This is a genomic window from Acinetobacter sp. BZX-2 (assembly GCF_055179795.1).
Map to the genome: position 1 here is coordinate 3,516,765 of NZ_CM143686.1, position 230,686 is coordinate 3,747,450.

Here is a 230,686-nt window from a genome sequence, read left to right on the forward strand (position 1 = left end):
TTTTTCCTGTTCCGCTTCATCTTCTGCATTTTGATGAACAAAGCGCCCTAAATAATCAATATGAAATGGCAAGACATTACGATCATGAATTGCATCAACAATCACATATTTGTGTAGCAGTACAGGGAAGAGGTGTTCCGTTGTAAACTTTTCACCACCGACCGTGTGGCTATTTTCTTTAAAAATTGGTGTACCTGTAAAACCAAACATTTGCGCATTTTTAAAGAATTTTTTAATTTTTTGATGGGTTTCACCAAACTGACTACGGTGGCATTCATCAAAAATAAAAATAACCTTTTGCTCTTTAAGAGCAGCCATGTCATGTTCATAACGCTCATTAGAAATTGCATTATTGAGCTTTTGAATGGTTGTTACGACTAAACGATTATCCAAAGAACGGAGTTGTCTAACGAGATTTGCAGTATTGGTGGTACTGTCTACACTGTTTTCACGGAATTTATTAAATTCTTCGGCAGTTTGACCATCTAGATCCTTTCGGTCGACCACAAAAATCACACGCTGAATTTCAGGATTTTTGATCAGTAATTGACTGGCTTTAAAAGAGGTGAGTGTTTTACCTGATCCTGTAGTATGCCAAATATAGGCGTTGTCTTGTGAGGTTTTGACATGCGCAATGATCTTTTCGACCGCATAAATCTGGTACGGACGTAGAATCATCAAACTATGGGTAGACTGATGCATGACTATATATTGCGTCAGCATCTTGGTCAGATGTTGCGGAGCTAAGAATGCAGCCGTGAATTGAGTCAGGTCATTAATATTTTTATTGTTTTCATCTGCCCATGGGAATGCAAACTCAATATTTTGTGTGCCATTTGAATAGTACAGGCAGTTCACCCCATTACTAATCACAAAGCACTGGATAAAACCGAATAGACCCTGTCCTGATTTATATGCTGTTTTGGCATATTCTAAAGTTTGTTTAAACGCTTGGCTGATTTCTACACCACGTTTCTTCACTTCAATTTGTACCAATGGGAATCCATTGACGAGTAAAGTCACATCAAAGCGACTACTGCGCCCATTCAGATCACGGTGATCTGCAACAATCTGGTTGGAAACTTGGAAAAGATTTTCTTGAGTCCGATCACTGATAAAGTGGACGTGTTTCACCGTGCCATCATCGAAGTTGACTGGGCAACGATTGCGTAATAATTCTGCTTTTCTAAATATTGTGGTTTCGCTACTCAGGTAGTGCCAAACCTGCTGCCACTCTGTATCTGAAAATGGTTTTGCAATTTGATTTAGATACTGTATTTGTTTTCGCAGATTATCCAATAAAGCTGTTTCATTACGAAGCTGAACCCTTTCATAACCTAAAGTCTGTAATTGTTCGATTAATAATGCTTCTAATTCAAGCTCTTTTTGGATACTCACTTTGCAATCTCTTCAATTTGTTTATAAATTTCGGATCTATATCAATTCAGCTTTATCAAAATAGCATTGATCGATCAATTGTTCTACATTTACACGCGATAAAATCATGATATTTGGGAAGAACTTAGAACATCAGGCTTTGAATAATTGTTTAACCAAACTCAGAATATATTCCAAATTTTCTGTGTCTGATACGGCGATTTCACAATCACCATTTCCCCAATGTCCAACATGGCTAACGTCTCTTGCGATGTGCTTTGGATCATCCAATGCATCGAAAGGCATATTTAACCAATTTGCCATGTTATCACCTTATTTCTAATGCTTTAAATAAAACCCTAAGTTCTTAAAGTAGTTTCAATTACATTGAGTAAATTTGCTTTTTCAAGTATTAAAGCTTCAATGGCTTCAAATGTATTTTCAGGTGCTCTCCAAAAGACACACAACCAACGCTGGCTTTGACTACGCTCACCTTCGATATGCCATTTTAAGAATCTTGAATCTTGTTGTGTCTTTAACATCATTAATATTTGTTCTTCTTTTTCTGTGGGAAGATTCAAAATATATGTCGTGACATCAAATACAGTCCGTCCCTTATAGTCATGAATATGCAGTGTTGTATTTGACAAGTTTCCCCAGTTTTCATTGTAAAAGCGGATACCTCCCCAAGATTCATATTTGTTCTTGGATAAATACGCCTCAATACTTTGATTTAATTGTTGACTAATGTTCTCTACGACCTCTTTAATCGTATTGATTCTTAGTTTTTGTAAAGCTTGTATTTCTTGATAATTTTCAAAGATAAATTGGACACGGTTCATATCTAAGTTCTGTATTTGATAATAGCTTTCAAGATGTAATAGAAATTCACGAGCAAACAAATTCCATTTATTCATTGGATTTGTCAGCATTTGCTCTGCAAGATAAGGGCGCACTGCATTGACTAATTGCTGATACGAGATACCAAACCAATTTTTTGCTTCACTTTTTCCTGAAATACTAATAATAAACCCTGAAACTTTTTTGTGATTTGCTCGCTTTTCTGCATATATTTCATAATCTTCAAAAGGGTTATTTTGCGAATGATAAATTTTTGCCTCAATGAGAAGGAGGTGTAGATCTGTTTCGATAACCAAATCAATTCGATTACTGCTATGAGTCATACACTCACGCTCTATACTTTCAATCTGACCTAGAGTTTGTTCAGGTGAAAGTTTGATTTCAGCAATAATAACATCGCAGAATCCTTTCCAAAAAACCTCACCTAACTCATGGGTTTCTAGAGGATTTAAGAAGAATTCAAGTAATTCAGTGGTCGGATTTTCGTAATGGTTACGAATAGCTGTATCGAAAAATGTTTTTTCTCGTATTGGGAATTTGAACTTTTCAGCTTCTTTTAAAATTTTTTGAAAATGCTTAAATGCTGAATTGGTTAAGCCCATGATTTTTCCTATACAAACATCTGCTGTAACAAGCCTTTTTTCCACTGTTTAGCTTGTTCAATTTGTTGAGCGACAACTTCAATCTTTTGGTCGATGGCAGATAAAAAATTAGCAATTTTGGTTTGTTCTTCGAGGCAAGGATAAAGAACAGGAACTTTTTTTAGGTTCTCTAAATTTAACTTTGGCTGTGCAGTCCCTGAGTTAAATTTTTCATAATTTAAGCTCTCTAGATAAGCAGCTAAAAAGAAATTATTGCCACTTTTAGATTGGAAAATATGTGCATGATTATTAACCCAAAATTGTCCTTGGACAACAAAAGCTAGTGCTGTAGAACGAGTTAAAATATTTGCACCATCTTCACCTATTAAAATATATTGACCATCAAATAAATAGCCATCTACATAATCAATAACACCTGATGCTCCAAAATAACGGTATGTACCTTGACGATTTTGTCTCTCAGTTTCACTTAAAGGTATGCGCTTACCATTATGAAAATTTACAATTTTACCTAAAGTCTGTTCCTCCCACTCCCCAAACTCACTACCATCATCCACTTTAAAACGAAGCTGCTGACTAAACAATTTTTGCATCATGCCTTGTTTATATTGGCTTAAAAGCTCATGTTCTTGGGTGAGTTGGCTAATCTTTTCATCCACTACAGAAAGAAAAGAGGCAATTTTTGTTTGTTCGGATTTTGAAGGTATCGCAAGGTCTATTGAACGAATTGCCTGAAAATTCAAACCTTCACGCCCACCACCTACTTGTTTAGATTGGATATGATTTTGACCATTTTCAGAACTCAAAAATGATTGAACAAAAATAGGATCATCATTTGGAGTTCGGATAATGCAAACGTGCTGATTAACATTTCCCTCAGAAAATACACTAGGAACAACACAACTACGTCCAATTGATGCACCTGTAATATTCAATAAAATATCATTTGCAAATACTTTACTGCCTGACATTTTTTTATGAGTAGTTTCAGGAATAAATACAACGTCATCTAATAAAAGCTGGTCATTGTTTACATTTTGACTTCTAATGAAAATAATACCTTCATCTGTATAAGCCTCTGCTCCACCACGAGGGGTACTTCCACTACCGACTTTAGAGGCAATTTCACCAATTTTCTTTAATACCCAACCCCCATCAAACTCTTTAAATCGTAACTTTGGCGTAGTCATTATTTTTGTTCCTTATTCTTTTTTACATCTTGCTCAAGCTGAACCAAATCCGCTAAATCATCCGCATCGGCTTTTACAACATCAAGCTGTTTACGCTTCAGATGAAACACATCATAAATCTGCTCAACCTGTTTTTCCATTTGCGCATGACTGCGAGAGCCTACATTAGGCAGAATAGGAAAATCATTAAACATCAGCAATTGGTCAATATTGTTACGCCAAAAACTCAACGTGAGATCCTTACGACTTTTGACACGCAGCTCAGCACTTTCTAGGAAAATGACCGTTAAACGATTTAAGCTATCCACTTCATCATGATTTAAATAATTCTTTGCAATTACAATATCACCCTTACGGACAATCGCTCCCTTCCAACTGGTCAAACCCATATTCGGCAAATCTGCATCTGCACGAGAAAGAATTAACTCAGCCGCTGTATTTTGAGTAATGGCATACAACAATTTATTCTGCGTTTCAGCAAAAAACATCTGTGTGGCTTTATCAGTCGAATCATAGTCCGAAGACAATGCCAGTAAATCACGCACTTTTTGATAAAAACGCTTTTCAGAAGCTCGAATATCTCGAATCTGTTCAAGCAATTCATCAAAATAATCCACCCGACCATCTGGATTTTTTAGACGATCATTGTCAATCACAAAACCTTTGATTAGATACTGTTTTAAATGCGTATTCGCCCATTTACGGAATTGCGTACCACGCTGACTACGCACACGAAAACCAATGGCTAAAATCATGTCCAAAGCATAAAAACGAACAGTATAATCTTTGCCATCTGTGGCAGTTATCAAATAATCCTTGATAACTGAATCTTCCAATAATTCCTTTTCATTCAATATATTTAGGATATGATTGCTTATATTTTGCACAGAGGTGTTAAAAAGTTCTGCAAGCTGTGCCTGATTCATAAAAATGTCGCCATCACGTGCATACAAGGCAACTTTGGCTTTACCATCATCGGTATGATAAATAATTAAATTTTCTTGATTGTCCATTACTTGGACTCTCCAAAAGGTGAGTTAATTCCAAGCTCCTGACAGAAATCTGCAATCACTGCATCTGTTTTTTTACTCTCTAATTCCAATGCTTGCAATTGTTGTGCAATCGCATCGAGATCAATTTCATCCTCAGCTTCAAAAGTATCGACATAACGTGGAATATTTAAATTGTAATCGTTGTCTTTGACTTCTTTCAAAGTAGCGACATGTGCATATTTCTCAATATCCTGACGGTTTTCAAATGCACCAAGGATGTTATCCAAATGCTCAGGTAATAACCTGTTTTGATTCTTTTGCTTTTCAAACTCATTGCTGGCATCGATAAACAAAATATCGTCTTGATGCTCACGATTTTTCTTGAGTACCAATACACACGTCGGAATAGACGTTCCATAGAAAATATTGGCAGGTAAACCAATGATGGTATCAACCACATTCATCTTTTCAATCAAATATTGACGAATCACGCCTTCACTCGAACCACGAAACAATACCCCATGTGGTAAGACGACTGCTAAGGTGCCATGCTCATCTAAGTGATGAATCATATGCTGCACAAATGCAAAATCTGCTTTTGTTTTCGGAGCAAGTTTGCCATAGGCTTTAAAACGATCATCATTCATCAGTAATGGATCGGCAGACCAATCCGCTGAAAATGGTGGATTTGCCACGATCGCATCGAAGCTCATGCCTATATGCTGTGGTTTTTTTAAAGTATCTTCTTGTTTAATATCAAACTTTGAAAAATGAACATCATGCAGAATCATGTTCATACGTGCCAAGTTATACGTGGTACGATTCATCTCTTGCCCGTAAATGGCATCGACATGGTTACCAACTTCACGCTTTACCCGAAGCAACAAAGAACCTGAACCACACGTCGGGTCATACACACTGCGTAAACGCTGCTTGCCTTGCGTCACAATACGTGCCAGTAACGTCGATACCATTTGTGGCGTATAAAACTCACCTGCTTTCTTGCCTGCACCTGATGCAAACTCACCAATCAAATATTCATAAGCATCGCCCAAGACATCAGATTCAGTATTGGAAATATCAAAATCAATCGCATCTAAATGAATGATGACTTTAGAAATCAGCTCATTACGATCATTCGCGTTGTTACCCAACTTGGTTGACGTTAAATCTAGGTCTTCAAACAAATGTGCAAAATCATCGGCAGAATCTGCATCTTGCGTACTTTGCTCAATGCTTTTTAAGGTCTGAATCAAATCATCTAAAATGAACTCATCTTGCTTCGCTCTGACAGCAATACTGTGAAACAGCTGATTTGGTTCAAGAAAATAGCCCATATTTTCTAGGCTTTCTTGTTTAAGTGCCTCTAAAAATTCTTGATGTTCTTCATTGCTCGAATCTAAGTCTGAAAACACAATGCCTTCATCGACAAGTTCAGCATTGGCACTGTTTAACACTTTTTCAGACAAATATTTATAGAAGATAAGTCCTAAAATATAATCACGGAATTCATCTGCACCCATTTTTCCACGTAGGGTATTGGCAATATTCCAAAGTTGTTTTTGCAGTTCTTGGAGCTGTACTTGAGTCATGTTAAAAAGTAACCAGAATCATCATTTTAGAATGCGGTTACTTTGACATATTTAGCGTCTTTTATTAAGTGGTATTTTTTCCAGTTCTGAGTGTTACGACACCTTGCGTCGTATGGATCATCTCACCCGATTGTTTTATTTCATTAAAAAGCTATTTTGGTCATAACAATTAAAAATATGAGTGAATCATGCTATTTGATAACGCAATGAATAAAGAATTACAGTCCTTTTCTCGAAATATTGCCTCCCAGTTACTAATAGGTGGAACAGGTTTACTCTGCCTTTATCGTGCAGACACAAAACTGGGTTTTACGTGGTATCAATTTAACAGTTTATACATTGTTGGACTTTTATTATTACTATGGTCTATGTATTTAGCAGCAAGTAATGCATCCATTTTAAACAATGACTATCGTGACTACCTTTGGCGTCAAGGTGAAAAATTTGACCGTATACGTTTAATGAAGTATCCCATAAAAGAAGATAACCATTTAATAGATATCTCAAAAACCTTTAAAGGCTTAAAAACTACAATCCTAATAAAATTCCGTTTAGAGGGCGCGTGTATCTTACTGATTTGGTTTTTATTTGCATTTGTCTATATATTAGGCATCATCATTATTTTTTTACAACAGACTAAGCTTTTTGGCTTTTAGTTTTAGATGGCTTCTAAAGCTTTTACAATTTCACCTTCAGTAGAAATCTCAAACTTTATATTAATGGTAACCACTAAGTTTTTAACAAAAAAATAAGGGAGCATTCGCTCCCACACTTATCGACTTTGTATCTTACCCTCAATCCATTGATGAACTTCCAAAGCAACCCATCCAATACGTGATTCACTTAAGCGAACTGGTTTTGGAAAACTTGGATCATAATACTTCGAATCAACATTAATCATCTCGTAGATTTTTGCCCGACTGATACTTGTGAATTGAATGACTTCTTTAATATTAATAATTTGATTCATCTGAAAGGTCTGACCTGTGAACGCATTCATGATGTTTACTCCTAATCATTGATGCGAGCGTCAATTCGCTCAAATGATTGAGCGATTCGTAAAAAATAACTTTTGCAGTTTCAACCTCTTCAAATCACGGAATGTACTGATCGTTGCAACCCCTGCTGAATATCCTGCACAAAACCCTCACTCTGATTCGACTTAAGCTTTGCTTTGGTTCTCGCTGTGGTTGTTGTAGTTTCAACTTGTTGGGTGTCAGTCTCTTGAATTTCATCACTATAAAACTCCTCCACTAAATCCAAACCTTCCTCCGCATTCACCTCAAACTGCCCATTACTAAAACCTAATCGTGCTGTTGCATCTAAGGCATTTTGATTAAAACCCACAGCTTTGCTTTGTTGATCAATGTCTTGCGCCATCTGAATCGCTTGTTGCAGATTGATACCATCACGGAGCGTTAAATCCACGTAATACACAGGTGTACGATAGCTTTGTGTAGTGGACTTACCTCTAAGGATGAGTTGCAGTGGTAGACATGAGAGCAAGCCATTTGATGCTGCATGGTAATAACTGAGTCGCGCTGTTAAAGTTCGAATACTGTTAAAACCCGTGGTTCTAAAGATGAAGGTGCCAAGTTCATCCGATTCATCCAAATTGACATGCAAACGTCCATAAGGTTTACAGTTACCACCTTGTGCCAATGGACATAGGTCAGGTGATGGGCAAGGATGTTGCTCAATCCCTTGATTGGTCAATCGTTGACAGGTTTCACCATTACCCACACAGACAGGCCTTGCTGTCTGACGGTCAAATAAACTGTACTCTGCACGTAAATTCAGTTCAGGATCATTAAAGATCATCCGTACTGGTATGGTTCTGAGCTTTTGATTGGATGCCTTGGCACGAAGCTGTTCATCCAAGGGGTGCTTCACCCATCCCTCCTTGCCTTGGATTTGACTGGTAATGGTAAATTGATCATCCTTTTCAGGAAGTCGTTTTCCATTCTTTTCGACCACTTTACCGATACTGATCCGTCCAAGTATCGGTGGTGTAATCGCTAAACCTTTAATCATGATCTGTTCCTCTTGGCTTGGTCTAAGCCTCAGCTTTTGGTAATTGTTTACGTTTGTTCGTTTGATATGTAGAAATCACCCGTAACATTTGTTTTAAATTTCTCCGCAATTCAGTTCATTTTGTTCTCTGTAAGTACTTCGGTGCTTACAGGGAACGGGGACTGTTTTGCGATTTTTTGGTGAAATGCAGTTCAGCTTTATTCATCATCACAGTAGATGTTGAAACGTCGTGAACCTTGTTTGTGGTTGGAAAATTGATTGAGATATTCAGGATGCAGTTTCAGTAATGCTTTACTGTCTAAGCTGATCGAGTCTTTGGACTTTTTCCAAGTGACTGAACCTGTGCTGAATGTGGCGCGTTCCGCATCCTGCATTTTGGCTTGCAGTTGATGTTTGAGTCGGTCGAACTGTTCTTCATGCTTTTCAATCTGATTGCGTGCTTCAATCAATTCTTCAAATTGTTGATTGGCAATCGGGTCTGCTGACAGATCGGTGGTACTCAGTGGAATATGTTCAGGGTAAAGCAGTTGCAAGGCTTTCGCTGCTGATTCACTGGCATCTGCTTCAGGCGGTGTATCATTTTCCACACACTCCCAGAAGTAGCGTTCAGCATTGATGATGTGTTGTATCACCGATTCTGAACGGGTCACTTTAAAGATACGGGTTTCATGCCCACAGATCAGTACACAAATATGTGCTGCTTTTTTACCTGTCACCGCCAATTGATGTTGTACCTGACATAGCACGTATAAAGGCACACCATCTCGCCACAGTTTTGCGCCATATTCTCCTGCGGTTTTACATTCCAAGACTTGTACATCTTCACAGCCGACCACGGTGTAATCCAAGTTTGCCAACATAAAGTATTTGTCTGCTTCGGGATGTTGCAAGACGGCATTGATACGACGGACTTTGTTGTTGGTGTGCATGCTGTAGTATTCAGCCACTAAAGGTTCAAGCCGTTTGCCCCAATATAGTGGTGCATGTCCTTCACTTTCATCTTCAATGAGTTGTTGAATACGACCAGTTTTAATCATCCACAGTTCGAGCATCGACATATATGGATTCAACCCACAGGCTGCTGCACAATCACTACTGCCAATGCCTTTTCTACGGATTTCTAACCATTCGGCTTGGCTGAGTTTTTTGGTATCTACAAAGCGTTTGGCTGTGAATAGCTTGGGGCGATTATTGGAGTGGTTGTTTGGGCTTGATGATGTTTTGTGTCGTGGTGGCTTATTTAGCGTTATTTTTGGAGGTATTGTCTGTGCTGTTGGATTCACTGTATTGAGTGCTGTATTCATTTTAAATGTCCTATGTGTTGAATTTTGGGCATAAAAAAAGCCGTGTCCGTAGACACAGCTTTACTTAACTTGAGTGGGTTAAATTGGTTTACTTAGGCTATTAAATAATCATGCGTAAGGCTTGTTCCAGTCCGCGTTGTTTTAAGCCTGCGCCTGCACCAAACCATGCTGAATCAAGACGGTGATCGGCACTCATGGCGCGACGTTCATGGTCGGCAAACTCGGTAATCGAACACAGTAAACCGTAAGCAGTGTCTTTGGCTGAGCTAAGCTCTGCACCTCGTCCATGTCCGTTAAACATGGTCATCACTTTAGACATGGCTCGCCCATTGGGTTCGGTTTTACTGGGGTTGTTTTGGGCTTGGTTCGCCACTTGACGATAGTATTGAATGATTCCTTCGTCCTGTTCGGTTGGACTCAAACTGCTATTGTTAAATACTGCATCGAAATAGGCTGCAGCTTCTTGTTGGGTCACTTTACGTTGGCTGAGCTGTTTCATTTCATACATATGTTCATCCCATGCACGTACTGAAATGCCCAATTGCTGTTTGATTCGATCTGCATCAAATCGGGTGCTGTGTGGGACTTTGACCACTCCTGTGCTACTGTTCTGACCTTTCAAGGCAATGGCTAAAGTGTTGTTACACACCACACGAATACTGGTGAATTGTGCTGTGGTGGCTAGTGTGCCATCACAAGCGGTTGCCAGCAGGATATAGCCATTGCTGATGTCTTTGCCTTTGAGTGCTGTGGTTTGCCCTGTTTTGGCTAAAGCCCAGAATTTCTTTCCACCTTTCAGTACACCTGCCGTTTCCAGTTCGAAGCCTGATTGTTCGGTCAGATCACGGTAGAATTCTAAAATCTGTGTGGGTTGGACTTCCTGATAGCGTTGACTGACCACGGATAGCGGTGCATGGGTATCAGAACGGTATAACACGCGTTGTTCTTCGAAAGGCATAATGATGTTTTGCCCTCTGTGGTTTTGTGCCATATAGCTGACATCCGAAGATTCAATACGCCAGTCCATGCCAGCCTGTTTCGCCCAGACTTCAATGGGTTGGTTTTGACTCAGTTGGTTGCCTAAGCCATGCCAAGGGGTTTTGCCAACATACGCCATGTGTTCAAGTTGATGTGCCATAAAATAAATCCTGTTGTTATTTATAAATTTCTGAAAATGTTTTGAATATTGATGTGCATGTGTAGTCTTAAGCTGTGCAAGGCTACGCCTGTGTTGATGCTTATTTTCGGTAAGGCGGTCGATATGGCTGTTGGGTTTGATCAGCTATTACCATAATCACGCCACCCAGCATTGCGCCTGCAACACCACCAATAAAAGGTGAATAGCCCAATGATTTCGCCAAAGACATGCCAAGCATTGCCAGCGTGGTCGGTGAATTATTCAGACCTAAGCCTTGTACAAGTGGTTTTACACTGGGTTCTCGCTGTGGAAACATCTCTTCTTCCTCTTGGTCAAAATCTCGATACGGCATAAAAAAACTCCTGAATGTTTCAATCATGTTTATCTAAGAAAAGCTGAGTCTTGATGCATCAATGCATCCAAGACCCGTTTCTGTTTCATGCAGGTGTTATGTATCTGAGATTTTTTACAATGCGATTTATGGTTATTTTTTAGTTCTTTACAGCGTATTCCAACAGAAATGAAATTGACCGTTTACGGTCTTATGATTATGATGAGCGTGCTGGACTACATTGCCAGTCGGTTTTAGCAGACCGTTTCATACAGCGCATCAGGGTATATTCGTCTGAGTATTCTTTGTGTGCGTAAAACCTTCTCGTCCCCCTTTGCGGTAGAACGGGAGGGGGACGCGTCCGCGCGTGCTGGTTCTGTATGTCCAGTCTGCTAACCCCTTTTCGTTCTGCCACCATTATTTAGCAGTAATTTGGCAGAACTCCTTTTACATACAGGAGTCAATCATGACTGTTTCTTTTATTTCTCAATATTTTTACAACACCCCACCCTTTGATTTTGCTTGTGCATTTCAGCACAGCATTGCTGGCTTCACCATGTGTCGTGCGTCCTAATCAGGCATTTGCGATAAAGCAATCTCAGTCTTAGCTCAACCCAATCCAATGGGTCAATAACGCCTTGTTCAATGTTTGGCTTAATTGCATCTCAATTTTGGGCAGAGCACATCTGACTGAGCCATTTAGCACCACACGCTGAGCAAAACCGTGACATCAACAACAATAATTCAGGGGTGAAATATTCATGCATCAACATATCCAATCTTTTTTACGCACTGGGGCAATGGTCTTAGCGGTATCCGTGCCATGTCTCAGCCATGCCGACATGAATCAAGTCATGGCACTGGTCAACAATCCTAGTACTGCACCTGCGATCAAACGCTGTGAAGGCAATGCCAACTGCAATGCTTTTGTGGCACTCAGTAAACAATGGCAGATCATCCCTAAAGATGACCCTTTGCGTTATTTCATTTATAGCGCAGACCTCAATGGCTTAATTCGTGAAGGTAAGGATTTACACGAACAGAAGTTGTTGGATTTAGATGATTTTGCCTATCAGGTCTTTGACTATCATGCCGAAAATGGGAATGACCGATGGTTATATCTCAAAGGCTTATCGGTGCTGAAATATGTGCAACGCACGCAGTTTTCACAGCCGTAATTTAAGTCTTTGTCATTTACCCATTTTTAATTTAAAAGGACATTTCCCATGAACAGACTGATTCTCAGCAGTATGCTGATCATTGCACTCAGTGCGTGCAATAAAAGCCCTGACAATGCTTCTCAGGCATCTTCAAGCACCATGGATGAAGCAACCAAAGCGCAATTAAATTCAGCCATTGCATCAGACAGCAATGCGATTGATCCTGCCAAAGAACGTGAAGCGGAATTGGCAGCGATTGCGCATGATCGTTATGACCCTGACAGCATTTACTCAGGTGCGGAGAATATTGATATTCCACCACCGCAATTGAAACGTAAATTGCTCCCAGGCGAAGCGCTTGAAGTGAAGTTTAGACCTGCCGAAGCTTTTGTTGGATTTCAAGTGAGCACATATACCGTCTTGGATACCACTCGCTTGAGTGTCTTTACTGAAATTGACGATGTGCTAGATAAAATTGAAATGGACAATCCAAATTGCAAAGTGAGTGCTGTTGAACCGTATACCTTTAAATTGCCAAAGCACATTCACTACGGTGGAAAATTCAATCTTCTACTCAAAGGTTGTACCGCTGACGAAATCAAGGAAGTTTATTTTTATACCGCGCATGGCAAATTGACCTACACCGCCATTGTCGAAGATTAATTGTTTTAGGCGTTCTAAGTTCACACACGATTTTAAAACAATAAGGATTTTTATTATGAAACAACACATTATTTCATTGGCATGTGCTTTAGCCACTTGCTCGTTTTCTGTACATGCCCAATCGAATGCTGCAAGCAACTCAAATAACACCACGGTAACTGTACAAAAAGTTGAAGGCTATGGTGAGTCAAGTGATGCATTCACATTTAAAGCCAATTCAGGCAAACGTTTTATGGTGTTTAACGCAGGCGGTACGAATCCAATCAAAGGTGAAGCCTTAATTCAGCAATCGGTGAAATCTAAACAGAAGATTTGTTTAAAGCTGGATCGTAATCTCAATGAACCACGTATGGTACTCGCTGTCAAAGCGGGTGCATGTCAATAATTCATCAATGTAGTGTGCTGTTGGTTTTTGATTCCGAACAGCACTGATTAGGAGAATGGCATGCCCTTCTTTAAACGTGTTTTACCAGTTCCAATTTCAACGTCTGTAATGCTGTCTATTTCCATGTTGCTGTTGAGTGGGTGTCATCCAGCACCCAATACAGCGCAACAGCAAAACAAAGAGGCACAAGCTCAAAGTGAAGCCAGTCAACCCATTGCAGTGGATCAACAAACTGCTACCAGTGGGCTGAGTCCAAATGATGAAATTCCTGTTTTATCAGCAGAAGAATTGAAACATTACGAAGAAACAGGAACGCTACCTGACGATGAATCTGAGGCGGAAACCGAAGTACAGGCTGAAGCAGTGCAAGATGAACAGTTTGAAGTTCGGACGTATCGTGCTGAGTCACAAGGTTCTTTGACTGGTTATATCGACAAAATTAATGTGACTTCACTAAATGATCAGCCGACGACGATTACAGGCATTCAAATCAACCGTGGCAACTGTGCGGTGACCAGCATGTATGATTATAAAAACATGCGTTATGGTTCAATCGCCTTGGTATATCCGCGTTGTAAAATTGAACAGATACGTGAGATTCGCGTCAGTACAATAAATGGCACTTATGCTTTTCAGATGCGTTAAATCAAGGAATATTTATAACCTGAAACCAGTTTTATAAACTACCTATAATGAATCAGAACTATTTAATTGTGATAAACAAATTTGTGAAACATTGCTTAAATCAAAATCGTGGAGCGTGAATAATCACAAAAAAGCCGTCCCAGTGCGCTGAACGTTGGAACGGCTTAAAGTAAGATAATGATTTAGAAAGTATAAATCAACGCATTTCGCATAAGCTGTATTATGTTAATTTTAGGAGATATTAAAACTTACTATCGACATAAAATATCTATCAACTAGAGTCTTTAGCAAAAAAGGATTCTAGATTAGAGTTCTCTGCTCTTCTAGCTAAGTCAACCAAAGTGTGCCCTTCAAGTAAGTCGTCTTGCGTTAAAAGTCTAGACAATGGTACTGTATCTTCCGATAGCTTAAGTAGATCTTGATTCCGTATAGAAACAACAGCAAGGATTTGTGCACGTTTAGATTTGTCCTCAATCGTAAATCCTGTCCCTGTTCGAGTCATCTCATAGTTCTCTTCAATTGTTGTTCTACCAGCACTTCCTCCAAATGACCAAGGACCAATATTAAAGCCAGCACTTCCAGAAACCGATCGCTTATTAAAAAAGTAGTCTGTAACAACAGAACTTGTTATTAATTCTATTTTTAAACCATGTATTAATATTACCGAGGTTGGAATAAGATTTAATCTACCTGCTTGCCCCCAAAAGCCTTTTGGCATTCGATCCCTAAATCTTGAAATTATTCCTGCTTGAAACCATTGTCCTCGATCAACTGCAAAAGACTGAATATTTTCAAAGTGAATCTTAATTGACATAGTATCTTTTTCAGTCTGTATTTTTATAGTTTCATTAGATGCTCCTCCTCCAGCACCAAAGAATCCAAAATAGCTACCATTGATACCAGCATTCCACCTTTCTTCAAAACGATGTGTTTTTTCGGATTCATCATTAAGTGATATATCTAATGTTGAGGACGTTTCTAAAAATACTTTAAGATCATCTGAAAGTCCTGCACGATACCAATATTGCCAATATTCTGCGGAAAGCTGAGTATCATTTTCATCTTGTGGTAAAGGAATTTTTTGACGTGGGTCAGAAATCATACTCATGACTCTACCTACTTCCAAAATATCCCCACCCACTTTATTTGCTTCCAACATATATGCAGCAAGGGTAATTCTTACATCATTTTGATAATTTAGTCGCAATGAATTATAACCAAAATCAGTTTCCCACTGTACGCGGCTAAGTGGAGGTTTCCCTCTGTTATTTGCTACATATCTATCCCATTGTTGATTAACAAAGAATTCATTTTTTTGAAGTTTATCTTGTGCATCTTTTCTCTCTTGATCTAAACGTTTTAGTTTGTCCTTATCAACATCTGTATTTTTATTGATCAATGATGAATTCAGTTCATCTAGAAAGGCTAAATATTCATTTGGTACATTGCTGCCAGCAGCTGGAAAATATAAAGCATTCCATGTAGGAATTTGATTTGCTATTCTCTGTTCTCTATACATATTCAATAGTTGATTTGATGTATCCCAATCTGCTCTTTCTGCTATTTTCAAAGGTTGAACAATAACACCTAAAGGTTCTTCCGATCCTATTAAATTAGTGACAATGGTTCTGTGAAGAGCAGCCCAAGCTTCTTTCCCATCATTTTCGAAAATTTTAGCCATATTTATCTCCCAATAATATAAAGGAAAGGTTTCTATTAAATTCCTTTATGTATATTTTTTACTTTAATACTTGAAGTATCAGAAGTACAAAACTCTTTGTTTTGCTCAAAAAGCATACAACACAATATCCAAAATAATTGTTGTTTATTTTTTAACCAACCAATAAGAATGACCTGAGAATAATTATTTATTTAACATAATGGCGCTTATGCGAAATGCATTTGTTTAAACCTAAGTAGAAATATCCTATAGCGACATTTCCAATGTCAAGCACAGGATTCAAATTTCATTGTTGAACTACTATTTCCCGTGCACATCTTCTTGATATCTTTTGAGAGTAATTGCGTTTGTTTTATTTTTCTAATGTTTCATGTTTTTGCTAGATACAGGTCAAGACTGAATCTAGCCGAAGATGGTGGAGTCACTGATGCTTTTGATGCAGTTTCATTAGACACAATTTAATCTCATATTTTTGAGATTAATACAATATATCGTTTATTTTAAGTATCCAAACACGATATATAGTAGATTTAACATAAGCTTATTTGGTTAACTTATTCTACATAGGATGTGTAATGCTGTAATACATTACACATCCCTACCCATATCAATCATCGTAATCTGTACACAGCTTGAAGCCATGAACAGCAGGTGGTGGTGTAGTGGCTACACATCCTCTCCGTTTTGCAACTTCATACTGACCTTTGCCAAAGCTCCGCATCTTTTTGACTTTCACACGTAAATGCTGATTGTCTTTTTCAGGATTTACCAGATACATAGCAGCATTGATTGCATTCTGTACCTGCTCAGGCTTGTTACGATAAATCATACCAATACCTAAAATGCCTTTTTGATTAAATTTCTCTTTGTACTCAGGTGTGTTTGAGTTAAAGAAATAGCCTTTGCTGTCTGTAATCTTATCCCAACATTGCCCGACCTGTATTGCCATACCGTAATCTTTTTGGTGTTTATGCCCGTCATAAATCAGTAAGACATGGCAGTGATAGCCTTTCTTTTCACCTTGTTCAATTGCCCATGCATAACCCTGTAGGTCTTTGAAACAGGTATCATGATTTTGTACTCGATTTAAAAAGGTACGTAAATACTGGTTAAATTGTTCAATACCAATTTCATGTTGATATTCCGTCAGAATACTTAAATCTACACGAACAAATAACAGTTTAGAATAATGCTGTGTCAGTGATTTTATATAGGTTTTTAAAGACTTTTGATTTTCACCTTCTTGAGATTTAAAATACAATAATTCTAAATCAACATCCTTAAAATAATATAAAGCATCATTCCATAAAACACGTGATTCAAAAGTATTTAAATCATGAATCGTCTTTTTAGTTATTAACAACTCATCCAGTGATTTCACCATTGCAATGAATGCTTTAACACTTTCGCTATATACTAAATCAGGTTTATAAACGTCTTTGAACTTAGGAACCAATTCAATCAATTTGCTTTTAAGTTCAATCTCATTCAATTCATTGCTATAAATAAATTGTATAAACTGTTCTATCTCAATCAACACTTGAGACTCATTGGTTTTAGGTTTTTCTACACACATACAAATACCCTTGTGGTTTTAATTCATACCACTCGGTCTTTATTTAAATTTTACAGTTTATGCTTATGTTATGTCATGAATTGGTTTAATAACTTAAAACATAGCAGTATAGATATTGATGATGTTCTTTTAATGTTTTTATAGATTGTGTATTCATTATATTAATAACCCATTCGGTTTATATCTGTAAAACACCACAATTCACGAAAACTAGCTTTCACATTTCACCGCTCAGCACAATAAAATCAATCTTATAAACTAAGCTAAAGTTAAGTCATAAAATACGTCTTTGATTACAACTCAGGATCGCCCCCTTTTGTAAACATTTTGATTTTTTTATGCTCAAGATCATCATACAATTTCGGTAGATAAAAATGCCTGTAAGTAAAATATGGAAGTAATTTTTCAAACAATGTATGTATCAATTTCTTGTTTTTCTTTTCAGTGATCACAAAATAAGAGTTTAACAGCTCATCTGAATGCATCAGTTTTTTGCATTCAAAACCACTCGTCCTAAAGTGCATCCTATTTTCAATGTCTGCTGTCTGCTTACCTTCAAATTTTCGCCACGCATTCGATATTGCTTCGATCATTCGCTCAAAATCATCTCCATAGGTGTAGTTAAAAATAAAAACTACCTCTACATATGGAACAATCTTTTTCTTCTCAGAACTCTGTGCTTGTGGCTCACCCAACCAAATTAAGAAATAACTATTCAAATGATTTAATGCACCATTACTTTTTTGTTGAGTTCGTAAAAACTCAGAAAAGTGTTCTGAAAAAAAATTTCTTTGAACGATAAAAGTCTCCCCTTCGACCTCTGCATAGAAATTAATCCTGCATACTAAGCGATCACATTGAAACACTTTTTTAAAATACTCTTTTGCTGTTTTTGTACGTCGATCAAATACCGTTAGGTCATTATATGTTGAATTTTCAACATGAACATTTTCAAATGAAGGCAATCGAGCACTGAATTGACTCGGTAAGTAATGATCTCTAAGCTGATTAAAGTTCTGCAAATTGTCAGCAAAAGCATGGATACCCTGTTTCGATAATTCCACTAAGGCAACACAGAGCTGACCATTCAAAAACGCCCCTAACCTAGAACCCAACATTAAATCAAGTTCTTTGAGATCATTTAAAAGATTCGGTCTTTGACAAAACACATTAAACACATAAAATAATTGGCGTCCTAACCTTCTTGGCTCGATAAGATTCTTGGTGCTGTCCAAGATAAAAAATGGCTCTGTCCCTAAACTTAAAAACGTGTAAAAAACTTGAAGAAAATAATAAACCTCATTACTTATTTTCTTCTCAGGTACAAGATCATAATGAATTTCAGACAATACAATTTTATCAATCATTAATTTTTTTTGATCAGATTTTGGTAGAACCTGTATAGACCAAACGTCTTCAAAATTTGAAATATATCGCATCCATTCAGTCAACTTCACTTGCGTAATTTTGGGTACAGCACCTGCCTTAGATTTTTCCCCTCCTAGCATCCATGGTGTTGAAACTTGCTCATGTTGAAATTCAACATCATCCTTCCATAGTTTTTGATAATGAAAAAAATCTTCATGACGATAAAATGAGCCTATTGTCCAGTACAAAAAACTTTCTAGCTGTGTATTGTTTTCAACCCATCCGATAACTTCTGTACCCGCTACTTGATTTAGTGTTTTTCCCCAATTTTTAAACTCTACCTTAACGGATTTGTTGAACATATTGGGAATCTCTTCCAACCAGTTCAAACACTGATTTGGATTAGAAAAGTGTTGTTTAGAGTAAATTAAAATGCAATTGAGCAGAAAACCTTGCACACCATCATCTTCAAATTTAAAAAATACTTTCAGTAACCTACGATCTGAAACGATTTTTTTCTCAATTAGATGTGCTAATTCAAACTGCTGATCCATCCGATTTGAAAGAATTTCCCCCTCAATTTTTCTGAACTGATAAGTAATATTAAATGTATAAAGGCTTCCATACTGCAGAAAAAGTCTGCTTACATCATACTGTGCGTCATTGAGTTGTTGATGATTTCTTTCAATATAACTCGGTAGTGGTTGTCTAGCATTCAGCTTAAGCTGTTCGGAAAAAATAGTGTAAAACTTTAGGCATTGCTGAACAGGAAACCTCCCCTTTAACATTGCATAATTTTCTAATACGCGTAAAAATTTATTTTCACCCAACCCCTGTTCATTTTGATCATATATTTCTAAAGCCCTTTTATATACTTTAAAAAGCTTAAAATTGATCGTGTTCTTGTATACAAAAATAGCTTGATGCTTATCCCAAAGCTGCATAAATAGTTCACGCTCATCCATCGAATTGGCTAGTGAGTTAAGAAATTCATCATCATTAATCGTCTGATGATTCTGCCAACTTTCTTCCAACTTACATAAGGAATCAAACAGCCAAATCCAATTTTTAAAAATAGAAATCTTTTTATTTTCGTATGCATCAATTTCATAAAGATATTTTTTCTCTAAAATTTTAATTACACTTTTATCATCAATCATCATGAAATAAACAATTAAATTAATTTAAACCATTGTAATATATATCATATAGAACTTTAAAAATATAAAAAAATACCTATTTATCCATAAAATAAACTTAAAAATATAACAATATAAACCTATATATACCGTATAAAAACCTATAAATTTATGAAGAGTTTGGGGTTGTTTCTAAATAGATATAGAATTCAACATCTACAACTTAATTGCTTGCTCGATATGGAATCAAAAATAAATGTCGCAGAATTTTGTAAGAAACACCAAGTTGAAAGGCATCTTTTAAATTACCAATTTCAAAAAGGTGCAATCACACGGGATGAAGATAAGCTGTTTGATGAAGATTTAATGTTGGAATTACTCGATTTAAAAAAAGACGATAATGTAGAAATTCAACATTTAAAAAATCAAGTTCAATCGCTTAAAGAAGAAGTCGAATTATTGAATGACAACAACACCAAACAGGCTAAGAAAATTATTGAAATAAAAAGTATTATTATTGAAACAGCAATGCTTATAGGGCTTTCTGCTGTCCCACAAGCAAAAAATCTTGCTCCCACCTTATCAGCATTAACAAAACTCATATATCAATCAAAAAAAATCAAAGATATGAACTTAGAAAACAGAACAAATAGTCCAATCAAGAAATAAGAAACCTTGTAGCTTTTAATTCGAAATCCAAATCCCCCACCCTAAGTATTTTGGGGGTATAATCGGGGGTAAAAATAAGAATTCGTTACTTTGATGTATTTATATTTCAATAACTTAAAATAAAAATGTGATTCCCTCTCTCGCCATTTTCTATTCTTACAATATCTCATAATGCACTCAAAAGCTTAAATCTAAAGGGTTTAGGCTTTTTTTATGTCTAATACGATATAGTTTTGAAATGAATAGCTCTAATTCCCCACTCCCAATGCAATACAACATATTTTGAAAGAAAAAATTTACCCAAGGTATCACTCAATCAATTTCAAATTATTCACCAACTTTTTTTGTTCGCTCGACAATAATATATTCATTTGGAATGACAATCTGTTTTTCAATATTTTTCACTGTGTAAGAAACTAGAGTATTTTTACCAATACCCTGAAATAATACTTTTGCATCCTTAAAAATAAAGGTTTTTTGCTCTGCTAGCACTTTAGTTGATGTTTTTGGTAAATCAATTAAATCGGCATAAGGTGCTTTAATATATAAGGTTGGTTTTTCTATTCTTACACCTGTTTTTTGCATCGTAAAATCTAAAAATACTTTCCCAATATCGTCAATAAAATACATGGGAACAAGTGGAGTCAAAATAAGAAAAAGCGCAATTTGTATGCTGTCTTTAATATGAGCTTCTAATCGCTTTAATTTAGCTCTTGCAAATATTTTAAAATTATCACTCGCATCAGGGTCATCAATAATATCTTTTAGATTTTCAAACTTATTATTAAACTCTTTGATCTTTTGCCTGTTCAGGTAAAAAGCATAATAAAATAAGGAAATAAAACTTGCTGTAACAACAACATAAAGGCTGATTTTCCAATCTAATAATAACAAACCACGAATTGTATATAAAAGATATAGGGATGCAACTAGTGTGATTATACTGATTTTTGGAAATGGAAGCTTTTTTCCAATTCTGATATGAGGTGGTAAATATTTATCAACCGTACTAAAAATTAGGTATACCATTGGCATTAAAGAGATACCAAAGAAAAATAGCACCATACTTAATCCGGCGTAGACTATAGAACAGGCAGCAAAAATCAGTAAAAAAATGAGGGTATCGCCAAAGCTAATTTCTGAAGGGATATAACCAATGGTTAGAAGATAGGCAACCAGACACAATATTCCTATTGCAATAATGGCTTTTATGGCTGTTAGAGCCACCTCATGCCATTGACTATAATTATTTAAAAATCTTGTTGTTAAGTCATTCATTTACTATCTAGCCAAGTTTTTATAATGCAATTTAAAAATAGCGTATTCCAAATACATACGTAAACAGTTATGGCTAATTTTCATAGTTATTCTCAGTTTTAAAGCTCTCCCTTGAATCATTTTAAGTTCCTAAACCCCAACCTAACGGCTTTGTGCAATCACTCTTTTACGTTTTGAAGTAAATAGATACATAACGTTGCATATAAAAATGCAAGTCACTATTTCAATTATCATTTTCTTGAATTAGTATCAAATTATAAAACTTCTGATCAATTTCAAGGAGCTCATAACAAATTAAAAAAAAAGATCATATAGATGCAATATTCCTTAAAGATAATCAAAGTGCCTAGCTCAACCCAGTAGCAACTCAAGCAAGTGAATAACATAAAACTGATATTCGGGAGTGATGATGAATACCAGCACCAATTATGTAAGACAAGTTAAAAATGCTAAACGCGGTGGATATACCCCAACTATTGCCAAAGATGTCAATAAACATAAAATTCAAAAAGCAATTCGATTGATTGAAGAATGGAGAAAGCTCGCAAACGAATTAAAACCTCAAATGCAAATTGATATGGCAATTACGCTAGAAGAATGTGCACAAGATTTAGATCTTATTTTAAGGAGTAAATAAGTCTATATTTTAATGTTATAGCAATTTTACTTATCAACGCAGTATCGTTCCATAAGGCTTACCTGATGTAAGCCTTATCCATTGCAGGCCCCTTGCTCTTTTTTTTATTTAAAGAAATTATTCAAAATCTTAGGATTTATTAAAACAAGTAAATTAGTCTCACACCATATTTATCGTTATTTTCAGAACGATTATTTATAATTACTGCATAAAGTAGATCAAAAGTAATATTTTTCAAGCAAATTAGCATCTATGTATTTACAAATAAAATCAACTTTGATAAAAATAATGCACACCAGTTCATACTAAGAAAAATATTATGAAAGGACTACCATTGATTATATGCGCCGTGTTATTGGTTGCTAATGCAATCGTATTTTCAACCTCAAATTTAACTAAAACATCGACAACGCAATCGGTCAAACAAGCTGTGAGTCACTTGTTTGGCATTAAAGCGTAATTAAAAAATCTGGATTTAGACTCATCAACCTCTCTTAAATGTTTGTAAATACTACAGATCATTCAAGTGTTTATTTTTTGGCTTGCAATCTTGAAAATATTCTGTAGAATTCACGCCAAGTCGCCGGCATAGCTCAGTTGGTAGAGCAACTGACTTGTAATCAGTAGGTCCACAGTTCGAATCCGTGTGCCGGCACCACTTATACTTAGCCTCGCTTTTTAGTGAGGCTTTGTTGTTTTTAAAGCTTCTATTTAAAATAAAACACTGTGTTCATTTTTTCTGTGCACTGATTTGCACATATTTTATAACACCATCTCTAAATAAAATTCGACAGAGCTTTGCTGTCATTTGAATCTTGAAATGATCCATTCCACGCTGCTGCACATGCAATGACTGCTTTGAAATATGGTCACTAAAACCCAGTAAAACTTGTTCTGAAATATCGTGGATCTGAACTGTATCAAATCCCTGTTGTTGCATCAGTTGTTGTATTTGTACTTGTTTCTTTAAATGAGCAAAATTCACATCTGCTGCTTTTAAAAGCCAAGCATATTTTAATTTTTTTGGGAAACTGTGCGCTTGTTCTGAAAGCATTAAATAATGGAATCCCAAACGCCCCTTATGATTTAAAACTGAATTTGCAGAATTTAAAAATAAGTTCAAATCACTATGATAAGCAGCATCAATACACATCACCACATCAAACTGATTTTTAAAAGGAATCTGTTGTAGGTCTAAAAAAGATTGGCAATAAATTGCATTTAATGGAATATGTTGTTGGATGTTATTCACACAGTTTTGTTGTAGCTCTACGGCTTCTAAGTCTTGAATTTTATAATGTTCTAACCAATATTTTAAACTCGCACCCTGCCCACAACCTAAATCCAAGACACGGTCTTGAGATTGCAGCTGAACAGCTTGTGCAAGATGTTCAGCCAATTGCTGACAAGCAAGTGGATAGGATAATGCATCACCATTCCAGTAGCCTAAATTAGTCCAAGCACATTCAGCCTCATCTCCCAATAATTTTGCATTGATGGCATATTTATGTTGTGGAAGTTTATTTTGAATTGCTTGTAACCATTTCAAATGATGAACCCATTTACGTTTAGTAGCCCAGTTGCGGTGCGACCTCTACTTTAGGTTTTAATCCTACAAATGGCAATGGTGCGCCAAAAATCTCTGCAATGTGCATTGCCGAGGTCACTGCTGATTCTAAAATAGGCAAGCCATCACACGACCAAGATCCGCAATAAAATACTTTACGATCTACTGCTTTATGTCGTTGTTGTAACTCTTTATTGAGTGCGACTGTTTCAATATCCACTACGGCACGAGTCAACGTCACCGTTGAAATGACTTTCTTTGGATCAATTTCAGTCACAGGACGCCATGTTTGGAATACTGGTGATTTTCCAACTAAACTCGGCTCAATCGAATTCAGCCAGACTGTAAATTGTTGCTTGGTAAATTTACGATCCATCATATAGCTGAGTACACTCCAATCCTTTCGGTTTGGTGGCATAACGGTTGGATCTGTATGCATCACCAATTCACCTTGCTCAAACTTGAATTTTTTCAAGAGCGCAATGTCGTCCGCAAACTGTTTAGCGTTTAAAAATTCTTCTAACTTATTGGTTGGCGTCGCAACAACAACGCGATCAAATTGAAATTTTTCACCTTGAACATTTTCAACAAGCACATGATCAGCTTGCTCTTCAACCTTGGTAATTTCAGAACCGCTATGTATATCAATCCCTTCAACCAATTTATCTACAAAAGCAGGTGTTCCACCATGTAGACGCAATAAAGCATCGCCATCAGTCAACTGTTTAAGAAAAATAAGTAACGGTTTTGCTGGCCATTCACCAATCGTTTTAGGGTCACATGTACAAATGGTGTAAAGTACTGGCATGACAGCACCATGCCAAAAAACTTCTTCAATTTCATTCTGATTAATAAAATCGGCAAGGGTAATTTCTTGATTTTTAGATTTAAAAAATTGATGAATAGCCGTTTTAAGCTGTAACATCCCTTTCACCAAACGCCAACCGTACTGCTTAATGCCTTTGCGATTATTGATAATCGGGAAGTTACCAATGCGAGTGCGTGAAGTCGTAAGCCAAGTTTCTGTCTTATCTTCAAATAACCAACTGCAAGCCATAAAAGTACGTACAGGAAATGTTTTAATGCCTAAATGCGTTGCAAGGCTTAATGTATTTTTCCATAGATGTGGATTCATCACACGTAAAGGCGCATCAATTAAACCACCTTCAAACGCTATACTATGACTATCCATACCACGACCAGGCAAAGCTTCAAAGATCGTGATGTTATAACCTGCATCTTTAAGAATTCTTGCGGTAGCGAGCCCAGCCATGCCGCTTCCAATGACTGCAATATTCAAAGTTATTATCCGTAAGTTTCCATTTTTTTCATTATGAGCTATGCCTTGATAAATGATGCTATTAAAAAGTTCCAGTTTTTTGCTTTTTTACAAGATCAAAACAAAGAGATATTTCACACTTTTGCCAAACGCTATTCACAAAATTTAATTTTTTAGGAAATAAAGCACAAAACTGTCATAATAATTTTATATTTTTCATATATTTATAAAATATTTATTAAAAACAAACAGATAATTTAACTATTTTTTAAAATATTGTTTACAAGATGTTTATTTTTATTTATCATAGTGCTTATAAAATGAAAACTAAGTCACAATAACAATCATCATAAGTGCTTACGACAGTAAAATGATAAAAGAAAATACAGCGCAAAAAGGATCTCTACTGTGTGGGTAGAGATCCTCTTTTTTTATCTAGACATTCATCTTGTTATAGACGTTTTGATCATTCATTTATGATTTTAAAAACAATTTTTAAGCAACTAAGCACAGCGATATCACACTTTAACTATTTTCGATCATCTGCATATTCGATCTTATATTGATGATAAATACTCAAAATATATAAAATATTCGTTTGGATTGTGTTTATTTTTAAAAGCATACTGAATCTAGTATCCGTAAAAAATACAATTAAAAACAATGCATGTAAATTAACCACAAAAATTAAAATGTGCTTTACATCACACTTTTAACGCATTATTATTGTCAAATATTAAGAAAAACTTCACACTATTAATAACAATAAACTCAAAGTAAGTAGACTACAGCGCAAAGAGCTTCTGTCTGATGACAGAAGCTCTTTTTTTATCACGGTTTCAATAAAAATTAGATCATAGATGTGATCTTTGAATGATTATGCATTTATAGCCATCTCACCAAATTTACCTTGATTGAAATCGTTAAACGCTTGAATGATTTCATCTTTGGTATTCATCACAAAAGGACCATGACCTTGAATTGGCTCATTCAGTGGTTTCCCTGTTAAGACCAAAAATTTAGCATCTTGCACAGCCGAAATCTGAATATGCGCCTCTCCATCATTGCCAAAAATAACAATTGAGTTATCTTTCACAGATTGAGTTCCATTGATCAATAACTCACCACCTAAAACAGCGACTAAGGTATTGTGATCAACAGGTACATGCAAATGTGTTTCATGATCTGCTTTTAACACACCATCCCACACATTGACTGGACTAAAAGTAGTCGCTGGGCCTGCTTGTTCAGCAAAGTTACCTGCAATCACTCTTAAATGCCCTGCATCATTTTCAAACTGAATCACTGGAATATCAGTTGCATCAATCGCTTGATATTTTGGTGTAGTCATTTTGTCTGCTGAAGGTAGATTGACCCAAAGCTGTACCATCTCAAATAAACCGCCTTTTTCAGCAAAGTCATGTGAGTGAAACTCTTCATGGAGCAAACCTGAACCCGCAGTCATCCATTGCACATCACCTGTTTTGATCGTACCACCACCACCATACGAGTCTTTGTGTGTCACCTCACCATGATAAGCAATGGTCACAGTTTCAAAACCACGATGTGGGTGCGAACCTACACCATGTTGCGCTGTGGTTGGATCAAAATGATAGGGTGCAGCGTAGTCCAAAAGTAAAAATGGACTAATGGCTTGTCCCAAACGATCATAAGAAAATAAATTTTTTACTGGGAAACCATCGCCAACCCAATGCATATTTTGATTGCGATAAACGCCGATAATTTTTTTCATCTCAAAGCTCCTATCTCTAGGGAGTAATATGAGAGCAAGATAATCTTTTTAAAGGCTAAGATCAGTATTGATATTAATACTCAGCTTCCTATATTTGAGATAACCATTGCAATATGAATTAAAATCAATCCCAAAATAAAGATAATATTTAATTTTAAAATATAATTATTAATAATTATCTCATTTTTAAGATAATTAATCCTATTTTATAGACTTAACAACACACAGAAATATTTTTATGATCGATTGTATTCAGTAAATGTCGCTACCTATTTACTTGAAATAATTGATTTGAAATCACTTTCTGAGGATAGAAAAATGGGAAAAAAATACGTTCGTTTAGACAAAGACAATGCAGCTGTTTTACTGGTTGATCATCAAGCAGGATTGCTTTCATTAGTACGTGATATTGATCCTGATAAATTTAAAAATAATGTATTGGCTGTTGCAGCTGTCGCAAAATATTTTAATTTACCGACTATTTTAACGACTAGTTTTGAAAATGGTCCCAATGGCCCACTTGTTCCAGAACTGAAAGAAATGTTTCCAGATGCACCTTTCATTCCCCGCCCAGGTCAAATCAATGCATGGGACAATGAAGACTTCGTTAAAGCCGTAAAAGCCACAGGTAAAAAGCAACTCATTATTGCAGGTGTCGTCACTGAAGTGTGTGTCGCTTTCCCTGCACTTTCAGCACTCGAAGAAGATTTTGAAGTGTTCGTCATTACCGATGCATCAGGGACTTTTAATGCTTTAACACGTGATTCAGCTTTGGATCGTGTTTCAAGCGCAGGTGCTCAGTTGATGACATGGTTTGGTATGGCTTGCGAATTACATCGTGATTGGCGTAATGATATTGAAGGTTTAGGCACGTTATTTTCAAACCATATTCCAGACTACCGTAATCTCATCACAAGTTTTAACGCGAACACTTCACAAAAGTAAGTGATTCATTCATATCGATAATATACAGATCAGTCAATCAAGCTGTTGAATTGACTGATCTTTGTATTTGTATAACCTGAGTTCGAGATAAGATATATTCCCAACTATATGATACGCGGCAACGTCAGTCGCATTGTTCGAGGCATGAGGAATATATTCCGCAAGATCTGCAATATACTGTTTTTGCAATATATTTGGTAATTGATAGTATTTGTCGAGTTCGCGACTGACAAATGGTTTTGCCCTTGCGTGGCAGTACCACTCATCCCGAAAGCCTTGCGAGGTAATACCTCTCAGGTCGAACCTGAACAAGATTGAAATATATTTCAAGCGAAGTGCAAGACGAAGTGGGTTAATCCTTACATCTGACTTTAAACGGTAAGACTCCGCTGTGCCTGATCTATCTTTTCAACAACTTACATCAAAATTTATCCCGAATTGACGTTTGTATATATTTCTATTTGATCCATGCTACTTCTTTTCGGTTATGCTATTTTGTAGTGATCTAAATTTAGGATAATTTATGCATTCATTTGATGATTATTTCTACTTCTATTTGGTGGTCAAACACGGCGGGTTTAGTGCTGCAAGTGAGGCGAGTAATATCACCAAATCTAAACTGAGCCGACGCATTTTAGAGTTAGAAAGTAAATTTAATATTCGTCTTATCGAACGCTCTACGCGCCATTTTAAAGTCACGTCATTAGGGCAAGAATTTTATGAGGCTTGCCGTAAAGTGATCACCGAAGTTGAATGTGCTGAAAATGTATTATTGCGTCAAAAAAGTGAGCCTCAAGGCTTGATTAAAATTAGCTGCCCAACAGTGATGATGCATTTTCAAATTCGAAGCCTACTCAACCAATTTTTAAAAACTTATCCTAAAGTTGAAATCGAATTGGAGTTGACCAGCCGTCGTGTTGATCTGATTCATGATGATATTGATTTGGCAATACGCACTAATTTCCAAAGCAATGAAGACTCTAATTTAATTGTACGGGATGTGATTAAAACCGTGCATTGTTTGGTTGCAAGCCCTACATTACTCAAAAATAGAAAAATTGAATATTTCCCAGAATTACATGAATTTCCAAGTATTGTACTGGGTACACAAAAACAGCAATATGCTTGGCATTTATCTCATCTCCAACATAATGAAGAAGTGAATATCCCACTCACACCACGTATTAAAAGTAATGATCTTGCAGGGGTTTATTATGCGGTTAAAGATGGTTTAGGGATTGCAGATTTGCCCTATTTGTCTGTAGAAGAAGATATTAAAAATGGCAATTTAATCCATATTTTACCTGAATGGTGTTCCAATATGGGGACGGTGCAGTTGGTCTATGCCTCACGCAAAGGGCAACGTTTAGCCATGGAAAAATTGATTGATACACTGGTTGAAGGACTACGTAGCTTAGCCGATCATCATTCAGGTTATGTGATATAAGCATCAATACAAAATCCAGAAGCGAAGTTCTGGATTTTTAAAAACTTTGATCAAAATTATTGGTAAGAAATTAAATCTTTCCAATCAAATCAATTGATGGTGCAAGTGTTGCATCACCTTCTTTCCATTTCGCAGGACATACTTCACCTGGGTGTGCATGTACATATTGTGCAGCTTTAACCTTACGAAGAAGTTCTTGCGCATCACGGCCCACACCGCCAGCATTGATTTCAATGATTTGAATTTTTCCTTCAGGATCAATCACAAAAGTACCACGATCTGCCAAACCTTCAGCTTCAATAAGGACTTCAAAGTTTTTAGCCAATGTCCAAGTTGGATCACCAATCATTGGATATTGAATTTTTTTGATCTCATCAGAATGGTCATGCCAAGCTTTATGGGTAAAGTGCGTATCGGTAGAAACAGAATAAATCTCAACGCCCATTTTTTGGAATTCAGCATAGTTATCGGCCAAATCACCTAATTCTGTTGGGCAGACAAAAGTAAAATCTGCTGGGTAGAAAAACACAACCGACCATTGACCAAAGAAATCTTTTTCAGATACTTCAATAAATTCACCATTTTTATATGCTGTTGCGTTAAACGTTTTAACTTCTGTATTGATCAAACTCATCAGGTATTCCTTCAATTCGTTTTAGGGATTGCTTATCTGTGAAGCCACTATACGAAACAAACTTATATTGGTAAAACAGTAGTTTTTTATTAATATAATCGAAAAATTAGATTTAATATTTCAATTTAAAACTTCGTTGCTATCGAAAAACTCTATTTCAAATTCTCTTGACCTATACCAACTTGTTCTGTAAATTTTCTTTTTGAGTGGATTTTAAAAATGATTTTTTCTACACTTCTAAAGCAATTCCAAAACCTTTCTAATGGTAGCGATGCTTTCAAGCAACTCAAAAATCAGTGTGAAGCACAGATTTTAAATACTGACGCTGACTTAGAAAAAAGCTCACTTTTCCTCATTTATGGTTTTGCTAAAAACTATGTTTTGCTTTATGAAGACCAAGGCGTAACAGCTGAATTTTCAGCAGCAGCCAAAACACAACTCTTGGGCTATATGCAACAGCTCAATCAAGCCATTGAAACAGGTGATAAGGCACTGATTCTCGACAGTTTGAATCAAGTGACTGCTGACTATATGCAAAGTTCACGCGTTTTCTAATTAGAATTGCCCCGTTTAAAATAGAATGTACCAACTCAAACAAGGCGCTTATTCCGCCTTGTTTTCACTGTCAGCCATGTAACTCATACTATGCCAAGCGGCTTGTGCCAATGTCTGCTTATAGACCATAGGCGAGGTACTTACTTTGCCTGAAAGCCATGCACGGCAATAACTTTCTGTTGCACCAATGACTAACGATAACAGCAATTCATAGGGAATATTTTGAAGAGAAACAGAGCCTGATTGTTGCTTCATCCAATTCAATAAATGCTGATTTCTCTGCTGATTTCTTTGTTTTAATTCAGAAACATCATCGCTTTTTATAAGAATAAAATTTGCAGCATATAAAAAACGTGCAAAATCTGGAAACTCCACCACCCAATCGATATAGCTGGCTATGACTATTTCGACGCCCTGCTGTAATGACTGCACCGACTGCAAAGCATGTTCACGGCGCTGAGCTTGATCTTGCAAAGCTGATAAATACAATGCCCGAACAATTCCTTCTTTGTTCCTAAAATGATGATAAATCGCACCGATACTGGTATTCGCACGATCACGAATCATTTCAATTGTTGTCGATTCAATCCCATCATTGAGAAAGCAAAACAGTGCTTCATTTAAAATAATACGTTTCAGTTCAGCACGACGACCACTATAAATTCTCTCTAATAAAACTAAATTATCCATTCAAAAAACCTACTGCTGATTCATCCTAAAATGATGATATTGACCATCCCATCTAAAAAATTCGTTTGCTTGACCAATAACAGAATATTATTCTGTATTAGAATTATATTCTGTTCAAATACATTAGGAAAGAAAAATGAGCCAAGCACTCAAACTATGGAACAGCTTTAAAAATAAGCCTGCAGGAAAATGGACATATTCAAAATTACTGTGTTTAAAAGCACCTTATTTCAGTAGTATTTCTCCTGTATTTGAGGAACTTAGACCGAATTATTGTGAAATCAAAATTAAAAAACATCGTGCTGTTTTAAACCATATTGGCACTGTTCATGCGATTGCTATGTGTAATATGGCTGAACTGGCAGGTGGAACCATGACAGATGTGACTGTTCCTTCAACACATCGCTGGATTCCAAAAGGCATGACCGTAGAATATCTTAAAAAGGCTGAAACTGATTTAGTTGCTATTGCCAAGCCCGCTGAGGAAAATTTTAAATGGAGCCAAGGTAGTGATTATCTCGTGAATGTTGAAGTACGAGATACTGCGAATAATATCGTTTTTAAAGCTGTGATCACGATGTGGGTTTCAGCTAAGAAATAATCCACAACAAATAAAAAACCCTCTATTTTATAGAGGGTTGGGATGATGATTGATTCTTTTTAATCAATTAAAACGGCAGTCCATATATGTTAAAATAAATATTATAATTCATATGTTTATCTTGTTAATTTAATTTTTTGTAAAGTTAAATAAAATTTTATAGAGCTTCATTCTATTTTCTAAGTCACTTTTAACTTTACAAAATTAACTTTATTAGTGGCAGTCCAACCTTCTGCAAATAGTTCATCAATTTCCCCCAAATAAGGCTAACATTTCCTTCTTAAGACTATGGCAGCATCTTCACATATAGATTGATCCCAATAGTAATAGGGCTTACCTTTAATCTTTCAACAATCGTGGTTTTAAAACATGGAACGTCTCTTACGGGTCCATCACCAAAATGTGGATGGCATATAACACTATCATCTTTTAGAATTTTACTAAAAATAAGATAATGATCATCATAAGAAAACTTAGCATATTCAGAAATAGCTCCATAGTCATAAGCATCATGGAATATAAAATCATATCCCTTTTCTGGAAGATCAGTTAATCGCCAATCTCCTAAAGTTGCTACGACTCCACTCTTATCTTGGGAAAATACAAGTAAATCTTTAAAAATATTAGCTTCTATTTCAACTATATGGTGTTTCGTAGGTAGAAGATGCTTTTGAATTAAATTACTAGAAATTCCAAGACCAAACCCTATTTCTAAAATAGAATTCGCTCAAAGATTTAATTTTTCCAAAATAATAAATATTTTTTAAAATAATCCTCCTCAGTACGAGACATTATGATTTCATTATTCCAAACAAAAAATCCTTGTTTTTTATATCAGATTTCATATTAATGCAGAAAATTATTCATAAAATATATATTATTCATGAAGATATAACCTATATGTATTCTATAAAATTTCTGTATAAATTTGATACAATCTATTTTAAAAAATATATTTAATTAAATTTCAATCACTTAAATATAAAGTAAAAAAAATAAAAAACTATAACCTATTTATTTTATTTGTTTTTTTAAAATTCTATTTTATAATTAGAGCAATAATTAAACGAGTGTACTTCAATGCAACCAATTACACAGTCAACAGTAAACGCTCACGACATCAAGCAACCAGCTTTAAATAGTGTCGTGTTACAAAGACTCATTAAAGAAGTAAAGATGGAAAAAGAACAAATGTCATGTGTTGGTGGTAACTATGACCGAGTTCATAATCGACATAATCGCTAAGAATGTTCAATTCCTTAGACACTCTGTTAATCAAGGTTGCCAGCAGATGTAACCTTGATTGCAGTTATTGTTACGTATATCAAGGACAAGATCAAAATTGGGTTGATCAACCAAAAAGAATCAGTACAGAAACAATTGATTCAATTTGCAAAAGTATAGATCAAGTTATCACGTTCCAAAATAAAGGCTTCGCAGTTGTATTACATGGCGGTGAGCCGTTGTTATTAGGTTCTGTAAAACTAGAAGAAATACTCTCAAAGTTACGTATAGTTTTACCTAATTATGAAAAGTATCCGATAGCTATCCAAACAAATGGAATACTTTTAAATGATGAAATAATTGAAATCTGTAGTCATTATAAAACCAGCATTTCTGTAAGTTTAGATGGTGTAAAGAAATCAAATGATATTGCTCGATTCACACATGATGGGCAAAGCTCATTTCAAAAAGTTATAAATGGAATTGATAAATTAATTGCCCATCCTGATAAAGATTTTTTATTTTCAGGAACATTATCTGTAATTCAGCCGACTACATCACCTATCGAAAATTATGAATACTTAAAAAGTATCGGTAGTAAAAGTATTGATGTTCTTTTACAAGATGGAAACCATACGTACTTACCAAAAAATAAAGAAAATTTTGAAAGTTTAGAATACGGTACGTGGTTAGGAGAATTATTAGAGCACTATCTGAACGATCCTAATCCAGTTCCGATTCGCTTCTTTGATGATTTAATAAAAATAATTCTTGGAGGAAATCCAGATAAAGAAGGAAAGGGAGAAAATTTTTATGGGATCCTAGTAATTGAGACTAATGGTGATATCCGTAAAAATGACACATTAAGGGCAACTTTTAATGGTGCTGATTACTTTGAGAATAGCCCAAATATTAATGTACTTAATGCCTTATTAGATATTCTAAGATCTAATGAATATAAAGAAGCATCTAAAATTCAAAAGCCAACATGCGAAGAATGTATAAAGTGTGAAATAAATTTCATTTGTGGTGGCGGAATGCCTTTATCAAGATGGAGTAAAGAGAAAAAATTCGACAACCCATCCATTTACTGTCAAGATCATAAATACTATATTTATAAACTATTAGATTTAATGGAAATTAAATGATAAACCTTCCAAAAGATATACCTTTAGAGATATATCCTTATAAACATTTCTTTTCTAATTATTCTATTGATGAATATTTAAAAAATAGCATACAAAATTGGTTACTACATGATGCACAATGGAACTTAGTAAAAGCTAGCTTTTATACACAGTATGAATTTAGTTTAAAAGATGCTGAACTACCCGACTTCTTGAAATTTATAATCTCAACTGAATATCTTTCAGGCTTGAAAACAAGAATGGAGAATATTTATAAAATAGACTTACTCGATAATATTGATGTAGTAGCTCATAAATTGACAAAAGGTCATGTCATAAAAATACATAATGATTTTCTAAATGAAGATACTATAAAAGAGAGTCACAGATTACTTATGCATTTCAACTCGAATTGGGATGTTGAGAATGGTGGTTTATGCATGATCTTCACTAACAATGATGCATCATCAATACATAATATAGTTGTCCCTATAGGAAATTTACTACAAAGCTTTGAAATATCAGAAAATTCATACCATGCTGTAAGTGAAATTTATTCAAAAAATAGACTTACTATTATTTTTACTTTTTATTCAAGATAAATTTTATGTATAATTGTTTATATCCGACTAAAGAGAATATTTTAGATTTATTAGATAGCGATATACACTATAAAAACTACAATACTTTTGATTATATAAATAACTTAAATAATAAAAATGAAGATTTATGTATACTCCAAAAACTACCAGATTATATGTCTAATACTTGGTCAGATATTGGTATTAATCTTGATCAAAGATATGATATCGAAAAGTCAATGTTACAAATTAAAGATGCTTTTGAATACATTTCTAAATATGATAATGACTATATGGGTTTTTATACAAAGTCTTTAGTTAAATCGATTCATTTGTTAAAAACTGATAATGATTATAATGATACCAGTTTTAGCGATCCAAATTTACCGTATACAATTTTTATCAATTTGCCAGATATTCACCTAAAAAATTGGATTGAAAGAACTGTAGAAAATTTAATTCATGAAACCATGCATTTGCAACTATCTTTATTAGAAAAAAAATATGATTTCTATCTTTTAACAGATAAAAAAATATATTCTCCTTGGAAATATGAACCTCGAAATAATAAAGGAATACTGCATGCTATTTATGTTTTTTGGCATTTAAAAAAGTTCTGGGAAAAAGTTTCCAGTTCAGAAAAAAATTCATTTTCAAAACAACGTATAGAAGAAATTCAGGAACAATTAAATCTAATAAGTATCGAAAAGCTATCAAGCTTTTATTCTAATGATGGATTAAAGCTTTTAAATATCTGTTGTATTTAGTTTTATAAAGCGCGGATTCAAAAGTTAAGTGCAACCCATTACAAATGTGTTGCACTTCGCTTTTGAAGCTACGAAATAAAAAATAGCTTCTCTTATTTACAAAATAAAAGAAGCTATTTTTCTATTTAAGTATTTAATTTTAAATAAATTTAAAATAATAAAACCTTAACCAACTTAACAGATTAAATCTATATATGATTCAAAACGGTAAATCATCATCTAGATCAGCTGGTGCAGCTGCTGGGGTCGGCGCTTGTTGCGGCTTAGGAGATTGGAAACCCTGATTGACATTGTTTCCGCCATTGCCATAACCACCTTGGTTGCCTTGATTATAGCCACCTTGGCTCCCGCCCTGATTTCCATAACCACCTTGTTGTTGGTTATTGTTAAAACGTGGTTGGTTATAACCACCGCCGTCACCACCTTCACCGCCTTGCTGACGATTATTTGAATCTAACATTTGCATTTGCTCACCACGGATTTCTGTGGTGTAACGCTCTTGACCGCTTTGGTCTGTCCATTGACGAGTACGCAAAGAACCCTCAATATAGACTTTTGAGCCTTTACGTAAATATTGCTGCGCAATTTCACCTAAACGGTTATGTAATACAATACGGTGCCACTCGGTTTGTTCTTTTCTTTCGCCCGAATTTTTATCTGTCCAAGATTCACTTGTCGCAATTGAAAACTGCGTTAAAGAGCCCCCATTTGGGAAAGTTTTGGTTTCAGGATCACGACCTAAAGTACCGACTAAAATGACTTTATTTACACCACGCATCAGACGTTATCTTCCTATTCAATTCTATGTTTTACTTTATAAGAGTTATGTTTAAATGGCTACCTCTTTACCCAACAAGTGCGTTAAATGTTGTCGCGCAGCATCATTTATCTGCTGTTTATCGACTTTAACATAAGCAACCTGTTGTTCAGACATCACCACGACCTCTTCAATACCATGAATTGCCAATAACTGAGAAGTCCAATCATCGGTTTGTTTATTCTCAGGCAATCGCAATACGATGGATGTCAAATAGCGTGGTTGAGCCAGTCCAAAACTTATGAACAGCCAAATTATAGCAAGTGCTGATAAAACACTCCAACCCATTGCCGTATTATTAAGTAAAATTAATTGTCCGCCTAAAGTTCCACCAAAAAATGCACCCAAAAATTGTGCACTTGCATTCACACCCATTGCCGTAGCTTTAGATTGAATCGGTGCGGCTTTGGATAACCATGATGGCAGTAAAGCTTCCATCACATTAAAGGCTATAAAAAATAAACCGAGTCCTAACAACAAGATATATTTAGACTCATAACCAAAAATCAGAATAACCAGTCCAGCGATGATTCCAGCAATCGCAGTCAGGAAAATACTGCGCATTTTGCGATATTTTTCCGCAAGGATAATGCTAGGAAAAGCAAAGAACAAACTAATGAGCAACAAAGGCAAATACACCACACCATGTTTAGACAATGGAATCCCAGCAAAATCAATCAGCTGTGAAGGTACATAAACAAACATAGCGGTCAGTAATAAATGTAATGAAAATACTGAAACGTGTAAGCGATTCAAGTCACCCATTTTCAAAACTTGTTTAAGCTGATTTAAATAACCTTGTTGATAATTTTTATGGTGTCGTGTAGTTTTCGGGACGAGAAATAACATCAGAATAGCCAACAATCCCATGATCGTTGTCACCCAAAATAATCCTGAAATCCCCACCAATGTCGTGAGCCAAGGCCCTAAACTAAATGCAACTACGAAGGATAAACCAATACTCATTCCCATGACTGCCATGGCTTTAGTACGTTGTTCTTCACGTGTCACATCTGCCAATAATGCCATCACGACTGCGGATACGGCGCCTGCACCTGCAATTGCACGACCAATAATCACACCGTAAATCGTCTCAGACATGGCAGCAACAGCACCACCTAAAGCAAATAGCAATAAGCCGAAAACGATCAAAGGTTTACGATTAAAACGATCTGCCCATAAGCTAAAAGGAATTTGTAATAAAGCTTGGCTTAAACCATAGATACCCACAGCTAAACCGATCAATGCTGGAGTGGCATATTGATATGACTGTCCTGCAACAGCAAAGACAGGAATGATCATGAACAAACCCAACATACGTAAAGCAAAAATACTGCTTAATGCAAAAGTCGATCGGCGTTCTAAAGAATTCATCATATCTATTGGCTTATCAAAACTGGCGAGCTATTCATCGCACACATCATCGCATATTGCGACAACTTTGTGGAAACATTGAGTATAAAAAAGGACGCTTTTAAAGCGCCCCCTATTGTAATCGTTTTTCTTAAAAAAGGATTAATGCTGTTGTTCCATTCGTTTGTTATATTGAATCGAAGCAATAATTGCCCAAACGATAAATGCAACACCAATCAAACCTGTAACAACTTCAGGGATATGTAAGCCTGTACCACTTGCCAACATAATAAAAGCTAAAGCACCAATCGCATAATGTGCACCATGCTCAAGGTAGATATATGCATCTAGAGTCCCTTTATCGACTAAGTAAATAGTCATTGAACGTACGAACATTGCACCAATTGCAAGACCAAGCATGATGATCACGACATCTGAAGTAATCGCAAAAGCACCAATCACACCATCAAAACTAAAAGAAGCATCTAAAACTTCAAGGTAAATAAAGCCTCCAATACCTGCTTTAATCACGCCTGTCGGTGCACCACTTGCATCATGGCCAATCGTATTGCCATCTTCATCGACTTCAGGCTCACCACCGAGTAAATGACTCAGCACTTGCACTCCAATATAAATGACAATGCCCCAAATACCAGCCATTGTCACAACTAAACGTTTTGCTTCATCCACATTCGCTGCCATGATCAATAAACCAATCAATGCGAGAAAAACAGACATTGCAGGAACATTGGCTAAGTTTGCTAAACGTTTTTCTAACCACTTAAACCAGTGTGTATCTTTGCCTTCATCCAAAAAGAAGTTTAAAAATACTAACAATAAGAATGAACCACCAAATGCCGCAATTTCAGCATGATGTGCAATCAATCGTGCTGAATAATCAATCGGATCATTCAAGGCCATTTGAATCACTTCTAACATGCCCATATCAGCAGTGACAGCAACAATTACAATTGGGAAAACCAAGCGCATGCCAAATACGGCGATCAGAATACCTACTGTTAAGAAAATCATTTTCCAGAAATGATCCCAATTGCGTAGTACCGATGCATTGACCACCGCATTGTCAAATGAAAGTGATACTTCCATCACCGCAAGAATTGCAGTAATGGTTAATGCAGATAACATCGCTTGAAATCCTGCATTTGGGCCATGTGTAAAGCCCCAATATGCAGAAATTGCCAAACACACAATTGTAAAAAAGATTGAGAAACCAAAATGTTTCATCATGACACGTGACCTACAGAAATTATAGTTCCCCTCTTTTCTAAAGAGGAGTTAGGGGAGATTCTCAGATGCGTAACGACTAAATTACACTTAACTGATCAGCATCACCTACAAAAAATGGATTTACATCAGAAATAGTGAGAATAAAAACTGAATTTTTAATGCGGATATTATGACGACTTTTTCACTATTCGCCAAAGTTGTTTGTTTTATTTTTATGAAGACGGACTGAAAAATATCATATGCAAATCCCTAAGACAGCGTAGAACTGCTATAGTTTTGCAAATCAACAACCTCGTTAATATTTAATCATTTTTAATTCTAAATTTAGAATTTTTGTAGGAAAATGACATGAGCTTTTCTCAAGACGTTTGGCAACGCAACCTTGCTTTATATCAAAAAACTTTAGCCCTACCGTTTAACCAAGAGCTTGCCAATGGTTCTTTAAGTCGTGAAGCGTTTTGCCATTACGTGATTCAAGATGCACACTATTTGGTGGCTTATGGACGTGCACTTGCGATATGTGGTGCTAAAGCCTATGAAGCAGATGACATTATCCAGTTCACTCAAGGCGCTAAAGAAGCCATTGTTGTTGAACGTAGTTTGCATGATGGTTTTATGAAAGGTTTTGGAATCAGTAAGGCTGATTTTGAAAATACGCCTTTAACATTGGCATGCCATCATTACACCTCTTTTTTAACGGCAACAGCTTGGTCTGAAAGTTACCCTGTTGTGTTAGCGTCTTTATTACCTTGTTTCTGGATTTATGCAGAAGTGGGTAAAGATATTGTCAGTCAATCTATAGCCAACAATCCCTATCAAGCTTGGGTCGATACCTATTCAGGTGAAGAGTTTAACGAAGCTGTACGCAATGTTTTAATCACCATTGACCGTATTGCTGAACGTTGTGATGCAGATACGCTTGAAAAAATGCATAAGGCTTATACCAAAGGCGCTGAATTGGAATGGTTATTTTGGGACAGCGCTTATCATCAAAGACAATGGTTGGGTTTAGACCAATAGAATAAAGTTCTGAGATTTATGAATTAAGCGTTTTTAATACTTTCCTTTGTAAAGCCAATACCTCAACATTTTCAATAGGTAGTAACAGTAATGCTGATCAGTTAAGCCTTTTTAAATCCTCAATAGTTCCCCTCTTTCTTAAAGAGGGGTTAGGGGAGATTTTTAGATGAGTAACGACTAAATTACGCTTAACTGACTGGTAGTAACAGGGCTATACAAGGGATGTAAATGCTAATTCAAGAATCTAATCAGGTCGAAAACACATCATCATTTCTAAACCAACAACACTAGCCTTCAATCACACGATAAAGCCAAGGCAAAGCCGTTGCCAAAAGAATACTGACAGCTAAACCAAGCATCAATTTCATTGCATCCTTACTGACATTTCGTGAAGTTCGGTATTTATTAACTTCATTCAAATGCATCGCCATGGCAAACTCACGCCCTGCAAGTAAACCTAAGAATACCCAAGTGGTACTCATTGGAATATTACTCATCTCTTTAAATACCAAAAGAATCAGCGCATACATGAAATCAATAATGGTGGCCGAACGTACATCTTGCACCCCAGTTTTGGTATCAATAATATTTTGAATTGCTCCACCACGTTGGTAAAAAACCACACCAAGCAGAGTGATAAAGACAGCGATAGCAAACAGCATAAACCAAAATGGTACAACACGTGGCACATATACAAAGATGTTTGCCAAGTCTTGAATGAGCCATTGACTCCATAAAAAACCTGTTGCAACCCATTGGATTGCAATCCAAATTCTTGGAGGTGGATGATGGCGTGTTTTACTGAAATAGATGGTGACTTTTTTAACAACAAAACGATAGATAATAATTGCGACAACAAATGCAACGGCATAACCTAGCATCGATTTGGTCAGCATTGCACTTAAACTGCTGGGCGAAAAGATTGTAAGTACAAGGAATGTGGTACTTACAGGGATACCAAAACGTGTTAAAAATAAAAGAATTAGTGGCGGAACGACATATAACCAAGTCATTCCTTCTTTTGGAAAAGGAATGGTTTCTAAACGCCCATACGAGGCATCACCTACACCAGACACCCACCAACCATATAACAAAACAACCGTTAAAATCGTACTGGTATAAATCCAGAGAATCCACCATGGTCGGTGTGCATTGGAAGAAATAAATGTCCCTAAAGTTTGCGGGACATCATTTCCAACAATCGAATAAGCCGCTAGACAAAAGCCGATGATCATTAGAATATCAATGCTCATGTGCTAAACCTCTATTTAGATACATGGTTAGATGTATAGTCAGACGCATAAAAAACAGTCTTCTTTATGATAAATGTCTGTGAGATTATGACATTTTTATGAATTTTCAAAACTTTTAATTTTTCAAATTGTATAGAAAATAAAACATCTAAGACTAAAATTTTCTTATAAATGACTGAATATATTTATACCCGATGTTATGCAGCGATAATTCAAAAAATGTTTTTTAACTTGCTTCATAACGATTAATTGATACACGGAAACGTCATCCGCTATTGTTTGAGGCAGGACTACATTTGAATGAGAATGTTTTTGCGATGAGTGTGATTAATAAATGGTATTGAACGAGTTCAGCGGATGACAATGGTTTTGCCTACTTTTTCCGAAAGAAAAGTAGGTCGAGCCGAAGGCTTAACTCTAAATATAAACTTTAAATGTAAGACTCTGCTAAATGCTTTATTTTTTAACGTTAAGATCATGCATACCTTTTCAAATAAATAATATCAGCTTATATCACTCACTTTTATCTGATCAATCACCTCACATTCGCTTATTTCAAAACTGAGCGCAATCCATCTACATAAATAAATGAATAATAGATCTGAATAATAACAACGATTTCCTACAGAATTCACAACATGAATGCTTTAAAATATTCACAAAATCTTGCATTTGAAAAATATGACTGCAGCCACGCCATCACATCAAAAATTACAGCCTCAGTTTTATCTGTTGGTGTTTTTGGTTTCGATTGGCTTTTTTATGCAAGGCTTAGACACCACCATTATCAACACGGCATTGCCTGCAATCGCAAACAGCTTGCATGAAAATCCGTTACGTATGCATGGCGTGGTGATCAGTTATGTGCTTTCTGTCGCTGCATGTATTCCACTCAGTGGTTGGTTAGCCGATCGTTTTGGCGTCAGAAATACCTTTTTTACAGCGATTATTATTTTTACCTTAGCCTCACTAGGCTGCGCACTTTCCAATAGTTTTAATAGCTTGATTGCTTTTCGAGTACTGCAAGGTATCGGTGGCGCATTGCTGCTGCCTGTAGGGCGTTTAGCTATGCTTAAACTGATTCCTCGTGAACAGTTTTTATCTGCAATGAGTCTCATGAGTTTGGCTGGGTTGATGGGACCATTGATCGGCCCAACACTCGGCGGATGGCTTGTTGAAATTGCATCATGGCACTGGATCTTCCTGATCAATTTACCCATTGGGCTTTTGGGTATGTTAGTCACCTTTAAAGCCATGCCAAATACCACTGAACCTACAGTAAAAAAATTCGATTTCAGTGGGTTTATTTTATTGGTCATTGCTATGGTTGGAATGGCTTTGGGCATTGAAAATATTGCCAGTCGTGACGTCTCAAAGGGTTTCAGTATTGGATTATTGCTGGCAGGGCTCATTGCCACATTGGTCTACGCCTATCATGCACATACGCATCAAAATGCATTATTTCGTAGCAGCTTATTTAGAAATAAAATTTATACCATTGGCGTTTTAGGAAATTTCTTTGCTCGTTTTGGTAGCAATGCGATTCCTTTTATTTTACCACTGATGTTGCAAGTGGCTTTTAAAATGGAACCCTTGATGACTGGAATCATGCTCACACCAATGGTTTTAGGATCGTTATTTTCCAAACCCATTATTCGACCGATTATTTCCAAAATCGGCTATCGCAGAATATTGTTAATCAATACATTCTTGGTTGGCGCATGTATTGCCAGTTTTGCATTGACCACAGCAGATACCCCAACATGGTTAAGAGCCGTACATTTCTTTATTTTTGGGACACTGAATTCATTGCAGTTTGTAACTATGAATACCTTTACCCTCAAAGACCTTCCTCAACAAGATGCCAGTAGTGGTAACAGCTTCTTGTCGATGATTATGATGCTTTCGATGAGTATCGGAGTTGCCTTAGCAGGTGCATTGCTTAATCTGTTTACGGCGTATTTTGGAGAAGAGCACATCACTCAGGCTTTCCACACCACACTCATCTGTTTAGGTGCAATCAATATCATCACTGCATTGATCTTTTATCAGATTCCAAAAAACCAAGCCATATAACATTTACACCTGCTTCGTCATAGTTTTGAGATACAGATCACGTTAAACTAGCCTCATTCTGATAGATAAAAACCCATGCCAAAACGATCTATGAAAAAACAACGACAATTTACCCGCTATGGTTCGATATTTGCCATCGCGTTATTGTGCGGCGTGATCAGCATCAGTTTGGCCATTTTCTATCATAACTCCGCCTCTGCCGAAACTTACCCCATCAAAGGTTTTGATATATCTCACCATCAAGGTGTGATTGATTGGAAAAAAATCTCTCCTCAGCAGTATCAATTTGTTTATCTGAAAGCCACCGAAGGCGGTGATTATCAAGATGATCAATTTCAAAATTATTGGATGGAAGCACGTGAACGAGGCATGCATGTCGGTGCTTATCATTTTTATCGTTTATGTCGTGAAGGGAAAATACAAGCACAGAATTTTATTGAAACTGTTCCAAATAAATCCAACGCCTTACCGCCTGTAATTGATTTGGAATATGACAGCAATTGCATCAACACCTTTACCAAAGAGCAATTATTAAAACAAATCAAAATCATGCATGATGAATTACATCATCATTATGCGAAACAACCGATTTTCTATACCTCTAAAAATTTTTATAACATTATTTTAGTTGGTGAATTTCAGAACACACCGATTTGGATTCGTGAATATAAAGAACAACCTGATTTAAAAGATGGACGTGCATGGACATTTTGGCAACAAACCAACCAAGGCTCAATTCAAGGCATTCGCAAATCAGTCGATTTAAATGTTTTCCATGGCAATGCAGAGGAATGGAAAACATTTTTAGAAGAAAATCAGATTACTCAGCCTGAAAAATGAATTTTATATCAGTCAATATTATTAACTTGGTGACTAACTGCTTTTGCTTTTTTCATAAGTTGATCATACTTGGTATTGCTACCGTGTTAGGCGGCATGGATGCCGCCGTTGGTCAAGGGCGATAGGGATATCCCCTTTGACCAACAAAGGATTTTGGTTACTTTGATCCTTCAAAGTAACAAATGCCTGCACAAGTTAATTTGAACCTTTCATTATAATTTGGGGCAGTGTAAGCCATTAAAAAATTTAACTACCTTTTGTAGAATGGTATGTAAGTTATTTAAAAATAGTTTATATAGACACAATCTGTCGCAGAGAATAAACAAAATTAAAATAAATAAATTGAACTAAATCATGATCGGTTAGAATAGTCCTACAGCGTTTTAACACTGTGTGTTTCATGAGAAAAATCATTCATATTGATATGGATGCATTCTATGCATCTGTGGAGCTCCGTGAGCGTCCCGACTTAAAACATTTACCTGTGGTGATTTCTTCACATCATCCACGGGCAGTGATTGCTGCTGCCTCCTACCCTGCACGTGAGTTTGGATTACGCTCTGCAATGTCTATGTCACAAGCCAAAAAACGTTGCCCTCAAGTCGTGGTGATTGAACCAAATTTTGAAAAATATCGTGAAGTATCCCGTCAAATTCATGAAATTTTTCAGCACTATACAGCGACCATTGAGCCATTATCTTTAGATGAAGCATTTCTTGATGTCACTGAAAATTTACAAAATATTCCCAGTGCAACTGAAGTCGCGGAACGTATCCGAGCCGATATTTTTAATACAACAGGATTAACAGCCTCAGCGGGCGTTGCACCCAATAAATTTCTAGCAAAAGTTGCCTCCGATTGGCATAAACCGAATGGAATCTGCATCATTAAACCCAGTCAGGTACAACATTTCATCCATGATCTACCGTTAAAGAAAATTCCTGGTGTAGGCAAAGTCACACAAGAAAAATTAAAAAGTTTAAACCTTGAAACTTTGGGCGATTTACAGAAAGTTGAAGAAAATATACTGATTCATCATTTTGGGAAATACGGTAAGCAACTGTTTTTATATGCCCAAGGGATTGATGATCGACCTGTGCAAGCTGAACGGCAAAGACAGCAGATTTCGAACGAAACCACTTTTGATGATGATTTAAGTATCACGCAATGTTCTCCTTATTGGGACAAGTTGATTGAACGTGTCTGGCTCAGTTTACAAAAAAAGCACATGCAGGCGCGTGGCGTAAACGTCAAACTTAAACTCAAAAACTTCCAAGTTTTACAACACAGTAAAAGCTTTAAACAGCCTTTAAATTCACAACAAGAAATGGTTCAAGTGATCAAAATTTTATTAGTGGAAATGCAGATTCCTGAACACTTTCAATTTCGATTGATTGGTGTGGGTTTGTATCAATTGTCAGAACAACAAGATGAAGCACAATTATCGTTATGGTAAATCCAGCTTAATATCAAATAGAAATACACTTAAACCTGATTCTAAATAGAAAATTTACCGTGAAATCACTTTGCTTAATTTTCAGCCAAAAGAACTGAGTTTGCTTAAATATTTACCAACATCGCACAAAATTGGAGTAATCTACTCGGCGCAATACATTATCCATGTATCTGCTGAGAGATCAAAAGTTACCAATACTTTTGCTCTGCTGTCCTGTGATTGGCGTGACGATCAAATCCGAATATTACAGGGCGCTCAGAATATTCACATGGTTACCCTTCTCTGCAATAGATTCGTTTTAACCTCGCTCACAACACAAAATTTTTAATTCAATCACTCAGTTCATCTAAACTTCACATAAAATTCATTCGCCTAAAAAAAAGAATTTCAGTACACTCAAAATGATCAAATGAACATTTAAAGACAGATGAATAATAAAAAACAGATTCTATGTATTGAAGATGATGCCGCGATTCTGATGCCCTTACGTTATGCACTAGAACGAGAAGAATGGCAGGTGACTTGGGCCAATACTGGTACTCAAGCCATTGAATTTATTCAACAGCAACCTTACGATTTTATTATTTTAGACATCGGCCTGCCCGATATAAATGGCTTTGATGTCTGTAAAAAAATTCGCCTGTTTAACCACACGCCACTGCTGTTTTTAACTGCACGAGATGATGAAATTGACCGCATTATCGGCTTAGAAATTGGGGCAGATGATTACTGCACTAAGCCTTTTAGTTCACGTGAAATTGTCTCGCGTATTAAAGCGATTTGGCGCAGGATGGAAATCCAAAACCAACTGCAAACCACTCAACCCCGTATTGATCCACAACCTACTCCCTCTAAAGCTTGGCAATGTATTGATGAGTCACTACAAATTCATTATCACGGTACAGCATTGCAACTTACTCGTTATGAATATCGTCTATTGAAGCTGTTAATCGATCATCCTGAACAAGTCTTTAGTCGCCAACAATTGATGGATCATATTTGGGAACATCCTGAACATAGTTTAGAACGTACAGTAGATACACATATCAAAAGTTTAAGGCAAAAACTCAAACAGATTTCAGCAGAATATGATCCGATTATGACCCATCGTGGTTTCGGTTATAGCCTAAAACGGATCGTGTAAAAAATGTCTATCTTTATTCGTATTTGGTTTTTCTTCGGTTTAATTATCTTGCTTGGACTGTGGTTTATGTCCTATACCTTTAATCAGCAAGTTAAACCCAATGTCCGCCAAGTGGTTGAAGATACACTGGCTGAAAATGCCAATATTATTGCGATGTTAGTCGCTGAAGATGTGTATGAGAATAAAGTCAGTACAGCGCAATTTGATGCAAAAATTCAAAAAGGGCTGAATCGAAAACTCAATGCGAAAATTTGGCAACACAATAAAAAAGAAATTAACCAACAAATCTATATTACTGACGCTAAGGGTATTGTAATTTACGATTCACAAGGCATCGCCACTGGGCAAGATTATTCACGCTGGAATGACGTTTATCTAACGCTTCAAGGTAAATATGGCGTACGCTCAACTCGCAGTTATGAACATGATTCCAATAGCAGCACCATGTTTATTGCTGCACCGATTTATTATCAAACGATGCCGAATCAGCAACAACTATTGATTGGTGTGGTGAGTATTGGTAAACCCAATAGCTCTGTACAACCTTATATCCAAAGGGCTGAAGATCAATTACTGCGCCAAGCCGCATGGATTACTTTACTCAGTTTATTTCTTGCCAGTTTGGTTGCCTATTGGCTTAAACACAGTATCGACCGCGTTCGGAAATACGCTCAGGCACTTGCTCCTGTGAATCAAACCCCTTATTTCCGTTCAGCCAAAGAGCTGAATCAGGTGGCTCAAGCGGTTGAAAATATGCGCGAAAAACTCGAAGATCGTGCCTATGTCGAACACTATGTCAACACTTTAACCCATGAATTAAAAAGCCCACTCACAGCGATTCAAGCCAGTGCAGAATTACTCAAAGAAGATTTGCCATTGAATGATCAACAACAGTTTGCAAGTCATATTCATGGTCAAAGCCAACGCTTAAAAACCTTAATTGACCGCATGTTATTGCTCACACGTTTAGAAAAATCCAAACATCAAATTGAGATTCAAGAATTTAATTTGTCCAAACTGATACAACAAGTTTTAGATCAACACGCCAGTCAAATTCAAGCCAAGAAAATTCAATGTTTATTGGAGGTTGAAGCCGACTGTATGATTCGAGCAGATCGGTTTTGGTTACAACAAACACTCGCCAATCTTTTGGACAATGCTTTAGATTTTTCAGCAGAATCTGCAAAAATTCTGATTCAATTGCATCACCAAACTCAGCAAAAAATTCAATTGCAGATCTTTAATGAAGGTGAATGGATTCCTGAATACGCCCTCTCACAAATCTTTGATACTTATTTTTCATTGCCTCGCCCAGTTACCCAGCAACGCAGTTCAGGTATTGGTTTAAGCATTGTCAAACAAGTGATTGAACAACATCATGGGCAAATTGATATTCAAAATATTCAAGCCAATCATATTTCGAACATTCAACCGCATCAACAAGGCGTATTGGTGACTATTCTATTACCTTAATCGGATTTAAAAACATGAATTCTTATATAAATTGTTAGATTAAGATTTAAAATACTTCACCTAAACTTCACCTAAACTTCACCTAAAAATCAAAACTAACTCAAACAAAAACCATCTCACTTTCACATACTTAGTCCTGAAAAAAACAAATCATCAGGAATCATTATGCGCTCTAATTTCCTTAGCCTTAAAATCATTGCAATCGTTATATTGGTCGCTATGTTCTGGGGTGGCTTATTTTTCATTACTAGCCTCGTATCAGAACGCCAAGGCTACCAACAAGCCTTTCTTAAAGAAATCTCACAAAACAATATCAGCCCGCAAACCATTGTTTCACCTTATATACACGTCCCTTATGAGGAACAAAAAACGTGTTTGGATGAACAAAAAAAGGCTCATCCATGTACAGAAGAAAGTTGGATGTATATCGGCGCTGATAGCACGCAATGGACCTCAAACTTTAATGTTTCAGACGATACCTACAAACGCACGATTTATCGTGCAATTAGTTACCAAGCCAATTTAACAGCGAAAGGCATCTTCCAAAAACCGCCATTAGAAAATAAAAATTATCTTTGGGATCGTGCCGAAATTATTTTCCCAGTCCATGACCCACGTGGTTTAGATAACCAACCCACGCTTAAGATTTTGAATAAAGACTATGCTTTTGAAATGAGTCCGCAAGGCAATGATAGCTCAGGATTTGATTTTATGAGTATTTCTGCAAAAAAATACCCTGAATTGATCACTGCCATTCAAAATGGCTTTCATTTTGATTTAACGGCAAATTTGACAGGTTTAAATAGATTTACCCTTATTCCAACCAGTCGCAGTGTGAGCTATCAAGCTAAAGGCAATTGGGCTGATATTAAATACGATGGGCAGAATTTACCGTATGCAAAAAACAGCACTCAACAGCAATTCAATGCTCAATGGAAAAATATTGCCCTAGGTCATCAAAACCTAAATAAATTCATCCACTGTGAAAGCAATGAATGTACTCGCCAATTCGCTCAAAGCAATTACGTTCAAACTGCAAATTCCAGTGAGTATGAAATAGCAGGACATGAAAAAATTGGCCTAACAACTGAATTTTTAGAATCAGTGAATGTCTATACCCAAACAGATCGTGCAATTAAATACGGCATTGTGATTATCATCATCACCTTTGGCTGCTTCTTCTTATTTGAAGTGCTGAAAAGCTTACGAATTCACCCGATTCAATACTCATTAGTGGCCATGGCGCAAGGTATATTCTTTGTTCTACTGCTTTCGATCAGTGAATATTATGCCTTTGCATGGGCATATATCGTTGCGGCGATTGCTTGTATAGGCTTAATGACTTGGTATTTATACTTTGTAATGAAAGGCATCAAAGCTGCTGCTTTGTTTGGCATCATTTTAAGCAGCTTATACGCCATTATGTATATGTTACTGCAATCTTCAGGCAAGACTTTCTTAATGGGTTCAATTATCTCCTTCGTTGTTCTCGCAGTTGTGATGTTTATTACTCGCCATATTGATTGGTACAGCATTGGGAATAAACCTGAACGTGAGCTAAAAACCTATACCCCACCTCAATAATCACAAATCAATAATCACAAAACCCCGCTTGTGAATGGTGCCCCGCCATTCACAACACGCTTAAAACAATCAACTCAGAATAATATCGAGACCCGTTATGTACACCACGTATATCACCACACATATTTCTAAAAATCAGCAGTTAAAACAACTATGCCCGATACACAGTTCGATTGCTTTTTGTTTAAATCAACTGAGAATGGCACAGATTCATTTTTTAAACTTAGGCAATTTGATTATCTGTCCTGAATACAATTGCATATTGATCTTTCAAACCAAGCTTTTGATCCGAATCGATGCATTTTCAAAATCGCCACAAACTTAATCAATTGCAACAAACTAGATTTGCAGAATGACCATGATCACGTAAACTTTACCTAATAATTTGTATTCGAGAAATATGATGGCTGTACAACGTTTGCATGTCTCAAATCGTTTTTCTGAAATTGCTGTTTCAGGTAATTTGGTGCATTTAGCAGGACAATTGGCTTCTGACTTTGACTTAGACATTAAAGGACAGACGCAACAAACATTCGACATCATTGACCAATTTCTTGCCGATGCTGGCACAGATAAAAGCCATATTTTATCGGTGACGATTTATTTAAAAGACATTGAAAATGACTATGCAGCGTTCAATGAAGTTTGGGATGCTTGGGTTGCTGATATTGATGCATTACCCCGTACTTGCGTCGAAGCAAAACTTTATGATCCACGTGTTTTAGTGGAGCTGACTGTTGTTGCAGTCAAACCTGAGTAAAGCTCAACTTTAGACATCGTAATAATCACTTTCAGTGTTGCAATAAAAAATGCATGTTCGGACATGCATTTTTTTATTGGTTGTTTTGCTTAGCCATAAACACGCTGTCTTGAGACCTGATTATGGTACTGTTCAAGCTTTCCCAAGTCTGCAAACTGCTCTTGTTTTACATACTTGATGTCAGAAAATTCAATTAAAAAGTTATCTCTGATTTGTTGATATTCAGGAACATGACTATAACGAATCACACGATAACCCGCAGATTGTAATAAGGCTTCTTGATATTTCGCTTCATTCGCACGTTTTGTCGATGTCTGATCATCTAAAGCCACGATGGCGATTACACGGTAATCTTTGTCTAAAATCACAAAATCAGCAAACATCTTTTGATATTTACTACGGGTATGTTGAAATTTGGTTGTTATTAATGCGTCAAATGACACATGTGCCAAAATATTAGCTTCAGATAAGATTTCTTTAAGACGAATAAAGGTTAGTTGCTCAATCGAATTAAAGACAGCTCTTTGTCTTAATGCGCTATCACTCAATCGTTTATTCGTTAGTCCTTTATAAACGATGACGATTACGACAGCGACGATGAAAATACTTATAATAATCATCATATCCATGTCCTCTTTCCTTTCTTATAATTCGGTTTCTAGACCGTTTATTTTTCCCAGTAATATTAATATATGAATTAATACCTTTGGTTCAAACACTTTGATAAAATCACTACGAACTGCAACACAACACTTATAAATCTTGACTTAAAATTTCACTTCAAAAAAATCAATGTGACATAAGTCTCAGTTTTAATTATAAATTGAATCATAGCTTTATTTTATTCACTTATCATAAGTAATAAATGAATAGGTTTTAATTATTGTTATACTCATTTTCATTTTTAAATACAACTTAATCCGATAAAATTACAACATTATTGTCTAACAATTTATACGACTTTTGTTCGATTTTTATTCAAAATTTTACCCACAGTTCTAAAAAAGTTATCCACAGTTTTGCTTATTTTTGACTCAATCATTGTTTTTTATAGGAAATATGCTTCTATTTTTTTCTAATTATAAACAATCTAGTAACTAAAATGGTTAAAGCCACTAATGCAAGTAATAAGTAAACATTACCATGAAAAAGATATGCGTTATATCCTTTATAAATAAAGGTTGGTAATACTTCCTGTTGTGTATAACCGATAGAGGATTTTTCAAAGAAATAACTTAAAGCCAACGCATATATATGCCTAAAAAGACAAAAAATGATAGAACTTTATTAATTTTATCTTTGATGAAAAAAATAGAATTTATACTCAATGAAGCAATCAACAACGTAAAAACAACAGAATAAACTGTAATCCAATAATTGTAGTTTTCCACTTAGCTTCTTACCACGTAAAAATAGCGGGCTGATCTCGTTTTATCCATGTTTCATAACCAATTTTAATATTAAAAATATTCATAGCTATACTCAGTATAAGAGCAAGTATGCTCATCATTATTACTCTTGGTTTTAATGAAAAAATAGAAATTAGCAATATAATCAAAGAAATTATTATAAAAATAGTATCTATTGATAAAGAATGGTGGTTATTTTTAGTTATGAATGAATTCGCATACATTAAAAAAATTCCCACTAAATTTAAAATAACGATTAGAAATAATATATCAATTTTTTTCTTCATTTTATGTGATCACTTTTTCTTTTCGACAATAAGTGCAGGAATTTGTTTATTATTTCCGAAATAGCCATTTTTCCCTCGTTTGTAAGACCATAGATAAATTTTCTGATCCTTAGCTGTTGTTTCTTCATATACAGCTAAAGTTTTAGAAAAATAAGCATATCCTCTTTGACCATGAACTCTACACTTCTCTTGACTTATTGCAAATACATCAGCAATAGATTGAGGCTCACTCCCTCTTATGCCAGTATTACATCCATGTAAGATAAGATTAGCATTTATAGACCAGCGTAACTTTTCTAATCTAGATATTTCAGTATAAGAAATCGTACCATCTTCAATAACTTTATTTTTATTATCTCTAGTGCTAAGGAACTCTAACCCATCATTACTCCCATCTGATTTACTAGCATGACTAAAAATATGCATTTCTTTTATTTTTGCAGCATTTTTATTTATTTCTAAATATATTTTGGCCCAAATTCTCTTTAAATCTCGCGCATAAGATATTTGATATTCTCGAAAAATAAAATTATCACCACAATATTGTAATTTAAGTTGGGATAAGCAGTAGGTAGAAGCTCTTTGAAATGCTTTATCATAATCCTTATAAAATGGATGATAATAAATACAAATTAAATATTCTTTTAGGCTAACTGGTTGCTTATGAATTGAATCGGGCTCCTTATTCGTTTTACATGTGCCTTGAGTCACTCTATTTCTCCAATATAAATATCAATTTCTTCTGATTTTTCTGTATAGATTCTTTCAGTATACCCTTTTTGGTCTGTTATACCTTTAGCTACGATATTCCCAGTTTTAGAGTTTTTTAAATAATATGAAACATTTACTAATGGTGTACCATCATCTTGATCAATAAGTTGTACACACTCATCAAATCTCAACTTATTAGTAATATTATGCAAATTGTTTATTAAACTAGAACCTGTATCACGTACAATTAAATCAGAAATCTTCATATATCTAGCACCACAAGTCGAAATATCACCAGCAACAATGACGTTTCGCCCATTAACCAATATGAACCCTCTTTCTGAAGCAATTGCTTTAGACACAACGTTACATTTAGGACAGTAATGAGTCATTCCCTCAAGATGAACCGCCTTCCCTTCAACGCCCCATGAATCATCACCTTGATCAATTTTTCCACCATGATCGGTAAAACAACCTTTTGTTATAAATGCTTTCATTTTATGACCTGTTTTAGTTATTCATTTTAAAGATACAAACTTAAATCAAAAAACAGTGAAACACATCACACTATATAAATCCACTACATTAATTTTTTAGATGTAATAAAAAATTCTTGTTTAAAACTGAATCAATAAAAAAAGGATGCTTCCGCATCCTCTTTCATTTCAAAAATTAAGCCCGATTCTTTGGCTTAGACTTCCCTTTGCTATTGCCACCAAACGGTTTTTTATCACCTGTTTCGCGTGGTGGTAGCCCTGTATGTTGCGTCAAAATCTGACCACGTTCTGGACGTTTTTTGGTATTCGATGGACGCGATTGATTCTTCGCTTGTTGATTACGATGATCACCATTACGCTTCTGCGAATCACCATCTACTGTCGAATTCTTCTTACGTGCAGATTGATACTGACCTTCAGTTGTTCCCGCAGGCTGATACGTTGGAATCAAATGCTGTTTTGAATTACCAATTAAATCTTGGCGACCCATTTCTTTTAAAGCTTCACGTAATAATGGCCAATTGTTTGGATCATGGTAACGTAAGAACGCCTTATGCAGACGACGACGCTTCTCACCTTTCACAATATCCACATCTTCAGTATAACGCGCCACTTTTGCTAAGGGGTTTTTACCCGTGTGATACATGGTCGTTGCTGTGGCCATTGGCGATGGGTAAAAGGTTTGTACCTGATCAGCACGGAAACCATTCTTTTTCAACCAAATCGCCAAATTCATCATGTCATATTCAGTCGTACCCGGGTGCGCTGCGATAAAGTACGGAATTAAATACTGTTCTTTACCTGCTTCTTTACTGAAACGATCAAACATTTGCTTGAAACGATCATACGTCCCGATCCCCGGTTTCATCATCTTAGACAATGGACCTTTTTCGGTATGCTCAGGCGCAATTTTTAAATAACCACCAACATGATGCTGAACCAATTCCTTCACATATTCAGGGTTGAGTACCGCTAAGTCATAGCGTAAGCCTGAACCAATCAGAATCTTTTTGATGCCTTTGAGTTCACGTGCTTTACGATATAACTGAGTCAAAGGTGCATGATCCGTATGTAAGTTTTGACAAACACCCGGATAAACACATGATGGTTTACGACAGTTCTTTTCAATTTCAGGATCTTTACAATGCAAACGGTACATATTTGCAGTTGGGCCGCCCAAGTCAGAAATGATCCCTGTAAAACCCGGTGCAGTATCACGAATCTTTTCAACTTCACGTAAAATTGATTCTTCAGAACGGTTTTGAATAATACGCCCTTCATGCTCTGTAATCGAACAGAACGTACAACCGCCAAAACAACCACGCATAATATTGACAGAGAATTTGATCATATCAAATGCAGGGAAACGTGCATTACCATAAGCAGGATGTGGCAGACGTGCATAAGGCAAGTCAAACACATAATCCATTTCTTCAGTGGTCAACGGAATCGGTGGAGCATTGAGCCATACATCACGTTCACCATGCTTTTGTACCATTGCACGCGCATTTCCTGGATTGGTTTCAAGATGCAAGATACGATTGGCATGTGCATATAAAACTGGATCATTTGAAACGTCTTCAAATGCAGGCAAACGAATCACCGCCAACTCACGTGGTGGTAATTTATGTTTAATGGCTTTAGATGTAGGTTGTAATTGAACGATTTGGGTATTTTCATCCAAATCATCGCCTTCACGGACAATCGGGTTGGCAACAATTTCTTTTTGGAAATTTTGATATTGCGCCAGTGAATTGCCTTTACCTTGCTCGATTTCACAACCATCCAAATCCTCAGTCATCACATAAGGATTGATGATTGGATCAACACGACCAATGCTGTCGACATCATTTGACGCAATTTCTACAAACTGTGCCTTAGACGCACGATTATTTTTATTGACAATAAATGCAGTACCACGAACATCAGTAATTTCGTGAATTTTTTGACCTTTGGCAAGACGATGCATCACTTCTACAATCGAACGCTCACCATTGCCGTACATGAGTAGATCTGCTTTAGAATCCATCAATACTGAACGACGTACTTTATCTGACCAATAGTCATAATGTGCAATACGACGTAAAGATGCTTCGATACCACCTAAAAGAACTGGAACATCTGGAAATGCTTCACGACAACGCTGACAGTAGACTGTTGCTGCACGGTCAGGGCGTTTATTCGGTAAATTATCTGGTGAATATGCATCATCCGAACGGATTTTACGGTCAGCCGTATAACGGTTGATCATCGAATCCATGTTGCCTGCCGTCACACCCCAAGCGATATTAGGTTTGCCTAAAACTTTAAATGCTTCAGCTGAAGTCCAATCAGGTTGTGCAATAATTCCGACACGGAAGCCTTGAGCTTCCAATGTACGTCCGATGATGCCTGAGCAAAATGATGGATGGTCAATATAGGCATCACCACAAACCAAAATAAAGTCACAACTGTCCCAACCGAGTTGATCCATTTCCTCGCGTGACATTGGCAAAAATGGTGCTGGTTCAAAGCACGATGCCCAATATTTGTCATAATCAAACAACGCTGTAGGCGCTGTCTGAGCAGTATAAGCGGTAGACATGGCGAATTATCTCGATTGGCAGTTGGCGATCGGGAGAGATCTAAGATGAAAGCCGATCATTTTACCATGAATTACATTCATCTTGCTTGATTAAAAAACACTCAAAAACAAAAACATGTAAATCAATTTATATTTTTTAATTCATATCTATTAAAAAACAGTAGATTTCATCTATTTTCAATCAACTTTGAGATGAAATTTCCGTACGGGTTTGAAGCTGTTTCAGTTTAAAAGCAATGATTAAACCAAGAAGCAAAACGCCGCTTATCATCAGTGTCAGCCCAAACCATCCGTAATTTTCCCACACCAATCCATTTGCACTCCCTAAAACACTAGACCCAAGGTAGTAGCAGAACAAATAAAGTGAAGAACCCACAGCACGGTATTGTAAAGACTGCACAGACACCCAACTGCTCGAAGTAGAATGCGCCGCAAAGAATGAAAATGTGAAAATAAACAGTCCAATCAAAATGACCCAAAGTGATGGAATGAACATGATCCATAAGCCGATGATCATGCTTAAAAACATGGCAATAAGCACTTTACTTCGACCAAACTTCTGACTCCACTCTGCCGCGCGTGGTGAACTATAAATCCCTGATAAATATGCGATTGAAATAAGACCAATCCATGTTTGTGATAGTTCAAAAGGTTTTTCTAAAAGATGGTAACTCATGTAATTAAATACGGTTACAAAACAGCCCATTAAGATAAAGCCTTGTGCGAAAAGCAAACGTAGTTTTGGATCAGCGAGATTCTTTTTAAAGGATTCTATAAAGCGTGAGAATTGAATTGGATAGGCTTTGAAATGTTTAGATGCAGGTAAAGCAATATAAAATATGATCGCAATCAATAGATTGAGCACACCGATAATCATGGTTGCTGCTTGCCATGAAATATAATCCAGTAATACTCCTGCAATTAAACGCCCACTCATTCCACCGATTGCTGTACCTGAAATATAGAGTCCCATCGCAAAGCCAACATCTTTTTGTGCAATTTCTTCGCCAATATAGGTCATGGCAACAGAGGCAACTCCACTCACAGCTAAGCCAATCATCATTCGTATAGCGAGAAAAACTTCCCAATAGGGTAAAAAAGCACTGATTAACAATAATATTGCTGTGGAAAATAAAGAAATGACCATGATGGGCTTACGACCAAAACGATCTGAAATAAGCCCTGCAAACAATAAGCCTAAAGCCAAAGCAATGGTTGAAAATGACAGCGGAAAACTACTATGTGTTGGCGTGATATGGAAGAATTTTGCCAGAAAAGGCATCATCGGTTGTACGCAATAGAGTGATGAAAATACCGCAAAACCTGCTAAAAATAGCGACAGTAAAATTGCAATAAAAGGTTTTGTACCGTATTCAATATAAACTGAGGATTCAGATATTTCAGACATAATCACTCCTTATGTCTGCTCAGTATACGCCTGTTTAAACCATTTAATAGAAGCTAAAATACTTATTTAGCAACTTAATCTCACAATATGAAAATTTAATACAAATTATGAGGTAAGCGAATTTGAATGATTTCATTATCATCTGATTGTTTTGCATTACGTTCAGAAGAGCTTGGAAAGTCATTATCATTTAATACAGTGACAGTGTATCCGAGAAATAATTCTCAATCCTATGACATAGCTTTAGGAACTCCGTGGCGTACCACAATATGGTTTACACGGATACCAAGTCCTTAAAATAGTTCGTCGTTACTGCCCTTTAGTTCTTTATGATGTTTTAAATGATCTTTAAACAGGTCTTGTAATTGGTTTTTAACTTGAGTATCTTATATAGTGATTTAGCTTTGGATTGATAACCTGAAGCCATAAGAGGGTCTGTAAATCATGAACAACATAATCCTTAGTCGATTTGTTTCTAGTATTTCTGAATTGAAAAAGAATCCGATGGAAGTCGTCAACAATGGGTTCGGTGAAGCTGTAGCTATTCTGAATAGGAATAACCCTGCTTTTTACTGCGTTCCAGCTGATATGTACGAAAGAATGATGGATTTAATTGAAGATCAGGAACTTTTAAAACTAGCTAAACAAGTCGAAAATGAACCAGTAATTGAGGTTACAATCGATGAGTTACAGGCTGAGATTCAAAGAAACCGCAAGAAAAAAGTTTAGTAAATTAAATCCTGATATTGCTGAACAAATTTTGAAGAAACTAGCTAAAGTTCTAGAAAATCCAAAAATTCCTAAAAATAAGCTGAGTGGATCTGTTGATCTATATAAAATTAAATTGAAGTCAGCAGGATATAGATTGGTATACCAAGTTATTGATGATGAATTAATTGTATTAGTTCTAGATGTTGATAGACGAGATACGATTTACAAAAATATGTAAGCTAAATGAGCCCTCAATCTTTGGTTGTTGGGCTTTTTTAGTACGTGGGTTTAATTTTAATCATAATTGTATTTTTAATTTTCAAATCATATTGTTGTCTGACTTCAATTTGGACTGCAGGCATTCTTATTCTCAAATATCTATTTTTAGATCAAAAGATTAGCATACTATCTATACTTCTTTGTACGCCATAACGTACAAATGATGAGGCGTTTTGCAGCTGTTCTGAGTTTCGCAAAATCGATATTATAGTTACATAAAGAAACAGGACGTTTCAAATGATCAAGAATAACAACAACGGTCAATAAGCAATGCACAAAATAGATGGACGCATAAGTAGTCAACAGGCAGTTCACTACAATAATGAATAGATACAAAGAAGCCCCGACAGGATGTTGGGGCTTTTTTATGCTTAACTTTTGATCTTAATTCACTTTTAGACTGAGTTCTATATCGCTACTCAGGTAATAATTGCAATAAATGAGCATCTTTTCCATCCTCAAGTACCCACAGACTACCATCATGTGCAACTTCTAAATCACGAATTCTTTGCTTCATCTTTAAACGCTGAACTTCAACCACTGGACTTTGAGCCGTATCAACCACAACAATTGATTTTGAAGATAAACCAGCAATTAATGCTTTATTGCTCCATTGTGGAAACAATTTATCTTGGTAAAAGATCAAACTAGATGGAGAAATAACAGGTGTCCAACTGATTTCAGGCGCTTTGAATTCAGGACGAGTATGGTGGTCTGGAATAGGTAAACCATTATAATGATCACCATTAGAAACAATAGGATAGCCATAATTCTCACCACGAATAACAACATTCAACTCATCACCACCTCGAGGCCCCATTTCCACATCCCACAATTTACCTTGTGCATCAAAAGCAATACCCAAAGGATTACGATGTCCCAAAGACCAAACTTGCTTGGCAATATCACCCTGATTTATAAATGGATTACCCTCTGCAGGACGTCCATCATCATTTAATCTTAAAATTTTACCCAAATTGGATTGCATCTCTTGTGCAGGCTCAAACTTTTGCCGCTCACCAGAACTGATCCACAACTTACCATCTTGACCAAATAGAATACGATGTGAATAATGCCCTTGACCTGAAACTTTAGGAACTTGTTCCCAAATTCTACTTATATTTTTTATTTTTGGATTCTGATCTGATAGATCGAGTTCACCACGTACCACAACAGCACCGTAGCCACCTTTCCCTGCTTCCGCGTAGCTCAAATAAACCCATTGATTCTTTTCAAAATTAGGATGCAAAGCAATATCACCTAACCCGCCCTGACCACCATAAGCAACTTTAGGAATACCTGAAATATCAATACTTTGTCGAGTCTGGGGATCAAATAATTTAACGTGTCCTTTCTTTTCGGTAATAAGCAACCGACCATCAGCAAGCTGCGCCATCGCCCACGGTTCTTCAAAAGTTGCAATTTGTTCAGTTCGATAACTTTGTTTGACCTGCGAAGGTTTCATTTCTGCAATAGCATCATTATTCGCATTACATGCACTTAAAAATAGGCTACTGAAAAATAAAGAAAAGACAGATATATGGATCAATTTTCTTTGCATATTTTCCACTCTTTTATCATCTACGTGGTCATGATTTAAAATAACATCCATACAAAACAAATGATCAATTCAATTGGTAACAAAAGATCAAAGCTTTTAAAGCTAGATCATTTGATATTTGCATCAACCTTTCTAGCTTAACTCTCTCATTAAATTTCTATAAATGCTCTAAAACCTCGAGATGCATAATAAGATTGAGCACCATTATGATAAGTAAAAACTTGTCCATAACGGTAATCGCAAAACAATGCTCCACCTTGATTACGAACAGTTTCAGGCGTTTCAACCCAACTTGATGTTTTAAAATCGAAATTAAAAATCGTTTGTAAATGATGATATTCTTGTTCTGATAATAATTGCACGCCCATAGCCTGAGCGATATCAATAACATTATCTACAGGTTTATTCTCTTTACGTGCATCTAAAGCCTGCCGATCATAGCAAAGACTTCGACGTCCTTTAGGTGTTTCGATACAACAATCATAAAATCTATAAACACCATCAGATGTGATGGATAAAACCACATCGGGTTCACCGCCAGTGCGCTCCATTTCGTGAATAGACCATAACTTTTCAGGGTTATACATTAATTTTTCTTCAACATCACTCCAAATTGAATTTGGGTGACGATTCATATTCTGTTCAAATCTACCTTTTAATATTGTGAATAACTGATTCGTTTCTTGTGATGATAAGGCCTTAGATTTGTTCATCGTTCAGTATTCATATGCAGTTAAATAAAATGTAGCCTATATACAGCAAATTTGTGTTTTATTTTGAATCCGCCAATCTAAAGATTATAAAAAAGTTTGAAAATATTTTTGAAAACCAGCTTTTTGATATTGTCGATAAGCCTCTCGTAATTCCTCACCATAGATAGGATCCCGATTTTTTAATTCTTTTTGGATAATTCTAGGCATCAATGGATTGGCAGAACGCTCGCTGATCAATAATGCAACCAATTGGCAAAAGCCCTCTTCTTTTTCTTGAGTAGCGAATTTATATTGATGTTGCGAAACCAATACATGGGCCAATTCATGCCCCAATACCCAAACTAAATTTGCTGTAGGCATTCCATAAATCACTTTTATCTGAGCCTGATCATGCCAAGTACTTGAAAAGATATTTGTTTTGGTTATATTTATAGCAAGCCCTTCAGCACCATTGAATCCCAAAGTCTGCATTTTATCTTGGCTAATTAAACTAACCTGCGTATTGCCTCTTTTAAATTTAAATCCAAGATTTTCAATTTGTTGTAATACCCAAACAGCGACTTTCTGTAAATTTTCAGTTGTTACAATGATATGCTGCACACAATCTATGCATAACAAACGCCCATCTTTATATCGCGACATATTATTTGTGAATTGAGTGTTATGACAATAATAACAAGAAGAACGTTGATACAGATTACTCAACATCATTGCTCCCCTTTTATTTCTGAATTTTAGATCACTATAGCAAATTATCGCTGACTCTTTGAATGATTTCTATTTTGTCGACAACCCCAAGCAAAAAAAAACACCCCCAACTATCGAGTTGGGGGTGTTTGAATTTAAAAGCTGGCGATGACTTACTCTCACATGGGTAACCCCACACTACCATCAGCGCTAAGAGGTTTCACTTCTGAGTTCGGGAAGGGATCAGGTGGTTCACTCTTGCTATTGTCGCCAGCAAACTGTTATGGACTTGTTCGGGTCTTATTTAAATGCCTTACTTGGTACCAAATGAGTTTAACAGAACATTTGAGTTGGGTATTGTAACTAGCTTTACAACTAAATCAAGTATGATTGATCTTTTATGAATCAAATGATGCTCTATATACAACTGTTTGGGTGTTGTATAGTCAAGCCTCACGAGCAATTAGTATTGGTCAGCTTCATACGTCACCGTACTTCCACATCCAACCTATCAACGTCGTAGTCTTCAACGGCTCTTTAGGAGGCATAAAGCCTCGGGGAAATCTTATCTTGAGGTAGGCTTCCCGCTTAGATGCTTTCAGCGGTTATCCCTTCCGAACATAGCTACCCGGCGATGCGACTGGCGTCACAACCGGTACACCAGAGGTTCGTCCACTCTGGTCCTCTCGTACTAGGAGCAGATCCTCTCAAATTTCCAACGCCCACGGTAGATAGGGACCGAACTGTCTCACGACGTTCTAAACCCAGCTCGCGTACCTCTTTAAATGGCGAACAGCCATACCCTTGGGACCTGCTTCAGCCCCAGGATGAGATGAGCCGACATCGAGGTGCCAAACACCGCCGTCGATATGAACTCTTGGGCGGTATCAGCCTGTTATCCCCAGAGTACCTTTTATCCGTTGAGCGATGGCCCTTCCATACAGAACCACCGGATCACTAAGACCTACTTTCGTACCTGCTCGACTTGTGGGTCTCGCAGTTAAGCGCGCTTTTGCCTTTATACTCTACGCGTGATTTCCGACCACGCTGAGCGCACCTTCGTACTCCTCCGTTACTCTTTAGGAGGAGACCGCCCCAGTCAAACTACCCACCAGACATGGTCCTCGTCCCGGATAACGGGACAGAGTTAGAACCTCAATATTACCAGGGTGGTATTTCAAGGATGGCTCCATTGGAACTGGCGTCCCAATTTCATAGCCTCCCACCTATCCTACACAAGTAAGATCAAAGTTCAATGTCAAGCTGCAGTAAAGGTTCACGGGGTCTTTCCGTCTAGCCGCGGGTACACCGCATCTTCACGGCGATTTCGATTTCACTGAGCCTCTGCTGGAGACAGCGCCCCCATCATTATGCCATTCGTGCAGGTCGGAACTTACCCGACAAGGAATTTCGCTACCTTAGGACCGTTATAGTTACGGCCGCCGTTTACTGGGGCTTCGATCAAGAGCTTCGCTTACGCTAACCCCATCAATTAACCTTCCAGCACCGGGCAGGCATCACACCCTATACGTCCACTTTCGTGTTTGCAGAGTGCTATGTTTTTAATAAACAGTTGCAGGGGCCTGGTTTCTGTGGCTGCCAATAGCTCAAGGAGCAAGTCCTATCACCGTCAGCAGCGTACCTTCTCCCGAAGTTACGGTACCATTTTGCCTAGTTCCTTCAGCAGAGTTCTCTCAAGCGCTTTGGTCTACTCGACCTGACCACCTGTGTCGGTTTCGGGTACGATTCCTGTGTAACTGAAGCTTAGAGACTTTTCCTGGAAGCTTGGTATCAGCCACTTCGCTAGTAAACTAGCTTGTTATCAGTTCTCAGCATAGAGTACCCCGGATTTGCCTAAGATACATGCCTACAACCTTTCACCTGGACAACCAACGCCAGGCTGACTTAACCTTCTCCGTCCTCTCATCGCATTACACAGAAGTATTGGAATATTAACCAATTTCCCATCGACTACGCCTCTCGGCCTCGCCTTAGGGGTCGACTCACCCAGCCCCGATTAACGTTGGACTGGAACCCTTGGTCTTTCAGCGAACGGGTTTTTCACCCGTTTTGTCGTTACTCACGTCAGCATTCGCACTTCTGATACCTCCAGCATGCTTCTCAACACACCTTCATCGGCTTACAGAACGCTCCCCTACCACGTGCACTTAGTGCACATCCGCAGCTTCGGCATATAGTTTTAGCCCCGTTACATCTTCCGCGCAGGCCGACTCGACTAGTGAGCTATTACGCTTTCTTTAAAGGGTGGCTGCTTCTAAGCCAACCTCCTAGCTGTCTATGCCTTCCCACATCGTTTCCCACTTAACTATAATTTTGGGGCCTTAGCTGGCGGTCTGGATTGTTTTCCTCTTGACTACGGACGTTAGCACCCGCAGTCTGTCTCCCGGATAGTACTCATAGGTATTCGGAGTTTGCATCGGTTTGGTAAGTCGGGATGACCCCCTAGCCGAAACAGTGCTCTACCCCCTATGGTATTCGTCCGAGGCGCTACCTAAATAGCTTTCGGGGAGAACCAGCTATCACCGAGTTTGATTAGCCTTTCACCCCTATCCACAAGTCATCCCCTGGCTTTTCAACGACAGTGGGTTCGGTCCTCCAGTTAGTGTTACCCAACCTTCAACCTGCTCATGGATAGATCACCCGGTTTCGGGTCTATACCCAGCAACTAAACGCCCTATTAAGACTCGATTTCTCTACGGCTCCCCTATACGGTTAACCTTGCTACTGAATATAAGTCGCTGACCCATTATACAAAAGGTACGCAGTCACCGAACAAGTCGGCTCCCACTGCTTGTATGCATGCGGTTTCAGGATCTATTTCACTCCCCTCACAGGGGTTCTTTTCGCCTTTCCCTCACGGTACTGGTTCACTATCGGTCAGTCAGGAGTATTTAGCCTTGGAGGATGGTCCCCCCATATTCAGACAAGGTTTCACGTGCCTCGCCCTACTCGTCATCATTATATGTGCACTTTCGTGTACGGGACTATCACCCTCTACGGTCGCACTTCCCAGAGCGTTCCGCTAATACACATATAACTTAATGGGCTGATCCGCGTTCGCTCGCCGCTACTGACGGAATCTCAATTGATTTCTTTTCCTAAGGGTACTGAGATGTTTCACTTCCCCTCGTTCGCCTCGCATGACTATGTATTCATCATGCGATACCTACCTTATGGTAAGTGGGTTTCCCCATTCAGAAATCTCCGGATCACAGGATATTTGCCGCCTCCCCGAAGCTTATCGCAGGCTATTACGTCTTTCTTCGCCTCTGACTGCCAAGGCATCCACCACATGCACTTAATTACTTGACTATACAACCCCAAACAGTCGCTAACACATACAAGTGAGTGTTATCGTTGCAAACTTAATTGCTACTATCTGTTGTTCGTGCACTTAAGCACTGTACAGCTTCAATTTAATTCATATACCAAAACGCTTGATTCAGTTTTATCGCTAGTGCTCATTTCATTCAACATTAACAATTGCTTGTTAATTTGCTTGAAACGAGTTAAACAATTATTTCAACTCAAATTTATTCTGTTAATGATTCACTACCGCCTCGTCAGCAAGTAGTTCACTGTGATAAATCACAGAAGTTAATAAATCAAGACCATGTGATCTTCTTATTCATTAATTTCTATAAACTATCTTTAGGATTTAACTTTCGTTTTCACATTACTTCGTAATGTATGGTGGAGACTAGGAGAGTCGAACTCCTGACCTCCTGCGTGCAAAGCAGGCGCTCTACCAACTAAGCTAAGTCCCCAGCTTAAGATCTTAATATATCTGTTTCTCTGTAATCTTGAATTTCTTCAATTTCAATCAGTAGACTTGGTGGGTCTGACAAGACTTGAACTTGTGACCCCACGCTTATCAAGCGTGTGCTCTAACCAACTGAGCTACAGACCCTCAGATACATCAATGAAGAACAACTTGTTGTGGATTCTTACCAATAACCAATCTTTCGTTAAGGAGGTGATCCAGCCGCAGGTTCCCCTACGGCTACCTTGTTACGACTTCACCCCAGTCGTCGGCCACACCGTGGTAAGCGTCCTCCCTAAGGTTAGACTACCTACTTCTGGTGCAACAAACTCCCATGGTGTGACGGGCGGTGTGTACAAGGCCCGGGAACGTATTCACCGCGGCATTCTGATCCGCGATTACTAGCGATTCCGACTTCATGGAGTCGAGTTGCAGACTCCAATCCGGACTACGATCGGCTTTTTGAGATTAGCATCCTATCGCTAGGTAGCAACCCTTTGTACCGACCATTGTAGCACGTGTGTAGCCCTGGTCGTAAGGGCCATGATGACTTGACGTCGTCCCCGCCTTCCTCCAGTTTGTCACTGGCAGTATCCTTAAAGTTCCCACCCGAAGTGCTGGCAAATAAGGAAAAGGGTTGCGCTCGTTGCGGGACTTAACCCAACATCTCACGACACGAGCTGACGACAGCCATGCAGCACCTGTATGTAAGTTCCCGAAGGCACCAATCCATCTCTGGAAAGTTCTTACTATGTCAAGACCAGGTAAGGTTCTTCGCGTTGCATCGAATTAAACCACATGCTCCACCGCTTGTGCGGGCCCCCGTCAATTCATTTGAGTTTTAGTCTTGCGACCGTACTCCCCAGGCGGTCTACTTATCGCGTTAGCTGCGCCACTAAAGCCTCAAAGGCCCCAACGGCTAGTAGACATCGTTTACGGCATGGACTACCAGGGTATCTAATCCTGTTTGCTCCCCATGCTTTCGTACCTCAGCGTCAGTATTAGGCCAGATGGCTGCCTTCGCCATCGGTATTCCTCCAGATCTCTACGCATTTCACCGCTACACCTGGAATTCTACCATCCTCTCCCATACTCTAGCTTCCCAGTATCGAATGCAATTCCTAAGTTAAGCTCAGGGATTTCACATCCGACTTAAAAAGCCGCCTACGTACGCTTTACGCCCAGTAAATCCGATTAACGCTCGCACCCTCTGTATTACCGCGGCTGCTGGCACAGAGTTAGCCGGTGCTTATTCTGCGAGTAACGTCCAAGCATCTAGGATATTAGCCTAGAGCTCCTCCTCCTCGCTTAAAGTGCTTTACAACCATAAGGCCTTCTTCACACACGCGGCATGGCTGGATCAGGGTTCCCCCCATTGTCCAATATTCCCCACTGCTGCCTCCCGTAGGAGTCTGGGCCGTGTCTCAGTCCCAGTGTGGCGGATCATCCTCTCAGACCCGCTACAGATCGTCGCCTTGGTAGGCCTTTACCCCACCAACTAGCTAATCCGACTTAGGCTCATCATTTAGCGCAAGGTCCGAAGATCCCCTGCTTTCTCCCGTAGGACGTATGCGGTATTAGCATTCCTTTCGGAATGTTGTCCCCCACTAAATGGCAGATTCCTAAGCATTACTCACCCGTCCGCCGCTAGAGATATAACCGAAGCTACATCCCCCGCTCGACTTGCATGTGTTAAGCCTGCCGCCAGCGTTCAATCTGAGCCATGATCAAACTCTTCAGTTAAAATCATTAGTGACTTAAGGTCACAATTCTGGCTCATCAATTTCCTGACAAATTCTCTCAAATAAACTTCGAGTAATTTAAACCTTTCAATCAATGAAATATTTTCGATCAATCAATCAGTAAAAATCCACACAAGTTGTTCTTCATATTCTCTTAATGATCTTCTCAATGCTTCGTCAGCATCAAGCTAGGTCGGCTATATTACTCTCAATCTCTTAAAAGTCAATCGTTAATGTTAATCTTTTTTCTAACAAATCATTCTTTAATCAATTCAACAAATTTCCTTTAGAAATCTATCTAAACCTTTCAAGCTATTGATTTATCAGAAGTTTTATTTAACATCACCGCCGATGGATGTGCATTCTACACCATTCCTAAACCAACACAACCCCTTTTTTAAGTTATTTTTTAATTATTGTGCCGAGTGGTTGTTTATTCTTCTAAATTCGGCTTTTTTTATTATAAAGAGCGCTTTTTGCTCAAAAAGAAAGCAATAAATAACTTATAACAAACCATATTGTGGTTAAAACCAATGGAACAGTCCCGTGGACTCGTTCTGGTTGTCTGAAAATATGTTGAATAAGTGCTACAGCAAGCATCATCAGTCCAATCATAAACAAACTTTTTACTATTCCATTTGCAAGCATGATCCAAATCAATGTAGGCAATGCAGCAATAACGGCTACTCCCCATAAAACCACAATTTCTGAAATCAGCGCTTGCCGATTTGAAATACCCTGACTGAGCCAAAATCTCGCTGTTGTTGTATAAGTACTGGCAAGCATGGTTTTAATCGTTCCGATGTGCACTAAAGTAGCCGTGATATACAAAGCACTCATGAGATTTAGGAGTTTATGTGGGTTGAATTCAATGTTAATGATAATCCACGTATCTTTTTGTTGTGCAAACCACGCCAATACACTGCTAGCACTAAAGGCAAAAATAAAGAACAGTAGCTGTTGCTTCATTACGTGTTTATTCAATATTTTTCGTAAACTGACTCGGATCCAATTGATACTTACAGAATGTTTAGCCTGAATTCGTAAAACTTGAGGAAGTGGAATATTTCTCGGTTTGCTTGTTTTACCGATCATCCATTGTCGATAAGTCACGGCAAGCAATATAAAAGATATAAAAATTGATAATATTTCTATTTTCAACAACACTAAAGACAACGGCGCAAGAAATGAGGCAAGACATAAAGCGATAAGATATTTATTTTTTTGACAAACCAACATTTGGATCAGTAAGAGTTCTATTCCCCATAAAACAATCAAAAAACTATCTATGATCGCCTGATAAAATACGCCTGTTGTCCACACGTAGATAAGTGCAATAATAAAAGGCAATAAAATAACGACGCTAAGCGATGCTAAAAATCCTAATTCAACACTGATCCGAATACGTAATGGTAAAGGTGTCATTGCAATATATTGATAACCCTCACCACCATTTAATGCTTTTTGCTGACAACCACTCCATAACAGATGTATAAACAGAAAAATGCTCCATATTTTGATACTTTCCAACATATTTTCAGCATGTAATATACTGATCAGTGGTTTTGCTAAAGCAAGCAAGATAGCAAATATCATCGGCCCAGCGAGTAAACCTACCAATAAGATCAGATGTTTATGCCGTTGTACGGCATCAGCCGTGGTCTGTATATAAAATTTCCAACGATAGCGTATAAGCTGACGAATAAGCTTTCTTTCAGTTGAAACGGACACCGTTGTTTTGATCATTTGATTCAGGCTCATCCTGCTTTCAACCCATCAAGGATTGTGTCGATTGCATTAACGCTTTCTCGAAAGTTTTGATCATGGCAAGACATCAAAATCAATTTGGTTTTACTTTGTTGTATTAGGATTTGTCTAAACGCCTGTAATGTTGCTTGATCTAAACCATTATTGGGTTCATCTAATAGCAAAACAGGAGCTTCTGTCATAAGTGCTGAAATTAACAGAAATTTTTTAGCTGTTCCAAAAGACATTTCTGCGAAAGTAGTCTTTAAAAAATCTTCCAATCTAAATTTTTCAATATAGCTTTGATAAACGCTTGGATCTAATTTTCTAATACTACAAATGAGGTCTAAAAATTCCTGTCCCTGCATAAATGAATAAATAGGACAATGATCAGGCACAAAAGCCATTAATTTTTTATATTCTTGATTATTTAAAAGGCATTGCTGTCCATTGATAAAAATTTTTCCTGAATCACAATCTAACAACCCTGCAATCATGCCCAGTAAAGTTGATTTTCCTGCACCATTTTCTCCAATCAGACTATAAATTCCTAAGCCTTGCCAAGTAAAATTTAACCCTTCAAAAATTGGTTTTTGAAGAAATGTCTTTGAGACTTCTTCTAATCGGATTGATACTGCATGACTATTATAGTTCATATTTTTATACTTAAATAATTGAAAATTTTATTTTTAATAATCTACAACACTGTTTATATGCATGCAAGAATCCGCCTCCCTTACTCATCTTGATGTACAGCTTGTTCTAAATAAGCCAAAATCATCAATGTGAGTTCCTTTTTAAGTTGCTGTTCTGAAATCAGAAAATTGGTGCTACTGACATATCTCATCATGGTAAATAAAGTGCTGTTAATGATCACAAAAGACTTATTTTTCAGCGTTTCAAAACTCCAATGTTGAAAAAAGCGACTAAATACATATAGCCCCACTTCATAAAAATGCTTTTCTAAAATTTGTGCAGCGTCTGAATTGTTATAACCATGCCAGTTTTTAAGGATTTCCATAAAGAAACCACCATCGGCTTTCATCATGTCAAAGCCGAATTGAATACTAATGGGAATAATTTCTTCGAGTTCCAATCCCTCTTGAGAAATTGCAATCTGTTTCAGAGCTAAACCTAATTTTTCGCTTTTTCGGCTCAAGAGTTCTTGAATAATTTCATCTTTATTTTCAAAATATTGATAAATAGAACCTACACTAACACCTGATTTTTCAGAAATTTTTGGTGTCGTCACTTGCAACAAACCCTGTTCAGCAATACACAATTGTGCTGCTTCAAGAATATTTTCAACGATGATTTTTGCACGTTGTTGTTGTGGTTTTTTTCTCATTATTTTTCCATTTAAATGCGAATTGAATACGAATAAATATTCATATTAAAGTTGATTAAACAATAATCGGAAAAAAAGCACAATGCAAACTATTCCCAAACGCTTAGCGCCATTTGAAAAAATGTTGCAGTCTGATCTAAAAGCCAAAATATTGGGCTATATGACCCATGATCATATTCAACCCACCTATGCAGAATACCTGTCTTTGAATGAAGCGCTACAAACAGGTGATGTGGCAATGGATCAAGTCATGTCTTGGGTGATGCAAAACCCAAGACAACATCGTAAATATTTTGAAACGGCTTTATATCAAGGGATTGATCAATTACCACATCAAATCCCTGAACTGACTGAGTTTTTTAATTTGGTCGAACAGAAACCAGATTGGTATGATCAGCAAAAAATCGATGATTCACTACAGTTCACCTATAAACTCGGTACCAATAATAGTTTTATTTTAAGAGATTTATCTTTAATGACAGGGTATCTCTATCCTGGCTTCAATCAACCGCTGATTTTGACAGGTGCTTTGAGTCAACAAGCAAGTAAAAGACTGGCTGAAACCAGTAAGTGGTGGATGGATATCACAGAGCCACATGCTTTTGAGCGTTTCAATGCAGGTTTTACCTCGACGATTTATGTGCGTTTTATTCATTCACTGGTTCGTTTTCAACTGAATAAGTCTGAAAAATGGGATGCTGAAACTTGGGGTACACCGATTAACCAATATGATCAAGCCATGACCAATATTGCTTTTAGTGGTGTAGTTTTAATTGGAATCCGTGCCCTAGGTATTTTCCCAAATAAACGTGAAGTCGATAGTTTTTTACATTTTTGGAAATATACAGGATGGTTAATGGGAATCGATGAAAAATGGTTAATCGATAAAGAATCTGAAAGTTGGAAACTGCTTTATTGGCTTCGTTTCACCCATCCTGATGCAGATGAGAGCAGCATTTCACTCGGTTCAAGTTTATCTAAAGAGCCTTTTGAACGCCGATATCGTTATTTACGCCCATTACAACAAAAACTTGCCTACAAACAGCATCTTGAGCTTACACAATTTTTTATTGGACGTAAGCAGATGAAAAAACTGGGGTTAAAAGCACAATCAGCCTCTTGGTTTGCTTATTATCTATTTGCTAAAAATAGCTTACTTTATACAGGTGCAAAACGCTTTAAAGTGCTCGATGATTTTTTACTCAAAAATGGGCGTGAAATGCAGAAAATAGGACTCGCACTTTACAAAGAACAAGCTAAGCAATTGGCAAGCATGCATTAATTTTTAGCAAATATCGTATTTTAAAAGATAAAAAGAAGGAAGCATTAAGCTTCCTTCTTTAATTAACGCTAAAATTTAAAATCATCATCCATTAACAAATGAATTATTGGTGATGATGCGAAGATGTAGCTTCTGATGCAGTTTGTTGCATGTGCATAGGTTCATCATGTTGCATTGCAGGCATTTGCGCTTCAGTGTGTTGCATCTGCTTATTCTTTTGGCTCGGCATATAATCTGGCTCATTGGTGATCGCCAAATAGAAAATCACCATAAAAAGAAAGCCCAAAATAATTGCAATGATCAGTAATTTCCATCCCCAAAATGATTTTTCAGGAGAAAGTTTATTACTCGAATTCTGTTCATTCGCCATACATTTACCTCTTAAATTTAATCGTTCAAAATTGCTATTTCTACTCTTTAATCGCTTAGAACTTCATGCTGATTCGAGCCCAATAATTGCGACCTGTATTGTTAAATTGTTCTGTTCCCACTTGACCATCAACGCCAACACCTAACTTATTCAAATGCTCGGTATAAGTTTTATCGAGGACATTGTCTACGCCTACAGCAAGATCAACATCATTCATTACTTTATAGGTTGCGTTTAATGCAAGTGTGCTAAAACCTTTGCTCTCACCAATGTCATAACCTACGATATTACCTTTATTCAGGTTAATACGATCCTGTTTCGCCACGGCACGCCACAATAAACCTAGAGAATACTTGTCTTGCACATATCTTAAATTGAAACGTCCTTCCAAAGGTGCAATTTGAGGCAGTGGATCATTATTATCAGAGATCTCACCCCATGCGTACATGGTACTGATATCTGCCTGAATCGCATCGGTAAATTGGTAACCAATTCCTGCTTCAGCACCTGCAATCACCGCATCCACATTTTTAGCACCCGCACTAAAAGAAGAACCATGACTATGCCCACCCATTCCAGTGGTTGGATGATTATGATAACTCAGTAAAATGAAGTCATTCACCAATCCTGCATAAGCAGATGTCCACAAGCTCAACGCACCATGTTCTTGTTGATAACCCATATCTAATTGTAAGGTTTTTTCAGTATCAAGGTCGTTAAATGTTGGCTTCGACATACCCGTATTGCCATGTGCTGTACTGAATAACTCCCAATAATCAGGTACTCGTTCTACATAGCCCAAACCAATATAAGATTTAGCATTGTGCTCAGGGTACTGATTTTCCAAACGAATAAATGCACTTGGCAAAGTTTCTTTACGTTCATCATTCAGTTTTAAAGCATCAATTTTAACTTGGTCAATTCGTGCGCCAGTCACCAATTTATAGGCATCATTCAATTGGTACGTCAGTTCGCCAAAAGCACCATAAGAATGAAACTTCATATTGGTGGCTAATGGCATATTCATCATCATAGATTTCATACTTCCAGCATGATGATTTTGCTGCGAATCAAGCCCTGTGATCAGACTTAATTTATCCCATTCACTGGTCATGGCTAAACGTGAATTCAACGTACGGCGTGTGACTTGCATTTCTGATGGATTCGCTACCATCTTGTGCGTTGTCATATCGTGAGTCATGGGTGGCGTGCGTAAACGGAAATTATCCATCACATGATCGTTATAGCTGTAGTTAATTTGCCCTTCGATCTTTTTAATCACATCGCTTAGATTTTTCTTCTCAAATCTTAAACCCAAACTTTCACGAGCAAACTGCGAACCATCCATGCTACGACCAGCATATTCAGCTTCACCATCTGCTTTTCCGCCTGTCAATTCAACCCATGTATCGTCATCGGGTGTCCAGCCTAGTGCTAAATCTGTATTCCAACGTTTCCAAGCCGATGGAACCGTATTGCCATCGCCATCTTCATAACGATTCGATTCAGAACGATTGGCATTTAGACGAATATATTTTTTCTCATCACCCACCGCTGCTTCAATATTATGATCGAGACGACCAAACGAACCGATTAAAACACTGGCTTGCCCGAGATAGTTTTTATCTTTGGATAATTGTGGTTTTGTTCGTTCGAAAATAACCGTTGCAGCCGAACCTGTATTGGCATACTGGACGGTTTGTGGGCCTTTGATGACAGAAATACGATCATAACTTTCAGGTTGAATATAAGACGTTGGCGCATCCATACGTGCAGGACAAGCGCCTAAGTTTTCAGTGCCATCCGATAAAATTTTAATTCGTGATCCAAACATACCACGGAAGGTTACATCTCCGTTGGTGCCACCACTTTTAATTGAATTAAAACCAGGAATACTTTGTAAATAATCTGCGCCATCTGTCGCAGGAACAGGCTGAATCGGCTGTTTCGGATCTGCATGAATAATTAAGCCATTGGCATCATTATTCAATTGTGCAGTGATCACGATTGGTGCTAATTGAGCAGTATTTTGCTCTTGCTGTGCAGCCATGCCCGTTGAAGAATAACAAGCGATACAAATCGCAGCCGATAAGGGCTGTAACAAGAATTGAGGTTGAGCCATTTTCTTTCTCTTAAATCATAAATATGAGCTGCGGTTAAAGCAGCGCAAGGACTGGAGTCAACGAAGACCCTAGAAAATTAAGTTTTGATTTATGCGAAAAGTGGTGGGGCTCGCCCTTGAGGCAGAAGAAACAGTCGTTGTAATGCAAAATAAACATGCCAAAAGGTGTCTTGAAATGCAATTAAACGAACTTGTATACGATCTAAAACAGCTTTGACCTCCAGTTCAGGCGGTAAAACTAAATTGCCATAGACCGTACAATATTGGCATTGATGGCTTGCATCATGATGATGTGACGGAGATTCTGTCTGAACGCTATGTACATCATGTGACATCGCATGCTGATGATGCGTACTATGTTGATGGTGAGTGCTATGTTGATGATGGGTACTGTGTTGATGTTTTTCGTAAAATTGACTTTGTGCTAAAGCTTGAGAAATAGTTTCACAGACCGGAGCAATTTGATATTGCTTCGGTAACAAAGGCTGTAGAAATACAGCAATCTGTAAAAATACTGCTATAAAACCAAGCAGTAAGCCCATTCTCAACAAAACGTTCTTCTCAACATTTTTCTGGCTAGAGTATAACAAAGCCCAATCGAAATTGGGCTTGTATTTACAATGAATTTTTAACTGTACTGAAAAGCAAAGTTCAAATCATTAACGCTTTACTGCAACTTTTTGCTTTTCACGTGAACGCACCACTTTTTCAACTTTCTCACGTGCTCTTTGACGTTTTAAAGGAGATAAATAGTCTACAAACAGTTTGCCATTGAGATGATCCATTTCATGCTGAATACACACAGCAAGCAACTCATCAGCTTCCAACTCAAAAGCGTTACCTTCAAGGTCAATTGCTTCGATTTTTACACGTGACGGACGCTCAACTTTATCGTATATTTGAGGAACGGATAAACAGCCCTCTTCATAAGGTAAAGTTTGTTCCGTAAGTGGCGTCACTTTGGGGTTAATGAACACCATAGGCTGGTCTCTATTTTCAGACACATCTATAACGATAAGCTGAATATGTTGATCGACCTGTGTAGCAGCCAGACCAATACCTGGCGCTTCATACATGGTTTCGAACATGTCTGCTGCCAACTGACGAATTTCATCAGTTACGGTATCGACAGGTTTTGCAATGGTGCGCAAACGGGGATCAGGAAAACTTAAAATATTTAATAAGGCCATACTGTACCCTCTCTTGCTATGCCATTGATCTTAAAACTAAATGAAGGATATGCTTCATTAAAAAAATGTGTGTAATATGCTTATTATAACGCATATAGATACATAATTTTAGGAATTATGATAATGAAAAAGGTTTTAACTGGCATAACGAGCTTTCATGCCAAGGGGTTCAAAAAGCAATTACTTGCTGTAACACTATGTTTAAGTGCAGGATTCACTTACATGGAAATGACGCATGCAAGTCCAAATGTTAACCCGCCTGCACTCAAAGCCAGTGCACCCAATGTCTATGTGGTTAAACGTGGCGATACTTTATGGGGAATTGCTGGAAAGTTTTTAAGCAAACCTTGGCGTTGGCCTGAAATTTGGGCAAGCAATAAGCATGTTAAAAATCCACATTGGATTTATCCTGGGGACAAGCTACTGCTTTGTACTTTGGATGGTCGTCCACTGATTGGTGTGGATGAAGGTGATGGCTGTGAAGGTATTATCCGTCGCCACCAAGGTGGAACATCTTTACGTCCTCAAGTGCGTGTTGAATCTTTAAGCAATGCAATCTCTGTGATTCCACTGTCAGATATCCAACAATGGTTAGAGCACAGTATTGTGATCAGCCCTGAATCTTTACAAAACATTCCATATACCATTGGCGCAGCAGATAATCGTGTGATTACAGGTGCAGGTCAAACAGTCTATGCACGTGGTAACGGTTTAGTTGTAGGTCAACATTACGGCGTGTATCGCGAAGGGCAACCTTATGAGTTTGTCGATGCGAATGGTAAGAAATTCAATGCTGGCATCGAACTCACTGAAGTTGCTTCAGCCGTTGCTGTTGCAGGTGAAAATGATGTCACTACGCTCGAGTTAACTGACAGTTATAATGCAGAAGTTCGTCGTGGTGATTATGTCTTACCGCGTTATGATGCTGAATTACCAAGCTTGTTCTATCCAACCACAACCAACGAAGTCACCGCTGGCGGTAAAGTTGTTCGTGTTCAGGGCTCTATTGGCACAGCAGCACAACATAGTGTGGTGACGATAGACCGTGGTAGTTTACATGGTGCAAAACCGGGTCAAGTGTTTAGCGTTTACCAGCAAGGTGAAGTTGTTCGTGATCCTAAGACAAAAGAGTCAATCAAATTACCAAGTCAACAAATTGGTAGTGTGATGATCTTTAAGAGTTTTGATCAATTGAGCTATGCCTATGTATTGGAAAGTAATTTACCAATCAAAATGGGTGCTGAGATCAAACCACCTGCAATCACAGACGGCGCAGGCAATTAAACCAATGCCTCAGTCATTGTTGTAATTTATTGATGTTGAATCAAATACCTGATGATCAACTAGATACCATCAAACTTTGGTATTTGGTTCAACACTCATTTTCCAGTTTTCGTAAATTAGAAAAACATTTTGGTTCTATTTCCAATGCAGTTTTACCTGAAAATTTAAAACGTTGGACTGAACTTAAAATACATAAACATCATCTTCAAAGAGCTGAAGAGTTTATAACAACAGTTGGACAAAGCCAGTTTCAAAACTGCCTAGAAAAAATCAAACAACATAGTGACTTTATTGTCCTCGATACTGAACAACACTATCCTCAACAGCTTTTACCTTATAGCAATCATCCCCCTATTCTATTTGGAAAAGGCTCATTTCAAAATTTAAGCCAACCGCAGATTGCCATTGTCGGCAGTCGCAAACCCAGTCCTCATGGCAAACAAGTTGCCTATGATTTTGCTTATTATTTAAGTGAAAAAGGCTTTTTTATTACCAGTGGCTTAGCGCAAGGCATTGATGAAGCTGCACATATGGGTGGTTTAAAGAATCATCGCACCATTGCTGTGGTTGGTTCAGGTTTAGATCTTGTTTACCCGAGTCAGAATAGACATTTACAAGAACAGATTTTACAAAATTCAGGTACGGTGATCAGTGAATATCTCCCTGAAACTCAACCTATTCCACGCAATTTCCCACATCGTAATCGTATCGTCAGCGGCTTAAGCCTAGGCATTTTGGTTGCCGAAGCTCAGTTAGGCAGTGGTTCTTTAATTACGGCGCAGACAGCAGCGGAGCAAGGTAAAATTATTTTTGCGATTCCAGGGCATATTTACAGTGAACATCATCAAGGTTGTCACCAATTGATTCGTGAAGGTGCAATTCTTGTTGATCATCCTGAGCAAATTGTTGAAGATCTTGCACTACCAACGCAATGGCATTGTGCTCAAAACACTGAAAATGAAAAACAAATCCCTGAAATTCCGCCACATCTATTCAAGATTTACCAGCACTTAGACTGGATTGGACAAGACTTGGATACTCTTGCGATCAAATTAGCATTAAATACAGCAGAATTAACCAGTTACCTGATGGAATTGGAACTTTTGGGTTTATGTATTCAACAATCTGGGCTTTACTTACGTTGCCGAGTCAGTCATTAAGGTTCACAATAGCTGCTCTTGTATAAATGAACATGGTGAATTTAGATGATTACAACCTCAGTCGCTGAAGCTGCTCAGGTTCTTCAACAAGGTAAAGTATTGGCCTATCCTACAGAGGCCGTATGGGGTTTAGGTTGTGACCCATTCAACGAAAATGCATTTTTAGAAATTCTCAAACTCAAACAACGCCCGATTGAAAAGGGTGTCATCTTATTGGCAGGTCAAATCTCTCAAGTCGAACATTTACTGACTGACCTTGATCCAGACATTCGTAAACAAGTCATTGATTCTTGGACACAACGCTCTCGAACTGAACGTGCAACCACTTGGCTGGTGAATGCTGATGAACGTATCCCGCATTGGATTAAAGGTAATCATGCTCAAGTCGCGATTCGTGTCACCAATCACCCTTTATGTACAGCATTATGCAATGCTTTTAACGGCTTCATTGTCTCCACCAGTGCCAATCCAGCAGGTTTAGAACCTGCAAGATCTTTACAAAATGCCAGTCAATATTTTGGTGCTGAATTAAACTATCTAAACGGTGATTTAGGTTCAAGTCGTGAACCAAGTCGGATTATAGATGCATCCTCAGGACAAATAATACGCGCTTAAATGAGTCTATTATTTTGGACAAAATATACATTTTTCTTATAAAAAAACACGTAAAAAAGGCAAAAAAAAACTCAGCCATATATAGGGTTGGCTGAGCATAAAAAAGGATGGGTAAAACCACATCCAGAGGGTATTATGAAACTGTAAGGATCTAAGATTAAAAACAACTTAATCCATCTCAATAGAAATATTATGCTACAAATACTATTTCAATACAAATGCAATATTTGCATACAATTAAGACTTAAAACCTATAACAAAACTGTTTCATATCAATCAATAAAATTAAGTTATTCAATTTATTTTATTATTTAAATTTTTAATTAAATAATTCATAAATTTTCATACCATTAGATATAAATTAATTTTATAAAAGTTATAAAATAACATTTTGTTTGTTCATTTTTCACGCTATAGCTCCTAAATTTTATTCAATTTATGTACCATTTTTGACACTATTTGACTTTTTTTGCGCCATCGCAATGCCAATTAAGATAACGACGCCACCAATTGTATGAAAAATAGTCCATGCTTCATGTAACCAGAAGTAAGCGATAATTGCAGTAAATACAGGCATTAAATTCATAAAAATACTGGTGCGATTTGGCCCTAAATATTGCACCGCGACCATCCACAACAAAGGTGCAACCAGTGATGGAAATACGCCTGCATATAGCACACTTGCGGCATTGTCTTGGTTAATCGGATCAATCCCAAAATAGAATACGAATGGCAAATGATAAATCAGTGTGAATCCGACTTGCACATATAGACTGATCAGTAAAGGGACTTTTAACTGCCATTTTTTAAGGAACACGCCATAGAAAGCATAGAAAAATACGGCTAAGACCATCAATAGGTCGCCCCAGTGCCCTCCTAGTTGAGTCAAATTCGAGAAATTGCCCTGCCCAATCACATACAACAAGCCAAAGAAAGAAATGAGACTCCCGATCACTGCAAAACGATTTGGAATTTCTTTCAAAATTATAATTGAAACAAAAATCGTGAATACGGGTATAAAGGCGTTGATAATTCCCATGTTGGTTGCAGTGGTATAATGCGCTGCGGTATAGGCTAAGCCTTGATATAGCACCATTCCAAAAGCACTCAATACAGCAAATTGCCCTAAATGTTGCCGAATAAGCTGACGTTGCTTCCAAACTTTTGGCAACATCAATGGGGTTAAAATAATAAATGCAACCACCCAACGGTAAAAACTAATGCTCACAGGCGAAATATAATCCGTCACATAACGTGTCACTGCAATATTCAAAGACCAGATCAACACAGCAAGAATAGGTAAACACACGGCCCACCACATGGGCTTGGAATCGGTATACATAATTTTAACGATTTGATTAAGAATATGAGAAATATTATCAATTAAGTCGGATTAAATTTAAATACTGTATTCCAGACATCTATAGGGCAATTCAGACACCTTATATTCGGGGGCTAAACATTATGCTGAATCATCTTAATATTCATTGATTTATTATTTTAGTAACGACTTCATTGTTTTCACGCTTTTAACAATCGTAGCGAAAAAGTGTTTTAACACCATGTACAATGTGAACATCAATATCAGTTGATCGCTCAAACATGTCTTTTAAATTCAACCCAAATCTGCGATTCGACACGATGATTTCTGTAGAAGAGTTTTTCTATAGAAAAGACGATGTGGTTACCCCGCATTCAAATTTATGGGGTGATTTTAATTTGAGTCTAAATGGTACTTTAGAATTAAAAGTTGCAGATCAAACTTATCTTTCTCCGCCGAGTTATGGTTTATGGATTCCTCCACAAACTGAACATTGTTGTACGGCTTTGGATGATCAACTCACACATTATATTTGTATTCGTATCCATCCTGATTTATGTCAATCATTGGCTCAAGCAACAAAGACCTTAAATATCCGCCCTTTCTTCCGTCAAACGATTGAAGAAATTTTAGATCAGCAGAAGCAAAATATTCCATCAAATACTTATTATGAACATCTACTGCAATTGCTACTAGATCAAATCCAAAACAGTAGCTGTTATGAACATTATTTACCTCAAAGTGAACATCCGATTTTAAAGCCAATTCTGCAAGATCTATCCAATCCAATATTTTTTTCAAAAAGCCTACATGAAGTCTTAAATACCTTTCAAATTACCGAACGACATGCACTCCGCCTTTGTCAAGAACAATTAAAACTCCCGTTATCTGAATGGCGGAATCGAGCCAAAATCATTCATGCAATATCCTTATTGCAACGCGGCTATTCCGTTAAAAAAATTGGCTTAGAATTGGGCTATCAACACAGTTCAAGTTTTATCGAATTCTTTAAACGCTACACAGGACAAACCCCTGCACAAGTTCGCAATACTTAAGCTATCTCTTTATATTTTCGATAAAAATTACCCTCAGCAACGCACTCATGTACAAAACTACTATAGAAAACCACATGAAATATCGGCATTTTTTATGGGGTGTTCAACATTCAACAGCTTTGTGTTTTGGACTTGGAATAAAAATCCAATGTATCTGAACTTATAAAATTAAAGGTATAAATAATGAAGAAAGTATTCATCGCTACATTGTGTGCTTCTGCATTTGCTTTAACTGCTTGTGACAAAAAACCTGCTGATGCATCTTCTGCTTCGGACAGTAAACCTGCTGTAGCTGCAGTAACACTCAGTACGGATAATGCCGCAGACATTAAAAGTGATTTAGCTCAGATTCAAACACTGTCTACAAACAAAGCGAAAGAAGCCTTGGACTTCCAAAGCGAAGTCATGCAAGCTGCTCAGAAAGGTGATAAAGCAGCACTAGAAGGCGTTGTGAATAAAATGAAAACGTATGTCACTGGTTTTAATAAAGAGCTAGATGGACTGGCTTTAAAAAGTAAAGAGGTTGTTTCTGTACGTGAAAAAATTAAAGAGTCGAACAATTTAGGTTTGGAAATGTCTGAAGCTGGGCTATCAAGCTCGCCAAATCCTGAAAAGGTCAAGCAAATCCAAACCAAAGGAATAGAGCTTCAAAAAAGCTTAATGGATGAGATGCAAGCGCTTCAAACCAAAGCCAATACTGCACCATAATTTGACTCAATCTTCCTAAAGAGTGTAAAGCAGATCACATGATCTGCTTTTTTATTACTTGAGATATACAAATGCAACTTGCTGTTTTTCAGGATTATCGTTAAAACATAACTATTACAACACTCACACCACATTCATTATTTAAAGTATTAGGACAGCAACATGAGCAATACGGTTTACGATATTCCTGTAAATACCATCAAAGGTGAAAGCAGCACTTTAAATCAATATCAAGGCAAGGTTCTACTCATTGTCAATGTCGCTTCAAAATGTGGCTTAACACCACAATACGAAGGGCTTGAAAAACTGTATCAAGACAAAAAGGATCAAGGTTTAGAAATTCTAGGTTTCCCTGCAAATAACTTCCTTGCACAAGAACCAGGTACAAATGATGAAATTCAGCAATTTTGCTCTTTAACTTATAATGTGGATTTCCCACTTTTCGCGAAGATTTCAGTTGCTGGTGATGATAAGCATCCACTTTACGAGACTTTAATTCATGCAATTCCAGAGCGCATTGGTGAAGGTCCTTGGTGGAAAGACCTTGTCGACTATGGTTTAACGCCAAATCCAAAACCAGAAGTACTTTGGAACTTTGAGAAATTCTTAATCAATAAAAATGGTGAAGTTGTTGCGCGTTTTGCACCAGATATCACTGCTGATGACCCACGAATCACATCTGCAATTGAAGCAGAACTCAATAAATAAATCCCCTCCGATTCTAAAAAGAGTGCTATTCATGGCACTCTTTTTGTTTCATCATGCTGCCCCGTCCTGAAATAAGCCGATTACAGTTACAAACTGTATATGCTTTGCAACAATCCTCAATCTCTCCACTTTTTCACTCTATATTAGCCAAATACCAAATCAATTTAATTTTGGATGATGATGAAAAAGCTTTTACAAGGTGCTGTTTTACCTTTTGTTATTTTTACTTCTGGCATTCTACTTTTAGGATGCGATCAAGCTGCGCCACCGTCACAACAAGAACAGCAAACTTCGCAATCTGAAACAATACATTCAGAGCGTAATCATTCAAATGAATCTCAGCAAAAAAACGTTGAAGATTTAAAACAAGGCAATATGTTCTATATCGCACGGGATGTTGCCAATGTTCAGCTTAAAACGGGTAACTATGTTGAAAAGCTTCAACAGGCTCAATCAGATTTACAGCAAGCTATCGAAACCAAAGACCAAGCAGAATTGCAAAACACAGTTCAGACTTTGACACGTGAGCTACAAGGTTTCAATACAGCCCTGATTTCACTAGATTTAAAGAGTCAGGAAATTGATGGTATTCGCCAGCAAGTCCTTCAAGCCAATAAACAAGTTTTAAATTCATCACTTTTAAATGGCGACTTGGATATTTCGAAAGTTGATTTTAAGAAAATCCAACAACAGATGGATAATATCCAAACCGACATGTTAAAACTTGCAGGAATGATGATTCCGACCTCTGAGAATGATAAGTCGTCACAAAGTTAATCTAAAATTTAAACTAAATGCTCAGTGTTCATATTGGCTGAGCAATATTACATTGTGAATCTTGCCCAAGGGCACGTTTAATATCCTGCTTTAGACGTGTTCTCGCAAACTTATAGCTGGATGGTAAAAATAAAGTTAAACGGGTTTTATCCTTTCCGACTGATTCAACCAGTGTTTTAGACAAATACGCCCCACCTTCTGTGCGCGCAAACAAAGTCCCCATTTCCAAGTCAGTTTCTAATTTACTGTCAGTAAATACAAAATCTTGCTCACCAGTGAATGCCACACATCTGCTATAAGCCATTTTCAAGTTTTTAAATGCAACGATATAGTCGATATTGAGTTCTGTTTCTAAGCCATTTTCCACAGAATCTGCAACCAAACTCGCTTCAGTCGGAGCGTTGGGTGTAGTCACAAACTGATTCGGTTGACAAGCAGCTATACAGATAAAAATAGGCAATAAAAATAATATTTTAGGATAATTCTTCATTTTACTTTTCTTTTAAATGTATTCATTTTTATGGCAATGAATGAATTGTAGCAAAGCAGATGCCATGTTTTAATGCAGAAATGATCATTTTTTGTAGTCGCTCATGCAACTCATTATTTTTACAGGCGTTCAAGCTTCGGGAAAATCGACATTTTACCAACAGCACTTCTATCACAGCCATTTACGCATCAACCTCGATATGTTGAAAACACGTCATCGTGAAAATATCCTTTTTGAGGCAGCTTTGGCATCTAAAACAAAAATCGTGATTGATAATACCAACATGACTCGATCTGACCGCGCTCGATATATCCAACGTGCAAAAGAGTATGGCTTTGAAGTGGTTTCTTATTATTTTGAAACAGATTTAGACAGTACTTTACAACGTAATGCGCAACGTGAAGGTAAAGCCAATATTCCCGAAAAAGGAGTTAAAGCGACTTTTTATAAATTGGAAATCCCCAATATCATAGAGGGTTTTAATACGCTTTTTACCGTAAAACTGATTGAAAATAACGATTTTTCCATTCATGTAACATCTGACTAGATGCCTTTTATTGCTGTTGAGTACACCAAATTTTATATGCGGCTTGAAGCTCTTGCTGAATTTGCTCAGAAACTTTCCTTGCTTCCAAGTTGGAAAAGTCCCCGCGGTAGGTTTCAGCTACAATTGAGTTTGCAAGTTCTTCGATTGCAATACGTCCATGATTCTGATAATTCTGAATTTCTATTTCAGATAAGGCTATATCCCAACATGATACAACTGAACTCATGTCTACAGCGATACTCAAGTAGTAATGATCTTGATTTTGGTAGAGTTCCCAAAAATGGGGTTGTTGTTCGATGAGGATCATAGTGATTTATTCTAAATATGAAGCTTTAATATATAAATTTAACAATGAATTGAAAATTCGACTTTAGCAAATGAATCATTAAATCGCATGCCTTTATGATGAATTTTAAAGTGGCATATTGCCTATTAATTAAATTTCACATAGAATAAGCCAGGATGCAAAAAAAGAACTTAAGCATCTTGCTAAAAATAGCAATTTATAAAAACACAATTTTTATTGGAGAAAAATGAATAATTTTAAACAAATACGTGCCTTTCAGACTGAAAATACTATACGTGTTTATCAAGCATACAATCCTGCCCTTACACAGCATGCGGTAAAACATGGTTTCATCAATAATCCATTTTTTAAAGAAAGTCGTATGACTTGGATTAAGCCATCTTACTTATGGATGATGTATCGCTGTGGTTGGGGCTACAAAGATGATGGGCAAAAAAGTATCCTCGCGATTGATATATCAAAGCAAGGCTTCGATTGGGCTTTAGAACATAGTTGTACAAGCCATAAAGCTGAGCATATGGACAATACAACATGGCAAGAATTTAAAGATAAACATCCTGTACGAATTCAATGGGATCCTGAGAGAAATCTATACCTAAACCCTTTAGACTATCGTGCGATTCAAATTGGATTAACTGGTATCGCTGTTCAACATTATATTCAGGACTGGATTGTCAATATTACAGACATTACCCAAGAAGCACAGCATGTACATCAGTTGGTTTTAGATGGAAAATTGAATGAAGCAACGACTTTGTTACCTAAAGAGACTTTGTATCTACCAAATATCAGCAAAAAAGTGGATGAGCTTTAATCAAAGCTCATGTACTTATAAAATCATGATTTTGAATTAATTTTTGATAGACTCTCCCTCATTTCTTTATCTCTAAACATTTGATTAATGTATTCATCAGGTATATCAAATTCAATAACAAATGAAGGAACAGCATCATCTGAAATACCTACTTGATATATCAGTGATAACGAATAGATAGATTATTTTTAAAAAATTTAAGTATAGTTCTATAAGTTTCAGGTAATTGACTAAGCATTAAATCACCGTCAATACTTATCTTTGCATTTAAATTAAATTCATTATTATTCGTAGATATTTTATTGTTTTTAACAATTCCAACATATTACATTATAAAAAACCACCCTTTCGGGTGGTCTCTTTAATGTTAAACCATGTCTTATTGAGCACGGTTCTTCATTTTACGGATAGTATCCAACTGAGCTGAAATCTCTGATAGAGATGCCAACGCAGCAGCAGTATCCACATCACTCTTCTGATTTGCCAACAATTGTTCAGCATTTTTACGTGCTTCAAGAATTGCAGCTTCATCCAAGTTTTCTGCACGGACTGCAGTATCTGCAAGAACCGTAACAACATGTGGTTGAACTTCTAGAACACCACCAGATACATAGATTAACTCTTCTGTACCGTTTTCAAGCAGAACGCGAATTGCACCCGGCTTGAGTAAAGTTACTAACGGAGCGTGACCAGGCATGATACCCAATTCACCGCCAGCACCTTTTGCGATAAGCATTGTCACAGTGCCTGAGTACAAAGACTCTTTAACACTTACAACATCACATTGCATAGTCGACATGTGAATCTCCTAAATTAGAGTTGCTAATTAAAGCTTCTCGGCTTTAGCGATCACTTCATCAATACCACCAACCATATAGAACGCTTGTTCTGGAATGTGATCGTATTCACCAGCTAGAAGACCTTTAAAGCCACGAATTGTTTCTTTAAGTGGTACAAGTTTACCAGGAGCACCAGTAAACACTTCAGCTACGTGGAACGGTTGAGAGAAGAAACGTTGGATTTTACGCGCACGGTAAACAATCAACTTATCTTCTTCTGCTAACTCGTCCATACCAAGAATTGCGATAATGTCTTTCAATTCTTTATAACGTTGAAGAACGTTTTGAACTGAACGAGCAATCTCGTAATGCTCAGCACCCACGACAAGTGGATCTAACTGACGTGAAGTAGAGTCAAGTGGATCGATCGCTGGATAAATACCAGAAGATGCGATATCACGGCTCAATACAACAGTTGCGTCTAAGTGAGCAAATGTTGTTGCAGGCGATGGATCTGTTAAGTCATCGGCAGGTACATATACCGCTTGGATAGATGTAATCGAACCAGACTTAGTAGAAGTAATACGTTCTTGAAGAACACCCATCTCTTCTGCAAGCGTCGGTTGGTAACCTACTGCAGATGGCATACGACCTAGAAGTGCTGATACTTCAGTACCTGCTAGTGTATAACGGTAGATGTTATCTACGAACAATAAAACGTCACGGCCTTTACCGTTTTCGTCTTTCTCGTCACGGAAATACTCAGCCATCGTCAAACCAGTTAACGCTACGCGTAAACGGTTACCTGGTGGCTCATTCATCTGACCGTAGACCATTGCTACTTTGTCTAGAACGTTAGAATCTTTCATCTCGTGATAGAAGTCATTACCTTCACGAGTACGCTCACCAACACCAGCAAACACAGATAAACCTGAGTGAGCTTTCGCGATGTTGTTGATCAATTCCATCATGTTTACGGTTTTACCAACACCCGCACCACCGAATAAACCAACTTTACCACCTTTAGCAAACGGGCAAAGTAAGTCGATGACTTTAATACCAGTTTCTAAAAGGTCAGTAGACGCAGCTTGTTCAGCATAAGAAGGTGCTTGACGGTGAATCGGTAAACGCGCTTCAGTTGCAACAGGACCAGCTTCGTCGATTGGGCGACCAAGAACGTCCATGATACGACCCAAAGTCGCTGTACCTACTGGTACAGAGATTGGTGCGTTAGTATTCGTTACGTTCAAACCACGCTTAAGGCCTTCAGTAGAACCCATTGCAATAGTACGAACTACGCCATCACCAAGTTGTTGCTGAACTTCTAAAGTAGTTTCAGTACCGTCAACTTGGAGAGCGTCATAGATCTTAGGAACGCTGTTGCGTTCAAACTCGACGTCGATAACCGCGCCGATGATCTGAATGATACGACCGCTACTCATTGCTGTCTCCTCAATTCAAAATAATGTTAAACGGCAGCGGCACCACCAACGATCTCAGAAATTTCCTGAGTAATCGCGGCTTGACGCAGCTTGTTATAAATGAGTTGTAGGCTCTTGATGAGATCACCTGCGTTGTCAGTTGCAGCTTTCATTGCAACCATACGAGCAGATTGCTCACATGCGATGTTTTCAATCACACCTTGATAAACCATAGACTCGATGTAACGAACCAATAAACCATTTAGAAGCTCTTCAGCTTCAGGTTCATAGAGATAGTCCCAACCATACTGACGGTTTAGACCCTCGTTCGTTTCAGCCGCAGCTAAAGGAACAAGTTGTTCGATTTTTTGGTTTTGAGTCATGGCATTGACAAAGCCGTTTGATACAAGATAAATACGATCTAACTCGCCTTTATCAAATGCATCTAACATCACCTGTACAGAACCAGTTAACTGTTCAAGACTTGGTGCGTCACCTACTTGCGTAGTTGCGCCAAGTACTTTACCGCCGTAGCTTTTAAAAAACGAAACCGCTTTTTGACCAATCAAAGCAAATTGAACTTCAATTGACTGCTCTTGTTGCTGTTGTACGTGTTTTACCACTTTTTTGAACAAGTTAATGTTCAAACCACCAGCAAGGCCACGATCTGAAGAAACAATGATATAGCCAACGCGTTTTACAGGGCGTTCAACCATATAACGATGTTTATATTCAGGATTCGCTTGAACCAAATGAGCAATTACACGGTGCATATTTTCGGCATACGGACGGCCCTGAGCCATGCGCTCTTGCGCACGACGCATCTTAGAAGCTGCTACCATTTGCATCGCGCGAGTAATTTTCTGCGTGCTCTTGATACTAGCTACTTTGGCGCGAATTTCTTTTAAATTTGCCATACGCTTAACCTAGTATTCGAAAGCCCTTTCGAGCTTCCGAAGGTTGATCCGTGAACCAAACCATAACTAACAACAACATAAATTGAAATTAGTAAGTTTGAGTCGCTTTAAAGCTTTCAATACCTGCTTTAAATGCAGCTTCGATGTCTTTGTTATAATCACCAGTTTCATCGATGTTTTGCATTAACGCAGCATGTTCTGAACGGAAGTAAGCAATTAACGCAGCATCAAAGTCTACGATTTTCTTCACTTCAACGTCAGCCATATAGCCTTCGTTAGATGCATAAATTGAAACAGCTTGGTCAGCAATTGAATAAGGAGCATATTGTTTTTGCTTCATTAATTCAGTTACACGTTGACCATGTTCAAGTTGCTTACGAGTCGCTTCATCAAGGTCAGAAGCGAACTGAGCAAATGCTGCCAATTCACGGTATTGCGCCAAAGCGGTACGGATACCACCAGACAATTTTTTGATGATCTTAGTCTGAGCAGAACCACCAACACGCGATACAGAAATACCCGCGTTTACAGCTGGACGGATACCTGCGTTGAACAATGAAGTTTCAAGGAAGATCTGACCATCTGTAATCGAAATTACGTTGGTTGGTACGAATGCAGATACGTCACCTGCTTGAGTTTCAATAATAGGTAAAGCAGTTAATGAACCAGTTTGGCCTTTAACTTCACCTTTAGTGAATTGCTCAACATAATCAGCAGATACGCGAGAAGCACGCTCAAGTAGACGTGAATGAAGATAGAACACGTCACCTGGATAAGCTTCACGACCTGGTGGACGACGTAAAAGCAATGAAATTTGACGATACGCTACCGCTTGTTTAGATAAGTCATCATAAATGATTAACGCATCTTCACCACGGTCACGGAAGTATTCGCCCATTGTACAGCCAGAATATGGAGCCAAATACAACATTGCTGCTGGATCGGCTGCAGCTGCTGCTACAACAGTGGTATACGCCATAGCACCAGTTTCTTCTAGCTTGCGTACTACGTTTGCAATCGTCGATTGTTTTTGACCAATTGCTACGTATACACATTTAATGCCAGAATTTTTCTGAGCGATGATCGCATCGATCGCCATTGCTGTTTTACCAGTTTGACGGTCACCAATGATCAACTCACGCTGACCACGACCTACAGGGATCATTGTATCTACTGATTTATAACCAGTTTGTACAGGTTGATCCACTGATTGACGCCAAATTACACCTGGTGCTACTTTTTCAACAGCATCAGTTAATTTTGCATCAATTGGGCCTTTACCATCAATTGGGTTACCCAAAGCATCTACTACACGGCCTAAAAGTTCTGGACCAACCGGAACTTCTAATACACGACCTGTGCAACGAGCTTTTTGACCTTCTTGAAGGCTTAAGTAGTTACCTAAAACAACGACGCCCACTGAATCCTGTTCTAGGTTCAGTGCCATACCGTATAAGCCGCCGTCGAATTCGATCATTTCACCGTACATTGCATCAGCAAGGCCGTGAATACGCACAATACCGTCGGAAACCATAACAATGGTCCCTTCGTTCTTAGCGGTCGCGCTGGTGTCCAGATCGCCGATACGCTGTTTAATGAGCGCACTGATCTCGGATGGATTCAGTTGTTGCATTGCGCTATACCTCAATCTTTTTTAAGTTCAGTCTTCATTTACGCAGTAATTTTTAGAAATAATTACGCAAGAAGACGAGTCCGCATTTTTTCAAGCTTGCTAAGCGCAGAATCATCTATCACTTGGTCGCCTGCACGAATAACAACACCAGCAATAAGCGCTGGATTTACTTCAACTGTAACTTTCACAGCGCTGTCAAAACGTTTTTCTAACGCATGAGCCAACTTCTGTTCTTGTACTGAATCAAGCGGAAAAGCCGACTCAATAACAACATCTACAGTTTTGTTATTTTGTGATTTGAGTTGCTCGTATTCTGTGTCAATTTCAGGTAACAAAGCCAAACGGCCATTGTCTGCAAGGAGTGTCAAAAAGTTTGACACTGCCGCAGTCTGTTCATTACCTAAAACTTTCGCAAAAAGACCAACCTGCTCAGCAGGCGTCAACTCAGGGCGATTTAAATAAGCGGAAAATGCTTCATCTTGCACCGCAGCACTGAGCAATTGTAACGCAGTAGACCAAGAGTCAACTGCATTTTGCTCAGATGCATAAGCAAATGCTGCTTTAGCGTATGGGCGTGCCAACGTCAAGAATTCAGCCATATTCGCCTCTCTTAAAGTTTAGCAGCCAGCTGATTCAGCATGGCATTATGAGCTTCTGCGTCAACTTGTTGGTTCAGAATTTTCTCTGCACCAGCAACTGCAAGAGCAGCAACTTGTTGACGTAATTCTTCACGAGCAGAATTGATGTCTTGATCAACAGCATCTTTCGCTTGTTGACGAATACGCTCACCTTCAGCAGATGCTTGAGTACGCGCTTCTTCGACCAATTGTGCCGCACGACGGTTCGCTTGTTCGATCAATTGAGCCGCTTGTGCTTTCGCCGCATCAATTTCTTGCTTAACTTGTGCTTGCGCATCAGCAAGATCAGCTTTCGCTTTCTCTGCAGCGTTTAAGCCATCAGCAATTTTACGCTGACGCTCACTAATCGCATTGATTAGTGGTGGCCATACAAACTTCATGCAGAATGCGACGAAAATCGCAAATGCAATCGCTTGGCCAAACAATGTGAGGTTGATATTCATTGCAAATTCCTCAAATAGTGAATTTCGGAATTAAGCTGATTAACCTACAAATGGATTAGCGAAGATGAAGAACAAGCCAATACCAACACCGATCATAGGCACAGCGTCAAGAAGACCTGCGATTAAGAACATACGAGTTTGAAGTTGTGGAGCCAATTCTGGTTGACGAGCAACAGCTTCAAGGAAGCGACCGCCTAAAAGACCAAAACCAATCGCAGTACCTAAAGCACCAAAAGCGATCAAAATAGCAGCTGCAATCGCAACTAGACCTAAAGTGAGTTCCATGATAATTCCTCAGAGGTTAGGTTTATACCAAATTAAAGTAAAAAAATTATACCTAACCACCCGATGATAGTTAGGCAATACCATTAATGTTTTTCGCTTGCCATGCTCAAGTATACGATTGTAAGCATCATGAAAATGAAGGCTTGCAACGTGATAACAAGAATGTGGAAGATAGCCCAAGGCACAGACAACGCCCACTGGATCCAGAAAGGTAACAAAGCGATAAGAATGAAAATTAATTCACCCGCATACATGTTACCGAATAGTCGGAGTGCCAATGAAATTGGACGTGCAAGGAATGTTACTAATTCAAGAATTAAGTTCACTGGAATCAGTAACGCTTTTGCAACTGGGTTACTTGGATTAAATGGGTTAAGTGCCAATTCACCGACGAAACCGCCGATACCTTTTTCACGAATACTATAGAACAAGATAAGTGCAAATACAGACAACGACATACCTAGGGTAATGTTAGGGTCTGTAGATGGAACAACCTTGAAGTAAACGTGGTGTGGATCCATACCAAATACACTTGCACCAATTTGTTGAGCTAAATAAGGAATCCAGTCAACAGGGATTAAGTCCATCGCATTCATGAGGAAAATCCACACAAAAATGGTCAAGGCTAAAGGCGCAATTAAACGTGATTTACCATGAAACGTATCACGAACACTTGAGTCAACAAACTCGATAATCATTTCGATTGCAGACTGGAACTTGGTAGGAACACCAGAGTTTGCAGCTTTCGCTACACACCAGAAAATCAAACAGAAAATCAAACCAAGGCCAATTGACCAACCCATTGAATCCAAGTGAATAGCAGTGAACCCCATCTGTTGAGCTTCTGCACCATTCTCAGCCAATTTCCAAGTACCGTCTGGCATTTTGCCATAGGTCATGTTGGTCAAGTGATGCTTGATATACTCGGTCGAAGTCAGGGCATGTTCTTCAGCAGCCATAAATCACACCTGGTCAATGTCAAATAATAAATAGAGTTAACGAATATCGCGTGCTGCATGATATCTCGTTAATCCCCAAAAAAATTTTCAATTTCTGCTGCGCTTATACTCGTTTTTGTTGACGTGCCACCCAAAAAGGAGCGACCCACGACATTGCTTGAACGAGAATAAAACCACAAAACAATGCAACCGGGGATAACGGCTTTACATTGCTTAAAATTAAAATGAAACCAACGATCACAATTGCAAATTTGCCCATCAAGCCTCTATACATGTTCGAAAGAACTTGCTTTGAAGCACGCGCTCCTGCTGCTCGAAACGATTGCCAAGAAAAATAACTACTTGCAAGCCAACATATAAGTGCACCTAATGTCGCACTCAGAGCCGCAGTTGTATCCTTCAAGACCCACGCTATCAAGGCTGAAACAGGAATCATTAACGCTTGTAAATAGACCAAAGCTTTTGCTAATCGTCGGTCAATCAAGCGATTAGTTTGGCTCATTTTTTACCCACTCACAGCACAAATGCTTGACAAGTTTAGCTGATGATCGTTTTTAATCGCAGGCATTATAGAGTTACACCCCTGAACATGCAATCTTTTCCCGACCTTAGTCGTGATTTTTTAAAATGTAGCCTGCTTTTCATATGAACAATTGTTGATTATTTTTTACGTCATTTCCGTGCATTAAGTACGCAAGCTTGTGTTTCTTGTGCCAAAGTTTGCCACGCAACCACAAAATCTTGTTGTTTTGCTAAAGTTTCATCAACCGATTGAAATGCGATTGCACCTAATTTTCGGTATTGACTTGGGTTCGCACTCGACTCTGCCAATAAACACATTTTTTTGTAAGGACGCGTGTCATTTAAAAATTTAATCTGTGCGACTGTTGGAGCAACATGTGGGTCATCTGTCAATGCACCTGCAAATTTCAAATTTAAAGAACGTTCTAAATATTGATATGCATCATGGTATGCCCAGTAAGGGCGTGCGACACCTGCACCAGTGACTTTCTGCGAGGCAAGTAACATTTCTTTGGCAAAATTTTTAGCATTATTCCAATAGGCAGTTTTGTTTTCAGGATATTGTTGTGAACGCAATGCTGCCACAAAAAAACCAATACGTACTGCATTGTTTGGGTCTAACCAAACATGGGTATCCACTGTATCTTTGAGTGCTACGCCACGTGGGCTGCGTAGTGGTAATGCTTGGATAATGCCTGAATTGAGAATAGAAACAGCTTTTGCATTGTCACCCAAAACTTTTTCAAGCGGCGCTTCATGCTCTTTACCCACCCAAATCACCAAAGAAGCATCCATAATCGTTTTACGATTTGATGGGGTGAGTTGCACATCGTGACCTGTTTGATTGCCCAATAGCAGCACAGGTTCTTCAATACCTTGAGTAATTTCTTTTGCAATCAAATAAATAGGATGAGTTGATACCACCAATGGTGCTTGAGCCCATGTCGCACTAAAAAAAAGTGTACACAAACAAAAAGCAATAATCCGATTCATGAAAATGTATTACCAGAAAAATTTATGTTATTATTGTTATAATATAACAAAAGTTAAAAATTGCCTATGCTATTCGTAAGTTGATTGTGCTTCATGTTAATATCCACGATTCCTGTCATTATCCAAATAACACGTTCTGAGGTCTGATATGAGCTTTTGTTCACACGAACACCATGACACTTTACATGGTGTACACGACCATCTCAATGTAGAAGCTCGTCTATCAGAAGCAGAAAATCTTTGTGCAACCTCTGGTGCGCGACTTACACCTTTGCGTAAAGAAGTGCTTGAGTTAATTTTGAATGCGACTGGCCCTGTTGGTGCTTATGACCTGCTGGCAAAAATGAAAGGCGCTTCAGAACGCCCTGCTGCTCCACCTACTGTGTATAGAACTTTAGATTTCCTATTGGAAAAAGGTTTTATTCACCGTTTGACCTCGATTAATGCCTATATCCCATGTTGTCACCCACGTGAAGGACATCAAGCTGCTTTTTTAATTTGTTCAAGTTGTCATATTGTCAAAGAAGCTTCTGCACAAGGGCTGATTCAACAACTTGACCAGCTTTCAAACTCAGATGGCTTTAAAGCACACCACAGTATTATTGAGATTTCAGGAATATGCCAGCAGTGCTCGAACAAGGTGTAAACCCCACATTAGTTCAATTGCAACATATTAATGTACGCATCGATGAACGTGACATTTTAAAAAATATCGATTTTTCACTACAAGAAAAAGAAATTGTCACGCTTATTGGCCCCAATGGTGCAGGAAAATCGACATTAATCAAAGTCTTACTGGGTATTTTAAAACCAAACTCAGGCAAAATTATTAGCCAGAAAAAATTAAAACTAGCCTACGTCCCACAAAAGTTCAATCCCTCACACAGTCTACCTTTACGTGTGAAAGACTTGCTTGATCTGGAAAAGTGCGACAAAGCGATTAAAGCAGAAATTATTCGCGACACAGGCATTGCCAAACTCGAAAACTCTAAAGTACAACAGCTTTCAGGTGGCGAACGGCAACGAGTATTATTGGCACGTGCTTTATTACGCCAACCTGACATTTTAGTTCTTGATGAACCCATGCAGGGCTTGGATATTCAATCCGAAGCTGAGTTATATAGCTATGTGCGTAGCTTACCTGAACGCTATGGTTGCGCTATTTTAATCGTTTCACATGATTTGCAATGGGTAATGCAAGGCACACAACGTGTCGTATGTTTGAATAAGCATATTTGCTGTAGTGGTCTTCCCGATAGCATTCAGCAACACCCTGAATACCAAGCCTTATTTGGCGATACCTATGCGACGCAACGTGCTTTTTATCAACATCACCATGATCACTGTGCACATGGCGATGCAGCAAAAACTTGCGAGCATGATTCACGACCACATATTCACCCTGAACCGGAAGCTTAAGCCATGATGGAATGGTTAGAATTACTGTTACCAGCATGGATCATGGGCACACTTTTAGTGTTCCTGACCGCTCCTTTAGGCTGTTTAATGTTATGGCGTAGAATGTCGTTTTTTGCTGATACCATGGCGCACGGTACATTGCTCGGTGTAGCACTCGCTGCTGTACTCAGTTTACCACTGTGGCTTGGCGTGACATTTACTGCGCTATTATTGGTTGCCATTCTGTGGGTTTTACACGATCCACGACTTCCCAATGATGCATTATTGGCATTATGTTCAGCAACGCTACTGTGTTCTGGTTTATTACTGATTCAGCATTTACCTGCATTACGTCCAGAATTACTCAGTTATTTGTTTGGTGATTTACTCACGATAGAATGGTCTGATTTACCGACCTTTGCAGCAGTGATTATTGGTGCATTGGCGATACTTTATAAGTATTGGCAAGCGCAGATTCAGATTGCCATTGACCCTGATATTGCAGTCAGTGAAGGGGTTGATGCGAAATGGCAACGTTTAATTTTTATGTTGCTTTTGGCTTTATTTACCGTTTTAGCATTACGTGCTGTCGGATCATTGTTAATGGGTGCTTTACTGGTTATTCCAGCTTTAACTTCTCGCCTAATTTCCCACTCACCGCAACAGATGGTTCTCAATGCGTTTATCGTTGCACAAATAGGCGTGACTGTGGGCTTATGGTCGAGTGCCGCACTGAATATTTCGACAGGTTTAAGTATTGTGCTGTGTATGTCGTTACTTTTTACTGTGACTTTCAGTGTCATGAAAATGAAAAAGGCTGCTTAAACGACGACCTTCTTTCAAACATACAGCGTTTCATTCCATACCGAATACTAAAACATATTCTGTATTGAAATATATAAACCATAAATAGCGATCAATACGAGAATACAGCCACATAGCCCTAATATTTTTGGATAAATTCGGCTTTTAGACAGCTTGTTAAAACACAAATACACTACAGACAAGGTTAGAAAATCTAAAATAATCCACGCAATCACTAGAATAAATAAGCTGATATTGATATTCGAGTGAATCCCTATAAATTGTGGAAAGAATGATGAAAAGAAAATGATGTCTTTTGGGTTTGAAATACCCACTAGAAAGCCTTTTACTAAGCCCCCTTCAATAGGTGACAACACTGTAGTTAAAGGCTGATCCTCTTGAGATAAGGCCTCTTTTAAAATCTGAAAACCCAAATAACCAATATAGAGACAACCTAAAACTTTAATCAAAACAAAGAGTGTTTCATTTACACTCAGCATGCCTTTTAAAATGAGGATAGAAGCTGCGATCAAAACCAATGATGCAAGATTGGTTCCTACAATTGTTTGTAGGGATTTACGATAACCACCTTTTAAACCTGCACTTGCCACTAAAATCATGACAGGCCCCGGTGTCGCAATCATGACAATGACACTGATCACATAGAGATAAAATTCTAGATAATTCAAATCATTCCCTTTGTCTTATATTTTATTTTCAAGTCATTTTTCACACACAGTAATATTTATTGATGTACCAAACTCAAAAGTATCGCCGCACAACTAAAGAGTACGGCAAATGTTCGGTTCATATATTTTTGTTGCTTTGGTGATTTTAATAGTTTTAAAACTTTAGCAGCCAAGCCTGTATAACCTGCCATCACGATCAAATCAATGCTCACCATGGTGATTGCCATGATCACGTATTGAATCCATTGTGGTTTAGACAAATCTAAAAATTGCGGTAAAACTGCTAGAAGAAAAACAATTGCTTTTGGATTACTAATATTGACCAAGAAACCATATGCAATCAGTTTTGGAATCGACTTTGTTGGTTGTTCTTTTTGAATATCAATCGATTGCGTTGGTGCTGTCCATTGTACATAAGCTAGATAGAGTAAATACAAAACCCCAAACCATTTCACGACAAGGAACGCCCAAGGTGTGGTTGCAAATAAAACCCCAACGCCTGCTGCAACGATTGCAATCTGTACTAATAATGCTAGTTGCAGACCAATCGCATTCCAATAGCCACGGCGGAAGCCATAGTTTAAACCACTCGACATGGATGCAATCGCACCTGCCCCAGGTGAAATACTAATCACCCAGCATGCCAACATATAAGCGAACCAGACTTGATATGACATAACTGAAACAAAAAAATTAAAAAATGCATTATAGCGACTTTAATACGTTACTTTTCGATTAATTTGAGAGTTCATTCAGTTGATCTGCTTAAAATAAACCTTTTTGCCTTTAGAGCAGACTCCATAAAACATGCCATAAAAATTATCTTTCACTGAAGGATTATTCAGATAGCTATTGCATTCTAAAACTAAATCATTCGCCACTTTCTTAAAAATTATTTTCTGCTTTTGATAATATGGAGCACCTTCATAATAATCCTCTAAATAATACGAGCCTAATTTAAAGTTTTTTGATTCAGCTTGTTTATTTGCATATCCATTTTTTATAAAATTTACTCCACCCAAAGCTAAGTTAATTTTATCAATTTCTAGATTTAACTCACGTTCATTATTATTCGTTAACTTTTGAGCTTTGGCCCATCCAACTTGGACATCTTCACTATAAATATTTTTATAATATAAATAAAAATCACCATCATGATCTTTAATATAGAATTCATCATGCGCAGGTTGAAGCTTTTTAAAAAGATAATGATCTGCATTTTTTGTAGGGGTAAAACTTTTACACTTCCCAGAACTTTCGCAAATGTGATATGAAAAATATAACTTTGTATGACTTGACTTAGGCTGAACCGCTTCGATTGCACAGATAAACATCAAACCAATCACAAATAAAAAAATTCTGCTTACCATTAAGCAGCCCCTATACGTATGACCTTCAACGTGGAAGATACGTTAAATCAAATCTTTTAAAAGCACATATCCTATTTGATCATTCCCTTTATAACCAACTTTTATGTATAAATTTTTTTTGATTTCAATAATTTCATGCAAAATCAAAATATCTCCTTTTACAAAATAAGATTTCTTTTTTTTAAAGTTGTCACTATATAAATATAACCTATCCACACTGACACTAAATGATTCTATTTTTTTGTTTTCATTATCTTTTAGCTGAAACCTCTTCATCCCATTATTAAATGTAGTACTGAGATTAACATTCTCATCTAGTGTTTTTATTTCCTCACTTAAATGATATCTATTATTTTTTAGTGCATATATTTTAGTATAACTAATAGCACCATCTTTAAATCTTTCAACAATCTTTCCCTCATTTAAAAAGAACTCAGGATCATATAATGAACTGAAATAGAAGTTAACTGCCTTTTTATCAGTGATTTCAAATATTTTATATTCCCCACTTGGGTTGCAATCCTCTGTATAATTAACAACTAAATATTTTCTTTCATCTTTAGTTAAATGTTCTATTGAAAAAGCATCTTTATCAAAACAATAATTCGGATCTTCAAATAGGAAGATTTTAGAATTATTACTTTTAAAATAAACTTTATGATTCTCTTTTACTAACATCTCACTAGACCAAGCTAAAGATGAATAAATAATTGATAGTGTAATGAATACAGTTTTTCTATTTAAAATCATATATAATTTCTTCTCACATTTTTACTCCAACTTATCAGATTAATATTTTTATAAATTTTCAAAAAATAAAACATTAAGCTTTCAATACTCATTCTTCTGAATCAGAACAATCAAGCTTTTCAACCTTCATATCTATATCAGTAGTATAATTAATTGAAAAATTTAAATTTATCAAATCATCTTTTCTAAAAACTGTTGGTACAATATTCCAAACATTTTTTCCATTTGTAACAAATGATAAATTAAACTCTGCAACACCATTATTATTTGTATCAATCTGATATTCTACAGAAAATTCGCTAATTTTCTTTCCAACAATTTTGTATATTCTTGGTGTTTTTAATTTATCATCACATGCTTGATATAGATATATTTTATCTTTTAAAATTTTTATCATGCTCTCGCTACACCAACAGCCTCCTACCTCTAATTTTTTCCCTATACCATCTGTATAGCTAAAAGGTCTTATTAAACTATTTTCCAAACTATCAAAGTTTAAATAGCTTTTTTTCAAATCCTGCACTTTTAGATAATTGCTATCACTTAAACACTTATAATTTTCAACATTAGGATTTTTACCATCAAATTGACACTTCACATTTCTATTTTTTAACCACGCTCGCTGATTATCAACTAAATACTTTAGCTCAGGCTGATTATCTCGAATATAATTCTTTATATCCAAATATTTTTTATTCAACTCCTGTTCACTATTTGCATAAATAGTTTTTTCATCTATTTTCTGCTGTTTTGAGTCTGCCGTATTTGAACATGCAATTAACGCGCTTATAAAAATTAAGATATAAATGTTCTTCATGAATGAGTACTCATAATGATGTGCTATCTAAAAATCACGTAAGATCAACTAGATTAGCTTTCTTATAGTTTACTTACTAGCTCTATCCAATTCTGCTGAAGATAACCCTACATTTTCACAACCTAATGTTGCTGAGATACACTTTAAAGAATTATTTAAATCAACTTTAAATGTACCAATCTTTCCATTTTTCGCATATTTAATATTTGCTAAATAAGTATAAATTCCTTTTTTAGAATTAAATGTAAATTGATCACCTTGCAATAGGTTTAATTGTTTTCCATCCAACTCACTGTCAGAATTTAAAACTGGAATTATCGCAAATTTATTTGAATTTAAATTATAAACATATGTATCTACCAAGAAACTTCTAAAAGGTTCCTTAACATAATCAACCGTACTATTATCACGGATTCTAAAGGCTACAATATTTTTATCATGATATAATAAATCAAAATCCACATATGACTTTAAAGTAGTTGTTGTTTTAAAAACATTGTAAACCTTATCATTATTTAAAATCTGAACACCATAATTTTTTAAAGTATATTTCACTCCATTTTTATTTTTTTCGATATTCCCAAAATCTGTCAATCTTATTTTTTTCTTAGGGCTAACGATTGTATATTTATTATATTTATCAATAAATTCTATTGGTGAGTTTATTTGAATTGCATCTTGCATATAATCATCCCAACTATTGTTTGTTTTCGCAAATCCAGAAGAAATAATTAGATTAAGACCAAGTAGTAAAATTAAAGCTTTAATATTTTTCATGAGTTGTCTACCATCAAGGATTTAAAATTAATATGAAAAATTTGCATAAACATTGTCCTTATTTTTAAATTGAGAATAAGCCTATAAAAACCCCTCAATGGAATAAAATAAGTTAAAAAAAGAAATACCAAATATCCTTTTAATCTATTTATTAATAAATTCACCTTTTTTATTCAAAATAATTTTTAATGACTTCCCATTTTTAGTATATGAAATTTCATAATTCTTGCTAATTAATACATTTTTTGAAGCATCTAATGAAATTTGCTTTATTAAACCAAGGGTACTTATTGATATTAAGTTAATTAATGCCCCACCTGAATCTGAAGATGATGGAGAGGCAATCAAAATCACCCCATCCTCTGTTTCAGGAAATATTACTGAAGCACCATTACTTTCATTAATAAAATTATAAACTTTTGATAAATCGGTAATATTAATTAAATTAACCTTACCACAACTCATTTTATTTTTTTTAACAAGCAATTTACATGATTATCAGAATTATAAGGCAATGATGTAATTACTAAGCCATCATCATTTGTCTCTTTAACTTCTTTTACCGCTATATTTTTATTTTCATAATTTTTTTTCAGCCTATTAGTGTACTCTAATCTATAACACTCTTCTTTTATTAAAGCTGCTCCCTCACCTAAAGTATAAGTCTTTCTCCCTTCACATTTTTTTTCAACATTTTCCTTCCAAACTTTATAATCAGTTTTTTCATTATTTTTTAATATTTTTAATTTATTTTTGAGTACATCATTTTCTTTTTGTATACATTGCAAGCTCTTCGTAACATTGCTTGAATTACATAGTTCTGCATTATTCTTTGCACACGCTACATTCGAAATACTCAGCCCTATTACAAAAATCAGGTACAAAAGTTTAAAATTTAAAACTGGCATATATTAAGCTCCTTTAAAATTATCTGGCAATCTAACTTTGAATGGTTTAGGGATATTCTTTCTTAATTCAGAAACTGTACCATGTGCATGAACTGCTTTACCATGACCAAATATTAAACCATCGCGAACGGCTTGATCATGAAAGGCATTTACCCATGTTCTTCGATTATAATCATCAGAATAATATTTATTTGCATAATTCAAATGCCCACCAATTATAGACTGCCTACCCTTTTCTCTCTCAATTAAATAACTATTTACAAAATTTCGTATTCTTGGACTCACATCAGACATAGGCATATTTTGCACAGAACCATACGGATCCAGACTCTTGGGTCCTGTAATCTTTGAAAACTGCCTATGGGCATTAACAACACTTCTTACAGAATTACCCCAAACTCCTGATTTAGTACGATTTAAAATCGTATCTACAACACCAGCCGCTTGTTGTGAAAAATTTACTTCATTTTTGAATTTAATTACTTCTGTTTCTGTAACTTTCATAATATCTATAATATCTTGATTTGAAAGAACAAGTTCACTTGTTAAATTAGTAAGTACTGTTGACCGTTGCTTAGGGATAATACCTGCACAGCTTAGTAAAGATTCTTTATTTATATTCTTTAATAAGGTTGTAAATGGCATACCATTTAATTCTTCAATAGTTTTTTTAAAATTTATATTATTTCGATAAGTCATTGAAAATTTTGTTACATCGAAGTGAATCCAAGATGTAGCACCTGAAGTGCCATCATTAAACTTTTTAGGTTCTAAATAAATTTTGTTATCCAATCTTTGTTCTGAAGCACCCATTTTTACAACTAATATACTTTTCCGTATATACTCCATATCTTGTAATTCTATAGTTCTTTTTCTATTTTTATTAATATGAATATCCAAGGCTAATCCCATATGATTTACAGTTGTTCTGCCCTTTTGAATATTATTAGTTATACATCGATATCCTGACTCAATATATGCAACAGACATATTTTTGGATTTAAATTCATTTTTAAGATAGAAATCTAATGCTTTTAATATCCATATTAAAGACCTATGAAGCCCAGGATATTCATTTGCTGTATTTAATCCAGATCTAACACCTCTTCTATCATTTCCATACCCAGTACATTTACCACATGGGCAATCAGCCTTTTTCATAAATTCTTGTATTGGATATTCATAATAAAATTTATCTAAAGCAACTAATACACTTCCACAAATCTTTCCAGTTTCAGGTACTCCCATATAATCCCTTTGAAACTGCTTAATACATTTAGCTGTTAATTCAGTAAATTCATCTGTTGGCAATGCTCCTCCAAAGCCAGCTAACCGTATATTAACCTCTCTAATTAACTCACTTTTTCCACTAGTAATACATTGGGGGTTAGTTTTACATAGATTCGTTGTACGCACCTTTGGTGTACCACTACCTTGACTACGATCATCCACCGTTAAGATTTTTGTTACCGTTCCGACAGTAGTATTAAATACTTTTTTCCCCTCTTCATATAAATCATTTGCTTGCTCCAATGCCTGATTACCATAATCGGCAATAGTCACGCCAGAGTTTGCTTTAGGTGTAGATGCCTTTTGAGTAGGAGAGGTACTCTTAGGTATTGCAGATAATTTAGATGGAACAACTCGTTTAGCTTTTTCTTGATGAGAATGATTTCCACTCGCTGGAATATTAACTGGTAGTTTTATTACTTGTCCTATACTTATTTTATCAGGATCATCAATTCTATTTAAGTTTTCTAATGCTCTTACCGTAGTATAGTTCTGAGCCGCAATAGACGTTAGAGTTTCCCCTTTTTTTACAATATGAGTTTTCCTTTTATACTGTCCAGCATTTCCTTGATGCAATAAGGTCGCTAAATCCAATAAAACTTTGGGACTTATGATTTTTACTAACATTCGATCCTTAGACATCACAAATGATTGAACTTTGCTCATTTGCCCACTAAAAATATTCTTAATATAAACATCTAAAACTGTCCCTTTATCCCTACTTATTTCGACGATACAGCCAGCTGAATTTGTTGGACCAGCAGCAATCACCTGCCCAGTTCTCTGATTTTTTACGTTATATTCTAGTCTAGAAATTGGGTTACCAAACAAATCAACGACTTTAATCATAATTAAAGATTTTTTATTATTCGTCATACCTTAAAACCTTATCTTATTCATTATTTTCGGTATTTGAGTTAGAATCACTTTGGTCATTACCCTCAATAAAGTCTTCTTCATCAAAGCTTTCTATTGAAAGTCCCCATTCATCATCAGAACCAACCAAGACTTGCATTTTTGATGGTTCTGGTGTGCTAATCTTCCCAGTACGCCCATGCTCATCAATTTGCCCAGAAATAAAAGCACCTGTCTGTGGCACAAATGCTTTATAATTTAATTGACTAAAATCACTTTCCCAAAATAAATCATATACATCCAACTTATTGCTATACATGACCGTATTTGGTAGCTCAGGCACTTCATAAAATACCTTTGCCCCGCTTTCAAATACATGCTGTCCACTTTTAATTTTGAAATAACCACCAGTATTAATAAAAATGCCCTCTTTATTAATAATAAGTTGTGAGCCACCAGCTTTGAGGTTTATCTCTTGTGTACTTATCATTTCAATCTTGCCTTCAGTTGAAATAAACTTAATGACTTTTTTTGCAATCATTTCAATCAAATCATCATGAGCATGTACCTTGACTGGACCTTTGGCTGCATAAGCACTTATGCCTTTTTCAGCCGCAAACAAACTCAGCTTCTCCAGCGCATGAGCCACAATATTCTTCTGCGCACTTAAATTAATCGAACCTTGAGCACTTTCAGCAATATCTTGAGAAGCTTGTAAAATGATGTCTTCTGGTGTGGTTAAAGCGATACCATTGGGAGAAGCCAATAACATTAACGCTTGACGGAAAATCTTGCCTTGTGCTTGATCCTTTTCATCATCACTATTCTCTAAATCTTGGGTATAACCTTCCATAAAACCCTGTAAAGAATTGAGCGCCTGTATTGGATTAACATCCAACTTACTGCCTTTGCTAAACGTTCCACATGGGCTCATCACATCAAAATCTTTAATTTCAACATGAGTAATGACTTCACCTAAGGCTTTTAATCCTGCAAAAGGGTCAGAATCAAATTGGTCTTTTAAACCCGTAAGTTTGACCTTTAACAGATCTGAACCATGCTCCTCTATGTTTTCAATAAACGCTTTTAAGTTATCAACTGACTCTGTTGCTTCATTGAAAAAGTCTTTAAATTCATCAATAATATTTTCAGAGTCCGTACCAAATTTTTGAATATCATCAATAAAGCCACCGCAATCCTTCAAAGCTGAAATTGGATCGCGACTCACCGCATTTTTAAATAATCCAACAGTTGCTTGAAGCGCTTGATTAGCACCTTTCAACTCTAAAGAATTGATCAGTTTTGGCAGCCGATTCAATACATTCAACGCATCTGTTTGCTGTTTTACTGCAACTTCACTGAGCATATTCATGCTATCAGCACCTTGTTTCAGTAAAGATTGAGCTTGTGCTGCTTCCAAATGCTCAGCAAGTGCATTTTCCTGCGCATAGGTGCTAATAAGCATTCCTTTACCCGCTCGCACTGCACCATAAGCATCTGTACGCAACTCAAAACCTTCACCGCGACCATCACTACTTGCTTTATCTTTCGGATGACTTAGATTGCCCAAATTCAATTGAGTCGCAGCATGACTACTCTGCAATTGGGCACTGATTTGTCCGGTTGTATCATCAAAACGAAGCTGATTAAAACCAGACCCATTTACTTCAGAAGAACGAATACCGCTGAGTTTTTTCGTATCAGGGAGTTGTCCTTTACCATCAAACTTCGTTTGATGGCGTTGCGCTTCATGCAAACGCCCCACAACAAATGGGCGATCCACATTGCCATCAAAGAAATCAATCACAACGATTTCACCTATCCGTGGATGAAACCGCGTGCCATACCCCTCACCTGCCCATGGTGTCAGTACATCAACCCAAGCAGAATCCATACCATTATCATTAGAACCTGCCCCGCAATCATGCGTATTGTCCTCCTGACGGGTAAATAAGAAACGAACCTTAATACGTCCCCATTGGTCTACATGAATCGTTTCGCCTTCAGGCCCAACCACTTTGGCACGTTGTGGAAATGCTGCTGGTCGGTGTATTAAAGGATTGTATTCAGGGACTATCGGAATTCTACGGCGCACCAAAGACAATTCGTTGGCTTGACGCTGATCTTTGATTAAATGATGCCAATAGCTTAAATTGAGTAACTTTGAGAGTTGATCTTGTAGTTCTTTAGGTAAATTATTTTGGTTATAAAATGTTTTCCCCATAATTAAAAACTCTCGATCAGAACCTTCATGCTGATCAATTTCTGGGTGCTCTTTCAACTCAAACCAATAGCCGACTTGTGCATCTCGCACAGAACTAATTGCGGTAAAATATTTAGATTGTAATTCTTGATAACGCATGAGTTGCGCATTCATCTGATTCAGCTGTGCCGAACTGGAAATGGTCGTCTGATCTTCACCTTTTAGATCACTCGTCCATGCAGGGCTCAGTGTCCATGCCTGTTCTAAACTTAAAGATTCATTGTCTTGCTGTTCGCTGTGCTGATGATGACTGAACATCGCATAGGGCTGTTCTTGTGACAAATAAGCAGCTTGCCAACGTTGAACCTGAATTGCGGTCGATTGAATTGAACGCTTTGCAATTAGACTGGTAATCGTGTCAAAACGTTCAGTCGCATGACTACGATGAAAACGAATCATTCGTCGTGGCATTGCTTTGTATTGTGAATTATCATCAATCAAACGTAATTTCTGTGCTTGAATTTCGGTTGCAGAGACTGAAACGATCGGCGTTGATTCATCAATCAACCAGCTAATACCTTCACTCCGCCAAAGGCGAGTTAAGAACTCATGGTCTGTTTCATTTACCTGTATAATCAGCGGTCTTATGTCATAGTCTTTGGTTAAACCGCGGTAGTCCAAAGTTAAACTTGCTGCAAACAAGCGACTTTTAGATTGCCATTCTTTAAATAAAATTTCTGAAACTTCCACCACGCTTTTATTCATAAAAACACGGCTGTTACGGCGCTTATGCCATAAACTGGTTGCATCTTCGAGTATGATTTTATAAACAGTAAGTGCCCCATCACTTTGCCCCTGACTCGCCTCAGTGATAATGCCCGTAGTTCGATAAAGTTCACCAAAATCATTCACTTGATCTACAGCAACTTGGCAACCAATAAATTGCTTTAGTGGGATATGTGCGTTGACCGATAGGCACAATAATTCTGCCTTTAAGCCTTGATTGATATGTTGTGTGCCTTGAATACACTGTAGAAATACATTGGCATTGAGCACTGGATTTGAAAATTGAACATGAATCGCTCTTTTTTGCAGTCCTAAACCAAAGCGCTCTAGTAATACATGAATATTTTTTAACATTTTAATTATTTGTAGTGAATTATATATGAAGCTATATTAAACAAAAAAATTCAAAATACAACTGGAATAAAGCAAGTATTATGAAGCTAAACAAAACAAAGGGGACGATATCGTCCCCCATGAATCAATATCAATAGATTTTAGAAAGGCACACGTTTATATTCACGATATTCTGGTTTCCAGAAATTCTTTTCAATATTTTGCTGTAATTGCTCATCACTGATCGCAGGTGCAACACCATCCGCAATCGCAGCTTTTGCCACATTGAAAGCAATAATCCGAGAGACTTGCTGCAACTCATTCAAATCTGGTAACAAATCGGCATTTTTATCATGCAGTTTTGGTGAACAATCAGCCAATGCTGAGCTTGACGCAATCAGCATATTATCCGTCACACGTGTCGCTTGAACAGCAATCACACCTAAACCAATACCTGGGAAGATATAAGAATTATTACATTGTGAAATATTAAAGGTTTGGCCATGATAATTCACAGGTGCAAATGGGCTACCCGTTGCGATTAATGCTTTACCATTGGTCCATTCAATAATATCCGCAGGAACCGCTTCTACACGTGAAGTTGGATTAGACAATGGTAAAACGATTGGATATTCACAGTTTTCAGCCAAAGTTCGGATAATTTCTTCAGTGAATAAACCTGGTTGACCAGAGACACCAATCAATACCGTAGGTTTCGCATTTTTCACTACATCCAGTAATGAGATGATTTCCTCTGCATTGCCCCAATGCGCAACTTGATCAGTTTTTTGTGCCAATTTGCGTTGGAAATCCAATAAATTAGGCTGATTCTCAGTGATTAAACCAAAGCGATCGACCATGAAGACTTGCGCACGTGCCTCAGCATCTGTTAAACCTTCTGCCACCATCTGTGCAATGATTTGTTCCGCAATACCACAGCCTGCTGAACCTGCTCCAAGAAATGCAACTTTTTGGTCTTTCAGTTGTTTTCCTGCTGCACGACTCGCAGCAATCAAAGTTCCGACCGAAACTGCCGCAGTTCCTTGAATATCATCATTAAAACAGCAAATTTTATCGCGATATTTTTCCAATAAAGGCATGGCATTTTTTTGAGCAAAGTCTTCAAATTGAATCAATGCTTTTGGCCAACGGCGTTTTACCGCAGTAATGACGTCATCCACAAAATCATAATATTCTTCACCATTGATTCGTGGCTGATTCCAACCTAAATAAATTGGATCATTTAAAAGCTGCGGATTATTGGTTCCAACATCGAGTGTGATGGGTAATGTATAGGCAGGACTAATACCACCACATGCAGTATAAAGTGATAATTTACCAATCGGGATGCCCATACCCCCAATCCCTTGGTCACCTAGTCCAAGTATTCGCTCGCCATCGGTAATCACAATCACTTTGACATTTTTACGGTTTACATTGTGTAAAATATCATCGATATGCTGACGGTCAGGATAGGAAATAAATACACCACGATGACGACGATAAATATCAGAGAAACGCTGACATGCTTCACCTACGGTCGGGGTATAAATAATCGGCATCATTTCACTGAGATGATTCTCAATCAGATGATAAAAAAGGGTCTCATTGGTGTCTTGGATATTTCGTAAATAAATATGCTTATTGATTGCTTCGCTAAATGAGCAATATTGTTGATATGAGCGTTGGCTTTGTTCTTCGATGCTTTCGATCACCTGAGGAATCAAACCATGCAAGTTAAATCGGATTCGCTCTTCTTCAGAAAATGCTGAACCCTTGTTTAATAACGGGAGTTCCAGCAGGGTATTTCCTGCATAAGGAATATATAAAGGATGCTTTTTCAAATTTTCCGTTGTCATTTCCATTCTCATTTTGAAGTCAACAATCTATTCAACTTCGATATCTTGCTTAACTAAGACTTTTGTCGCATATAAGCTTAAGCCTATTTTTGACGAAATAGGTATTTAGATACGTGATAATGATATTTAGAGTATTTTACAAATTGATAAATTAAATTCAGCTATTTTTTAGCAGCAGATCATGGTCAAATGATCAAGTAACTTGTACGATCCAATCAAAATATTATCTTTTTTTATCAGAAAAGACCTGATCTAATTTGTTAGTTTTTTTAATCAATTGTTGATTTTCTTGTCCATTCGCTCTAAGTTATGAACAAGATGACAAAACTAAAAATCTATAACAATATGAATTTCAAATTAAATATTTTATTTCTGATTACGATGTTGCTTTGTGCAGGCTGTCAAACTGTTCAAAAAGTGTCTACGGGAGTAACCAAAACCTCAGATAAAGTTAAAAATCTGGTCGGTTTAGGTGAAACGAAAGCCCCTGAAATAGATCAGCAAGGTGTGGTTGATGCCAGCAAAGCCACGCTTGAAAAATTAGAACAAATGACGCTGAATATGCCGACTGGTCAGTGGGTATATATTGAAAATGATCTACAAGGCATTTATACCCTTCAAAATAAATCAACTGATGGTCACATGCTGTATTTTCGACTCAATTGTAAAATTCCTTCACAACAGTCAGGCTTTACGATTCAGGATAAAAAAGGTAAAGACCTACTCAAAGCTCACGATCCTCAAACAGGCTCTATTCAATTCTTAGTTGATAATAAAAATTATGGCAATCCGTTTGATTTGGTCAATGCGAAAAAAATGCCAGCATTTAAACAGGCTCTAAAAACTGCAAAGACGATTAAGATTTTTAATGATTCAAAACTGTATACCTTTGAAAATGCTCATTCTGAACTTTTAGATAAGTCGGTAAGCTGTAGAGAATGATTTGATTTTTTTGATTGGAATAAAATTAAACACCAATATATACATAAAATATTGTTTTTATTGTGTTTTAAAGTAAAAATTTCGATAAATAAAATAAATTATATTGATCAACTGATTGCAACACAGTGCCTTTGCTGATGGTTATTGCATATTTCAGATCGAATACCTTTTATTCTATACAAATGCATTCACCTAAAGCCTCGGAAATTTGCTATATTTAGCGTTTTTCTGCGACATTTATTTTTCGATAGATTATGAATACGGCCATACAAGCAGCTCTTGATCATGCAATGCAATCCCTAAAAGCTGAAGGGACTCTTCCATCTGACTGGAATAACACCAGCACTTTGACGCGAACAAAAGACCGAAGCCACGGTGACTTCGCTTCAAATATTGCGATGATTGGCGCTAAAGCAGCGGGTATGAAACCTCGTGATCTAGCTGAAAAAATCTTAGCGAACCTTCCTGAAGTCATCGATATTTCTAAAGCAGAAATCGCAGGCCCTGGTTTTATCAATTTCTTTTTAAATGCTGACCAGCGTTTTGCTGTCTTGGATCAAATCCAAGCTCAAAAAGACCAATATGGTAAAACTCAAGCCAATGCAGCTAAGAAAATTCAAGTTGAATTTGTTTCTGCAAACCCGACGTCAAGCCTACATGTGGGTCATGGACGTGGTGCGGCGTATGGTATGACTGTTGCGAATTTACTTGAAGCAACAGGTGCAAAAGTTGATCGTGAATATTATGTCAATGATGCAGGCCGTCAAATGGACATCCTCGCGACATCGACTTATTTACGTTACTTGGAACTTACAGGTCAAACTTTAGTTTTCCCTAAAAATGCTTACCAAGGCGACTATGTAAAAGAAATCGCGCAAAGCATTATCGACAAAGATGGCGATGCTTATGTACGCCCTGTTGCTGATGTTTACCTCGATGTTCCTGAAGATGTGCAGTATGCAGACGAACTGGATGCCGAAGGCAATAAAGTTGTTGTTTCAGGTGATAAAGAAAAACACATTGATGGATTAATTTCTAATTCACAAAAACTCATTGGCGAAGGCTATCGCATTTTCCATCAAGCCGCTTTACATGCCATTTTAGATGATATTAAAGATGATCTAGGTGAGTTTGGTGTTACGTTCAACCAATGGTTTAGTGAAGACTCACTCATAGAAAAAATTGATGAAGCTTTGCAAACGCTTGATCAACGTGGTTTTTTATACGAAAAAGATGGCAATATTTGGTTTAAATCAACTGAATTTGGCGATGAAAAAGACCGTGTAGTCAAACGTCGTAATGGACAAACCACTTATTTTGCATCTGACATTGCTTACCATTTAAATAAGTTGCAACGTGGCTACACTGACCTGATCGATATTTGGGGTTCTGACCACCACGGCTATATTACCCGTGTGAAAGCAGCAATCGATGCGATGGGTTATGACTCGAAGAAACTCACTGTACTTTTAGTGCAGTTTGTGAGCTTATGGCGTGGCGGTGAGATGGTGCAAATGTCATCTCGTTCTGGTCAATTCGTGACTTTACGTGACCTGCGTAAAGAAGTGGGTAATGACGCTGCTCGTTTTTATTATGTGATGCGTAAGTCTGAACAACACATTGATTTTGATTTAGATCTTGCTGTTTCACAAAGTAAAGACAATGCCGTATATTACATTCAATATGCACATGCACGTATTCAAAGTATTTTGCAAAAAGCGGGTACCGCAGGTATCGATTTTAATGTTGCAACTGCACGTGAAAATGCAGAACAGCTTACACTTGAAACTGAAACTGAAATCTTGGCCAAGCTTGCAGCTTATCCTGAAGTGATGGTACGTGCAGCAAATCATTATGAACCACATCAAGTGGGGAATTATTTGAAAGAACTTGCAGCGTTATTCCACGGCTGGTATGCACAAGATGGCGTTAAATTCATTGATGATCAAAATGTTGCATTATCGCAAGCACGTTTATTGTTATCATTAAATGTACAACAAGTCTTAAAAAATGGTTTAACATTGCTTGGCGTATCAGCGCCTGAAAGCATGTAAACAATAAAGAATAAGAGGAAGTCCACGTGTTTGGAAAAACGCAGCGCGGTGTGTCAGAACGACCGAATAAGCCTAAAAAACCTTTGATTCCCAAATGGTTAGGTATGCTTGTGGTCATATTAATCGTGTTAAGTTTTGCAGTTGCATTATTGCTCTGGAAACCGTGGGCACCTGTACAGCCTCGAAACGAAATCACTTCTGAGCATTATCAAGAAGATACCAATAAAGATTACCGTTTCTATGATTTGTTACCACAACAACAAGTCACCCCTATTCCTGATCAAGCTGTTCCTGAAACGAAAACTCAACAACAACCACTGATTGTGGAAGCGCCGACTCAAGCGAATGATGTGGACGTTGGCGTTGATGGTTCTGTGCAGCCTGCAACACCCGTGCAAGTTCAACCAGAATACATTTTACAAGTGCGTAGTTATGATGATCCTGATGCGGCGGATGCTCGTCGTGCAGAAATCATTCTCAATGGTTTATCTGCCGATGTTGTACAAAGTTCTGAAGGCGGTAAAACTTGGTATCGTGTGATTTCTGGCCCTTATGATTCTCAAAATGCTGCTGTGATTGCACAACAAACTTTGCAACACAGTGGAATTGATTCAATTGTGGTTAAACGTAATTAACAAAATGAATTAAAGATAAATGAATTTCAAAAGGATGCTTCTGCATCCTTTTTTATGGCTCAATCTTGATGATAAAATCCTGAATTAACTCAGTAACCTGATCAGAATAAACTTCTGCTAAGTCATGTTGTCCATTTTCAATGATATGCAATTCCGAATTTACTATTTTACTGTGTAAATACTGCCCCACAGCTACAGGACTAATTGGATCTGCATCACCCCAAATCAGTAATACAGGACAAGTGATTTGATCAAGGAAATCATCTAAATGAGATTGATGCTGAACAAACCAATCGGGCACAGAGAAAGTCTGTTGATAATCTTTCCGCCAATCTGCAACATCAAAACGACTTAAATCAATCCCACCTGATGTTGCAACCAAGACCAATGCTTTGACGTGCTGAGGTTTCTGCAAAGCGGCTTGTACTGCAAAAATTCCACCCATAGATTGTGCAACAACAACCGATGGTTTTTGAATGTGCTCAAGTACATAATTTTGCAGTGCTTGAAAGCTTTGCACAGCAACATGATCAGGATGACCACCAAAGCTTGGGTAAGCGATGGTGGCCTTCTCATATTGTTGTGGTAATCGATTGATTACAGGTTGCCAAAATTCGGTATTTCCCGACGCACCTGCTAAGAAAATCATATTCAAATTCATTACACTACTAAGCAAATCCACACCATTCTCTAAAAATTACTTTTTGCTTTGGCAATTTGAAAGGCAGGACGTTGTTGAATTCTTTCTGCATACGCCACCATTTGTGGATTATTGGCTTTAACTCGCTCTTGCATCGCAACAACAGGGAAGCTCATTTGAATATCAGCAAAAGAAAAATCGCCTGCAAAATATTCATGTTCAGACAAATAATTTTCTAAAAAAGCAGCATGTTCTTTTAAGCGTGGATTGATAAAACCACCCTTTACCCCATCGCAAATTTTATTGGCAATCGGTTTAATTAAAAATGGGACATGCTTCGGTACATTGCTCATCACCAAAGTCATCACCAAATAAGGCATCAAAGAACCTTCTGCATAATGCATCCAATAATTGTATTGCATTAAATCTTTAGGATTCTGTGGCTTAAATTTGTTTTCGGTATCATAAGTACTTTGAAGATATTCCAAAATCACCGCAGATTCAGCGATGACTAAATCACCATCCGTCAAAACAGGTGCTTTGCCCAAAGGGTGAATTTGTTTTAACTCAGGTGGTGCCGCAAAAGTGGGCAATCGTTTATAAAATTTAACTTGATATTCGACACCTAATTCTTCAAGTGCCCATAAAATTCTTAAAGAACGTGATTGTTCTAAGTGGTGCAGTGTAATCATTTTTGTGACCTCAATTTTGTATATCGACTATAACGGATTCACATAAAAAAATGACACATTGTTTTTATACAAAGTGTCATTCTTAGTTACATGAATCAAAACCATTCAGATAATTGAGGTACTGATTTCGACACTTCTCAATAAGGTCTTAGTCACAGGTGTTTTTTGACAAATATCTAAAACCTTTTGATGCATTTCATCTGACAAAGGCTCAACAAAAGATAAACGGCGTTCAATCCATTCTTTGCCTTCTTTATTGGCATTGAAAAAAGCTTCAACAGTAAATTCACCTAAATCAAATTCCTTGTGTTTTGCATACATCCGCAACGTGATCATGGTACAAGAAATCAAACCTGAGCAAATAAAGTCATACGGTGCAGGCCCTTTATCTTGCCCACCAATTGACTCTGGTTTATCTGTAATGAAACGGTGTTTACCGCTGCTGATTTCACCTGACCACTGTTCTGGAAAGGTTTTTACTTTTGCACTTGCAATAACTGCCATGTTGTTTTCCTTGTCATTCTTCTCATCAATATTTACTTTGAAGCTCGCATTTTATCTGGAAAAGCAGGCGCTTCTAGGCGTGGCCCATCATATTCGGGAATCGTGCCAAAACGAGCATCTTGATTAATCCATTGCTCAGTTGCAGCTTTCAACTCTTCTTGGGTACGACCAACAAAATTCCACCACAGTAGAATTGGTGATTCAAACGGTTCTCCGCCGATCAACAATAAACGTGAACCTTTGTGTAATTGCACTTCGATATGTTCAATACCTGGTTCGAGCACCACCATATTGTCACTATCTAATTCATGACCATTGATGACCGCCTCACCTTCTAATGCTAAGAATCCATATTCAAATTTAGGATTGAGCGGAATACGTGTACTGGTCGATTCTTTTGCATACAAATCCACACCAACCAATTCGGTATGTACTTTTACTGGAGAAATCGTGTCCTTGAATTCACCAACCAATACGGTAAATTCAACATAGTCCTGCTCAACGACAGGTAGGACTGGATAATGATCAAACTGTGGAGCCATATTGATCTTATCATCAGGTAACGCAATCCAAAGTTGTGCTGCATGCATTTTAGTTTCAGTTTCGGGTGCGACTTCAGTATGTGAAATACCATGTCCTGCTGTCATTAGATTGACTTGCTTCGGTCGAATTAACTGCTTAGAACCAAGGCTATCGTTATGCATCATGGTTCCTTCAATCAACCATGTAAAAGTCTGCAAACCGATATGCGGATGTGGCCCGACATCTAAACCATCACCTTGAGGAAAAGTGACAGGACCTGCATGGTCTAGAAAACACCATGCGCCAATCATACGTTTTTGACGACTGGGTAAAGCGCGTTTAATGACAGTGCCTTTGCCTATTTCCGCAGAACGAATTTGAAAATCTTGTATAAATTGATTTACATATTTTTCACAATCGTCAGAGTTGGAAATTTCAGTATAGTTACTATTGGTCATTTTATTATCCTAAAGTTGCTGTTCAGCTTAGGATGTTTATTCAACATCATTCCATTTTATGATCATAGCGGTTAAATCCGCTTTAACCTATAATTAACTTAATACGCTGAATATTATCTATAGGACAATAGTAGTTTTGTTTTTGTTGTAAATATTTTTTTATTTTAAGAATAAAAGCCTTTGTGTACAGCATATTTTTCTCAATCTTTGAGATCTTTGAGAGAGTAATCCATTACCCATTTTATATTTTAAATAAGACTATTTTGAATAGGCTTTGTCACTCAAAAGAACTATTTGGGTACTTCTGGTGGCGTAAGATCTACAATTAAACCTGTTAATCGGCGAACGATTGGTAAGAATATCAGCACTGTTGGATAGGCAATCGCCCAAGAAAGTAGCCAAATGGGGAACCATTTGGAAAAGAATCCATCGATCATGCCTAGGTTTTTCCAAAGATTAAACATCGAAATTGCTGCACTCATTAGACATGAAAGTAGTAAAGGCATAATCCAAGTCGCATATTTAACAGGCAGTTTTGGAATATTACCGATGATCATGCTTGGGTTTTTCTGCATTTTTTCCTCACAGCATTGGTTTGCTATCTATTTGACTATGATTACTTTTTAACATGTTGTTTGAGGTGTTTCATAAACTGCCCAAACTGCGGTAAAAAATCTTTAAATAACGCATGGTTTTTATTTTCTAACATCACTTCTCCAAACAGTTTTAAACCAACTGCAAAGGATTTCATGGTTTGTTCATCAAATAATTCAGCTTGTTGTAGTCGTTGTAATATCACAAAAATATCGTCATGGTTGCCGACATCAAATTCTAGTTTTTCTGTATAAGTGGATGGATTACCTTGTGCATCGGCAAGGTGTTGTACTGTGACATGATATTGATGTTGTTTCATATTCTTCTCAATTTCAGTTTTAAAGACGGGTGATTTCAACAGCTGCTTGATCAATTTTTTCAGCAATTTGTCGAACTTGTTCAGGGTTAAAATCTTGATTTTTCAGTTTTAAGCGTAAGGACGTTTTTAGATTTTCCATCGCACGGTGTATATCTAAAAGTTGGTCGTTGTTGTGAATTTCTCTTCGCGTTTGCAATTTATCGAGTAATTCTTGTGTGATCGTTTGCTGTTGTTGTAAATGTGCAATACCTGTCTGTGTAATATGATATTGCTTACGATCAGCTTCCGCGGGTTCTACAGTAACAAAGCTCATATCTTCTAACCAATTCAGTGTTGGGTAGATTGTTCCTGCACTTGGGCTATATCCGCCACCCACTAAATCACCAATTTCTTTAATAATTTCATAACCATGCTTCGGTGATTGCTGGATCAAATGCAAGACCAAGAGCTTCATTCGTCCTGCTTCAAACAGACGCCCACGGCGCCCATGATGATGCTGTTCTTCGATCATTTGCTTTTACATCTGTATCTTTAATGACTATTAAGATATATCTTAATATATCTTTTGTAAAGTTTGGATGTGAAAATAGATTTCAATATTTTGATAAATAATGAATTTGTTTTCTATTTAAGAATAAGCTTTAGAGATTAAGATATAAAAAAGGCGCTGATGTGCCTTTAAAAATTATCTTCGTCAAATCGATCTTGATCTATTTTATAAATATGAAAACTTCTTTCAATCTGTACACCTAAGCCAAACTCAATCATCAAAGAAGTTAACTTCTTTCCATCAATTAAAACAATACCTGACTTAAGTGCGGATTCTTTAGCTTCTTTACTAAAAGTTGATGTCGTAATAAATACACCTTTTTTAGCAACCTGATCTGCTAGTGCACCTTTAAATTGTTGAATATCAGGACGCCCCACTGTATTTTCCCAACGCTTTGCTTGAATATAGATTTTATCTAAACCTAAACGATCTTCGCTGATAATTCCATCTATACCACCGTCACTGGTTTTACCTATGGCTTTTGCAGCATCTTGATGCGACCCGCCATAACCCATGACAACTAGCAAATCGACAACTAAACGTTCGAAAAATGCAGGAGAATTGCCTTTAATTAAATTTAGTAGCTCAATTTTCAAATCATCATTTAATATTTTAGATTGCTGGGAAATAACCTCCGGAGGTGTTAACTCTTCAGAATCCAAATCATCTTTCTGTGTACTTTCATTTCTTTGTTCTTTTCCATTTTTTGTATTTATTTTTCTAAATTCACTGAAAGTATCAAATTGAGATAAATATTGTGCGTCTATTTTTTTAATTTTATTTAGATCTAAACTTTTCCCTAAATTAGACAACTTAAAATGTGCTCGTTTAGGATAATCAATTAATCCAGCTTTCTTTAGATAAGTCTTGGCCCATTGCAAACGATAAAAGATAACATTTCGTCCGTCTTCCATTGTTTCATTTCGATCTTCCTCTGAACACTTTAATTCTTGAAGTAGCACTTCATAAGCTTCTTTTAAACTATAAGTCACATCATGTGATTGCATAATACGAAGCAAAGGCAGCATCAAATCATAATGTGTATACATATAAATCCAAATTTAATTTTAGAAAGTGTGAACTTTATTCAAAACAGGACAAGTATAAAAGAAAAAGAGCGCCTAAGCGCTCTTTTAAGAGTAATTTTCTAGGATTCTGCCGCAGGCATAGCCTTTGGCGTAAAATCGGTAAAATGCGTTGCATTTTAAAACCCCGATTTTATTCCCATTCAATCGTTGCTGGTGGTTTAGATGACACGTCATAAACCACACGTGAAACATCTTTAATTTCGTTCATGATACGAGTCGAAATTTTATCTACAAGCTCATAAGGAAGATGTGCAAAACGTGCTGTCATAAAGTCTACAGTTTCCACTGCACGAAGTGCGATGACCCATGCATAACGACGACCATCACCCACCACACCTACAGATTTCACAGGTTGGAATACAGCAAAGGCTTGCGCAGTTTTATCATACCAACCACTTGCACGAAGCTCTTGCATAAAGATGTCATCTGCAAGACGTAAAATGTCTGCATATTCCTTTTTCACTTCACCCAAAATACGCACGCCCAAACCTGGACCTGGGAATGGATGACGATAAAGCATTTCATGTGGTAAACCTAAAGTTGTACCTAAACGACGTACTTCATCTTTAAACAAATCACGAATCGGCTCAACCAATTCAAAAGCTAAATCTTCAGGTAAACCACCCACATTGTGGTGTGATTTAATCACATGCGCTTTACCATTTTTAGTCGCAGCAGATTCAATTACATCTGGATAAATCGTCCCTTGTGCAAGGAAATTTACGCCATCAAGCTTACGTGCTTCTTCAGCAAAAACTTCAATGAATTCACGACCGATGATTTTACGTTTTTTCTCTGGATCAACTTCACCTGCAAGCGCAGTTAAGAAACGCTCTTCAGCATCAGCACGAATCACTCGGATACCCATGTTTTTCGCAAACATGTCCATCACTTGCTCACCTTCATTTAAACGAAGTAAGCCATTGTCTACAAATACACAAGTCAGTTGGTCGCCAATCGCTTTATGTAAAAGTGCAGCAACAACAGATGAATCCACGCCACCTGAAAGACCCAATAGAACTTTTTGATCACCAATTTGCTCACGTAATTGTTCAACACGTAAGTCAATGATGTTTTCTGAGTTCCAAAGATTACGACAACCACAAATGCTATGGACAAAGTTAGACAATAACTCTGCACCTTTTGCAGTATGTGTGACTTCAGGATGGAACTGTACACCGTAGAAACGACGAGCTTCATCACTTACTGCTGCAAATGGGCAACTTGGCGTGCTTGCTGTAACTTTAAAACCTGCTGGAATCGCGCTGACTTTGTCGCCATGGCTCATCCAAACATTCAGTTTGTTGTCACCATCATTCAAATCACCAAGCAATTGATCACGCTCTAGAACGTCAACAGCTGCATAACCAAATTCATGAACTGTACCCGGCTCTACTTTTCCGCCAAGTTGTTCCGACATGGTTTGTAAGCCATAGCAAATACCCAATACAGGTACACCTAAATTGAATACAACTTCTGGCGCACGTGGACTGCCTTCTTCATGCACACTTTCAGGGCCACCTGATAGGATGATACCGTTAGGGTTAAATGCACGAATGTCTTCTTCAGACATATCAAAAGCATACATTTCAGAATATACACCAGCTTCACGTACACGGCGTGCAATAAGCTGGCTATATTGAGAACCAAAATCCAAGATGAGGATACGGTCTTCAGTAATTTGAGTATTGGTAGTCATGGGTAAACAACTATGCAGGCAAATGAATATAAGCGCCATATTCTAGCATTTTTCTACGCTAGACGCACACCATTCCATCAACTTCACTAGATTTTCAAAATTTATTGAATATTATTCAGAAGTTGCTCATTCCTTTTGAATGATTTCAATCGACTTGAATTGAAATAGGAACACAAAAAAGCCAGATACAAATCTGGCCTTTATCAAAAAAATTCGGATTTAAAAATTATTTTTCAATCGCATGATCAAGACTGAATTTACCCGCACCATGTAACATTAAAAAGAATAAGCCACCTGCCATTGCAAAGTTCTTCATGAAATTAATACTATCTTGCGTACCGTCATGGAATATAAATGCTGTGATAATACTAAATACACCTAAACCAAAAGCAGCAAAACGTGCTTGAAAGCCAAATAACAAAGCTAAACCGCCGCCAAATTCAACTAAAATGGTTAATGGCAATAAAGCTCCAGGCACACCCATCGACTCCATATAACCTACTGTTGCTGCATAACCAGTGATTTTTCCCCACCCTGCAACAAGGAAAATATATGCCATGAGCACACGTGCAATTAGAGCTAAACTCGCATCTGTATTTGGTTGATTAACGATGTTTTTTACGATGACATTTGGATTAAACATTTTGTGACCCTTTTTGAATTTGTTTAAAATATGTACTCATATTAACGCTGTTTAAAAATTTTAGAAATACTGATAATCATACTCATCGTCTCAGAAATAGAACGTTCAAAAAGTTTAATTTTTACCTTTAATTATTTACGTTTTAATACTGACTTTCATAGCACACACTGCTAGGATTTGTGCACAATTTCGCATAGTTTTTGCCTTATGGATCTGATTGATTTTATTTTGCACGTAGATGAACACCTCTTTGAATTTATTACCAATTATGGGAGATGGGTTTACGGTATTTTGTTTCTGATTATTTTTGTAGAAACTGGCTTAGTGGTCATGCCTTTCCTGCCGGGGGATAGTTTACTTTTTGCAGCAGGTGCATTGGCAGCATCAACAGGTGCAATGGATCCTGTTGTTTTGATTATTTTGCTCTTTATTGCCGCAGTACTGGGCGATACAGTGAATTATCATATAGGTAAATATATCGGCCCTCGAGTTTTCGAGATCGAATCAAGATTTATCAATAAAGAACATTTGGTTAAAACGTCGCAGTTCTTTGATCGCCATGGTGGCAAAACCATTATCTTTGCCCGCTTTATTCCTTTTGCACGTACTTTTGCACCTTTTGTTGCAGGTGCGAGTAGCATGAATTACAAATTCTTCCTGACTTATAATGTGATTGGTGCAATTTGTTGGGTTGGTTCATTTATTACCTTGGGTTATTTATTCGGCAATATGCCAATTGTCAAAGATAATTTTACCCATTTGATTTTCGGTATTATTATTATCAGTGTACTTCCTGGGATTTTTGGTTATATACGCCATAAGTTTTTTGATAAGAATAAAGGCGCTGCACATAAATAAGCCATTCTGCTCAAATACAGACAAAATATAGAAACACAGAAATAAAGAAGCCGATGTTTATTCATCGGCTTCTTTATTTAAATCAAAAGATAAAATTCATAAATATTGCTTTATAAAAAAATTACTTCTGAGCAACTTGGCGTTTTGGCACATAAGGACAATTTTTAAACTGAGCAGCTTGAGACAAAGCATCTTGCTCACCATAAAGACGAGATAGTTCAGTATTTTTAGTATTGGAAGATTGCCCCATATTCACAGAAATACTTGGGCCTATTCCCCAGCCACCACCACTGCCCCAACCACCACCAAGACCGAGGCCTACACCCACGCCTGTGCTTTTTGCAGGTTGAACGCCATTGTTAATATACTGCTGGATACGGTCAAACTCTCCCGCCAACTGCGCACAATTCATGGCTTGATATTGCGTTGGAGACACATAGGTCGGTTTTACCGTTGTTGCACACGCTGCAACGAGAATCGTCGCTGCTGCAACTGCAGATAGCTTTATTAATTTAGCGAATTTATAAGCAACCGTATTCGAAGTATTCATATATTTCTCGATCTTATTTCTTATCTATCTCATTGAACAACGCCTGATAGGCTTGAGTCAATTTATGATCTGTAGCCAAATGAATTAATGGAAGATTTTTATGGTGCGACTCTTTCATTAATACTGAAGGTGGCAACATATTTTCCAAAACAGGTAGACCTTCATCTTTGAGCTGTTGTACCACCTCACGTGGTAATTTTGCTTGCGCTTGAAATTGATTAACCACAATCCCTTCAATTTCAAGACGTTGATTATGATCGTCTTGGGTCTCGATCACATTTTCAATCAATGTTTGTAAAGCACGTTTTGAGAATACATCACAATCGAATGGAATCAACACTCGATCTGCCGAAATGAGTGCCGATAATGTAAAGAAGTTAAATGCAGGTGGTGTATCGATATAAATACGATCATATTGTCCTGCTAAGCTTTGAATAGAATCACGTAGCTTATAAATTTTATGTTTAGATTCTAAAGCATGTTCTAAAGTACCTAAACTTGGACTTGCAGGTAATACATCTAAATCTTTAAAAGGCGAACGATGAATATATTGGTCAAAGCCTTTATTTTTAGCTTTCAATAAAGAACCAATGGCATTGCCAATTAACCCTTTTTGCTGGTTATTTCCCAAGACATCATCATAGAAGTTTTCAATATTCGGCTCTAATGCAGTTTTATCTGCGGAATAGGTTGCGTCATCACCCAAAAGATATTGGCTTGAGTTGGCTTGTGGGTCTAAATCGATGACCAAAGTTTTGTAACCTTGATAAGCACTAATAGCCGCAAGATTGACCGCAATACTTGACTTCCCGACACCGCCTTTTTGATTAAATACCACACGAGTCAACATACAATTTTCCCAAAATGTCTTTATTTTTAAGCTTGTATATAGTTTAACCTAGACACTATATAACTGTGAAATTCATGTCTAACAATCAGCCAAAAACTGGTTTAATCATCACTAAAGCGATCAGTCCAATAAATGCAACTGCCCCAATGACAATACCTGCACGGCGTTGTGCGAGAAGAATGTTCTCATCTTTTTTATAGGCTTTAATTTGCGATGACAGTAAGACAAGAAACAGTATTATTTTTGCGTAAAACCACGGTTCTACATCAAAGTGCTTCATAAACAGTAAAACAACACCTGTAACGACCACAACCGTATAGCTTAAGTGTTGTAATGCAACAAAAGCCACTCGACCATTTGGGTTCGGTTGTTGCCCTTGTGTTCCAACAAATAATGTTAATGCACGTAATACAAAAACCAACAATGCCAGTGCAACACTGGTCATATGAATAATTTTAACGACTAAATGTATATCCATTCTCGCGACTCTAAATCTTAAGCTTTAGGTGCATGCGCACATTCAGGACTCGCAGGCGCTTGGCCTTGCCATTCACTTGGAATGTAAGCATGGATTGCTAAAGCATGGATTTTACCTGGGCTCAGTAATTCCTTTGCTTCTGCATAGACTTTTTGATGACGCTGCACTAAACGTAACCCTGCAAATTGTTCACTCACAATCACCACTTTAAAATGTGACTCTTTACCTGGAAAATATCCGCCATGCCCAGCAGACTCATTTATAACTTCTAAATGCGTCGGTTCAAGTAAGTTTAATTGCTCAATGAGTTGTTGTTCTAGGCTCATGCTGTACTCTCAAAATTTATCTTCATTTGGCTTTAGTATAACGGATTATCTGCTTTTGGCTGTGTTGATTCGAAATCGTTTTGCTTGTATTGGGCTAAAGTGATCTAAATAGAAGGCTATAAATTCAATTTTTTTACTTTTTTTAATAAATATGTCTTTATTTTATGCAATTAATCGTCGACTTTGCAGAAAAATCTTGACCCTATCATCTGTTGATGTATTATACACCGCATGCGGGAATAGCTCAGTTGGTAGAGCATAACCTTGCCAAGGTTGGGGTCGGGAGTTCGAGTCTCCTTTCCCGCTCAAAATTTTTTCATTCGGTTTTTTATTTAAAAAATTGGATAGACTCCGCGGGAATAGCTCAGTTGGTAGAGCATAACCTTGCCAAGGTTGGGGTCGGGAGTTCGAGTCTCCTTTCCCGCTCCAAAATTTTTTGATTCGGTTTTTTATTTAAAAAACTGGGTAGACTCCGCGGGAATAGCTCAGTTGGTAGAGCATAACCTTGCCAAGGTTGGGGTCGGGAGTTCGAGTCTCCTTTCCCGCTCCAAATTCAAAAAGCCCTAATCGAAAGATTGGGGCTTTTTTATTATTTTTAGATCATTTGATGATTTATATTAGAATTGCTATCACTCAACGTCATTTATAGTGTAAGAGAAAAAGAGAAAGCTATTCATCCAACTAAAACCACTTAATCAAAGATCTATCAAGCTACTCAAGTCAATATCCAACTTCTATCGTACAAAGCAATAAAAAACCAATCCGAAGATTGGTTTTTATAATAAAAACATCGATATAAAATTATCTTTCTCTTAACGCTTCTTTCGCTTTATTAAATGGTTTCAACAAGTATTCGATAATGGTTTTTTGACCTGTACGAATATCCACTGTTGCAACCATACCCGGTGTAATAGAGAACGACTTCCCTGCTTTATTCACTAACCGATCTTTATCTGTTCGAATATACACACGATAGTAGAACTGATCCTGTTTCACCTCATCACGAATCGTATCAGGTGAAATAACCGTCACCTTCCCTTCTAAGCCACCATAAATTGAATAATCATAGGCGGTAACTTTTACCAGTGCAGGTTGATCTGGGTGAATAAAAGCAATATCTCGTGGAGAAATACGTGCTTCAATCAATAACTGTTCATCGATAGGAACAATGGTCATCAACTTACCATTTTGCGGTACTACACCACCAATGGTTGTTACAGCAATTTCTTTCACCACACCACGAACAGGTGCTTTAAAGGTCGTTCGCTCTACTGAATCTGTACGTCCAGCGACCACTTGTTTTAGTGACTGAATATCCGCATTCGCTCGTGCCAATTCTTCACGAGATTTTACGTAATATTCATTACGCTTATCATTGATTTGGTTTTCAAAATTATTAATATCACGCTTTAAACGCAATACTTCAACTTCAGAAGCTGCCCCTTTAGCAACCAATGGTTGTGTCATTTGCAATTCATTTTGTACCAAAGTTAAAGCATGCTTTAAACCTGCAATAGACTCATCTAAATTTTCGCGTCTTGACGTATAAAGTGCGGTTTCTTCCCGAACTAGGTTTGGCATCGCCAAGACAACTTTAGGGAAATAAAGCGGCGTACCATTCACTTCAGCTTCCAAACGTGCAGCTGTTGCTTGAGTTGCTAAGAGTTTGGTTTGGCTCTCACCCACTTGTGATTCAAAACGAGTTGGATCTATTTGCGCAAGTGTTTGTCCTTTTTGAACAATATCACCCTCTTTAACATCTAAACTGGTCACCACACCGCCATCTAAGGACTGAATGGTTTGCTCTTTAGATGATGGAATGACTTTACCTGTACCTGTAGAGACTTCTTCTAATTTAAAGGTACATGCCCAAATAAGGAACACCAATAATCCAATCGCAATAATCCAAATAATAAAAGTTGATTTTGGCAGTGGTGGTTCAGAAAATTTAATCGCAGATGGATTCGTCGGACGATGGAGTACATCAGGCGCCACTTCACTATTTTGAGCTGCTTTTTGTTCTTGTTGTTCCTGACTCATGCTGAAGCTCCTCCTACTTTTGACTGATTAGGATTTAAAATTGCATCACGCGGGCCATCTTTGACAATTTTGCCATCGTGAATCACAATAATTCTGTCCACAAGTTGCAAAACAGCAGGTCTGTGTGTAGCAACAACCAAAGTACGGTGTCCTAACCATGCTTTTAAATGCTGAATTAACAATTTCTCAGAAACGTCATCAATCGAAGCAGTTGGCTCATCAAGCAGTACAATATTCGGATTACGCAGTAATAAACGAGTCAATAATAACGCTTGTCTTTGACCGCCAGAAAAACCAACACCACCTTCAAGTACTAAATGATCCAAACCTTCTTTCTTTTGTTCCACAATTTCAAGTGCATTGGTAATTTTTAAAGCCTGAATAATTTCAGCATCCGTCGCTAAAGGTGCACCTAAGGTTAAATTTTCACGAATTGTCCCAAAGAAAAGATGGGCATTTTGATTGAGCAGCGCCATATCACGGCGAATATCATCTGGATCAAGTAAGGTTTGATCAATCCCATCTAAAGCAATTTTACCTTGTACTGGCATTTGCATGCCTGATAATAATTGCAATAACGTAGATTTACCTGCACCATTTCGCCCTAAAATCGCAATCTTCTCACCAGGTTTGATTTTTAATTGAGGAATAACGAGCGAAGGTCTTGGATCTTCATCACCATATTTAAATACAACCCCTTTAAACTCATAATCACCAACAATTGCTTTACGGTGAATAAGTTGTGCACGATCAGGATGATCGACAGGCTTCTTCATCAACTCATCTAGACCTTCTTTTGCAACTTTGGCTTGCTGCCAACGGCCTAAAACACCCGTAATCTGTGAAATCGGTGCAAGCATCCGAGAGGATAAAATAGAACAAGCAACCAATGCACCTGTAGTCATATCGCCTTTCATGACTGCAAAACAACCCACTAAAACAACAATTGCATAGGTTAAACCTTGGATTTTTTGCGTCCAAGCATTGAGCCAACCTGTAATTTTACGTTGACGCATACTGATATCAGCAGAAACCTCATTCATATGATTCCACTGATTTTGGAAGCGTGCCTCAGCTCTTAATAATTTAATATCTTCAATACCTTGTACTGCTTCAACCAAGATAGCATTGCGTATCGATGATTCTCGCATACCCTCTTTCGCCAATTGTGCCAATTTCTTTTGCGCAAGAATCCCAGGAATAATCATTAATGGAACAACGAGCAACATAACCCAGAAAATATTTCCACCAATAATCCAGAAAATCACGAGGAATAAGAAAAAGAAGGGTAAATCTGCAACAGCACTAATGGTTGTTGATGTAACTAATTCACGAACTCCTTCAAGCTCACGGATTTGTGAAATAAATGAACCCGTAGACTTAGATCGATCTTTATTGCGAATACGTAAGGCGTGGCCAAATACACGATCAGAAATTTTTAAATCAGCACGTTTACCAATAATATCGGATAGATAAATACGAGCAATACGCAAGGCAAACTCAAAAATGGCTGCTATCAGCACGCCACCTGCCAATACCCATAATGTCGGTTCTGATTGTGATGGCACAACACGGTCATACACTTGCATAGAGAAAATAATCGTTGCCAATGCCAAAATATTGGCAATCATGGAAGCAACCATAATATCTGTGTAGCGCTTCCAATCTTTTAGAACGATATCCCAAAACCAGCTTTTCTCGTATGGCTTAATATATTCGTCTACACGTGCATCTGGAACAGACGTTTCTGGTCTGAAAATATAAACTTGTTTTGTATTGGCTTGTAAATCGCTCAAGCTAAAGGTTTGTGATAAACCTTGATCTCCACTGAGTTGTAAACTCGCATTTCCTTGGTTGTCTACTTTTTCAATAACAGCAACTTGCCCATTATTAAACTCAACAACAACTGGTAAACGCCAAGGGTTTAATACATCTGTAGAAAAGTCTGCTTTCCTGACATTTAAACCAATTTGACGTGTGATAATCGCAAGCAGGTCATCAACCGTTTGATATTTATTCCATTCCAACTGTAAACGAATCTGTTCTTCAGAAGGTTGAATTCGATAATGTTGTGCAACCGTTATTATGGCTTGTAGCCATGGTTGATAATTTAATGTCTTATTCATGGCTGCACTTCAAACCCTTGAATTTTTGTATTATTTAAATGATAAACATCTCTACTTTTACCGGTTACATTCACGTAAACAGCCACAGTGTCATAGATGTCATAGCGGGCACTTTCTCTTTCAATTCTTGAGCTATGGTAAGATTGTTCAGAGCTTAATAGATCTAAAATAGAACGCTTTCCAAGTTTGTATTGCTCTTCATATAGCTCTTTGGTTTTTGCTGTAGATCGCTCACGATCTAATAGCACCCAAATCTGTTTGTCTGTATTTTCAATATTTTCTCGAGCGGATCGTGTGGAATTTAAAATATTCAAATAGGTTGCATTTAATTTAGAACGTGCTGCTTGCTCTGCAAAACCAGCGGCTTTGACTTGTGAACCAACTGCACCTCCTTGATAAAAATTACTACTCACTGCAATCGAAATAGCGCTATCGGTATCATTGTCTACCCCAGTATTCGGATTTTTTCCATTCAAGGCTTTATTGACAGACCCCACCAAAGAAACCGTTGGATAACGACTTAATTCAGTTTGTTTTTTCTGACTTTTCGCAACATCAATTTCTGCTTTCGCAGCGATCATTGTCGGAATTGTATTCATCTTAGGTTCATCATATAAGCCTGAAAGGTTGACAAGCTCATCTGGAATTACAAATTCCGTCCGTCCCACATCAAAACCAAGTAAAGTTCTTAATTTTTGTTCTTGTTGACGTAATTGATTGGTTTGAGCAATCAGGTATGATTTTGAATATTCAACATAACTCTGAGCTTGTACAGGGTCTGCATTACTACTAATACCTGCATCAGCTCTTAGTTTTGCAATTTGATATAATCGAGTCACCCCTTTGACTTGATCTTGCGCAATTTGTACTAAGGCACGATATCTCAATAAAGCCAATACAGCTCGTGAAGTATCTGTAGAAATTTCATCAATACTGATTAAAACATTTGCCTGCTCAACAAGCAGTTTATTCTGTTGCGTGGTTACGCTCGATTTGACTTTGCCAAAGTCATACAGTAATTGATTGGCTTCAACACTGTACACCTGTCGCCCTCGGTCACTGGAGGTAAAATCACCAGTATTTAAACCGGCTTTTAACTGAGGATAATATTGTGCTTTTACGACATCGATATTCGAGTTTTGTGCTGCTAAGGTTGCAATTGACTCTGCAATATTTGGATTGCGCTTAATCGCGATTTGCACAGCCTCATCTAAAGATAAATTACGCTTTGGTGCCACAGAAGAATATGCTGCCATTTCGCCTTGCGCTAGCATATCAATATGATTTAACGAGTCGTCTTTTCCAGTCACAGACTTTGGTGCAGTCACGACAGGAAGTTCCGTTATCTGTGCATCAGGTTCAAAAACAAAGTCTGATAATTGGTTCATTTGAGCGGTTTTATAGGAATCATCTTCCTTAGGTTTAATTAAACCCTGAACGCCGTTTTTGAAACTTTTTAAATAGCTCTGTTCTTGTGCGTATGAAGGTGTCTGTATAAAAAGCATTGACCCAACCAATACGCTTAAACTTTTTACAGAAAATGATGGCTTCTTAGCTTTACACATTCGCGAATTTCACCTGGAAATAGCTTTTAATTATTAGCATTGAATTAAATGTATTGATATTTGATCTATATAAACTCAGTACTGTTAAATTGCTTAATTTAATCAACATTTTATATTACTGTACAGGCATCTTCTAAACCCAAATCCTTATCTTTTTATGCATACTATTCATCGCTAAATTCATTGTTTTTAATACATTTAGAATCTGTTTTATTAAGCAAAATAAGTGAAAAAACATAACTATTCTTAAATAAAATTAGATTGAATGTATCACTTATCTTGCATATTAATACACAAATTTATTTATTAAAAACAAAATTATAGCCACTTTTTTTAAATTAAAAAGAGAGCTTAAACCCTCTTTTTAATTTCAATCATCAATAAATATTTACCTTAGTACAAAATACTGTGACTTTGTAATAGGTCATCTAAATTCAATTGTTGATTTTGAAGTATCACAAGATCTTTCGCATTATATTGTGTACCGCTTCCATCAAGATCAACACGGATAACACTTGAAGATCCATCTTGAACAACTGAGATGTATTGGCTGATATTTTGGTCAGTTACCGTTTGCCCACTTAATAATGAACTCACATCAATCTTGTCACCTTGAGCTTTTGAAAAGTCAGTCCAAAGATCAATTTGATTGTCAAAATCATTAAATGCGGTAAATTTAACCGTATCAGCACCAGCACCCAGCTCAAGTACCTGTTCAATTGCGTTAGATGTCACATTGTCAGCATATGCAGTACCATGAACTGTACTTTCAAAACCAACTTTCAATGTTGCCATAGCTGTTTCACCATTTGCAGCAGTTACTTTATACACAAAATTATCTGTAACAGGCGTATTGCTGGTTTGGGTATAGGTATAATCGCCATTTGCATTAATCGCTAATTTACCGTATAGACCTTGTACCGTACTGCTCGAAGTCACATCTGTAAATGTCGCTCCGCCATCAACCGAAACTGCAAGTTTCTTGGCAAAAATACCCAATGTGTCAACATTTGCTGTATCTGTACTCACACCAGTAAAGACGTTGCCTGATGTTGATCCATATCCATCCTGATACCATTGATCAGTCACAGTTTTCGTTGTAACAGTCACATCTGTATCAAACTCTTGCGGACATGGATGACCACAGTAACCAGACTTCGCAGTAAAATTCACACGATATTTTCCAGCTTCAGTGACATTTACATTGGCACTAAATAATTCATTACCGGTATAAACACAATTACCGCATTTATCAAAATATTTAGAACCTGACTGCCCTGCAACATTTTCCCATTGACTGGTTTTACTATTGTAACGCTGCAATTGCCACGTAAATGTTGTGTCATCTGCATCTTGATAAACTTTATATTGTCCAAAAATATTTTTCTCGTAGCCGCCTTTTACAGCAACTTTAACAACTGACTCAGACTGACTTGCTACAGTAAAACTACTCGAAACAACACTCGATGATTTATTGTAAGTTGCTGTTAATTCACCTGAAGTTACAGCTTGCGTAGATGTATTGATTTGCTTAAATAGATCAATGTGTACAGTATCTACGTCATTTTTTAAGCTCAACATTTTCGCTGGTTGAGATGGATCATTTGGATTCCATTCCAACTTCACTTCATCTGCTTTAATTTGCACAAATACTTTAGCAGTTGAAACATTACCATTGGCATCTGTGATGCTATAAGTAAATTGGTCTACCTGCCCCACAACTTTGATATCTTTGTTTGGCGTGTACTTATAAGAACCATCTGCTTCAATAACAATTGTTCCGTATTTACCCACCAATGTCGTTCCTGTTGCAGTCACATCAACAGTTTGACCATCAGCATTGGTTATTTTCGTCACAACCTTGCTCGCGCCTACATCATTCAATAATACATCGCCTTCAAGCACATTGGCTTTGATCACTTCTAAAACATCAGATCTAGTCTCTGTTTTATAAGTCACATTTAGGCAATTTACAGACACAAAGCTAAATAATGTTAAATCTTCAGCAATAATTTTATAGTTACCTTCCTCAAGATTTTGAGTAGAAATACGACCTTGTTCAGGGAAGAATAAGAAGAATTTATTAAATAAACCGGCATCTTTATTTGAAACGACTTTTGCCCAAGAACCATCTGTATTTTGCTTATACAGTGTGACCTTAATCGCATCAAAGAAACTACTTAAGCCAAGATTTGTTGCTTTGATATCAACACTTGTCTTCTGAGTATCGCTAACATTAAAGTTAATTTCAGCAGCTTTGCAGCCCAAAATAGGCATACCAAGGAATTTAAATACTGAACCAAAAGATTTCTTTTCAGTATATGTAGACGTTGTTGTTGTATAACCTAGATCAACATCTGCTTGTGCCACATCATTATTTGCATGAATGAGAATTGGTGCCGTTGCGCTTTGTGGCAAACTCACATTACCAGCACTATCCGTTGCAGTCACATTAACTTTTTCGCCAAAACCATATGGTCTATCTAAAGTTACTGCAAATACGCCACTTGAATCAGTCGTCGCTGTACCAATAACATTACCATTTGCATCTTTCACAGTGATGATGCTATTTGCCTCTGCTGTACCGACAACTTGAGTACCATCTGCATTAAATGTAGGCGTACCTAACGTTGGTGGCGTAATATCATCGGCAATCACTGGTGCTTCAGGCGATGTATTATTTGCTGCATCTTGTGCCGATACTTTTAGCTCTTCACCATTTTTCTGCGCTGGGCTAATGCCTACAGTAAAATCACCATTGGCATCAGTAACACCTGTACCAATCACTGTACCTGTAGCATCTTTGATAATGATCTTAGAATTCGGTTCAGCCTTTCCAATAACTGTTGTACCGTCAGCAATCACATCTAAATCTGTCGGTGCATTTGGTGCAGTGATATCAGGTGCTGTTGCTTCATATACTGCCGAAGACAATGGATTTGGTGCTGTATCTGTTGCTGTAACATAGACCTTTTCACCATTGGCCTGAGCCGGGCTCAATGCAAAACTGAATGCACCTGTTGCATCTGTTTGACCTGTGCCTAATACTACACCCGCTGCATTTTTAACAACTACTGTCGCTGCTTCAGATACTTGACCTGTAATCGTTGCACCTGTAGTCACATCAACGACAGCTGTTGTAATCACTGGGGCTGCATTGTCTGCAAGTGCTGATGTTGGAGCAGAAGTATTCCCTGCCGCATCTGTTGCCGTTGCTGTAACGGTTTGACCATTGTTTTGAGCTGGGTTAACTGGAATCGAGAAGTTTCCACTTGCATCTGTGGTACCTGTGCCAATCACCACACCATTCGGATCTTTAATTTCAATCGTTGAATTCGGTTCCGCTTTACCAGTAACTGTCGCTCCTGCATCAACCACATCTACATCCGTAGGTGCATTCGGTGCAGTGATATCAGGCGCTGTTGCTTCATAAACTGCCGAAGTTAATGGTGTTGGCGCTGTATCTGTCGCAGTCACATAAACCTTTTCACCATTCGCTTGCGCAGGATTTAATGCAAAGCTGAATACGCCTGTTGCATCTGTTTGACCTGTAGCCAATACAACGCCCGCAGCATTCTTCACAACGACTGTCGATAACTCAGATACTTGACCTGTAATCGTTGCACCTGTAGCCGCATCAACGACAGCTGTTGTAATCACTGGGGCTGCATTGTCTGCAAGTGCTGATGTTGGAGCAGAAGTATTCCCTGCCGCATCTGTTGCCGTTGCTGTAACGGCTTGACCATTGTTTTGAGCTGGGTTAACTGGAATCGAGAAGTTTCCACTTGCATCTGTGGTACCTGTGCCAATCACCACACCATTCGGATCTTTAATTTCAATCGTTGAATTCGGTTCCGCTTTACCAGTAACTGTCGCTCCTGCATCAACCACATCTACATCCGTAGGTGCATTCGGTGCAGTGATATCAGGCGCTGTTGCTTCATAAACTGCCGAAGTTAATGGTGTTGGCGCTGTATCTGTCGCAGTCACATAAACCTTTTCACCATTCGCTTGCGCAGGATTTAATGCAAAGCTGAATACGCCTGTTGCATCTGTTTGACCTGTAGCCAATACAACGCCCGCAGCATTCTTCACAACGACTGTCGATAACTCAGATACTTGACCTGTAATCGTTGCACCTGTAGCCGCATCAACGACAGCTGTTGTAATCACTGGGGCTGCATTGTCTGCAAGTGCTGATGTTGGAGCAGAAGTATTCCCTGCCGCATCTGTTGCCGTTGCTGTAACGGCTTGACCATTGTTTTGAGCTGGGTTAACTGGAATCGAGAAGTTTCCACTTGCATCTGTGGTACCTGTGCCAATCACCACACCATTCGGATCTTTAATTTCAATCGTTGAATTCGGTTCCGCTTTACCAGTAACTGTCGCTCCTGCATCAACCACATCTACATCCGTAGGTGCATTTGGTGCAGTGATATCAGGCGCTGTTGCTTCATAAACTGCCGAAGTTAATGGTGTTGGCGCTGTATCTGTCGCAGTCACATAAACCTTTTCACCATTTGCCTGAGCAGGATTTAATGCAAAGCTGAATACGCCTGTTGTATCTGTAACACCTGTAGCCAATACAACACCTGCTGCATCCTTCACAACAACAGTCGCTGCTTCTGATACTTGACCTGTAATCGTTGTACCTGTAGTCGCATCAACGATAGCTGTCGTAATCACTGGCGCTGCGTTATCTGCAAGTGCTGATGTTGGAACAGAAGTATTTCCTGCTGCATCTGTTGCCGTTGCTGTAACGGTTTGACCATTGTTTTGAGCAGGGTTAACTGGAATCGAGAAGTTTCCGCTTGCATCTGTGGTACCTGTGCCAATCACCACTCCATTCGGATCTTTAATTTCAATCGTTGAATTCGGTTCTGCTTTACCTGTTACTGTCGCTCCTGCATCAACCACATCTACATCCGTAGGTGCTGCTGGCGGAGTAAGATCTGGAGCAATGAGAGATTTTGATGAAGAGTTATTTGAAGCATCCGTCGCAGTAGCTTGAATATTTTCACCATTAACTAAAGCAGGATTAAGACTAATTGAATAGGTCCCATCTACTGCAACAATCGCCGTTCCCAAAACAGCACCTGTTGTAGTACTTTTAATTTGAATCGTTGCACCAGGCTCAGACGTTCCTGAAACAATCGTACCTGTCGCATTTATGGTTGCTTGTATATCTGGAGCCTTATAGTCATTCAAGATAAGCTCTTGAGTATTTGGTAACCCCTGTTTATCTATACCCGTAATGATGACTTTTTCACCATTAATAAATTCTGAAGTAACATAAGAAAATGTACCACTCGGTCTTACCGTAACTGTCACCTCTTTTAAAAAAACACCAGTAATCGAATCATAAAATTTTAGACTAACTGGGCTATTCGCCATAAAATTGGGAGATGAAATTATATTTGTTGAAGCCATAAATGTGTCCTCTATAAAGTTTTTTTTAACACAAAAAATAGGTTTAGTTTTTTAAACTGGTTTAATTTTAAGCATTATACATATTTTTGTGATCTATTTCACATTTAAATCGTTTTTTTTAATTTATTTTGCTTTTTCTATAAAAAAGAGCCACATCGTAATGTGGCTCTTTTTAGTTTCACTTATGAATCTAGTTATTAATGTAGGATAATATTGTTATTTAACAAATCTGTTAATTCCAACTTACCTGTCGCTTCTAAAATCAAGAATTGACTGCTTGCGTAACTCGTTCCAGCACCATCTCGGTCTATGCTTAACACCGTCGATACCGCATTCGTCTCAGCATTCGTCACCGATTCAGCTGTTAAGTACTGCGCAATATTACTATCCGTAATGGTCACGCCTGTCTCTTGCTCAATTTGCGCAATCCAGTCACTGATATCTAGCTTGTCCTTCGCTACGTCAAAGTGATTCCAAATATCCGTCACTTGCGTACTTTGATCACCCGATGAGCCGTCATAAACCCCATCGCCATTAATATCAACAAAGTCTATGCTTTTATTACCATCAATATTGAGTGAATCATCACCATTACGATCAATCCAATCATTCAGGTTGCTATTACCAAAGGTACCTAAGTCAAATTGTGAACCATAACCATTGCCAATCGTGGTACCTGTTTCACCTAAGTAAGCCCCATCACTATTCATCTCAGCTGTGATCGTATCTAATACTTTGTACACCAAGGTCGTCGCTACACCATTTGAGTAGATCGCATCGTTATCACGGGTACTAGTGTATTCTTGGTACACCAGTGAGTCGTGCCAATCCTCACTACCTGTGGTATCTGCTTGACCTTTGATGTATTGCACTGGTGCATTCAAGTTATTATATGAACCCAACACGCCATAAGCTGTTGGTGGATACAAGTTACCACCTTCCGCAATGGTCTGATCTATGGACTGGTCATAACGATATTCCATCGGTTCATTTTGTGCTAAGCCTTGCAAGTGGACTGGAACAAGTCGTAAACCCGCAATCTCGCCTGCTGGTATTGGATTCACACCGTTATAACTAAACTCCCAGTAACCTGTGTTTGGCTCAAGTGTCGTGGTCAGTACTGTACCATTGCCTAAAGTCAGATAAACCTGCGCTTCTCCCCAATAAAGTTTGCCCTCGTAGCGCGTTGCAAATCCTGCTAGGTTACCACTGTCATTGTAGAATTTAATGTCGTCCATTTCCATGAAAGTTGATGCACTGAACTCTCCTAAATAACTGTATGGTGTGTAATACCAATTCACATAGTTAGATTGCCCATCAAACTCACTCAAAGGCGTCGGAATGTGTTGAATAAATTGTGGATTTATCGAGATATTGCCTGCATCATCTACGGTTTCAAACACATAGTTTTTAAAGTTATCCATATGATCCAGCAATGGTGAAAGGACTAATTTCCCATTGGCATCGGTATCCAAACCATCAACTGTTGTGAGTTCTGTCAATCCTTCAATATGTTGACCACGGTACTCTTGTTCATAGACTTTAAAATTGCGCTCACCTGTTTCACTAAATTGGAAGGCAGGGTTAGCCACATCTAATCCTCCTTGCGCTGAAGAACTCAAACTACCACTAAACTTACCTGTCGCTGCCACGTTATCGACACGGTAGTTTTGTGCAGTTGTTTCATCTGTACCACCCACATAAACTGTTGCGCTATTACCTGCAACATCTGTGATCACCGCACGGAACTTACGGCTTTGATCATTGATTTGCTGCGCAGACCAATCCACGTCATACGATGAAGTATTATTCGCAGCGATCGTTGCTGTATTTAGATCCGTCCAAGTACCATCCACCAGTGTTTGGTAAATCACTTGTGCGCCTGCTTCACCTGTCACATTCAATGTAAACTGAGTGTCGTTCGAGTAGAAGTCTGTAACGGAAACGCCTTTGTCTTCATAACCAGTCAAACTTATTGCAGTATTCGGCGTTAAAACACTATCAATCGTTACATTTTGCGATGTCGCCACACCCGGAATACCCGCAGCATCTAATATGCGAGATTCAAACTTATAAGTACCATCTGCGAACGTATTGGCAGTCTGATCCAATGTCCAAGTTCCATTGGCATTGCTCACTGCATCTTTCCAAGTCACACCACCGTCTAGGCTCACCTGAACTTTATCACCAGCGTCTAAAGTCCCATTGATCTGACCACTGATTACCAGCGTCTTATCATTGGTAATAAAATCACCCGCGATACCACGATCTTCAGAAATAGCGGTAATGACTGCTGTTGAAACAGGCGCAGTAACATCAATCACAACATTAAATGCGGTCGTTGGATCACTTGCGTTTCCAGCTTGATCTGTTTGGGTTACAGTTAATGCATGTGTTCCCTCGGTTAAACCTGGTGCAGGAATGGTATAACTCCAAGTCCCATCAGCTTTTGCAGTTGTTGAACCAACCAACAACCCATTTTCATAGACTGAAACAACACTATTGGCTTCGGCTTTTCCGCCTACTGTTGGTGTAGTGTCATCACTACGATCACCTGATTTCAATAAGCCCTGCACAAGTCCAACATCATCACTCACTGTTTCTAAAGTTAAGCCTGTTGGTTTAATTGTATCAATGTTAAATCCGATTGTTGCTGTTGCGGTATTGCCATTGCTTAATGTTGCTGTAGCCGTATAGGTCTGTGCACCATTGCTCTGTGTCGGCACTTCAAGTGACCAGTTTCCAGCACCATCTGCCGTTACAGAACCGAGTGAATTCCCATCTTTATCTGTAATTTTAACAATTGCCCCAGCTTTGGTTGTACCTGACAATACTGGCGTATCATCATTGGTTACGCCACCATCAGCGATTGCTCCTGTAACAGGTGCTTTGTTATCCGTTGCACTAATTGTAATATCTACAGCACTCTTATCGACATCGAAGGTCAATGCATCACTTGGCGCACTGGTGTTTCCTGCTGGGTCTGTTTGTGTCACAGTAATATTGTGTGGACCATCTGCCAATTCAACTGTTGGTGTAAATGTCCAATTTCCGTCTGGTTGAACTGTTGCAGTTCCTATAACTGTACCATTATCGGTTAAGGTAATCGTACTACCCACCTCACCTTTACCTGAGAATGTCGGAGTTCCATCATCTGTTACACTACCATTGCTAATTGTACCGACCACTTGCCCTACATTATCAACCGCAGCCAAATCAGGTTTGCTTGGTACAAGCGTATCTAGATGAATCACATAATCGCCAGTAAATGGACTCAATTGCCCTGCTGCATCGACCGCCTGAGCTTTAATCGCTTTAGCACCATCTGCACCTAAATCGGTAACTTCAACAGACCATGTACCATCTGTTTTGACGACTGTATTTGCAACTTCCACACCTTCACTATAGACATGAATCGTAGATCCAACTTGGCCAGTTCCACTAATCGTCGGTGTTTTATCGTTGGTTAAACCATCTTTTGGAATAGTTTGGTTGAATAGTCCACCTGCAACATTATCAACAACATTGGTAATTGCAGGGGCAGGCGGTGGAGCACCCAGTACATCAAATGTCCACGGTGTTGTCACAGTGCCTTCATTTCCTGCAACATCAACAGGTGCAGCAGTTAAACTATGTGGCCCTGCACCCAATGGTAAAGTTGGTGTAAAGCTCCATGTTCCATCGGCTTGAACTGTTGCTGTACCAATGAGACTACCATTGTCATATATATTGACATATGCAGCATCCGCAGGGGCTTTACCTGTAAATTCTGGACGCGTATCATCCGTCACACCTTGCTCTGGAATCGTACCTTGTATTGCACCGATATCATCTTTTAAATCTAAATCAGACAATGCCGTAGGCACTTTCGTATCTACTGTAAAATTCTGTGTTGCCACAGCACTACTATTTCCAGCCGTATCAATCACACGTGCTTGAACCGTATAAGTTCCATCTTGCAAAGTCTGTGCAGTATTGTCATAACTCCACGTCCCATCTGCTTTGCTCGTTGCATCTACCCAGTTTGCACCATTGTCAAAGGAAACTTGGACTTTTTCATTACTTGCCAATGCTGTTGAAGCTTTGCCATGAATGATTAATGTTGCATCTTTGGTCACAAAGTCAGATGCATTCACACCTGTATCTTCAGAAATACTGGTAATAGAAGCAAGAGAACTTGGTAATGCGGTATCAATGATGACATTTTGTGGGGTTGAAGATGCGCCAAGATTACCTGCTTGGTCAATCACACGGCTCACGACTGTGTACGTGCCATCGGCAAGTGTTGCTGCCGTATTGTCCAAAATCCACATATTTGCTGGACGATCCAGAGTTGCATCTGTCCAAGTTGTACCACCATCTAAACTAATCTGTACACGCTCATCCGCTGCTAAATTACCGACAACCGTGCCATTAAAAATCAATGTATTGTCATTGGTAATAAAATCACCCGCTTGACCACTATCCTGACTAATACTTGATAGCGTTGTTGTTGCAGTCGGTGTTGTTGTATCAATGGTGATTTCTTTTGTATTTTCAGCACCTGCTGTACCTGTTGAATCAATCACACGTGTAACCACTGTGTATTTTCCATCAACAAGGTCTGTTGCAGCGTGATCCAAATTCCAACGGGTACCCGTAGGATCAATTGTTGCTGTTAACCAACTTAAGCCGCCATCTAGACTGACTTGAACTGTTTCGTCAGGATCTAATGCCCCTGTCACATTTCCAGAGAAGATCAAAGATGGATCATTGGTGACAAAATCACCTGCCACAGCACTATCATCAGTAATTAAAGTCAGATCAGCTGTCGCTTTTGGTGGTTCAGTCACAATGGTTACATCTTGAGTGACTTGATGTCCAATATTACCAACTTGATCCACAACACGAGCAATAAATTGATGCGTTCCGCTACTCAACGTATTTGCTGTGTTGTCTAAAGACCATGTATGACTCACTGGATCGATTTGTACAGTTGTCCATGTATTACCACCATCGACACTCACTTCAATATGGTCATTTGCAGTCAGCGTACCAGACTCAATTTTACCGTTAATAATCAGTGTTGTGTCACTGGTTTTATAATCACCTGCTATGCCCGTATCATCACTAATTCCAGTAAATGCAAGGGTTAAACTCGCAGGCGGTGGTGTTAGATCAATCACCACTTGTTGCGTATCTGTGACGACGCCATTCAATACTTTATCAACAACACGCGTTTGAAATTGATAAGTCCCTTCAGCTAAGGTATTGGCTGTATTGTTGTATGTCCAAGTATTTGTTGCTGAATCAACAGTGACATTTAACCAAGTCTGACCACCATCTAAGCTGAGCTGTACTTGATCATCTGTAGCTAAAATACCTGTAACTTTCCCACTAATCATAAGTGTTTGATCATTGGTTTGATAGTCGCCTGCTGTACCTGTATCCTCAGTGATACTGGTAAATTCAGACGTAGCCGTTGGTGCAGAAGTGTCTATCACCAATTTTTGAGTAGAAAGTGGGCCTGTATTACCTGCTTGATCGACAACGCGTGCAGCTAAAGTATAAGTCCCATCGACCAATGTTGTTGCACTGTGATCCAGTGTCCATGTTTTGGCAATAGGGTCTAATAGCGCTTTAATCCAAGTTGTACCGCCATCCAAACTCACTTCAACAGCATCATTTGCAGCAACATCACCAATGATCGTTCCATTGAAAACTAAAGTATTATCATTGGTTTGGTAATCACCTGCCACACCTGTATCTTCAGTAATGTTTGAGAATAAAGCTGAAGCAACTGGTGGTCTAGAATCAATGACCACATCTTGTTCAGAGATATCGCCTTGATTACCTGCCAAATCTATGACACGGACTTGTACTTTATATGTTCCATCTGCAAGCGGATTATCCGTATTGTCGAAACTCCATGTTTTATTTGGATAATCAACCGTTGCTTCAGACCACGTTTTACCACCATTTAAGCTGATTGATACTTTATCCGTCGCATCCAGTTGACCTGTAATTTCACCATTCAACAGCAAAGTATTATCACTGGTGACAAAATCATCGATAACACCAGTGTCATCGGTAATGGTAGTTAATTTTGCTAAAGTGGTTGCATCAGGTGCTTGAGTATCAATTTGAACATTGACAGTACTCGCAGTACCCGCTACACCTGCAACATTGATGACTCGTGCTTGGAACGTGTATGCACCATCTGCTAAAGGATTGGCTGTATTGTCATAGCTCCAAGTATGATTGGTACGATCAACCACTGCTCCTTGCCAAGTTGCACCATTATCTAAGCTGATTTCAATATAATCTGTCGCCGCAAGATTATTCAAAATCTTACCGTGAAGAACTAAGCTGTTATCATTGGTAATATAGTCACCTGCAATACCGCTATCTTCAGTAATGCTGGTAAATTCAACCGATGCCGTAGAAGGCTGACTGTTAATAACAACATTTTGCGAAGTGAGTTGTCCTACGTTATTTGCTGTATCAATTACACGAACTTGAACGTTATAAGTACCCTCTGCTAAAGGAGTATTCGTATGATCAAACTGCCAAGTATTAGCAGTACGATCTAGCGTGACTTCAACCCAATTACGACCACCATCAAGGCTAATTTGAACATTCTCATTTGTTGCTAAAACACCTGTAACATTCCCTTGGAATAACAAGCTGCTGTCTTGAGTAATAAAATCACCAGCTATACCTGTGTCATCAGAAATTGTGGTTAATGTTGCTGTTGCTGTAGGAATACTGCTATCAACAACGACTGTTTGTGTTGAAACAGCACCTGCATTACCCGCAGTATCAATCACACGTGATTGAACAGTATAACTACCATCAGCCAATTCATTGATTGTATTATTATAATTCCAAACATTTGTAGCACGATCTAAAGTACTTTCCAACCAAGTCGCGCCACCATCCAAACTGATTTGAACACGCTCATCAGCAGCTAGAACACCCTCAACTTTACCTTTAAAAATAAGCGTATTGTCACTGGTAATATAATCGCCAAGCACACCTGTATCTGTGGTAATACTGGTTAAAGATGATGTTGCGGTAGATGCTGCTGTATCAATTTGAATCTCTTGAGTGGTTTCAAAACCAGGATTACCCGCTTTATCAACAACACGTGCAATCAAAGTATGCGTCCCATCAGCCAATGGATTCGCTGTATTGTCGTAACTCCAAGTACGTGTTGCTGGATTAACTGTTGCCTCTAGCCAAGTCACTCCACCATCCAAACTCAACTGTACAGTATCACCTGCCGCTAAGGCACCACCATTAATTTTTCCTTTAAAAACTAATGTGTTGTCATTGGTAATGTAATCACCTGTTATCCCTGTGTCTTCAGTAATTCCTGTAAATACTGCCGATGTTAATGGCGCACGTGTATCGATAACGATATCTTGAGCTGTTACTTGTCCTACATTGCCAGCCTGATCAATCACACGTGTTTGGAATTTATATGTTCCATCTGCAAGCGGATTATCCGTATTGTCATATGACCAAGTATTTGTTGCTGGATCAACCGTTGCTTCTAGCCAAGTTTTACCGCCATTTAAACTGATTTGGACTTTATCACCTGCTGCTAAAGGTGCTGACAAAGAACCTGTCAGTTCTAAACTATTGTCATTGGTCGAAAAATCTCCAACCACACCAGTGTCTTCTGTAATCGCTGTCAGCGTACTGACCACACTAGAAGCTTGTGTATCAATTACAACCGTTTTACTTGAAACAGTGCCGACATTTCCAACAATATCAATTACACGAGCTTGAACATTATAAGTACCATCAACAAGTGAATGACCCGTATTGTCTAATGACCACGTATGTGTCACTGGGTCTACAACAGCATCCACCCAAGTTACGCCATTATCTAAACTCACTTGAACACGATCATCAGCCGCTAGCGTATTGAGAATACGACCACTGATCAGCAAGGTATTATCATTGGTAATATAATCCCCAGCGGTTCCTGTATCTGTTGTAATACTCGTAATGTCTGCAATTGCAGTTGAAGCAACTGTATCTACAACAACCGTCTGAGTAATCACTGGACTTGTAATTCCAACTGTATTTATCACACGCGCTTCTAAACGATATGTACCATCAACAAGTTGGTTCTGCGTATTATCATAACTCCACGTACCAGCAGCACGATCTAACGTTGCATCTACCCATGTAGAACCACCATCTAAACTGATTTGCACATGCTCATCTGCATTGAGTGGCTTAACAACTTCTCCACTAATAATCAAAGACTTATCATTGGTTTTAAAATCTGCTGCAAGACCCGTATCATCAGTGATAGCAGTAAACTTAATCGTCCCTGCTTCCAACGGAGCGGTATTAATAACAACCGTATGAGACACAGGTGAAGTTACATTCCCTGCAATATCAACAATACGTGCAGAGAATGTGTATGAACCATCTGCAAGTTGATTTGCAGTATTGTCATAACGCCACGTGTTTGTAGCAGAATCAACCGTAGCATCTAACCAAGTTGTTCCACCATCTAGGCTCACTTGAACACGTTCGTCTGCTGAGCCTTGGAATTTACCCGATAAAATAAGCGTATTATCACCAGTATTAAAGTCACCTACTGTTCCTGTATCTTCAGTAATAGCATCAAAAGTAAGATGACTTGAATCAGGTGGACTGATTGTCGTATCAATCTCTATAATTTGACGAACAGGTGAACTCACGTTACCCGCCAAATCAATCACTTGAGCTTTTAATGTATGCGTACCTTCTGACAATTCATTCGCTGTATTGTCATATGACCATGTTCCCTGAACACGATCCAAAACAGCATCATGCCAAGTTAAACCATCATCAAAACTCACCTGAACACGTTCATCAGATGCGATAGGTTGCAAGACTAAACCATTCACCGTTAAGCTTTTATCATTGGTAATATAATCGCCAACAACACCAGTATCATCAGTAATACCTGAAATAGTGATTAATCCATCTACAGGTTTAGTTGTATCAATAACAATATCTTTTGCTACAGGTGCAGTGGTATTCCCTGCTGCATCAATAATACGTGTTTCTACTTGATGTGAACCTTCAGACAATGGGTTCGCAGTGTTATCCAAAGTCCACGTATTGTTTGTACGATCTAATGTTGCATCAACCCAAGATCCTCCATCTATACGTACCTGAACTTTTTCATCTACCGCCAGAGTACTCGTAGTGGCTCCATAAATAATTAATGATGTATCCGCTGTAATAAAATCACTTACTACACCCGTATCTTCAGTAATCCCTATGATATTTGCTTGCGCTGTTGGAATCTCTATATCAATGATGATCGTTTGAGGCGTTGAAAGTGGGCCTATGTTTCCAGCTTCATCAATCACACGAACAACAACATCATGTTGACCATTTGCCAGTGGCTGCGCTGTATGATCAAGTGTCCAAGTATTATTGATAGGATCAATAGTGGCATCTACCCATGTTGCCCCACCATCCATACTCACTTGTATTTTATCTGTAGGCTCAACAGTACCTGTAATGGTTCCATTTAAAATCAATGATGGGTCATTGGTAATATAGTCGCCAACTACACCGCTATCATCCGTAATACCAGTCAAAGTTGCAGTGGTTGTCGGAGCAACTGTATCGATCGTCAATGTAAATTGAGTACTACCCGATACTCCAGCGCTATTGATGATTGTCGCTGTATATTGATGTGTACCATCGATTTGAGCAGGAAGCTCAAAAGACCAATTTCCAGTCGCATCTACTGTGGTCGAACCAATTTCTGTCCCATTTTCAGAAATATGCACAACAGCATTTGCTAACCCCGTACCCACCAATGTTGGCGTTACATCATCTGTAATTGCATGATTGGCAAGATCACTTTGGTTTAACCCAAAGTCATCCAATGCCTTTAAAATTTCAACTTTGACAGGTTGAGTATCCACAGCAAATGTAAGTGGATCACTTAATGGACTTATATTTCCTTTAGGATCAACCTGTTGAATGGTAATGACATGATTGCCATCTGCTAAAGGTGTTGTTGGTGTAAATGACCAAGTCCCATCAGGTTTCACGGTTGCAGAGCCAATTTCTACGCCTTGGTCAAAAATTTTAACGACACCCCCAACTTCTTTACTTGTACCTGAAAATGTAGGTTGATTATCATCTGTTGTGGTATTGGGTTGAATTGCCCCCTGAACAACACCGATATCATCCTGCGCTGAAAAAAGCGGCTTATCTGGTCTTGTTGTATCTGCTACGGTAAAATTAGTACTATATGCCAAACCCTGCTTATCCGTACCAACGAGTAAGAAATTTTCACCATTATTAAATGGAACATTTCTTGCAAATGTACCATTTGCAAGTACTGTGACTACAATAGGTACTATTGAACTATCAATTGAACCATCTGCTTTCAATAAATAAATCGTAACTTTTGTTCCAGCCTTAAAGCTATTTGATTGAATTATTGCCATTTCTAAACCTCTATCTTTTATTTAGTAAATAATTTTATAAATAACAAATTATAAATATGTGACATAAATCACATTTTAAAGGATATATTGTAAATAAACGACATTAATTTTGTAGCTTTATTTAATAATTAATACAAAAAAAGCCACATCGTAATGTGGCTCTTTTTAGTTTCACTTATGAATCTAGTTTTAATGCAGGATAATATTGTTATTTAACAAATCTGCTAATTCCAACTTACCTGTCGCTTCTAAAATCAAGAATTGGCTACTTGCATAGTCAGTTCCAGCACCATCTCGATCTATACTTAATACTGTCGATATTGCATTCGTCTCAGCATTCGTCACCGATTCGGCGGTTAAGTACTGTGCAATATTACTGTCCGTAATGCTCACACCTGTCTCTTGCTCAATTTGTGCAATCCAATCACTGATATCTAGCTTGTCCTTCGCTACGTCAAAGTGATTCCAAATATCCGTCACTTGCGTACTTTGATCACCCGATGAGCCGTCATAAACCCCATCGCCATTAATATCAACAAAGTCTATGCTTTTATTACCATCAATATTGAGTGAATCATCACCATTACGATCAATCCAATCATTCAGGTTGCTATTACCAAATGTACCTAAGTCAAATTGTGAACCATAACCATTGCCAATCGTGGTTCCTGTTTCTCCTAAATACGCTCCTCCACTATTCATATCAGCTGTGATCGTATCTAATACTTTGTACACCAAGGTCGTCGCTACACCATTTGAGTAGATTGCATCGTTATCACGGGTACTGGTGTATTCTTGGTACACCAGTGAGTCGTGCCAGTCTTCACTTCCCGTGGTATCCGCCTGACCTTTGATGTATTGCACTGGTGCATTCAAGTTATTATATGAACCCAACACGCCATAAGCTGTTGGTGGATACAAGTTACCACCTTCTGCAATGGTCTGATCTATGGACTGGTCATAACGATATTCCATCGGTTCATTCTGCGCTAAGCCTTGCAAGTGGACTGGAACAACTCTTAAACCCGCGATCTCACCTGCTGGTATTGGATTCACACCGTTATAGCTAAACTCCCAGTAACCTTTGTTAACTTCAACCGTCGTCGTCAGTACTGTACCATTGCCTAAAGTCAGATAGACTTGAGTTTCTCCCCAATATCCATTGCCCTCGTAACGTTCTGCAAAACCTGCAAGGTTGCCATTGTCATTGTAGAATTTAATACCATCTGTTTCCATAAAGGCCAATGCACTAAATCCACCTAAATAACTGTATGGTGTGTAATACCAATTAGCATAGGTTCCACCATTAAACTCCCTCAAAGGTGATGAGATGTCTTGAATAAATTGTGGGTTAATGGATAGATTGCCTGCATCATCCACCGTTTCAAACACGTAGTTTTTAAAGCTGTCCATATGCGCAAGCAACGCCGATAGATCTAGTTTGCCATTGGCATCAGTATCCAAACCATCAACTGTTGTAAGTTCTGTCAGCTTTTCAATATGTTCGCCACGGTACTCTTGTTCATAGACTTTAAAATTGCGCTCACCTGTTTCGCTAAATTGGAATGCAGCATTTTGGGTATCTAGTCCGCCCTGTGTTGAAGGTTTCAGTGAGGCTGTGAATTTACCCACTGCTGCCACATTATCGACACGGTAGTTTTGTGCAGTTGTTTCATCTGTACCACCCTCATAGACTGTTGCGCTATTGCCTGCGACATCTGTGATCACTGCACGGAACTTACGACTTTCGTCATTGATTTGCTGCGCAGACCAATCCACGTCATACGATGAAGTGTTATTCGCAGCGATCGTTGCTGTATTTAGATCAGTCCAAGTACCATTTACCAATGTTTGGTAAATCACTTGTGCGCCTGCTTCGCCTGTCACATTCAATGTAAACTGAGTGTCATTCGAGTAGAAGTCTGTAGCGGAAACGCCTACATCTTCATAGTTACTCATTGAAATTGCAGGTGTTGGAACACTGATTGTTGTATCAACAATCACGTTCTGTGTATCAGTTGCTCCCACATTACCTGCTCGATCTACGACATGTGCTTGAACTGTATAAGCTCCATCCGCAAGCGGATTAGCAGTATGATCAAATGTCCAAGTTCCATTGGCATCACTAATCGCATCATTCCAAGTCACACCACCATCTAAACTGATCTGAACTTTTTCATCAGCGCCTAATGTTCCATTGACTTTACCGTTAAATAACAAAGTATTGTCATTGGTAATAAAGTCTGTCGAAACACCACTATCATCAGTAATTCCTAAAATTTCAACTGTTGATGTAGGTGCAACTGTGTCTACTGTGAAGTTGACTGGTGCTGTCTTCGGACTTTCGTTACCCGCTGCATCTTTTTGTGAGATTTCAATTGCATGTGGACCTTGTGCCAAGTCAGTCGTTGGCGTGAAGCTCCAGTTGCCTGTTGAGTCTACCACTGCTGTACCAATTTCTACGCCATTGTCATAGATGCTAATGGTATTGCCCGCTTCGCCTGTTCCTGTCAGTTCAGGGCGTACATCATTGGTCGTGTCTCCTTCTCCAATGCTACCTGTCACTGGGGCAACGTCATCGTTGATGTCGTCCAAGGTCGGAGCTGCAGGTGGCGGAACGCTATCCACTGTGAAGTTGACTGGTGCTGTCTTCGGACTTTCGTTACCCGCTGCATCTTTTTGTGAGATTTCAATTGCATGTGGACCTTGTGCCAAGTCAGTCGTTGGCGTGAAGCTCCAGTTGCCTGTTGAGTCTACCACTGCTGTACCAATTTCTACGCCATTGTCATAGATGCTAATGGTGTTCCCAGCTTCGCCTGTTCCTGTCAGTTCAGGGCGTACGTCATTGGTCGTGTCTCCTTCTCCAATGCTACCTGTCACTGGGGCAACGTCATCGTTGATGTCGTCCAAGGTCGGAGCTGCAGGTGGTGCTACCGTATCTACTGTGAAATTCACTGGTGCTGTCTTCGGACTTTCGTTACCCGCTGCATCTTTTTGTGAGATTTCAATTGCATGTGGCCCTTGTGCCAAATCAGTCGTTGGCGTGAAGCTCCAGTTGCCTGTTGAATCTACAACTGCTGTACCAATTTCTACGCCATTGTCATAGATGCTAATGGTATTACCCGCTTCGCCTGTTCCTGTTAGTTCAGGGCGTACGTCATTGGTCGTGTCTCCGTCTCCAATGCTACCTGTCACTGGGGCAACGTCATCGTTGATGTTGTCTAAGGTCGGTGCTGCAGGTGGTGCTACCGTATCTACTGTGAAGTTGACTGGTGCTGTCTTCGGACTTTCGTTACCCGCTGCATCTTTTTGTGAGATTTCAATTGCATGTGGACCTTGTGCCAAATCAGTCGTTGGCGTGAAGCTCCAGTTGCCTGTTGAATCTACAACTGCTGTACCAATTTCTACGCCATTGTCATAGATGCTAATGGTGTTCCCAGCTTCGCCTGTTCCTGTCAGTTCAGGGCGTACGTCATTGGTCGTGTCTCCTTCTCCAATGCTACCTGTGACTGGGGCAACGTCATCGTTGATGTCGTCCAAGGTCGGAGCTGCAGGTGGCGGAACGCTATCCACTGTGAAATTCACTGGTGCTGTCTTCGGACTTTCGTTACCCGCTGCATCTTTTTGTGAGATTTCAATGGCATGTGGCCCTTGTGCCAAGTCAGTCGTTGGCGTGAAGCTCCAGTTGCCTGTTGAATCTACAACTGCTGTACCAATTTCTACGCCATTGTCATAGATGCTAATGGTGTTGCCCGCTTCACCTGTTCCTGTCAGTTCAGGGCGTACATCATTGGTCGTGTCTCCTTCTCCAATGCTACCTGTCACTGGGGCAACGTCATCGTTGATGTCGTCCAAGGTCGGGGCTGCAGGTGGTGCTACCGTATCTACTGTGAAATTCACTGGTGCTGTCTTCGGACTTTCGTTACCCGCTGCATCTTTTTGTGAGATTTCAATTGCATGTGGCCCTTGTGCCAAATCAGTCGTTGGCGTGAAGCTCCAGTTGCCTGTTGAATCTACAACTGCTGTACCAATTTCTACGCCATTGTCATAGATGCTAATGGTATTACCCGCTTCGCCTGTTCCTGTTAGTTCAGGGCGTACGTCATTGGTCGTGTCTCCGTCTCCAATGCTACCTGTCACTGGGGCAACGTCATCGTTGATGTCGTCCAAGGTCGGTGCTGCAGGTGGTGCTACCGTATCTACTGTGAAATTCACTGGTGCTGTCTTCGGACTTTCGTTACCCGCTGCATCTTTTTGTGAGATTTCAATTGCATGTGGCCCTTGTGCCAAATCAGTCGTTGGCGTGAAGCTCCAGTTGCCTGTTGAATCTACAACTGCTGTACCAATTTCTACGCCATTGTCATAGATGCTAATGGTATTACCCGCTTCGCCTGTTCCTGTTAGTTCAGGGCGTACGTCATTGGTCGTGTCTCCGTCTCCAATGCTACCTGTCACTGGGGCAACGTCATCGTTGATGTCGTCCAAGGTCGGTGCTGCAGGTGGCGGAACGCTATCCACTGTGAAGTTGACTGGTGCTGTCTTCGGACTTTCGTTACCCGCTGCATCTTTTTGTGAGATTTCAATTGCATGTGGCCCTTGTGCCAAGTCAGTCGTTGGCGTGAAGCTCCAGTTGCCTGTTGAATCTACAACCGCTGTACCAATTTCTACGCCATTGTCATAGATGCTAATGGTATTACCCGCTTCGCCTGTTCCTGTCAGTTCAGGGCGTGGGTCGTTGGTGCTATCTCCCTCTTCGATGCTACCTGTGACTGGTGCAACGTCATCGTTGATGTTGTCCAAGGTCGGAGCTGCAGGTGGTGCTACCGTATCTACTGTGAAATTCACTGGTGCTGTCTTCGGACTTTCGTTACCCGCTGCATCTTTTTGTGAGATTTCAATTGCATGTGGCCCTTGTGCCAAATCAGTCGTTGGCGTGAAGCTCCAGTTGCCTGTTGAATCTACAACTGCTGTACCAATTTCTACGCCACTGTCATAGATGCTAATGGTGTTCCCAGCTTCGCCTGTTCCTGTCAGTTCAGGGCGTACATCATTGGTCGTGTCTCCTTCTCCAATGCTACCTGTCACTGGGGCAACGTCATCGTTGATGTTGTCTAAGGTCGGTGCTGCAGAAGCAGTACTATCAATCGTTACTTCTTTGCTTGATGGTGCAGTATAATTACCCGCTTTATCAATCACACGAGCATCAATAGTATGCTTACCATCGGCCAATACATTTGCAGTATTATCTAAACTCCAAGTTCCATCCGCATTGAGCGTTGCATCTTTCCACACTCCGCCATCTATACGAACCTGAACTTTATCTCCAGCTTGCAATTGCGTTGCATCTGATACTTTCCCACTAATCACTAGACTTGGATCATTGGTCAAAAAGTCATTTGCAAGACCTGAATCTTCGGTAATACCCGTAATTTCAGCGACAATCGTTGGTGCAGTAATATCAACTACAACATTGAATGGAGACGAAGGTAAGCTTACATTACCCGCAGGATCTATTTGCGTTACTGTTAAGTTATGTGAGCCTTCAGTCAAACCTGGTGCTGGAATCGTATAGTTCCAATGACCATTCGGACCTGCTGTAACAGAGCCAACTGGTTTACCTTCATCATAAATAATTACCACATTCCCTGCTTCAGCAGTACCTTCTAGAGTCGGTGTTTTATCATCGGTAGAATCACCTGATGCCAATAAACCTTGCACAACACCTACATCGTCAGATACAGAATCGATCGTTAATTGACTTGGTTTTGTTGCATCAATTTCCAAATCATATTGTGATTGTGCTGTACTACCATTTGCCAAAGTCACAGATGCAGTATAAGTATGTGCACCATCAGCCTGTTGAGGCAATTCAATTGACCATTGACCTGTTGCATTAGCAGTGGCTGACCCAATAACAGTATCCGTTTGGTCTTTAATTATGACCACTTGATTTGCAGTTGCAGTTCCCGAAAGTATTGGTGTGTCATCATTTGTTAATCCACCATCACTGATTGGACCTGTTTTAGGTGCTTGATTGTCTGTCGCAGTTTCAATATTTACAGCTGCCACAGTTGTGCTTACAGTAAAGTCTAAAGGTTCACTCTTATCACTTTCATTTCCAGCGGGATCTGTTTGTGTCACTTCAAGCGAATGTGGCCCTTCCGTTAATGGTGTTGTAGGTGTGTATGTCCATGTCCCGTCAGGTTTTACGGTGGTTGTGCCTAGAGGTTGACCATTATCGTAAATAGTGACCGTATCTCCTGCCTGCCCCGTACCTGTTAAGGTTGGAGTCGTATCATCAGTTGTATCACCTGATTCAATATCACCAACACTTGGAGCAACATCATCGGTTGCAACAAAACTTGGTTGAGTTGGTGCTGTTGTATCAATCGTGAAATCAACTTTAGCTTCAGCCGTTTGTCCACTTGGTAACTCAGCGACAGCCGTATATTCACGGTGTCCTTCTGGTTGTGTTGGCAATGTTACTGACCATTGACCAGATCCATCAGCAATTGTTGACCCAATCGCTTGTCCATTTGAATCATGAATCGTAACCAGTGAATCAGGTTTAGTTGTACCAAAAATGATCGGTGTATTATCATTTGTAATCCCACCTTTAGCCACTGTTTCAATTACAGGCAATTGATCATCTTCAATACCATCAATTGTAATATCAACTGTACTCGTATCTACCTGAATATCGAGAGGATCGCTTTTCGGGCTCTCATTCCCAGCAGGGTCAGTATGAGTAACTTCAAGTGAATGTGGTCCTTCCGTCAATGGTGTTGTCGGTGTATATGCCCACGTACCATCAGGTTTAACAGTCGTTGTACCTAAAGGCTGACCATTATCATAAATGGTGACTTTATCACCCGCCTGCCCTGTACCTGTTAACGTTGGCGTAGCATCATCTGTTACATCACCAGAGTTAAGGACAGCTTGATCTGGACCGACATCATCGCTTGCTTCAAAAGCAGGTTTTGACGGTGCTTGAGTATCAATATTCAGTGCAAAGCTATCACTAGCTGTTTGACCATTTGGCAACGTAACTTTTGCAATATAGTCCTGCACTCCGTCAGCTTGTTGAGGTAAATCAACAGACCATTTTCCAGTTGCGTCAGCCGTTACAGAAGCAATAGGTGTTCCCGCTTTATCCGTGATCGTCACGAGCTGATTTGGATTTGTCGTACCCGCAAATGTTGGCGTGTTATCGTTGGTTAATCCATTTCTAGCAACAGCTTCAGTCACATCGACATTATCTGTTACCGATTCAATTGTAATAACAGGAACACCTGTATCTACAGTGAATGATAATGGGTCACTTTTCGCACTTTCATTACCAGCAGCATCTGTATGCGTTGTTTGTAATTCATGCGGACCATTTTCAAGTTCTGGTGATGGTATAAAAGTCCAATGACCTGTTGAATCTACAGTAGTTGAACCGATCGGCGTACCATTGTCATAAACTTCAACCACATCACCCGGTTCACCCGTACCTGTTAATGTTGGGGTAGTGTCATCCGTCGTATCTCCATCTGCAATAGAACCTGTTTGCGATCCTACATTATCATTTGCTATAAACCCTGAATTTGTAGGTGCCATTGTATCTAGTACAATTGGATATGCATCAGTCGTTGTGCTGACTTGACCCGCGCCATCTGTAGCATTTGCGGTAATTTTCTTCTCACCATCTGCACCAAGATCAGGCAATGTCATTGACCAAGTCTTATCAGGATTTACAGTAGCTGAACCCACTTCTGTACCATCAACAAACACATGTACAACAGAACCAGCCTGTCCAGTACCACTCACCGTTGGCGTTTTATCATCTGTAGTTTGAGATTTTTGTAAGTCCCCAACTATTGCGCCAAAATCATCTTGAACCTGAGTAATCGCAGGCTCTTGAGGTGGCTCACCAATAATTGTGAATGCCGTTGTAGATATAGGATTGCCTTCATTACCCGCTTTATCTACAGGCTTAGCAGTAAACTCATGTGGCCCTGATGTTAATGGATTCTCTGGCGTAAATGTCCATGTCCCATCAGGCTGCACTGTCGCTGTTCCAATCAATCCCCCCTTGTCATATACATTGACATGATCAACATCTGGGGTCGCCTGTCCTGTATATTCTGGACGGGTATCGTCTGTTGTCGTACCGTCCTGGATTTCTCCTGTCACAGCACCAACATCATCCAGTAATTTAACATCTGTCAAACTTCCATCGATTGGGGCTGTCGTATCAATTGTAATTTCTTTGCTTGATGGTGCTGTCGCATTTCCTGCTTGATCCACAACACGTGCTTCTACCGTATGCTGACCTTCGGCCAATGGGTTCGCTGTGTTATCTAAACTCCACGTTCCATCCGCTTTCAATGTTGCATCTGTCCAAATGCCACCATCTACTCGAACTTGAACCTTATCACCCGCTTGAACTTGTGTTGCATCTGATACTTTGCCGCTAATCACCAAACTTGGATCATTGGTCACAAAGTCGTTTGCAAGACCTGTATCTTCGGTAATTCCTGTAATTTCAGCGGTGATCGTCGGTGCAGTCGTGTCCACAATTACTTCAAATGGATCACTTGGAGCACTGGTATTGCCCGCTGGGTCTGTTTGAGTAACAGTTAAGTCATGCGGGCCTTCTGTTAAGCCTGGTGCTGGTAAGGTGTAGTTCCAGTTGCCTTGCGGATCTGTAACCACACTTCCTACTGGTTTGCCATCATCATAAATTGTGACTACATTACCCGGCTCTGCTTTACCTGTAATGGTTGGTGTAGTGTCATCCGTTGTTCCACCTGAAGTAAGTGGACCTTGATTTTCTCCCACATCATCTGTCACTGTATCAATCGTTGCTGCGATTGGCGCAGTAGTATCGATAGTGAGTTCTGCGGTATCTGTTGCAGTATTACCATTTGGTAGCGTTGCTGTTGCAGTGTAGGTATGTTCGCCTTCAGCTTGCGCTGTAAGCTCTACTGACCATTTACCTGCGCCATCTGTTGTTGCTGTACCTACCGTTTTACCTGTTTCGTCTGTAATAACGATTTGGGCATTCGGTTTAGAAATACCCACCACTGTTGGTGTGGTGTCATTGGTCTCACCCGCTTTGGCAATATTGCCTTCGATTGGTGTTGTATTGTCAATGAAGTTAGTAATCTGTACATCAGATGTAGAGGTATCCACTGTAAAGTTCAGTGGGTCACTCGGAACGCTGGTATTGCCTGCTGGATCTGTTTGAGTGGTTGTAATCTCGTGTGGACCATCAGTCAACGGTGCTTCTGGGGTGAATGTCCAGTTACCTGTTGGATCTACAACTGCCGTACCCAATGGTTGCCCATTATCTGAAACTTCAACGGTGGCACCCGGTTCACCCGTACCTGTAATGGTTGGTGTCGTATCATCCGTTGTGCCACCCGCAGGGATATCGCCAATCGTAGGACCCACATCATCTGTGGCAGTGATGTCTTCTGGCTGACTAGGTGCTGTAGTGTCGAGTATGATTGGGTATTCACCTGTAGCTGGGCTAACCTGACCTGCTGGGTCTTTGGCAACAGCTGTGAGTTTCTTCTCACCATCTGCACCCAAGTCTGTAACTTCAAGTGTCCATGTACCATCTGGTTTTACTGCAACTGAACCAACTTCTGTACCATTGCTATAAACGTGAACGATAGTACCCGGTTGAGCGGTTCCGCTCACTGTCGGAGTCTTGTCATCCGTCGTCGCACCTTTTTGTAAAGGATCTGTCACATCACCTACGTTGTCATCAACGCTTTGAATTGTCGGTGCCAATGGCGCTGAACCAATCACATTAAAGTCGATTGGATCTGTGGCTGTACCTTCGTTGCCTGCTGCATCTACTGGCTTGCCTATAAAGCTATGCTCTCCTCCGATCAATGGTAATTCTGGCGTGAATGTCCACGTACCATCTGGCTGCACTGTCGCTGTTCCAATCAATCCACCATTGTCATATACATTGACATATTCAACATCTGGGGTCGCCTGTCCTGTATATTCTGGACGGGTATCATCGGTACTGGTGCCGTCTTGGATTTCTCCTGTGACTGCACCAACATCATCCAATAGTTTAACGTCTGTCAAACTTCCATCGACTGGTGCTGTCGTATCAATCGTGATTTCTTTGCTCGTCGGTGCTGTCGCATTTCCCGCTTGATCTACAACACGCGCTTCTACCGTATGCTGACCTTCTGCCAATGGATTCGCTGTGTTATCTAAACTCCACGTTCCATCCGCTTTCAATGTTGCATCTGTCCAAACGCCACCATCTACTCGGACTTGGACTTTATCACCCGCTTGGACTTGTGTTGCATCTGATACTTTGCCACTAATCACTAAACTTGGATCATTGGTCACAAAGTCGTTTGCAAGACCTGTATCTTCAGTAATTCCTGTAATTTCAGCGGTGATCGTCGGTGCAGTCGTATCCACAATCACTTCAAATGGATCACTTGGAGCACTGGTATTGCCAGCTGGGTCTGTTTGAGTGGTTGTAATTTCGTGTGGACCATCAGTCAATGGCGTGTCTGGGGTAAATGTCCAGTTACCTGTTGAGTCTACAGTCGTTGTACCAATAGGCTTGCCATTGTCAATCACTTCAACAGTGGCACCCGGCTCACCCGTACCTGTAATGGTCGGTGTAGTGTCATCCGTTGTGCCACCCGTAGGGATGTTACCTACATTCGGTCCTACATTATCCGTAGCGCCAATGCCTTCTGGTTTTGCAGGTGGTGTGGTGTCTACAGTTAATACTAGTGGATCACTTGGATCACTGGTATTACCCGCTGGGTCTGTTTGAGTGGTTGTGATTTCGTGTGGACCATCAGTCAATGGGGTTTCTGGGGTAAATGTCCAGTTACCTGTTGAGTCTACAGTCGTTGTACCAATAGGCTTGCCATTGTCAATCACTTCAACAGTGGCACCCGGCTCACCCGTACCTGTAATGGCCGGTGTAGTGTCATCCGTTGTTCCACCTGCAGGGATATCGCCTACATTGGGTCCTACATTGTCCGTAGCGCCAATACCTTCTGGTTTTGCAGGTGCTGTGGTATCTACAGTTAATGTAAGCGGATCACTTGGATCACTGGTGTTTCCTGCTGGATCTGTTTGAGTGGTTGTGATCTCATGTGGACCATCAGTCAATGGCGTGTCTGGGGTGAATGTCCAGTTACCTGTTGAATCTACAGTCGTTGTACCTAGTGGTTGACCATTATCAATCACTTCAACGGTGGCACCCGGCTCACCTTTACCTGTAATGGTTGGTGTAGTGTCATCTGTTGTGCCACCCGCAGGAATATCACCTACATTGGGCCCTACATTGTCCGTAGCACCAATACCTTCTGGTTTTGCAGGTGCTGTGGTATCTACAGTTAATGTAAGCGGATCACTTGGATCACTGGTGTTTCCTGCTGGATCTGTTTGAGTGGTTGTGATCTCATGTGGACCATCAGTCAATGGCGTGTCTGGGGTGAATGTCCAGTTACCTGTTGAATCTACAGTCGTTGTACCTAGTGGTTGACCATTATCAATCACTTCAACGGTGGCACCCGGCTCACCTTTACCTGTAATGGTTGGTGTAGTGTCATCTGTTGTGCCACCCGCAGGAATATCACCTACATTGGGCCCTACATTGTCCGTAGCACCAATACCTTCTGGTTTTGCAGGTGCTGTGGTATCTACAGTTAATGTAAGCGGATCACTTGGATCACTGGTGTTTCCTGCTGGATCTGTTTGAGTGGTTGTGATCTCATGTGGACCATCAGTCAATGGCGTGTCTGGGGTAAATGTCCAGTTACCTGTTGAGTCTACAGTCGTTGTACCAATAGGCTTGCCATTGTCAATCACTTCAACAGTGGCACCCAGCTCACCCGTACCTGTAATGGTCGGTGTAGTGTCATCCGTTGTTCCACCTGCAGGGATATCGCCTACATTCGGTCCTACATTATCCGTAGCGCCAATGCCTTCTGGTTTTGCTGGTGGTGTGGTATCTACAGTTAATGTAAGCGGATCACTTGGATCACTGGTGTTTCCTGCTGGATCTGTTTGAGTGGTTGTGATCTCATGTGGACCATCAGTCAATGGCGTGTCTGGGGTAAATGTCCAGTTGCCTGTTGAATCTACAGTCGTTGTACCAATAGGCTTTCCATTGTCAATCACTTCAACAGTGGCACCCGGCTCACCTTTACCTGTAATGGTCGGTGTAGTGTCATCCGTTGTGCCACCCGCTGGAATTTCGCCTACATTTGGTCCTACATTATCCGTAGCGCCAATGCCTTCTGGTTGGATTGGTACAGTAGTGTCGATGGTAATCTTTTGTTCTGAGATTGGACCAACATTTCCAGCTTCGTCAACTGTCCGAACTTGAACGGTATAAACACCATCAGCCAGAGGATTTTTGGTATTATCATAGCTCCAAGAACCATTATTTCGATCTACAACCGTATCTAACCATGTCTTCCCACCATCCAAACTAATTTGAACGGTTTCATCCGCAGCTAAAGGTTCAGTGATTTTACCACTCAAAATCAATGTCTTGTCATTGGTAATTAAATCTGTAGAACTTAGACCTGTATCTTCAGTAATACCCGTCAATGTTGCTTTTGCAGTCGGAGAAGTTCGGTCGTTATTATCATGATCTCGATGTGCCCACCACAAAATTCCACCAGCAGTAACAACGGGAAATAGCCAAGCAATCAGCCCAGCGCTGTCATTTGAATAAAGTAACGGCTCAAGACTATCTAAACCAAGATAATTCACAGCACCGTTAGCAGAATCAAATTCAACTAAAGCAAAACCTTTGTCTTGTTCAGGAAAAACCAATGAATTATCGGCATTATTTTCATCATTAAAGAAGTTATCTACAACAATCTTTTCACCATTTTTTAAAACAATGATGACATTATTGCCTTCTCTTGTAATAGACTCTACCGCATCTTTTGTCACACCGACTTGTACAACAGATGGTTGACTCAGTACAACTTCACTCGCTTGAGTATCTTGTAATAAATCTCCGCCATTTTTAGCAACGATTACGATTCTTGTCATTATGTAGCCTCATTTTTATAAAATATGAAAAAAGATATAATCCATGACATAATAATGTGACTTATGTAACAAAACAAACATTAAAATACTATTCAACTATCGTTTTTACAGGTAAATAAGAATCAATTCAGTTTTTATGCGAATAACTTATTCATTTATCACTGCTTTTTTTTCAACCTATTCGTTATTTTTTTTTAATTATTTGTTTATTTTTATTTCAAAAAATTCGTTTTGAGATGTTTTCAGGCCAATGCAATCAAAGCCGAACAAATATTGCAAATCCTGTCATCATTGATCATGTATAATTGTGTCTTTTTAAATCATAAGAAATGAGCAAACATGGCATCACTTACTTGTTTTAAAGCCTATGACATTCGTGGGAAACTTGGCACGGAGTTGAATGAAGAAATTGCGTATAAAATTGGTCGTGCTTATGGGCAAATTTACCAACCCAAAACAATTGTTGTCGGTTGTGATGTACGCTTAACCAGTGAAGACTTAAAACAAGCAACGATTCGTGGTCTAAATGATGCAGGTGTCAATGTACTTGATTTAGGGATGACAGGAACTGAAGAAGTTTACTTCGGCGCATTTCATCTTGATGTTCAAGGTGGTATTGAAATCACTGCCAGCCACAATCCAATGGACTACAATGGCATGAAATTGGTCCGTGAAAATGCACGACCAATCAGTGCGGATACGGGTTTAAAAGACATTCAGGCATTGGCTGAATCAGAAGATTTTATTGAAGTTACTCAAAAAGGAACGACTCAAAAATATAATATTCTTCCAGAATTTATTGATCATTTAATGACTTATATTGATCCAGCTAAAGTTCGCCCACTTAAACTTGTGATGAATGCGGGCAATGGTGCTGCTGGCCATGTTATAGATGCAATTGAAGAAAAATTCAAACAACTCAATATTCCTATTGAATTTATAAAAATTCATAATGATGCAGATGGTAACTTTCCAAATGGTATTCCTAACCCAATTCTAGTTGAAAATCGCGACAGTACACGTAATGCTGTTTTAGAGCATCAAGCGGATATGGGGATTGCTTGGGATGGTGACTTTGATCGTTGCTTTTTATTTGATGAAAAAGGGCAATTTATTGAAGGTTATTATATTGTTGGCTTACTGGCACAAGCCTTTTTACTTAAACAAGCTGGGGAAAAAATTGTTCACGATCCTCGTTTAGTCTGGAACACTTTAGATATTGTAGAACAATATCAAGGCATCGCGGTTCAATCGAAATCTGGCCATGCTTTCATCAAAGACGTCATGCGTGAAAATAATGCTGTCTACGGTGGTGAAATGAGTGCACATCACTATTTCCGTGATTTTGCATATTGTGATAGTGGTATGATTCCATGGTTATTGGCGGTTTCTGTACTGTCTGAAACGCAACAATCTCTATCAAGCCTCGTTGAAGATATGATTGAACGTTTTCCTTGCAGTGGTGAAATCAACTTTAAAGTTGTAGATACCCAAATCACGATTCAAAAAATCTTTAATTATTTTGCAGATCAAAATCCTGCTATTGATAAAACGGATGGTGTAAGTTTAGATTTCGGTGCTTGGCGTTTGAATGTTCGCGCATCTAATACTGAACCTTTATTGCGTTTGAATATTGAAAGCCGTGCGGATAAAAATCCTAAACCAATGCAAGATTATGTGGATGAATTAACTCAATTAATTCAAGGTTAATTGCTCAATTTTAAATCTTAGAATATAAAAATAGGCGCATCATGCGCCTATTTTTATGGAAGAGAATATTGTAGAAAACTATGCTTTATAGCCTGTTGGATTTTGTTTTTGCCAATTCCAACTGTCCGCTAGCATATCCTCTAGTTTATATTTTGGTGCCCAACCCAGTTCACTCATCGCTCGAGCATTATTTGCAAACGAAGTTGCCACATCACCTGAGCGACGTGGTGCAATCTCATAAGCGACAGCAACACCATTCACTTGCTCAAAAGTATTCTTGACTTCAAGAACAGACGAACCGTTACCTGTACCTACATTCCAAGCTCTACAGCCTTTAGCTGCCAAACGATTATTTAAAGCACATAAATGTGCATTTGCCAAATCAACGACATGGATATAATCACGAATACCAGTACCATCAACCGTATCGTAATCATTACCATAAATCGAAAGTTTTTCACGATGACCAATCGCAACTTGCGTCACATAAGGCATTAAATTAGTTGGAATACCTTGAGGGTCCTCTCCAATACGACCACTTTTATGTGCGCCGACTGGATTGAAATAACGCAATAAGGCAATCGACCAACGCTGGTCTGAAATCGACAATTTTTCTAATAACTGCTCAATAATCAGCTTAGTATAACCATAGTTACTGGATGGCATTGTCGACATCGTTTCATCCAAAGGAGCAATATTTTTCTCATCATAAACTATCGCTGAAGAGCTAAACACCAAATTAAAGACATTGGCACGCTCCATTGCTTGAACCAACTGTATTGATCCTGCAATATTATTATCAAAATAAGTTAGTGGTATTTGCTGGCTTTCACCAACTGCTTTTAAGCCCGCAAAATGGATCACCGCATCAATTTGATATGAGGAAAAAGTTTGATCTAAATCATTTTGATTTCGAATATCACCTTGAATAAATTTAAGAGCCTTGCCAGTCAATTCTTGCACACGTTTTAACGACTCTTCCGAACTATTTGAGAGATTGTCTAAAACAACTACCTCATGCCCAGCTTCAAGCAACTCAACACAAGTATGCGAACCGATATAGCCCGCACCACCAGTCACTAAAATACTCGCCATAATTTTTCAGTATCTTTATGCTTTACCAAGCAATATCTTAATTAAACCTTGTGTAGAACCATCAAGTTGAGAAAGATCTTTTTCTTTACCACTCAGGATCGGAAGCAATTGATTGGCAATTTCTTTGCCTTTTTCAACACCCCATTGATCAAATGGATTAATATTCCAAATTACGGATTGCACAAATACCTTATGTTCATAAAGCGCAATCAGCATACCTAAACTATAAGGGCTCAACTCTTGCAATAGCAAAGTCGAACTCGGTTGATTACCCTCATACTGTTTATATCGTGGTAATTGTGACAATTCATCCGCATTTAATGCTTTATTACCAAAAGCCAATAATCGTGATTGTGCCAAACAATTGGATAATGCCAAATGATGCTGTTCAATCAATGCTTCAGCACTTTCTGCATAAGTAAATTGATTGGCATTATAACGTTGTACAGGTGCAATAAAGTCACAACTTACTGCATGCGTCCCTTGATGAAGCAACTGATAAAATGCATGTTGTGCATTTGGACCAACCTCGCCCCACACGATTGGGCAAGTATTTAAATCCACTTTCTCATTATTGCGTTGGATCGATTTACCATTCGATTCCATTTCAAGCTGTTGTAAATAAGAAGCAAAATATTTTAAGCGTCCATCATAAGGCAATACTGCATGTGTTTGAATATTTAGAAAATTATTATTCCAAACACCCAGCAGCCCCATCAATACCGGAATATTCTGTTCAAATGGTGCTTTTTGAAAATGTTGATCAATTGCATAAGCACCAGCCAACAGTTGCTTAAATCCCTCAACACCAATCTGTAAAGCAATCGGCAGACCAATACACGACCAAAGTGAATATCGCCCACCAACCCAGTCCCATAATAAGAACTGATTGTCCTTCGCAATACCCCACTCAGTCATTTTTTCAGGTTTGGTCGATACCCCAATAAAATGATGTTGAACAACACTCTGTTGTGTACCTAAAGCTTTTTCTAACCATTGACGCACAGTTTGAGCATTTGAAAGCGTATCAATCGTACCAAATGACTTTGAAGAAATAATAAATAAAGTGGTTTCAGGACGAAGTTGGTGTAGTAAATCAGAAAGCTGACTACCGTCCATCGTTGAAACAAAATGAACTTTTAAGGGTTTAGCAGTGCTTACTTTATAATCGGATAAAGCATGACTCACCATTAATGGCCCAAGATCAGAACCACCAACACCAATATTGACCACATCCTGAATGACTTCACCTGTAGCACCACGACATTGTCCTGCATGTATTTTTTCAACAAGTTGATACATTCGATCTAATTGTTGATGGACCTGTTCAGCTAATTCAGGATACTCTTGATCATCTTTCGGTAAACGCAAAGCCCAATGCATTGCCGCACGGCCTTCGGTATAGTTAATTGATTCTTCAGTAAATAATCGTTTGATCCATTCTTTTAACGATTTTGAATCAGCAAATTTAAATAAATCAGCACGGGTTTCTTGGTTTATCCGATGCTTACTATAATCAAAACTTAATTGATTAAAAGGCACTGAAAAATTTTCAAAACGCTGTGCATCCTGTTCAAATAAATCCGTTAAACGTACTTGCTGTTGTGCCACAGCTTGGTTTTGCAATTGTTTTAAATTTTGCTCATTTTGATCAATATCTAACATAGAATTTATCATACTCGACCAACCCCTTGATAAGCAAAACCTTGTGCTTTGACAAAATCAGGATCCAAAATATTACGACCATCGAGAATCAAAGGATGTGCCATTTTCTGTAAAAGTTGTGAGTAATCTGGGCTCCAATATTGCTTCCAAGCCGTCAATATACATAAAGCATGTGCATGCTCTGTTGCTTGGTATGGATCATCGCATAAAATTAAATCTGAGCGATCACCATAAATATCTGAAATTCGCTCTAAAGCTTGTGGGTCATGCAACTTTACCGTAACTCCTTGAGCCCAAAGCGCTGCAAGCATGGTATGAATCGGAGAGTTATCAACACTCGAGGTGTTTTCTTTAAAAGAAGCCCCCCAAATCGCAACGACTTTACCCGTTAGTTGCCCTTGGTAGTAATTCCAGAATTTTCTAAACAAAATTTCTTTTTGTTGTTCGTTAATATTCCACACTTGATCGAGCAGTTGGCTTTTAACGCCTGAACCAGCCACAGTACCCGTAAGTGTTAGAATATCATGAGAGAAATTCTCCCCACCAAAACCTACTCCTGGTGAAAGATAGGTTGCACCGATACGACTATCCGCAGCTAACCCCTGCTTCACATTTTGGATATCAATATTTAACTTTTCAGCAACTTGGGCCATATCATTCATATAGCTAATTCGCGTTGCCAACATACCTGAAATACTTAATTTGGTAAATTCAGCATCTAAAAATGGCATAAACAGATATTGTTGTTTTAATTGAAAAAATGGACGTAGTAACTCTTGAATTTCTTTTTGGGTTTCTTCTTTGTCAACACCTACAAGAATCTGTTTTAAATCCATAAAGCTTTGGATTGCATTCCCTTCTTGAATGGTATCAGGTAAATAGGCCCAGTGATCAGTGACTAAAATTTGCTTGAGCTTTTCAGTCCCTTCCAGACCAAAAGTTGAGCCATTAATCATCAGTTTAGGATGAATAATCGGTTGACCTTTTAATTCTTCCGCCAAGGCAATGGCTTGATCAAATTCTGATGGATTAAAACTAAAAACAAACACATCACTTTGTAAATTAATTTCTTTTACATTGACCAGTTTCAAAGAGTGATTCTTGATTTGTTTATGAATGAGCTGATTTAAATTTTCATCTTGGTAATGTACTGAAGCTTGGTTTTCAGTCGCAATTTGAGGACACCAAAATACTTGATGTCCATATTCAGCAAACAAGCCAGCAATTACACCAGCTTGGAGGGTTGTGCCAAAAACACAAATATTCATATCTGATCCAATACTTTATAGATTCAACTCTTTAATGAGTTGTTTGAATTCTTCACCTAATTTAGGGTGTTCCACACCATAATGTAAAACTGCTTTTAAATACCCTATTTTACTACCGCAATCAAAGGTTTGTCCTTTCATACGATACGCTTCAACATTTTCTAATTTTTGTAGTGCTGCAATTGCGTCGGTCAATTGAATCTCATTACCTGCGCCTTTAGGCGTTTGTTCTAACAACTGCATGATTTTGGCAGGAAGAATATAACGCCCAACCACTGATAAATTGGAAGGTGCTTTATCTACAGTTGGTTTTTCAACAATACCTTGCATCACAATACTTTCACCTTCCTCAGGTGAATGAGCAACATCAACAATACCATATTGATCCACAAGATGATCAGGTACAGCCTCGACCATAATTTGTGCTACTTTAGACACATCAAAACGCTGAATCATTCGCGCTAAATCATTTTCTGCGTGATTCTCTTTCACCAATACGTCAGGTAAAAGTACAGCGAAATCTTCATCACCAACAACCGCTTTAGCACATAGAACAGCATGTCCTAAACCTAAAGGCTGGGGTTGACGTACACTAATCACACTCACATGTTTGGGTAGAATTTCTGTAATTTCTTTGAGTAACTCAATTTTTTTCTTATTCTCTAGTGTTGTTTCCAACTCAAAGTTACGATCAAAATAGTTTTCTATCGATGCTTTAGAAGGATGTGTAACTAAAATAATTTCTTCAATCCCTGCAGCAACCGCTTCTTTAATCACGTACTCAATCGCTGGACGATCAACAACGATAACCATTTCTTTAGGAATAGATTTACTCGCAGGTAAAAAACGGGTACCTAAACCAGCAACAGGGAGAATGGCTTTTTTGATCATAATTTACTTCAATAACACTATATTAACGATTTGTAGACTCGGTATCTGTCGTTTCTGAACCTGAAAAACGACTTGCACCAACAGCTTGATCTGGAGAATCTATGCCTTCTTTTTTCAACATCACTTCAACTGTTTTAAACATAATTTTGAAATCAAACAGGATCGATTGTTTTTCAACATATTCCACATCTAAATCAAACTTCTCTTCCCAAGATAAGTTATTACGACCACTCACTTGAGCTAGTCCAGTCATACCTGGTTTAACTTCATGCCGACGCATTTGATGAGGCGTATAATGCTCTACAAATTCAGGAAGTTGGGGACGAGGACCAACCACACTCATATCACCTTTGAGAACATTAATCAGTTGTGGCATTTCATCTAAACTAGTTGAACGTAATTTTTGCCCAAAAGGAGTAATTCGCTGATCATCTGGTAATGGGATTCCGTTTTCATCGAATGCACTTTTCATTGAACGAAATTTCATCATTTTAAAATATTTACAGTCTATTCCTGGTCGCTCTTGATAGAAAAAAATTGGGGAGCCTAGGTTCTTACGCACTTTGTAAGCAACTAATATGAAAATTGGAGAGAGTAAAAACAATGCAATTGATGCAATAATAATATCAAACAGTCTTTTCATTTGTCTCTTCTAAACCCATAATTTACAATAATTTTTATTAAAAACCTAAATCCAAACTAATTTTACACAAATCACGTCACCACACGATAATCAATAATTCATTTCAATATAGTATAAAATAGCACAATTTTCTTGTTAATCCTTAACTATATATACGACAAAAATCAATTTCCTTAAAACAATTACTATTAAAATTCAGCTTTTTGCCTAAGTAAATAATGATGCAGCGTATATCTTTAGCAAATTAAAAAAAATTTATGGCCAAAAAAGTTACCGTAGATTATTCATATTCCAAGAATTATGCTCCTCACCAAAAAAAACATCTTCTATCCAACCATCAATAGAACATTTTTCATACAATTCTTTACTAAGAGACTCATACTCATTAAGAAAAAAATGTTTGTCTAATTTGATTTCACTCCGATCAAACACAAAAATATTTTGTGGATTATAAAAAGGATAATCTTTAATGTTTATATTTGTTGTAATTAATTTTTTCCCAGCACCAATCGTTTCAAAAGTACGCATTGTTAGACCAGATTGACCTGGATGACTAATATCTAAAACGACATTACACTTATCATAATATTGTACAATTTCTTCAGCTGTTAAACTTTTAAAACTTAATTTCTTAAAGTCAAACATTTTGAAACTCTGATCAAAATATTTTTTATAGAAATAGACTAGTCTTCCTTGCATGAAGTAATAATTAAAAGTTGTAAGTTTATTTTCCTGGCACCATCCTGCAATTTGATTGCTAATAAGATATCGATCAGAATGAGCCGTGCCTAGAAACAACAAATCAATAATTTTAGCCGTTTTACTTTTATAAATTTCACGGTATCGATCAGTAAAATATAGAGGTCTGAAGCCTAACCCATACTTATGGGCATCTTTTTGATCAAACGTAAACTTCTTATGAAAATACTCTAAAATTGATAGTCCATGACTGTGATTCCCAAAACTATCCCAAGTATAAAATATGCGTTGACATTTCGGCTGCGACTTTATAAATTTTTCTAGAAAAAATTTAGGTACAACTTCCCCACGATTAACCAATAAAAAATCAAACTCTTCATTTTTTATCAGTTTTAAAATTTTTTTATAATATTTATTGATTCGTTTTTGCAGAAAATTCCTATTAATACGAATCATGCCTTTTGTGAAATTATTATTTGCTGGTCTTTCATCAAAATAGGTAACTAGAGCACCATGCTTCTCCAACTGTTTAACTATATCTTTTTCCAAGTTAAACGATTGTACACAAAAAAATAATATTTTTTTCCCTTTTAGATGCTCTAGGTTTTTCATTTTATTTATACAGCCCTTTTGCTTTCATCTCATCAATAGATTTTTGATACTTATCTTCTTGGATTTCTTGGGTATTTACCCAATCAGCAAACACCTTCAGTCCTTCTTGAAATGAAACTTTAGGTTCAAAACCAAGAAACTTGTTAATTTTGCTTAAATCTGCAAAATTATGACGAATATCGCCTAAACGGTAATTACCTGAAACTTTGATAGAAACATCAATACCATAATTTTTAACCAATTCATTAGCAACTGTCAGTACATTCGTTGCTATACCTGTTCCAACGTTAAAAACCTGATTGTTTGCTTCATCTTTTTCTAAACCTAGAATAGTAGCATCAACAACGTCATCAATATAAACAAAGTCTCGACTTTCCAAACCATCCTCAAAAATATTTATATTATTACCATTTTTGATTTGAGTAGAAAAAATAGATAAGATACCTGTATATGGATTCTTCAGAGATTGGCCTGGCCCATAAACATTCTGATAGCGAAATGCTACTCCAGCTATCCCGATGGTAGGACATACTGTTAAAACCATTTGTTCTTGATTTTGCTTTGTTATGCCGTAAACAGATGAAGGATGTATTTTTGACTCTTCATCTGTTCCAACTAATGTTAACGCTGATGATCCTGGATATTTAACTTCAAAATCTCGATTGTCCATGTATTCAGCCGTTCTCTGTATAGGATATACCGCTCCAAGCTCTTTGCTAATATATTTACCTTCACCATAAATTGAACGCGAAGAGGCAACTATGACTTTTTTAATAGCATAATCACCATTCACAAGTAGATTTAACATCAAAGCGGTACCATTAATATTGACATCTACATATTTTTCAACTTCATACATAGACTGCCCAGTACCAGTCTCTGCTGCATAGTGAACGATAGCATCTTGCCCTTTTAACGCTTTTTCCCAATCTTCTTTACTTGTAACTGTACCTTGAATAAATCTAACTTTATCTTTAATACTTAAAAATAAAGGAGATGTCTCCGTTGGATTGTCACCATGAATTTGTGGAGACAAATTATCCAACACAGTAACTTGGTAGCCTTTTTCAATAAGCTTCAAAGCCAAGTTAGATCCGATAAAACCAGCGCCGCCAGTAATTAGTACATTTTTAATTAACATATTTTTCCCATTTCTGAGTTTCAAAATTATAACATTTAATAGGCTTTGCTGGTGACCCAACCGCAATCACATAAGGAGGTAAACTTTTAGATACCACAGAATTTGCACCAACAATTGTTCCCTTTCCGATTGTTACACCAGGCAATACAGATACAAATTCACCCAGCCAAACATTATCATCAATTTTAACCGATTTTACAGATAAAGGTCTTTCAACGGGTAAAGTCATTGGATCACTATCATTAGTATCTCCAATATAACTTCCATGCGTACAATCAGATATATAAATTTTACTTGCCATGAGCACATTATTGCCAATTTCTACAGAATTAGCTGCTGTGATATGCACATAATCATTGAGTTGCACATTTTTCCCAAATTTTAATAATTTTTCACTCGTTCTTCTATTTGGAAAACATTCGATTCTACATCCAACCCCTGTAGTAAGATTTTCACCAAAATCAATATTTTTCATGTTTCTAACATCAATTGGAAAACGAACTAATCTAACATTTGGGAAAAAAAGTTTCGTTTTTATTACATTAATTGCAAGCTTAATTAGCCCCAGATATCCATATTGATACAATATTTTCATATTACATTCTCTTAATTAGCTGCAATAATGTATACAATCGAACAACTAGCTTATGGAATAAAGTATTTGTACTTTTCTCTCCACCAGTTGAAGCATTATTTCCATGACGTCTATATTTAATAAGGGGAGTTTCGAGAAGTTTTACTTTAAAAAAAAACTCACCAACATTTGCGATCCAATAATCATGGGCACACAATTTTGATTGGGTAGGGAAAGGTAGTAGTTTAGAAAAAATTTCTCGTCTAAATGCCATACATGCACCAATGTACCTTGTCTTCAGCCAATTATTTAGAAAACCAGCTTTAGTATTATGCACTTTAAAATGAGAACCTAAAGTTGGCTTAAGATGAGAATCTGAAATGATTGCATTAGAAACAACCAAATCAAAATTCAGCAAATATTTCATCATTGATTCAACTTTATTTTCCACCCAAACATCATCTTGATCAGAAAGAAAAATATAATCACCAGAAGAGTAATTAATAGCATTTTCAAAATTTCTAGTATATCCTTGACCTAAATCATTAGTTATTACTTTAACTCTTGGATCATTTAATGATTTAATTAATGATAAAGTTTCATCTGTAGAATGATCGTCAGATATTACAACCTCATCAGTTGACGATAATTGTGATAAAATAGAAGTTAACTGCTCAATAATATACTTTTCACCATTATAGGTCGCCATACAAACTGAGATCTTAATACTACTCATGAGATATTTTGTGCTCCTGCAACCTAGAGTAACCATCACTCTTTAAATCAAATATCGTATATAAAAGATAATTTTGATACGGGTGATACGCAACTGTGCTAGGAAATTGTAATAAAAAAGGATATGCATTTAGAAAAATACCTATTGCTAAAAACATTAAGGCAAAAATTCTCATAATGTGATTTCTTAAAATAAATATAATATTTGATAATAAAACAACCTCCGCAATAGTAAAATAAAACCTAAGTCTTTCTGAAATTTCAAAAAACTCAAATAAACAAAACATACAGATTAGTTCAAAAAGTATAAAATTATAAAGTATAGTAAAACTTGGAATAGATTCTGATATTTTATCTTTAAAAGCATGCAAAACAAAAATAATTAACGTGATCCGTAAAAAATTATATATAGAAAATATATCCCAACCTCTTTCTTGGGAAAACACCTCATTTGTAGTATACGCTGTCACTTTATCTGATAGCATTGTAAAAGCATTTAGTTGCCCAACGAGGTCTCCCAAGATCGCCCCCATCCACTTTATTTTAAATGTAAATACAACAATAGAGACCAAGACAAGAAATACTGTATATCCGACAGAAACTCTTTTATTTGCAAATATATATAATGGCAATAAAAAAATTGCCGTCCAATGAATACTTGTTGCTAATACTATATAAAATAAAAATTTATAGAATTTTCTTTCTGTAATGTACTTAACTGAAAATAAAACAATCTGTATAGCCAGTCCCTGTCTAAGACCACTCATATCAAATACAAAAAAGAAAAAAGGATAATAAACCAGCAAACTTGTCAAAACGTGATTAGAATAATATTTTAGATTTTTTATCAAAAGAAACGTGGAAACTGTAGAAACTATGAAGAAAACGACCTGAATATTTCCTCCAAACATTTTAATTATTGAGTTTAAAAGGCTATAACCAATATCTAATGTCAAAAAGACATCACCAAATGAATTAAAATTAAAAGCTTCATTTAATGGAATGACTTCATCAAAGTAATTTTGATAAGCTAACCAGTCTACTCCCGTCTCATATCGAAGTCCTGCTACAAATACAAACACAAATGCCATTACAGCATGCAATATTTTAAGTTTCCGGCCAGAAACATTTGAAATTTCTAAGAATGCAAAAAACAGCAATAGTAGAAAGATAAATAAATAAGTATTCATCTATTTTGTAGTCCAATGTGTACTTGTCTTTGCATTTTCAATATAAAACTTTTCTTCTTCTGACAAATTTGCCGAATCATTATACCAAGGCATATGGTATGCAGAGAAAGGCTTTTTTGAACGGTACATTTTTAAACGACTCGCCCCACCTTTCATGAATGGACGATACAAAGCAAATGTCGTATCAACGTTTGCAATATAAAATTTATGATCATCTGACTCTTTTTGCCAATATTGGAACTCCCAATCTATAACTTGATGTTTCATCGAAAAACAATCTGGTAGATCATCTATATTCAAACTCAACCCTATTTTCATTAAACCTTTGTCAGATTTCATCACTTGAAGAAATTGATTAAGAAAATCATCTGGGCATTCCTCTGTTGGCACAACATCAGAGTCAGTATATACATAAAAATCTTTTATAAATTTTTTATATATATCAGTTTGCCATAAAGCAAGATAACCCACATTTTTATTGAGTCTAAAGATTTTATATGGGCAATTTTCATAGTAATTTAATAATGGTTGATAGTCAGAATTGTTATCAATAATAAAAATATTTCTATAACCTTTATCTTCTAATGATCCAATTAACTTTTGTAAAAAAGTCAATCTATTCCGATTATTTATTATAATAGGAATATCATAACCGTTAGTTATCTTTGTTCTATAAATAGAACCCTTAATCCTAATGTAAACACTCCAAAAGTAGTAATAAACTGGAGTTAACAAAAACTTAATTAAAACTTTCATTTCCATACAACGCTTTTCAAATTCTCATGTAAAATTTGCTTAGCTTCATCTAAACTATAGATACCATCAATCTGCACAGCCTCATTAAACTGCTGACCGCCTATTATTCTCTTTCTCAAGACAGAAACCACTACACTAACTAATTTTATGCCAAGTTTGAAAACATGTGCTAGTAAATTCGTATCTAGTTTTGAATGTAGCTTCAATGTTTCATTTATAGATAAGCCTAAGATATAGTTTCTATTAAGCAGAATACCGTAAACGTAGAGTTTGTACATATCAAATCCCGATAGCAAATCAACTCTATCTAAACTTTTAAGAGCTTTTATCGCTGATTCTGCCCAAATAGTTTCAACACTGTAATAAGCTGGTACAGTATTTTCCCAATGATATGAACCTCTGTTTTTAAAATGAGGGGCTTCTTCAAGCTTTCCAGAATGACCACCTACACTCGCATTAACTGTCGCACTGGCAGGACATGCACCAGCAATAGAAAATGGATAATCAACCACATAGTGTTTTTTAACAACACATGATAGAGCAATTGTGGAATATATATCAGGAGTCAATCCACCGAAATATCTACCAGAAATACTCTTGACCTCATCCATACAGTTTTTTCGTATAATTCCATGATAAGTTCTAGGCAAATTATACATTTGGTACGATAAAAAACCATTTTTTATCAGTTTTTTAAGTTGCTCTAAGGTATCCACCTGTTGAATATCTTTATTATAGCTGTAGAAAGTCAACAACCCATTTTTATACTTTTCAATAGTAGAATTTGGCCAAATATAGTCAACTACTTTAGTAGATGCTACTGAATCAATATTATTTTTTTGCATCCATTCAACGACCCTTATCGTATCTTTAGTTGTTGAGTCATCATCTCCCAAAACTATGAAAAAGTCACCATTACTTAGATCAAGAGCCTCTTCAAAGTTATCTATGAATGACAGCGGTCGTGCATTATAGTTATATATAATCCTATCATCAGCTAACTTTTCCAACTGTTTTTTTAGGCGATCATCAGAGGAATTATCTTGAATGATCAATTCACACCTATCATCAAGATCTTGTAATATTGTTTTTACCGCATCTATACAATAAATTTGCCTATTTCTAGTAGGCACAATTACTGACAATAATTTATTCATTTGCAAAATCCACAACGCCATGTATATTGAATATTGATCTACGATTTAGTCGATTATGCAGTACTAACGTTAAGCCAACCGATATTACTGCGGATAAAATCAGCACAATTAAAAAATAAATGTTAGTATATTGATTAATAAAAGTAGCAAAAGAGAAAACTAAACCACTTATTAACAACACAGAAAAAAATGTTTTTAGTATATAATCTAGAAATGATAAGCCTTTTAGATATTTTTTAAAAACAATAACATTTAGAAACAACAATGCTCCAAAGTTAATAATAATCCAAACCCAACCCAATCCAACTATACCGAATTTTTTTGAAAATAAGAATAATAAAGGAACACCTATCAATATTTGCGCTAAACCCTGATAAATTGTATACGATGTTTTGCCCTTAGAAAGCAGGAGATAATAGGGTAAAAATTGCAGACCTAAAAAAAATGACCCAATTAACAACAATCGCATCACGTAAACAATTTTATCAAACCAAGTGACATCAATTGCATTTCCTACCCACAATACAATTAATTCGGGTGCATATATGTAAAAACAAAGAAATACTGGAATCAATACTAGATGCATTACAAAAGATGATTTCTTATAAACTATATCTACTTTATCATCGCAACTTATAGAACTAAATCTTGAAAATAATGGAAATACTGACATAGCTAAAGGTGAGGCCATTACTACAGGTATTTGAGCTAAATTCGACGCAAGGGAATAATATCCGAAGACCTTCAGGCTAAGGTATGTTGATGCCATAATTTTATCGATTTGGCTATTTACCGCAGCTATAACAGCAATTACAGTCATACCTCCTATATATTGGACAATATCCTTAGGAAGTTTATTCATGATTAAACTTAAAACTAGACCTTTCGCTTCAAATATTATAGATTTTATAAGATAAGCTCTAAGCACCAATACATAAACTAAATTACAAAATATTTGCCAAACCAAAAAAAGAGTTAAACTAGGCTTAACAAATATTAACAAAAGCACCACTAAAGCTGACTTCGAGAAACTCCAAAAAAACTGAATAGCATTTGCTTCAAATTGCTTATTTACACCGAATAAACCTCCAAAGTATAACGATGAAAGAAGTTGTAATGAAATACCAATTCCAATTAATTTTACATAAAGAGATAAATCAATTATATTTATTCCATCTGACTTGAGCCAATATCTAGCAATAAAATCTGAGAAAAACAAAACAAACAAACTAATTATTATACAAACTAATATGTAATTTTTCTCAATAATTTTCAATACACTATATTTTTCATTTATTGGTGATTGCTTAGAAAACTCCTTAGTTACAGCTGATGACATTCCTGCATCTGCAAAGCTCACAATACCAAGCAACAAGGCATAAAATCCTATTACAGCATAGAATTCAATTCCCAAGTATTTTATATAGATTGGAATAAATAAAAAAACAGAAAATAACCCCCAAATACGTGTCACATAATTAGAGATTAATCTTCCTAAATTAGAATTTCTCATAGGTCATAATGTTTGTAAAAGTCTTTATGCGCTAACATAAAAACTTTCTGTTCATCTAGCATTTGAGAATACCCTACCACATTATAATCCACTGATTTGTTTGTATTTAAAAATGATTTATTACACACATAATCTTTATGATTATTAATTTCAACACTCCTAGAATATACATTTTTAAAAATATTCAATAAGTCGAATTTTGAGATAGCTTGACTATTAGTTAAGTGATAAAGTCCCGAAAACTTATTATCCAAAGCCCATTTTAAGAATTTAGCTAACTCTAATGTTGTCACACCAGACCAATAATTACTTCTAAAACCCGTTACAGACTCTTCTTGATTCATAAACCAATGAAACAACCCCTCACCATCTTCCTTCAATTCTGGACCAATAATTGAAGTTCGTATTGTTAAATTAGTGTCATCATTGATTTCACCCAATGACTTAGACATCCCATACACATCAGTTGCATCTTTGAAAGAATTCTCCTTATATCCACCATCTTTACCAGAAAACACACAGTCCGTAGATATATGTATCAACTCTCCGCCATTTTCGTTGATAAGTCTCTTAAGTAAATGCGGAAAGTAGGCGTTGCAATAAATTGTTTTATCTGGATACTGTTTAGATCCTTTAATCAGCATACCAACACAATTAATCACGACATCAGGACGATATTGTTTCAGAATTGATTCAAGTTTTTCAACATTAAAAATATCTAGCTGAATTGTATCATCGCCAAAACTTTTACTATTAGTTGTACCAATAGTCTGATGGGCGCTATTTTCTTTTAGGTAAGTGTACACCACATGACCCGCCATGCCAGATGCGCCTAAAATTAATATTTTCTTCATTTATGCTACGTCCACATCTATACCACCTGATTTCAATTCATCTTGAACATAATCTAAAGTTAATAATAATTCTTTTAGCTCTTTAACATTCAATCTATGAGTATTATGTGAATTATATTCATCATCAAGTAAAGCAGGTGCATTTTCTTGTACATACTTACTATAATTTAGATCTCTAAAATCAGCAGGAATTCGGTAAAAATCTCCTAAATCATCAGCTTTCGCCATTTCTTCTTTAGAACAAAGAGTTTCAAACAGCTTCTCTCCATGACGCTCACCAATAATTTTAATCTCATTATCTGCATTAAAAAGCTCTTTAAGTGCCTGAGCTAAAACCTCAATGGTTGCACCTGGTGATTTTTGTACCAAAATATCACCTGGATTACCCTGACTGAAAGCAAACATAACCAGTTCTACAGAATCCTGTAGTGACATCATAAAACGAGTCATATTGGGGTTTGTAATAGTTAAAGGTAAACCTTCTTTAATTTGTTTAATGAACAGTGGAATTATCGAGCCACGTGAGCACATCACATTACCATAACGTGTTGCGGTATAAATTGCCTCTATTTTTTTTACTCTTGTATCTCTTGCTTTTGAAACAGCCAACTTTTCCATTAAAGCTTTTGACATACCCATAGTATTAATTGGATAAACCGCTTTATCTGTACTCAAAACAACAACACGCTGTACATTATTTCTAGCTGCAGCTTCGAGTACATTTTCTGCACCTAAAATATTTGTTTGCACCGCTTGCATTGGATAAAACTCACAAGATGGCACCTGCTTTAAAGCTGCAGCATGAAAAACAAAATCTACCCCCACCATTGCTTGATTTATATCATTAAAATTTCGGACATCTCCAAGAATAAAATCAAGTTTTTCATTTTTATACTCAATTCGCATATCTTCTTGTTTTTTTTCATCACGACTAAAGATTCGAATTTCTTTAAGCTGTGAATTTAAGAAACCTTTAATCATAGCGTTACCAAATGAACCCGTACCACCTGTAATCAAAAGAGTTTTTCCTTTAAACATATCAGATAGCTCTTGAGCGTGTTTAGTTTCCATTTTATCCTCAATTATTTACTTCATTACTTATATAAAATATTGAAATCTATTTTTAGTAATTGATTTCAATCATAAGTCTATTTTATAGCCATTTGAATGACAGTAATATTTTCCGTACTGTTTCATCAATCACAATTCATTGATCAAAAGTTTCCAAAAATTTAGATATTGGAAAACTGATTTGCCTCTTGATCTTTTCCACTCACTAATATTTCCATTAAACCGTTCACTTGCCAATCTATAGCTAAGTCCTCATCATTCCAGATAATTGCGTGTTCGCTTGCTTTATTATAATAATTTGTTGCTTTATACAAAAATTGGGTATTATCTTCCAACGCAACAAACCCATGAGCAAAACCCTCAGGAATCCAAAACTGTTTATGGTTCTCACCTGACAACTCTACACCAACCCATTCGCCATAGGTTATAGATTCAGGGCGAATATCAACAGCCACATCCCAAGCTCGCCCTTGTACAACTCTAACCAACTTCCCTTGAGCATATGGGGCTGACTGATAATGCAATCCACGCAGAACACCTTTTTGCGAATAAGAATGATTGTCTTGAACAAATTGCGGTATATCTAAACCGCGTTCTTTTAACGCTTGCTCAAAAGCTTTTTGATTAAAACTTTCCATAAACCAGCCACGATCATCACCAAAGACTTTTGGCTCAAGTATCAAAAGACCTTTTATCTTCGTTTCAATAACATTCATTCTTTATTCTCTACACAAAGCAATACTGCATTTACATTAGTTTATTTATAAAATTGACCTAACATCATCAAACTTTAGTTTTTTTGATATTCAGCATGTAATTTTAATAAATATTGACCATAACCTGTTTTCTTAAAGAAATTTGCACGATTTAATAGCTGATTAGCATCAATCCACCCATTATTAAATGCGATTTCTTCTAAACACGCAATTTTCAACCCTTGACGATGTTCAACAGTCTGCACAAATTGACTTGCCTCAAGCAATGAGTCATGCGTACCTGTATCTAGCCAAGCGAAGCCTCGACCAAGCAACTCAACATTAAGCTCTTCTTGTTGTAAATACACATTATTAACATCTGTGATTTCTAGCTCACCTCGGTGTGATGGTTTAATATTTTTTGCAATATCAACAACCTTATTATCATAGAAATAAAGTCCTGTGACTGCATAATTTGATTTAGGCTGTTCTGGCTTTTCTTCGATACTTAGTGCTTTACCTGTTGTATCAAAATCAACCACGCCAAAACGCTCAGGATCATTTACATAATAACCAAATACAGTCGCGCCAGTTTCTTTGTCTGAGGCACGTTTTAGTTGCTCACTAAAGTGCTGACCATAAAAGATATTATCTCCCAAAATCAAACAAGCATTATCTTCACCAACAAAATCTTCACCCAAAATAAAAGCTTGAGCCAAACCATCTGGTGACGGTTGTATTTTATAAGATAATTTTAAGCCTAAGTCTTCACCGGTACCTAAGAGTTTTTCAAAGTTTGGTAAATCTTCAGGTGTAGAAATAATGAGAATTTCATTAATCCCCGCAAGCATTAAAACTGACAAAGGATAATAAATCATCGGCTTGTCATAAATTGGAAGCAGTTGTTTTGATGTTCCCATCGTAATTGGATATAGACGTGTGCCAGAACCACCCGCTAAAATTATACCTTTTCTTTTTTTCTGACTCATTGACGAAGTTCCTTAATGACTTGTGCCACACCAAGTTCCCAATTCGGGAGATGCAACTTAAAATTTTGTTGTAACTTTAATGTATTTAACCGTGAATTTAATGGTCTTTTTGCTGGAGTTGGGTAAGCAGATGTTTCTATTGGGCTAACCTTATTCAAAACAAAATCCTTCCCATGACTACTTGCCTGAGAAAAAATAAATTGTGCGTAATCATACCATGAGCACTCTCCAGCTGCTGCAAGATGGTAATGCCCATATAAATTTTCTTTAGAAACTGTATTCAAATCCCAAAAACGAATGACTTGTGCCGTTACATCCGCAATTAATGACGCTCCTGTCGGAGCACCAATTTGATCATTAATAATTCCCAACTCTTCTTTAATCGTTGCCAGTTTTAGCATGGTTTTTATAAAGTTATTGCCATGCAAACCATAAACCCAACTGGTTCTAAAATTAAAGAACTTACACCCGCTTTGCTCTAAGGCAATTTCACCATCATATTTCGATTTCCCATATAAATTCACAGGATTACATACATCTTCTTCTGACCAGGCAGCACTACCTGTCCCATCAAAAACATAGTCTGTAGAATAGTGAATGAACAAAATATTTTTCTGTTCGCAAATTTCTGCAAGGTGTTTAACAGCCAAATGATTGATCAAATCCGCTTGCTCGATTTCACTTTCAGCCTTATCTACTGCTGTATAGGCTGTAGCGTTAACGATAACATTAGGTTGAGTTTGCTCAATCGCATTAGATATTGCATCAAAGTTTGTGATATCTCCACACAGACCATTAACACCTATAGAGCGATCAAGGCTAATTATTGAACCTAGTGGTTGTAAAGCACGTTGCAATTCCCAACCCACTTGACCATTTTTACCTAATAAAAGAATTTTCATCGATTTACTCAAAATTAGGCTTTTTTAGCTTGGTATTGTTGTTGGATCCAATTTTGGTATTCACCACTTTGAATATTCGCTACCCATTCTTGGTTATTTAAATACCACTCAACAGTCTTGCGAATGCCTGTCTCAAAACTTTCTTGAGGCATCCAGCCCAAATCTTGTTTAATTTTGCTCGCGTCTATTGCATAACGTAGATCATGTCCAGGACGATCTTTGACAAAAGTAATTAAGGTTTCATAAGATTGTTGCTTATCTTGAGGTCTTAACTCATCTAAAATTTTACAAATGGTTTTAACAACTTCAATATTTTGTTTTTCATTATGGCCACCTATATTGTATGTCTCACCGACCATACCTTCAGTGACTACTTTATATAAAGCACGTGCGTGATCTTCTACGAATAACCAGTCTCGAATTTGATCACCTTTGCCGTAAATAGGTAAAGGCTTTCCATCAAGTGCATTCAAAATCACTAAAGGAATCAACTTTTCAGGGAAATGGTACGGCCCATAGTTATTTGAACAATTGGTCACAATCGTTGGTAAACCATAAGTTCTTTGCCATGCACGAACTAGATGATCTGAACTCGCTTTGCTTGCTGAATAAGGTGAGCTTGGAGCATAAGATGTTGTTTCAGTGAATAAATCAGTTGTGCCTTCCAAGTCACCATAAACTTCATCGGTTGAAATATGATGAAAACGGAAAGCTTGTTTCTTGTCTTCAGATAAATCATTCCAATAATGGCGTGCTGCCTCAAGCAGTTGATAAGTTCCTATAATATTCGTTTCAACAAATGCAGCAGAACCTGTAATCGAACGATCCACGTGTGACTCTGCAGCCAAATGCATGATCAAGTCTGGTTTAAAATCTACAAAGAGCTTATCTAAGGCTTGTCGATCACAAATATCTGTTTGAGAGAACTGGTATCTTGGGTTTTGATCTATTTCTTTTAATGACTCTAAATTACCAGCATATGTCAGTTTATCTACATTAAGTACACTATTATTCGTATTATTAATGATATGTCTTACAACGGCAGAACCAATAAAGCCTGCACCACCAGTAACCAAAACTCTCATATTGTATCCTATGAATCATTTTTAATAAAAATATGCATTCTGAAGTGTCTTCAATTGATCAATACATTGCTGTAAAAAGATATTGCCGCAAGAGACGCTTTCTAATTTAACTTCTGAGGCATTATACTCAGAATATATAACAATTCATATGATAAACCGATTTTTACCTATAACAATCGTTTATCTTAGTAATGTTATGTATATACAGTATGAATGCTTGGTTTTGATCTTATTGTTTCTGTTTTACAAAGCAATTAAAAATATAAATGAATAACTTACTTTTTCGATTTTCATACAATACTATCTAAACAATAAGATACCCAACTGCAGTTTTTTAGCATACAATTCAGCTTCAAGATTGAATTCTAAGTAGCAACGCAATATAAAATAAGGGTTTTGAATGTGAAGTATTCAGGCACATCACTTTTTACGATTTTAGCAATTTCTGTTTCATTTTCTGGTTGTGCAATCACCTCTGGACTTCAAACTTATGATTTACCTGAGCAAGGTCAATATAAAACGGATCAAGGTGCAGAGCTTTCTGTCGTTCAATTGAATCAAAACAATATTCCAAATCTAAATTTCACAAACCAAGAAAATTCGAATAGCGTCGTTTCACTATTTCGCCATCAGCAAAATATTTATCGTTTAAGCTCAGGAGATATCCTTTCAATCCAGCTTTGGGCTTATCCTGAAATTACACCGCCTATTCAAGATGTAAATAATGTTAAGGCGATTGGATATCCGATTGACCCAAACGGTAATGTACAACTGCCATTGGTTGGTTCAGTCCGTATTGCGGGCAAAACACTGGCTGAAACCAATCGCTTTTTGCATAACCAATTTGCAAAATACTTAAAACATCCTGACGTTGTGGTTCGTGTTCTGTCTTATGAAGGTCGTCGCTATTTTGTGAATGGACAAGTCCTACGTAGTGGGCAGTATACTTTAAATGACCAACCGATTAGTATTTATACAGCCCTAGGTCAAGCAGGTGGTATTGATACAAAAACAGGGGATACAACCAATATTCAACTGATCCGAAATGGGCAAACATTTCATCTGAATACGATTCAACTCGAAAAACAAGGTCTATCTTTACATAACCTACTCATCCAACCGAATGACACGATTTATGTGAATACCAAACAAGATCAAAAACTTTATGTCATGGGTGAATCAAATAAAAGCCAAGCACTTGCTCTACGTGATCAAGGTATGACACTCAGTGATGTACTGGGTGAAAGTGAAGGGATTAATCCATATTCAGCAAGTGCTGCTCGCATTTATGTGATGCGTACTGATTTAAATACCAAGCAATCAACCATTTATCATTTAAATTTAAGTAGTTTAGGTAACTTAGCGCTCGCTAATCAGTTTGCAATGAAAAAGAATGACATTGTTTATATAGATTCGACTGGCTTAACCCGCTGGCAACGTATCATGAATCAGATTGTTCCTTTCTCAAGCGCACTCTATTCATTTGATCAGCTAGGTAAATAACATGCAGATCAAGAATATATTGGTTGTTTGTGTAGGAAATATCTGTCGTAGCCCAATGGCAGAGTTTTTCCTCAAGAATCAGTTTCCTCATTTAAGCATTGAATCTGCTGGACTTTCTGCAATGGTGGGCCATTCAGCAGATGATAAAGCCATTGCATGTATGGATACTTTAAATATCGACATGCGTAGCCATATTGCACGTCAAATCAATGCTGAATTGATTAAAAAAGCCGATCTGATTTTAGTGATGAGTAAAAATCAATCACAGCATATTGAACAAAAATGGCCTTTTGCTAAAGGTAAAGTGTTTATGTTAGGGCATTGGCAAAACTTAAATGTCCCAGATCCGTATAAACATGATCAAGCTTTTTTTGATGAAACATGTAAAAATATCCAAACTTATGTTGCTGACTGGCAATCACATCTTTAAATTTTAATTAGTTGTTAACTTATGAACCAAAATTCAAAAACTAATGATGATACTATTGATCTAAAAGAGTTATTTTTCTCTTTAATTGCACAATGGAAAGTGATTGCTCTGTGTATCATCTTAAGTTTAATCTGTGCTTTATTATATTTACGTATTACTTCTCCAGTCTATTCAACTGATGCCATGGTACAAGTTGAAGATGGGAAAAGTGCAGCCTCTGCGGCCTTAATGGGTGAGTTAAAAGATATTTCTGGTGGCTTAGGGGCAAAATCTCCAGCAGATGCCGAAATTGAAATTTTAAATTCAAGACTCGTGCTTGGTGAAGTGATTAAGAATTTAAACTTAAATATTCAAATTAAAGATAATCAAGATAATTTATTTCATCGTTTAATTTCGCAAGACAAAATAAAAATTCAATACACCAATAATAGTGTAAGTTTTCAGAAAAAAAATGCTGAATTTTCAATTAAAAAGTTTGAAATTCCAGCATATTACTATGACAAAGATTTAGTTCTAAACTTTTTAGATAAAAACCAATTTAGTCTAAGTTATAAAGACCAAGTGGTTTTTAAAGGTCGCTTAAATCAGCTTAACCAAAGTCAAGATAATAAAGGTCTTTGGTCTGTAAATATTGAAAGCAGCAGCCTGTTCCAACAAGATTTCACCATCAGCAAACTATCCCTCCCTTCTGCAATGAAAGCGCTTCAAGAAACTTATGCTGTTGCAGAGAAAGGTAAAATGACAGGTGTAATCGGTTTAAATTATAGCGGTACAGATAAAGAACATATTACTCAGGTTCTTAATCATATTTTAGCTGTCTATCACGCACAAAATATTGAACGTAAGACTTTAGAATCTAAACAGACATTAAATTTCCTCGATCAACAATTGCCTGATTTGAAGAAGCAATTGGAAGAATCTGAAATTAAATTTAATAAATTCCGTGAACAGTACAATACGGTTGATGTGACTCAAGAATCTGAGCTCATGTTAAAGCAAAATGTTGAATTGGAAAAAATGCGAATTGAGTTAAAGCAAAAACAAGCTGAATACTCTGCAAAATATACGCCTGATCATCCGTTAATGACTGAAATCAATGCACAACTTGCTGCGATTGATAAAAAATCAACAGAACTCAATCAGGCGATTAAACGTCTACCTGAAACGCAACGTTTATATTTACAACTGTATCGTGATGTTAAAGTGAATACTGAGCTTTATACTTCACTCTTAAATAGCTACCAACAACTCAAAATTGTCAAAGCTGGTGAAATTGGTAACGTACGCATTATTGATACAGCAGTAGAACCTGTAAAACCAATTAAACCGAGAAAATTGATTGTATTAATTCTTTCAATTTTTGTCGGTGGTTTTATTGGTGTACTAATTGCGTTGCTTCGTAATATGCTTGCTTCAGGAATCAAAGATTCGAGCCGCATTGAAAATGAACTGGATTTACCTGTTTATGCAACGGTACCTCGTTCACCGATTCAAGAAAGCCGTGTTCAATTACTGAAAAAGAAAAAATCAATTCCTATTCTTGCTGTTAAGAACAGTGAAGACATTGCAATTGAAAGTTTACGTAGTATTCGTACCACGATTCACTTTGCCCTTGCGAATGCGAAGAATAATATTATTGCAGTTTCAGGTCCTGCACCTGAGATCGGTAAATCGTTTATTTCGACCAACCTTGCTGCAATTTTTGCGCAAAGTAATAAAAAAGTATTATTGATTGATGCTGACTTAAGACGTGGTTATCTACATAAGTATTTTGATCGAGAAGCTTCACCAGGTTTAACCGAATACTTAACCAATCAAAATAGTTTAGAACAATGTATTGTCAAATCAGAGACTGTTGCAAACTTAGACTTCTTTGCTCGTGGTAAAAATCAAGGTAATGCCTCTGAAATGCTCAGTTCGCAACGTTTCAGCGAATTACTTGAACAACTTTCTCAGCAATATGATCACATTATCATTGATACACCACCAATTTTAGCAGTGACAGATGGGATCATTATTTCTCAATTTGTCGGTGTAAATCTTGTTGTTGCGCGTTATGCGAAAACGCAAATGAAAGAGTTAGAGCTGACTGTCAGTCGTTTTGAGCAAGCTGGTACTAAAGTGAGCGGTATTATCCTGAATGATATTCAAGCAACAGCTGGCGGTAGCTACGGTTATAACTATGCCTATGCATATACCTCATCCAAAGATGATTAATTTTTAATGAAAAGCCAGATTCTAATCTGGCTTTTTTATGCCTACATCTCTGTATATTTTTAGTTGTCATCATCAGATTACTATATCGTTTATGATGAAGACGTTATATGCTTGTTCAGTTTATGCTAATGGTCAAATTAGCCTCTTAAAAGATTAAAATTTGGGAATTTTTATGAGTAAAGCCTTACCCATCGCAGTTGCTGTAATTTTAGGTGGTGCTGCGCTTGTACCTGTTTATTATGCATCTCAACATCCAGCTGATGTAAACAGTAGTTCAATGTCAAAAGATGCAAAACCTGTAGAAAAAATCAGCTATGCTCTCGGTTATGAAGTTGCGAGTCAGACACCTCCTGAAGTCGATGTAAATACATTCATCAAAGGTGTTCGTGATGGTCATGCGAAAAAAGAACGTATTTATACAGATGAAGAATTACAAGCAGCTTATGTTGAATTCCAAAAAGAAATGCAAACTAAGCACTTACAACAAGCCAAAGAAACTGCTTCTTCAAATGATTCTTTCTTGACTGAAAATGCAAAGAAATCTGGTGTTATAACAACTGCATCAGGTCTTCAATATAAAATGACCAAAGAAGGCACAGGCAAACAGCCAACTGCTAATTCACAAGTCACTGTCCATTACAAAGGGCAATTACTTGATGGCAAAGTGTTTGATAGCTCTTATGATCGTGGTCAGCCAGTGGAATTCCCTTTAAATCAAGTGATTCCAGGCTGGACAGAAGGCTTGCAGTTGATTAAAGAAGGTGGCAAAGCCACTTTATATATTCCTGCAAAACTAGCCTACGGTGAGCAAGGTGTTCCTGGAACAATTCCACCAAATAGCACATTAATTTTCGATGTTGAACTTATTAAAGTGAAATAATTGTTAAAAAAGGAGAGCTATGCTCTCCTTTTTTGGATATGAATTATGAAAAAAAGCCTCATTACCCTCTGTATTGCTCTTATCGGTACGACAAGCTTTGCAGCACCAATTAACAATAAAAGCTCACAACAAAATCAGCTTGGATATAGCTATGGTTATGTCATGGGACGAACCAATGCTGAAACCTTAAAAGACATCAATCTAGATGCTTTTATCCAAGGCATTAAAGAAGGTTTTTCTGGGCAAAAAGCCACACTGACTGATGAAGAAATGGCAAAAGCTTTAGCGCAATATAAGCAAAAGAGCGAAGCCAAACAAATGCTAGAATTTAAAAAATCAGCAGATGAAAATGCTCAAAAAGGCGAAGCTTTCCTTATTGAAAATGCCAAAAAATCAGGTGTAATCACTCGCCCGAGCGGTTTGCAATACATGGTTCTGCAACAAGGTACAGGCCGATCACCGACCGTAAAATCCAAAGTATCGGTAAATTATGAAGGGCGATTACTGGATGGTACGGTTTTTGATAGCTCAATTGCACGTAATGAACCTATTGAATTTCAACTTAGCCAAGTGATACAAGGTTGGACTGAAGGTTTGCAGCTGATGAAAGAAGGTGCCAAATATCGCTTCTTTATCCCTGCAAAATTGGCTTATGGTGAAATTGGTGCTGGTGATGCTATTGCACCAAACAGCACATTAATTTTTGATGTTGAACTGTTAAAAGTGCTACCGTAACGCGAATACCTTGCAAATAAAAACATCGCCCAATGGCGATGTTTTTATTCATTCTAAAATATAAATATCTTGATTTATTAATGCTTTAACTGTCTTGATCTAAATCCTGAAGCGAATAGCGCAATCGCATAAGCAACAATACCAACAATGCACAATCCAATCACTTCAAGAATACGAATCCATTGTGAAAGTGCACCATCATACCAAGTCATGGCATACCAAAGTGCCGCAACCATCGCCAAATTCGCAATTGCGAATTGAATAAATAATTTCTTCCAATGTGCGCCAAACTTGAAAATATCACGCTTATGCAAATAGAAATAAAGCATCCCCGCATTGACCAATGCTGAACCTGACGATGCAATCGCCAATGCCATATGCTGAGCCTGCCAATCAATCAGTTTAAACAAACCCAGAAAAACCACATTGAGAATAGCGTTAGCTGCAACGGCCATTAAACCCACACGTACAGGTGTTTTTGTATCTTGAATTGCATAAAATCCTGGTGCAAAAACTTTAATCAACATAAATGCAAGCACGCCACCACTCATACATTGTAGTGCCAGTGCTGTCATTTCCGTGTCTCGAGCATCAAATGCACCATGCTGAAAAAGCGCTTCGATAATCGGCGTAGACAACATGAACAATGCAATACTTGCAGGAACGCCGACCAATACAATTACACGTGCAGCCCAATCCAACATTTTTCTAAATTTAGCCTGATCTTGCTCAGCCTTACTCATCGATAATGATGGCAAAATGACCGTACCAATTGCTACACCAATCAATCCTAAAGGTAGCTCCGTCATACGTTCCGCACTGTATAACCATGATACAGAGCCATCTTGCATGAATGATGCCCAAATCGTATTTAGCAATAAATTAATCTGAGTCACCGATACACCAAAAAGTGCAGGTAACATCAGTTTCAGAATACGATCAACGCCTTCATGCTTAAAATCTACTTTAGGTGGAATCAGTAATTTTCTCTTCCACAATTCTGGAATCTGAATCGCAAGTTGTAAAACCCCTGCCACAATAACCGCCCAACCCAAGACCATAATCGGTTGTTCAAGATTTGAAGCAAAACACCATGCGCCGACGATCATGGCAATATTTAACAGAACGGGTGAAAAGGCAGGTGAAGCAAATGACCCATAACTGTTTAAAATACTGCTGGCAAATGCCGTTAATGACATAAACATCAGATAAGGAATCGTTAACCGAAACATATCTACTGCTAGATCAAATTTAGCGGGATCATTATGGAAACCAGGTGCATATACATACAAAATCACAGGTGCAATGATCATGCAAACTAAGGTCAGCAAAGACATCACCATTAACAAACAGCCAAAAACTCGGCTAATTAGAATTTGCACTTCAGCATGTAACTTGGTGGTTTTATATTCTGTTAAAACTGGAATAAAGGCCTGAGAAAAAGCCCCTTCAGCAAATAAACGTCTAAAAAAGTTAGGAATACGAAATGCGACAACAAATGTGTCAAAATCCTTACCTGCACCAAACACATTAAGCAAAACCATGTCTCGGACTAATCCTAAGACTCGTGACAACATGGTCATTGCACTAACAATAAAGGTGGATCGCCACAGCGCCATCGTATTCACCTAGTTAAAATAAAATCGCTATTGTAATTAAATATTCTTAAAATTGGGTTGTTAAATCATAAACAAATGTTTATTTTGCTTTGGATTTTTTCTGAGCAAGCGATTCTCTAAAATATTGCCATTGAAAATGTGGTCCAGGATCGGTTTTACGCCCTGGTGCAATATCAGAATGCCCTGCTAAGTGCTGATCTGTTTTGGGATAAGCTTTTTGCAAACTTGCGACCACATCAACCAATGTTTGATATTGAATGTCTTCAAAATCAGTATCATCACTGCCTTCCAGTTCAATCCCTATCGAATAGTCATTACATTCAACTTTACTCAAATAACTTGAACGCCCTGCATGCCAAGCACGGTCTTTAAAATTGACGAATTGTAAGACTTCACCTGTTCTTAAAATCAATAAATGCGCAGAAACCTGCATCCCTTGAATGGTTTGAAAATAGGGATGTAATGACCAATCCAATTGATTCTGAAAAAATTGTTCAATATAACCACCACCAAACTGAGAAGGAGGTAAACTAATATTATGAATGACAATCAGTTGTATTTCAGTATTCTCAGGTCGTTGATTAAAATTTGGAGATGGAACTTGTTTTGCGCCAATAAGTTGTCCATTTTCAACCTGAAATAGTGCTGCTGATTGCATGTGTTATTCCTAAAAGACAATTCTATTTTCGATGCATCTATTCAATGTTAATGTGAATATTTTCATTCAATAGCGTTGATATTTTAGTTTACTCCGATCTGTATAAAATAAAAACTTCTTCAAACTTGCAGTGACAATGCTAATATATCGCACAAATTTTAGGATGAACCGAAAGGGATTTTCCATGAGTATTTCAAAAGCATTGCTTGAACAATCGATTCAAATGAATATCCAACAAGCACTGCAAGAAGATATCGGTGAGGGAGATATTACCGCCCTACTTACACCCGAAGATGAGCAAGCTACAGCAACGATTATTACCCGTGAAGACATGATCCTTGCTGGTCAGCCATGGGTCAATGCACTGATCCAAGCCTATGATCCATCTGTACAAATTACATGGTTAAAAAATGATGGTGACTTAGTCAAAGCCAATGAAACCATTTATAAACTCGCTGGTTCTGCACGTAGTTTGCTTACAGTTGAACGCCCTGCTTTGAATTTTGTACAAACTTTATCTGCTGTGGCAACTAAAACTGCTGAATACATAAAATATCTTGAAGGCACAGCGACCAAACTACTCGATACTCGTAAAACTTTACCGGGTTTACGTATTGCGCAAAAGTATGCAGTTGCTGTCGGTGGTGGGCAAAACCATCGCTTAGGTCTATTCGATGCTTTTTTAATTAAAGAAAACCACATCATGGCAGCAGGTGGAATTGTGCAAGCGATTGCCAAAGCACATCAAATTGCACCAGGTAAACCTGTTGAAGTTGAAGTCGAGACTTGGGATGAACTTGAACAAGCGATTGACGCCAAAGCAGATATTGTGATGCTAGATAATTTTAGCCAACAACAAATGATCGATGCTGTTAAACATGTTGCGGGTCGTTGCAAACTTGAAGCCTCAGGTAATATTACCCTTGAAAATTTAAGTGAAGTTGCGCAAACAGGTGTCGATTACATCTCAATGGGCGTACTCACTAAAGATGTAAAAGCAATTGATCTATCAATGCGTTTTAATGCCTAATTGATAAAAGTAGTCTTAAATTTCTAAGCAGTGAATCATCACTGCTTTTTATTTACATTACAAAACATAACGATGAATAATTATACAATTCACTCATTTTGCTCAAGAATCTCTATACAATCATCAATATATTTTCAATAGATAAGAAGAGACACAGAATGACAAAACATCTTTTATATTCTTCACTACTGGGTCTACTCGTTCCAAGCATCAGCTATGCAGATAGCATCAATATTCATGTTCTGAGTGCGACAATCAAAGACCAAAATATTGCCAATGCAGAAGTTATTCTGCAAAAAAATGGGGAACGTTCTGCATCGAATACCACCAATGCAAATGGCCGCACCACTGTTGATGGGAATAGTGCAGATGGTGCGGATAATTTATTAATTATCAAAAAATCAGGCTATTCCACCCTCGTTGCAAAATGTCCTTGTGATGGTATGACCTATGCGCTCAGCCCAGTATTGAAAGACTTAGACAGTATGCGTATCGTACTGAATTGGGGTAAAAATCCTTTAGATTTAGACTCACATTTAAGCTATAAAAATCAGCATATTTATTGGGACAATAAACAAGGTTTATCTGCCAATTTAGATGTCGATGATGTCGATTCCTATGGTCCTGAAACGGTGACCATTGATAAAAAACTGGATGGACAATACTACGTCTATTCGGTGCATGATTATTCAAATCGTACGCAACCCAATACCCATAGCCTGTCAAATAGCCAAGCCAAGGTCATGGTCTACGCAGGTGAATCACTGATTCGATCTTATTATGTTCCAACAACCAAGACAGGAAATTTATGGACTGTATTTCGAATCAGTCCTGAGGGTGAAATCCAAGATATTAACCGTATCTCTGGAACAACAGTCGGGGCAAGTCAGATTGGTTCAAGTGTGTCCAACTATCAAAGTCAAAGTACACGGGTAAATATTGTTCCTGTTTCAGTAGATGCACAAAACCGTGCGAAATCATTGAATTTAAAAGCAGATAAAGCGTACAAAGCTAATTCATTTGAACAAGCGGCCATGCTTTATCAACAATCTATTGATTACAATCCAAATGTAGGACAAACCTATAGTAATCTTGCAGTAGCTTATCAAAAATTGAATCGTTCATCTGAAGCGCTTTGGGCGAACCAAAAAGCGATTGCCCTTGCAAGCAATAACAACACCAAAGCTTATTCTCATTATAATATTGGTAAAATTTATGAGAATAATCAAGACTATGCTCAGGCAAAACAACATTATCAACTGGCGAATGAATACAAACCTAGCCCAACTTATGATGAAGCCATACAACGTGTAAGCCATTAAAAAGATCCCCAAGGAATCAAGTCATTCTTTGGGGGATTTATTACTTCCTATTTTTAAATGATGTTTTTCAACTTTTAAATTCTTACTCAAGTATGCTTACAAAATAAACAACGCATACATAGAAAAACCCGAATAATAAGCCTATAATTATTGTCCATTCCAAATCATCTCTGAAATTAAGCCAATGAAGACTTTGAAACAACAAGTGCTGTTTTTACTTGTCGCTTTTTTATCTGTATTTGCTTTTTTCTTATACCAAGAAGATATCACGCGTTTCTTTCAGTTACGTGACATCTATTTAAAACCACGTTTATTTAAATATGGCTTTTCGATTCTATTGAATTATGCTTTTATCAGCTTATTTTACTTAATTTTAAGAAAGACTTTTGCCACGATATTATTGACTCAGTTCATTATTTTTTTACTCACCTTTATCAATATCAAAAAAGAGCAATACCTTTCAGCAAGCCTTGTTCCAAGCGATTTTCTATTATTTAAAGAAACCTTTATTGCTTCACCCATTTTTCTAAAAATTGCAGTATTTGCCAGTATTGCAGTTTTTATTGCGCTCTTTGCCTTTATTTATAAAAAAGAAAAAATTGGTACAAAACCATTATGGTTAACCAATAGTCTTTTATCGGTCACGATCCTTGGCTTTTTTGTGACTGCAAATTTTAAAAATAATTTTAGCGAGTCCTGCGCCAATGCGAAAAAAGACTCCATTTGCCAATATACACAATATTTACCCAATACTCGCGGCGACTGGATCGGTGATCATTTAACCATTAAATATCTAGGTTTTTCGACCTTTTTCTTTTCAAAATCTGTGGATAGTTTGAATAATAAAATTTTTCAAACTGAAGTTATTCCTGAGCAAGAAGTTGCTACATTTTATCAGCCAATAACAAATAATAATCCTGTTGCAGAGCAAACTACGATTGCGAGTAATGAAAAGGTTGAACCACAACCCTTACCCAACATTATTTTTGTGATGAGTGAATCACATTGGGATGCAACTCAACTTGATAAAAGCATTCCACAAAATATCACACCAACGATTAATAAAAATCAGGTTTCTACATTGCTATCACCAAGTTTTGGTGGTGGTACAGCCAATGTTGAATTTGAAGTTTTGACCAGCTTAAACACCTATTTAAATCATAATGAGTTGGCTTATGTGTCTAAATTAAAACGTCCAACCTATTCATTGCCCATGTATTTAAATAGTTTAGGTTACGAAACCACAGCGATGCACAATAACGGAAAATATTTTTATAACCGTAGCGCTGTTTATCACAACTTAGGTTTTAATCGTTTTACCTCAATTGAAAATATGATCAACATGGCTGATCGTGCGAAATACATCAATGCAGCAGGTTGGGCTACGGATGATTTAATTTACAACAGCATTGAAAATCAGCTCAAAAATACCGATAAGCCGCAGTTTATTTATGCGATTAGTGTTGAAAACCATCCAATGTACAGTGATGATCGTTTTGGTAAAGATCACTTTAAACTCAATAAAAAAGGGATCAGTGATAGCAGTAAACGTGCATTAAATACGTATTTAACAGGTATGCAACGTGCCGATGACAAGTTTAAGGCTTTGATTGAAAATGTAAAACAACTCGATCGCCCAACCATTGTAATTTTCTTCGGAGATCATTTACCAAACTTACAAAAAGTTTATGATGAATATGGTTTCTTTAAGTCTGAGCAAGAAAAAACCGAGAAAAAAGATGTGCGTTTCTTTGAAACACCTTTGGCTGTTTGGGCAAACTTCCCAATTGATAAAAAGCAATTTCAAGGACAATTTGTTGCGGCACATTTTCTTGCACCAAAAGTTTTAGAAGCAGCGCATGTACCACTTTCACCTTATTATAATTTTGTGAATAAAGTGAATTCTTGCTATAAAACAGTTCATCAAACGGGTACACAACCACAAAAATCCTGTGATTTAAACTCAGCTGAAATTCTTCAACAATATAAAGACATGAATATGGATGTGTTGAATGGGAAGAATTTTACTTATGAGTTATTGCAAGCGAAAGCTGAAAGCTAACACAGTTCAAGCCGATTCTTCACGATCGGCTTTTTTCAAATCTTGTTGAAAATGTTCAGTCTTTTGTGAGTTTTGTGCAGTTGTATCTTGTCTATCCAGTCGGTCTAAGCGAGGGTCACTGGCCATTAACACAAAAGTAATCATAGCAAAAAGGAAGATCAGGATTTGCATATTTACACCGAGACTTATTTTGAAATTGCAAATAGCTTAATCGATACCTTTTTAGATGATTTGAAGAAGTTGTATTAAAAGGAATACGGCTTCTGATGAGTTTTGTATCTCGTAACCACATTACATGACTTGAAACTTAAATCAGCAACATCACGCAATTGGTGTTGTATTTATGCTGCTAATTCTCCTGTATCGCTATGTACCTACGTACCGTTAAACTAGAGAAAAATTCACATCAATATCCAATAGCATTTAATTCATTCTTCTATTTAGCTTGAGAAATAATTATTGTCCAAATAAAAAACGCACCCTAGAGTGCGTTTGATCACAAATTAAATTGGTTTTGTATTACCAACCAAGTGCTTCTTGTTGTTTCTTCACTAATTCTTGAATACCCTTTTCAGCTATTTCAAGCATTGCATTTGATTGCGCACGTGTAAATGGTTTTTCTTCAGCAGTCCCTTGAATTTCAATAAATTCACCTGCTTGCGTCATGACCACATTCATATCAGTTTGACAGTTTGAATCTTCTTCATAGCAAAGATCAAGTAAGACTTCATCTGCATAGATTCCCACCGAAATCGCAGCAACTAAACCTTTTAGCGGATCATGTTTAATTTTCTTTTTCTCAAGCAATACATTCATTGCATCAATTAACGCAACCGCTGCGCCTGTAATCGCCGCTGTACGTGTACCACCATCTGCTTGAATCACATCACAGTCAATGGTAATGGTGTTTTCACCTAATTTTTTCAAATCCACCATTGCACGTAAGCTACGACCAATTAAACGTTGGATTTCTTGTGTACGACCAGATTGTTTGCCACGTGCTGCTTCACGGTCACTACGGGTATGTGTAGAACGTGGCAACATACCGTATTCAGCCGTGACCCAACCTTGTCCCTGACCTTTGAGGAAACGCGGTACTGAATTGTCAATACTCGCTGTACACAGCACTTTTGTATGACCAAATTCAACCAATACAGAACCTTCCGCATAACGTGTGTAGTTTCGGGTAATTTTAACATCACGTAATTGATCTAATGCACGTTGGTCGATACGCATGGCTTATCCTTATGGGATTTAAAAATATTGCGCACAAGTATAACAGATGCAAGAGAGATGGTTTTGTTACAAGAGCATGGTTTTTTAAATTGATAAATGATCAATATTTTAAACTCAGACAAAGCCGATCCATGGTGAAATTCAACTGATATCGTTTTTGTATAATATTTTCAATTGTTTATTATGATACATAAATTAAGACAATTTTAAGTTCAGATTTAAAGTTTATTATGTTTTAATACACACATTATTAATTAAAAGTACAAAATAAAAATGAAAGCATTCATCACAGTCGGATGTAAAACTGATCATGGTGGAATCATTCTTCTAGGTGATTCTTCTTTTATCGTTGAAGGTAAAGCCGTACATCTCGATGGGATGACACACTATTGCCCTAAATGCCAAGTCCAATCCAAAGCGATTGCTTCTAATCAAGGTTTTATAACCGTAAATGGTAAAAGTATCGTCGTTGCAAATGACACTTCGACTTGTGGGGCTAAATTTTTAAAAATTTCTGATCTTGTCGTTGTAAATTGACATAAGTTCTAATTCAAAAGCCGTAAGCTTAATTCATAAACCAAATTAGACATATAAAATGCATATCTTATCAGGCTCTCGCTATTTTATGATTAAATTGTTATACTTTTTATGCGCCAATGGCGTATCGTTAGATTATGTTATTCATTGAAACTAGTATTTTTACTAAACAAATCAAAGCACTTGTTACCGATGACGAATACCGTCAGTTACAACAAGAGCTTTTGACAAAACCTGATAAGGGTGATGTTATTAAAAATAGTGGTGGAATACGTAAAATACGTTGTGCCCAAGGCCATAAAGGAAAAAGTGGCGGTATTCGTGTAATCTATTATTGGGTTTCAGTTGATCAACAAATCTTTTTCTTAGCCGCTTATCCCAAGTCAGTGAAAGACAATCTTACAGATAAAGAGACCGCTATTCTGCGTCAATTAGTGAAGGAGCAACTTCATGGATAATAATTTATTTGATGACCTCGTTTCTTCAATTAAAGAAGCCGGTGCAATTAAACGTGAAGATATTCAAGCAAGTCGGGTAACAAAACTTGAGTTACCTGATATTAAAGAAGTACGAGAAAAAACTGGCTTGAGTCAAACTGAATTTGCTGCACGTTTGCATATTAGCCCTCGTACACTTCAAAATTGGGAACAAGGTAGACGCTATCCAACGGGACCAGCAGCAACACTCATTCGTATTTTAGATGCACATCCAAGCTTAATTTAAAACTTTATGTGTTTAGTTTTCCCCCAATCACGTAAATTTGAGCAATCAAAGTAATTAATAAATATATGAATTCAATTTCAGCTATTTTTTTGAAAGAACATCCAGTCAATACCTGCATTCAAGAAGCAAATGGGAACTCAAAACCATTTCCTATACTTGTTATTGATGGTGTTCCACTCAATGTATGGATAAATGAAAATACAAATATTATCGATCGAATAGACAACTTAGTTCCAGCACAAGGGTGGTTGTATAATTTTGAGAATAACCATTCATTAAGCAATGCTTGGAAACTCCTTGAACCAAAATCCTCTGAATATGGTGCAGTTTCTACTGTTATACCTCTCTTAATTTGTCCTCATGATTTAGATCTCGTATGTAGCGTTATCATGGTTGAGCAAGTTGTTACTGATTCTAAAATACAATGGATTCGATTTGGATTAGCATACGGAAATATGGATGATGTTGTCACATCTGTTATTTGGGAAAATCCGATTTCTGCTCCAATATTAACTTTTAAATATATAGAGTTTGAACAAGCATATAATGACTTAAAGAAATTGGATGAAATTTGGAATCAACCTTCCATTTAACATATATTTTTTATTCAAAACTCACCATACAAATTTAAAAATCAATATATTGCGATTGATAAAAGCCCAATTTACATAAATTAGGCTTTTAAATTTTTATATTTCATAACCTTGCTTAAACAAATAAAACCACCAACTCAGCATTCTTTAAGCAAAAATCCCCTTCACCTTTTGCAAAGACTGCGTAATCGTCGACGTCCAGTTATTGGGTAAAGAACACTTCGCCAAGCGTACCCAGACACTCCAGAACTGCTGCAAGAAGTTTGCTTCATTGTAGTTGATACCATATTCTTCACATAAAGCTTTGATTTTAGGTGCAACTTCAGAATAGCGGTTGGCGGGCATATCTGGGAACAAATGATGCTCAATTTGATGACTTAAATTTCCACTTAAAATATGCAACCAATCTGTACCTGTGAAATTACTTGAACCACGAATTTGACGTAGATACCACTCCGCACGTGTTTCATTTTCAGTATTATCAGCCTCAAAAGTTTCAGCATCCTCAGTAAAGTGACCATTAAAAATCACCGCAGATGCCCACAAACTACGGATCACATTGGCAATTGCATTCCCTGCTAAAACAGGTAACGCATTCGGCCCTGCAATCACTGGAAAAAATACATAATCTTTTAATATCTGACGGCGTGCTTTTTTTCGGAACTTCGTTGCATCTGCCCATACTTGTTTCCAAGTTTTTGTTTTATAAACCAAAGCATCTTCTAAATGTAAGTTTTGAACGCCAACATACCATTCAAAAAACACCATTAATTGAATTGCCATAGGAATATTCAGTAAAAAACGAGGCTCCCACTTTTGCGATTCACTCACTCGTAATAAACCATAACCGACATCATGGTCTTTACCGACAATATTGGTATAGGTATGGTGTATATAATTATGAGTATATTTCCAATCATCACCTGTAGACATGGTATCCCAGTCATAGTTTGCACCGTTTAGACTTGGATCATTCAACCAGTCAAACTGCCCATGCATCACGTTATGACCCAATTCCATATTTTCAACAATTTTGGAAATGCCCAACAACGCTGTACCAAATACCCAAACAGGTGGAATCCAGCCACCAAACATTAACGCTCCACGTGAAACAATTTCGCTATAACGTACAAAATTACGAATTTTATAGATGTACTTGGCATCTTGTTCACCCAAGCAATCCATCACTTCACGGCGGATTTCATCGACACGACGACCAAATTCAGCTGTTTGTTCTGGACTTAAATGTTTTGACTTACTGTTTGGAAAATTCACCGACATATTCATTGCTTAACTCCTGCACAATTCATTTTTTCTGAACTGTGCCTTAAATTTTGGATATACGTTCCCCTGAGCTTTAAACTTAAAACTCTGAGTTTTTTAATTTTTAAATTTGAATGAAAATAAGAACTTGAAATTACAAGTTAATCGTCACAGGACTGATCGCTTGGCTAATACACAACTTAATTTGAGTATTAGAAGCATGGTCAATTTCACCTGTCAGCATATTTTTGGTTGAGCCACTTACTTTCGTACAAGTACAGGTATTACAAATCCCCATACGACAACCATGTGTAGGCTTCAAACCTGCTTGTTCAGCACTCTCTAGAAGATTTGATTTCGCCTCAAACGCTTGTTGTGAGCGTAAGAATACGACTGGCTGAGCCTCTAAGCTTTCATCAACTGCAATTTGGAAATACTCTTGTTTCAGTTGCTGTTCAATATTTAAATCTTTAAAAATCTGATTCAAGCTTTGCATCATTGCTGCCGCACCACATGCATAACTTTGACGTGTTTGAAAATCAGGTACCAATTCTTCTAACAATTCCACAGTCAAATGTTGTTTGTTTTGCGTTGTATTAATCGCATGATATTTAAACTGAGCATTTTGCTGATCAAGTTGTTCCAAATCTGTATGGAAGGCTTGATCACGACTAAAATAAATTAAATCAATAGAATGACTTGAATCTTTTAAAGCTTCAAGTAATAACGAATAAATTGCCGTAATTCCACTACCCGAAGCAATCAATAACATTGGTGTAACATCTTGGCTAAGGACAAAATCGCCTTGCGGTTGAGAAAGCTCAACAATATTGCCAAAAGCCAACTGGCTCAGTACGTTGGATACTTTACCTTGCTGTTTGACTGCGATGATAATGTCGCCATTGGCTAAAAATTTCACCACAGAATAACTGCGTTGTTGGCGTACACCTGCAATTTCTACAGTGACAAGAATACTTTGCCCTGCTTTAAATTGTTGATGCTTAAAATTACGATTCGGACGTAATTGAATTTGATAAAAATCAGGACTTAAAGCACGTGTCTTAACAACAGCTGCTTTCACTTTTTTCCAAGCCCAAATAGGATTGATTTTTTCAGCGATAAAATCGACAAAATCCTCTCGAATGATTTCTGGTCGATATCCACCCTGTTGATTCGTGGCTGTTTGATACTGCATGTAGCTACTCATATTACGTTCCTCTTTGTGCTTGCTATTTATTGAGTGAACAAATGTTCTTTTAGTGAACACATGTACACTATAACCGTTTTTTAGATTCAGTCAACACCTGTACACTGACATTCGTCGTTTAATTTGTTTATTTTTTTGATAAACTCATCACAACAAAAAACTTTGGATACCAGAATGTCGATACGGGATGAACGTAAACAACAAAGTCGACAGGCTTTACTCGATGCTGCTTTAACTTTAAGCACATCAGGTCGTTCATTTTCGAGCATTAGCTTGCGTGAAGTGGCACGAGAGGTTGGTTTAGTTCCCACGGCTTTTTATCGACATTTTCAAGACATGGATGAGCTTGGTAAGGAATTGGTCGATCAAGTTGCTTTATATCTAAAAAATGTTTTACATCAGTTGGGGAAAGGCTTCGCTCATCCTGAAGCAAAAACCAAAACCAGCATGCAATTGTTTTTTGAAGCTGTAGATAAAAACCCACAACAATGGATTTTTATGATCGCTGAGCGTTGGGGGGGCTCTGAAGCTGTACGTAGAGCCATTGCTCGTGAGATTGACTTTTTAAATGATGACCTTGCAAATAGTCTAAAAAAGTTTGAAATCGTACAAAATTTTCATGATGAAAATGATCTAAAAGTGATTACCAACATCTTGATTAATTTATCTTTTACTTGGGCAATGTCATGGATCAGCTTACAACGACTCTACTCTGGAATCGAACTAGAACTACAAAAAATGGTTCTGCAAAAACAAGCAGTCACTCAAATTCGTCTGATTTTTAAAGGGATTGAAAATTGGGAAATTCAAAAAAACTGAAGCCTAATAAATCAGTGATTGTAAAAAAGACGCGACCACATTGCCTTGATCTAAAAATATCAATTCAATAAGTAACCTGAGCTCGATATATCCCAACTATATGATACGCGAAAACGTCAGTCGCATTGTTCGAGGCATGAGGAATATATTCCGCAAGATCTGTAATATACTGTTTTTGCGATATATTAGGGACTAGATAGTATCTGTCGAGTTGGCGACTGACAAATGGTTTTGCCCTTGCGTGGCAGTGCCACTCATCCCGAAAGCCTTGCGAGGTAATACCTCTCAGGTCGAACCGAAGGTTAATCCTTACATCTGACTTTAAACGGTAAGACTCCGCTTTGCCTGATCTATATTTTCAATAACTTACATCAGAGCTTATCCCGAACTGACATTAAGCAATAAAAAACCCGCAATCATTTACGGGTTTTTTGAACTGGAAGACTTATTTGCCTTTACGTTCTTTATTAATCAAGTAATCAACAACTTGAGTCACTTTACCATCTTCACCTTGTACAACATATTTACCATTCACAACCACGGCTGGAACACCTGATAATTGATATTGTGCAGCCAATTGGTTTGATTCTGCTACTTTTGCAGTGATCGCGAATGAACTATACATGCTGTTAAATTTCGCTTCAGGTACGCCATAACGTGTATAGAATTTAGCAAAAGCATCTTTATCTAAGATTTGCTGACCATTTCCATTGGCATGGAATAATGGTAAATGGGTACGTTTACGTACACCTAACGCTTCAGATACATAATAAGCACGTGCACCCTGCTCCCAAAGCGGGTTCATTGCCGCAGGTGTACGAATAAAATTCACATCTTTTGGAATTTTTTTCAACCATGTTTGCATATAAGGTTCAAGCTTAAAGCAGTGCGGGCATCCATACCAAAAGAATTCACGTACTTCAATTTTACCCGGAACAGTTACCTTTCCAGGGTTCTGTACAACGGTATAGTCTTTACCTGCAACAAAATCAGCAGCCATGGTATTTGCAGAAAATGCCATAACCATTGCAGTCATGCCACCAAGAATAAATTTTTTCATTGACTTTATTGTCCTCGAAGTCGTTTTGTATAGCTTATGCACTAACTATAAAACAAATATGGGAAAATCGTTTTCCTTCTGTGAAGTTTTTTACACGATTCATCGCTTTTTTCAGAATTAACGTTACACTAGGGTCTGTTGACAATTCATTTATGCTTGCGACTATACGTGTTTTTTAGGCGATACTAGGCGCGAAGTACGAGATTTAGTTATTCTAAATGAGTAGTTCGCAACGACGTAGCGGCAAAAAATACTTTAGTCCCGAAGGGTTGTCGCTAAAATTATCTCAGCCTTCGTTATGAAACTTGAAAATAGTCTCGCTATTCTCATCGTTTCAAGCCTCGTCTGCTCAATTTTAGCCTACAACGCAAGCAATCTATGAAATGTCAGCAGACCCTAACATAGCTTGAATTAATTTTTGATTAAAACAATTTACTCAGAGGTGACTGTCATGTCGCAACTTAATGTTGATCCACAAGAAATTGCAAAATTTGAGGCACTCGCTGCTTTATGGTGGGATCAACACTCTGAGTTCAGACCCTTACATCAAATTAATCCGCTACGCTTAAACTGGATCGATGAGCATTCAGGTGGTTTAGCAGGCAAAAAGATTTTAGATGTGGGCTGTGGTGGCGGTATCTTGGCAGAAAGCATGGCACGTCGTGGTGCTGATGTTTTGGGTATTGATATGGGTCTCGCACCGCTTAATGTTGCACGCCTACATGCAGAACAAGAAAATGTACACAATATCGAATATCGTCAAGTTCCTGTTGAGCAACTTGCAGAAGAACAAGCAGGCCAATACGACATTGTGACCTGTATGGAAATGCTCGAACACGTTCCAGATCCAGCTTCGATCATTCAAGCTTGTCAAAAATTGGTTAAACCGAATGGTCATGTGTTTTTTTCAACCATTAACCGTAATCCTAAATCGTATTTATTTGCCATTATCGGAGCTGAATATGTATTACGCTTATTGAAAAAAGGCACACACGATTATCATAAATTCATCAAACCATCTGAGCTAGCACATGATATTCGCAATTCAGGTCTAAAACTCAAAGATATGACTGGCCTACACTACAACCCATTAACCAAACATTATTGGCTTGCTCCAAATGTGGATGTGAACTATATGGTCTATACGGTAAATGAAGGTGTGTAATGCAAGCAGTACTGTTTGATTTAGATGGAACGTTGATTGATACCGCAGCGGATTTTATTCGTATCATTCAAAATATGTGTCGTGAAGAAGGTCGTGCGGTGGTGGATGCCGATTTAATTCGCACACAAGTATCAGAAGGCGCTCGTGCCATGGTCAAACTGGTTTATCCCGAATTGGCTGTGGATGATCCTATTTTCCTCGCTCATCGTCAGCGTTTCTTAGATTTATACGGCGAAGATATTGCTGTGGATACAGACTTATTTCAAGGCATGTATCCTTTAATCGAAGATTTAGAAAATCACAATATTCCATGGGGAATCGTCACCAATAAACCTCGTGGGCTAAGTAAGTCTTTACTCCAAGCATTGAATTTAAACGAACGTTGTGCAGTACTGGTTTGTCCTGAAGATGTTACGCATACAAAACCAGACCCTGAACCGATGTATCTTGCAGCAAGTCACTTGCAGATTGATCCAAAACAGATTATTTATGTAGGTGATCATCCACGTGATATTGATGCAGGGCGTAATGCCAGTATGTACACCATTCTTGCAGCCTATGGCTATTTACCTTTAGAACACAAAGATAATTTAGAGGCATGGCAAGCGGATTGTATTGTGAATAATGTGCCTGAATTACATCAAATCATCAATAAACTGGTGGATATCAAACGAATTACCGCTTAATTTAATAAGCAATTTGTATAAATAACTAAATAACAATGATAGGAGGTCTCCCATGAAATATTCAGAATATCAACCTCGCCCAGACTTATTAAAAGGTAAGATTATCCTGATTACAGGTGCGGGAGACGGTATAGGACGTGCTGCTGCGCTGAGCTATGCATTACATGGTGCAACTGTGGTTTTACACGGTCGCACCTTGAACAAACTTGAAGTCATTTATGATGAAATTGAAGGGCTTGGTGCGCCACAACCTGCGATTCTTCCACTGCAGCTTTCAACAGCATCGCCGCGAGACTATGAGTTGCTCTACGATACGCTAGAGCAGCAATTTGGGCATTTGGATGGCATTCTGCACAATGCAGGCATTCTCGGTGAACGCGTTGAATTGGCACAGTATCCTGAAGATGTTTGGGATGATGTGATGGCGGTCAATTTACGTGCACCCTTTGTCTTGACCCAAGAACTGCTGCCTTTGCTACAAAAATCTGAAAATGCATCTGTGGTATTTGCAAGTTCTGGTGTTGGGCGTGAAGCACGTGCAGAATGGGGTGCTTATTCTGTATCTAAAATTGCCATAGAAGCGGTCAGCCAAATCTTTGCCAAAGAAAAAACCTATCCCAATATTCGTTTTAACTGTATCAATCCGGGCGGTACACGTACTGCAATGCGTGCGAAAGCTTATCCTGATGAAGATCCAAAAACATTACCTACACCTGAAGCCATCATGCCTGCTTATCTTTACCTGATGGGTGATGACAGCTTGGATATGAACGGTCAAAGTATTGACGCTCAGGATTAATTAACTTGCTTCAAATAAACGCTCTTGTATCAAATCAGACCTAAGAGCGTTTTTAGTAGAATCAGCAAAATGAAGTTGATTTTTGACCCATTCCCCAAGCAATACAATCGCTTCTCGAATGTCCTCTGACAATTCATGCCCTGCATTCAAACGAATACAATTGTTATAGCGTTTATCCTCACCAAAAATTAAGCCGGGTACAATGTTAATACTGTGTTGTTGCGCATAATAATACATCGCCAAACTATCAATCTGCTGAGGTAACTGTAACCACAATGCATAACTGCCCTGTGGGTGATTCAAACGAATCTCCACCCCTTGAAAAGCTTGATAAATAAACTGTCGATATTGTTCTACTTGTGCCATCAACTGAGGACGTAATTCAGTTAAATGTTGCCTATACGCTCGACTAAAAATCAAATCGGCTAGACCCAATTGTAAAGGTGTATTCACTGACACATTTTGAGTCATCAATTGAGCATGTAAGTGCTGTAGTCGTTGAGGAATACAGAACCATCCGACCCGATAAGATGTGGATAAAGATTTAGAAATAGAACCACAATAAATCACATAACCCGCTTGATCCCAGTATTTAATGGGTAAAGGACGTTTCGCATTAAAACTACATTCGGCATAGATATCATCTTCAATCACATAACACTGATATTTGGCTGCCAATTGTGCAATCTTTTCCTTATCCGCATTACTTAAACAAAAACCCAAAGGATTCTGAAAATTTGCAGTCAGTAAACAAGCCTTTGCACCCGAATCCCGCATCACTTGTTCTAAACGCTCAATATCAAAACCCTCTGTATTGGCGGGAATTTCAATGATTTTCCGTTTGAGCAATGCCAAAAGTTGCAATTGACCGTTATAGTTTGGTGTCGGGATAATGATGCTATCGCCCACTTGGGTAAAGCTTTGAATCACAACAGATAAAGCAGGCATACAACCATTACTGATGTAAATGTCTTCTTTGGCAATATAAAAACCATCTTCAGCCCAATGTGCTGAAAGTGCTTCTCGTAATTGTGGATGACCTTGCCGATCACTATATAAAAAATCTTCAGGTTTACAATGTTTTAAAGCACGTTGTATCGAACGGCGCAAAGCGTCTACAGGAACTAAGTTGGGTGACAATTGAATAGAACCCAAATGAATCAATCGATTATTGATTGCAGCTTCATGTATTTGGATTTGTAACTCTAAATTGGAGACTTCACGTGGTCTAGATTTAAAATCGGGGTGATCCGGTACCGCGATTTGCTGAACCTTCTGTTGCGATTGTACAAAATAGCCTGATTTGTCTTTGACATAAATCAGCCCTTGCGCCTCAAGCAATTCATAACAACTTTTTGCAGTATTCAAACTAATCTTCTGCTGTTCTGCAAATTGACGCAATGAACTTAAACGTTGTCCAACCACCAATTCACCACAATAAATCTTTTGCGCAATTTGCTGTGCAAGTGTTTGATATTGAAAAGCCATATCTGTATCCACTTTTTAATATTTGTTGTATCTGTATCCACAAACTTAACAGATTTATGCTTCTTTCACAGCCAGTTTTTTAAATATAGTTGATTTGAAAGGAGAAAATAAATGAGAACAATCATCTTGCTCAGCACTGTTTTAGGTTTAAGTGCATGCCAACCACAACAAATCAATCAAGCTGCGCAGCAACAACACTTTATCTGTAAATCATTGATTGAAGGTTTTTTAAAAACCCAACGTCTAAGCGAATACCAGCTTGATCACTTACAACCCTCTTTGCACCAAACTGCTTCAGTAAGAGCATATCGTTATCGTGCAAGTCGTGACACAACCATGAAAATAAACATCCCAACACAACAAAATTTACAGTTTGAATGTCAGCAAAATTCAGCACAACACTATGACATTAAATTGGTTCATCCACAGCAAAATAGCAAACAAACCTTACTGAGTTTAGACTTACCATCACAGCAAACTATCGATACTTTGACAGCTTTTCAGCTAAAAACTCGATAAATAAACGGACACGTTTCGGCAAATGTTCTTGTTGATAATAGACCGCATGGATGCGCTGCTCATAAATTTCGATTTGCTCTTCAAATAATGCAACCAAACGTTTTTGTTTAATGTCTTGATGCACAAGGAATGCAGATAGGCAGGTTATACCTAACCCATCTAAAGCCATTTTACGTACAGTTTCACCATTCGATGCTTTAATTTTAGGTTTGACTGTCAGCTTTGCACCATTCACATACACTGGCCACGTATTTAAATGTGCCACCTTACTAAAACCAATTTGTGAATGATTAAGAATCTCTTGAGGGGTTGCTGGATAGCCATGTTTTTCTAAATACTCTGGGCTTGCCACGATATATAAACGGCTTTTACACAGTAGTCGCGCATGCAAACTTGAATCATGCAACTCCCCAAATCGAATCGCAACATCTGTTTTATGTTCTAACAAATCAATAATTTGGTCGTTACTATTCAGCTCAATTTCAATATTTGGATAGCGTTCAACAAACTCAAGCATCAACGGTGTAATCACATGCAAAACAAAAGGTGTGGCTGAATCGACCCGAATTAGACCTGATGTATCACTGTCCGATTTCAGCAAAGCATCTTCTGCTTCATTTAAATCATTGACAATTTTTCGGGCTTTTTCTAAAAATAATTGCCCTTCTTGCGTCAATTTTAGCTTACGTGTAGTGCGTTCTAGTAAAGTCACATTGAGTTTGGTTTCAAGGCGTTGCAAAGCACGACTCACCCCAGATGTGGTTTGTTCCAAATGCTCCGCCGCAGCAACAATTGAGCCACTGTCTACAATGCTAATAAATGCCTGTAATTCTTCTAATGTTGATTTCACTTGAATTCATCACTCTTGATTCTTGACCAATACTCAATAATATTTTGCAGATTTCAATATTTTTAAGCAACAATAAACCCTGCAAAATACACCCAATCTTAAAAATGAAGTCAAACTCATGTCTAAAATCGTTCCTCAATTCGGTGTAGGTACATTCCGTTTAACAGGTCAAACTGTCATTGATTCTGTTAAAAATGCGTTAGAGGTTGGTTATCGTGCTGTGGACACTGCGCAAATTTATGGCAATGAAGCAGAGGTCGGCCAAGCAATTGCAGAAAGTAAGGTTGCTCGCCAAGAGTTATTTATCACCACGAAAATTTGGACAGACCACTACAAAGCCGACAAATTGATTCCTAGTTTAAAAGACAGCTTACAAAAGCTAGGCACAGATGCTGTGAATCTAACGTTGATTCATTGGCCTGCGCCACAACTTGGAATTTCTGTTGCTGAAATGATGCACAACCTGCTTGAGGCAAAACAGCAAGGCTTAACTGAACATATTGGTATTTCGAATTTCAATATTGATTTAACCCAACAAGCCATTGCAGCAGTGGGCTTAGACAATATTACAACCAATCAAATTGAATTAAGCCCTTATTTACAAAGCCCTAAGCTCGTCGACTTCTTACAGTCACAACAGATTGATATTACGTCATATATGACCTTGGCGTATGGCAAAGTGCTACATGATCCTATTTTGTCTGAAATTGCCAAACATCATCAGGTATCTACCGCACAAATTGCTTTGGCATGGGCATTGCAAAAAGGTTTCTCCGTGATCCCTTCTTCAACAAAACGTGAAAATCTCATTGCCAATCTCAAAGCTCAGGAGATTCAACTGTCTACTGAAGAAATGCAGATGATTGCTCAACTAGATAGAAATGGACGTGAAGTTGATCCTGAAAACTTAGCACCCGTTTGGGATGAATCAAAATGAAAATTAACTTTCCTTTATTTGCTTTAGCCATCGGTGCATTTGCAATAGGAACCACAGAATTTTCACCGATGGGTTTCTTGCCACAAATCGCTGAAAACTTAAATATCTCGATCCCTACAGCAGGTATGCTCATCACTGCCTATGCTTTAGGTGTCATGATTGGCGCACCAATCATGACTTTATGGTTTGGACATTTTCCACGCCGTAAAGCACTGATTCTTGCCATGAGCATTTTTACGATAGGTAATATCCTTGCTGCGATTGCACCCAATTACTGGGGCTTAATGGGCGCGCGTATTATCACCAGTCTCAATCATGGCGTGTTCTTTGGGATCGGCTCTATTGTTGCAACCAGTGTTGTACCTAAAGACAAACAAGCCAGTGCTGTAGCGATGATGTTTATGGGTTTAACCATTGCCAATATTGGCGGTGTACCTTTAGCCACTTGGGTTGGACAAAACATTGGATGGCGTATGTCTTTCGCTGCAATTGCAATTTTGGGTGTGATTACTATGCTATTCCTATGGAAAGCACTCCCTGAGGGTACTGTTGGACAACGTCCTAACGTAAAAGCGGAATTAAAAGTACTGACTCGCATGCCTGTGGTTTTGGCATTACTGACTACGGTCATGAGTGCAGGTGCAATGTTTACGCTCTACACTTACATTGCCCCAAGTTTGCAAAACATTACCCATGCAAGTCCGACTTTTATCACGCTGATGTTGGTTTTGATTGGTGTTGGTTTCTCCATTGGTAACCATTTAGGTGGAAAATTCGCAGACTTATCCCTCACTAAAACACTCACAACGTTCTTAGTACTGTTGATGGTGATGATGCTGTTATTTCCAATTTTGGCAAAAACTCAAATCGGCGCAGCCTTGGCATTGGTGGTTTGGGGTGCTGCAGCCTTTGCCGTTGTTCCACCTCTTCAAATGCGCGTCATGTCAGTTGCACATGAAGCTCCTGGACTGGCATCTTCTGTCAATATTGGTGCATTTAACTTAGGTAATGCTGTAGGTGCAGTAGCTGGCGGTGCTGTGTTGAGTATGGGCATGAGCTACGCTGCTGTTTCAATCACAGGTGCGGTGCTCACTGCTTTAGGTTTAGTTTTAGTGTTTATTCAAATGAAAATGACTAGAGCCACTACGGCCTCAAATCCTACAGTTAAGCCTGTAGAAATGACACATTAACAGCCAATATAAAATGCCTCTCCTCTCTAACCCATCTTGTTTACCAAGATGGGTTTTTTAAATTTTATTTTAAAATATCTGGTAAAACAGGTGTTTTCGTCTTTTTTGCCAATTCTACTTTCATTCGTTGCAACATTTGATAAGGTTGTTGTTCAACCAAAAGATTGGTGACACTGGCAGGGATAGAACCTTCTGGATTGGCATGCCCAGTCGTAGACACTTTTACTTGATTCGTACCTAACTTTTGAAATGTCCAATCGCCAAAATAATCTTTTAAACGAATATAATTTGGATTAAGCGGTTTACCCTGCTGAATTGCCGTATTTTTAATACTAATAGTACCATTGGCCTCTTTAGACATTTTCCCTTTCACCACCATATCTCGGTCTTTTAAAGGGAATGGAAAATCTAAAACCATATAAATCGTGAATTCCCCCTTTTTATCATCACGAGATAAGATTTCAGCCTTGGCAACATTAGGTACCCATTTTGGTGTGTTATTCACATCCAAAATTAAAGTCACAGCTTTCTCAATAGGAACATCAAATACCGTTTCAGCTTTATACGATAAAACTGGGTTATTGGTGTCCTTATATGTCCAAACCTTAATATTGTTTTTATTAAGATTTAATTTAGCATTGCTTGGCAAAGCTGCTTGTGCAGTTAGGCTCAAAGCACTAACTGCACAAGTGAGTAACATCATTATTTTTTTCATTTTTTAATTTTCAAAAATTGAGTCATTATTCTGATTTTATAGAAATACGCTTGATACTTAAATGTCATTTAAGCCTAAAACATCTTTCATATCGTACTTTTTGGCATCTTTACCCACAACCCATGCTGCCGCACGAACTGCACCCGAAGCAAAATTCATACGACTGGTTGCCTTATGAGTGACTTCAACACGCTCACCTTCACCAATAAACATCACGGTGTGTTCACCGACGATATCACCACCCCGAATCGTTTCAAAACCAATGGTTTCACGTTCACGTGGGCCTGTATGACCTTCACGACCATAAACCGCAACTTTCTTTAAATCACGACCCAAAGTATCCGCAATTGCCTCACCCATCATCAATGCTGTGCCTGATGGTGCATCTACTTTATGACGATGATGTGCTTCGATAATCTCGATATCAACCGTATCAGCAAATACTTTTGCAGCCAGTTCTAAAAGTTTAATCGATACATTTACACCCACTGAATAGTTTGCCGCATACACGACAGGTGTTTGGGTCGCAGATTGATTTAATAAATCTTTTTGCTCATCTGAAAAACCTGTTGTACCAATGACCATGGCCACGCCAGCAGCACTGCATAGCTTTAAATTATTTTCAGTTGCGACAGGCGCAGTAAAATCAATCACTACATCGACATCTTTTAATACTTCTTCTAAATGCCCAACAACTTTCACACCAACAGCACCAATACCTGCAAGCTCACCCGCGTCAGCACCAACTAATGAGCTTTCTGGACGTTCAACAGCAGCAGCAAGCTGATAACCTGCTTGTTGTACCGCTTGGATCAATGTACGACCCATACGACCACCTGCGCCTACAATACCAATACGTGGAGCGACTGACATAAGATTTTCCTAAAACTGAATTTGAGAATTGCCACTACTATAACAAAACTCAGTTTTAAGACTAGGTTTCATCCTTAAAAATCGCATGAACTTTTTTTATTTCAATAAAAACCATAACTTATGATTTAGTCATTTCGAACTGAATGGTGAAATAGATTAATTTATTGAAATACATCGATAAAACTTTGAAATAATGATCATCGTCTTCTTACTTTTTCATCAAAGTGCAAAAAATACACAGCAGACTACTGCCACGAATGAAAATAACAGTGATTATAAGGAGATCAATATGCATTCGAATAAAATGGCTTTAGCATTGCTTATCGCAATGGGAATGACAATAACGCATGCTTGGGCTGACTCAGCACCTGCAACTACACCAACGACAACTGAAGAAAAAGCAACAGTTCAAACTGATTCAAATACTTCAGCAGAACCACCAGTAGAAGTGAAAATTGAAGATATTGATACACCTATTTTGGAATAATCGATAGTTTATATACATATACAAATTAAAGAGATATTTAAGCTATCTCTTTAATTTTTTAGTATTTTCATTAGGTTAAAATACAACCCAGTACAATACTGGCGAATATTAATAAAAACAATCCGTAAGCAATTACATCGCTCTTTGTAAATTTCGATTAGAATAAAAATAGGTTCTTATGATTCTGAACCGAAGAATCATACAAAAAGTTATATCAAGGAAGAAATAAAATGCGTCTAATTAAAATGGCTTTGGGTTTCATTCTAGCAATTCACTACACTCATTCATGGGCTGATGACACGGAAACAAAATCATCAACAGATACAGAAACGACCGTACAACAACCCTCACCACAAGATGATGACGAAATTGATGCTGCCCCTGATAATAATGAACTCAGCGAACCTGATACTGTTGAAAACAAATAGCTCAACAATCCAATAAAAAAGGGAGATATGAAAAACATATCTCCCTTTAATTTTATATCATCAATTACTTAATCAAATAAACGATCGAAGAATGATTTTTTCTTAGGTGACGACTTACTGTCATCTCCATCCATCGTCACTTGAAGTTCTTTCAACAATTCACGCTGACGCGCAGTTAAATGTACTGGAGTTTCAACCACGATACGGCAAAGTAAATCACCTTGCATACTGCTACGTACAGGTTTCACGCCTTTACCACGTAGACGGAACATTTTGCCCGTTTGAGTACCTTCAGGCACTTTCAAACTCACACGACCATCTAAAGTCGGAATCTCAAGCTCTTTACCCAAAGCAGCATCTGCAATACTTACAGGCACGTCCATATACAAATCAGCGCCATCACGTTGGAAGATTTCGTGTTCACGAACGACTACTTCTACGTATAGGTCACCTGATTGACCATCACGAATCGCTTCACCTTTACCGGTTAAACGAACGCGATCACCATTATCTACACCAGCAGGGATCGTGACTTCAAGGGTTTGTTGACGATCTGTTACACCTGAACCATGACACTTGGTACATGGATTTTTAATAATTTTGCCTTGTCCACGACAAGTACTACAAGTTTGCTGAACAGAGAAGAAACCTTGTTGCATACGCACCTGACCTGCACCATGACAAGTCTTACACGTTTCTACATCATTTGGATTTTTTGAACCTTTACCATCACACGTATCACACGGTGCAGGAGCAGTAAAAGTGATGGTCTTTTTAACCCCTTTAACTGCTTCTTCAAGGCTTAATTCCATCACATAGCGAAGGTCTGAACCACGGCGCGCACGTTGTTGACCACGACCACCGCCACCAAAAGCACCACCAAAAATATCACCAAACTGGCTAAAAATATCTTCAGCACTAAATCCACCGCCGAAGCCGCCACCGCCCATACCACCTTCAAAGGCATTGTGCCCCATACGGTCGTACATGCTCCGCTTTTCACCATCAGAGAGGATTTCATAAGCTTCCGAAGCTTCTTTGAATTTTTCTTCAGCTTCTGGGTTGTCTGGGTTACGATCTGGATGATATTTCATCGCCAACTTACGGTAGGCTTTTTTAATTTCATCATCACTAGCGGTTTTAGCAACACCTAAAACCTCATAATAATCACGTTTAGCCATGTTTGGCGATGCTCCACAAAATTTGATAATATTTCTATGCAAACTTAATTGGGGGCATTAATTCTTTTTACAAGTTTGAATTTTAGATTTTTTTAAAATACTGCTTTTTTCTGTAAATATTTAGTAAAACCTTTGAGCCATGCATTCAATAAAAATAACCATGCAATTGCACTAAATACAACACCTGCAACCGTACATGCTTTAACCCAAATGAAACTGTCCCAATAAAAAAAGATCAATGGAATAAACCAAAGCGCTGCAAAAAGTGCAAGCATTAAAAAAATCGCAGCATTACGCATCACCCATAATGATTGAGCGTGCATCCATACTTCTACATCATTCACCATGCTTACTTTTCGGGCTAACCAGTAAGCAAATACAGCTGTAACCACCGTAAATAATGCAAGAAACATGAATATATAAGAACTCGTTATATAACGACGTTGCTTTTCTAAATTGTCTTGCCCCATGGGTGTTTCTAACCTCAAATCCACTGCACATTCCTTTACTTCTAATGCAGTGAAATTTCCTGTGTTATTTTCTATAAAGATTAAGTGCTACTATATTAAAGTTTTTAATATTTCGCACCTAATATTCACAAAATTTTATGGATTATGCACGCTTTTTTTAACCTTAAACCATGTTGCATACAACGCTGGTAGGAAAAATAGGGTTAAAAGTGTCGCAATAATTAATCCACCCATAATTGCCACTGCCATCGGTCCGAAGAAAATACTTCGTGAGAGTGGAATCATGGCTAACACAGCAGCCAATGCGGTAAGAATAATTGGACGTGCTCGACGCACAGTTGCATCCAAAATTGCATCCCATGGATTCTGTCCCGCTTTTATATCCTGCTCGATCTGATCAATTAAGATTAACGAGTTACGCATAATCATCCCAGACAAAGCAATTGTTCCTAACATTGCCACGAAACCGAAAGGTTTATTGAAGAGCAATAAGAATAAAACCACACCAATTAAGCCCAATGGCGCTGTTAAAAATACAATAAATGAACGTGAAATACTTTTCAGCTGAATCATCAATAGTGTAAACACAACTGCAAGGAATAATGGCATACCTGCATTGACTGAAGTCTGACCTTTGGCAGATTCCTCCACAGTTCCCCCTGCTTCTACCAAATAACCGCTTGGTAATGTGTCACGAAGTTGACCTATCTTTTCAGCCATTTCGTTGACCACGGTTGCGGGTTGCAACTTGGTTCGAATATCGCTACGTACCGTAATCGTTGGTAAGCGGTTACGATGCCAAATCAAGCCATCTTCAAATTTATAATCAATTTGAGCAATTTGAGCGAGAGGTACAGTGTTTCCTGTACTGGTTGGCACAGCCAAGCTGGATAAAGAAGCCACATCAACACGTTCAGCTTGATCACCGCGAATACGGATATCAATCAACTCACGTTTTTCACGGTATTGGTTAATGATGACACCTGTCAAAGAACTATTTAAGAAGTTTGCCAAATCTTCAGAAGTAACCCCCATTTGACGTGCACGATCTTGGTCAATATTCAGCGAAATAATTTTACTTTGTTCACCCCAATCCAAATGCACATTGGTGGTATTTGGGTTTTCACTCAGTAATTTTGCAACCTGTTGAGCCTGTTGACGCACAATGCTCACATCTTCCCCAGATACACGATACTGCAACGGATAACCGACAGGTGGGCCATTTTCTAACAATGACACACGTGTGCGGACTTGTGGTAATAATTGACGAATTTGCGTATCTAAAGATTTACGAATTTCATCACGATCATCTAAAGAAGAAGCCAAAACCACAAATTGTGCAAAACTGGCTTGCGGCATTTGCTGATCTAAAGGTAAATAGAAACGTGGCGAACCTGTACCCACATAGGCCACATAATTATCAATCCCTTTTTGTTGAGATAAGAATTTCTCAACTTTTTTAACTGCATTCTCTGTTGCTGTTAACGAAGCACCCTCTTCTAATTTTAAATCCACCAAAATTTCAGCACGATTCGAAGGTGGAAAAAACTGTTGCGGAACCAATTTAAACATTGCCACAGACAGTACAAATATTCCCACGGTGATTGCGATGACTGTTTTACGATAAGTCACACACCAATTCACCACTTTTCTAAAGCTTTGGTACATCTTACTTTGATAAGGATCGAAGTGCTCACCCGCATGATGTATAACGGCTTGAGGTTCAGGCTGTTTACGTAATTTCGCCCATAAACGGACATACCACGGTGCTTTATGCGCAGTTTTAGTAAAATCGGGTAATAGTTTGTCGCCCAAATAAGGGACAAAAACAACTGCTGCAACCCACGACACAATCAGTGCAATGGTCACCACTTGGAAAATAGAGCGCGTATATTCACCTGTACTTGATGCTGCCGTCGCAATAGGCAAAAAGCCTGCTGCAGTAATGAGCGTCCCTGTCAGCATCGGGAACGCCGTGGTTTTCCATGCAAAACCAGCCGCTTTCATTCGGCTATAGCCTTGTTCCATTTTTATCGCCATCATTTCAACGGCGATAATGGCATCATCCACCAATAAACCTAGAGCGAGAATCAAAGCACCTAGTGAAATTTTATGTAAGCCCACATCAAACAAATTCATTCCCGCAAAGGTCATGGCCAAAACCAGTGGTATAGAAAAAGCAACCACCAAACCTGTACGGAAACCTAAAGAGAAAAAGCTCACAAGTAGTACAATAATCACCGCTTCAGCGAGAACTTTTACAAACTCATGAATACTGCGTTGAACTGCAACAGGTTGATCTGAAACCTTTTTCAGCTCCATGCCTAAAGGCAAGGTTTTTTGTAATTTTTGGAATTCAGTTTCTAAGTTTTTCCCAAGCGCAATGATGTCGCCACCTTTACGCATTGATACAGCAAGTCCAATCCCATTTTCACCCATAAAACGCATACGTGGCTGAGCAGGATCACTAAAACCGCGATAGACCTCTGCAACATCACCCAATTGAATGGTTTTATCACCAACCAATAGCGGCATTTTTTTCAGGTCATCTACATTTTGTAGCGCACCACTCACGCGAACTTGTATACGATCTGTACCTGTTTCAAAAAAACCTGCGCTGGTAATACTGTTCTGTTTGGCTAATGCTTCTTGAATTGCAGTAACAGGGACACCCATTTGTACCGCTTTGGTATTGGAAAGTTCAATCCAGATTTTTTGATCTTGTAAGCCGACTAAATTAACTTTACTGACATCTTTGACACGTTGTAGCTGTAACTGTAAACGGTCTGCATATTCTTTGAGTGTGGCATAATCAAAATCATTGCCTGTTAATACATAAATATTACCGAAGGTATCGCCAAACTCATCATTAAAAAAGGGGCCTTGTACACCTGAAGGAAACTGTTGTTTGATATCTCCAACTTTTTTACGTACTTGATACCAAACATCAGGAAGTTGGCTCGATTTTAATGAGTCCTTTGCCATGAACATGACCATCGACTCGCCCGGACGCGAGTAAGCCATGATCTTTTCATATAGACCCGTACTCATCAGCTCTTTTTCAATCTTATCGGTCACTTGTAGTGAAACTTCTTGTGCCGTAGCGCCTGGCCAATAGGTCTGGACCACCATCACTTTAAAGGTAAATGGTGGATCTTCACTTTGAGACAATTTTGAATAGGAATAAGCACCGACAATTCCCATTAAAATCATAAAATAAAGCACCAAGCCTTTATTTTTTAATGCCCATTCTGAAAGGTTAAAGTTCATGCTCAACCTCCTGCTTTAACAGGCGTAGCAGAAACTTTCACAGCACGATTTTCATGATCAATGGGGTTAATTTTTTGCTTTTCGCGAAGTAGATGTACCCCACCAACAACAACCCATTGCCCAGCGTTTAAACCACTTAAAATAGGCACACTGTCACGACCATATGCACCCAAAGTTACAGCAACTTTATGGATAGTTTGATCTGCGTTGACAACCCAAACATAAGCTTGTTTCTCTGTAGACGAAACGCTAGATAAAGGCACACTCAATACATTTTGAATATTTTGATTAAAGAAAACCCGTGCACTTTGTCCCAACTGAATCGCAGATTGACCTTCTTTTAAAGCCACTTTGACACTAAAAGTACGTGACTGATCTGCCGCAGGTGAAATCTCTCGGACATAAGCTGCAAATTTATCTTGTGGTTTTGACCACAACGTAATCCATGCACTTTGCCCGACTTTAATGTCTGAAATCGCCTGTTCAGGTACGCCAATGACCACTTCACGATCACCATCAATTGCGAGTTGGTACGCTGCCTGCCCTGCTGAAATGACTTGCCCAACTTCAATATTACGCTGGGTAATTACACCATTTTTATTGGCAACCAACTGGTTATAACCTGTTTGGTTTGAAGATACATCGTAGTTAGACTGCGCTTGTTTTAAGGCTGCATTTGCCGAATCGTATTGATTTTTAACTGCATCATATTGCGAACGACTGACTGCATTGATGGGTAACAATTGCTGAAATCGTTTGAATTCATCTGCTGCAACTTTAGCAGCAGATTGAGCACTTTCGAGTTGAGCTCTAGCAGAGTTCAACTGTAATTGCGCATCTTTCACATCAAGTTTTGCTAAAACTTGCCCCACTTTGACTCGATCGCCAACATCGACATAACGTTCAGTAATTTGCCCGCCAACACGGAATGCAAGTGCAGTTTGCTGTCGAGCTTGTACATCTCCTGCATAACTTTTTTGATCTTCAAGTGATGTCGTCGGTTGAGTGACCATCACGAAAGGAATTTGTTCTGTTTCAGGCGCTGGTTTACTACACCCCCAAAGGGTGACACTTGACACAATAAGCAAGCTGATCACAGCTGATTTTAAAATACTCATACGCAAAGCTCTTATTCAAATGCACTTTTTCAGGCAAAATAGCGTTGGGATATTAATTTGGCTAATTTTTAATTAATATACTGCATGGTACACTAATTGAGAACAATCTATTGTGTAAATGACTTATTTTTCTTTTTTTGGAAATAATCGTGCAAACAACTGTTGGACGTCCAAAGGACTTAGAAAAACGTAAACATATTTTAGAAGCGGCTAAAAAGCTGTTTCTTAAGCTTGGTTATCATGGTTCTAGTATGAACCAAATCGCCAAAGAAGCAGGCGTGACCAAACTTACGGTATATAATCATTTTCAAGACAAAGAGACTTTATTTTGTTGTGCGATCGAAGCAACTTGTGAAAAAACGATCAATGCTAGCCTCATTAGGTTGAATGCAAATAGCGATTTTCAGACACATTTTTATCAAGTTTGTGAATTGGCGTTGCATATCATTAATTTGCCTGAAGCAATTAAACTTGAACACTTATTATTGGAGTTAGCTGCTGAACAAAATCCATTGGCCATGCAGTTTTATAATGTTTCACACCAACGTATGTGTAATGTTTGGCAAGACTTTTTCGAACAAGCCACACAGTTTAGATTTATTCAAGCCAATGATATTGAAAAACAAATCAATCTAATTTTATCTTTATTACTAGGTATTCGACACCACGAAGTTCTATTGGGTATACAACAACCACCGACTCCAGAAGAGAAACACCAAATCATTTTAGAAAGCATTGAATTATTTATGATGAAATATAAAGCTCAGCCATAGTATTAAAAAACTAAATAATACCGCTTTTTAGTTTCAGGCATACTCGATATATCTCGATCAAAATCAAGTAATGCAGACTTCTTGCACAGTCATTTACATACTTTTGTAGGAAGCCTCTTGGATTGTGAAGGAATCACGTTATATTCGAAATAACAAGAATTGGAGAGTGGCAAAATGATTCAACAAATTGATGCTCCGTTGCGCGAAGACGTACGCTTACTCGGAAATCTTTTGGGTGAAACCTTAAAAGAACATGCGGGACAAGATTTGTTTAATCAAATTGAACAGATTCGTGCCTTAGGAAAAGGCGCACGAGATGGTCAAGTTGAAGCAGAAAAACAACTCGAACAACTGTTTTTAAATTTAAAAGATGATGAAATTTTGCCGTTGACTCGTGCATTTTCACATTTCTTAAACTTCGCCAATATTGCTGAGCAATATCATGTGGTACGCAGTCGTCGCCAAAGTGAATGTGATGAAAATGCACCTTCTCCAAATGTACTCGATCATTTATTTTCAAAATTTAAAGATCAACAAATTTCAGCAGAAACCTTATATAAGCAAATTTGTGAGCTCAAAATTGAATTGGTTCTTACGGCGCATCCAACTGAGGTCAGTCGTCGTACTTTAATTCAAAAATATGATGGCATTAATAATTGTCTTTCAACTTTTGATCAGCAAAAACTCACACCGAAACAACGTGCCGAAGTCCTCACAGATTTAAAACAATTGATCTGTTCTGCATGGCAAACCGATGAAATTCGTCAACATCGCCCAACGCCTATTGATGAAGCAAAATGGGGGTTCACTACCATTGAGCAAACTTTATGGAATGCTGTACCCAAATTCATTCGTGAATTGGATGATTTAGTACACGACAATTGCGATAAAACCTTGCCTTTAGATATCTCACCGATCCGCTTTGCCTCTTGGATGGGGGGTGACCGTGATGGCAATCCAAATGTAACACATAACATTACCCAAGAAGTGTTGTGGTTATCCCGTTGGAAAGCAACAGATTTATATGTTCGTGATATTGAAGATTTGCGCTGGGAACTGTCTATCGAAGCCTGTTCTAATGAGTTGGTACAAGCTTTGGGCTATCAACATCCAGAGCCTTATCGTGAGTACTTACGTGCAACGCGTGAACGCTTAAAAGCCACTCGTCAATGGTTAGCAGATAAATTACGTGGATTGCATTCTGACGTTGATCGCAGTTTAATTATTCGCCACAAAGATGAATTATTACAACCACTGCTACTTTGCTATCGCTCATTGATGGCATGTAATCTGCCTGAAATCGCCAATGGCAAATTACTCGACTTTATTTATCGAGTGAATTGTTTTGGAATTGAACTGCTTAAACTGGATATTCGTCAAGAATCTGGTCGTCATCGTCAAGCCATTTCAGCAATCACTGAATATTTAGGACTGGGTAATTTTGAAACTTGGACAGAACAAGCGCGCCAAAACTTCTTATTACAAGAGTTACAAAGCAAACGTCCATTATTGCCAAAACATTTAAATGAGCCTGTAGGCAGCTTGATTGAACATCCTGATGTTCAAGAAGTTTTTGCAACGATGCGAACTTTGGCAGAACAGCCAAAAGAAAGCTTAGGGGCTTATATTATTTCTATGGCGGAATATCCAAGTGACGTGCTAGCTGTATTGTTATTACAAAAAGAAGCGGGTATTGAACATCCGCTACGTGTTGTACCGTTATTTGAAACCTTGAAAGACTTAGATGGTGCTGCAAGTACCATGACCACTTTGTTTAATATGCATTGGTATAAACAGCATATCCAAGCTAAGCATGAGGTCATGATTGGTTATTCAGACTCTGCAAAAGATGCAGGATTCATGTCTGCCAATTGGGCACAATATCGTGCGCAGGAAGAATTGACTGCGATTGCAAAACAACACGGCGTACAATTAACATTATTCCACGGTCGTGGTGGTTCTATCAGTCGTGGTGGTGCACCAACCCAACAAGCTTTATTTTCTCAACCGCCAGGTTCTATTTCTGGTGCAATTCGTGTGACTGAACAAGGCGAAATGATCCGCTTTAAGTTCGGTTTGGAAGAAATCGCTTTACAAAACTTGGAAATTTACGCTGCTGCAACACTCGAGGCAACGTTATTGCCACCACCGACACCAAAACAGGAATGGCGTGATTTAATGCATACCATGACTGATTTATCCGTCAAAGTGTATCGTCAGACGGTGCGTGAAAACCCACATTTTGTGAAGTATCTACGTACCGTAACCCCTGAGCTTGAATTACAAATGTTGCCATTGGGTTCACGCCCTGCAAAACGTAAAGTCAGTGGCGGGATTGAATCTCTACGTGCAATTCCATGGGTTTTTGCATGGACTCAAATTCGTTTAATGCTTCCAGCATGGTTAGGCACTGGTGCAGCGATTAACCAAGTGATTGATCAAGGTCAGAAAGCACTTTTAGATGAAATGTTAAAGGAATGGCCGTACTTCCAAACATTGATTGATATGTTGGAAATGGTATTGTCTAAAGCCGATTCCAATATCGCACTTTACTATGAATCACATTTAACCAATGATGAAGATCTAAAAGTACTCGGTGCTGAATTACGCCAACGTCTACACGATGCGGTACAAACGTTGTTGGCAATGAAAGGTGAATCCAAACTTTTAAGTTCAAATGACGTCCTTGACCAAGCCATGAAAGTGCGTAAACCGTATTTGTTACCGCTACACTTATTACAAGCTGAATTAATGAAGCGTCGTCGTGCTTATTTGGCAGAACGTCAAGCTGAACATACACCTGTTGATCATGCATTGATGGTGAGTATTGCAGGTATTGCCGCAGGATTGCGTAATACGGGTTAAATTGTTATTTTTTAATGATGGAGGAATGCGGCAGCACTTCCTCCATTTGTAAAAAAATGTCGATCTTGTCAATAATTTTATTTTCCTCATCAATAATGAATAAAAAAAATTAATCAATTGCAAAATATTTAATTATGAACAATTCCTCGATTTACATTTTTTAATACTTTGATTTTACAAACTTACACAATTCATTTATTTGACCGAACGGTATAAAACAAACGTTATTCCTAATAAATGCAAACCTTTAGTTTTACCAAAGTGTTTAAAACTTAAAACAATAAAGAGTATCATGTGCGCAATTTGTTTTTTAAGTGCTTAATTTATGTCCAACTGGTTTCCTAAATGGCGTCCATATACAGGTAGCATCGATGCACGACCTGTCGGAACCAATGAGTATCTACCGCCTGCACAGAGTGTAGTTCTTGGCATTCAGCATGCTTTTGCCATGTTTGGTGCAACCGTTTTAGCGCCATTTTTGATGGGCTTTGATCCAAACCTTGCCATTTTAATGTCAGGGATTTGTACCATCTTGTTCTTTATCGTCACAGGTGGTCGAGTTCCAAGTTACTTAGGTTCAAGTTTTGCATTTATTGGCGTTGTGATTGCTGCAACAGGTTATGCAGCATCAGGTACAGGCGCACCAAATATTAACATTGCCCATGCTGCTGGCGGCATCATGGCCTGTGGCGTGTTATATACAATTTTTGGTTTGATTGTGATGGCAACGGGGACCAAATGGATTGAAAAACTCATGCCACCTGTCGTTACAGGTGCTGTAGTCATGATCATTGGTCTAAACCTCGCTCCAGTGACTATCAAAGGTGTGGCAGGCAATAACTTTAATATGTGGATGGCTTTGGTCACCGTCCTCTGTATGGGCATCATCGCTGTCTACACAAAAGGCCTATTACAACGCTTACTTTTATTAGTTGGTCTGTTACTGGCTTATCTCATCTACTTTGTTGTTGCAAATGTGATGGGAAATGGTACACCAATTAATTTTGCACCTATTCAAGAAGCCGCTTGGTTCGGCCTTCCAACCTTCCATTCACCCGTTTTTGATGTCAATGCAATGTTAATTATTGCACCGATTGCTTTGATCTTAGTTGCAGAAAACTTAGGTCATATCAAAGCGGTAAGTGCGATGACAGGTGAAAACTTAGATCCACAAATCGGGAAAGCTTTTGTTGCAGATGGTATTGCAACGACGCTTTCAGGTGGTGTCGGCGCTCCGGGAATGACCACTTATGGTGAAAACATTGGCGTCATGGCGGTCACCCGTGTTTACTCTACAATTGTCTTCGTGATCGCAGGTGTTTTTGCAATTTTCTTAGGATTTTCACCAAAGTTCGGTGCAATCATTCATACCATTCCAACGGCAATTTTAACGGGTGCATCTATTGTTGTATTCGGTTTGATTACCATTGCAGGCGCGAAAATTTGGATTGAAAATAAAGTCGATTTTTCTAAAAATAAGAACCTGATGGTTGCCGCAGTGACGATTATTTTAGGAACAGGTGATTTCGCTTTACAATTTGGCGATTTCAACTTAGGTGGTATTGGTACTGCAACATTTGCAGCATTGATTCTGAATTGGCTCTTTAGTTTCGGCGATAAATCACAATAAAAACACAGTTCACTTTTGAGCAGCCGAAAGGCTGCTTTTTTTAACACTTTGATATGAATATCAATTGCTTCAGAATGAAATAATTACCCAATAAAAAAGCCCGACATCCTGTCGGGCTTTTTCGTATTTGTACCTGTGGTATAACTCCTGTCGTACCTTCACTCCATTGCTATCTTTTCTTATTTTTATCTGGAACATCCTGTTCTCTATGGTTCTATAATAGAAAAATCAAAGCTCCTGTACTAGCCGTAAAACACCTAAATTGATGTACGCTACAGCGTACAGATTAAATAGAACACTCTAAAATATTGCTCACACAAATTGAGAAATTATGAATTAAATATTCCTATTCGCAAAAAGCCGATTGGTCTCCAATCGGCTTCTTAATGTTTGTTGCATATTTATATGCTTATTAAATCTTTGATTGTATTAAACTAATGCTATTAACATTTAATTTATATCACTTAAATATTAACTAAATTTTGCTTTAAATGCCTCCCATTTATTCTTACGTTCAACTTTCTTCTCTTCACGTTTTTCTTCTCTGATAGCACGTTTCGCTTCTTTTTGTGCCTGATTCCACGCTTCTTCAGCAGCCTCTATTTCAGCCTCTACTTCTTGATAAGACCACCGTTGAATGGTTGCACCTTTAGTCAAAAAGTAAGCATCTGCAACACCTTCTATCTCTTCATTAAAATCAATTAATAATCCTTTTGTATTAATCGGAAGTGATTTACTAATTTCAGATAATACTGTTTCGTCTGTATCTGCTAAATCTACATCAACCAGTGAACCAATCAATGCACCAGAGGTAAAACCGAGTAAAACACCCAACGGACCACCAAGTATTCCAACTAAAGAACCGATCAAACTACCATCTAATGTCGCGCCACCAATACTATTGTTTTGCAAATCTTTCAGTTCAATGCGTCCATCTTCACCACGTTCAACAACTAAAACATTATTAATTCCATCGAATAAACTATTTTTTGCTTCACTAAAAGCTTCATAGGCTTTTACCGAGTCTTGCCATGTTGCTAATAAAACAATTCGAGACATAAGATAAATCCTTATAAATGTATTTATTACAATTAAAATTTAATCCACGTCATTTTAAAATACTGTTGCTTTTTATTATTTTTATGTCTAAATAAAGTTCTATTAATGCATTTAAAATTAAAAATTAACAACCTGACACAATAATGGCTAAAAATAAAAATATTTCATATTTTTCAATAACAAATATAATTTTATTTAATTATTATTTGAATCAAAAAACTTAAATCATTGAATATAATTAAATTATAAAATTATGTGAATAATCATTATTATGATAATAAAAATCTATAAATAAATGTTAATAAATAAGTTTTTAAACGAATAGAATATACCTTATAAAAAACTTCACTTAATCGAAAATATAAATCTATTAATCATTAAAAAACCCAACTCTTATTGGGTTCTAAATCATTCACCAACTTTTAACTTTATTGTTCACGTTCTAATAAAACCTTCAAACAAGGAGAAAAGAACAAATGACCTTGATACATGCCTTTTAAAGTTTTACTCATGACCATCATCCACAGCAACATCAGAATTGTGGCGAAAGCTAAACCAATATCCACAATAAAATTGACATGAATTTGATGACCTAAATTCAAAATAGCTAAAGTAAACACACCTAATGGAAAAGTCAGTCCCCACCAACCTAAATTAAATGGTAAATCTGTTGCTGCATGTTTCAGTGTCGTAAGCACAGCAATTGCGAACCACCAAACACCGAAACCAAGCAGAATAAAGCTTGCCAAAACACCCGTATTTTGAAAAAACAGACCTAAACTTTGTAATTGAATGACGGCCAAAACCTGTGGCGCTTGAGCGCCCAAAACCAAAAGCGCTAAAGCACCTGTACCAATCGGTCCTAAAGCTAGCCAACCTGTAATGGCTAACTCTTTACTTGGCAATTGATGTAGTGCCAAACGCAACATAAGAATACTCAGAATAGCAAAAGCTGGTAAAACAGACATTCCCCACAACATATAACTTGTAAACAAAATCCCAACAGCATGTTGGCCTACATCCAAATGTGCCAGTAATAAGCCGCCTGAAGCTGCTGCAACTTCGCATGCGACAATAGGTAATAACCACATCGCAGTCATGCTATGTAATTGATGATCTTGTTTACTGAACATGCAAAATGGAACAAGAATTCCAATGCCTACAGCTAGAATAACATCGGCATACCACAGTGCTTGTGCAATCTGGACTGCTATATCTCCATAAATCACAACACCAAATTTTAAAAAACCATTCAATACAGTCGCCAAACCCATCGGAATTGCCCCTAAAAACAATGCCATACTCGGATGAGAAAAGATTTGCTTTGCTTCCTGAGGATAAATCAGCCAACGTAAGATATAGAGGGTTGTAAATGTCACAAATAATAAGCCATTGAATTGCCAAAGTAATGTTGCCAATTGCCATAACCATGCCTGTGCAAATGGAAATTCAGGTAAAATCAACGCAACGACACCTGTTCCCATGATCACAGTAAACCAATTTGGCGTGAACTGGCGTATCACTTCTTTAGGTTTTTCAAGTTGGTAAAATGGCTTTTTCATCGCTTTCCCCTCAATTCAGCAGATAAATTGATTATAAGAGCGCCTATTAATAAATAAAATTGATTTATAATTATAAAATGAATCACCAAAACTGATATTAAAATTATTCTTTATAAAATTTTCTGGATAAAAACACAACAACAAAGACGAAACTGTGAGAATATGGCAATATATATCCTTTCAAATTTTAAGCTTATTTTGAAATCATGCAGCTGTTACGTCTAAATGCTCTAGCACCGAATTTTCAATTGCCCAAAACCGCAGTGACGATTGGCAATTTTGATGGTGTCCATTTGGGACATCAAGCGATGGTTTCACAACTCAAACAAATTGCCCAAGTACAAAATTTAAAGACTTTGGTGATGATCTTTGAGCCACAACCTTTAGAATTTTTTAAAGGCTATGAAGCGCCGCCTCGTATCAGTTCACTCAGAGAAAAAGTAGAATATTTAACTGAGTTAGGTGTCGACTATATTGCGATTGCTAAGTTTGATAATCAATTCCGTAGTTTAAGCGCAGAAAATTTTGCCGACATTCTCAAAAATAAACTCAATGCACAAAATTTAGTGCTTGGTGATGACTTCCATTTTGGTAAAGATCGCCAAGGTAATAGTGAATTTTTAAAACAATACGGCTTTCACGTCACCAATCTCAATACCATTGAATTTGATGGTGAACGTGTCAGTTCAACTCGAATTCGTCAAGTTCTTCAAGCAGGTGACTTATCACTTGCAGCAAAATTACTCGGTCGTCCATATAGCATGATTGGTCGTGTGCAATATGGTGACCAAATTGGTCGTACCCTGAATTTTCCAACCATCAATGTTCGAGTTGGACGTCATAGACCGTGTTTAAGCGGAATTTATGGCGTTGAAGTCATTTGTGAAACAACTGCTTTAACTGCGAAAGTGAAAGCAGAAAATCCACATAAACTGGGCGTCCTTGGTTATCAAGAGCATGCTTTATTTGGTGCAGGTCATGTCGGAACACGTCCTGCAATTCAGCAAGAACACCCAGAGTGGCGATTAGAAGTACATTTTCCAAATGTTTCTGCTAATCTGTATGGTCTGTTAATGCGGGTGACTTTCCTCGACTATTTACACGGCGAATTAAATTACCCATCGCTTGAAGCACTTCAAGCAGGAATTGACGATGATGTTGAGCGATTACTTGAATTTCGCAAAAACACCCCAAAGTTTCCTTTTTAATCAAATTTTTTATTGTAAAACGTGTCAGCAATCGAGCTGATAATATTGGATGACAACGTGCATGAGCGATAAGCAAACTCCTGAAAATGCTGTGGATTACAAAGCCACACTCAACCTCCCAGGTACTGAATTTGCAATGAAAGCAAATCTTGCAGTACGTGAAGCAAAATGGTTAGAAGAGTGGTATGCCGACAATATTTATCAGCAGATTCGTACATCGCGTATTGGCAAGAAAAAATATGTGCTTCATGACGGCCCTCCATATGCCAATGGTCAGATCCACTTAGGTCATGCGGTGAATAAAGTCCTTAAAGACATTATTATCAAAAGCCGTGTGATGGATGGCTTTGACGCGCCTTATGTTCCGGGTTGGGACTGCCACGGCTTACCAATCGAACTTAAAGTTGAAGAAAAGGTCGGTAAAGTTGGCGTTAAAGTAGATGCATCGACATTCCGTAAAGCTTGTCGTGAATATGCCAATACCCAAATCGAATTACAGAAAAAAGATTTTGTGCGTATGGGTGTATTTGGGGATTGGAGCAATCCTTATCTCACCATGAACTTCAAACAAGAAGCTGATATCGTCCGTGCATTGGGTGAAATTGCCAAAGCAGGACATATCGAACCTGGTCTTAAACCCGTTAACTGGTGTTTAGACTGTGGTTCTGCACTTGCTGAAGCTGAAGTTGATTATCAAGATAAGAAATCAGATGCCATCGATGTTGGTTTTGGTGTGGTCGATCTTACTGATTTATCTACAAAAGTCGGTGTTACTGTTCACAATCCTACCGATATTGTCATTTGGACAACAACACCTTGGACGCTTCCTGCTAACCAAGCTGTTGCCCTTCATGCTGACATTGAATATCAATTGGTTGAAATCCAATCTGATCGTGGTACGCATAACCTGATCTTAGCCAAAGATTTAGTTAGTTCTGCATGTGAACGTTATAAACTTGAAAATCCAAAAGTTTTGGCTGATTTTGTCGGTGCTAAACTTGAACATTTACAATTACAGCATCCACTCATTACAGATCGCCAAGTACCTATAATTTTAGGTGAACATGTCATTGCAACCAGTGGTACAGGTGCGGTACATACTGCGCCAGGTCATGGTGTGGACGATTATAAAGTTGGCTTACAATACAATTTAATTGTTGATAATCCTGTCGGCGGCAATGGCGTGTATTTACCGACTGCTCCGATTTTTGCAGGCGAGCATATCTATAAAGCCAATCCGCAAATTATTGAAGCTTTATGCACTGCGGGTAAACTTTGGGCGCATGTTGCGATTACGCATAGCTATCCACATTGCTGGCGTCATAAAACACCGATTATTTTCCGTGCGACACCACAATGGTTTATCAGCATGGATGCCAAAGGTTTACGCCAAGATGCATTGAATGCCATTGAAAATGATATCGATTTTGTTCCAGATTGGGGTAAAAATCGTATTCAATCGATGATTGACGGTCGTCCAGACTGGTGTATCTCACGCCAACGTACTTGGGGTGTGCCAATCCCATTCTTCGTGCATAAAGATACGCATGAGTTGCACCCTCGTACACCTGAACTCATCGAAGAAGTTGCTAAACTGATTGAACAGGAAGGCATTGACGGTTGGTATAATCGTGAAGCGAGCGAATTCATCGGTGCAGATGCTGAACAGTACAACGCGGTTCGTGATACTTTGGATGTGTGGTTTGACTCAGGTACAACACACTATGCTGTATTGCGTGAACGTGAAGATTTGACTGATCCAGCTGATTTGTATTTAGAAGGTTCAGACCAACATCGTGGTTGGTTCCAATCTTCATTATTAACATCGATTGCCATCAATAAGCGTGCGCCTTACAAAGGCTTGCTCACTCACGGTTTCGTGGTAGATGAGAAAGGCCGTAAGATGTCAAAATCGATTGGTAATATCATCACACCTCAAGACATCATTAAAGACATGGGTGCAGATGGTCTACGTTTCTGGATCGCCTCGGCTGACTACCGTTATGAAATGACGGCAGGTAAAGAAATCTTTAGCCGTGCATCTGATGGTTATCGTCGTATTCGTAATACCTTGCGTTTCTTATTGGCGAACTTAAATGGTTTCAAACCATCAACAGATGCATTGCCTGTAGATCAATTGATCGCATTGGATCAATATATTTTACAACGTGCTACGGATGTGCAAAAAACCATTCAGCAAGCTTATGAAGATATGAATTTCCATATCGTAACCAATGCTTTGACCAATTTCTGTATCAATGACTTGGGTGGTTTCTATTTAGACATCATCAAAGATCGTCAATACACCACCAAAGCAGATTCTAAAGCACGTCATTCAGCACAAACTGCGCTGTATCATTTAGTACAAGCTTTTGTTCGTTGGATGGCGCCAATCTTGAGCTTTACTGCACAAGAAGCTTGGCCACTGATTCCTGAGCAGTCAGAGAAATATGTATTTACAGCGGAGTGGTATGACATTCCAGTTTCATCTACAGCGAACTTAATTTCAGAAGCGGATTGGCAAACTTTGATCGCAGTGAAGTCTGCTGTGAATAAGCAAATTGAAGCAGCTCGTAATGCGAAATTGATCGGTTCAAATCTTTCTGCAAAAGTCGAACTTTGGGCAGATGCTGAACTCAAAGCTGTATTAGATCAGTTAGGTGATGAGCTTCGTTTCGTATTAATCACATCTCAAGTGATTGTAAATGCATTGGATGAAACTCAAGGTGAAGCAACAGATCTAGACGGTCTACGTGTCAAAGTGTCTGCTGCGGATGGTGAAAAATGTGCGCGTTGTTGGCATGTTCTACCTGATGTAAATACACATCATGCACATCCAGGTCTTTGTTCTCGTTGTATTATCAACCTTCCTACAGGTCAAGGCGAAGAGAGAAAATATGCCTAATCCGCAAAGTAAAAAGGGCTTATTCCAATTTTATCCTCATAATTTAATGTGGCTTGGACTTTCCGTCCTTGCCATCATTATTGACCAATGGACGAAAAATATTGCAAGTACACATCTGACTTATGCAGAGCCTGTACCTGTACTACCCTTTTTAAACTGGACATTGCTGCATAATTACGGCGCAGCTTTTAGCTTTTTGTCTGATGCAGGCGGTTGGCAACATTATTTGTTTACTGGGTTGGCTGGGATTGTATCGATCATCTTTATTTTTTGGCTATTGCGTATGCCAAAAAGTACGGTGATTTTGCCGATGGCCATTGCATTGATCTTAGGTGGAGCAATTGGTAATTTAATCGATCGCGTTAGCTTAGGCTACGTTGTTGATTTTATTCATGTGTTCTACCAAAATCACCACTTTCCAGCATTCAACATTGCCGATAGTGCCATCACTCTCGGTACGATTTTATTGTTAATCGATACTTTCTTTTTAGAAAAACATCGTATTCAACGTGCGGAAGCGCAAAATGACTGATGAAATAATTAATCCAAATGACGAAACTCGTATCGCAGATGGATCAAAAGTAGACTTACACTTTTCTGTTGCGATTGAGAATGGTGTTGAGATTGATAACACACGTAGCCGTGAAGAACCTGTGAGTTTAGTCATGGGCGATGGTAGCTTATTACCTGGTTTTGAGAAGGCTTTATTTGGTCTTCGTGCAGGTGACCGTCGTACTGTTAGTCTTCCTCCTGAAGATGCTTTCGGCCCGTGGAATCCTGAAAATGTACAAAAATTTGATACTGTGAAGTTTGAACAACGCCCTGTTGAAGGTCACATGATCGAGTTTGAAGACAAAGCCAAGCAAAGCCTATTTGGTGTGGTGAAAACGGTGGGTGATGACATCACTGAAGTCGATTTTAACCATCCATTAGCAGGTAAAAATATTACTTTTGAAGTTGAAATCTTTAAAGTCACCCCTGCTGGTCAGCAAGGTGTGAAATTGATGTAATTTCATCAGTTTAAAAAAAGCTCCTGAGGGAGCTTTTTTGTTGGGAATTTTTTATCAATTTTTTTTATCAATCAGTTTTTAAAACAACTCACTATGAGTACCTGCACGAACAAAAACAATCATCTCGAATTTAGATAAAGATTCAATTCGATAAATCAGTAGGAAATCCCCACCAACATGCAACTCACGATAATTAATCCAATGACCTGTTAATGAATGATCTTTCCATTCAGCACCTAAAGGTTCATCATTTGCAATCAACAGCATCATCACTGTTTTGAGTTTTTTCATATCATAACGACCATTACGAGAAAGCCGTTGCCAATCTGCTAAAAACTCTTTTGTATAATCCGATGATCGAGCCAAAACAGCACGTTTATCTTGAGCTATTTTTTTCGAGGTCATTAAACAAGCCTTCTACTGTCTCAAAACGTGCTTTTTTCGCCTGAATAAGATCATCGGCTTCATTCATCGCTGAAACAGTCATTGCATTTGGTACTCGCACATCAAACGGAATTGCTTGTTCTGCAACAACACGTGTCAAAAAAATGCGTACAGCATCCGAAACAGACAAACCCATTGCTTTTAAGGCCTGCTGTGCTTGCAACTTTGTTTCATCATCAATTCGTACATGCAACATTGAAGTTTGCGAAGACATAATATAACCTTCTTATTTTGTATCTCAATTGAGACTTATCATAACATAAAACCATTTCAAACGATCTTTTTTTAAACAATTTTTGATTGATATATGCTTTAAAAAAATTAAACCTCAACTTGGTACACTTTAGTTACATCATCATTCGATTAATAACTCAGTTATAATCTAAAGAAATCACTATACATCTTAAAATCATGCGTCTAGATTTTTTTGATCTACAACTTTTTCTCCATATCGTGGACACTGGAAGTCTGACCAAAGGTGCTGAGCGCTCATCTATTTCATTACAAGCCGCCAGTGAACGTATCAAGAAACTCGAACAACACTATGCAACCACTCTTTTTATCCGTCATGCTTCTGGGGTTAAACTAACCATTGCTGGTCAAACTTTTGCAGAACAAGCTTCAATGCTAATTCAGCAAAGAAAGCAACTCGAACAAGCTATGTCACCCTATGCAGAAGGTCTCACAGCACACATGACCTTATGGTGTAATTCATCTGCGCACAGTGAATATCTACCTGTGTTATTGCCACAATATTTGGTCGAAAATCCACATGTACACATAGATCTAAAAGAGGCTGAAAGCAACGATATTATTCAAGCAATTGAAAAAGGTTCTGCGAAATTGGGATTAATTTCCAGTTTTTTTAACTCACAACAACTTCAAGCTTTGGACTTTTTTGACGATCCTTTGGTTTTGATTTGCCCCACTGATCATCCATTACAAATACATACTGAATTAAAACTCATCGACAGTTTGAATTATCCTTTTGTGGGGCTCATGCAATATCATTCTTTACAGCAATCTATAGAAACTCAGGCAAAGTTACTCAATTGTGCAATTCAATACCGTTTAAGACTTCCTAATTTTACCGCTATTGCTCAAGTGGTTGCCAACGACGTAGGGATTGCAATTATGCCTAAACGGGCAGCACAGCGGCTAAGCTCGCAATATGCATTTCATCAAATTGAGTTAACAGGTGAATGGGCAAAACGCCAACTACTTTTGGCTGCACAAAATTTTGATCAACTTCCAACAGCTTACCAACACTTTGCCCAGTTTTTACTTTCGCAAAAATCTAAATTGATTTTGGATGAGGACTTAAAATCTTAAACTCAAATCAATCTAAGCTGATGCAGAACAGCATACATTCCAAAAATCACTAATCCACAGAAAAACACTTTGCGAAATTTTTGCTCTGGAATACGGTAACGAATCTTTGTGCCCATCCACATACCGATGAGTGCAGGAATTAAAGCAATCAAGGATAATTTATAATCCATTGGCGTATTTTCAACAGGGTTTAAATGCAGAAATACCGCCAAACAAAGAGTTGAAACAGTAAAAGCCAAACCGAGTGACTGTACCAAATCATCTCTTTTCAGATGCAAAGATTGCAAATACGGCACCACTGGAATCACCACAACCCCAGTAGCAACAGTTAACGCACCACCCAAATAGCCAACGATTGGAGATAACCATTTTTCATGTGTTGCAAGATTAGGCATATTTTTTGAGAATAAACCGTACAATCCATACAATGCCAACATCGCACCTAATAAGGCTTCGCTATGGAAACTAGTATTTGCGTGGCCTAAAGTCGGGAAAATACTCCAAATTGAACCAACAACAATACCGATCAATAATGGGTAAAAACGGCACACCAAACGCCAAACATATCCTTCGGCAAAAAGTTGCCAAATATTGGTCACCATTGAAGGAATAATCAATAATGTTGCTGCTTGGAATGGGCTAATGACTAAGCTCAACAACCCCATAGAAACAGCTGGCAATCCTAGTCCAATTGTTCCTTTAATCATTCCCGCAATAGCAAACACGCCAACAACAAAACCGATCATTTCGCATTACCTCATTTTTCATAAGCAATGCTAAAACATCAATAACGGCGGTAAAATCATTCATTTTGGAATACAGCCTCAATTAAAAATTGAGGCTGATTTGATGTGGTTGTGATCGCGATTTTTTACCCATCATCACAAGTGTGAAATTACTGTTTTAAGGTCTAATTTCTTTTAATTCTCGTTGAATAAAATGCTGAATCATTTCTCTATAAATGCTTTCAATCAAGTCAGGATCTGTGCCAACTTCAAAGGCTTTTTGACGTACTTTATTAATCACTTGTTGCACACGC

General features: G+C 37.8%; 195 protein-coding genes, 6 tRNA genes, 3 rRNA genes and 3 pseudogenes (2 of these 207 only partly in view). 78 read left to right on the forward strand and 129 right to left on the reverse strand.

The annotated features are described in order from the left end of the window. The 6 genes and pseudogenes from ACY45D_RS16530 to ACY45D_RS16555 form a co-directional block, all read right to left on the reverse strand. Positions 1-1,398, reverse strand: partial view of a type I restriction endonuclease subunit R gene (locus tag ACY45D_RS16530; RefSeq protein ID WP_463107682.1) — the start only. 1,512 nt of this gene lie to the left of the window's left edge; 1,398 of the gene's 2,910 nt are visible here — the first part of the coding sequence; the start codon lies at positions 1,396-1,398; its stop codon lies off the left edge, out of view. Between the two features lie 132 nt (positions 1,399-1,530). Next, positions 1,531-1,692 (reverse strand): annotated as a pseudogene (locus tag ACY45D_RS16535) (hypothetical protein); the annotation flags it as partial. A 44-nt stretch (positions 1,693-1,736) separates the two neighbouring features. Next, positions 1,737-2,840, reverse strand: a complete 1,104-nt coding sequence (locus ACY45D_RS16540) for a PD-(D/E)XK nuclease family protein (protein ID WP_463107683.1) — start codon at positions 2,838-2,840, stop codon at positions 1,737-1,739. A gap of 8 nt (positions 2,841-2,848) precedes the next feature. Next, positions 2,849-4,030 (reverse strand): restriction endonuclease subunit S, encoded by a 1,182-nt coding sequence (locus ACY45D_RS16545; RefSeq protein ID WP_463107684.1) that lies wholly within the window; start codon positions 4,028-4,030, stop codon positions 2,849-2,851. Then, positions 4,030-5,043 carry a virulence RhuM family protein gene (locus tag ACY45D_RS16550; RefSeq protein ID WP_463107685.1) on the reverse strand — a complete coding sequence of 338 codons (1,014 nt, stop codon included), beginning with the start codon at positions 5,041-5,043 and terminating at the stop codon, positions 4,030-4,032. The genes ACY45D_RS16545 and ACY45D_RS16550 overlap by 1 nt, the downstream gene beginning before the upstream one ends. Continuing rightward, a complete protein-coding gene (locus ACY45D_RS16555; RefSeq protein WP_463107686.1) occupies positions 5,043-6,614 on the reverse strand; it encodes a type I restriction-modification system subunit M in 1,572 nt (523 codons plus the stop codon). Before ACY45D_RS16555 ends, ACY45D_RS16550 begins: the two co-directional genes overlap by 1 nt. A 206-nt stretch (positions 6,615-6,820) precedes the next feature. On the opposite strand from ACY45D_RS16555, the gene ACY45D_RS16560 reads away from it, so the two are divergent. Continuing rightward, entirely contained in the window at positions 6,821-7,270 is a 450-nt protein-coding gene (locus ACY45D_RS16560; protein WP_463107687.1) for a hypothetical protein, read from the forward strand. Between the two features lie 116 nt (positions 7,271-7,386). Here the strand turns inward: ACY45D_RS16560 and ACY45D_RS16565 are convergent, their stop codons facing one another. The 5 genes from ACY45D_RS16565 to ACY45D_RS16585 form a co-directional block, all read right to left on the reverse strand. Further along, a complete protein-coding gene (locus tag ACY45D_RS16565; RefSeq protein WP_463107688.1) occupies positions 7,387-7,614 on the reverse strand; it encodes a helix-turn-helix transcriptional regulator in 228 nt (75 codons plus the stop codon). 89 nt (positions 7,615-7,703) lie between these two features. Then, the gene (locus ACY45D_RS16570) at positions 7,704-8,648 is read right to left on the reverse strand and encodes a recombination directionality factor (protein ID WP_463107689.1); all 945 of its coding nucleotides are present in this window, start codon (positions 8,646-8,648) and stop codon (positions 7,704-7,706) included. Positions 8,649-8,845: 197 nt separating this feature from the next. Then, positions 8,846-9,952, reverse strand: coding sequence for a YqaJ viral recombinase family nuclease (locus ACY45D_RS16575; RefSeq protein WP_463107690.1), 1,107 nt, complete (start codon positions 9,950-9,952; stop codon positions 8,846-8,848). Positions 9,953-10,052: 100 nt separating this feature from the next. Next, positions 10,053-11,090, reverse strand: a complete 1,038-nt coding sequence (locus ACY45D_RS16580) for a DUF932 domain-containing protein (RefSeq protein WP_463107691.1) — start codon at positions 11,088-11,090, stop codon at positions 10,053-10,055. A 100-nt stretch (positions 11,091-11,190) separates the two neighbouring features. After that, a complete protein-coding gene (locus ACY45D_RS16585) occupies positions 11,191-11,442 on the reverse strand; it encodes a hypothetical protein (RefSeq protein ID WP_463107692.1) in 252 nt (83 codons plus the stop codon). 779 nt (positions 11,443-12,221) lie between these two features. On the opposite strand from ACY45D_RS16585, the gene ACY45D_RS16590 reads away from it, so the two are divergent. Genes ACY45D_RS16590 through ACY45D_RS16605 form a run of 4 tightly spaced genes read left to right on the forward strand, consistent with a single transcriptional unit; the run spans position 12,222 to position 14,274 of the window. Then, positions 12,222-12,599 carry a hypothetical protein gene (locus ACY45D_RS16590; RefSeq protein ID WP_463109505.1) on the forward strand — a complete coding sequence of 126 codons (378 nt, stop codon included), beginning with the start codon at positions 12,222-12,224 and terminating at the stop codon, positions 12,597-12,599. Between the two features lie 48 nt (positions 12,600-12,647). Continuing rightward, on the forward strand, positions 12,648-13,244 hold the full coding sequence (locus tag ACY45D_RS16595; protein WP_463107693.1) for a hypothetical protein: 597 nt from the start codon (positions 12,648-12,650) through the stop codon (positions 13,242-13,244). A 55-nt stretch (positions 13,245-13,299) separates the two neighbouring features. Further along, positions 13,300-13,629 carry a hypothetical protein gene (locus ACY45D_RS16600; protein ID WP_463107694.1) on the forward strand — a complete coding sequence of 110 codons (330 nt, stop codon included), beginning with the start codon at positions 13,300-13,302 and terminating at the stop codon, positions 13,627-13,629. Between the two features lie 60 nt (positions 13,630-13,689). After that, entirely contained in the window at positions 13,690-14,274 is a 585-nt protein-coding gene (locus ACY45D_RS16605; protein ID WP_463107695.1) for a hypothetical protein, read from the forward strand. Positions 14,275-14,545: 271 nt separating this feature from the next. Here ACY45D_RS16605 and ACY45D_RS16610 read toward each other — a convergent pair whose 3' ends face one another. The 3 genes from ACY45D_RS16610 to ACY45D_RS16620 form a co-directional block, all read right to left on the reverse strand. Next, the gene (locus ACY45D_RS16610) at positions 14,546-15,955 is read right to left on the reverse strand and encodes a hypothetical protein (RefSeq protein ID WP_463107696.1); all 1,410 of its coding nucleotides are present in this window, start codon (positions 15,953-15,955) and stop codon (positions 14,546-14,548) included. A gap of 607 nt (positions 15,956-16,562) precedes the next feature. Then, positions 16,563-17,531: a YagK/YfjJ domain-containing protein gene (locus ACY45D_RS16615; RefSeq protein WP_463107697.1), complete on the reverse strand. Its 969-nt coding sequence runs from the start codon at positions 17,529-17,531 to the stop codon at positions 16,563-16,565. Positions 17,532-17,824: 293 nt separating this feature from the next. Further along, on the reverse strand, positions 17,825-20,062 hold the full coding sequence (locus tag ACY45D_RS16620; protein ID WP_463107698.1) for a hypothetical protein: 2,238 nt from the start codon (positions 20,060-20,062) through the stop codon (positions 17,825-17,827). Between the two features lie 216 nt (positions 20,063-20,278). On the opposite strand from ACY45D_RS16620, the gene ACY45D_RS16625 reads away from it, so the two are divergent. Beyond that, complete coding sequence (locus ACY45D_RS16625; RefSeq protein ID WP_463107699.1) at positions 20,279-20,707, forward strand: hypothetical protein; 429 nt, start codon at positions 20,279-20,281, stop codon at positions 20,705-20,707. A 327-nt stretch (positions 20,708-21,034) separates the two neighbouring features. Here the strand turns inward: ACY45D_RS16625 and ACY45D_RS16630 are convergent, their stop codons facing one another. Next, positions 21,035-21,985 (reverse strand): hypothetical protein, encoded by a 951-nt coding sequence (locus ACY45D_RS16630; protein WP_463107700.1) that lies wholly within the window; start codon positions 21,983-21,985, stop codon positions 21,035-21,037. A 409-nt stretch (positions 21,986-22,394) separates the two neighbouring features. On the opposite strand from ACY45D_RS16630, the gene ACY45D_RS16635 reads away from it, so the two are divergent. From ACY45D_RS16635 to ACY45D_RS16645, 3 genes are all read left to right on the forward strand, one after another. After that, positions 22,395-22,622, forward strand: a complete 228-nt coding sequence (locus tag ACY45D_RS16635) for a hypothetical protein (protein ID WP_463107701.1) — start codon at positions 22,395-22,397, stop codon at positions 22,620-22,622. A gap of 319 nt (positions 22,623-22,941) precedes the next feature. Beyond that, positions 22,942-23,082: a hypothetical protein gene (locus ACY45D_RS16640; protein WP_463107702.1), complete on the forward strand. Its 141-nt coding sequence runs from the start codon at positions 22,942-22,944 to the stop codon at positions 23,080-23,082. A gap of 122 nt (positions 23,083-23,204) precedes the next feature. Beyond that, a tRNA-Thr gene (locus ACY45D_RS16645) sits at positions 23,205-23,280 on the forward strand. Positions 23,281-23,352: 72 nt separating this feature from the next. Here ACY45D_RS16645 and ACY45D_RS16650 read toward each other — a convergent pair. The 3 genes from ACY45D_RS16650 to ACY45D_RS16660 form a co-directional block, all read right to left on the reverse strand. Then, on the reverse strand, positions 23,353-24,171 hold the full coding sequence (locus ACY45D_RS16650; protein WP_463107703.1) for an SAM-dependent methyltransferase: 819 nt from the start codon (positions 24,169-24,171) through the stop codon (positions 23,353-23,355). 19 nt (positions 24,172-24,190) lie between these two features. After that, the gene (locus ACY45D_RS16655; protein WP_463107704.1) at positions 24,191-25,489 is read right to left on the reverse strand and encodes an FAD-dependent oxidoreductase; all 1,299 of its coding nucleotides are present in this window, start codon (positions 25,487-25,489) and stop codon (positions 24,191-24,193) included. 856 nt (positions 25,490-26,345) lie between these two features. After that, a complete protein-coding gene (locus ACY45D_RS16660) occupies positions 26,346-27,221 on the reverse strand; it encodes a pirin family protein (protein ID WP_463107705.1) in 876 nt (291 codons plus the stop codon). 318 nt (positions 27,222-27,539) lie between these two features. On the opposite strand from ACY45D_RS16660, the gene ycaC reads away from it, so the two are divergent. Both ycaC and ACY45D_RS16670 read left to right on the forward strand, forming a co-directional pair. Continuing rightward, positions 27,540-28,166: an isochorismate family cysteine hydrolase YcaC gene (gene ycaC, locus ACY45D_RS16665; protein WP_463107706.1), complete on the forward strand. Its 627-nt coding sequence runs from the start codon at positions 27,540-27,542 to the stop codon at positions 28,164-28,166. 523 nt (positions 28,167-28,689) lie between these two features. Beyond that, the gene (locus ACY45D_RS16670) at positions 28,690-29,613 is read left to right on the forward strand and encodes a LysR substrate-binding domain-containing protein (RefSeq protein WP_463107707.1); all 924 of its coding nucleotides are present in this window, start codon (positions 28,690-28,692) and stop codon (positions 29,611-29,613) included. A gap of 70 nt (positions 29,614-29,683) precedes the next feature. Here ACY45D_RS16670 and ahpC read toward each other — a convergent pair whose 3' ends face one another. Beyond that, positions 29,684-30,247 (reverse strand): alkyl hydroperoxide reductase subunit C, encoded by a 564-nt coding sequence (ahpC, locus tag ACY45D_RS16675; protein ID WP_463107708.1) that lies wholly within the window; start codon positions 30,245-30,247, stop codon positions 29,684-29,686. A 219-nt stretch (positions 30,248-30,466) separates the two neighbouring features. Between ahpC and ACY45D_RS16680 the strand changes: the two genes are divergently transcribed. After that, the gene (locus ACY45D_RS16680) at positions 30,467-30,802 is read left to right on the forward strand and encodes a hypothetical protein (RefSeq protein ID WP_463107709.1); all 336 of its coding nucleotides are present in this window, start codon (positions 30,467-30,469) and stop codon (positions 30,800-30,802) included. 48 nt (positions 30,803-30,850) lie between these two features. Here the strand turns inward: ACY45D_RS16680 and ACY45D_RS16685 are convergent, their stop codons facing one another. Then, positions 30,851-31,492: a TetR/AcrR family transcriptional regulator gene (locus ACY45D_RS16685; RefSeq protein ID WP_463107710.1), complete on the reverse strand. Its 642-nt coding sequence runs from the start codon at positions 31,490-31,492 to the stop codon at positions 30,851-30,853. A 136-nt stretch (positions 31,493-31,628) separates the two neighbouring features. On the opposite strand from ACY45D_RS16685, the gene ACY45D_RS16690 reads away from it, so the two are divergent. From ACY45D_RS16690 to ACY45D_RS16710, 5 genes are all read left to right on the forward strand, one after another. After that, positions 31,629-32,093 (forward strand): hotdog fold domain-containing protein, encoded by a 465-nt coding sequence (locus ACY45D_RS16690; protein ID WP_463107711.1) that lies wholly within the window; start codon positions 31,629-31,631, stop codon positions 32,091-32,093. A gap of 1,080 nt (positions 32,094-33,173) precedes the next feature. Then, the gene (gene yhhA, locus ACY45D_RS16695; protein WP_463107712.1) at positions 33,174-33,338 is read left to right on the forward strand and encodes a YhhA family cyclophane-containing RiPP; all 165 of its coding nucleotides are present in this window, start codon (positions 33,174-33,176) and stop codon (positions 33,336-33,338) included. A gap of 2 nt (positions 33,339-33,340) precedes the next feature. Continuing rightward, the gene (gene yhhB / locus ACY45D_RS16700; protein WP_463107713.1) at positions 33,341-34,465 is read left to right on the forward strand and encodes a cyclophane-forming radical SAM/SPASM peptide maturase YhhB; all 1,125 of its coding nucleotides are present in this window, start codon (positions 33,341-33,343) and stop codon (positions 34,463-34,465) included. After that, entirely contained in the window at positions 34,462-35,046 is a 585-nt protein-coding gene (yhhC, locus tag ACY45D_RS16705; RefSeq protein WP_463107714.1) for a cyclophane-containing peptide 2OG-Fe(II) oxygenase YhhC, read from the forward strand. The genes yhhB and yhhC overlap by 4 nt, the downstream gene beginning before the upstream one ends. A 5-nt stretch (positions 35,047-35,051) precedes the next feature. Then, complete coding sequence (locus ACY45D_RS16710; protein ID WP_463107715.1) at positions 35,052-35,792, forward strand: aKG-HExxH-type peptide beta-hydroxylase; 741 nt, start codon at positions 35,052-35,054, stop codon at positions 35,790-35,792. A gap of 199 nt (positions 35,793-35,991) precedes the next feature. Here the strand turns inward: ACY45D_RS16710 and ssb are convergent, their stop codons facing one another. From ssb to ACY45D_RS16725, 3 genes are all read right to left on the reverse strand, one after another. After that, entirely contained in the window at positions 35,992-36,570 is a 579-nt protein-coding gene (gene ssb, locus ACY45D_RS16715; protein WP_463107716.1) for a single-stranded DNA-binding protein, read from the reverse strand. A gap of 51 nt (positions 36,571-36,621) precedes the next feature. Then, positions 36,622-37,986 carry an MFS transporter gene (locus ACY45D_RS16720; protein ID WP_463107717.1) on the reverse strand — a complete coding sequence of 455 codons (1,365 nt, stop codon included), beginning with the start codon at positions 37,984-37,986 and terminating at the stop codon, positions 36,622-36,624. A 138-nt stretch (positions 37,987-38,124) separates the two neighbouring features. After that, positions 38,125-39,210: a DUF475 domain-containing protein gene (locus tag ACY45D_RS16725; RefSeq protein WP_463107718.1), complete on the reverse strand. Its 1,086-nt coding sequence runs from the start codon at positions 39,208-39,210 to the stop codon at positions 38,125-38,127. 348 nt (positions 39,211-39,558) lie between these two features. On the opposite strand from ACY45D_RS16725, the gene tenA reads away from it, so the two are divergent. Then, positions 39,559-40,230, forward strand: a complete 672-nt coding sequence (gene tenA, locus ACY45D_RS16730) for a thiaminase II (protein ID WP_463107719.1) — start codon at positions 39,559-39,561, stop codon at positions 40,228-40,230. A gap of 287 nt (positions 40,231-40,517) precedes the next feature. Here the strand turns inward: tenA and ACY45D_RS16735 are convergent, their stop codons facing one another. Next, positions 40,518-41,483, reverse strand: coding sequence for a hypothetical protein (locus ACY45D_RS16735; RefSeq protein WP_463107720.1), 966 nt, complete (start codon positions 41,481-41,483; stop codon positions 40,518-40,520). A 681-nt stretch (positions 41,484-42,164) separates the two neighbouring features. On the opposite strand from ACY45D_RS16735, the gene mdtD reads away from it, so the two are divergent. The 8 genes from mdtD to ACY45D_RS16775 all read left to right on the forward strand — a co-directional run bounded on the left by mdtD (position 42,165) and on the right by ACY45D_RS16775 (position 50,816). Next, positions 42,165-43,559: a multidrug transporter subunit MdtD gene (gene mdtD / locus ACY45D_RS16740; RefSeq protein ID WP_463107721.1), complete on the forward strand. Its 1,395-nt coding sequence runs from the start codon at positions 42,165-42,167 to the stop codon at positions 43,557-43,559. Between the two features lie 75 nt (positions 43,560-43,634). Next, the gene (locus ACY45D_RS16745) at positions 43,635-44,399 is read left to right on the forward strand and encodes a glycoside hydrolase family 25 protein (RefSeq protein ID WP_463107722.1); all 765 of its coding nucleotides are present in this window, start codon (positions 43,635-43,637) and stop codon (positions 44,397-44,399) included. Positions 44,400-44,799: 400 nt separating this feature from the next. Next, positions 44,800-45,855, forward strand: coding sequence for a DNA polymerase IV (gene dinB / locus ACY45D_RS16750; RefSeq protein ID WP_463107723.1), 1,056 nt, complete (start codon positions 44,800-44,802; stop codon positions 45,853-45,855). A gap of 427 nt (positions 45,856-46,282) precedes the next feature. Beyond that, positions 46,283-46,999, forward strand: a complete 717-nt coding sequence (gene creB, locus ACY45D_RS16755; protein ID WP_463107724.1) for a two-component system response regulator CreB — start codon at positions 46,283-46,285, stop codon at positions 46,997-46,999. A 3-nt stretch (positions 47,000-47,002) separates the two neighbouring features. After that, positions 47,003-48,472 (forward strand): two-component system sensor histidine kinase CreC, encoded by a 1,470-nt coding sequence (gene creC, locus ACY45D_RS16760; protein ID WP_463107725.1) that lies wholly within the window; start codon positions 47,003-47,005, stop codon positions 48,470-48,472. 165 nt (positions 48,473-48,637) lie between these two features. Beyond that, positions 48,638-50,056, forward strand: a complete 1,419-nt coding sequence (gene creD, locus ACY45D_RS16765) for a cell envelope integrity protein CreD (protein ID WP_463107726.1) — start codon at positions 48,638-48,640, stop codon at positions 50,054-50,056. A 97-nt stretch (positions 50,057-50,153) separates the two neighbouring features. Then, positions 50,154-50,381 (forward strand): hypothetical protein, encoded by a 228-nt coding sequence (locus ACY45D_RS16770; protein WP_463107727.1) that lies wholly within the window; start codon positions 50,154-50,156, stop codon positions 50,379-50,381. Positions 50,382-50,459: 78 nt separating this feature from the next. After that, positions 50,460-50,816, forward strand: coding sequence for a RidA family protein (locus tag ACY45D_RS16775; RefSeq protein WP_010114950.1), 357 nt, complete (start codon positions 50,460-50,462; stop codon positions 50,814-50,816). Positions 50,817-50,905: 89 nt separating this feature from the next. Here the strand turns inward: ACY45D_RS16775 and ACY45D_RS16780 are convergent, their stop codons facing one another. The 6 genes and pseudogenes from ACY45D_RS16780 to ACY45D_RS16805 form a co-directional block, all read right to left on the reverse strand. After that, positions 50,906-51,439: a DUF2726 domain-containing protein gene (locus ACY45D_RS16780; protein WP_463107728.1), complete on the reverse strand. Its 534-nt coding sequence runs from the start codon at positions 51,437-51,439 to the stop codon at positions 50,906-50,908. A gap of 1,082 nt (positions 51,440-52,521) precedes the next feature. Further along, entirely contained in the window at positions 52,522-53,223 is a 702-nt protein-coding gene (locus tag ACY45D_RS16785) for a hypothetical protein (protein ID WP_463107729.1), read from the reverse strand. After that, complete coding sequence (locus ACY45D_RS16790) at positions 53,220-53,720, reverse strand: PAAR domain-containing protein (RefSeq protein WP_463107730.1); 501 nt, start codon at positions 53,718-53,720, stop codon at positions 53,220-53,222. Before ACY45D_RS16790 ends, ACY45D_RS16785 begins: the two co-directional genes overlap by 4 nt. 175 nt (positions 53,721-53,895) lie before the next feature. Then, the gene (locus ACY45D_RS16795) at positions 53,896-56,304 is read right to left on the reverse strand and encodes a YgiQ family radical SAM protein (RefSeq protein WP_463107731.1); all 2,409 of its coding nucleotides are present in this window, start codon (positions 56,302-56,304) and stop codon (positions 53,896-53,898) included. 181 nt (positions 56,305-56,485) lie between these two features. Beyond that, positions 56,486-57,712 carry an MFS transporter gene (locus tag ACY45D_RS16800; RefSeq protein ID WP_463107732.1) on the reverse strand — a complete coding sequence of 409 codons (1,227 nt, stop codon included), beginning with the start codon at positions 57,710-57,712 and terminating at the stop codon, positions 56,486-56,488. 95 nt (positions 57,713-57,807) lie between these two features. Further along, positions 57,808-57,924: pseudogene (locus tag ACY45D_RS16805) on the reverse strand (hypothetical protein); the annotation flags it as partial. A gap of 232 nt (positions 57,925-58,156) precedes the next feature. Here ACY45D_RS16805 and ACY45D_RS16810 point away from each other — a divergent pair. Further along, positions 58,157-58,441, forward strand: coding sequence for a type II toxin-antitoxin system Phd/YefM family antitoxin (locus ACY45D_RS16810; RefSeq protein WP_089604170.1), 285 nt, complete (start codon positions 58,157-58,159; stop codon positions 58,439-58,441). Then, a complete protein-coding gene (locus ACY45D_RS16815) occupies positions 58,395-58,661 on the forward strand; it encodes a type II toxin-antitoxin system RelE family toxin (RefSeq protein ID WP_089604171.1) in 267 nt (88 codons plus the stop codon). The genes ACY45D_RS16810 and ACY45D_RS16815 overlap by 47 nt, the downstream gene beginning before the upstream one ends. A gap of 456 nt (positions 58,662-59,117) precedes the next feature. Here ACY45D_RS16815 and ACY45D_RS16820 read toward each other — a convergent pair whose 3' ends face one another. From ACY45D_RS16820 to ACY45D_RS16870, 11 genes are all read right to left on the reverse strand, one after another. After that, a complete protein-coding gene (locus ACY45D_RS16820) occupies positions 59,118-60,263 on the reverse strand; it encodes a PQQ-dependent sugar dehydrogenase (RefSeq protein WP_463107733.1) in 1,146 nt (381 codons plus the stop codon). A gap of 149 nt (positions 60,264-60,412) precedes the next feature. Beyond that, positions 60,413-60,976 (reverse strand): DUF4256 domain-containing protein, encoded by a 564-nt coding sequence (locus tag ACY45D_RS16825; RefSeq protein WP_463107734.1) that lies wholly within the window; start codon positions 60,974-60,976, stop codon positions 60,413-60,415. Between the two features lie 84 nt (positions 60,977-61,060). Continuing rightward, positions 61,061-61,684, reverse strand: a complete 624-nt coding sequence (locus tag ACY45D_RS16830; protein WP_463107735.1) for a protein DA1 — start codon at positions 61,682-61,684, stop codon at positions 61,061-61,063. A 139-nt stretch (positions 61,685-61,823) separates the two neighbouring features. Next, a 5S ribosomal RNA gene (gene rrf / locus ACY45D_RS16835) occupies positions 61,824-61,938 on the reverse strand. 167 nt (positions 61,939-62,105) lie between these two features. Next, positions 62,106-64,996: ribosomal RNA gene (locus ACY45D_RS16840) — 23S ribosomal RNA — on the reverse strand. Between the two features lie 379 nt (positions 64,997-65,375). Continuing rightward, positions 65,376-65,451: transfer RNA gene (locus tag ACY45D_RS16845), tRNA-Ala, on the reverse strand. Between the two features lie 66 nt (positions 65,452-65,517). Next, a tRNA-Ile gene (locus ACY45D_RS16850) sits at positions 65,518-65,594 on the reverse strand. 59 nt (positions 65,595-65,653) lie between these two features. Continuing rightward, positions 65,654-67,190 (reverse strand): 16S ribosomal RNA (locus ACY45D_RS16855). The 16S, 23S and 5S rRNA genes sit together here with 2 tRNA genes alongside, the layout of an rRNA operon. Positions 67,191-67,669: 479 nt before the next feature. Then, positions 67,670-68,950 (reverse strand): hypothetical protein, encoded by a 1,281-nt coding sequence (locus ACY45D_RS16860; protein WP_463107736.1) that lies wholly within the window; start codon positions 68,948-68,950, stop codon positions 67,670-67,672. Beyond that, on the reverse strand, positions 68,947-69,591 hold the full coding sequence (locus ACY45D_RS16865) for an ATP-binding cassette domain-containing protein (RefSeq protein WP_463107737.1): 645 nt from the start codon (positions 69,589-69,591) through the stop codon (positions 68,947-68,949). Before ACY45D_RS16865 ends, ACY45D_RS16860 begins: the two co-directional genes overlap by 4 nt. 80 nt (positions 69,592-69,671) lie before the next feature. Continuing rightward, complete coding sequence (locus ACY45D_RS16870) at positions 69,672-70,283, reverse strand: TetR/AcrR family transcriptional regulator (protein ID WP_463107738.1); 612 nt, start codon at positions 70,281-70,283, stop codon at positions 69,672-69,674. Positions 70,284-70,365: 82 nt separating this feature from the next. Between ACY45D_RS16870 and ACY45D_RS16875 the strand changes: the two genes are divergently transcribed. Continuing rightward, positions 70,366-71,565, forward strand: a complete 1,200-nt coding sequence (locus tag ACY45D_RS16875) for an oxygenase MpaB family protein (protein WP_463107739.1) — start codon at positions 70,366-70,368, stop codon at positions 71,563-71,565. A gap of 103 nt (positions 71,566-71,668) precedes the next feature. On the opposite strand, the gene ACY45D_RS16880 is transcribed toward ACY45D_RS16875, so the two are convergent. From ACY45D_RS16880 to def, 4 genes are all read right to left on the reverse strand, one after another. After that, on the reverse strand, positions 71,669-71,935 hold the full coding sequence (locus ACY45D_RS16880; RefSeq protein ID WP_463107740.1) for a DUF4199 domain-containing protein: 267 nt from the start codon (positions 71,933-71,935) through the stop codon (positions 71,669-71,671). 55 nt (positions 71,936-71,990) lie between these two features. Then, positions 71,991-74,057, reverse strand: a complete 2,067-nt coding sequence (locus tag ACY45D_RS16885; protein WP_463107741.1) for a TonB-dependent copper receptor — start codon at positions 74,055-74,057, stop codon at positions 71,991-71,993. 89 nt (positions 74,058-74,146) lie between these two features. Continuing rightward, positions 74,147-74,599: a DUF2946 family protein gene (locus ACY45D_RS16890; protein ID WP_463107742.1), complete on the reverse strand. Its 453-nt coding sequence runs from the start codon at positions 74,597-74,599 to the stop codon at positions 74,147-74,149. A 117-nt stretch (positions 74,600-74,716) separates the two neighbouring features. After that, positions 74,717-75,247, reverse strand: a complete 531-nt coding sequence (gene def, locus ACY45D_RS16895; RefSeq protein WP_010116794.1) for a peptide deformylase — start codon at positions 75,245-75,247, stop codon at positions 74,717-74,719. 123 nt (positions 75,248-75,370) lie between these two features. Between def and ACY45D_RS16900 the strand changes: the two genes are divergently transcribed. The 3 genes from ACY45D_RS16900 to tsaC are packed head-to-tail and all read left to right on the forward strand — an operon-like array spanning position 75,371 to position 78,306. Further along, positions 75,371-76,531, forward strand: a complete 1,161-nt coding sequence (locus tag ACY45D_RS16900; RefSeq protein ID WP_010116795.1) for a LysM peptidoglycan-binding domain-containing protein — start codon at positions 75,371-75,373, stop codon at positions 76,529-76,531. A gap of 32 nt (positions 76,532-76,563) precedes the next feature. Further along, a complete protein-coding gene (dprA, locus tag ACY45D_RS16905; protein ID WP_463107743.1) occupies positions 76,564-77,691 on the forward strand; it encodes a DNA-processing protein DprA in 1,128 nt (375 codons plus the stop codon). Between the two features lie 45 nt (positions 77,692-77,736). After that, entirely contained in the window at positions 77,737-78,306 is a 570-nt protein-coding gene (gene tsaC, locus ACY45D_RS16910; RefSeq protein ID WP_463107744.1) for an L-threonylcarbamoyladenylate synthase type 1 TsaC, read from the forward strand. Positions 78,307-78,742: 436 nt separating this feature from the next. Here tsaC and ACY45D_RS16915 read toward each other — a convergent pair whose 3' ends face one another. Then, positions 78,743-79,627 (reverse strand): DMT family transporter, encoded by an 885-nt coding sequence (locus ACY45D_RS16915; protein WP_463109506.1) that lies wholly within the window; start codon positions 79,625-79,627, stop codon positions 78,743-78,745. A 281-nt stretch (positions 79,628-79,908) separates the two neighbouring features. Here ACY45D_RS16915 and ACY45D_RS16920 point away from each other — a divergent pair, with 281 nt between their 5' ends. From ACY45D_RS16920 to ACY45D_RS16935, 4 genes are all read left to right on the forward strand, one after another. Continuing rightward, entirely contained in the window at positions 79,909-80,682 is a 774-nt protein-coding gene (locus ACY45D_RS16920; RefSeq protein ID WP_463107745.1) for an AraC family transcriptional regulator, read from the forward strand. Positions 80,683-80,865: 183 nt separating this feature from the next. Beyond that, positions 80,866-81,390, forward strand: coding sequence for a hypothetical protein (locus tag ACY45D_RS16925; protein ID WP_463107746.1), 525 nt, complete (start codon positions 80,866-80,868; stop codon positions 81,388-81,390). A 162-nt stretch (positions 81,391-81,552) separates the two neighbouring features. Further along, a complete protein-coding gene (locus tag ACY45D_RS16930; protein WP_463107747.1) occupies positions 81,553-82,098 on the forward strand; it encodes a glutathione peroxidase in 546 nt (181 codons plus the stop codon). A 180-nt stretch (positions 82,099-82,278) separates the two neighbouring features. Next, positions 82,279-82,875: a hypothetical protein gene (locus tag ACY45D_RS16935; protein ID WP_463107748.1), complete on the forward strand. Its 597-nt coding sequence runs from the start codon at positions 82,279-82,281 to the stop codon at positions 82,873-82,875. Positions 82,876-82,903: 28 nt separating this feature from the next. Here ACY45D_RS16935 and ACY45D_RS16940 read toward each other — a convergent pair whose 3' ends face one another. After that, positions 82,904-83,365 carry a hypothetical protein gene (locus ACY45D_RS16940; protein ID WP_463107749.1) on the reverse strand — a complete coding sequence of 154 codons (462 nt, stop codon included), beginning with the start codon at positions 83,363-83,365 and terminating at the stop codon, positions 82,904-82,906. Positions 83,366-83,468: 103 nt separating this feature from the next. Between ACY45D_RS16940 and ACY45D_RS16945 the strand changes: the two genes are divergently transcribed. Further along, positions 83,469-83,912 (forward strand): AAA family ATPase, encoded by a 444-nt coding sequence (locus tag ACY45D_RS16945; RefSeq protein ID WP_463107750.1) that lies wholly within the window; start codon positions 83,469-83,471, stop codon positions 83,910-83,912. A gap of 7 nt (positions 83,913-83,919) precedes the next feature. On the opposite strand, the gene ACY45D_RS16950 is transcribed toward ACY45D_RS16945, so the two are convergent. Beyond that, positions 83,920-84,219: a hypothetical protein gene (locus ACY45D_RS16950; protein WP_463107751.1), complete on the reverse strand. Its 300-nt coding sequence runs from the start codon at positions 84,217-84,219 to the stop codon at positions 83,920-83,922. Between the two features lie 226 nt (positions 84,220-84,445). Between ACY45D_RS16950 and ACY45D_RS16955 the strand changes: the two genes are divergently transcribed. Continuing rightward, positions 84,446-85,033, forward strand: coding sequence for a DUF4291 domain-containing protein (locus ACY45D_RS16955; RefSeq protein WP_463107752.1), 588 nt, complete (start codon positions 84,446-84,448; stop codon positions 85,031-85,033). Positions 85,034-85,412: 379 nt separating this feature from the next. Here ACY45D_RS16955 and ACY45D_RS16960 read toward each other — a convergent pair whose 3' ends face one another. The 10 genes from ACY45D_RS16960 to ACY45D_RS17005 all read right to left on the reverse strand — a co-directional run bounded on the left by ACY45D_RS16960 (position 85,413) and on the right by ACY45D_RS17005 (position 93,623). Beyond that, complete coding sequence (locus tag ACY45D_RS16960; RefSeq protein WP_010117199.1) at positions 85,413-85,832, reverse strand: F0F1 ATP synthase subunit epsilon; 420 nt, start codon at positions 85,830-85,832, stop codon at positions 85,413-85,415. A 27-nt stretch (positions 85,833-85,859) separates the two neighbouring features. After that, complete coding sequence (atpD, locus tag ACY45D_RS16965; RefSeq protein ID WP_463107753.1) at positions 85,860-87,254, reverse strand: F0F1 ATP synthase subunit beta; 1,395 nt, start codon at positions 87,252-87,254, stop codon at positions 85,860-85,862. A 26-nt stretch (positions 87,255-87,280) separates the two neighbouring features. Continuing rightward, a complete protein-coding gene (gene atpG, locus ACY45D_RS16970; protein ID WP_089606188.1) occupies positions 87,281-88,150 on the reverse strand; it encodes a F0F1 ATP synthase subunit gamma in 870 nt (289 codons plus the stop codon). A gap of 88 nt (positions 88,151-88,238) precedes the next feature. After that, positions 88,239-89,783, reverse strand: coding sequence for a F0F1 ATP synthase subunit alpha (atpA, locus tag ACY45D_RS16975; RefSeq protein ID WP_463107754.1), 1,545 nt, complete (start codon positions 89,781-89,783; stop codon positions 88,239-88,241). 62 nt (positions 89,784-89,845) lie between these two features. Next, positions 89,846-90,382 carry a F0F1 ATP synthase subunit delta gene (locus tag ACY45D_RS16980; protein WP_463107755.1) on the reverse strand — a complete coding sequence of 179 codons (537 nt, stop codon included), beginning with the start codon at positions 90,380-90,382 and terminating at the stop codon, positions 89,846-89,848. 11 nt (positions 90,383-90,393) lie between these two features. Continuing rightward, entirely contained in the window at positions 90,394-90,864 is a 471-nt protein-coding gene (locus ACY45D_RS16985) for a F0F1 ATP synthase subunit B (protein ID WP_004723424.1), read from the reverse strand. 39 nt (positions 90,865-90,903) lie between these two features. After that, complete coding sequence (atpE, locus tag ACY45D_RS16990; protein ID WP_089606191.1) at positions 90,904-91,149, reverse strand: F0F1 ATP synthase subunit C; 246 nt, start codon at positions 91,147-91,149, stop codon at positions 90,904-90,906. A gap of 83 nt (positions 91,150-91,232) precedes the next feature. Then, positions 91,233-92,108 (reverse strand): F0F1 ATP synthase subunit A, encoded by an 876-nt coding sequence (gene atpB, locus ACY45D_RS16995; RefSeq protein WP_004831991.1) that lies wholly within the window; start codon positions 92,106-92,108, stop codon positions 91,233-91,235. A 103-nt stretch (positions 92,109-92,211) separates the two neighbouring features. Continuing rightward, positions 92,212-92,610 (reverse strand): ATP synthase subunit I, encoded by a 399-nt coding sequence (locus ACY45D_RS17000; protein WP_463107756.1) that lies wholly within the window; start codon positions 92,608-92,610, stop codon positions 92,212-92,214. 170 nt (positions 92,611-92,780) lie between these two features. Next, complete coding sequence (locus ACY45D_RS17005; RefSeq protein WP_463107757.1) at positions 92,781-93,623, reverse strand: metal ABC transporter solute-binding protein, Zn/Mn family; 843 nt, start codon at positions 93,621-93,623, stop codon at positions 92,781-92,783. Between the two features lie 148 nt (positions 93,624-93,771). Here ACY45D_RS17005 and ACY45D_RS17010 point away from each other — a divergent pair, with 148 nt between their 5' ends. From ACY45D_RS17010 to znuB, 3 genes are read left to right on the forward strand one after another with little or no spacing between them, the layout of a single operon-like run. Continuing rightward, on the forward strand, positions 93,772-94,269 hold the full coding sequence (locus ACY45D_RS17010; RefSeq protein ID WP_463107758.1) for a transcriptional repressor: 498 nt from the start codon (positions 93,772-93,774) through the stop codon (positions 94,267-94,269). Further along, positions 94,242-95,042: a zinc ABC transporter ATP-binding protein ZnuC gene (gene znuC, locus ACY45D_RS17015; RefSeq protein ID WP_463107759.1), complete on the forward strand. Its 801-nt coding sequence runs from the start codon at positions 94,242-94,244 to the stop codon at positions 95,040-95,042. Before ACY45D_RS17010 ends, znuC begins: the two co-directional genes overlap by 28 nt. 3 nt (positions 95,043-95,045) lie before the next feature. Continuing rightward, the gene (znuB, locus tag ACY45D_RS17020) at positions 95,046-95,846 is read left to right on the forward strand and encodes a zinc ABC transporter permease subunit ZnuB (RefSeq protein ID WP_463107760.1); all 801 of its coding nucleotides are present in this window, start codon (positions 95,046-95,048) and stop codon (positions 95,844-95,846) included. 47 nt (positions 95,847-95,893) lie between these two features. On the opposite strand, the gene ACY45D_RS17025 is transcribed toward znuB, so the two are convergent. The 11 genes from ACY45D_RS17025 to ACY45D_RS17075 all read right to left on the reverse strand — a co-directional run bounded on the left by ACY45D_RS17025 (position 95,894) and on the right by ACY45D_RS17075 (position 108,462). Continuing rightward, complete coding sequence (locus ACY45D_RS17025; protein ID WP_463107761.1) at positions 95,894-96,514, reverse strand: LysE family translocator; 621 nt, start codon at positions 96,512-96,514, stop codon at positions 95,894-95,896. A 56-nt stretch (positions 96,515-96,570) separates the two neighbouring features. After that, positions 96,571-97,191, reverse strand: coding sequence for a LysE family transporter (locus tag ACY45D_RS17030; RefSeq protein ID WP_463107762.1), 621 nt, complete (start codon positions 97,189-97,191; stop codon positions 96,571-96,573). Between the two features lie 75 nt (positions 97,192-97,266). Further along, positions 97,267-97,884 (reverse strand): hypothetical protein, encoded by a 618-nt coding sequence (locus ACY45D_RS17035; RefSeq protein WP_463107763.1) that lies wholly within the window; start codon positions 97,882-97,884, stop codon positions 97,267-97,269. A 42-nt stretch (positions 97,885-97,926) separates the two neighbouring features. Beyond that, positions 97,927-98,634 (reverse strand): hypothetical protein, encoded by a 708-nt coding sequence (locus ACY45D_RS17040; RefSeq protein ID WP_463107764.1) that lies wholly within the window; start codon positions 98,632-98,634, stop codon positions 97,927-97,929. Positions 98,635-98,722: 88 nt separating this feature from the next. Then, a complete protein-coding gene (locus ACY45D_RS17045; RefSeq protein WP_463107765.1) occupies positions 98,723-99,451 on the reverse strand; it encodes a lysozyme inhibitor LprI family protein in 729 nt (242 codons plus the stop codon). A gap of 69 nt (positions 99,452-99,520) precedes the next feature. Beyond that, on the reverse strand, positions 99,521-100,228 hold the full coding sequence (locus ACY45D_RS17050) for a hypothetical protein (protein ID WP_463107766.1): 708 nt from the start codon (positions 100,226-100,228) through the stop codon (positions 99,521-99,523). 144 nt (positions 100,229-100,372) lie between these two features. Beyond that, the gene (locus ACY45D_RS17055) at positions 100,373-100,693 is read right to left on the reverse strand and encodes a hypothetical protein (protein ID WP_463107767.1); all 321 of its coding nucleotides are present in this window, start codon (positions 100,691-100,693) and stop codon (positions 100,373-100,375) included. Continuing rightward, on the reverse strand, positions 100,690-101,136 hold the full coding sequence (locus tag ACY45D_RS17060) for a hypothetical protein (RefSeq protein WP_463107768.1): 447 nt from the start codon (positions 101,134-101,136) through the stop codon (positions 100,690-100,692). Before ACY45D_RS17060 ends, ACY45D_RS17055 begins: the two co-directional genes overlap by 4 nt. A gap of 3 nt (positions 101,137-101,139) precedes the next feature. Then, entirely contained in the window at positions 101,140-103,302 is a 2,163-nt protein-coding gene (locus ACY45D_RS17065) for a M23 family metallopeptidase (protein WP_463107769.1), read from the reverse strand. Between the two features lie 16 nt (positions 103,303-103,318). After that, positions 103,319-106,624, reverse strand: coding sequence for a type VI secretion system Vgr family protein (locus ACY45D_RS17070; RefSeq protein ID WP_463107770.1), 3,306 nt, complete (start codon positions 106,622-106,624; stop codon positions 103,319-103,321). A gap of 140 nt (positions 106,625-106,764) precedes the next feature. Then, entirely contained in the window at positions 106,765-108,462 is a 1,698-nt protein-coding gene (locus ACY45D_RS17075; RefSeq protein ID WP_463107771.1) for an NAD-dependent malic enzyme, read from the reverse strand. A 345-nt stretch (positions 108,463-108,807) separates the two neighbouring features. Here ACY45D_RS17075 and ACY45D_RS17080 point away from each other — a divergent pair, with 345 nt between their 5' ends. The 3 genes from ACY45D_RS17080 (at position 108,808) to ACY45D_RS17090 (ending at position 112,093) form a co-directional block, all read left to right on the forward strand. Next, on the forward strand, positions 108,808-109,404 hold the full coding sequence (locus ACY45D_RS17080) for a hypothetical protein (RefSeq protein ID WP_463109507.1): 597 nt from the start codon (positions 108,808-108,810) through the stop codon (positions 109,402-109,404). 254 nt (positions 109,405-109,658) lie between these two features. Next, positions 109,659-111,458 (forward strand): arginine--tRNA ligase, encoded by a 1,800-nt coding sequence (argS, locus tag ACY45D_RS17085; RefSeq protein WP_463107772.1) that lies wholly within the window; start codon positions 109,659-109,661, stop codon positions 111,456-111,458. 26 nt (positions 111,459-111,484) lie between these two features. Beyond that, the gene (locus ACY45D_RS17090; RefSeq protein ID WP_463107773.1) at positions 111,485-112,093 is read left to right on the forward strand and encodes an SPOR domain-containing protein; all 609 of its coding nucleotides are present in this window, start codon (positions 111,485-111,487) and stop codon (positions 112,091-112,093) included. Between the two features lie 52 nt (positions 112,094-112,145). On the opposite strand, the gene ACY45D_RS17095 is transcribed toward ACY45D_RS17090, so the two are convergent. The 10 genes from ACY45D_RS17095 to ACY45D_RS17140 all read right to left on the reverse strand — a co-directional run bounded on the left by ACY45D_RS17095 (position 112,146) and on the right by ACY45D_RS17140 (position 119,802). Then, positions 112,146-112,748 (reverse strand): alpha/beta fold hydrolase, encoded by a 603-nt coding sequence (locus tag ACY45D_RS17095; protein ID WP_463109508.1) that lies wholly within the window; start codon positions 112,746-112,748, stop codon positions 112,146-112,148. Positions 112,749-112,783: 35 nt separating this feature from the next. Then, a complete protein-coding gene (locus tag ACY45D_RS17100) occupies positions 112,784-113,425 on the reverse strand; it encodes a glutathione S-transferase family protein (RefSeq protein WP_463107774.1) in 642 nt (213 codons plus the stop codon). A gap of 105 nt (positions 113,426-113,530) precedes the next feature. Further along, complete coding sequence (locus ACY45D_RS17105; protein WP_463107775.1) at positions 113,531-113,929, reverse strand: OsmC family protein; 399 nt, start codon at positions 113,927-113,929, stop codon at positions 113,531-113,533. A 32-nt stretch (positions 113,930-113,961) separates the two neighbouring features. Continuing rightward, positions 113,962-114,909 carry a pirin family protein gene (locus ACY45D_RS17110; protein WP_463107776.1) on the reverse strand — a complete coding sequence of 316 codons (948 nt, stop codon included), beginning with the start codon at positions 114,907-114,909 and terminating at the stop codon, positions 113,962-113,964. 290 nt (positions 114,910-115,199) lie between these two features. After that, on the reverse strand, positions 115,200-115,484 hold the full coding sequence (locus ACY45D_RS17115) for a DUF2798 domain-containing protein (protein ID WP_463107777.1): 285 nt from the start codon (positions 115,482-115,484) through the stop codon (positions 115,200-115,202). Positions 115,485-115,525: 41 nt separating this feature from the next. Then, positions 115,526-115,822 (reverse strand): DUF3861 domain-containing protein, encoded by a 297-nt coding sequence (locus ACY45D_RS17120; protein WP_463107778.1) that lies wholly within the window; start codon positions 115,820-115,822, stop codon positions 115,526-115,528. Between the two features lie 19 nt (positions 115,823-115,841). Further along, a complete protein-coding gene (locus ACY45D_RS17125) occupies positions 115,842-116,333 on the reverse strand; it encodes a PadR family transcriptional regulator (RefSeq protein WP_463107779.1) in 492 nt (163 codons plus the stop codon). Positions 116,334-116,500: 167 nt separating this feature from the next. Next, positions 116,501-117,421 carry a restriction endonuclease gene (locus ACY45D_RS17130; RefSeq protein ID WP_463107780.1) on the reverse strand — a complete coding sequence of 307 codons (921 nt, stop codon included), beginning with the start codon at positions 117,419-117,421 and terminating at the stop codon, positions 116,501-116,503. Between the two features lie 169 nt (positions 117,422-117,590). Then, on the reverse strand, positions 117,591-119,159 hold the full coding sequence (gene guaA, locus ACY45D_RS17135) for a glutamine-hydrolyzing GMP synthase (RefSeq protein WP_463107781.1): 1,569 nt from the start codon (positions 119,157-119,159) through the stop codon (positions 117,591-117,593). A 226-nt stretch (positions 119,160-119,385) separates the two neighbouring features. Next, positions 119,386-119,802, reverse strand: coding sequence for a DoxX family protein (locus tag ACY45D_RS17140; protein ID WP_463107782.1), 417 nt, complete (start codon positions 119,800-119,802; stop codon positions 119,386-119,388). A gap of 207 nt (positions 119,803-120,009) precedes the next feature. On the opposite strand from ACY45D_RS17140, the gene ACY45D_RS17145 reads away from it, so the two are divergent. Next, positions 120,010-120,660: a DedA family protein gene (locus ACY45D_RS17145; RefSeq protein WP_463107783.1), complete on the forward strand. Its 651-nt coding sequence runs from the start codon at positions 120,010-120,012 to the stop codon at positions 120,658-120,660. Positions 120,661-120,781: 121 nt separating this feature from the next. Here ACY45D_RS17145 and ACY45D_RS17150 read toward each other — a convergent pair whose 3' ends face one another. The 4 genes from ACY45D_RS17150 to ACY45D_RS17165 all read right to left on the reverse strand — a co-directional run bounded on the left by ACY45D_RS17150 (position 120,782) and on the right by ACY45D_RS17165 (position 122,864). Then, positions 120,782-121,210: a hypothetical protein gene (locus ACY45D_RS17150; protein WP_463107784.1), complete on the reverse strand. Its 429-nt coding sequence runs from the start codon at positions 121,208-121,210 to the stop codon at positions 120,782-120,784. A gap of 13 nt (positions 121,211-121,223) precedes the next feature. Further along, a complete protein-coding gene (locus ACY45D_RS17155; RefSeq protein ID WP_463107785.1) occupies positions 121,224-122,060 on the reverse strand; it encodes a ParA family protein in 837 nt (278 codons plus the stop codon). Positions 122,061-122,145: 85 nt separating this feature from the next. Then, positions 122,146-122,538, reverse strand: a complete 393-nt coding sequence (locus tag ACY45D_RS17160; RefSeq protein WP_463107786.1) for a SirB2 family protein — start codon at positions 122,536-122,538, stop codon at positions 122,146-122,148. Positions 122,539-122,555: 17 nt separating this feature from the next. After that, positions 122,556-122,864 (reverse strand): BolA family protein, encoded by a 309-nt coding sequence (locus ACY45D_RS17165; RefSeq protein WP_463107787.1) that lies wholly within the window; start codon positions 122,862-122,864, stop codon positions 122,556-122,558. A 233-nt stretch (positions 122,865-123,097) separates the two neighbouring features. Between ACY45D_RS17165 and ACY45D_RS17170 the strand changes: the two genes are divergently transcribed. The 3 genes from ACY45D_RS17170 (at position 123,098) to ACY45D_RS17180 (ending at position 123,414) form a co-directional block, all read left to right on the forward strand. After that, a tRNA-Gly gene (locus tag ACY45D_RS17170) sits at positions 123,098-123,170 on the forward strand. A 47-nt stretch (positions 123,171-123,217) separates the two neighbouring features. Continuing rightward, positions 123,218-123,293 (forward strand) — tRNA-Gly (locus ACY45D_RS17175). Positions 123,294-123,338: 45 nt separating this feature from the next. Continuing rightward, positions 123,339-123,414, forward strand: a tRNA-Gly gene (locus tag ACY45D_RS17180). A gap of 251 nt (positions 123,415-123,665) precedes the next feature. On the opposite strand, the gene ACY45D_RS17185 is transcribed toward ACY45D_RS17180, so the two are convergent. The 6 genes from ACY45D_RS17185 to ACY45D_RS17210 form a co-directional block, all read right to left on the reverse strand. Further along, positions 123,666-124,904: an HlyD family type I secretion periplasmic adaptor subunit gene (locus tag ACY45D_RS17185; RefSeq protein WP_463107788.1), complete on the reverse strand. Its 1,239-nt coding sequence runs from the start codon at positions 124,902-124,904 to the stop codon at positions 123,666-123,668. After that, the gene (locus tag ACY45D_RS17190; RefSeq protein ID WP_463107789.1) at positions 124,901-127,030 is read right to left on the reverse strand and encodes a type I secretion system permease/ATPase; all 2,130 of its coding nucleotides are present in this window, start codon (positions 127,028-127,030) and stop codon (positions 124,901-124,903) included. The genes ACY45D_RS17185 and ACY45D_RS17190 overlap by 4 nt, the downstream gene beginning before the upstream one ends. After that, complete coding sequence (locus ACY45D_RS17195) at positions 127,027-128,595, reverse strand: TolC family protein (protein WP_463107790.1); 1,569 nt, start codon at positions 128,593-128,595, stop codon at positions 127,027-127,029. Before ACY45D_RS17195 ends, ACY45D_RS17190 begins: the two co-directional genes overlap by 4 nt. 393 nt (positions 128,596-128,988) lie before the next feature. Next, positions 128,989-134,025: a BapA/Bap/LapF family large adhesin gene (locus tag ACY45D_RS17200; RefSeq protein WP_463107791.1), complete on the reverse strand. Its 5,037-nt coding sequence runs from the start codon at positions 134,023-134,025 to the stop codon at positions 128,989-128,991. 197 nt (positions 134,026-134,222) lie between these two features. After that, positions 134,223-144,488, reverse strand: a complete 10,266-nt coding sequence (locus tag ACY45D_RS17205; RefSeq protein ID WP_463107792.1) for an Ig-like domain-containing protein — start codon at positions 144,486-144,488, stop codon at positions 134,223-134,225. Positions 144,489-144,677: 189 nt separating this feature from the next. Further along, a complete protein-coding gene (locus tag ACY45D_RS17210) occupies positions 144,678-157,544 on the reverse strand; it encodes an Ig-like domain-containing protein (RefSeq protein WP_463107793.1) in 12,867 nt (4,288 codons plus the stop codon). 339 nt (positions 157,545-157,883) lie between these two features. Between ACY45D_RS17210 and ACY45D_RS17215 the strand changes: the two genes are divergently transcribed. Further along, positions 157,884-159,254, forward strand: a complete 1,371-nt coding sequence (locus ACY45D_RS17215) for a phosphohexomutase domain-containing protein (RefSeq protein ID WP_463107794.1) — start codon at positions 157,884-157,886, stop codon at positions 159,252-159,254. A gap of 78 nt (positions 159,255-159,332) precedes the next feature. Here the strand turns inward: ACY45D_RS17215 and galE are convergent, their stop codons facing one another. From galE to rfbB, 19 genes are all read right to left on the reverse strand, one after another. Further along, a complete protein-coding gene (gene galE / locus ACY45D_RS17220; RefSeq protein WP_463107795.1) occupies positions 159,333-160,349 on the reverse strand; it encodes a UDP-glucose 4-epimerase GalE in 1,017 nt (338 codons plus the stop codon). Between the two features lie 15 nt (positions 160,350-160,364). Continuing rightward, positions 160,365-162,026, reverse strand: a complete 1,662-nt coding sequence (gene pgi, locus ACY45D_RS17225; RefSeq protein ID WP_463107796.1) for a glucose-6-phosphate isomerase — start codon at positions 162,024-162,026, stop codon at positions 160,365-160,367. Beyond that, positions 162,023-163,282, reverse strand: a complete 1,260-nt coding sequence (locus tag ACY45D_RS17230; protein ID WP_463107797.1) for a nucleotide sugar dehydrogenase — start codon at positions 163,280-163,282, stop codon at positions 162,023-162,025. The genes pgi and ACY45D_RS17230 overlap by 4 nt, the downstream gene beginning before the upstream one ends. 15 nt (positions 163,283-163,297) lie before the next feature. Further along, positions 163,298-164,173 carry a UTP--glucose-1-phosphate uridylyltransferase GalU gene (galU, locus tag ACY45D_RS17235; RefSeq protein ID WP_463107798.1) on the reverse strand — a complete coding sequence of 292 codons (876 nt, stop codon included), beginning with the start codon at positions 164,171-164,173 and terminating at the stop codon, positions 163,298-163,300. Between the two features lie 22 nt (positions 164,174-164,195). Continuing rightward, the gene (locus tag ACY45D_RS17240) at positions 164,196-164,816 is read right to left on the reverse strand and encodes a sugar transferase (protein ID WP_463107799.1); all 621 of its coding nucleotides are present in this window, start codon (positions 164,814-164,816) and stop codon (positions 164,196-164,198) included. A 270-nt stretch (positions 164,817-165,086) separates the two neighbouring features. Next, complete coding sequence (locus ACY45D_RS17245; protein WP_463107800.1) at positions 165,087-166,127, reverse strand: CgeB family protein; 1,041 nt, start codon at positions 166,125-166,127, stop codon at positions 165,087-165,089. Between the two features lies 1 nt (position 166,128). Further along, positions 166,129-167,268, reverse strand: coding sequence for an NAD-dependent epimerase/dehydratase family protein (locus tag ACY45D_RS17250; protein ID WP_463107801.1), 1,140 nt, complete (start codon positions 167,266-167,268; stop codon positions 166,129-166,131). Continuing rightward, positions 167,258-167,863: an LbetaH domain-containing protein gene (locus ACY45D_RS17255; RefSeq protein ID WP_463107802.1), complete on the reverse strand. Its 606-nt coding sequence runs from the start codon at positions 167,861-167,863 to the stop codon at positions 167,258-167,260. Before ACY45D_RS17255 ends, ACY45D_RS17250 begins: the two co-directional genes overlap by 11 nt. A gap of 1 nt (position 167,864) precedes the next feature. Next, entirely contained in the window at positions 167,865-168,551 is a 687-nt protein-coding gene (locus tag ACY45D_RS17260; protein ID WP_463107803.1) for a glycosyltransferase family 2 protein, read from the reverse strand. 19 nt (positions 168,552-168,570) lie between these two features. After that, a complete protein-coding gene (locus ACY45D_RS17265; protein WP_463107804.1) occupies positions 168,571-169,767 on the reverse strand; it encodes an EpsG family protein in 1,197 nt (398 codons plus the stop codon). Next, positions 169,768-170,529: a glycosyltransferase family 2 protein gene (locus ACY45D_RS17270; protein WP_463107805.1), complete on the reverse strand. Its 762-nt coding sequence runs from the start codon at positions 170,527-170,529 to the stop codon at positions 169,768-169,770. Next, the gene (locus tag ACY45D_RS17275; protein WP_463107806.1) at positions 170,520-171,680 is read right to left on the reverse strand and encodes a glycosyltransferase; all 1,161 of its coding nucleotides are present in this window, start codon (positions 171,678-171,680) and stop codon (positions 170,520-170,522) included. Before ACY45D_RS17275 ends, ACY45D_RS17270 begins: the two co-directional genes overlap by 10 nt. Then, positions 171,673-173,193 (reverse strand): oligosaccharide flippase family protein, encoded by a 1,521-nt coding sequence (locus tag ACY45D_RS17280; protein ID WP_463107807.1) that lies wholly within the window; start codon positions 173,191-173,193, stop codon positions 171,673-171,675. Before ACY45D_RS17280 ends, ACY45D_RS17275 begins: the two co-directional genes overlap by 8 nt. Beyond that, positions 173,190-174,047, reverse strand: a complete 858-nt coding sequence (locus ACY45D_RS17285) for a dTDP-4-dehydrorhamnose reductase family protein (RefSeq protein ID WP_463107808.1) — start codon at positions 174,045-174,047, stop codon at positions 173,190-173,192. Before ACY45D_RS17285 ends, ACY45D_RS17280 begins: the two co-directional genes overlap by 4 nt. Further along, positions 174,048-175,085, reverse strand: coding sequence for a polysaccharide biosynthesis protein (locus ACY45D_RS17290; protein ID WP_463109509.1), 1,038 nt, complete (start codon positions 175,083-175,085; stop codon positions 174,048-174,050). Between the two features lie 194 nt (positions 175,086-175,279). Next, positions 175,280-175,834 carry a dTDP-4-dehydrorhamnose 3,5-epimerase gene (rfbC, locus tag ACY45D_RS17295; RefSeq protein WP_463107809.1) on the reverse strand — a complete coding sequence of 185 codons (555 nt, stop codon included), beginning with the start codon at positions 175,832-175,834 and terminating at the stop codon, positions 175,280-175,282. Positions 175,835-175,908: 74 nt separating this feature from the next. Then, complete coding sequence (gene rfbA / locus ACY45D_RS17300) at positions 175,909-176,802, reverse strand: glucose-1-phosphate thymidylyltransferase RfbA (RefSeq protein WP_463107810.1); 894 nt, start codon at positions 176,800-176,802, stop codon at positions 175,909-175,911. Next, entirely contained in the window at positions 176,799-177,704 is a 906-nt protein-coding gene (gene rfbD, locus ACY45D_RS17305) for a dTDP-4-dehydrorhamnose reductase (RefSeq protein ID WP_463107811.1), read from the reverse strand. Before rfbD ends, rfbA begins: the two co-directional genes overlap by 4 nt. A 14-nt stretch (positions 177,705-177,718) precedes the next feature. Further along, a complete protein-coding gene (rfbB, locus tag ACY45D_RS17310; RefSeq protein WP_463107812.1) occupies positions 177,719-178,789 on the reverse strand; it encodes a dTDP-glucose 4,6-dehydratase in 1,071 nt (356 codons plus the stop codon). A 402-nt stretch (positions 178,790-179,191) separates the two neighbouring features. Between rfbB and ACY45D_RS17315 the strand changes: the two genes are divergently transcribed. The 5 genes from ACY45D_RS17315 (at position 179,192) to ACY45D_RS17335 (ending at position 184,554) form a co-directional block, all read left to right on the forward strand. After that, positions 179,192-180,292 (forward strand): polysaccharide biosynthesis/export family protein, encoded by a 1,101-nt coding sequence (locus ACY45D_RS17315; RefSeq protein ID WP_463107813.1) that lies wholly within the window; start codon positions 179,192-179,194, stop codon positions 180,290-180,292. A gap of 1 nt (position 180,293) precedes the next feature. Then, positions 180,294-180,722 (forward strand): low molecular weight protein-tyrosine-phosphatase, encoded by a 429-nt coding sequence (locus ACY45D_RS17320; protein WP_463107814.1) that lies wholly within the window; start codon positions 180,294-180,296, stop codon positions 180,720-180,722. Positions 180,723-180,743: 21 nt separating this feature from the next. Continuing rightward, complete coding sequence (locus ACY45D_RS17325; RefSeq protein WP_463107815.1) at positions 180,744-182,939, forward strand: polysaccharide biosynthesis tyrosine autokinase; 2,196 nt, start codon at positions 180,744-180,746, stop codon at positions 182,937-182,939. A gap of 172 nt (positions 182,940-183,111) precedes the next feature. Further along, complete coding sequence (locus ACY45D_RS17330; RefSeq protein ID WP_463107816.1) at positions 183,112-183,819, forward strand: FKBP-type peptidyl-prolyl cis-trans isomerase; 708 nt, start codon at positions 183,112-183,114, stop codon at positions 183,817-183,819. 45 nt (positions 183,820-183,864) lie between these two features. Beyond that, the gene (locus ACY45D_RS17335) at positions 183,865-184,554 is read left to right on the forward strand and encodes an FKBP-type peptidyl-prolyl cis-trans isomerase (protein ID WP_463107817.1); all 690 of its coding nucleotides are present in this window, start codon (positions 183,865-183,867) and stop codon (positions 184,552-184,554) included. A gap of 77 nt (positions 184,555-184,631) precedes the next feature. On the opposite strand, the gene murJ is transcribed toward ACY45D_RS17335, so the two are convergent. Together murJ and ampD are read right to left on the reverse strand one after the other, a co-directional pair. Continuing rightward, on the reverse strand, positions 184,632-186,182 hold the full coding sequence (gene murJ, locus ACY45D_RS17340) for a murein biosynthesis integral membrane protein MurJ (RefSeq protein WP_463107818.1): 1,551 nt from the start codon (positions 186,180-186,182) through the stop codon (positions 184,632-184,634). 70 nt (positions 186,183-186,252) lie between these two features. After that, positions 186,253-186,831, reverse strand: a complete 579-nt coding sequence (gene ampD / locus ACY45D_RS17345; protein ID WP_463107819.1) for a 1,6-anhydro-N-acetylmuramyl-L-alanine amidase AmpD — start codon at positions 186,829-186,831, stop codon at positions 186,253-186,255. 184 nt (positions 186,832-187,015) lie between these two features. Between ampD and nadC the strand changes: the two genes are divergently transcribed. The 3 genes from nadC (at position 187,016) to ACY45D_RS17360 (ending at position 191,245) form a co-directional block, all read left to right on the forward strand. Next, positions 187,016-187,861 (forward strand): carboxylating nicotinate-nucleotide diphosphorylase, encoded by an 846-nt coding sequence (gene nadC / locus ACY45D_RS17350; RefSeq protein ID WP_463107820.1) that lies wholly within the window; start codon positions 187,016-187,018, stop codon positions 187,859-187,861. 158 nt (positions 187,862-188,019) lie between these two features. Beyond that, positions 188,020-189,183, forward strand: a complete 1,164-nt coding sequence (locus tag ACY45D_RS17355; RefSeq protein ID WP_463107821.1) for a tetratricopeptide repeat protein — start codon at positions 188,020-188,022, stop codon at positions 189,181-189,183. A 184-nt stretch (positions 189,184-189,367) separates the two neighbouring features. Then, a complete protein-coding gene (locus ACY45D_RS17360; protein ID WP_463107822.1) occupies positions 189,368-191,245 on the forward strand; it encodes an LTA synthase family protein in 1,878 nt (625 codons plus the stop codon). Between the two features lie 6 nt (positions 191,246-191,251). On the opposite strand, the gene ACY45D_RS17365 is transcribed toward ACY45D_RS17360, so the two are convergent. Both ACY45D_RS17365 and rph read right to left on the reverse strand, forming a co-directional pair. Beyond that, complete coding sequence (locus tag ACY45D_RS17365; RefSeq protein ID WP_171407825.1) at positions 191,252-191,416, reverse strand: ABZJ_00068 family colistin stress protein; 165 nt, start codon at positions 191,414-191,416, stop codon at positions 191,252-191,254. 348 nt (positions 191,417-191,764) lie between these two features. Next, entirely contained in the window at positions 191,765-192,481 is a 717-nt protein-coding gene (gene rph, locus ACY45D_RS17370; protein WP_089604216.1) for a ribonuclease PH, read from the reverse strand. Positions 192,482-192,754: 273 nt separating this feature from the next. On the opposite strand from rph, the pseudogene ACY45D_RS17375 reads away from it, so the two are divergent. From ACY45D_RS17375 to ACY45D_RS17390, 4 genes and pseudogenes are all read left to right on the forward strand, one after another. Beyond that, positions 192,755-193,015, forward strand: a pseudogene (locus ACY45D_RS17375) (PAAR domain-containing protein); the annotation flags it as partial. 140 nt (positions 193,016-193,155) lie between these two features. After that, the gene (locus tag ACY45D_RS17380; RefSeq protein WP_463107823.1) at positions 193,156-193,476 is read left to right on the forward strand and encodes a type II toxin-antitoxin system RelE/ParE family toxin; all 321 of its coding nucleotides are present in this window, start codon (positions 193,156-193,158) and stop codon (positions 193,474-193,476) included. Then, positions 193,469-193,741 (forward strand): NadS family protein, encoded by a 273-nt coding sequence (gene nadS / locus ACY45D_RS17385; protein WP_463107824.1) that lies wholly within the window; start codon positions 193,469-193,471, stop codon positions 193,739-193,741. Before ACY45D_RS17380 ends, nadS begins: the two co-directional genes overlap by 8 nt. 65 nt (positions 193,742-193,806) lie before the next feature. Then, the gene (locus ACY45D_RS17390; protein WP_463107825.1) at positions 193,807-194,334 is read left to right on the forward strand and encodes a hypothetical protein; all 528 of its coding nucleotides are present in this window, start codon (positions 193,807-193,809) and stop codon (positions 194,332-194,334) included. A gap of 147 nt (positions 194,335-194,481) precedes the next feature. On the opposite strand, the gene ACY45D_RS17395 is transcribed toward ACY45D_RS17390, so the two are convergent. Both ACY45D_RS17395 and ACY45D_RS17400 read right to left on the reverse strand, forming a co-directional pair. Then, positions 194,482-195,621: a fatty acid desaturase family protein gene (locus ACY45D_RS17395; RefSeq protein ID WP_463107826.1), complete on the reverse strand. Its 1,140-nt coding sequence runs from the start codon at positions 195,619-195,621 to the stop codon at positions 194,482-194,484. Positions 195,622-195,751: 130 nt separating this feature from the next. Beyond that, positions 195,752-196,804, reverse strand: coding sequence for a ferredoxin reductase (locus ACY45D_RS17400; RefSeq protein WP_463107827.1), 1,053 nt, complete (start codon positions 196,802-196,804; stop codon positions 195,752-195,754). Between the two features lie 174 nt (positions 196,805-196,978). On the opposite strand from ACY45D_RS17400, the gene ACY45D_RS17405 reads away from it, so the two are divergent. Further along, on the forward strand, positions 196,979-197,623 hold the full coding sequence (locus ACY45D_RS17405) for a TetR family transcriptional regulator (RefSeq protein ID WP_463107828.1): 645 nt from the start codon (positions 196,979-196,981) through the stop codon (positions 197,621-197,623). 445 nt (positions 197,624-198,068) lie between these two features. Here ACY45D_RS17405 and ACY45D_RS17410 read toward each other — a convergent pair whose 3' ends face one another. Next, complete coding sequence (locus tag ACY45D_RS17410) at positions 198,069-198,683, reverse strand: thiol:disulfide interchange protein DsbA/DsbL (protein WP_463107829.1); 615 nt, start codon at positions 198,681-198,683, stop codon at positions 198,069-198,071. Between the two features lie 451 nt (positions 198,684-199,134). Here ACY45D_RS17410 and ubiG point away from each other — a divergent pair, with 451 nt between their 5' ends. The 3 genes from ubiG to ACY45D_RS17425 are packed head-to-tail and all read left to right on the forward strand — an operon-like array spanning position 199,135 to position 201,333. Continuing rightward, the gene (gene ubiG / locus ACY45D_RS17415; protein WP_463107830.1) at positions 199,135-199,848 is read left to right on the forward strand and encodes a bifunctional 2-polyprenyl-6-hydroxyphenol methylase/3-demethylubiquinol 3-O-methyltransferase UbiG; all 714 of its coding nucleotides are present in this window, start codon (positions 199,135-199,137) and stop codon (positions 199,846-199,848) included. Then, positions 199,848-200,534, forward strand: coding sequence for an HAD family hydrolase (locus ACY45D_RS17420; protein ID WP_463107831.1), 687 nt, complete (start codon positions 199,848-199,850; stop codon positions 200,532-200,534). The genes ubiG and ACY45D_RS17420 overlap by 1 nt, the downstream gene beginning before the upstream one ends. 52 nt (positions 200,535-200,586) lie before the next feature. Then, a complete protein-coding gene (locus tag ACY45D_RS17425) occupies positions 200,587-201,333 on the forward strand; it encodes a YciK family oxidoreductase (RefSeq protein ID WP_463107832.1) in 747 nt (248 codons plus the stop codon). Here ACY45D_RS17425 and ACY45D_RS17430 read toward each other — a convergent pair whose 3' ends face one another. Further along, positions 201,334-202,821: an aminotransferase-like domain-containing protein gene (locus ACY45D_RS17430; RefSeq protein WP_463107833.1), complete on the reverse strand. Its 1,488-nt coding sequence runs from the start codon at positions 202,819-202,821 to the stop codon at positions 201,334-201,336. It lies immediately after the preceding gene. Positions 202,822-202,932: 111 nt separating this feature from the next. On the opposite strand from ACY45D_RS17430, the gene ACY45D_RS17435 reads away from it, so the two are divergent. Continuing rightward, positions 202,933-203,340, forward strand: coding sequence for a hypothetical protein (locus ACY45D_RS17435; RefSeq protein ID WP_463107834.1), 408 nt, complete (start codon positions 202,933-202,935; stop codon positions 203,338-203,340). Here ACY45D_RS17435 and ACY45D_RS17440 read toward each other — a convergent pair. Further along, positions 203,300-204,190 (reverse strand): LysR substrate-binding domain-containing protein, encoded by an 891-nt coding sequence (locus tag ACY45D_RS17440; protein ID WP_463107835.1) that lies wholly within the window; start codon positions 204,188-204,190, stop codon positions 203,300-203,302. The two genes, ACY45D_RS17435 and ACY45D_RS17440, sit on opposite strands and share 41 nt — an antisense overlap. Positions 204,191-204,308: 118 nt before the next feature. On the opposite strand from ACY45D_RS17440, the gene dkgB reads away from it, so the two are divergent. Both dkgB and ACY45D_RS17450 read left to right on the forward strand, forming a co-directional pair. Continuing rightward, positions 204,309-205,127, forward strand: coding sequence for a 2,5-didehydrogluconate reductase DkgB (gene dkgB, locus ACY45D_RS17445; RefSeq protein ID WP_463107836.1), 819 nt, complete (start codon positions 204,309-204,311; stop codon positions 205,125-205,127). Continuing rightward, positions 205,124-206,317, forward strand: a complete 1,194-nt coding sequence (locus ACY45D_RS17450) for an MFS transporter (RefSeq protein ID WP_463107837.1) — start codon at positions 205,124-205,126, stop codon at positions 206,315-206,317. The genes dkgB and ACY45D_RS17450 overlap by 4 nt, the downstream gene beginning before the upstream one ends. Positions 206,318-206,381: 64 nt before the next feature. On the opposite strand, the gene ACY45D_RS17455 is transcribed toward ACY45D_RS17450, so the two are convergent. Continuing rightward, positions 206,382-207,032 (reverse strand): START domain-containing protein, encoded by a 651-nt coding sequence (locus ACY45D_RS17455; protein ID WP_463107838.1) that lies wholly within the window; start codon positions 207,030-207,032, stop codon positions 206,382-206,384. A gap of 57 nt (positions 207,033-207,089) precedes the next feature. Next, positions 207,090-207,905 carry a 4-hydroxy-tetrahydrodipicolinate reductase gene (gene dapB, locus ACY45D_RS17460; protein ID WP_463107839.1) on the reverse strand — a complete coding sequence of 272 codons (816 nt, stop codon included), beginning with the start codon at positions 207,903-207,905 and terminating at the stop codon, positions 207,090-207,092. 289 nt (positions 207,906-208,194) lie between these two features. Here dapB and ACY45D_RS17465 point away from each other — a divergent pair, with 289 nt between their 5' ends. Together ACY45D_RS17465 and ACY45D_RS17470 are read left to right on the forward strand one after the other, a co-directional pair. Next, complete coding sequence (locus ACY45D_RS17465; protein ID WP_463107840.1) at positions 208,195-208,392, forward strand: hypothetical protein; 198 nt, start codon at positions 208,195-208,197, stop codon at positions 208,390-208,392. Between the two features lie 230 nt (positions 208,393-208,622). After that, complete coding sequence (locus ACY45D_RS17470) at positions 208,623-208,820, forward strand: hypothetical protein (protein WP_463107841.1); 198 nt, start codon at positions 208,623-208,625, stop codon at positions 208,818-208,820. Between the two features lie 68 nt (positions 208,821-208,888). On the opposite strand, the gene dnaJ is transcribed toward ACY45D_RS17470, so the two are convergent. The 4 genes from dnaJ to ACY45D_RS17490 all read right to left on the reverse strand — a co-directional run bounded on the left by dnaJ (position 208,889) and on the right by ACY45D_RS17490 (position 214,859). Beyond that, positions 208,889-210,001: a molecular chaperone DnaJ gene (gene dnaJ, locus ACY45D_RS17475; RefSeq protein WP_463107842.1), complete on the reverse strand. Its 1,113-nt coding sequence runs from the start codon at positions 209,999-210,001 to the stop codon at positions 208,889-208,891. Positions 210,002-210,093: 92 nt separating this feature from the next. Next, positions 210,094-210,471, reverse strand: coding sequence for a hypothetical protein (locus ACY45D_RS17480; protein WP_463109510.1), 378 nt, complete (start codon positions 210,469-210,471; stop codon positions 210,094-210,096). Between the two features lie 135 nt (positions 210,472-210,606). Further along, positions 210,607-213,741, reverse strand: a complete 3,135-nt coding sequence (locus tag ACY45D_RS17485; protein ID WP_463107843.1) for an efflux RND transporter permease subunit — start codon at positions 213,739-213,741, stop codon at positions 210,607-210,609. A gap of 2 nt (positions 213,742-213,743) precedes the next feature. After that, positions 213,744-214,859: an efflux RND transporter periplasmic adaptor subunit gene (locus tag ACY45D_RS17490; protein ID WP_463107844.1), complete on the reverse strand. Its 1,116-nt coding sequence runs from the start codon at positions 214,857-214,859 to the stop codon at positions 213,744-213,746. A 149-nt stretch (positions 214,860-215,008) separates the two neighbouring features. Between ACY45D_RS17490 and ACY45D_RS17495 the strand changes: the two genes are divergently transcribed. The 3 genes from ACY45D_RS17495 (at position 215,009) to ACY45D_RS17505 (ending at position 220,127) form a co-directional block, all read left to right on the forward strand. After that, complete coding sequence (locus tag ACY45D_RS17495) at positions 215,009-215,632, forward strand: TetR/AcrR family transcriptional regulator (RefSeq protein WP_463107845.1); 624 nt, start codon at positions 215,009-215,011, stop codon at positions 215,630-215,632. Between the two features lie 174 nt (positions 215,633-215,806). Next, positions 215,807-218,497 (forward strand): phosphoenolpyruvate carboxylase, encoded by a 2,691-nt coding sequence (ppc, locus tag ACY45D_RS17500; RefSeq protein ID WP_463107846.1) that lies wholly within the window; start codon positions 215,807-215,809, stop codon positions 218,495-218,497. Between the two features lie 325 nt (positions 218,498-218,822). Then, on the forward strand, positions 218,823-220,127 hold the full coding sequence (locus tag ACY45D_RS17505) for a solute carrier family 23 protein (RefSeq protein ID WP_463107847.1): 1,305 nt from the start codon (positions 218,823-218,825) through the stop codon (positions 220,125-220,127). Between the two features lie 471 nt (positions 220,128-220,598). On the opposite strand, the gene ACY45D_RS17510 is transcribed toward ACY45D_RS17505, so the two are convergent. Both ACY45D_RS17510 and ACY45D_RS17515 read right to left on the reverse strand, forming a co-directional pair. Beyond that, a complete protein-coding gene (locus tag ACY45D_RS17510) occupies positions 220,599-221,186 on the reverse strand; it encodes a DUF1269 domain-containing protein (protein WP_463107848.1) in 588 nt (195 codons plus the stop codon). Between the two features lie 428 nt (positions 221,187-221,614). Then, positions 221,615-222,748 (reverse strand): TDT family transporter, encoded by a 1,134-nt coding sequence (locus ACY45D_RS17515; RefSeq protein WP_463107849.1) that lies wholly within the window; start codon positions 222,746-222,748, stop codon positions 221,615-221,617. A gap of 206 nt (positions 222,749-222,954) precedes the next feature. Between ACY45D_RS17515 and ribF the strand changes: the two genes are divergently transcribed. The 4 genes from ribF (at position 222,955) to ACY45D_RS17535 (ending at position 227,871) form a co-directional block, all read left to right on the forward strand. Continuing rightward, positions 222,955-223,956, forward strand: coding sequence for a riboflavin biosynthesis protein RibF (ribF, locus tag ACY45D_RS17520; protein WP_463107850.1), 1,002 nt, complete (start codon positions 222,955-222,957; stop codon positions 223,954-223,956). 61 nt (positions 223,957-224,017) lie between these two features. Next, entirely contained in the window at positions 224,018-226,861 is a 2,844-nt protein-coding gene (gene ileS / locus ACY45D_RS17525; protein ID WP_463107851.1) for an isoleucine--tRNA ligase, read from the forward strand. Further along, positions 226,854-227,393, forward strand: coding sequence for a signal peptidase II (gene lspA, locus ACY45D_RS17530; RefSeq protein WP_463107852.1), 540 nt, complete (start codon positions 226,854-226,856; stop codon positions 227,391-227,393). Before ileS ends, lspA begins: the two co-directional genes overlap by 8 nt. Beyond that, on the forward strand, positions 227,386-227,871 hold the full coding sequence (locus ACY45D_RS17535; RefSeq protein WP_463107853.1) for an FKBP-type peptidyl-prolyl cis-trans isomerase: 486 nt from the start codon (positions 227,386-227,388) through the stop codon (positions 227,869-227,871). Before lspA ends, ACY45D_RS17535 begins: the two co-directional genes overlap by 8 nt. Before the next feature lie 78 nt (positions 227,872-227,949). Here ACY45D_RS17535 and ACY45D_RS17540 read toward each other — a convergent pair whose 3' ends face one another. Together ACY45D_RS17540 and ACY45D_RS17545 are read right to left on the reverse strand one after the other, a co-directional pair. After that, positions 227,950-228,276 carry a type II toxin-antitoxin system YafQ family toxin gene (locus tag ACY45D_RS17540; protein WP_463107854.1) on the reverse strand — a complete coding sequence of 109 codons (327 nt, stop codon included), beginning with the start codon at positions 228,274-228,276 and terminating at the stop codon, positions 227,950-227,952. Further along, the gene (locus tag ACY45D_RS17545) at positions 228,248-228,529 is read right to left on the reverse strand and encodes a type II toxin-antitoxin system RelB/DinJ family antitoxin (RefSeq protein WP_463107855.1); all 282 of its coding nucleotides are present in this window, start codon (positions 228,527-228,529) and stop codon (positions 228,248-228,250) included. Before ACY45D_RS17545 ends, ACY45D_RS17540 begins: the two co-directional genes overlap by 29 nt. Positions 228,530-228,726: 197 nt before the next feature. Here ACY45D_RS17545 and ACY45D_RS17550 point away from each other — a divergent pair, with 197 nt between their 5' ends. Beyond that, on the forward strand, positions 228,727-229,647 hold the full coding sequence (locus ACY45D_RS17550; protein ID WP_463107856.1) for a LysR family transcriptional regulator: 921 nt from the start codon (positions 228,727-228,729) through the stop codon (positions 229,645-229,647). A gap of 2 nt (positions 229,648-229,649) precedes the next feature. Here the strand turns inward: ACY45D_RS17550 and ACY45D_RS17555 are convergent, their stop codons facing one another. Next, positions 229,650-230,393, reverse strand: a complete 744-nt coding sequence (locus ACY45D_RS17555; protein ID WP_463107857.1) for a sulfite exporter TauE/SafE family protein — start codon at positions 230,391-230,393, stop codon at positions 229,650-229,652. 157 nt (positions 230,394-230,550) lie between these two features. Then, positions 230,551-230,686, reverse strand: partial view of a chorismate mutase gene (locus ACY45D_RS17560; protein WP_167374946.1) — the 3' end only. The gene runs 152 nt beyond the window's last position; the window shows 136 of its 288 coding nt (coding positions 153-288); its start codon lies off the right edge, out of view; it ends in the stop codon at positions 230,551-230,553.

Coding starts and splice junctions, on each gene's coding strand:
- ACY45D_RS17555 (WP_463107857.1), bottom strand. CDS start 230,393: ATGATCGGTTTTGTTGTTGGCGTGTTTGCTATTGCGGGAATGATTAAA.
- ACY45D_RS17270 (WP_463107805.1), bottom strand. CDS start 170,529: ATGGAAATGAAAGTTTTAATTAAGTTTTTGTTAACTCCAGTTTATTAC.
- dkgB (WP_463107836.1), top strand. CDS start 204,309: ATGTCTAAAATCGTTCCTCAATTCGGTGTAGGTACATTCCGTTTAACA.
- ACY45D_RS16875 (WP_463107739.1), top strand. CDS start 70,366: ATGCAAACTATTCCCAAACGCTTAGCGCCATTTGAAAAAATGTTGCAG.
- ACY45D_RS17080 (WP_463109507.1), top strand. CDS start 108,808: ATGAATTTCAAATTAAATATTTTATTTCTGATTACGATGTTGCTTTGT.
- ACY45D_RS17540 (WP_463107854.1), bottom strand. CDS start 228,276: ATGACCTCGAAAAAAATAGCTCAAGATAAACGTGCTGTTTTGGCTCGA.
- ACY45D_RS17425 (WP_463107832.1), top strand. CDS start 200,587: ATGAAATATTCAGAATATCAACCTCGCCCAGACTTATTAAAAGGTAAG.
- ACY45D_RS17390 (WP_463107825.1), top strand. CDS start 193,807: ATGAATTCAATTTCAGCTATTTTTTTGAAAGAACATCCAGTCAATACC.
- ACY45D_RS16830 (WP_463107735.1), bottom strand. CDS start 61,684: ATGTTGAGTAATCTGTATCAACGTTCTTCTTGTTATTATTGTCATAAC.
- ACY45D_RS16680 (WP_463107709.1), top strand. CDS start 30,467: ATGATTTTTTCTACACTTCTAAAGCAATTCCAAAACCTTTCTAATGGT.
- ACY45D_RS17470 (WP_463107841.1), top strand. CDS start 208,623: ATGCGTCTAATTAAAATGGCTTTGGGTTTCATTCTAGCAATTCACTAC.
- ribF (WP_463107850.1), top strand. CDS start 222,955: ATGCAGCTGTTACGTCTAAATGCTCTAGCACCGAATTTTCAATTGCCC.
- ACY45D_RS16780 (WP_463107728.1), bottom strand. CDS start 51,439: ATGATGATTATTATAAGTATTTTCATCGTCGCTGTCGTAATCGTCATC.
- ACY45D_RS17210 (WP_463107793.1), bottom strand. CDS start 157,544: ATGACAAGAATCGTAATCGTTGCTAAAAATGGCGGAGATTTATTACAA.
- ACY45D_RS17360 (WP_463107822.1), top strand. CDS start 189,368: ATGAAGACTTTGAAACAACAAGTGCTGTTTTTACTTGTCGCTTTTTTA.
- mdtD (WP_463107721.1), top strand. CDS start 42,165: ATGACTGCAGCCACGCCATCACATCAAAAATTACAGCCTCAGTTTTAT.
- ACY45D_RS16575 (WP_463107690.1), bottom strand. CDS start 9,952: ATGAATACAGCACTCAATACAGTGAATCCAACAGCACAGACAATACCT.
- ACY45D_RS16810 (WP_089604170.1), top strand. CDS start 58,157: ATGAACAACATAATCCTTAGTCGATTTGTTTCTAGTATTTCTGAATTG.
- ACY45D_RS17485 (WP_463107843.1), bottom strand. CDS start 213,741: ATGAACTTTAACCTTTCAGAATGGGCATTAAAAAATAAAGGCTTGGTG.
- ACY45D_RS16950 (WP_463107751.1), bottom strand. CDS start 84,219: ATGATCCTCATCGAACAACAACCCCATTTTTGGGAACTCTACCAAAAT.
- ACY45D_RS17120 (WP_463107778.1), bottom strand. CDS start 115,822: ATGAAACAACATCAATATCATGTCACAGTACAACACCTTGCCGATGCA.
- ACY45D_RS17265 (WP_463107804.1), bottom strand. CDS start 169,767: ATGAATACTTATTTATTTATCTTTCTACTATTGCTGTTTTTTGCATTC.
- galU (WP_463107798.1), bottom strand. CDS start 164,173: ATGATCAAAAAAGCCATTCTCCCTGTTGCTGGTTTAGGTACCCGTTTT.
- ACY45D_RS17115 (WP_463107777.1), bottom strand. CDS start 115,484: ATGCAGAAAAACCCAAGCATGATCATCGGTAATATTCCAAAACTGCCT.
- ACY45D_RS16985 (WP_004723424.1), bottom strand. CDS start 90,864: ATGAATATCAACCTCACATTGTTTGGCCAAGCGATTGCATTTGCGATT.
- ACY45D_RS17400 (WP_463107827.1), bottom strand. CDS start 196,804: ATGAGTAGCTACATGCAGTATCAAACAGCCACGAATCAACAGGGTGGA.
- ACY45D_RS16945 (WP_463107750.1), top strand. CDS start 83,469: ATGCAACTCATTATTTTTACAGGCGTTCAAGCTTCGGGAAAATCGACA.
- ACY45D_RS16790 (WP_463107730.1), bottom strand. CDS start 53,720: ATGAAAGCATTTATAACAAAAGGTTGTTTTACCGATCATGGTGGAAAA.
- ACY45D_RS17125 (WP_463107779.1), bottom strand. CDS start 116,333: ATGATCGAAGAACAGCATCATCATGGGCGCCGTGGGCGTCTGTTTGAA.
- def (WP_010116794.1), bottom strand. CDS start 75,247: ATGGCCTTATTAAATATTTTAAGTTTTCCTGATCCCCGTTTGCGCACC.
- ACY45D_RS17550 (WP_463107856.1), top strand. CDS start 228,727: ATGCGTCTAGATTTTTTTGATCTACAACTTTTTCTCCATATCGTGGAC.
- ACY45D_RS17000 (WP_463107756.1), bottom strand. CDS start 92,610: ATGAGCCAAACTAATCGCTTGATTGACCGACGATTAGCAAAAGCTTTG.
- rfbB (WP_463107812.1), bottom strand. CDS start 178,789: ATGAGAGTTTTGGTTACTGGTGGTGCAGGCTTTATTGGTTCTGCCGTT.
- ACY45D_RS16585 (WP_463107692.1), bottom strand. CDS start 11,442: ATGCCGTATCGAGATTTTGACCAAGAGGAAGAAGAGATGTTTCCACAG.
- yhhA (WP_463107712.1), top strand. CDS start 33,174: ATGCAACCAATTACACAGTCAACAGTAAACGCTCACGACATCAAGCAA.
- ACY45D_RS17410 (WP_463107829.1), bottom strand. CDS start 198,683: ATGAAAAAATTTATTCTTGGTGGCATGACTGCAATGGTTATGGCATTT.
- ACY45D_RS17105 (WP_463107775.1), bottom strand. CDS start 113,929: ATGGCAGTTATTGCAAGTGCAAAAGTAAAAACCTTTCCAGAACAGTGG.
- ACY45D_RS17035 (WP_463107763.1), bottom strand. CDS start 97,884: ATGGTAAGCAGAATTTTTTTATTTGTGATTGGTTTGATGTTTATCTGT.
- rfbA (WP_463107810.1), bottom strand. CDS start 176,802: ATGAGTCAGAAAAAAAGAAAAGGTATAATTTTAGCGGGTGGTTCTGGC.
- tenA (WP_463107719.1), top strand. CDS start 39,559: ATGAGCTTTTCTCAAGACGTTTGGCAACGCAACCTTGCTTTATATCAA.
- ACY45D_RS17320 (WP_463107814.1), top strand. CDS start 180,294: ATGCAGATCAAGAATATATTGGTTGTTTGTGTAGGAAATATCTGTCGT.
- ACY45D_RS17215 (WP_463107794.1), top strand. CDS start 157,884: ATGGCATCACTTACTTGTTTTAAAGCCTATGACATTCGTGGGAAACTT.
- ACY45D_RS16940 (WP_463107749.1), bottom strand. CDS start 83,365: ATGAAGAATTATCCTAAAATATTATTTTTATTGCCTATTTTTATCTGT.
- ACY45D_RS17065 (WP_463107769.1), bottom strand. CDS start 103,302: ATGACGAATAATAAAAAATCTTTAATTATGATTAAAGTCGTTGATTTG.
- argS (WP_463107772.1), top strand. CDS start 109,659: ATGAATACGGCCATACAAGCAGCTCTTGATCATGCAATGCAATCCCTA.
- lspA (WP_463107852.1), top strand. CDS start 226,854: ATGCCTAATCCGCAAAGTAAAAAGGGCTTATTCCAATTTTATCCTCAT.
- ACY45D_RS17140 (WP_463107782.1), bottom strand. CDS start 119,802: ATGTTTAATCCAAATGTCATCGTAAAAAACATCGTTAATCAACCAAAT.
- ACY45D_RS17250 (WP_463107801.1), bottom strand. CDS start 167,268: ATGTTAATTAAAAATGTACTAATTACTGGCGGCGCTGGTTTTATCGGA.
- ACY45D_RS16555 (WP_463107686.1), bottom strand. CDS start 6,614: ATGACTCAAGTACAGCTCCAAGAACTGCAAAAACAACTTTGGAATATT.
- ACY45D_RS16615 (WP_463107697.1), bottom strand. CDS start 17,531: ATGTGTGTAGAAAAACCTAAAACCAATGAGTCTCAAGTGTTGATTGAG.
- ACY45D_RS17260 (WP_463107803.1), bottom strand. CDS start 168,551: ATGGCGACCTATAATGGTGAAAAGTATATTATTGAGCAGTTAACTTCT.
- rfbC (WP_463107809.1), bottom strand. CDS start 175,834: ATGAATGTTATTGAAACGAAGATAAAAGGTCTTTTGATACTTGAGCCA.
- creD (WP_463107726.1), top strand. CDS start 48,638: ATGCGCTCTAATTTCCTTAGCCTTAAAATCATTGCAATCGTTATATTG.
- ACY45D_RS16795 (WP_463107731.1), bottom strand. CDS start 56,304: ATGTCTACCGCTTATACTGCTCAGACAGCGCCTACAGCGTTGTTTGAT.
- ACY45D_RS17230 (WP_463107797.1), bottom strand. CDS start 163,282: ATGAATATTTGTGTTTTTGGCACAACCCTCCAAGCTGGTGTAATTGCT.
- ssb (WP_463107716.1), bottom strand. CDS start 36,570: ATGCGTGGTGTAAATAAAGTCATTTTAGTCGGTACTTTAGGTCGTGAT.
- ACY45D_RS17040 (WP_463107764.1), bottom strand. CDS start 98,634: ATGATTTTAAATAGAAAAACTGTATTCATTACACTATCAATTATTTAT.
- ACY45D_RS17240 (WP_463107799.1), bottom strand. CDS start 164,816: ATGAAAAGACTGTTTGATATTATTATTGCATCAATTGCATTGTTTTTA.
- ACY45D_RS16800 (WP_463107732.1), bottom strand. CDS start 57,712: ATGTCTGAAATATCTGAATCCTCAGTTTATATTGAATACGGTACAAAA.
- yhhB (WP_463107713.1), top strand. CDS start 33,341: ATGTTCAATTCCTTAGACACTCTGTTAATCAAGGTTGCCAGCAGATGT.
- ACY45D_RS17515 (WP_463107849.1), bottom strand. CDS start 222,748: ATGAAAAAGCCATTTTACCAACTTGAAAAACCTAAAGAAGTGATACGC.
- galE (WP_463107795.1), bottom strand. CDS start 160,349: ATGGCGAGTATTTTAGTGACTGGTGGTGCGGGCTATATCGGTTCGCAT.
- ACY45D_RS17435 (WP_463107834.1), top strand. CDS start 202,933: ATGAGAACAATCATCTTGCTCAGCACTGTTTTAGGTTTAAGTGCATGC.
- ACY45D_RS17455 (WP_463107838.1), bottom strand. CDS start 207,032: ATGAAAAAAATAATGATGTTACTCACTTGTGCAGTTAGTGCTTTGAGC.
- ACY45D_RS16610 (WP_463107696.1), bottom strand. CDS start 15,955: ATGGCTAAAATTTTCGAAAATGATGGGAAAGAAGCTTGGGCTGCTCTT.
- ACY45D_RS17185 (WP_463107788.1), bottom strand. CDS start 124,904: ATGAGTCAGGAACAACAAGAACAAAAAGCAGCTCAAAATAGTGAAGTG.
- creB (WP_463107724.1), top strand. CDS start 46,283: ATGAATAATAAAAAACAGATTCTATGTATTGAAGATGATGCCGCGATT.
- ACY45D_RS17160 (WP_463107786.1), bottom strand. CDS start 122,538: ATGGATATACATTTAGTCGTTAAAATTATTCATATGACCAGTGTTGCA.
- ahpC (WP_463107708.1), bottom strand. CDS start 30,247: ATGAGTTTGATCAATACAGAAGTTAAAACGTTTAACGCAACAGCATAT.
- ACY45D_RS17395 (WP_463107826.1), bottom strand. CDS start 195,621: ATGAATATGTCGGTGAATTTTCCAAACAGTAAGTCAAAACATTTAAGT.
- ACY45D_RS17145 (WP_463107783.1), top strand. CDS start 120,010: ATGGATCTGATTGATTTTATTTTGCACGTAGATGAACACCTCTTTGAA.
- ACY45D_RS17480 (WP_463109510.1), bottom strand. CDS start 210,471: ATGGGGCAAGACAATTTAGAAAAGCAACGTCGTTATATAACGAGTTCT.
- ACY45D_RS16725 (WP_463107718.1), bottom strand. CDS start 39,210: ATGATGAAACATTTTGGTTTCTCAATCTTTTTTACAATTGTGTGTTTG.
- ACY45D_RS16560 (WP_463107687.1), top strand. CDS start 6,821: ATGAATAAAGAATTACAGTCCTTTTCTCGAAATATTGCCTCCCAGTTA.
- ACY45D_RS16955 (WP_463107752.1), top strand. CDS start 84,446: ATGAATAATTTTAAACAAATACGTGCCTTTCAGACTGAAAATACTATA.
- ACY45D_RS17010 (WP_463107758.1), top strand. CDS start 93,772: ATGAGCTTTTGTTCACACGAACACCATGACACTTTACATGGTGTACAC.
- guaA (WP_463107781.1), bottom strand. CDS start 119,159: ATGACTACCAATACTCAAATTACTGAAGACCGTATCCTCATCTTGGAT.
- ACY45D_RS17050 (WP_463107766.1), bottom strand. CDS start 100,228: ATGAAAAATATTAAAGCTTTAATTTTACTACTTGGTCTTAATCTAATT.
- ACY45D_RS16770 (WP_463107727.1), top strand. CDS start 50,154: ATGTACACCACGTATATCACCACACATATTTCTAAAAATCAGCAGTTA.
- ACY45D_RS17405 (WP_463107828.1), top strand. CDS start 196,979: ATGTCGATACGGGATGAACGTAAACAACAAAGTCGACAGGCTTTACTC.
- ACY45D_RS16820 (WP_463107733.1), bottom strand. CDS start 60,263: ATGCAAAGAAAATTGATCCATATATCTGTCTTTTCTTTATTTTTCAGT.
- ACY45D_RS17510 (WP_463107848.1), bottom strand. CDS start 221,186: ATGTCTCGAATTGTTTTATTAGCAACATGGCAAGACTCGGTAAAAGCC.
- ACY45D_RS17150 (WP_463107784.1), bottom strand. CDS start 121,210: ATGAATACTTCGAATACGGTTGCTTATAAATTCGCTAAATTAATAAAG.
- ACY45D_RS17045 (WP_463107765.1), bottom strand. CDS start 99,451: ATGAAGAACATTTATATCTTAATTTTTATAAGCGCGTTAATTGCATGT.
- ACY45D_RS17545 (WP_463107855.1), bottom strand. CDS start 228,529: ATGTCTTCGCAAACTTCAATGTTGCATGTACGAATTGATGATGAAACA.
- ACY45D_RS17355 (WP_463107821.1), top strand. CDS start 188,020: ATGACAAAACATCTTTTATATTCTTCACTACTGGGTCTACTCGTTCCA.
- ACY45D_RS17325 (WP_463107815.1), top strand. CDS start 180,744: ATGAACCAAAATTCAAAAACTAATGATGATACTATTGATCTAAAAGAG.
- dapB (WP_463107839.1), bottom strand. CDS start 207,905: ATGTCAGTCGCTCCACGTATTGGTATTGTAGGCGCAGGTGGTCGTATG.
- ACY45D_RS17330 (WP_463107816.1), top strand. CDS start 183,112: ATGAGTAAAGCCTTACCCATCGCAGTTGCTGTAATTTTAGGTGGTGCT.
- pgi (WP_463107796.1), bottom strand. CDS start 162,026: ATGATAAATTCTATGTTAGATATTGATCAAAATGAGCAAAATTTAAAA.
- atpE (WP_089606191.1), bottom strand. CDS start 91,149: ATGGAACTCACTTTAGGTCTAGTTGCGATTGCAGCTGCTATTTTGATC.
- ileS (WP_463107851.1), top strand. CDS start 224,018: ATGAGCGATAAGCAAACTCCTGAAAATGCTGTGGATTACAAAGCCACA.
- ACY45D_RS16540 (WP_463107683.1), bottom strand. CDS start 2,840: ATGGGCTTAACCAATTCAGCATTTAAGCATTTTCAAAAAATTTTAAAA.
- creC (WP_463107725.1), top strand. CDS start 47,003: ATGTCTATCTTTATTCGTATTTGGTTTTTCTTCGGTTTAATTATCTTG.
- ACY45D_RS16865 (WP_463107737.1), bottom strand. CDS start 69,591: ATGAACTATAATAGTCATGCAGTATCAATCCGATTAGAAGAAGTCTCA.
- yhhC (WP_463107714.1), top strand. CDS start 34,462: ATGATAAACCTTCCAAAAGATATACCTTTAGAGATATATCCTTATAAA.
- ACY45D_RS16870 (WP_463107738.1), bottom strand. CDS start 70,283: ATGAGAAAAAAACCACAACAACAACGTGCAAAAATCATCGTTGAAAAT.
- ACY45D_RS17200 (WP_463107791.1), bottom strand. CDS start 134,025: ATGGCTTCAACAAATATAATTTCATCTCCCAATTTTATGGCGAATAGC.
- ACY45D_RS16670 (WP_463107707.1), top strand. CDS start 28,690: ATGCATTCATTTGATGATTATTTCTACTTCTATTTGGTGGTCAAACAC.
- ACY45D_RS17280 (WP_463107807.1), bottom strand. CDS start 173,193: ATGAGAAATTCTAATTTAGGAAGATTAATCTCTAATTATGTGACACGT.
- ACY45D_RS17290 (WP_463109509.1), bottom strand. CDS start 175,085: ATGTTTAAAGGAAAAACTCTTTTGATTACAGGTGGTACGGGTTCATTT.
- nadS (WP_463107824.1), top strand. CDS start 193,469: ATGGATAATAATTTATTTGATGACCTCGTTTCTTCAATTAAAGAAGCC.
- ACY45D_RS17005 (WP_463107757.1), bottom strand. CDS start 93,623: ATGAATCGGATTATTGCTTTTTGTTTGTGTACACTTTTTTTTAGTGCG.
- ACY45D_RS17450 (WP_463107837.1), top strand. CDS start 205,124: ATGAAAATTAACTTTCCTTTATTTGCTTTAGCCATCGGTGCATTTGCA.
- ycaC (WP_463107706.1), top strand. CDS start 27,540: ATGGGAAAAAAATACGTTCGTTTAGACAAAGACAATGCAGCTGTTTTA.
- ubiG (WP_463107830.1), top strand. CDS start 199,135: ATGTCGCAACTTAATGTTGATCCACAAGAAATTGCAAAATTTGAGGCA.
- ACY45D_RS17195 (WP_463107790.1), bottom strand. CDS start 128,595: ATGTGTAAAGCTAAGAAGCCATCATTTTCTGTAAAAAGTTTAAGCGTA.
- ACY45D_RS17100 (WP_463107774.1), bottom strand. CDS start 113,425: ATGATTACACTGCACCACTTAGAACAATCACGTTCTTTAAGAATTTTA.
- ACY45D_RS16885 (WP_463107741.1), bottom strand. CDS start 74,057: ATGGCTCAACCTCAATTCTTGTTACAGCCCTTATCGGCTGCGATTTGT.
- ACY45D_RS16635 (WP_463107701.1), top strand. CDS start 22,395: ATGAATACCAGCACCAATTATGTAAGACAAGTTAAAAATGCTAAACGC.
- ACY45D_RS16570 (WP_463107689.1), bottom strand. CDS start 8,648: ATGATTAAAGGTTTAGCGATTACACCACCGATACTTGGACGGATCAGT.
- ACY45D_RS17275 (WP_463107806.1), bottom strand. CDS start 171,680: ATGAATAAATTATTGTCAGTAATTGTGCCTACTAGAAATAGGCAAATT.
- ACY45D_RS17030 (WP_463107762.1), bottom strand. CDS start 97,191: ATGTCATATCAAGTCTGGTTCGCTTATATGTTGGCATGCTGGGTGATT.
- ACY45D_RS17430 (WP_463107833.1), bottom strand. CDS start 202,821: ATGGCTTTTCAATATCAAACACTTGCACAGCAAATTGCGCAAAAGATT.
- ACY45D_RS17245 (WP_463107800.1), bottom strand. CDS start 166,127: ATGAAAAACCTAGAGCATCTAAAAGGGAAAAAAATATTATTTTTTTGT.
- ACY45D_RS17505 (WP_463107847.1), top strand. CDS start 218,823: ATGTCCAACTGGTTTCCTAAATGGCGTCCATATACAGGTAGCATCGAT.
- ACY45D_RS17255 (WP_463107802.1), bottom strand. CDS start 167,863: ATGAAAATATTGTATCAATATGGATATCTGGGGCTAATTAAGCTTGCA.
- ACY45D_RS16900 (WP_010116795.1), top strand. CDS start 75,371: ATGAAAAAGGTTTTAACTGGCATAACGAGCTTTCATGCCAAGGGGTTC.
- ACY45D_RS16860 (WP_463107736.1), bottom strand. CDS start 68,950: ATGAGCCTGAATCAAATGATCAAAACAACGGTGTCCGTTTCAACTGAA.
- ACY45D_RS16825 (WP_463107734.1), bottom strand. CDS start 60,976: ATGAACAAATCTAAGGCCTTATCATCACAAGAAACGAATCAGTTATTC.
- ACY45D_RS17420 (WP_463107831.1), top strand. CDS start 199,848: ATGCAAGCAGTACTGTTTGATTTAGATGGAACGTTGATTGATACCGCA.
- ACY45D_RS17055 (WP_463107767.1), bottom strand. CDS start 100,693: ATGAGTTGTGGTAAGGTTAATTTAATTAATATTACCGATTTATCAAAA.
- dprA (WP_463107743.1), top strand. CDS start 76,564: ATGTTGAATCAAATACCTGATGATCAACTAGATACCATCAAACTTTGG.
- ACY45D_RS17535 (WP_463107853.1), top strand. CDS start 227,386: ATGACTGATGAAATAATTAATCCAAATGACGAAACTCGTATCGCAGAT.
- ACY45D_RS16935 (WP_463107748.1), top strand. CDS start 82,279: ATGAAAAAGCTTTTACAAGGTGCTGTTTTACCTTTTGTTATTTTTACT.
- ACY45D_RS17130 (WP_463107780.1), bottom strand. CDS start 117,421: ATGTATACACATTATGATTTGATGCTGCCTTTGCTTCGTATTATGCAA.
- ACY45D_RS16625 (WP_463107699.1), top strand. CDS start 20,279: ATGGAATCAAAAATAAATGTCGCAGAATTTTGTAAGAAACACCAAGTT.
- ACY45D_RS17110 (WP_463107776.1), bottom strand. CDS start 114,909: ATGACCAATAGTAACTATACTGAAATTTCCAACTCTGACGATTGTGAA.
- ACY45D_RS17075 (WP_463107771.1), bottom strand. CDS start 108,462: ATGACAACGGAAAATTTGAAAAAGCATCCTTTATATATTCCTTATGCA.
- ACY45D_RS16590 (WP_463109505.1), top strand. CDS start 12,222: ATGGTCTTAGCGGTATCCGTGCCATGTCTCAGCCATGCCGACATGAAT.
- ACY45D_RS16815 (WP_089604171.1), top strand. CDS start 58,395: ATGAGTTACAGGCTGAGATTCAAAGAAACCGCAAGAAAAAAGTTTAGT.
- ACY45D_RS16660 (WP_463107705.1), bottom strand. CDS start 27,221: ATGAAAAAAATTATCGGCGTTTATCGCAATCAAAATATGCATTGGGTT.
- ACY45D_RS16745 (WP_463107722.1), top strand. CDS start 43,635: ATGCCAAAACGATCTATGAAAAAACAACGACAATTTACCCGCTATGGT.
- ACY45D_RS16890 (WP_463107742.1), bottom strand. CDS start 74,599: ATGGGCTTACTGCTTGGTTTTATAGCAGTATTTTTACAGATTGCTGTA.
- ACY45D_RS16960 (WP_010117199.1), bottom strand. CDS start 85,832: ATGTCGACTATGCAATGTGATGTTGTAAGTGTTAAAGAGTCTTTGTAC.
- ACY45D_RS16685 (WP_463107710.1), bottom strand. CDS start 31,492: ATGGATAATTTAGTTTTATTAGAGAGAATTTATAGTGGTCGTCGTGCT.
- ACY45D_RS16920 (WP_463107745.1), top strand. CDS start 79,909: ATGTCTTTTAAATTCAACCCAAATCTGCGATTCGACACGATGATTTCT.
- ACY45D_RS17155 (WP_463107785.1), bottom strand. CDS start 122,060: ATGTTGACTCGTGTGGTATTTAATCAAAAAGGCGGTGTCGGGAAGTCA.
- ACY45D_RS16545 (WP_463107684.1), bottom strand. CDS start 4,030: ATGACTACGCCAAAGTTACGATTTAAAGAGTTTGATGGGGGTTGGGTA.
- ACY45D_RS17060 (WP_463107768.1), bottom strand. CDS start 101,136: ATGCCAGTTTTAAATTTTAAACTTTTGTACCTGATTTTTGTAATAGGG.
- ACY45D_RS16640 (WP_463107702.1), top strand. CDS start 22,942: ATGAAAGGACTACCATTGATTATATGCGCCGTGTTATTGGTTGCTAAT.
- znuC (WP_463107759.1), top strand. CDS start 94,242: ATGCCAGCAGTGCTCGAACAAGGTGTAAACCCCACATTAGTTCAATTG.
- ACY45D_RS16720 (WP_463107717.1), bottom strand. CDS start 37,986: ATGATGAATTCTTTAGAACGCCGATCGACTTTTGCATTAAGCAGTATT.
- nadC (WP_463107820.1), top strand. CDS start 187,016: ATGAGTATTTCAAAAGCATTGCTTGAACAATCGATTCAAATGAATATC.
- ACY45D_RS16880 (WP_463107740.1), bottom strand. CDS start 71,935: ATGGCGAATGAACAGAATTCGAGTAATAAACTTTCTCCTGAAAAATCA.
- atpB (WP_004831991.1), bottom strand. CDS start 92,108: ATGGCTGCTGAAGAACATGCCCTGACTTCGACCGAGTATATCAAGCAT.
- ACY45D_RS16735 (WP_463107720.1), bottom strand. CDS start 41,483: ATGAGCATTGATATTCTAATGATCATCGGCTTTTGTCTAGCGGCTTAT.
- ACY45D_RS16605 (WP_463107695.1), top strand. CDS start 13,690: ATGCCCTTCTTTAAACGTGTTTTACCAGTTCCAATTTCAACGTCTGTA.
- ACY45D_RS16690 (WP_463107711.1), top strand. CDS start 31,629: ATGAGCCAAGCACTCAAACTATGGAACAGCTTTAAAAATAAGCCTGCA.
- ppc (WP_463107846.1), top strand. CDS start 215,807: ATGATTCAACAAATTGATGCTCCGTTGCGCGAAGACGTACGCTTACTC.
- ACY45D_RS17380 (WP_463107823.1), top strand. CDS start 193,156: ATGTTATTCATTGAAACTAGTATTTTTACTAAACAAATCAAAGCACTT.
- atpA (WP_463107754.1), bottom strand. CDS start 89,783: ATGCAACAACTGAATCCATCCGAGATCAGTGCGCTCATTAAACAGCGT.
- ACY45D_RS17335 (WP_463107817.1), top strand. CDS start 183,865: ATGAAAAAAAGCCTCATTACCCTCTGTATTGCTCTTATCGGTACGACA.
- atpG (WP_089606188.1), bottom strand. CDS start 88,150: ATGGCAAATTTAAAAGAAATTCGCGCCAAAGTAGCTAGTATCAAGAGC.
- ACY45D_RS17165 (WP_463107787.1), bottom strand. CDS start 122,864: ATGAGCCTAGAACAACAACTCATTGAGCAATTAAACTTACTTGAACCG.
- ACY45D_RS16565 (WP_463107688.1), bottom strand. CDS start 7,614: ATGAATGCGTTCACAGGTCAGACCTTTCAGATGAATCAAATTATTAAT.
- znuB (WP_463107760.1), top strand. CDS start 95,046: ATGATGGAATGGTTAGAATTACTGTTACCAGCATGGATCATGGGCACA.
- ACY45D_RS17070 (WP_463107770.1), bottom strand. CDS start 106,624: ATGTTAAAAAATATTCATGTATTACTAGAGCGCTTTGGTTTAGGACTG.
- ACY45D_RS16775 (WP_010114950.1), top strand. CDS start 50,460: ATGGCTGTACAACGTTTGCATGTCTCAAATCGTTTTTCTGAAATTGCT.
- ACY45D_RS16600 (WP_463107694.1), top strand. CDS start 13,300: ATGAAACAACACATTATTTCATTGGCATGTGCTTTAGCCACTTGCTCG.
- ACY45D_RS17465 (WP_463107840.1), top strand. CDS start 208,195: ATGCATTCGAATAAAATGGCTTTAGCATTGCTTATCGCAATGGGAATG.
- tsaC (WP_463107744.1), top strand. CDS start 77,737: ATGATTACAACCTCAGTCGCTGAAGCTGCTCAGGTTCTTCAACAAGGT.
- ACY45D_RS16710 (WP_463107715.1), top strand. CDS start 35,052: ATGTATAATTGTTTATATCCGACTAAAGAGAATATTTTAGATTTATTA.
- atpD (WP_463107753.1), bottom strand. CDS start 87,254: ATGAGTAGCGGTCGTATCATTCAGATCATCGGCGCGGTTATCGACGTC.
- ACY45D_RS16595 (WP_463107693.1), top strand. CDS start 12,648: ATGAACAGACTGATTCTCAGCAGTATGCTGATCATTGCACTCAGTGCG.
- ACY45D_RS17205 (WP_463107792.1), bottom strand. CDS start 144,488: ATGGCAATAATTCAATCAAATAGCTTTAAGGCTGGAACAAAAGTTACG.
- ACY45D_RS16630 (WP_463107700.1), bottom strand. CDS start 21,985: ATGAATGACTTAACAACAAGATTTTTAAATAATTATAGTCAATGGCAT.
- ACY45D_RS17365 (WP_171407825.1), bottom strand. CDS start 191,416: ATGCAAATCCTGATCTTCCTTTTTGCTATGATTACTTTTGTGTTAATG.
- ACY45D_RS16580 (WP_463107691.1), bottom strand. CDS start 11,090: ATGGCACATCAACTTGAACACATGGCGTATGTTGGCAAAACCCCTTGG.
- ACY45D_RS16980 (WP_463107755.1), bottom strand. CDS start 90,382: ATGGCTGAATTCTTGACGTTGGCACGCCCATACGCTAAAGCAGCATTT.
- dinB (WP_463107723.1), top strand. CDS start 44,800: ATGAGAAAAATCATTCATATTGATATGGATGCATTCTATGCATCTGTG.
- ACY45D_RS17190 (WP_463107789.1), bottom strand. CDS start 127,030: ATGAATAAGACATTAAATTATCAACCATGGCTACAAGCCATAATAACG.
- ACY45D_RS16620 (WP_463107698.1), bottom strand. CDS start 20,062: ATGATGATTGATGATAAAAGTGTAATTAAAATTTTAGAGAAAAAATAT.
- ACY45D_RS16550 (WP_463107685.1), bottom strand. CDS start 5,043: ATGGACAATCAAGAAAATTTAATTATTTATCATACCGATGATGGTAAA.
- dnaJ (WP_463107842.1), bottom strand. CDS start 210,001: ATGGCTAAACGTGATTATTATGAGGTTTTAGGTGTTGCTAAAACCGCT.
- rfbD (WP_463107811.1), bottom strand. CDS start 177,704: ATGAAAATTCTTTTATTAGGTAAAAATGGTCAAGTGGGTTGGGAATTG.
- ACY45D_RS17285 (WP_463107808.1), bottom strand. CDS start 174,047: ATGAAGAAAATATTAATTTTAGGCGCATCTGGCATGGCGGGTCATGTG.
- ACY45D_RS16915 (WP_463109506.1), bottom strand. CDS start 79,627: ATGTGGTGGGCCGTGTGTTTACCTATTCTTGCTGTGTTGATCTGGTCT.
- ampD (WP_463107819.1), bottom strand. CDS start 186,831: ATGCAATCAGCAGCACTATTTCAGGTTGAAAATGGACAACTTATTGGC.
- ACY45D_RS16925 (WP_463107746.1), top strand. CDS start 80,866: ATGAAGAAAGTATTCATCGCTACATTGTGTGCTTCTGCATTTGCTTTA.
- ACY45D_RS16930 (WP_463107747.1), top strand. CDS start 81,553: ATGAGCAATACGGTTTACGATATTCCTGTAAATACCATCAAAGGTGAA.
- ACY45D_RS17490 (WP_463107844.1), bottom strand. CDS start 214,859: ATGAGTATTTTAAAATCAGCTGTGATCAGCTTGCTTATTGTGTCAAGT.
- rph (WP_089604216.1), bottom strand. CDS start 192,481: ATGCGTATCGACCAACGTGCATTAGATCAATTACGTGATGTTAAAATT.